The 230686-nt window shown below is 52.9% G+C and carries 172 protein-coding genes and 2 tRNA genes (2 of these 174 running past the window's edge); 66 read left to right on the top strand and 108 right to left on the bottom strand.

Annotated elements, in window-relative coordinates; translation table 11 throughout:
• The 5 genes in view from CCY01nite_RS14675 to CCY01nite_RS14655 are tightly spaced (at most 11 nt apart) and all read right to left on the bottom strand, a layout consistent with a single transcriptional unit that may run on beyond the window.
• Positions 1–959, bottom strand: the 5' portion of a protein-coding gene (locus tag CCY01nite_RS14675) for a glycoside hydrolase family 88/105 protein (protein ID WP_146863028.1). The gene continues 211 nt to the left of window position 1, outside the view; 959 of the gene's 1170 nt are visible here — the first part of the coding sequence; its start codon is at positions 957–959; the stop codon falls past the left edge of the window.
• On the bottom strand, positions 959–2419 hold the full coding sequence (locus tag CCY01nite_RS14670; RefSeq protein ID WP_146863025.1) for a glycoside hydrolase family 28 protein: 1461 nt from the start codon (positions 2417–2419) through the stop codon (positions 959–961). The genes CCY01nite_RS14675 and CCY01nite_RS14670 overlap by 1 nt, the downstream gene beginning before the upstream one ends.
• Entirely contained in the window at positions 2416–3729 is a 1314-nt protein-coding gene (locus tag CCY01nite_RS14665; protein WP_146863022.1) for a pectate lyase family protein, read from the bottom strand. The genes CCY01nite_RS14670 and CCY01nite_RS14665 overlap by 4 nt, the downstream gene beginning before the upstream one ends.
• Complete coding sequence (locus tag CCY01nite_RS14660; protein WP_146863019.1) at positions 3719–5470, bottom strand: RagB/SusD family nutrient uptake outer membrane protein; 1752 nt, start codon at positions 5468–5470, stop codon at positions 3719–3721. Before CCY01nite_RS14660 ends, CCY01nite_RS14665 begins: the two co-directional genes overlap by 11 nt.
• Positions 5471–5481: 11 nt before the next feature.
• Positions 5482–8727 (bottom strand): SusC/RagA family TonB-linked outer membrane protein, encoded by a 3246-nt coding sequence (locus CCY01nite_RS14655; RefSeq protein WP_146863016.1) that lies wholly within the window; start codon positions 8725–8727, stop codon positions 5482–5484.
• Positions 8728–8912: 185 nt separating this feature from the next.
• On the opposite strand from CCY01nite_RS14655, the gene CCY01nite_RS14650 reads away from it, so the two are divergent.
• A complete protein-coding gene (locus CCY01nite_RS14650; RefSeq protein ID WP_146863013.1) occupies positions 8913–9950 on the top strand; it encodes a LacI family DNA-binding transcriptional regulator in 1038 nt (345 codons plus the stop codon).
• Here the strand turns inward: CCY01nite_RS14650 and CCY01nite_RS14645 are convergent.
• From CCY01nite_RS14645 to CCY01nite_RS14635, 3 genes are all read right to left on the bottom strand, one after another.
• Entirely contained in the window at positions 9937–12345 is a 2409-nt protein-coding gene (locus CCY01nite_RS14645) for an ABC transporter permease (protein WP_146863010.1), read from the bottom strand. The genes CCY01nite_RS14650 and CCY01nite_RS14645 overlap by 14 nt on opposite strands.
• Positions 12346–12479: 134 nt before the next feature.
• Positions 12480–13370, bottom strand: coding sequence for an aldo/keto reductase (locus CCY01nite_RS14640; protein ID WP_146863007.1), 891 nt, complete (start codon positions 13368–13370; stop codon positions 12480–12482).
• A gap of 39 nt (positions 13371–13409) precedes the next feature.
• Positions 13410–15761: a T9SS type B sorting domain-containing protein gene (locus CCY01nite_RS14635; protein ID WP_146863004.1), complete on the bottom strand. Its 2352-nt coding sequence runs from the start codon at positions 15759–15761 to the stop codon at positions 13410–13412.
• A 115-nt stretch (positions 15762–15876) separates the two neighbouring features.
• Between CCY01nite_RS14635 and CCY01nite_RS14630 the strand changes: the two genes are divergently transcribed.
• Positions 15877–16068 carry a hypothetical protein gene (locus CCY01nite_RS14630; protein WP_146863001.1) on the top strand — a complete coding sequence of 64 codons (192 nt, stop codon included), beginning with the start codon at positions 15877–15879 and terminating at the stop codon, positions 16066–16068.
• Between the two features lie 6 nt (positions 16069–16074).
• On the opposite strand, the gene CCY01nite_RS14625 is transcribed toward CCY01nite_RS14630, so the two are convergent.
• On the bottom strand, positions 16075–16461 hold the full coding sequence (locus tag CCY01nite_RS14625; protein WP_146862998.1) for a VOC family protein: 387 nt from the start codon (positions 16459–16461) through the stop codon (positions 16075–16077).
• 104 nt (positions 16462–16565) lie between these two features.
• On the opposite strand from CCY01nite_RS14625, the gene CCY01nite_RS14620 reads away from it, so the two are divergent.
• Positions 16566–17531 (top strand): GlxA family transcriptional regulator, encoded by a 966-nt coding sequence (locus CCY01nite_RS14620; protein ID WP_146862995.1) that lies wholly within the window; start codon positions 16566–16568, stop codon positions 17529–17531.
• 39 nt (positions 17532–17570) lie between these two features.
• On the opposite strand, the gene CCY01nite_RS14615 is transcribed toward CCY01nite_RS14620, so the two are convergent.
• On the bottom strand, positions 17571–18461 hold the full coding sequence (locus tag CCY01nite_RS14615; protein ID WP_146862992.1) for a 3-hydroxyacyl-CoA dehydrogenase family protein: 891 nt from the start codon (positions 18459–18461) through the stop codon (positions 17571–17573).
• Positions 18462–18492: 31 nt separating this feature from the next.
• Complete coding sequence (locus tag CCY01nite_RS14610) at positions 18493–19131, bottom strand: carboxypeptidase-like regulatory domain-containing protein (RefSeq protein ID WP_146862989.1); 639 nt, start codon at positions 19129–19131, stop codon at positions 18493–18495.
• 111 nt (positions 19132–19242) lie between these two features.
• Here CCY01nite_RS14610 and CCY01nite_RS14605 point away from each other — a divergent pair, with 111 nt between their 5' ends.
• Positions 19243–20340: an Mrp/NBP35 family ATP-binding protein gene (locus CCY01nite_RS14605; RefSeq protein WP_146862986.1), complete on the top strand. Its 1098-nt coding sequence runs from the start codon at positions 19243–19245 to the stop codon at positions 20338–20340.
• Here CCY01nite_RS14605 and CCY01nite_RS14600 read toward each other — a convergent pair.
• Positions 20337–20741 carry an RDD family protein gene (locus CCY01nite_RS14600; protein WP_146862983.1) on the bottom strand — a complete coding sequence of 135 codons (405 nt, stop codon included), beginning with the start codon at positions 20739–20741 and terminating at the stop codon, positions 20337–20339. The genes CCY01nite_RS14605 and CCY01nite_RS14600 overlap by 4 nt on opposite strands.
• Positions 20742–20777: 36 nt before the next feature.
• Between CCY01nite_RS14600 and CCY01nite_RS14595 the strand changes: the two genes are divergently transcribed.
• Positions 20778–21389: an FMN-binding negative transcriptional regulator gene (locus CCY01nite_RS14595; RefSeq protein ID WP_146862980.1), complete on the top strand. Its 612-nt coding sequence runs from the start codon at positions 20778–20780 to the stop codon at positions 21387–21389.
• A gap of 9 nt (positions 21390–21398) precedes the next feature.
• On the opposite strand, the gene CCY01nite_RS14590 is transcribed toward CCY01nite_RS14595, so the two are convergent.
• The 9 genes from CCY01nite_RS14590 to CCY01nite_RS14550 form a co-directional block, all read right to left on the bottom strand.
• Positions 21399–22805, bottom strand: a complete 1407-nt coding sequence (locus CCY01nite_RS14590) for a sialate O-acetylesterase (protein WP_146862977.1) — start codon at positions 22803–22805, stop codon at positions 21399–21401.
• A gap of 3 nt (positions 22806–22808) precedes the next feature.
• Positions 22809–23666 (bottom strand): N-acetylglucosamine kinase, encoded by an 858-nt coding sequence (locus CCY01nite_RS14585; protein WP_146862974.1) that lies wholly within the window; start codon positions 23664–23666, stop codon positions 22809–22811.
• A gap of 8 nt (positions 23667–23674) precedes the next feature.
• The gene (locus tag CCY01nite_RS14580) at positions 23675–25609 is read right to left on the bottom strand and encodes a hypothetical protein (protein ID WP_146862971.1); all 1935 of its coding nucleotides are present in this window, start codon (positions 25607–25609) and stop codon (positions 23675–23677) included.
• A gap of 3 nt (positions 25610–25612) precedes the next feature.
• Positions 25613–26428: an N-acetylmuramic acid 6-phosphate etherase gene (locus CCY01nite_RS14575; RefSeq protein WP_146862968.1), complete on the bottom strand. Its 816-nt coding sequence runs from the start codon at positions 26426–26428 to the stop codon at positions 25613–25615.
• 52 nt (positions 26429–26480) lie between these two features.
• Positions 26481–28052 (bottom strand): endonuclease/exonuclease/phosphatase family protein, encoded by a 1572-nt coding sequence (locus tag CCY01nite_RS14570; RefSeq protein WP_146862966.1) that lies wholly within the window; start codon positions 28050–28052, stop codon positions 26481–26483.
• 46 nt (positions 28053–28098) lie between these two features.
• Entirely contained in the window at positions 28099–29313 is a 1215-nt protein-coding gene (locus tag CCY01nite_RS14565; protein WP_146862963.1) for a YdcF family protein, read from the bottom strand.
• A gap of 8 nt (positions 29314–29321) precedes the next feature.
• The gene (locus CCY01nite_RS14560; RefSeq protein WP_146862960.1) at positions 29322–31061 is read right to left on the bottom strand and encodes a RagB/SusD family nutrient uptake outer membrane protein; all 1740 of its coding nucleotides are present in this window, start codon (positions 31059–31061) and stop codon (positions 29322–29324) included.
• Positions 31062–31071: 10 nt separating this feature from the next.
• On the bottom strand, positions 31072–34281 hold the full coding sequence (locus CCY01nite_RS14555) for a SusC/RagA family TonB-linked outer membrane protein (protein WP_186831063.1): 3210 nt from the start codon (positions 34279–34281) through the stop codon (positions 31072–31074).
• A gap of 76 nt (positions 34282–34357) precedes the next feature.
• Positions 34358–35209: an endonuclease/exonuclease/phosphatase family protein gene (locus tag CCY01nite_RS14550; RefSeq protein WP_146862957.1), complete on the bottom strand. Its 852-nt coding sequence runs from the start codon at positions 35207–35209 to the stop codon at positions 34358–34360.
• 376 nt (positions 35210–35585) lie between these two features.
• Here CCY01nite_RS14550 and CCY01nite_RS14545 point away from each other — a divergent pair, with 376 nt between their 5' ends.
• Positions 35586–36335, top strand: coding sequence for a DeoR/GlpR family DNA-binding transcription regulator (locus CCY01nite_RS14545; RefSeq protein WP_146862954.1), 750 nt, complete (start codon positions 35586–35588; stop codon positions 36333–36335).
• Between the two features lie 35 nt (positions 36336–36370).
• Here CCY01nite_RS14545 and CCY01nite_RS14540 read toward each other — a convergent pair whose 3' ends face one another.
• Both CCY01nite_RS14540 and CCY01nite_RS14535 read right to left on the bottom strand, forming a co-directional pair.
• Positions 36371–37738, bottom strand: coding sequence for a Gfo/Idh/MocA family protein (locus CCY01nite_RS14540; protein ID WP_146862951.1), 1368 nt, complete (start codon positions 37736–37738; stop codon positions 36371–36373).
• A 22-nt stretch (positions 37739–37760) separates the two neighbouring features.
• Complete coding sequence (locus CCY01nite_RS14535; RefSeq protein WP_146862948.1) at positions 37761–38630, bottom strand: sugar phosphate isomerase/epimerase family protein; 870 nt, start codon at positions 38628–38630, stop codon at positions 37761–37763.
• A gap of 116 nt (positions 38631–38746) precedes the next feature.
• Between CCY01nite_RS14535 and pyrF the strand changes: the two genes are divergently transcribed.
• On the top strand, positions 38747–39547 hold the full coding sequence (gene pyrF, locus CCY01nite_RS14530) for an orotidine-5'-phosphate decarboxylase (RefSeq protein WP_146862945.1): 801 nt from the start codon (positions 38747–38749) through the stop codon (positions 39545–39547).
• A gap of 46 nt (positions 39548–39593) precedes the next feature.
• Here pyrF and CCY01nite_RS14525 read toward each other — a convergent pair whose 3' ends face one another.
• A complete protein-coding gene (locus tag CCY01nite_RS14525; RefSeq protein WP_146862942.1) occupies positions 39594–40022 on the bottom strand; it encodes a YciI family protein in 429 nt (142 codons plus the stop codon).
• Between the two features lie 93 nt (positions 40023–40115).
• On the opposite strand from CCY01nite_RS14525, the gene CCY01nite_RS14520 reads away from it, so the two are divergent.
• Both CCY01nite_RS14520 and CCY01nite_RS14515 read left to right on the top strand, forming a co-directional pair.
• Positions 40116–41294 carry an acyl-CoA dehydrogenase family protein gene (locus tag CCY01nite_RS14520; protein ID WP_146862939.1) on the top strand — a complete coding sequence of 393 codons (1179 nt, stop codon included), beginning with the start codon at positions 40116–40118 and terminating at the stop codon, positions 41292–41294.
• A gap of 71 nt (positions 41295–41365) precedes the next feature.
• Positions 41366–42364: an FAD:protein FMN transferase gene (locus tag CCY01nite_RS14515; RefSeq protein ID WP_146862936.1), complete on the top strand. Its 999-nt coding sequence runs from the start codon at positions 41366–41368 to the stop codon at positions 42362–42364.
• Between the two features lie 109 nt (positions 42365–42473).
• Here CCY01nite_RS14515 and CCY01nite_RS14510 read toward each other — a convergent pair whose 3' ends face one another.
• From CCY01nite_RS14510 to CCY01nite_RS14495, 4 genes are all read right to left on the bottom strand, one after another.
• Complete coding sequence (locus CCY01nite_RS14510; protein WP_186831062.1) at positions 42474–43094, bottom strand: outer membrane beta-barrel protein; 621 nt, start codon at positions 43092–43094, stop codon at positions 42474–42476.
• Between the two features lie 26 nt (positions 43095–43120).
• A complete protein-coding gene (locus CCY01nite_RS14505) occupies positions 43121–43759 on the bottom strand; it encodes a DUF4136 domain-containing protein (protein ID WP_186831061.1) in 639 nt (212 codons plus the stop codon).
• A 263-nt stretch (positions 43760–44022) separates the two neighbouring features.
• Positions 44023–44643, bottom strand: a complete 621-nt coding sequence (locus tag CCY01nite_RS14500; RefSeq protein WP_146862927.1) for an HAD family hydrolase — start codon at positions 44641–44643, stop codon at positions 44023–44025.
• Positions 44644–44701: 58 nt separating this feature from the next.
• The gene (locus tag CCY01nite_RS14495) at positions 44702–46030 is read right to left on the bottom strand and encodes a DUF2130 domain-containing protein (protein ID WP_146862924.1); all 1329 of its coding nucleotides are present in this window, start codon (positions 46028–46030) and stop codon (positions 44702–44704) included.
• A 1242-nt stretch (positions 46031–47272) separates the two neighbouring features.
• Between CCY01nite_RS14495 and CCY01nite_RS14490 the strand changes: the two genes are divergently transcribed.
• From CCY01nite_RS14490 to CCY01nite_RS14475, 4 genes are read left to right on the top strand one after another with little or no spacing between them, the layout of a single operon-like run.
• Complete coding sequence (locus CCY01nite_RS14490) at positions 47273–49216, top strand: glycoside hydrolase family 2 protein (RefSeq protein ID WP_186831060.1); 1944 nt, start codon at positions 47273–47275, stop codon at positions 49214–49216.
• 12 nt (positions 49217–49228) lie between these two features.
• Positions 49229–50428: a glycoside hydrolase family 88 protein gene (locus tag CCY01nite_RS14485; protein WP_146862918.1), complete on the top strand. Its 1200-nt coding sequence runs from the start codon at positions 49229–49231 to the stop codon at positions 50426–50428.
• Positions 50429–50436: 8 nt separating this feature from the next.
• Positions 50437–52401: a polysaccharide lyase family 8 super-sandwich domain-containing protein gene (locus tag CCY01nite_RS14480; RefSeq protein WP_146862915.1), complete on the top strand. Its 1965-nt coding sequence runs from the start codon at positions 50437–50439 to the stop codon at positions 52399–52401.
• The gene (locus CCY01nite_RS14475; protein ID WP_146862912.1) at positions 52398–55133 is read left to right on the top strand and encodes a DUF8487 domain-containing protein; all 2736 of its coding nucleotides are present in this window, start codon (positions 52398–52400) and stop codon (positions 55131–55133) included. The genes CCY01nite_RS14480 and CCY01nite_RS14475 overlap by 4 nt, the downstream gene beginning before the upstream one ends.
• Before the next feature lie 46 nt (positions 55134–55179).
• Here the strand turns inward: CCY01nite_RS14475 and CCY01nite_RS14470 are convergent, their stop codons facing one another.
• The 13 genes from CCY01nite_RS14470 to CCY01nite_RS14410 form a co-directional block, all read right to left on the bottom strand.
• Complete coding sequence (locus tag CCY01nite_RS14470; RefSeq protein WP_146862909.1) at positions 55180–55863, bottom strand: hypothetical protein; 684 nt, start codon at positions 55861–55863, stop codon at positions 55180–55182.
• Between the two features lie 217 nt (positions 55864–56080).
• Positions 56081–58141 carry a glycosyl hydrolase 115 family protein gene (locus CCY01nite_RS14465; RefSeq protein WP_186831059.1) on the bottom strand — a complete coding sequence of 687 codons (2061 nt, stop codon included), beginning with the start codon at positions 58139–58141 and terminating at the stop codon, positions 56081–56083.
• Position 58142: 1 nt separating this feature from the next.
• Positions 58143–59819, bottom strand: coding sequence for a RagB/SusD family nutrient uptake outer membrane protein (locus CCY01nite_RS14460; protein ID WP_146862903.1), 1677 nt, complete (start codon positions 59817–59819; stop codon positions 58143–58145).
• Between the two features lie 14 nt (positions 59820–59833).
• Positions 59834–63136 (bottom strand): SusC/RagA family TonB-linked outer membrane protein, encoded by a 3303-nt coding sequence (locus CCY01nite_RS14455; protein WP_222614387.1) that lies wholly within the window; start codon positions 63134–63136, stop codon positions 59834–59836.
• A gap of 47 nt (positions 63137–63183) precedes the next feature.
• Complete coding sequence (locus CCY01nite_RS14450; protein ID WP_146862900.1) at positions 63184–64218, bottom strand: FecR family protein; 1035 nt, start codon at positions 64216–64218, stop codon at positions 63184–63186.
• Between the two features lie 81 nt (positions 64219–64299).
• Positions 64300–64863 carry an RNA polymerase sigma factor gene (locus CCY01nite_RS14445; protein ID WP_186831058.1) on the bottom strand — a complete coding sequence of 188 codons (564 nt, stop codon included), beginning with the start codon at positions 64861–64863 and terminating at the stop codon, positions 64300–64302.
• Positions 64864–64929: 66 nt separating this feature from the next.
• Positions 64930–67320, bottom strand: coding sequence for a heavy metal translocating P-type ATPase (locus CCY01nite_RS14440; RefSeq protein ID WP_246129941.1), 2391 nt, complete (start codon positions 67318–67320; stop codon positions 64930–64932).
• A gap of 26 nt (positions 67321–67346) precedes the next feature.
• Positions 67347–68591: an efflux RND transporter periplasmic adaptor subunit gene (locus CCY01nite_RS14435; protein ID WP_146862894.1), complete on the bottom strand. Its 1245-nt coding sequence runs from the start codon at positions 68589–68591 to the stop codon at positions 67347–67349.
• A gap of 5 nt (positions 68592–68596) precedes the next feature.
• Positions 68597–72910, bottom strand: coding sequence for a CusA/CzcA family heavy metal efflux RND transporter (locus CCY01nite_RS14430; protein ID WP_146862891.1), 4314 nt, complete (start codon positions 72908–72910; stop codon positions 68597–68599).
• Between the two features lie 136 nt (positions 72911–73046).
• Positions 73047–73355, bottom strand: coding sequence for a DUF6660 family protein (locus CCY01nite_RS14425; RefSeq protein WP_146862889.1), 309 nt, complete (start codon positions 73353–73355; stop codon positions 73047–73049).
• Between the two features lie 101 nt (positions 73356–73456).
• Positions 73457–74035 (bottom strand): dihydrofolate reductase family protein, encoded by a 579-nt coding sequence (locus CCY01nite_RS14420; protein ID WP_146862886.1) that lies wholly within the window; start codon positions 74033–74035, stop codon positions 73457–73459.
• A gap of 85 nt (positions 74036–74120) precedes the next feature.
• Positions 74121–75137, bottom strand: a complete 1017-nt coding sequence (locus CCY01nite_RS14415) for a GntR family transcriptional regulator (RefSeq protein ID WP_146862883.1) — start codon at positions 75135–75137, stop codon at positions 74121–74123.
• Between the two features lie 61 nt (positions 75138–75198).
• The gene (locus CCY01nite_RS14410) at positions 75199–76080 is read right to left on the bottom strand and encodes a helix-turn-helix transcriptional regulator (protein WP_146862880.1); all 882 of its coding nucleotides are present in this window, start codon (positions 76078–76080) and stop codon (positions 75199–75201) included.
• Between the two features lie 151 nt (positions 76081–76231).
• Between CCY01nite_RS14410 and CCY01nite_RS14405 the strand changes: the two genes are divergently transcribed.
• The 10 genes from CCY01nite_RS14405 (at position 76232) to CCY01nite_RS14360 (ending at position 93115) form a co-directional block, all read left to right on the top strand.
• Entirely contained in the window at positions 76232–77005 is a 774-nt protein-coding gene (locus CCY01nite_RS14405) for a phytanoyl-CoA dioxygenase family protein (RefSeq protein ID WP_146862877.1), read from the top strand.
• 164 nt (positions 77006–77169) lie between these two features.
• Complete coding sequence (locus CCY01nite_RS14400; protein WP_146862874.1) at positions 77170–78462, top strand: MFS transporter; 1293 nt, start codon at positions 77170–77172, stop codon at positions 78460–78462.
• A gap of 35 nt (positions 78463–78497) precedes the next feature.
• Complete coding sequence (gene murQ, locus CCY01nite_RS14395; RefSeq protein WP_146862871.1) at positions 78498–79313, top strand: N-acetylmuramic acid 6-phosphate etherase; 816 nt, start codon at positions 78498–78500, stop codon at positions 79311–79313.
• Positions 79314–79316: 3 nt separating this feature from the next.
• Positions 79317–80591, top strand: a complete 1275-nt coding sequence (gene gluP, locus CCY01nite_RS14390) for a glucose/galactose MFS transporter (RefSeq protein WP_146862868.1) — start codon at positions 79317–79319, stop codon at positions 80589–80591.
• Positions 80588–83086 carry a beta-N-acetylhexosaminidase gene (locus CCY01nite_RS14385; protein WP_146862866.1) on the top strand — a complete coding sequence of 833 codons (2499 nt, stop codon included), beginning with the start codon at positions 80588–80590 and terminating at the stop codon, positions 83084–83086. The genes gluP and CCY01nite_RS14385 overlap by 4 nt, the downstream gene beginning before the upstream one ends.
• Before the next feature lie 41 nt (positions 83087–83127).
• Complete coding sequence (locus tag CCY01nite_RS14380; RefSeq protein WP_186831057.1) at positions 83128–85959, top strand: TonB-dependent receptor; 2832 nt, start codon at positions 83128–83130, stop codon at positions 85957–85959.
• A gap of 9 nt (positions 85960–85968) precedes the next feature.
• Positions 85969–86733, top strand: a complete 765-nt coding sequence (locus tag CCY01nite_RS14375; protein WP_146862861.1) for a 6-phosphogluconolactonase — start codon at positions 85969–85971, stop codon at positions 86731–86733.
• Positions 86734–86790: 57 nt separating this feature from the next.
• A complete protein-coding gene (locus CCY01nite_RS14370) occupies positions 86791–88452 on the top strand; it encodes a glycoside hydrolase family 88/105 protein (protein ID WP_186831056.1) in 1662 nt (553 codons plus the stop codon).
• A gap of 56 nt (positions 88453–88508) precedes the next feature.
• Positions 88509–91202 carry a hypothetical protein gene (locus CCY01nite_RS14365; RefSeq protein ID WP_146862855.1) on the top strand — a complete coding sequence of 898 codons (2694 nt, stop codon included), beginning with the start codon at positions 88509–88511 and terminating at the stop codon, positions 91200–91202.
• A 128-nt stretch (positions 91203–91330) separates the two neighbouring features.
• A complete protein-coding gene (locus CCY01nite_RS14360) occupies positions 91331–93115 on the top strand; it encodes an ulvan lysase-like protein (protein WP_146862852.1) in 1785 nt (594 codons plus the stop codon).
• Positions 93116–93162: 47 nt separating this feature from the next.
• On the opposite strand, the gene CCY01nite_RS14355 is transcribed toward CCY01nite_RS14360, so the two are convergent.
• The 7 genes from CCY01nite_RS14355 to CCY01nite_RS14325 all read right to left on the bottom strand — a co-directional run bounded on the left by CCY01nite_RS14355 (position 93163) and on the right by CCY01nite_RS14325 (position 102901).
• Positions 93163–94437 (bottom strand): polysaccharide pyruvyl transferase family protein, encoded by a 1275-nt coding sequence (locus CCY01nite_RS14355; RefSeq protein WP_146862849.1) that lies wholly within the window; start codon positions 94435–94437, stop codon positions 93163–93165.
• A 23-nt stretch (positions 94438–94460) separates the two neighbouring features.
• Positions 94461–95912, bottom strand: a complete 1452-nt coding sequence (locus CCY01nite_RS14350) for a RagB/SusD family nutrient uptake outer membrane protein (RefSeq protein ID WP_222614386.1) — start codon at positions 95910–95912, stop codon at positions 94461–94463.
• Between the two features lie 10 nt (positions 95913–95922).
• Complete coding sequence (locus CCY01nite_RS14345; protein ID WP_146862846.1) at positions 95923–99240, bottom strand: TonB-dependent receptor; 3318 nt, start codon at positions 99238–99240, stop codon at positions 95923–95925.
• Positions 99241–99477: 237 nt separating this feature from the next.
• A complete protein-coding gene (locus CCY01nite_RS14340) occupies positions 99478–100602 on the bottom strand; it encodes a FecR family protein (protein WP_146862843.1) in 1125 nt (374 codons plus the stop codon).
• Positions 100603–100661: 59 nt separating this feature from the next.
• Complete coding sequence (locus tag CCY01nite_RS14335; protein WP_186831055.1) at positions 100662–101252, bottom strand: RNA polymerase sigma factor; 591 nt, start codon at positions 101250–101252, stop codon at positions 100662–100664.
• A 368-nt stretch (positions 101253–101620) separates the two neighbouring features.
• Positions 101621–101707 (bottom strand) — tRNA-Leu (locus CCY01nite_RS14330).
• A 51-nt stretch (positions 101708–101758) separates the two neighbouring features.
• Positions 101759–102901, bottom strand: a complete 1143-nt coding sequence (locus CCY01nite_RS14325) for a sensor histidine kinase (RefSeq protein ID WP_146862837.1) — start codon at positions 102899–102901, stop codon at positions 101759–101761.
• Positions 102902–103029: 128 nt separating this feature from the next.
• Between CCY01nite_RS14325 and CCY01nite_RS14320 the strand changes: the two genes are divergently transcribed.
• From CCY01nite_RS14320 to CCY01nite_RS14310, 3 genes are all read left to right on the top strand, one after another.
• Complete coding sequence (locus tag CCY01nite_RS14320) at positions 103030–104085, top strand: glycosyltransferase family 2 protein (protein WP_146862834.1); 1056 nt, start codon at positions 103030–103032, stop codon at positions 104083–104085.
• Positions 104086–104748: 663 nt separating this feature from the next.
• Positions 104749–104946 carry a hypothetical protein gene (locus CCY01nite_RS14315; protein ID WP_146862832.1) on the top strand — a complete coding sequence of 66 codons (198 nt, stop codon included), beginning with the start codon at positions 104749–104751 and terminating at the stop codon, positions 104944–104946.
• 126 nt (positions 104947–105072) lie between these two features.
• Positions 105073–105864 (top strand): hypothetical protein, encoded by a 792-nt coding sequence (locus tag CCY01nite_RS14310; RefSeq protein WP_186831054.1) that lies wholly within the window; start codon positions 105073–105075, stop codon positions 105862–105864.
• A gap of 361 nt (positions 105865–106225) precedes the next feature.
• On the opposite strand, the gene CCY01nite_RS14305 is transcribed toward CCY01nite_RS14310, so the two are convergent.
• Positions 106226–106298 (bottom strand) — tRNA-Gly (locus tag CCY01nite_RS14305).
• Between the two features lie 108 nt (positions 106299–106406).
• Between CCY01nite_RS14305 and CCY01nite_RS14300 the strand changes: the two genes are divergently transcribed.
• Complete coding sequence (locus CCY01nite_RS14300; protein WP_146862829.1) at positions 106407–107612, top strand: DUF6786 family protein; 1206 nt, start codon at positions 106407–106409, stop codon at positions 107610–107612.
• Here CCY01nite_RS14300 and CCY01nite_RS14295 read toward each other — a convergent pair.
• Positions 107607–108203, bottom strand: a complete 597-nt coding sequence (locus CCY01nite_RS14295; RefSeq protein WP_146862826.1) for an IMPACT family protein — start codon at positions 108201–108203, stop codon at positions 107607–107609. The two genes, CCY01nite_RS14300 and CCY01nite_RS14295, sit on opposite strands and share 6 nt — an antisense overlap.
• Before the next feature lie 2 nt (positions 108204–108205).
• Positions 108206–109282: a bifunctional diaminohydroxyphosphoribosylaminopyrimidine deaminase/5-amino-6-(5-phosphoribosylamino)uracil reductase RibD gene (gene ribD, locus CCY01nite_RS14290; RefSeq protein ID WP_246129940.1), complete on the bottom strand. Its 1077-nt coding sequence runs from the start codon at positions 109280–109282 to the stop codon at positions 108206–108208.
• A gap of 44 nt (positions 109283–109326) precedes the next feature.
• Between ribD and prmC the strand changes: the two genes are divergently transcribed.
• Complete coding sequence (gene prmC / locus CCY01nite_RS14285; RefSeq protein ID WP_146862823.1) at positions 109327–110214, top strand: peptide chain release factor N(5)-glutamine methyltransferase; 888 nt, start codon at positions 109327–109329, stop codon at positions 110212–110214.
• Positions 110215–110225: 11 nt separating this feature from the next.
• Here prmC and CCY01nite_RS14280 read toward each other — a convergent pair whose 3' ends face one another.
• The 4 genes from CCY01nite_RS14280 to CCY01nite_RS14265 all read right to left on the bottom strand — a co-directional run bounded on the left by CCY01nite_RS14280 (position 110226) and on the right by CCY01nite_RS14265 (position 113208).
• A complete protein-coding gene (locus CCY01nite_RS14280; RefSeq protein ID WP_146862821.1) occupies positions 110226–110642 on the bottom strand; it encodes an ExbD/TolR family protein in 417 nt (138 codons plus the stop codon).
• 28 nt (positions 110643–110670) lie between these two features.
• Positions 110671–111387 (bottom strand): MotA/TolQ/ExbB proton channel family protein, encoded by a 717-nt coding sequence (locus CCY01nite_RS14275; protein ID WP_146862818.1) that lies wholly within the window; start codon positions 111385–111387, stop codon positions 110671–110673.
• Between the two features lie 76 nt (positions 111388–111463).
• Positions 111464–112714 (bottom strand): peptidase T, encoded by a 1251-nt coding sequence (gene pepT, locus CCY01nite_RS14270; protein ID WP_246129939.1) that lies wholly within the window; start codon positions 112712–112714, stop codon positions 111464–111466.
• A 65-nt stretch (positions 112715–112779) separates the two neighbouring features.
• Complete coding sequence (locus CCY01nite_RS14265; protein ID WP_146862812.1) at positions 112780–113208, bottom strand: FKBP-type peptidyl-prolyl cis-trans isomerase; 429 nt, start codon at positions 113206–113208, stop codon at positions 112780–112782.
• A 102-nt stretch (positions 113209–113310) separates the two neighbouring features.
• Between CCY01nite_RS14265 and CCY01nite_RS14260 the strand changes: the two genes are divergently transcribed.
• Positions 113311–114462, top strand: coding sequence for an exo-beta-N-acetylmuramidase NamZ family protein (locus CCY01nite_RS14260; RefSeq protein ID WP_146862809.1), 1152 nt, complete (start codon positions 113311–113313; stop codon positions 114460–114462).
• A 22-nt stretch (positions 114463–114484) separates the two neighbouring features.
• Positions 114485–115399 (top strand): methionyl-tRNA formyltransferase, encoded by a 915-nt coding sequence (fmt, locus tag CCY01nite_RS14255; protein WP_146862806.1) that lies wholly within the window; start codon positions 114485–114487, stop codon positions 115397–115399.
• 118 nt (positions 115400–115517) lie between these two features.
• On the opposite strand, the gene CCY01nite_RS14250 is transcribed toward fmt, so the two are convergent.
• The 6 genes from CCY01nite_RS14250 to hemH form a co-directional block, all read right to left on the bottom strand.
• On the bottom strand, positions 115518–116567 hold the full coding sequence (locus CCY01nite_RS14250; protein WP_186831053.1) for a LysM peptidoglycan-binding domain-containing protein: 1050 nt from the start codon (positions 116565–116567) through the stop codon (positions 115518–115520).
• Between the two features lie 166 nt (positions 116568–116733).
• A complete protein-coding gene (locus CCY01nite_RS14245) occupies positions 116734–118152 on the bottom strand; it encodes a methyltransferase RsmF C-terminal domain-like protein (protein ID WP_146862800.1) in 1419 nt (472 codons plus the stop codon).
• 29 nt (positions 118153–118181) lie between these two features.
• Positions 118182–119747, bottom strand: coding sequence for an NAD(P)(+) transhydrogenase (Re/Si-specific) subunit beta (locus CCY01nite_RS14240; protein WP_146862797.1), 1566 nt, complete (start codon positions 119745–119747; stop codon positions 118182–118184).
• 6 nt (positions 119748–119753) lie between these two features.
• Complete coding sequence (locus tag CCY01nite_RS14235; protein WP_146862794.1) at positions 119754–120062, bottom strand: NAD(P) transhydrogenase subunit alpha part 2; 309 nt, start codon at positions 120060–120062, stop codon at positions 119754–119756.
• Positions 120063–120091: 29 nt separating this feature from the next.
• Entirely contained in the window at positions 120092–121225 is a 1134-nt protein-coding gene (locus CCY01nite_RS14230) for a Re/Si-specific NAD(P)(+) transhydrogenase subunit alpha (protein ID WP_146862791.1), read from the bottom strand.
• A gap of 44 nt (positions 121226–121269) precedes the next feature.
• Positions 121270–122313, bottom strand: a complete 1044-nt coding sequence (gene hemH, locus CCY01nite_RS14225; protein ID WP_146862788.1) for a ferrochelatase — start codon at positions 122311–122313, stop codon at positions 121270–121272.
• 287 nt (positions 122314–122600) lie between these two features.
• Here hemH and hemA point away from each other — a divergent pair, with 287 nt between their 5' ends.
• The 7 genes from hemA to hemL are packed head-to-tail and all read left to right on the top strand — an operon-like array spanning position 122601 to position 129706.
• A complete protein-coding gene (gene hemA, locus CCY01nite_RS14220; RefSeq protein ID WP_246129938.1) occupies positions 122601–123854 on the top strand; it encodes a glutamyl-tRNA reductase in 1254 nt (417 codons plus the stop codon).
• Between the two features lie 3 nt (positions 123855–123857).
• Positions 123858–124781 (top strand): hydroxymethylbilane synthase, encoded by a 924-nt coding sequence (gene hemC / locus CCY01nite_RS14215; RefSeq protein WP_146862783.1) that lies wholly within the window; start codon positions 123858–123860, stop codon positions 124779–124781.
• The gene (locus CCY01nite_RS14210; RefSeq protein ID WP_186831052.1) at positions 124768–125481 is read left to right on the top strand and encodes a uroporphyrinogen-III synthase; all 714 of its coding nucleotides are present in this window, start codon (positions 124768–124770) and stop codon (positions 125479–125481) included. Before hemC ends, CCY01nite_RS14210 begins: the two co-directional genes overlap by 14 nt.
• Positions 125478–126509, top strand: a complete 1032-nt coding sequence (gene hemE, locus CCY01nite_RS14205; protein ID WP_146862777.1) for a uroporphyrinogen decarboxylase — start codon at positions 125478–125480, stop codon at positions 126507–126509. The genes CCY01nite_RS14210 and hemE overlap by 4 nt, the downstream gene beginning before the upstream one ends.
• Positions 126506–127423: an oxygen-dependent coproporphyrinogen oxidase gene (gene hemF, locus CCY01nite_RS14200; RefSeq protein WP_146862774.1), complete on the top strand. Its 918-nt coding sequence runs from the start codon at positions 126506–126508 to the stop codon at positions 127421–127423. The genes hemE and hemF overlap by 4 nt, the downstream gene beginning before the upstream one ends.
• A gap of 13 nt (positions 127424–127436) precedes the next feature.
• Positions 127437–128408 carry a porphobilinogen synthase gene (gene hemB, locus CCY01nite_RS14195; RefSeq protein ID WP_262713321.1) on the top strand — a complete coding sequence of 324 codons (972 nt, stop codon included), beginning with the start codon at positions 127437–127439 and terminating at the stop codon, positions 128406–128408.
• Positions 128409–128419: 11 nt separating this feature from the next.
• A complete protein-coding gene (gene hemL / locus CCY01nite_RS14190; RefSeq protein ID WP_146862768.1) occupies positions 128420–129706 on the top strand; it encodes a glutamate-1-semialdehyde 2,1-aminomutase in 1287 nt (428 codons plus the stop codon).
• 122 nt (positions 129707–129828) lie between these two features.
• Here hemL and CCY01nite_RS14185 read toward each other — a convergent pair whose 3' ends face one another.
• The 3 genes from CCY01nite_RS14185 to CCY01nite_RS14175 form a co-directional block, all read right to left on the bottom strand.
• Positions 129829–132675, bottom strand: coding sequence for a S9 family peptidase (locus CCY01nite_RS14185; RefSeq protein WP_146862766.1), 2847 nt, complete (start codon positions 132673–132675; stop codon positions 129829–129831).
• 88 nt (positions 132676–132763) lie between these two features.
• Entirely contained in the window at positions 132764–133549 is a 786-nt protein-coding gene (locus CCY01nite_RS14180) for a carboxylesterase family protein (protein ID WP_146862762.1), read from the bottom strand.
• 88 nt (positions 133550–133637) lie between these two features.
• Positions 133638–134438, bottom strand: a complete 801-nt coding sequence (locus tag CCY01nite_RS14175; protein ID WP_146862759.1) for a hypothetical protein — start codon at positions 134436–134438, stop codon at positions 133638–133640.
• 176 nt (positions 134439–134614) lie between these two features.
• Between CCY01nite_RS14175 and CCY01nite_RS14170 the strand changes: the two genes are divergently transcribed.
• The 11 genes from CCY01nite_RS14170 (at position 134615) to CCY01nite_RS14120 (ending at position 150539) form a co-directional block, all read left to right on the top strand.
• On the top strand, positions 134615–135211 hold the full coding sequence (locus CCY01nite_RS14170; protein WP_146862756.1) for a DUF4142 domain-containing protein: 597 nt from the start codon (positions 134615–134617) through the stop codon (positions 135209–135211).
• Positions 135212–135403: 192 nt separating this feature from the next.
• Positions 135404–135982, top strand: coding sequence for an RNA polymerase sigma-70 factor (locus tag CCY01nite_RS14165; RefSeq protein WP_146862753.1), 579 nt, complete (start codon positions 135404–135406; stop codon positions 135980–135982).
• A gap of 147 nt (positions 135983–136129) precedes the next feature.
• A complete protein-coding gene (locus CCY01nite_RS14160; RefSeq protein ID WP_186831051.1) occupies positions 136130–137308 on the top strand; it encodes a FecR family protein in 1179 nt (392 codons plus the stop codon).
• A gap of 197 nt (positions 137309–137505) precedes the next feature.
• Entirely contained in the window at positions 137506–140742 is a 3237-nt protein-coding gene (locus CCY01nite_RS14155; protein WP_186831050.1) for a SusC/RagA family TonB-linked outer membrane protein, read from the top strand.
• 24 nt (positions 140743–140766) lie between these two features.
• Positions 140767–142188, top strand: a complete 1422-nt coding sequence (locus tag CCY01nite_RS14150; RefSeq protein WP_146862744.1) for a RagB/SusD family nutrient uptake outer membrane protein — start codon at positions 140767–140769, stop codon at positions 142186–142188.
• Positions 142189–142226: 38 nt separating this feature from the next.
• Positions 142227–142970: a DUF4843 domain-containing protein gene (locus tag CCY01nite_RS14145; RefSeq protein ID WP_146862741.1), complete on the top strand. Its 744-nt coding sequence runs from the start codon at positions 142227–142229 to the stop codon at positions 142968–142970.
• 38 nt (positions 142971–143008) lie between these two features.
• A complete protein-coding gene (locus CCY01nite_RS14140; RefSeq protein ID WP_186831049.1) occupies positions 143009–144502 on the top strand; it encodes a PKD-like family lipoprotein in 1494 nt (497 codons plus the stop codon).
• Between the two features lie 16 nt (positions 144503–144518).
• Positions 144519–145646 carry a TlpA disulfide reductase family protein gene (locus tag CCY01nite_RS14135; RefSeq protein WP_146862735.1) on the top strand — a complete coding sequence of 376 codons (1128 nt, stop codon included), beginning with the start codon at positions 144519–144521 and terminating at the stop codon, positions 145644–145646.
• 36 nt (positions 145647–145682) lie between these two features.
• Positions 145683–147830: a S46 family peptidase gene (locus tag CCY01nite_RS14130; RefSeq protein ID WP_146862732.1), complete on the top strand. Its 2148-nt coding sequence runs from the start codon at positions 145683–145685 to the stop codon at positions 147828–147830.
• A gap of 31 nt (positions 147831–147861) precedes the next feature.
• Positions 147862–149193: a TlpA family protein disulfide reductase gene (locus CCY01nite_RS14125; RefSeq protein WP_146862729.1), complete on the top strand. Its 1332-nt coding sequence runs from the start codon at positions 147862–147864 to the stop codon at positions 149191–149193.
• Positions 149190–150539, top strand: a complete 1350-nt coding sequence (locus CCY01nite_RS14120; RefSeq protein WP_146862726.1) for a TlpA disulfide reductase family protein — start codon at positions 149190–149192, stop codon at positions 150537–150539. Before CCY01nite_RS14125 ends, CCY01nite_RS14120 begins: the two co-directional genes overlap by 4 nt.
• 152 nt (positions 150540–150691) lie before the next feature.
• On the opposite strand, the gene CCY01nite_RS14115 is transcribed toward CCY01nite_RS14120, so the two are convergent.
• From CCY01nite_RS14115 to CCY01nite_RS14095, 5 genes are all read right to left on the bottom strand, one after another.
• Positions 150692–152272, bottom strand: coding sequence for a hypothetical protein (locus tag CCY01nite_RS14115; protein ID WP_146862723.1), 1581 nt, complete (start codon positions 152270–152272; stop codon positions 150692–150694).
• Positions 152273–152624: 352 nt separating this feature from the next.
• Positions 152625–153542, bottom strand: a complete 918-nt coding sequence (locus CCY01nite_RS14110; protein ID WP_146862720.1) for a pentapeptide repeat-containing protein — start codon at positions 153540–153542, stop codon at positions 152625–152627.
• A 159-nt stretch (positions 153543–153701) separates the two neighbouring features.
• A complete protein-coding gene (locus CCY01nite_RS14105) occupies positions 153702–154349 on the bottom strand; it encodes a hypothetical protein (protein WP_186831048.1) in 648 nt (215 codons plus the stop codon).
• A 186-nt stretch (positions 154350–154535) separates the two neighbouring features.
• Positions 154536–155327, bottom strand: coding sequence for an O-methyltransferase (locus CCY01nite_RS14100; RefSeq protein WP_246129937.1), 792 nt, complete (start codon positions 155325–155327; stop codon positions 154536–154538).
• 2 nt (positions 155328–155329) lie between these two features.
• Entirely contained in the window at positions 155330–156067 is a 738-nt protein-coding gene (locus CCY01nite_RS14095) for a glycosyltransferase family 2 protein (RefSeq protein WP_146862710.1), read from the bottom strand.
• 172 nt (positions 156068–156239) lie between these two features.
• On the opposite strand from CCY01nite_RS14095, the gene CCY01nite_RS14090 reads away from it, so the two are divergent.
• Together CCY01nite_RS14090 and CCY01nite_RS14085 are read left to right on the top strand one after the other, a co-directional pair.
• Positions 156240–157484 (top strand): hypothetical protein, encoded by a 1245-nt coding sequence (locus CCY01nite_RS14090; protein ID WP_146862707.1) that lies wholly within the window; start codon positions 156240–156242, stop codon positions 157482–157484.
• Positions 157485–157573: 89 nt separating this feature from the next.
• Positions 157574–158527, top strand: a complete 954-nt coding sequence (locus CCY01nite_RS14085; RefSeq protein ID WP_146862704.1) for a hydrogen peroxide-inducible genes activator — start codon at positions 157574–157576, stop codon at positions 158525–158527.
• Between the two features lie 81 nt (positions 158528–158608).
• Here CCY01nite_RS14085 and CCY01nite_RS14080 read toward each other — a convergent pair whose 3' ends face one another.
• Positions 158609–160744, bottom strand: coding sequence for a carboxy terminal-processing peptidase (locus tag CCY01nite_RS14080; RefSeq protein ID WP_246129936.1), 2136 nt, complete (start codon positions 160742–160744; stop codon positions 158609–158611).
• 198 nt (positions 160745–160942) lie between these two features.
• Entirely contained in the window at positions 160943–162121 is a 1179-nt protein-coding gene (locus CCY01nite_RS14075; protein WP_146862701.1) for a PQQ-dependent sugar dehydrogenase, read from the bottom strand.
• A gap of 116 nt (positions 162122–162237) precedes the next feature.
• Here CCY01nite_RS14075 and CCY01nite_RS14070 point away from each other — a divergent pair, with 116 nt between their 5' ends.
• Positions 162238–163494 carry an MFS transporter gene (locus CCY01nite_RS14070; protein WP_246129935.1) on the top strand — a complete coding sequence of 419 codons (1257 nt, stop codon included), beginning with the start codon at positions 162238–162240 and terminating at the stop codon, positions 163492–163494.
• Between the two features lie 36 nt (positions 163495–163530).
• On the opposite strand, the gene CCY01nite_RS14065 is transcribed toward CCY01nite_RS14070, so the two are convergent.
• Entirely contained in the window at positions 163531–164022 is a 492-nt protein-coding gene (locus CCY01nite_RS14065; RefSeq protein ID WP_146862695.1) for a YkgJ family cysteine cluster protein, read from the bottom strand.
• A 160-nt stretch (positions 164023–164182) separates the two neighbouring features.
• Here CCY01nite_RS14065 and gcvP point away from each other — a divergent pair, with 160 nt between their 5' ends.
• From gcvP to CCY01nite_RS14050, 3 genes are all read left to right on the top strand, one after another.
• Entirely contained in the window at positions 164183–167065 is a 2883-nt protein-coding gene (gene gcvP, locus CCY01nite_RS14060) for an aminomethyl-transferring glycine dehydrogenase (protein WP_146862693.1), read from the top strand.
• 227 nt (positions 167066–167292) lie between these two features.
• A complete protein-coding gene (locus tag CCY01nite_RS14055; protein WP_246129934.1) occupies positions 167293–169716 on the top strand; it encodes a TonB-dependent receptor in 2424 nt (807 codons plus the stop codon).
• Between the two features lie 441 nt (positions 169717–170157).
• Positions 170158–172983: an outer membrane beta-barrel protein gene (locus tag CCY01nite_RS14050; protein WP_146862691.1), complete on the top strand. Its 2826-nt coding sequence runs from the start codon at positions 170158–170160 to the stop codon at positions 172981–172983.
• On the opposite strand, the gene CCY01nite_RS14045 is transcribed toward CCY01nite_RS14050, so the two are convergent.
• Positions 172980–173489 carry a DinB family protein gene (locus CCY01nite_RS14045; protein WP_146862688.1) on the bottom strand — a complete coding sequence of 170 codons (510 nt, stop codon included), beginning with the start codon at positions 173487–173489 and terminating at the stop codon, positions 172980–172982. The genes CCY01nite_RS14050 and CCY01nite_RS14045 overlap by 4 nt on opposite strands.
• 66 nt (positions 173490–173555) lie before the next feature.
• Between CCY01nite_RS14045 and CCY01nite_RS14040 the strand changes: the two genes are divergently transcribed.
• From CCY01nite_RS14040 to bamJ, 3 genes are read left to right on the top strand one after another with little or no spacing between them, the layout of a single operon-like run.
• Positions 173556–175448: a CocE/NonD family hydrolase gene (locus tag CCY01nite_RS14040; protein WP_146862685.1), complete on the top strand. Its 1893-nt coding sequence runs from the start codon at positions 173556–173558 to the stop codon at positions 175446–175448.
• A 24-nt stretch (positions 175449–175472) separates the two neighbouring features.
• Entirely contained in the window at positions 175473–176177 is a 705-nt protein-coding gene (locus CCY01nite_RS14035; protein WP_146862682.1) for a DUF4488 domain-containing protein, read from the top strand.
• A 40-nt stretch (positions 176178–176217) separates the two neighbouring features.
• Positions 176218–176940 (top strand): BamJ family beta-barrel-assembly machinery protein, encoded by a 723-nt coding sequence (gene bamJ / locus CCY01nite_RS14030; RefSeq protein WP_146862679.1) that lies wholly within the window; start codon positions 176218–176220, stop codon positions 176938–176940.
• A 74-nt stretch (positions 176941–177014) separates the two neighbouring features.
• Here bamJ and CCY01nite_RS14025 read toward each other — a convergent pair whose 3' ends face one another.
• The 10 genes from CCY01nite_RS14025 to CCY01nite_RS13980 all read right to left on the bottom strand — a co-directional run bounded on the left by CCY01nite_RS14025 (position 177015) and on the right by CCY01nite_RS13980 (position 190622).
• Positions 177015–179018: a RagB/SusD family nutrient uptake outer membrane protein gene (locus tag CCY01nite_RS14025; RefSeq protein ID WP_146862676.1), complete on the bottom strand. Its 2004-nt coding sequence runs from the start codon at positions 179016–179018 to the stop codon at positions 177015–177017.
• 18 nt (positions 179019–179036) lie between these two features.
• Positions 179037–182285, bottom strand: coding sequence for a SusC/RagA family TonB-linked outer membrane protein (locus CCY01nite_RS14020; protein WP_146862673.1), 3249 nt, complete (start codon positions 182283–182285; stop codon positions 179037–179039).
• Positions 182286–182463: 178 nt separating this feature from the next.
• Complete coding sequence (locus CCY01nite_RS14015) at positions 182464–183462, bottom strand: chorismate synthase (protein WP_146862670.1); 999 nt, start codon at positions 183460–183462, stop codon at positions 182464–182466.
• 30 nt (positions 183463–183492) lie between these two features.
• Entirely contained in the window at positions 183493–184764 is a 1272-nt protein-coding gene (gene aroA, locus CCY01nite_RS14010; RefSeq protein ID WP_146862667.1) for a 3-phosphoshikimate 1-carboxyvinyltransferase, read from the bottom strand.
• 54 nt (positions 184765–184818) lie between these two features.
• On the bottom strand, positions 184819–185844 hold the full coding sequence (gene aroB, locus CCY01nite_RS14005) for a 3-dehydroquinate synthase (RefSeq protein ID WP_146862664.1): 1026 nt from the start codon (positions 185842–185844) through the stop codon (positions 184819–184821).
• A 23-nt stretch (positions 185845–185867) separates the two neighbouring features.
• Entirely contained in the window at positions 185868–186953 is a 1086-nt protein-coding gene (locus CCY01nite_RS14000) for a chorismate mutase (protein ID WP_146862661.1), read from the bottom strand.
• 34 nt (positions 186954–186987) lie between these two features.
• A complete protein-coding gene (locus CCY01nite_RS13995; RefSeq protein WP_146862658.1) occupies positions 186988–187830 on the bottom strand; it encodes a prephenate dehydrogenase in 843 nt (280 codons plus the stop codon).
• Positions 187827–189005 (bottom strand): pyridoxal phosphate-dependent aminotransferase, encoded by a 1179-nt coding sequence (locus CCY01nite_RS13990; protein ID WP_246129933.1) that lies wholly within the window; start codon positions 189003–189005, stop codon positions 187827–187829. The genes CCY01nite_RS13995 and CCY01nite_RS13990 overlap by 4 nt, the downstream gene beginning before the upstream one ends.
• Positions 189002–189829, bottom strand: a complete 828-nt coding sequence (locus CCY01nite_RS13985; protein ID WP_146862655.1) for a prephenate dehydratase — start codon at positions 189827–189829, stop codon at positions 189002–189004. The genes CCY01nite_RS13990 and CCY01nite_RS13985 overlap by 4 nt, the downstream gene beginning before the upstream one ends.
• 580 nt (positions 189830–190409) lie before the next feature.
• On the bottom strand, positions 190410–190622 hold the full coding sequence (locus CCY01nite_RS13980; protein WP_146862652.1) for a hypothetical protein: 213 nt from the start codon (positions 190620–190622) through the stop codon (positions 190410–190412).
• Positions 190623–190758: 136 nt separating this feature from the next.
• Between CCY01nite_RS13980 and CCY01nite_RS13975 the strand changes: the two genes are divergently transcribed.
• Positions 190759–191322, top strand: a complete 564-nt coding sequence (locus tag CCY01nite_RS13975) for an RNA polymerase sigma factor (protein ID WP_146862649.1) — start codon at positions 190759–190761, stop codon at positions 191320–191322.
• A gap of 22 nt (positions 191323–191344) precedes the next feature.
• Positions 191345–192436 (top strand): trypsin-like peptidase domain-containing protein, encoded by a 1092-nt coding sequence (locus tag CCY01nite_RS13970; RefSeq protein ID WP_146862646.1) that lies wholly within the window; start codon positions 191345–191347, stop codon positions 192434–192436.
• Between the two features lie 106 nt (positions 192437–192542).
• Here the strand turns inward: CCY01nite_RS13970 and CCY01nite_RS13965 are convergent, their stop codons facing one another.
• From CCY01nite_RS13965 to CCY01nite_RS13890, 16 genes are all read right to left on the bottom strand, one after another.
• Entirely contained in the window at positions 192543–193310 is a 768-nt protein-coding gene (locus CCY01nite_RS13965; RefSeq protein ID WP_146862643.1) for a carboxypeptidase-like regulatory domain-containing protein, read from the bottom strand.
• A gap of 142 nt (positions 193311–193452) precedes the next feature.
• The gene (locus CCY01nite_RS13960) at positions 193453–193638 is read right to left on the bottom strand and encodes a CsbD family protein (protein ID WP_146862640.1); all 186 of its coding nucleotides are present in this window, start codon (positions 193636–193638) and stop codon (positions 193453–193455) included.
• Positions 193639–193786: 148 nt separating this feature from the next.
• Entirely contained in the window at positions 193787–194716 is a 930-nt protein-coding gene (locus tag CCY01nite_RS13955) for an aldose 1-epimerase (RefSeq protein ID WP_186831047.1), read from the bottom strand.
• A 2-nt stretch (positions 194717–194718) separates the two neighbouring features.
• Positions 194719–196047, bottom strand: coding sequence for a xylose isomerase (xylA, locus tag CCY01nite_RS13950; protein WP_146862634.1), 1329 nt, complete (start codon positions 196045–196047; stop codon positions 194719–194721).
• Positions 196048–196060: 13 nt separating this feature from the next.
• Entirely contained in the window at positions 196061–197542 is a 1482-nt protein-coding gene (locus CCY01nite_RS13945; protein ID WP_146862631.1) for a xylulokinase, read from the bottom strand.
• Between the two features lie 87 nt (positions 197543–197629).
• A complete protein-coding gene (locus tag CCY01nite_RS13940) occupies positions 197630–199264 on the bottom strand; it encodes a sodium/sugar symporter (protein ID WP_146862628.1) in 1635 nt (544 codons plus the stop codon).
• Positions 199265–199359: 95 nt separating this feature from the next.
• On the bottom strand, positions 199360–200829 hold the full coding sequence (locus tag CCY01nite_RS13935; protein ID WP_146862625.1) for an alpha-L-fucosidase: 1470 nt from the start codon (positions 200827–200829) through the stop codon (positions 199360–199362).
• A gap of 97 nt (positions 200830–200926) precedes the next feature.
• Positions 200927–202096, bottom strand: a complete 1170-nt coding sequence (locus CCY01nite_RS13930) for an NAD(P)/FAD-dependent oxidoreductase (protein ID WP_146862622.1) — start codon at positions 202094–202096, stop codon at positions 200927–200929.
• Between the two features lie 106 nt (positions 202097–202202).
• On the bottom strand, positions 202203–203459 hold the full coding sequence (gene ilvA, locus CCY01nite_RS13925) for a threonine ammonia-lyase (RefSeq protein ID WP_146862620.1): 1257 nt from the start codon (positions 203457–203459) through the stop codon (positions 202203–202205).
• Between the two features lie 124 nt (positions 203460–203583).
• Positions 203584–204627, bottom strand: coding sequence for a ketol-acid reductoisomerase (gene ilvC / locus CCY01nite_RS13920; RefSeq protein ID WP_146862617.1), 1044 nt, complete (start codon positions 204625–204627; stop codon positions 203584–203586).
• A gap of 61 nt (positions 204628–204688) precedes the next feature.
• On the bottom strand, positions 204689–205231 hold the full coding sequence (gene ilvN, locus CCY01nite_RS13915; protein ID WP_146862614.1) for an acetolactate synthase small subunit: 543 nt from the start codon (positions 205229–205231) through the stop codon (positions 204689–204691).
• 24 nt (positions 205232–205255) lie between these two features.
• Positions 205256–207010 (bottom strand): biosynthetic-type acetolactate synthase large subunit, encoded by a 1755-nt coding sequence (ilvB, locus tag CCY01nite_RS13910; RefSeq protein ID WP_307726081.1) that lies wholly within the window; start codon positions 207008–207010, stop codon positions 205256–205258.
• Positions 206976–208655, bottom strand: coding sequence for a dihydroxy-acid dehydratase (gene ilvD, locus CCY01nite_RS13905; protein WP_146862611.1), 1680 nt, complete (start codon positions 208653–208655; stop codon positions 206976–206978). Before ilvD ends, ilvB begins: the two co-directional genes overlap by 35 nt.
• 235 nt (positions 208656–208890) lie before the next feature.
• On the bottom strand, positions 208891–209793 hold the full coding sequence (locus CCY01nite_RS13900; protein WP_146862608.1) for a branched-chain amino acid transaminase: 903 nt from the start codon (positions 209791–209793) through the stop codon (positions 208891–208893).
• A gap of 429 nt (positions 209794–210222) precedes the next feature.
• A complete protein-coding gene (locus CCY01nite_RS13895) occupies positions 210223–211290 on the bottom strand; it encodes a phosphotransferase enzyme family protein (protein ID WP_146862605.1) in 1068 nt (355 codons plus the stop codon).
• Positions 211290–212189: a nucleotidyltransferase family protein gene (locus tag CCY01nite_RS13890; protein WP_146862602.1), complete on the bottom strand. Its 900-nt coding sequence runs from the start codon at positions 212187–212189 to the stop codon at positions 211290–211292. The genes CCY01nite_RS13895 and CCY01nite_RS13890 overlap by 1 nt, the downstream gene beginning before the upstream one ends.
• A gap of 218 nt (positions 212190–212407) precedes the next feature.
• On the opposite strand from CCY01nite_RS13890, the gene CCY01nite_RS13885 reads away from it, so the two are divergent.
• The 4 genes from CCY01nite_RS13885 to CCY01nite_RS13870 are packed head-to-tail and all read left to right on the top strand — an operon-like array spanning position 212408 to position 217622.
• On the top strand, positions 212408–213745 hold the full coding sequence (locus CCY01nite_RS13885; RefSeq protein ID WP_246129932.1) for an alpha-L-fucosidase: 1338 nt from the start codon (positions 212408–212410) through the stop codon (positions 213743–213745).
• Between the two features lie 22 nt (positions 213746–213767).
• On the top strand, positions 213768–216026 hold the full coding sequence (locus tag CCY01nite_RS13880) for a family 20 glycosylhydrolase (protein ID WP_146862597.1): 2259 nt from the start codon (positions 213768–213770) through the stop codon (positions 216024–216026).
• Complete coding sequence (locus tag CCY01nite_RS13875; protein WP_146862594.1) at positions 216010–216870, top strand: 1-aminocyclopropane-1-carboxylate deaminase/D-cysteine desulfhydrase; 861 nt, start codon at positions 216010–216012, stop codon at positions 216868–216870. Before CCY01nite_RS13880 ends, CCY01nite_RS13875 begins: the two co-directional genes overlap by 17 nt.
• Positions 216871–216923: 53 nt before the next feature.
• Positions 216924–217622 (top strand): hypothetical protein, encoded by a 699-nt coding sequence (locus CCY01nite_RS13870; protein ID WP_146862591.1) that lies wholly within the window; start codon positions 216924–216926, stop codon positions 217620–217622.
• Here CCY01nite_RS13870 and lipB read toward each other — a convergent pair.
• Complete coding sequence (gene lipB, locus CCY01nite_RS13865) at positions 217546–218322, bottom strand: lipoyl(octanoyl) transferase LipB (protein ID WP_146862588.1); 777 nt, start codon at positions 218320–218322, stop codon at positions 217546–217548. The two genes, CCY01nite_RS13870 and lipB, sit on opposite strands and share 77 nt — an antisense overlap.
• A gap of 47 nt (positions 218323–218369) precedes the next feature.
• Here lipB and CCY01nite_RS13860 point away from each other — a divergent pair, with 47 nt between their 5' ends.
• Both CCY01nite_RS13860 and CCY01nite_RS13855 read left to right on the top strand, forming a co-directional pair.
• Positions 218370–219434, top strand: coding sequence for an RluA family pseudouridine synthase (locus tag CCY01nite_RS13860; protein ID WP_146862585.1), 1065 nt, complete (start codon positions 218370–218372; stop codon positions 219432–219434).
• A 268-nt stretch (positions 219435–219702) separates the two neighbouring features.
• Positions 219703–221397, top strand: a complete 1695-nt coding sequence (locus CCY01nite_RS13855; RefSeq protein WP_146862582.1) for a T9SS type B sorting domain-containing protein — start codon at positions 219703–219705, stop codon at positions 221395–221397.
• A gap of 42 nt (positions 221398–221439) precedes the next feature.
• Here CCY01nite_RS13855 and CCY01nite_RS13850 read toward each other — a convergent pair whose 3' ends face one another.
• From CCY01nite_RS13850 to CCY01nite_RS13820, 7 genes are all read right to left on the bottom strand, one after another.
• Positions 221440–222357 (bottom strand): hypothetical protein, encoded by a 918-nt coding sequence (locus tag CCY01nite_RS13850; protein WP_146862579.1) that lies wholly within the window; start codon positions 222355–222357, stop codon positions 221440–221442.
• 143 nt (positions 222358–222500) lie between these two features.
• The gene (locus tag CCY01nite_RS13845; RefSeq protein WP_146862576.1) at positions 222501–223352 is read right to left on the bottom strand and encodes an anti-sigma factor; all 852 of its coding nucleotides are present in this window, start codon (positions 223350–223352) and stop codon (positions 222501–222503) included.
• Positions 223353–223357: 5 nt separating this feature from the next.
• A complete protein-coding gene (locus tag CCY01nite_RS13840; protein WP_146862573.1) occupies positions 223358–223909 on the bottom strand; it encodes an RNA polymerase sigma factor in 552 nt (183 codons plus the stop codon).
• Positions 223910–224019: 110 nt separating this feature from the next.
• A complete protein-coding gene (gene def, locus CCY01nite_RS13835) occupies positions 224020–224598 on the bottom strand; it encodes a peptide deformylase (RefSeq protein WP_146862570.1) in 579 nt (192 codons plus the stop codon).
• 55 nt (positions 224599–224653) lie between these two features.
• Positions 224654–225070, bottom strand: coding sequence for a Holliday junction resolvase RuvX (ruvX, locus tag CCY01nite_RS13830; RefSeq protein ID WP_146862567.1), 417 nt, complete (start codon positions 225068–225070; stop codon positions 224654–224656).
• Between the two features lie 9 nt (positions 225071–225079).
• On the bottom strand, positions 225080–225946 hold the full coding sequence (locus CCY01nite_RS13825; RefSeq protein WP_146862563.1) for a UbiA-like polyprenyltransferase: 867 nt from the start codon (positions 225944–225946) through the stop codon (positions 225080–225082).
• Between the two features lie 4 nt (positions 225947–225950).
• Positions 225951–226484 carry an RNA methyltransferase gene (locus CCY01nite_RS13820; RefSeq protein WP_246129931.1) on the bottom strand — a complete coding sequence of 178 codons (534 nt, stop codon included), beginning with the start codon at positions 226482–226484 and terminating at the stop codon, positions 225951–225953.
• Between the two features lie 69 nt (positions 226485–226553).
• Between CCY01nite_RS13820 and mutS the strand changes: the two genes are divergently transcribed.
• On the top strand, positions 226554–229151 hold the full coding sequence (mutS, locus tag CCY01nite_RS13815) for a DNA mismatch repair protein MutS (RefSeq protein ID WP_146862560.1): 2598 nt from the start codon (positions 226554–226556) through the stop codon (positions 229149–229151).
• Positions 229152–229328: 177 nt separating this feature from the next.
• On the opposite strand, the gene CCY01nite_RS13810 is transcribed toward mutS, so the two are convergent.
• Positions 229329–230686 carry the 3' portion of a SusD/RagB family nutrient-binding outer membrane lipoprotein gene (locus CCY01nite_RS13810; protein WP_146862557.1) on the bottom strand. 340 nt of this gene lie beyond the right edge of the window, so 1358 of the gene's 1698 nt are visible here — the last part of the coding sequence; its start codon lies off the right edge, out of view; its stop codon occupies positions 229329–229331.

The following is a 230686-nucleotide window of genomic DNA, read 5'->3' as shown; positions in this document are numbered from 1 at the left end:
ACTTTCCGGTATTTTGCCGGCAGCAGCCCGAGCCGCACACCCTTCGCCAATGCATACACGAACATGCAGGAGGCGGAAGCTTCCAGGTAATTCTTTTCTTTATGGGGCAGGTCGATGATATCCCACCAGAGGCCGGATTTGCTATCCTGATACTTCGCCACCGCTGCGGCGAGCCGTTCAAGAATGGCTGTGAGCTGTGCTTTGCCGGGATGCGTATCCGGAAAATGTTCCAGCGCATCTACCAGCGCCATCGCGTACCAGCCCATGGCGCGGCCCCAAACGTGCGGGGAGCGGCCGGTTTGCGGGTCCGCCCATTTCTGTTCGCGGGATTCATCGTAACCATGATACAGCAAGCCGGTTTTCGTATCGCGGGAAACGGCCTCCATCAATGTGAACTGCCGGGTGATATCATTGAAGATGCTGTCTTCCCCGAAAGCCACCGCATATTCCGCGTAGAACGGCTGCGCCATGTACAAGCCGTCCAGCCACATTTGCCAGGGATAGATCTTCTTATGCCAGAAGCCGCCGGCCTTTGTGCGGGGGTGCAGCTGCAGCTGATGACGCAGCGTTTCCGCTGCCTTGCGGTATTTTTCTTCGCCCGTCACTTTGTAGAGCAGCAGCAGGTTGCGGCCCGGCATCACGTTATCGATGTTGAAATCCTGCTGCTTGTAGGTGCGGATGGTGCCGTCCGGCTGCACAAAATGGTCCATGGATTGGCGGATGTACGCCAGGTAAGCATCGTCATGGGTGCGCCGCCACAGCGCTTCTATGCCGCGCAGCACCACGCCCTGGTCATAAGTCCACCGCACCGGCCTGCCGGGGTGCATGGACAGGGAATCCTTCCATATATGCATAACCGTAGCCGCCATTTCCTTCGCGTATGATCTTTCCTGCGCCTGCGCCCATCCGCTGCAAAGCAGCAGGCAGCAAAGCAGCGTGTATCTTTTAATGCCCAACATCAGTTATTGTAGGTTTTATTCAGTAATTCCCCGGCGGGTGTATCTCCGGTAATGACCCGTATATTCTTCAACGTTACCTGCTCCGCTTCGGTCACCTCCACGCCTTTTTTGGCTTTCAGCACCATGTCCTGCATCGTTATGTTGCGGATGTTCATCTCCGGCAATCCCCGGATGAAAATGGCGGTACCCGCGCCTTCGCATACCACGTTGCGGATGGAAAAATTCCGGAACTGCGGGGTGGCTTCGGTCACAGGGAACTGCTCTACCTTCGGCGCATCGCGCTGCTCGCCGGACAAGGGCACGGGGTCTTTCGCCATATAGTACATGTCAAAGAGAATGGCTTCCGCCACAATATCTTTCATGTTGATGCGGTTGATGTGGATGTTCTCCACAATGCCGCCTCGGCCACGGGTAGTTTTGAAACGCAGGCCGATGTCCGTACCCATGAACGTACAATCCTCCACGTAAATGTTACGCGCTCCGCCGCTCATTTCACTGCCGATCACAAACCCGCCGTGCGCGTGATATACGAGGTTATGCCGCACCCATACGTTTTCGGTAGGCACACCTCTTTTGCGGCCGGCCTCATCCCTGCCGGATTTGATGCAGATCGCATCATCGCCCACATCAAAGGTGCTGCCTTCTATCAGCACATTTTTGCAGGATTCCACATCAATGCCGTCGCCGTTCTGGGCGTACCAGGGATTTTTCACGAAGATGTCGCGCACGGTAAGCTGATCGCAGAGCAGCGTGTGGAGGCACCAGGCCGGGGAGTTCTGGAAAACAACGCCTTCCAGCAATATCTTTTTACATTCCGTCAGCACCAGAAGGTTCGGGCGCAGGAAGTCCTTGATGGACTGAAAATGCTCCGGTGAATGTTCGGGACTGATAACACCGGGGTTCTTCATTTTGGAACCTTTTTTCATGCCTTCGGAAGGATACCAGGTGTTCTTGTCATCGCTGAGCACGCCGCCGGAAGCTACCAGCTTTTTCCATTGCGAATCTGTGAGCTTCGCTCTTTTAACGACCCGCCATACATCCCCGTTCCCATCGATGATCCCTTTGCCGGTAATGGCGATATTTTCCGCTTTCGTGGCGGATATGGGCGACTGGTTGCGCATTTGTTCAAGCCCCTCCCAATTGCCTTCTACCAAAGGATACTGGTGCTTGTCCGCCGTAAACTGCAGCAAGGCGCTCTTCAGCAGGTGCAGGTTCACATTGCTTTTCAGTGTAAGCGGCCCCGTTAGCCACAACCCCGCGGGCACCAGCACCACGCCGCCGCCCTTCCGGTGGCATTCGTCGATGGCGGACTGGATGGAGCGGGTGTTCAGCGTCATGCCGTCCGCCTTCGCGCCGTAGCGGGCAATGGAAAATGTGTCTTTTTTAAAGACCGGCTGCTCCACATCCTGCGCCATCGCAGGCAAACAAAAAAAGCCCGCCAGTGCATAAATCATCTTCATAACAGACTGTTCAGATAAATTTCAATATTGGTGTATCGTTTGTCCAGTGTAAAAGCAACGGCGTCCGCCGCATTATTTTTATCCAGCCCCTTCTCCATCTCCCAGGCATCAGGCATCCCGTCTTCGTCGCTGTCCGCCGCCGCCGGCAGGGAGCGCAGCGATGGCCATCCTCCTACATCCTTTTGCGAATCGATGATCCCGTCTTTCCCTACTGTAGCCACCCCGGAACGCACAGCGGCAATGATCCGCTCATCCACCGCATCGCGGTGCAGGCTGGCGCCGGCTTTTTCCAGCACTTCGTTGTAAGCGTCCGTTGCGCGTTGCGGGGGAATCTCCGTTACCCTGGCCGGTTGCTCGCGCCTTGCCGCAGTTTTATCCGCGCAATGCACACCGGCCCAGTTGTCTTTTGTTACTTCCGTATATCCGTCTACGTAATTTCCGCTGACGTAGAACTTACCATAAGGCGTGTCCGCGGGGTTCAGGATGCGCATGCGCACACTGGTCTTTGTAGCGGGACCGGCCATGTAATAGTTGTCCGCTATATTGTAGTTCCCGCCCTCACCGCCATAGGCGCTGTTAAACACCCAGTTGAAGAGCACGTTGTTGCGGAAATCCACCAGCTCCTTTTCCGGTTCATGCGTATAGCGGGCTCCGCAAAAACGGGGATTGCGGCTGGAATTACTGGCCAGCAGGTTGTGATGAAAGCTGGCGCCCTGGCCGCCCCAGATGCCTCCGTAGCCATGTTCCCCTTTCGGATGTACGGAACTGCGCATGCTTTCTGCAATGATGCAGTACTGCATGGTGAAGTTCACATTGTCGTAAAACGATGCATTTTCGTCTACCGCCCAGCTCATGGAACAGTGATCGATGATGATCTGCCGGTGCCGGATGCCGGTCAGCGCATCATCCGCCTGCCGGTGCTCGTCGCCCAGGCGGAAACGCATGTAGCGGATGATCACATTGTCCGCATTCACATTCACATTGTAATTCCTTATGCAGATGCCGTCTCCGGGCGCGGACTGCCCAGCGATGGTGCAATTACCGTAGTTGATCTTCAACGGCGATTGCAGCGCGATGGTGCCGGATACGGCGAATACGATGGTGCGCGGGAATTTCTGTTTAACCGCCCAACGCAGGCTGCCGGGGCCGTCGTCATCCAGGTTCCGGACGATCAGCACTTTGCCGCCTCTGCCGCCGGTGGTATATTTCCCAAAGCCCTCCGCCCCGGGAAAAGCCGGCAGCAGCTGCGCCGGAGCACAACTGCCGCATAGCTGAATGGTCAATATTGCAAAAAGTGTTCTAATGGCCATAATCCTGTTTCAGCTTCGTGTTGGCATCCAGGATGGATTGGGCGATCGGTAACAGTTCGCTCTTTCCTTCCTCGAATGCGATCGCATAATACCGGAGTATCGTGCTGGTGATGCCGCTGCCGAGCCAGGCCACATTGGTGTAACCGGATGGCGCGGGCGATACCGTGGGTTTATAAAAAGATCCGGCCCAGATCAGGTCCCTGGAGCCTGCTTTGTAATACATCGTCGTGGGCAGATTATTGTAAGGCGCGGTGCGTGCGGCCATGGCGGCGAGCGCTGTTTTTGTTTCCGCGATCTTATCGCCCAGCAGGTTCCAGCGCAGCAGATCGTATTTGCGGATGCCTTCTCCGCCAAATTCCAGCATTCTTTCTTTTACAATGGCGTTAAAGAACGCCTCGTAAGTAGCGGGCGTAGTGCCGATCAGCGATGCGTCGCCACCGAAAGCGCGCAGCCTTACTTCTTCAAAGGCGGAGATGGCGGCGGCAGTGGGACCGTTATTCAGTTCATTGTCCGCTTCCGCGAACATGAGCAGCACATCCGAAAAGCGGATCAGCGGCCAGTTCAGGCCGAAGTACTGCGCGGCGGAAGTAAGGGACACGGGGTTGGTGATCCAGTCCCGGCGGAACTTGCCGTCCACCATCGTTTGCAAGGTGCGGCCTACTTTGTTTTCCGCGGCGTCAATGTTATACGGCGCGCAGGTAACGTCCCTGCGGGTATCTGTGGAATCGAAGGTGTAAAAATAAGTGGGCAGGATGGTGAGGGCGCCGTTCCCGCGGTTATTGTAGCGGGGGCCATTGTAGTAGCCGAGCTTGCTGTCGCCCGTGGCGCTGTTACCGCCGGCCATCGCTACTTCAAAGATGATCTCGCCGGTGGGGTCCAGCTGGTGGGCGCAGACGTTGTCTTTCCACAGCGCTTCAAAGCTGCTGTTCAGGCTGTGATCGCCGCGGTGCTGCATGATCTCGTTACATTCTGCTTTTGCTATTTCGTAGAACTTTTTGTAGTCTGCCGGGCGTTCCATTTGCCTGGATTTGCGGAGGGAGTAGCCGCCGCGGAAAAGGGCGATCCGGGCGCGGAGGGCCCTCACAGCGCCCTGTGTGATGCGCTCGTCGCGGGCGCCGGCTTCTGTGCGCCAGGGCACCAGCGTGGCCGCCGTCGCGAGGTCCGCCAGGATGCGGTCGTAGATCGTATCACGGTCCGTTTTGGCTTTAAAGAGATCTGTTTCCAGCATCGATGGCTGGAAGTGCGCGGCCACATCTCCCCAGTTGCGGATCAGCTCGTAATAGAACTGGGCGCGCAGGGTCAGCGCTTCTCCGTGCAGCCGTTTCAGTTGTTTCTTTTCTTCTTCGGTGCCGCTGGTGTACATCTCCATTTGCGGGATGTAATAGATGCAGAGGTTTGCTCTTTCTATGCCCTGGTACAGCTGGTTGAAAGGCTGCGCCAACTGTGTGTTGTTGGGACTGACATTGTAATGCGCAATATCGCGCCGCTCATTGTCCGGGTACGGCGTGCCGCCCTGCCCCATCATTTCATCACTGTCATATGCATAATACATGCTGATGCGGATGCCGTAACCCTGGTCTCCGGTGAGGGAGCCATAGGCCCCCAACACCGTCATCCGGGCATTGTTCACATTAGAAAAAGCGATGTCCGGGTTGAAAGAGGACACCGGCTCCACCTCCAGGTATTGTTTACAGGAGGTGAAGAGAAATATAACTGGAATAATAAATCTGCCGAGTTTCATGATGTTATCTTTTATAATGAAAGATTTACCCCGAGGAGGAATGACCGGCTGCGGGGATAGGCGGAATAATCCACCCCGGGCGTTACCGGGTTCGCACGACGGGTGCTCACCTCGGGATCATACCCGGAATACTTCGTAAAGATGGCGAGGTTGTTCACGGTGCCGTAAAACCTCGCGGATTGCAGGCCGATCTTCTTCAGCAGGGAAGACGGCAGCGTGTAACCCAGTGTCACGTTATTGATCCGCAGGAACGAACCATCTTCCACCGCCCATGAGTGGGGTATGAATGAGGCCGCGCCGATACCGGGTTTCCAGAGCTTCGCATTTTTGTTCAGCTCCGCCAGCTCCACCGGGTCGGTCACCACCTGGCCCTGCGCGTTCACTGTTTTCCAGCGGTCGTTCATGATGGCGAGCAGGTTGGAGTTATTGGTATAACCGGATGTGAATTCCAGCCGGTTGGCGTTGAGCACGTCATTGCCCACCTGGAAGTTGAGGAAAACACTGAGATCGAATTGTTTGTAAGTGAATTGCTGATTGAGGCCACCGAAGAATTTCGGCGCCGCGCGGCCAATGATGGTCCTGTCTTTCTCCGTGATCACGCTGTCACCATCGAGGTCGCGGAACTTGAGGGTGCCGGGTTGCGGCGGAGTGGACGTGATGGCGTTGTTGTCAGGCACGCCTTCTTTCAGCGTGTAGGTCTGTGTGCCGGCATCGTAATCGAAATCCCCGATACTGTAAAAGCCGTCCGTTTCCAGTCCCCATATGGAACCAACGGGATCGCCTACACGTACGATGTAATCGAAGGCGCCCTGCACGGAGTGGAACCATCCGGAGTTTTGCAGGTAACCGTTGATCTGGTTGGCCGCCAGCCGGTCTACCGTATTTTTGTTGAAAGAAATGTTGAAGGTAACGTTGTAACCGACAGTTTTGGTTTGCACCGGCGTGGCGTTCACCTGGAACTCTACGCCTTTGTTGGTGGTGGCGCCAACGTTCTGTATCTGCTGGGAATAGCCTGCGGTAGTGGAGATCGGTGCGGCCACGAGCAGGTTGTCCGTTGTATTTTTATACAGGTCGGCGGTGAATACCAGTCTGCCGTTCCAGAGCGCAACGTCCGCACCGAAGTTGCGGGACACGGTGGTTTCCCACACCAGGTTCGGGTTCGCCAGCGCAACGGGCGCGTAGGCCGCCACCACCTGTTCGTTCAGACCGTATTGCGGCAGCGGCACGTTCTGCTGGATGGCGCTGTACTGCATCTGGTACAGGAAATCCGCGATGCGGTTATTACCTGCTTCGCCGTAGCTGGCGCGCAGCTTCAGGTCGCTGACGGGGCCGAGCTTTCCTTTCAGGAAGCTTTCTTCGGAGAGCCGCCAGGCCACTGATCCCGAGGGAAAGTAAGCCCACTTGTTAGACGGTCCGAATTTGGAAGAACCATCCCCGCGCATGGACAAAGTGAGCAGATACTTCTTGTCATAGGCATAATTCAGCCGGCCAAAGAAAGATACCAGCCTGTTCTCCACTTCCGTGGTGACCGGCTTCGGCTGCTGCACGCCGGGGGGCGGAGTGCCGAGGTTCATATTGTTCAATGCCCACTCGGGTTTGATGCCGGCGGGGAAGTAGCGCGTTTCCATAAAGCTGGTGGATACTTTGCTGGTATACAGCTCGTGGCCTACCAGGAAAGTGATCTCGTTCTTTTTATGAAAATCACCATTCAGCTGCGCATTCGTAAAGGTGAATACGTTGGAATTATTGATGGTGGTGCGTTTCGTATTGCCAATGTTCGCCAGCGGCGTAACGCCATACTGCCGGGCGTTGTTGGTCAGCGTATCGTCGAACGCCCGTCTTTCTTCCGTGAACAGGTCGTAACCCAAAGTAATCCTGAAGCTGAGGAACTTCGTGAGGTTCAGGTTCACATAGCCGCTGAGGTTCAGGATATTGGTGATGGCCTTGCGGTATTCGGCCTCGTTCAGCAGGATGGGATTGCCCAGGCTGAGGCTGTTGCCGCTGGTTTCGTTCCAGTATTCCTGGTCAAACTCGTCCAGCCCCAGCCCTTCCATCAGGAAGGGACGGTATTTCAGGCTGTGACGCAGGCGGTTCGTGGAAGAAGAGCCTTCGTTGGTAGTGCCGGCGCCGTTCACCACGGTATGATTGTAACGGGTGTTAAAGCCTACTCTCACAGCATTGTTAACGGTATGATCGAATTTGAAAGATGCGAGCTTGCGGTCGAAATCGGAACCGCGCATAATGCCTTCTTCGGTGTTGGAGGTGAGGCTGAGGTTGTACTGCGTGTTGGTGTTCCCGCCGTTCACGCTGACGTTGTGCGTTTGCATGAGCGCGTTGCGGCCGAACATTTCATCCTGCCAGTCCGTAAAAGGCATGTTCTTGTAGTTAGCCAGCGTATCGAACGTAGTGCCGTAAGTATTGGCAAAGGAAGTGCTGTCTGCAATGCTGCCTCTCGTGCGCTCGTACCAGTACATCACGAAGTCGTGCGGCTTCATGACTTCCAGCCTGTTGGCCAGTTTGCGGATGCCGGCGAAACCGTTGTAGCTCAACCGCGTTTTCGCATTGCGGCCGCCTTTGGTAGTAATGATCACTACGCCGTTCGCGCCGCGCGCACCGTAGATGGCGGTGGTGGAAGCATCTTTAAGCACATCGATGGATTCAATGTCTTGCGGCGAAATAGCGTTGAGGCCGTTCTCCACCTGCACGCCGTCGATCACGTACAGCGGGGAATTGTCTTGCGTAATGGAGCCGCCGCCACGCACGCGGATGGTGACTTCCGCATTGGGGGCGCCTTCGCTGCCGGTCACCTGCACGCCGGCAAGACGGCCGGAGAGCGCTTCCGCAGCTGAGTTGATCGGAATGTCTTTGATCTGTTTCGCATTGATGGAAGACACAGAGCCGGTCAGATCACGACGGCGGGCGGTGGCATAACCCACCACTACTACGTCGTTCAATGAAGAAGCTTCTTCTGTCATGGTTACATCTATCGAATTTCTGCCGTTCACTTCAATTTCCTGCGTCTTAAAGCCCATGAACCGGAACACGAGAACGGCGTCTCTGCCGGTGGGTACGTCTATGCTGTATTTCCCGTCTGCATCCGTGGCTACACCGGTCTTCGTGCCCTTTAGCTGGACAGTGACGCCGGACAATGCACCGGTGCCGGAAGCGGTCACCCGGCCGGAAACTTTCCGGCTTTGTGCGAGCGCAGGCATGCAGAGTGTGAGTAATACCAGCAATGTGGATAATATCAGTTTCATATGTGGAAGGTTGATAAAACGTGGTTAGACAAGTCTACATATTAATTCGCCATCAACTCAACAACATGCTGACTTTATTTGTGCAATCGTTCCCGATAACGTTTGCACAGCAGCGGCGGGGGACAAAAAACAGGTGGAGTTGGATTAATTTCTTATTTTACGTACGGACCACGTTCAACCAAAATATGAAATTCGACGACGCTATCACGATAAAAGATATTGCCAAAGCCCTGAACCTCTCCACATCCACTGTATCAAGGGCTTTAAGGGGACGTTATGAGATTTCTGCGGAAACAAAAAAGCTGGTCATGGAATACGCAGAACGCATGAATTACCGCCCCAACCCCATTGCGCTCAGCCTGAAAGAACAACGCAGCAAAGCGATCGGCGTAGTGGTATCGGAGATCGCCAACAACTTCTTTTCACAGGCGATCAACGGCATAGAATCCATCGCATATAATAATGGATATCATGTTATCATCACCCAGACGCATGAATCGAAAGAAAGGGAAATGGTGAACATACAGCATCTTGTATCGCGTTCGGTAGACGGGCTGTTGCTCTCGCTTTCCTGTGAAACAACGGACCTTTCCTACCTGAAGCAATTGCATGAGAAAGGGTTTCCTATTGTGCAGTTCGACCGGGTAACGAACGAAATTGACACGCACCGCGTAACGGCGGATAATTATATGGGCGCCTTCCAGGCTACGGAACACCTGATCGCGCAGGGCTTCAGGAAGATCGGGCATATCACCAGCACCAGCAATCTTTCCATCACCCGCGAAAGGCTGCAAGGCTACAGGGATGCACTGGAAAAACACAACATGAGCTATGATGCCGGCCTTGTGAAACATTGCACGCATGGCGGCATGATCTACGATGAAGTGGAAGAAGCGGTGGAAAGTCTTTTTCAGTCGAGATCAAAAGTAGACGCGATCTTCACGGCGGGCGACCGGCTGACGACGGTTACGCTCAGCGCATTGAAGAACGTGGCGAAGAAATATAAGCAGGTGGGATTCATCGGTTTTACCAATACCAACCTGGCAGAGCTTTTCACGCCGCCGGTGAGCGTGATCCGCCAGCCTGCTTTCGAGATCGGGCAAAGCGCTACGGAGCTGCTGATCCGGATGATCGAAAGCAAACGCCCGGTTACGGAGTTTGAGAACAGGGTGCTGCCCAGCAGCCTTATTATCCGCGAATCGTCGGCGCTTATTCCATCCTGAGACTTTTAACGGGATTGGTGAGACCCGCTTTCACCGCCTGGAAGCTCACCGTGAGCAGGGCGATCATCACGGCTATCACGCCGGCCATGATAAACACCCACCAGCTGATATCAATGTGGTAGGCAAAATCTTCCAGCCAGCGGTTCACCCCGAACCAGGCCAGCGGCCATGCGATCAGGTTGGCGATCACTACGAGCCTTACAAAGTCTTTGGACAGCATGGTAACGATGTTCTCCACGGTAGCGCCCAATGCCTTGCGGATGCCGATCTCCTTCACTCTCCTTTCCGCCGCGAATGTCGCCAGCCCGAACAGGCCAAGGCAGGAAATGATAATGGCCAGCGTGGCCAGGATGCCTACGATGCGGCTCACCTGCCGGTCTGCATTGTATATGCTGGCGAAATGCTGGTCGAGGAATGTATATTCGAACGGATGGCCCGTCACATGCCTGTTCCAGACAGATTCAATATAAGCGACCGCTTCCTTTGCTTTCTCCGCGCTGATCTTGACGGACATCTCACCATATCCCCAGTCCCGCTGCGAGAACATCATCAGCGTTTCAATCTTGTGATGCAGCGTATTGAAGTTGAAATCCTTTGTGATGCCGATGATACGCCCTACAGAATCCATCCCCCCGTAACCAAAATGCTTGCCCACCAGCGACGCCAAAGGCTCGTCCGAGCGTTCTTCGCGCAGCAGCTCTTTTGCCAGCGATTCATTGATGATGTATTCCCGCGCGTTGTTGGCCTTATCCCGCGAAAAGTCGCTGCCCGCGATCAGCTTGATCCTGTAGGTGCGCAGATAATCACAATCCACCACTACGCCGGAGGTCACCAGATCTCTTACAGGACCTTTGCCGTGAAATCTTACGCCGCCCTGGTGGATGTTATTCCCGAGGCGCTGCTGCGAGGCGGTCACGGCGGTGATGAGCGTATTGCCTGTCAGTTCCTGCTTCAGCGTTTCATAATGCCGGTTCGTTTCGCTGTCCAGCGGGATCAGCATGATCTGATCGCCATTAAATCCCCGGTCTTTCGTTTGCATATACCGCAATTGCTTCAACACAAAAATGGTGGCGATGATCAGGAACACCGCGCCGGTGAATTGCCCTACTACCAGCACGTTCCGCAGCGTGCCCTTGTTACGCCCCGTTTGCGGCGATCCTTTCAGCACCCTCACGGCTTTGAACGAAGAGAGGTATGCCGACGGATACAATCCCGCCAGTACGCCCACCAGCAAGGTACCGCCAATGATCAGCAGGAGCTTCGGAAGATCGCTGAACAACGGCAGCTCCAGCGGGCGTTCGCTGAAAGCGGCCACCCAGGGCAATGTAACTTTCACCAGCAGGATGGCAAAGACAAGCGCGATCAGCGACAGGATCACGGATTCACCGATAAACTGCCTGGCCAGCTGGTAACGGTGCGCGCCGATGGATTTGCGGATACCTACTTCCCGCGCTCTTTCGGATGAACGGGCGGTGGACAGGTTCATGAAATTGATGCAGGCGATGAGGAGGATGATGCCTGCGATCATGGAAAAGATGTAGGTATAACGCCGGTCGAATTTGCGGAAATTGGCATAGTCGTGTGTGATCTCCGTAGAGCCCGCGTGCACGTCGGGGAGCGCCTGCAGGAACAATTCATAGTCTTTCCAGCGGTCATCTTCGGCCATGTATTTTTTAAGGAATGCGGGGAATTTCTTCTCCAGCGCCGCCACGTTGGCGCCGGGCGCCAGTTCGAGATAGGTGATCAGCCAGTTGCCGCCCCAGTTCTGGTCCCACTGCGGATTATATACGGTATTGGCGGAAAACAGCGCATCGAATTGCAGATGGGAATTTTGCGGCACTTCCATCAGCCCCGTAACGGTAAACGGCAGCGTATCGCCCACGAAGTGGCGGACGGTTTTACCGATGGGATCTTCCGTGCCGAAGAGCTTTGCCGCGGCGCTGGTGCTGAGCACCACGCTGTTGCGCTCCTGCAGCGCCGTACGCCGGTCGCCTTTCAGCAGCGGGAAATCAAAGAGCTGCAAAAAAGTGGAATCCACCCATAGCATTTTCGGCAGATAAAATCTTTTTTCTCCGTAGTTCAGGTCGAAATGCCCGTTCGGCATAATGCGCGTGTAATTCCTCACTTCGGGGTATTCCCGCTGCAAGGCGGTGGCCATCGGGTACATGGACAAAGCTACTTTCTGCGAGGCGTTCATGCCTTCCCACGACTGCACTTCGCAGAGGCGGTAGATGTTCTTTTTATGCTGGCCGTCAAAACCTTTTTCATAAAGTACGAACAGCATGATGGTAATGCATGCCGCCATGCCGATCGCGAGCCCCGCGATGTTGATGATGGAAAATGTCTTGTTCTTGAGCAGGTTGCGCCAGGCAATTTTGAGGTAGTTACGGAACATACGTAAGCGATTGTGCATGTCCGCGCACAAATTGGATACCGTTGTTAAATATGTTGATTATCAATATTGTTCTTTGTACGGAGTGTCCGGTTTTGATACAACGTCCGCCCGCAGGCGGACAAGAAAAGAATGTTTTACCGGTGCTGCGCATAGTCTTTCACCGGCACTGCGCGGGTAAGCGCTTCGTACTCCATTGCATCCAGCCGTTCCACTTCCGCGGCGGCTTCTTCCAGCTGCTGCGGGGTGCGGATGCCTACTACGGCGGAGGTAACGGCGGGATGTTTCAGCACGTACTGTATGGCGGTCTGCGAGGGCAGGCGCTGCGGCCCGGATGCAGCGGCGATGGCTTCGCGCGCCTGCTGTACCTGTTCCGCGGAATATTCGAGGTAGGGCTCTGCGGGTTTGTCGATCAGCAGACCTTTGGCCACGCTGCCCCTGGTGAGCACGCCGATGTTCTTCTGTTCCAGCAGCGGAAGGCAGGACACCTCCGGGCGGCGGTCCAGCAGGCTGTATTGCATCATGACGCTGACGATGTTGGAGCGGCGGGCGTATTCGCGGATGACGTTGGGGCGGATGGAGGAGATGCCGTAATAGCGGACCTTCCCGGCTTTTACGAGCGTTTCAAAAGCATCGATGGTCTCGTCGATCGGATCATCTATGGTGCCGCCGTGCAGCTGGAACAGGTCGATATGGTCCGTCTGCAGCCGCTTAAGGCTTGCTTCCGCGCATGACAGGATGTATTCCTTACGGGGATTCCAGTCCCATCCGCTGCCGTCTTCGCGCCACTGGTTGCCTGCTTTGGTGGCGATCACCACCTGGTCGCGGATATCGCGGAGCGCCTTGCCCAGTATGATCTCGTTCTGTCCTTTATCGTAGAGGTCCGCCGTGTCAAAATAATTGATGCCGAGGTCCACCGCACGGCGGATCAGGGGAATGGCTTTGCTTTCATCCTGCCCGACTGACATACAGCCAAACGATACTTCACTGATCTTCAGGTACGAATTGCCTAACGCTTTGTAGTTCATGATGCTTTTTTTTGACTTGATCTCATCAAAATCCTTGCCTTACCGCAGCAAAACTACGGTGCCTTTCCGGAATACTTTTTTTCCGCTGTCTTTTTCCGTGTATTCCAGCATCCAGGTATAGGCGCCCGCATCGGCGGGAACGTTGTTCACGCGGCCGTTCCAGCGCTTGCGCCAGTCCCGCGATTCAAACATCAGCCAGCCGTAACGGCTGTACACCCGGAAACGGAGGTCCTGCGCCCGGTATGCGTTGAGCGGATAAAAGAAATCGTTCTGCCCGTCGTTGTTGGGCGTAAAGGCCGTCGGCACGTCAATGTAGCAGGAAGATACCGCTTTGATGTACTGGTCCATCGTGTCCCTGCAATTCATATCATTCCGCACGATGAGGCGGATGCGGTAGTCCTGTTCCTTCTGCTGCGGGAAGTACCGCAGTGAAAGCGGCTGCGGGCCGAAGCTGCTGCTGCCGTTGCCGTAATCCCATTCCCAGGCGACGATGTTGCCGGTACTGATATTAACCGGCGTGATGCCCTCCATCGGGCAATACGGGCCCGGATCTACGGTGAAGGCGGCTTCCAGCTCGCTGGTGATAACAATGGCGGTGTCCAGCCCTGCGCTGCATACGCCATTGGAAACTTTGAGGCGGAGGGGTTTGGTGCCGAAGTCGCTGAAGACCTTCACGGGGCGCTGCGTGTGCAGGGTTTCGCCGTCCAGCTCCCAGGCCCAGCTGTTCACATGGTTGCGGCCGTCGTGAGAGAAACTGGCGGTAGTGAGCTTGCAGTTGAATTGCAGGCTCATGCTGAAGGAAGCATTCACGGTATCGGACGTACGAAAATCTGCGGTTTGCCCGGCGGTCATCAACTGCCAGCATTCGCCCTGCAGGGAATTGCCGTCGCTGCCGGTGGTGGTGGTCACGCGGTAATTGCCGGCAGTCTGTATTTTTTCTGAAAGCTGCAGTACGATGGAATCCGCCATGCCGTTCGTGTTGCAGATGCCCGCGGCGGCGGTGATGCGTATGTTATGCGGGCCGTTCAGCATGAAATCGCTGCCGTCCGGCGCAATGGAACTGCAGCGCACGGGGAAGTTCAGCCCGATCTTCACGGAGGAGGGCGCGCAGCCGGGTGGCGCGCAGTCGCCGAGCAATATGGCCGGCTGCGCCGGGATGCTGAACGGGAGGTTGCCGGGTATCAGGGGCACGTGGCAGGCGCTGGTGACGGTATTGCCGTCCGTTCCGCCGGTGAGCGTGAGGGTATAATCACCGTCACGTAAAATGCGGCGGTCCAGTTTTAGTGTAACCATCTGCGTTAGCCCCGCCGCGTCGCAGATATTTTCTGTCGAGATGACCTGGATGGCGGAGGGGCCGGTGATGGTGAAATCGCTGCCATCGGCAGCGATGGAGCTGCAGCGGACGGGATCGGGAAATTCCAGCTCGATCCGGTCCGGCGCGCAGGGCAGGGCTTTCAGGGCGGGCAGGCGCGGCGGTGGTGTTACCGGTACGGAAAAACTGATGGTGGCGCCGGGCAGTAATTGCTTGCCGCAGGCATTCAGCACCGTATGCCCGTCGCTGCCGTTCTGCGCAGTCACCGTGTAGGTGCCGGGCGGTAAGGGTTTGTCAAGGTAGAGGATCACGGAATCGAGATCAAAACCTTTATTACAGCTGGCGCCCATTGCCTTTACAATGGAAGCACCGGTGGAAAGCCGGAAATCGGAACCGTTGGCGGCAAGGCTTTTGCACAATACTTTACGGGACAGCCTGATGCCGATGGAATATCCTGCACAATCATATTTTATATCCTTCAGCTCCGGCAGCACGGGATCATTGATATCCGCGGTGCCGCCGCCGAACTTCAGCTTGTAGCCGCTTTGTGAATTGGAAAAGTGACTGATCAGCAGCAGGTATTCGTGGCCTTTGGTGATCACGGGCATGGCGCTGAACAAAGGCTGGCCGCGGCCGCCGCAGACATCCGTTGACGCGCCTTCATCAGATGCGCCGGTAATACCGTATTCGCCGGACCAGTTCATTGCCACGTACAAACTCCTGTTCGTATATACTTCGTCCGGATCGCGGCCGGTGATGTCCCACAGCTGCCAGTCGTAATCCTCCTCCAGGTCAAGCGGCGTGATCACAAAGCCCAGCGTGCCCGTGGTATAACACGTGAATTTGTACCAGAAGGGATTTTTATCCTGGTGGTTAAAATCACCGGGTGTGCTGCAGGATGGGCCGGGCACTGAACGCGATCCGCAAATGGGTACAGATTGCTGCTCGAATACTTCCGTTCCGCATACCGGAAATGCGGTGGAAGGGTTCTGACCGATGGTGGTGCAATCACCCTGCGCTACAGCCTGACGGGTTACAAAAAAGAGGAGTAAAAGGCATAGGATTTTGTGTCTCAACATATTAATGCAATACAGGCAAGGATTTGAGGGCTAAAAATAACAAAATGCCGGGCGATTCAATTAAATATTTTTCTTATATTTATAAAGGACGTAAAGATGAAAAATAAGGATCAACATGAAGGATGAAAGTAACAACCCGCAGCACATCATCAACAAATTAAAACTGGACCCGCCCGCGCAGCCTGTACGGGAAAAAGATTGCCCCGCATGCGGGGCGCACCGTGCAAAACAACCGGGGCTTACGCATTGCGCTTTCTGCGGGCATGAATTCAACAGCGATCCCGGTAAAAAAAGGAAAGAGGAATAATGCAGGCTATGCCTTGTTTTCCCACAGCATTACATAAGCGCCCGCGGGGTCCTGTATCAATACAAACTCTCCCATCGCACCGCATGAACGTTTTTCACCGATAACCTGGCCACCCAGCTTCTCGCAGCTGGCGAGGCTTTCATCGAGGTCTTCCACCTGGATGTACAGCAGCCATACAGGGGGCAGCGTTTTGTTAACTCCTTTTGCGTGACATACGCCGGCCATTATTTCGCCCGTTTCCGGATCTTTCATGAAATAATCTTCATAATCGCCCATCTTCTGAACGCCGATCTCCCACCCTACCACTTCGTGGTAAAACTGGCTGATCTTTTCCGCATCGGGCACCGTCAGATCAAATCCAATGAGGGTGCCCACTTTCTTTTTTATTTCCATGCTATAAAATTACCGGGAAGCGGTTTTTCCGCGGATGGCAAAACCGTCAACTTCAGGGGCATTTAGGCCAAAAGCGTTATCTTGCAAAGCATATTCTCCCGTTTATGAAGCAATTATCTGTACTTGTCACCCAAAAATACAGGCCGCTCAGTATTGCCGCTATTCTGGATGTTTTTCAGACTGTCAACAACTATTACCAGGAATCTACGGGAAAACCTTTTTTCCAGGTGACGCTGGTAACGGCTGACGGCCCTTCCGGAACATCTCCGTTCCAGGAGGAATTTGTGACGGTGCCCATGCAGCAGGCTCCCCGCGCTGATCTCATTCTCATCCCGGCTTTCCGCAACGGCAGCCTTCCCGCCGCGCTCCAGGAAAATGCCCCTTTTCTGCCCTGGCTGCAACAACAGCACCGCGCCGGCGCTGAAGTGGCGGCCTTCTGTTCGGGTGTATTGCTGCTGGCTTCCACCGGCCTGCTCAACGGCAAAAAAGCCACTACCCACCTGGCCGTGGCGAACGAGCTGGTGGCGGCATTTCCGCAGGTAGACGTGCATCCGCAGGCGGTGGTGACGGACGATGCGGGCATCTACACCAGCGGCGGCGCTACATCTACCTTCCATCTCCTGTTACATATCCTCGAAAAATATTGCCACCGGGAAGTGGCGATTAAAATCGCGAAGGTGTTTGCCATTGATATGGACCGGGACCAGCAGTCCTATTTTGCCGACTGGCAACCGAAAAGGGCTTGCCAGGACGAGCTGGTATCTGAAGCGCAGCAGCGCATGGAAACCAGGTTCCGGGACGGCGTTACGGTGGAAGAGGTGATCCGCGACCTGCCGGTGAGCAGGCGTAATTTTATCCGCCGGTTCAAAATGGCCACAGGCATTACGCCGATCGAATATTTACAGCGCATCCGCATTGAAGCCGCGAAAAAACTGCTGGAACAACGGCAGGAAAATATTACCGGTGTAATGATGCATGCGGGGTATGAAGATGCTAAGGCGTTCCGGCAGGTATTCCGGAAGATCGTGGGGCTTTCTCCCAAAGAGTACCGGGAAAAATACGCGGGGTAAACGGCCGCCGCCTGATCCGCGACGGCCAACGTAAAATATCTATCTGCTGAACCGCGCGCTCACTACGAGATCCTTGCTGCCCGCGGTATATTTGTAAAATCCTTCCCCGCTTTTCACACCAAGAAATCCTGCCGTTACCATGTTCACCAGCAATGGGCAGGGCGCGTATTTCTGGTTACCAAATCCGTCGTAGAGCACGTTCAGGATGGAAAGGCATACATCCAGCCCAATGAAGTCCGCCAGTTGCAACGGCCCCATCGGATGCGCCATTCCCAGCTTCATTACCGTGTCAATTTCGTTCACCCCGGCTACGCCTTCATACAGCGAACTGATGGCTTCGTTGATCATCGGCATGAGGATGCGGTTGGCGATAAAACCGGGATAGTCGTTCACCACGCAGGGCACTTTGCCCAGTTGTTCAGACAGTGCGGTGATCTTTTCCGTAACGGCCTTTTCGGTGGCATATCCGTTGATGATCTCCACCAGTTTCATGACCGGCACCGGGTTCATGAAGTGCATGCCGATCACTTTACCGGGCTTGCCGGTAGCAGCGGCGATCTTTGTAATGGAAATGGAAGAGGTGTTGGTGGCGAGGATCACGTCCGGACCGGTATGTTCATCCAGCTCGCGGAATATTTTGAGCTTCAGCTCCGTTTGTTCTGTAGCGGCTTCCACCACCAGCTCCGTATTCTTCACGCCTGCGGCGAGGCTGGTAAAGGTTTGCAGATTGGTGAGCGTTTGCTGTTTGATTTCTTCGGTAATGGAGGCTTTGGCCAGTTGCCGGTCCAGGTTTTTACCTATGGTCACCAGCGCTTTGTCCAGCGCGGGCTGTGAAACATCAATGAGGTGTACTGCGAAACCGTTTTGTGCGAACACGTGCGCGATGCCGTTGCCCATTGTGCCGGCGCCGATCACAGCTACTTTCTGCATAAGAGATCTATTTTGGTGAATGGGCGTAAAGTTAATCCTTCCGCTTGAAATCGCCGCGTTTCCAGGATTCTATGAACTGTGCCCAGGCGATGGGGTTGAAAATGTTCTGTGGCGGCGTCTGCCCTGCATAGTAAAGCGATTGCTGCTGTTTCTGCATATAGACGTTATAAGCGCCGGCGGCATCCACGGGAATGGAGCGCGAAAGCGCGCGGAGTCTGGCCTGGTCGTTGTTTTTACGGGCTATCTCATACATGTCGTTCGGAATGTCCATACTGACGAACATTTTTTCGAACTCTCGCCGGGAAGGATACGGTTTGATGATCGTTTCGGAGAGATAAATGGTGTCTTCAGACATGAGTTGTATCACGGAAAACCGGTTGCCCACCAGGTCCGTAGGGATCTTGTAGTTTTTTTTCTGGAAACCGACCGCGCTAAAGGTCAATGTATCGCCCTTGAATGCAACAATGGAAAAAACGCCCTGGCTGTTGGAGATGGTGCCGCGGCCCTGGCCTTTTACGAGAATGCTCACGGCGGGGATCGCGCGCAGGCTGTCAGATGTCATGGTGATACCCGAGATCTGTATGATGCTGTCTTTAAATGCCTGGAACTGAGCTTTCACAAGAAAGGGCAATGCGAGCAGCGCAAAAAGTATGATCAGTTTCTTCTGCATGTGTAGGTACTAAGATACATGTTACCTCCCGGAAACACCAATATAAAACAAACAAATTAAACCTCATTTTAGGTTAACTTTGCAGATCGGAAACAATTTTAACAGTAATTTATGATCACAAAAGAAAAGGTCCTGGAGGCCCTGTCGAATGTGGAAGAACCTGATCTGGGTAAGGATCTGGTGACATTGAACATGGTGAAAGACATCGAGATCAACGGCAATAAAGTGACGTTCACCGTGGTGCTGACCACACCGGCTTGTCCCCTCAAGGAAATGATAAAGAACGCCTGCGTGAATGCGATCATTCACCTGGTGAGCAAGGATGCGGAAGTGGAAGTTAAAATGACCGCTAACGTAAGCTCCAACCGCAAGGACGGGAAGTCCCTTTTACCGAATGTCAAAAATATTATCATGGTCGCTTCCGGCAAGGGAGGCGTTGGTAAATCTACCGTAGCGGCCAACCTGGCGCTGGCACTGGCGCAGGACGGCGCGAAGGTGGGGCTGATGGACGCGGACATCTACGGACCTTCCGTTCCCATTATGTTCGGCGTACGCGGCGAACGGCCGATGATGGTGAACGTGGAAGGGAAAGGCATGATCGTGCCGATGGAGAAATTCGGTATTAAATTCATGTCTATCGGCTTGCTGGTGGATGAAAAGCAGGCGATCGTATGGCGCGGCCCCATGGCCAGCAGCGCGCTCAAGCAGTTTGTGAGCGATGTGCACTGGGAAGAGCTGGATTACCTGATCATTGACATGCCGCCGGGCACGGGAGATATTCACCTCACGCTGGTGCAGACCGTACCGGTAACCGGCGCCGTGATCGTTACCACGCCGCAGGACGTTGCGCTGGCCGATGCGAAAAAAGGCATCAGCATGTTCAACAGCCCGCAAATCCGCGTACCGGTCATCGGCCTGGTGGAAAATATGGCTTATTTCACGCCCGCGGAGTTGCCGGAGAACAAATATTACATCTTTGGCAAGGAAGGCGGCAAAAGGCTGGCAGAAGAGCTGGAAATACCGTTCCTGGGGCAGATACCGCTGGTACAAAGCATCCGCGAAGGCGGCGATGAAGGCGTTCCGGCCGTGATGGGCAACGACGCCGTTACCCGCCAGGCGTTCAGCGATTTTGCGGCAGCTACCGCCCGCAGCATCTCCATGCGCAACGCAAATATGGAACCGACGAAGATCGTGGAGATCGTGGTTTAAAGCTTTTCTATCATTACGCTCCCGGCGCCGAGGTCGTGAATCGCCCTGCGCTGGGAGTTAAAATGTATCGTTACGAACGACAGCCAGCCCAGGTTGACCTTCAGCAAATATCGCACAAAGGCTTTCCAGAACGGGATCCTGCGGTGTACGTCCATATGGCTGCGCACCCTGATCCCCGTCAGCAGATTGCCGGCCGTACAGCCGAATGCCGTGCAAACAGGCTCATACAGCGCCCAGATCACAATGAACAGGATGATATTGATCTCGTCCGGCGTTTCCTCGCCGAGCCTTTCCAGCAGCAGGGAAGCCAGGAACATCATGGAAACGATCACCAGCAGGTCGATGAACGCGGATTGCACTCTTTTGAGGAGAACGGGGTAAGAAACGGTGGTTTCTTGCATGGTACAGGAATTTGTCCCAATATATAAAAATTGTTTATGTATTCACCCAAGTACAACCAGGAAACGGACTGGAATACCGTGGCGGCATTTATCCGGCAGAACGGCTTCGGGCTGCTGATCAGTACAGACAACGGCCTGCCGGTGGGCACGCACCTTCCCATCGAGCTGGAAGAAAAAGAGCCCGGAACATTCGTGCTGCGCGGCCATATCGCGCGGGCGAACCCGCAATCGGCCACGTTCGTTGCGGACCAGCCGTTCCTTGTGGTATTCACCGATCCCCATGCCTATATTTCCTCTTCCTGGTATGAAAAAGGAAAGATCCCCACGTGGAATTACATCGCCGTGCATGTGTACGGGCAATTGCGCGTGCTCGACGAAAACGAGCTGGTGGACTCGCTTGCGGGACTGATGGAACGTTATGAAACAGTGGTGAAGATGAGCGACATCGCGGAAAAGGAACTGCAAAACAATCTGAAAGCGATCATCGGTTTCGAGATCAGTATGGATAAAGTGGATACCCGTTTCAAGCTCAGCCAGAACCGTAATGATCACGACTATTTCAGTGTAGTGGACCATTTGAAGGAAAACGGGGACGATCATTCCCGGAGGATCGCGGAAGAAATGGAAAAGAGAAGGGAAAGAAAATAGGTACCGGGATCACCAGTCGTCCGTCCGGAACGGCGCCGCGGGGAATCCGGCTGTGTTATAGAGATCGCCTTTCACCCAGTCTTTGAATGCATAGCGCACGGCCACCGGCGCTGTCACCTGCTCCGCTTCCAAACGTACGCCGCCGGCGTTGATGACGGCTTTCGCGGGATAAAATATCCTGTCTTCCCCCGCTATCTCAAAACAGCTCAAAGGCTGGTCATACGCTGTAAGACCATGTTTCGCATGATCAAAAAAGAGCTGCACGGTATTGTCTTTTATCTCCATCTTCCTGAATGCAGGTCCGCGGTGCGGCAATCCCTTCCATCCGTACGTGCCCGCCAATGCCAGGCATAACAGGCGTTTGCTGATGACCTGCTTATCCGGCGGATGTACGGTGAACCTGCTGCCGGCATCTATGCTTACGGCCATTCCACTATTGACGATATCCTGCTCCGCCTGCTGCTGCGCTTCCCTTAAATAGGGCACTTTGTCGCCCGCGCGTACATACGGAAAAGGAGCGATCTGCACATAATAAAAAGGCCAGTCGCCCATCTCCCAGCGCCTGCGCCAATCCTTTACCATCGCCGCCAGCAGTTCGCGGTATTTGGCCGGCTGTCCCGCATTTTGCTCGCCCTGGTACCAGAGCGTGCCGCGGATGGCGAAACCGGCAATGGGATGGATCATGGCATGGAAGGCCACGGCGGGATGATTGTGCGCCGCCTGCTGAAGGTTCAGCGCGTCCAACGGCTGCATGGGCGGAAATGCCTGCAACGCTTCACGGCTCATCCAGGATTCTATCATCGTAGCGCCATATGCGGCCTGTATAACGCCTACGGGTACACCGAGTTTCTCCTGCAACTGCCGGGCAAAGAGGTAAGCTACCGCACTGAAACTGCCCACCGCTGCGGGTGTGGACGGCGCCCAGACTGCATCGCAATCAGTCAGCGGTGTATCCGAAATATTTTTTTTGATGTGAAAAAGCCTGATTGAAGGTTGATGGCTGTTGAGCAATATTTCATCCGCCAGCAACACCGGTTGATTCCTCCCTCCCATCACCGGCATTTCCATGTTGGACTGACCGGCGCACAACCACACTTCACCAATGAGCACATCAGAGATCACCCGTTTATCTTCCCCGTCATCCAGCGCGATGGTATGTGGCCCTCCGGCGGCCGGCGTGTTGATCACGCCTTTCCAGTGGCCGTTCCTGTCAGCTTTTAGCGTGTACACGGACTTATCCCAGGAAACGGTGATGCGCACGGTTGCCGACGGGCGGGCGGTTCCCCACCACCGTGTTGGCGACTGCTGCTGCAATACCATGTGATCACCGAAGATCGCGGGTAAAGTGATACGCGCGAATGCGGAAGATGCACACAGTAATAAGCAGGTAATCAGTAGTGCGATGGAACGGTACATAGATCATTTGCTTTCAACGGTCATGGCCTGCTGGTAATATTCCGCCAATCCCTGTATCGGGTTCTGTATAATTCTGCCGGTAGCCATTCCATAGTGCGCGGCGGTTTCCTTCAGCATGTCCGCAAAATGAAAGGCGATCGAGCCTACGCAGTTAAGCGTATAACTGGCGTAGCCCGGGTAATGGCAAACCAGCGCGTTAAAGAAATCATGAAAAGCATCTTCCGCCAGCCCGCGTACAAAATCATCATCCAGATGCTGCTTTACAAACTTTGCAAACCCGGCGCAGAAGCGGTTTGCCAGCGGATCTTTGTATACGCGCTCCATGATCTTTTCTTTCGTGAGCCCGTAAGTTGACAGGAATTGCTGCCGCATGGGCAAGGGCAGGTATTCCCGGCAATAGGCGATCAGGAGTTTCTTCCCGATGTAGCTGCCGCTGCCTTCATCTCCCAGCATGTACCCCAGCGGATCAATGGAATGGGTAACTGTGGCGCCGTCGTAAATACAGGTATTGGTGCCGGTGCCGAGGATGGCCGCGAAGCCGGGCTGGTTGCCCAATAAGGCTTTGGCGGCGGCTTCCAGGTCGCTGCCCACTGAGATCGCCGCACGTTCGAACAACGCGCCGAGCGCCTGGCTGATCACCATTTCGGTGGACGGCTCGCAGCCCGCTCCGTAGAAATGCACTTCCGTTACTTCCGCGCGCGGCACATCCGCGGGCAGCGCGCTGTGCAGCGACTGACGGATGTACTGGCTGTCTACATAATATGGGTTATATCCTTCCGTACCAAAATATAACACTTCCCGCTCCCGGCCTATCAGGCACCAGTTTGCCTTCGTAGACCCGCTATCTGCAATTAATATCATGCGTATCGTTATCTGTTTTGCTGTTTGATGAAACTGATGATCCTGTCGTAAACGTCCAGGGGCGGAATGCCGGGTTGTCCGTACCACAGGAACGAGCCATACCCTTCATACACGCCTGCGCGGATATGCCATCCTACCGGCAGGTAGCTGGGCACATCGTTGCAATACCCCGCCACGGAAACTTTCTGTTCCGGCCATATTCCGCGGATGCCTTTGCCGTATTCCGTTACCGCTTCCCGCGAAATGCCCACCAGCTTCCAGTTCCCGATGTTGATCGTCTGTATGTACTCCGGCAATACCTGCGCCACGGCGTTGTTCTTATACCGCTCCAGCATCAGGTTGGCCCAGCGTACATTCTTTTCTGCTTCCACATCACCGGTTTTTCCTTCATTCGCCTTGCGGAACCGCTGTATGCTATCGATGCTCCAGGGTTTCACGGGTATGTTCAATGTGTCGAAGAAAAAGCTGATCCCGCCGTCTATCTTTTGCAGACCGGCGGCCAGCGCCTCCTGCACATCCACGGCCAGCTCCGAGCCCGTTTGCCGGTGATCGCTGCTGCGCGGGTTAATATCTCCCCCGCAACCCTGTATGAAAATGGCTTCCTCCGCGCCTGTCGCCTGCTCGATCGCTTTGCGGGCTACAGACGGATAATTTGCGCTGAGGGTAAAGGATTCTTCTCCCGCATTTTTGAATACAGGATGGCAGCCGGTCAGGAACAGCACGGTTTTGAGCTTGTCCTGCGCGTCTGTGATCTTCAACACGTCCACCACATTATCATACGGATTATCCGGATGAACGCCGGGGCGGCGGTTATGCCCGATCTGCGTAGTGCCCCTGGCAAAATAGAGATTGGAAGGCGACAGCTTGTCCACCGCCGTTTCTATGGCCTTGATAATGCCTTTTTTCACCACGTTGTTCAGATAATTACTGTCGGGGAAATGATAGAAATCGCCCCATGTGATCCATGTTTGCGTGACCGGCGCAAAATGGGTATGTGATGCATTGAGCAGAATGGCGGAGGGCGGTATGTTCCGGCTTTTAAAGATGGCTTCCTTCACGGCCATTCCCAGTGATGCGTTGAAGCCGCATACGTCAATACCCACTACTACTGCCGTCTGGCCGTTCTTGCGGATAGCCAGCGCGCGGGCGGTGAGGTCGTTCATTGTTTTATGCCGGCCCTTGTACAGCCTGTTTTCGCTGTCCACCGCATACAATGCATGATGCCATACGGCCAGCTGCCGCACGGAGATGGTATACGTGATGTCATTCTTCCGGCCGATCTGCCGCCAGGTTAAGCCCGGCTTGCCGGGCTCCGCCGTCCACATACTATCCCCGCTGTTCACACCGTAAACCTCCCTCCCGTTGCTGGTCATGCAAACGAACGAAGGCGCGGCGGCGTGCTGCTTCCATGTGATCTTTTTTTTGCCAACGGTCCCTTCCAGCAGCGCATCGCCCATGGACGCATACAGCTTGCCGTGCAGGAATGTGAGCGCCGTTACCGGGCCGGGACTGCCTTTCTTTTTCCAGGTGATGCCTTTCGCTCGCAGGGTGCCTTCGAGTATTTCGTGGCTGCTGTTCACGGCATAGAACTTGCCGTTCATGGCGGTGAGCGCTTTGATCCCTGTGGCTTTTCCGGCCACTTCCCATTGCACGGTATCCGCCGAGGGCGTGCCCACCATCCAGTCGCCACGGCGGGTGGCGGCAAACAGTTTGCCGTTGGATGCCGTGAGGGCGGTAACATCCGGAAGGGATTGCACCGGCTGCCAGGTAAGACTGAACCGTCCATCCCGCGGCACGCCGTAACCGGCCAGTGCGGCAGAGTACACGGCATTCGTATCCGGATCGATGTGTACGGTGGCGGTCCCTGTCAGATACCCGTCCTGCGAAAAAACCTGCGACATGCTGAAAAACAGTGCCAGCCCGGTAAACAAACGCCTTTTCATCTGTTATATTTTTTCTGAAAGATGATCCAATGCTTTTTTCACGCTGCCGTGTTTCATAAGCAGCTGCTTCGCTTCCTCATAATTTTGTATGGCGGCTTTGGCCATCAGCATTTTCACGGCCCGGTCGATGATCTTGTTGTTGATGAGCGCTACGTTCACCATGCGGTTGTCTTCCACTCTTCCGATCTGTATCATGGTGGTGGTGCTGATGATATCGAAGATCATTTTCTGCGCGGTGCCGCATTTCATGCGGGTGCTGCCGGAAATGAACTCCGGCCCGGTGATCACTTCCACGGGGAAGTCCGCCTGCGCCGCGATGGGCGAACCCGGATTGCTGACGATGCAGCCGGTGAGAATGCCGCGTTGCCGGCATTCCTGCAAGCCAGACAGCACATAGGGCGTGGTGCCGCTCGCCGAGATGCCGATCACAATATCATTTTTGCTGACCTGCAATTCCTGCAGCTGCCGCCATCCTGCCTCCGTATCATCTTCCATTTCTTCCAGCGCTTCCACGAGCCGCTCTGTGCCTCCTGCCAGCACCGCGTTCATCATTCCTTTCGGAACGCCGTACGTGGTGGGCATTTCAATAACATCGAGCACAGACAGGCGGCCGCCGCTGCCTGCGCCAAGGTAGAACATTCTTCCTCCATCCTTCAATTTTTTCACGACGGCGCCGATCAGCAGATTGAGGGATGGCAGCGCCTTTTCCACCGCCAGGGCAACCAGCTTGTCTTCCTGGTTGATGCGGGCGGTGATCTCTTCAATGGTCATTTTCTCAAGATGCCTGTAAGGAGAAGGCTCTTCCGTTACTTTTAACATGTTCATAGTTTTACATTTATTTAAGCTCAATATCTCATTTATCGCATTTATCTCATTGCATTTCGATGTCGCAAACAATGGGCCTGTGCGTGGAGGCTTCTGATGTTATTACGCTGCTGTTACTCGCTGTTACGGGGCTTTTCACAAAGATATAATCTACTCTTCTGTCCGGTGCGTCCGCCGGGAAAGTGTAAGCGGTCTGCCCGGCGAAAACGTCTGTGAAGTTGGCGGTTACGGTGTTGATCGGCGGGCTGCCGGGGATATCGCTGAACGTTCCGGCAAAAACTTTCCAAGTATGGTTCGGCGGGTTGATGAAGGACATGGCTTCCTGCGCCTGCGACAGCCGCTCCGCGGCGGTAGAGCCGAGGTTCGTGATGTACACGTAGAGCGGGTTGGCGTTCACGCTGATCCTTACTTTGAGCAGGCCCATGTAATGCGTGGTGTAATCGGTGTAGATCCACCTGCCCTGCGTAGAGGCGTTGCCGATAGGGTACTTGCTCAATACGCCGTGCCCGAACTGCCGTTCCTTGTTGCCGGAAGCGGGGATGGCCGACTTCCAGGTGGTTTTCTGGAACTCGTAATACATGCCCAGCTCGTTAGCCAGCCATACCAGCTGATCTTCGTAGTTACTGCGGGGATCGTAGTTCCGGTCTACTTCATTCAGCACCACCACATGCGCTTTTGAATTGCGGATCACGTTCGCGATCCTTTGCAGGTCCACCACGCCGTCCGTTCCCTCGCCGTGTTTGATATTATATTGCATCAGCTTCAGTCGTGATGCGCCTACCGAAGCAAAGCTCACGATGGGGAAGTGATCGGATACCTGGGTGTTGATCACCTGGCTGTTCGAAAACGTGATATTGGAAGTGCCGAGGATGTAATCCAGGCGGAGAGTAGGATTGTTGGATTTGAAAGTGTAGGCCGTGGCCGCGCCCTCAAATGCATCCACCATCGTTTCCTTGATAGACTGTACATTCGCGCTGGTGGGGATGGCGTTCAGATCGCCGAGCAATATTTTTGTGCCGTACGTTTCATCCATCCACTGCCGCAATTGAATGCGCTGCGCGGCCTGAACGGATGCGTCCGCGCTCAGGTGCGTCAGATAGAACAGCATGGGATGCCCGTCTATCGTGATGCTGGTTTCGAGCAGGCCCTGGTAGTGCGTGTCGTGCTCGTCGTATATCCGGCTGTTGAGCACTGTTATGGGGTACTTGCTGAGGATGGCATGTCCGAATTCCCGGGGTTTGTTGCCGGAAGCGGGGATGGCCGACTTCCAGGTTGTTTTCTGAAAGACGGCATACATCCCCAGCTCATTGGCTAACCAGGCTACCTGGTCGTCATAGTTGGTCGTAGCATCATAATTTTTATGGATCTCGTTCAGCCCTACTACTTCAGCACCGGAGTTGCGGATAGTGTCTGCAATGCGCTGGAGGTTGTAAACGCCGTCTATTCCAATTCCCGCATGAATATTAAAGCTCATCACCTTTACGTCCGCCAGCGCGTTCAGCGGCGTGTTGCTTTGCAGGTCGGGGCGCGGTGCTGTGGGGTTTTCCGCTTCCCTCATTTTGCGGCAGGAAAACATCAGGCTGATCATGCTGAGCGATAACAATAAAACTTTTTTCATTACAGAAGATTTTTAAGTTGATAAAAACCAATCCTCCTCAATAGTATCAGGGGTCCAGCGGGTCCTGGACGTTGATGTAAAAACAATGTTTAACGGGATAGAACAGGGCTTCCTGTTCGTTGAGCACTTTCACATCGCGGTAGGGCACTATGCCCAGTTCGCGCATGCAGCGTTTGTCCAGGTTCCTGATCATCGCTATCTGCGCGGCATCCGTCACCACCAGCGCCGGTTTGTTGACGGGCATGTTAAAGCGGTAGAGGAGCCTTCCGGCGTTGCGCATGTTGGTAGTGGTATGCCGTGCATGGGGCTCTATGATAATGGCGTCCGCGGGTATTTTCAGTTCTTCCACCAGGTACCTTTTCATTTCCACCGCTTCGCTGTACGGCGTGCGGTGCGGGTATACATGCCCGCCAGATACGATGATGAAAGGCGCCATTTTTTTGTGGAACCTTTCAGCTGCCAGCTTGCACCGGGCCACGGCGCGGTAGTCGATGCGCACGCCGGGTGAATCCGGCCCGAAGCCGGGCACCAGTAAAGCGGTATAGGGATAATCATTCCAGTGGGTGCCTGCGATCCGGTTGTATGCGCCGGCATTCTGCCCGGCGGTGAGCGGCTCGTACCGCGCGGCTTCATCTCTTCCGTTGATGGCCAGCACGTCCATGGCGAAGGCGAGCGGTAACGTGTAACAGTGCAGTGAAGCGGGCTTTTTACGCAGCTGCCGGTCCAGCATCTTTTTCAGCTTTGATCTGAAAGCGGGATCGCTGGTGTTGAAAGAGATGGAATCGATGATGGGATAGCGGCAGCGCTTGCCCGCCACATAAGTATCGAAAATATAATTCATGCCGGCGGCCGTCTGCTCCCAGGCGAAACGCAGCAAAGCCGTATCGCCCGGGGCAGCTTCCTTGTTGTAATAACCGGCCGCTCTTACGGCCTGCACTACATCCGACATTCCATTGCCCGGTGCATAATGCGCCAGCAGCCGGTCGCCAATGCGCGCGATCTCATCGGGACGAAGCCGCAACGCCTCCGCGTAACAGGCGGCCTCTCCGCATTCGCGGCGTGACTGCTGCACCCGTTCGCGGTAAACGCGGGTCAGCCGTTGGAGCGCGGTATCTCCTGCCAGCAGTCCGGGCTGTGCGTCCAGCTGTACCGGCAGGTAGAAGAGTTTGCTGCGCAGCGTGGGGGTGTTACCGCCGCGCCCCGTGAAGGCACACAATAAAAAGATGCATACCGAAGCGAGGAAAATTTGTCGGATGTTCATGCTTGTGGTTATTGTTTCGGCCAGTTGTCGTTTTGTTCCAGTTTCGGGTTCAGCAGCAGCTCGCTGAGCGGCAGCGGGTACAGGTAGTCCTTATCTTCATCAAATGTTTTCTCCACGTTGGCATGTACGATGATCTTGCCTTTGTCGCCTTCGCTCAGCGCTTTGTCGGGCTGCAGCACGAAGTATTGCAGGCCGGGCGTGGAAGGGGAAGGTTTCGTATCCACCACCGCTATATCATCTTTTCCATCACCATCCAGGTCGTACGTACCTTTCGCGGGATAGTAAGCGCCGTAGAACACTTCTGCCAGCAGATGCCCTTCTTTCCACCGCATCAGGTCGTTGAACCGGAATCCTTCCATCGCCAGCTCTATGCGGCGTTCCCGGCGTACTTCCAGCACTACGGGATCTGTGGTGTGCTGGTATTGCGCGGTGAGGAAAGGATCGGCCGTCAGGCCGCTGACGGTGAGGCCCGGCATGTTCACCCTAGCCCGCAGGAGGTTGATGGAGCGGTCTGCTTCCGTCTGCGTGAGCTGTTGCAGTTCGGCCATGGCTTCGGCGTAGTTCAGCAATACTTCCGCGTAACGTATAATGGGAAGCGGCGTGTATGCTGCGGCGTCCTGGTCGGGCGTGGACACGAATTTTATATTCTGGTAACCGGTGAACGAGTTGGCATAGTCGGGCACCAGCGGCGTGGTAGCGCCGATGCGGGTGTAGCCCGGGGTGCGGATGGTCTGCGCCAGGCGCGGGTCCCTGTTCGCCACTTCTTCCCAAAAAGGCATGGTCGCAGAACCGGGCGTGGCGGAGAAACGGCTGCCGTCGCTCATCAGGTAAGATTCGATGAGTGATTTGGTAAGACCGGGATTGCCGCGCGTGGGCGAAGTGAAGATCTGGTTGGCGGCATGTGATTTATTCACGGCCAGGCCATACAGGCGGCTCAGGATAAATTCGTTGGTGTTGGGTGTTTGCGCGGCGAAAAGGTTCAGGTAAACATTCGCTGGATCGCCGGTAGCCACTTTATACGGACCGTCCGTCATCACTTCGTTCGCCGCATCCGCGGCTTCCTGCAGCAATGCGTCCGCGGAACCCTGCAGCTCAAACTCCGGGTGGTATTTGCGGAATGTTCCTTCAAAAAGGCAAACGCGGGACTTGAAAGCCAGCGCTGTCCATTTGCTGATGCGGGCCGGCGTTTTGGCGGAACGGAGGTTGGCCGCGGCAAAGTCCAGATCAGCGATGATGGAATCCACGATCAGGGTGCGGGGGTCTCGCGCTTTGTACAGCTCGGGACTGCCGGCGTTCAGCGATTTGCTGTACCAGGGCAGGTCCCCGAAGCGCGCCAGCTTCTCGAAATAGAACCAGGCGCGGAAAAAACGGGCCACACCGCCGTAGTGGTTCCTCGCTTCAGCGGGGATGGACGGCTTGTCGTACTGCTCCAGGAAATAATTGACGTTGTACAGCGCCGTCCACGTCCAGCCCGCGGAAGCGGCATCCGTGAACACCCTTCTTCTGCCGGTCACCACTTCATCGATAGCAGAAACATTCACATTATCACTGGAAAAATCCGCCGTAAAAATCCCGTCTCCCGGCAGACTTGCATAGAAGCTGTTGGTATATAATTCAAGGTCTTTTTCTGTATTGAAGAACAGTTGCGGGCTGATCTCGCTTTGCGGATAACGCTCCAGGAAATCCTTTTTGCAGGCCAGAAAACTGCATCCTGCTAATAGCAACAATAATATGGATCTGATTTGCATAACTACAGTTTTAAAAGTTCAGCTCAACACCAAAAGTGAATGTGCGCATGATCGGATATACGAAGCCGGCGCCGTTTGCGCGGGAAGCATCTACTTCATCGCTCAGCCCTTCCGGATCGAATGCTTTGGACAGTTTGGTCCATTCAAACAGGTTTTGCCCGGAGAAGAAAACCCTCGCCATCGCAATCTTCGCCCTGGTGGTAACCGCCTGCGGGATGGTATACCCAACGCTCAGGTTCTTCAGGCGCAGATATGCGGCATTTTGCAGGTAGCGCGTTTGCACGGCACCCAGCTCCCTGTCCGTTGAAAGCGCTTCGTATGCACGCAGGCGCGGGAAGTATGCATCCGGGTTTTCAGGCGTCCAGTAGTTGTTCTCGATGTGAGAATACACCGGCTGGTTCCAGCGGTTGTAGAAACCCCAGAACACCGCGGCTTCCGTGCCCGGCCAGAAATCTCTTTTACCGATGCCCTGCAGGAACACGTCCACAGAAAAATTATACCAGTTGAAACCCGCGCTCACACCGTATGCATAACGGGGCGTGGTATTCCCGATCTTGCGGAGGTCACCGGGATCGTCTACCGTATTCTTGCCGAAGTTGATCACGTTATCGCCGTTCGTGTCTTCAAACTTGATGTCACCCGCTTTGGGCAGGCCGGGGTACAGGTGTAACCTGGACTGGTCCGCATGTTTGGCGGATTCATCATCCGTTTTGAAAAATCCGAGCGTGGTGTAGCCCCATATCTCTCCTACTTCCATTCCTTCGTAGAAATCCGTCAGCAACCGGGAAGGGTTGTTGAAACGGGTGATGAAGGAACGGCTGTCTGACAGCACCACGGAAGCATGATAGCTGAAGGGCTTGCCGGCCAGCTGCAACTGGTCGTTCCATTTCAGCGACAGCTCCCAGCCTTTGGTGGACAGGTCCGCCGCGTTTTCGCGGGGCTCTGCCGTACCCAGCACCGCGGGCAATGTACGTCCCTTGGTGAGCATGTTCTTCGTCTGGCGGTCGTACCAGTCGAAACCGATGTTCAACCTGTTCTTCAGCAAAGCCATGTCAAAGCCCGCATTGAACGTGCTGGCGGTTTCCCAGGTGAGGTTGAAAGGCACGAGGTTCGGCGCGCGCACCGCCAGCGGCAGCTGTCCGTTCAGTTCCAGCAGGTCTGTTGCCGTGTACGGCGACATGGTGCTGATGTATGCGTAGTTGCCCACCAGCTGGTTACCCAGGGAGCCGTAGGAAGCTCTCAGCTTGAAGCTGCCGACCGTATTTTTTAACGGCTCGAAGAAAGGCTCGTTGGATACGACCCATCCTGCGGAAACGGAAGGGAAAAATCCAAAGCGGTCCTGCTTCGCGAAACGGGAAGTACCATCGTAGCGGCCGTTAAATTCCAGCAGGTATTTGTTGTCGTAATCATAGTTCAGGCGGCCGAAAATGCCTTGCAGCGCCCATTCCGACTTATCCGCATCCAGTGTGGTGATGCCGTTGGTGAGATTGATGGAGCCGAGGCTGGAAGTAATATTTTCATCTCTCCGCGCAATGAAGGAGCTGAGCTGGTTCAGCTCGCGGTTAAACCCTACGAGGCCCTTGAAGTGATGCTTGCCGAGCCGTTCTTCGTATTCCGCATACAGGTTGATGATGTGATGCGCGCGGTCTGCCGCGCCGGAGGAATAGTAATCCGGATTGGTGAAGTTCACGATGCTGTTCGGCCTGTTCTCGTACTTCAGGCGGAAATATTGAATATCGTCGCGGGTCTGCGTCAGGAAATAAGTGTAATCTCCGTTGAGGCGTAACCGGTTGTTAAGAAAGTTCGTGCGGAAGCCAACGGTGTTTTTGAACACCTGGTCTTTGTTCTTCGTGCGGCCTGCATCGTTCAGCTGGCCGAATACGGACATGCCCGCGATGGTATAATTACCGTTAGCGGTCTTGATGGCCTCGTACGGGTTTGCGTAGAGTGAAAGATAGCGGTACACGTTATATCCGCCGTCGCTCACGAATTTGTTGGGCGCGTCGTACAACCCCTGGTTGAATTCGATGTTATCGAACACCTGCAGCCATTCCCACACGCGGGTATCCACTTTCAGGCGGGAACTGATGCGCTCGTATTTATCTGTCGCCTGTTCAAAAATACCCTGCTGCTTTTCGTAGCCGAGGGACAGGTAATAGGACGTATTGTTTTTTGAGTTGGAGATGCTGATGTAATTTTTGGAGAAGGGCGCCTGGTCGCGGTAAAATTCATCGTACCAGTCTGTAGCGGCTCCCCTGATAAAGTTGCCGCTGGCGTCCACGCCAAGTTCGGGAAGCGAGGGGTCTGCTTTCCGCTGTTCCAGGTAGTCGATGATCGCCACCATGCCCGGAGCGTCCGTACCGGCGTAACCGCGGTAAGCCTCGTTCTGGATAGTGGCAGCTTTCAGCGGGTCTGTGACCACGCTGGGAATACCAATGGGCTTGCCGAACCCGAAGTTATTGGTATAACGCACCAGCGGCCTTCCTTCCTTGCCTCTTTTGGTGGTCACCAGTATGACGCCGAAAGCCGCGCGGGCGCCATAAATGGCGGCGGACGCCGCATCTTTCAGTACGGTCACGCTTTCCACATCTTCCGGGTTGATGAGGTTGATCTCTCCTGGTGTACCATCAATGAGGATCAGTGGCGCGCCGCCGTTGATGGACGTAAAGCCGCGGATATTGAAGGTGCCGCCCCTGTTCAGCTGCCCGTCCCCGAAGGAAATGTTCAGGTTGGGAATAGCGCCCTGCAAGCCCTGCGCAATGTTTACGATGGGGCGGTTCTTGAATACTTCTTCGCCGACCTGCGCTACCGAGCCGGTCACTTTTGTTTTCGACTGGGTGCCGTAGCCCACCACCACCACGTCTTTCAGTGTTTGTGCGTCCGGCGCCAACCGTATGTTCAGTTCTTTGCGGCCGCCGATCTCCAGCTCCTGTGTGGTGTAACCCACAAAGCTGATGACAAGCGTGCCGCCGTTATCCGGAACAGCGAGCGTGAACTTGCCGTTGGCGTCTGTAGCCGTGCCGGTTTGTGTGCCCTTTAAGCGGATCTGCGCGCCTGGCAGCGGCGTTCCGTTTTCGCCATCGGTGACCTGGCCCCGGAGCACTCCGTTCTGAGCCTGCTGTACAACCGTTGCCGCCACCGGGCTTCCGGCGGAGGACTGGAATGTGAGACATACCAGCAAGCTAACTGCGCCTGCGATAAAGCGCGGTCTTGCAGCCATTGTAGTCATAGTTATAAGAGATCTTCTTTGCATATTCCCGAAGGTTTAATTTTCTGAACAATAAAAGGATGCCTGCTTATTTTAGAATGATGTCTGTTACAATTGGAAAATGATCGGAAGCCAGGGAATTGATCACTTTGCTGTTGGAAAAGCTCAGGTCCCCGCTGCCTAAAATGTAATCGATGCGGATGGTAGGATTGTTCGATTTAAAAGTGAAAGCGTTCTGCTTACCGGCAAATGCATCTTTCATGCCTTCGCTGATGTGCGTAATCGCCGGGTTCTCCGGCACTGCGTTCATATCTCCGCAAAGTATTTTGGTACCGGTGCGCTCCGCCATCCATTGCCGCAGCTGTGTGGCTTGTGACGACAGGCTGGCGGGGTCCGTGTCCAGGTGCGTGATGTAAAACAGGAACGGCTTTTCATTCACCGTTACTTTGGCTTCGAGCAAACCGTGATAGTGCGTGCTGTAGGCGTCGTAGATCCGTGCATTCAATTGCTCCAGCGGATATTTGCTCAGGATGGCATGGCCGAACTCGCGGGGCTTGTTACCGGAAGCAGGTATGGCCGCTTTCCAGGTAGTTTTCTGAAACAGGTATTGCATCTTCAGTTCATCCGCCAGGTATTGCAGCTGGTCTTCATACTGACTGCGGGGATCATAGTGGCGGTCCACTTCGTTCAACACCACTACGTCCGCCTTGCTGCCTTTGATCACTTCCGCGATCCTCGGCAGGCTGAGGATGCCGTCGGTGCCGGTGGCCCAGTGAATATTGTAAGACATGATCCGGAGCGTTGGCTGTTCCGCGGGCGGCGGTTCCTCCTGTTCACCGGAGGTGCCCTTTGTGCAGGCGCTTGTAGTTCCTAACAGCAGAAAGGCGCACATAGAGAATGTTGAGATCCTGCGTACAAGGCTGGTGTTGAGAAAACCCATTGTGATGTGTTTATTGCTGGTTGAAAAGGTTGATCTGACAGTTGCGTATTTTGCTAAATCTTGCTGTTATGTGAACAAATATAAAAGCATAAAAACGCAAAAAGCAAATTTCAATGCGCTTTTTTTCAAAAAAAATCCGCAAATAAACACATTAAATAAAATAACATTTATGATTCAAAAGGCTTATTTCGATACGATATTCTCGTAGTTATTGATATTTATTTCATAAAACTGGCATTATTTCATCATTATTGGAAAATGGTAACAAAAGCTTAATTTCGCACCGGGGTAATTATGCGGGTTTATACAGCTTTCAATACAAAAACGCATAAAACCGCAAAACTGCATCCCCCGAAATGATTTAAAGCAACCTGATATGATTAAAGAAGAACGCCACAAGCTGATCATGCGGGAAATCAACCTGCATAACAAAGTATTATCCAACGACCTCAGCGCATTGATGGGCGTTTCCGAGGATACCGTGCGCCGCGATCTGAAAGAACTGGTGGAGGAAGGGCAGGTTATCAAAGTACATGGCGGCGCCATCAGCAAATCCCTCGCTACGCCGTTCATGAAAGACAGCACGGTGTACGCGCAGGAATCCAAGCAGCTGATCGCCGGAAAAACATTATCGCTGATCAAAAAAGATATGGTCGTGTTAACGGAAGGCGGCACCACCATGCTGGAATTTGCAAGAGCCATTCCCGATCATGTGACCGTTACTTTCTTTACCATCAGCCCGCAGGTAGCCATCATGCTATCAGAAAAAAGCAACCTGGAGGTGATCACCATCGGCGGCAAGCTCTGCAAGAATGCCAACCTCCACACGGGCTCCAGCGTGATCAACCAGCTGTCCGAGATCCGCGCCGATCTCTGCCTGCTCGGCGCCAACGGCTTTTCTGTGGAAGACGGGCTGACGGACGTGGACTGGGAAATTGTACAGGTAAAGAAAGCCATTGTGCGTTCGGCGAGGAAAACGGCGGTGCTGTGCATCAGCGAAAAGCTCAACAGCAGCCGGCGGCTTAAAATATGCGACCTGAACCAGGTGGATTACCTGGTGACTGAACTTTCGCCGGAGCATCCGCTCATGTCGTCCTACAAAAACGAAAGCCTGACCGTACTGTAACGGCCAGGCTGCTTCGTTTATAATAGTCAGTCTTTCTACAGTGTAAACACCTTGCCCCCTACCATCACGTCCTGCTTCTCTTCATCAAAGGTGGCTTTCATACCAGAGCGGTATGCGGCGGTGCCCATGATCAGCGCAATGGAGTGCGAGTAAGCCGCTTCTATCGGCGCGTTCGTTTTCACATCCTGTTTGCGCACACATTCCATCCAGTTACGTACATGCGCGTCCGTTGTTTCGTCGCCGCCGGTATTGGCGCTGGTTTCTACTTTCGCGGCTTCGGCGGAAAGGTCCATGCTCGGGAGCAGGTTGGCCTTCATGCCCATGGCCTTTGCTTCATTTTCGCGCAGGCCGCCGGTGGGAGAAATTTTGTTGGTGCTCATGTCTATCATGCCGCCGTTGGAGAAGTACAGTTCTTTGGTGCCGCCCGCGGAGTTATGGAAGCGGGAGCTGTACACTACCTGGAAGCCGGTGGACGGGTCGTTGGACGGACCGTAATCGAATACTGCGGTCAGCGTGTCCGCATTGGTGCGGCCGTCTTTCCACTGGTAGATGCCGCCGTTGGCGACGGCGCTGCGCGGATGCTTCAGGCCGGAGAACCAGTGCACGGTATCGATCTGGTGCGTCATCCACTGGCCGAAGATGCCGGAGGAATAAGGCCAGAAGAGGCGGTATTCAAGATATTTGCGCGGGTCCCAGTTATCTTTCGGACGGCTGCAGAGGAAGCGGTTCCAGTCCACATCAGACTCCCGGATGTCCTTCACCAGTTCCGGCCTGCGCCAGCGTCCCGGCTGGTTTACATTCCAGGTCATCTCCACCATCGTAATGGGACCGAACTTGCCGGCCTGTACGAATTTGGCGGCCTCATGATAGGTAGCGCCGCTGCGGCGTTGCGTACCCACCTGGAACACCTTGCCGGATTCCTTCACCGCTTTGAGCGCGTTGCGCGCGTCTTCCATCGTTTCCGCGAAAGGCTTTTCGCAATACACATCCTTTTTGTTCTTCACCGCTTCAATGGTATGGAAAGCATGCTGGAAGTCGGCCGTAGCGATCATCACCGCGTCCAGGTCTTTGATACGGTACAGTTCATCGTTATTGACGCAGGCCTTCACGGAATGCCCCATTTTTTTCGAGAGGGTTTTCTGCCCTTCTTCGCGGCGGCGGTTCCAGATATCAGATACCGCCACGATATCGAAGTTCAGCTTATCCTTGTGGTTGAGAAAGCAGGGCATCAATGCCTGTCTGAAGCGATCGGAAAAACCCACTACACCAACATTCACACGATCGTTCGCCCCAATGATGCGGCCATAGCTGCTTGCAGGCATTCCCATTGCACTGAGCGCAATGCCCGCGCCTCCCATCATGGATAATTTCAGGAATTCGCGGCGGTTCTTTTTGTCTGTCATTTTTAGTATGTTTTTATTTTAGTTATTTGATGTTGTAAGCGGTGACCAGCTGCCGCTGCAGGTAATCATGCGCGGACCTGCACTCGTCTTTCAGGCTTGTCCACCTACATTCGATGGTGATGCGCCCTTTGTAGCCCACTTTCTTCAGGGCTTTCAGGTAGGGTACGAAGTCATCTTGCGTTTTTCCCGGCGCGGTGCGCCCCTGCTTTTCGGCGATGTGGCAATGCACGAGGTATGGCGCTGCTTCAATGATGGCGTCCGGACTTTCATTCTCCATTTTCATATGATAGATGTCCGCCGTGATCCGGAAATTGGGATGATCTACCGCTTTCACGATCTCTGTTACGATGGACAGGCGGTTGATGAAATTGTCTTCCGTGCTGTTCAGGTTTTCGATGGCGATGATGCGGTCGTACCGTTTCGCCACTTCCGCCATTTTCCGCGAGATGGCGATCAGCTCTTTCTTCGCCTGCGCGGGATCTTGTCCATCCAGCAGCCTGCGGGACCCCGAGCTGCCGAATACGATGATCTTCACGCCTGCTTCCTGCGCGCGCTGCATGAGGGAGTCCACAAACCCGAGGATCACTTTTTCGTTGGCCTCCGGTCCCGTCAGCCGGATGCTGCCCGGCAAAAAGAGATTACAGGAAGGAACATCCAGTTTCATTCCCTGTATTTTTTTCAGTTGCTTCCGGTACGTGGTTTCTTCCACGGAAGGCGCCAGCAGCTTGCGGGCCGATTCTTCGATGTAGTCGAAGCCCGCCGCAGCCAGTAAACTATCGTTGTCAAACGAAGTGGCTACTCCTAACGCCGGCAACCCGCCCTCCTGTGCATTCGATTGCAAAAAGAGGGCTTGTGTACCTAGGAATAGCAGGATAAAGATGTAATTTTTCATTGGGACACTGTTTTTCTATAATCGTGGTGAGGGAAAAATTAAGAACTTAATTCCGAAAATCAAAATCAGGTTTTGATAAAAATGCCGGAAATTCGCCGTGAATTGACAATCAAACTATGAACAGACAGGAATTGGTGCATCTTATCCGGGAGCGGAAATCTTATCTATGTATAGGGCTCGACACGGATATTCACAAAATCCCCAAACATCTTCTATCCCATCCCGACCCGATCTTTGCTTTCAACAAAGCGATCATTGACGCCACGAAGGACCTTTGCGTGGCCTACAAGATCAACACGGCTTTTTATGAATGCCAGGGCATACGGGGTTGGGAGAGCCTTCAGCGTACGGTGGAGTATATTCCGAAAGACATCTTCACGATCGCGGACGCCAAGCGCGGCGACATCGGCAATACATCCACTTATTATGCCAAAACGTTCTTCGAAACCTACGGATTTGATTCCGTGACCGTGGCGCCTTACATGGGGCGTGACAGCGTGGAGCCTTTCCTGGGCTTTTCTGAAAAATGGGCGATCGTGCTGGGATTGACTTCCAATGCGGGCGCGCAGGACTTCCAGCTGCAAAAGACGGGCGATGAATACCTGTATGAAAAAGTATTGAAGACCACCGCGGCCTGGGGCACGCCGGAGAACATGATGTTCGTGGTGGGCGCCACACAGGCGGATTCCGTAGCGGCCATCCGTCAGCTGGTGCCGGACCATTTCTTCCTGGTGCCCGGCGTGGGCGCACAGGGCGGCAGCCTGCAGGCGATCACGGAAAAAGGGATGAACAAGGATGTGGGATTGCTGGTGAATGCCAGCCGCGCCGTGATATATGCGGGGAATGATGAGAATTTTGCGGAGGATGCGCGTAATGCTGCCCTGCAATATCAGCAGGAAATGGCGGGATATCTGTAGAAAGAATTTTGTAAGATAGCAAGAGGAAGCTGCAAGGCTTCCTTTTTTATTGGAACAAACAGTTCTTCGTCGTCCACCACGGCTCGATCTCAAAATCCAGCCGGCCGGTCATCACCGCCGTATCGTTCTTCACCAGCTCGGCCACTTCCGCACTGTCCTTACAATCCATAATAAAAATACCCTGCAGCTCCCCGTCCCCGCCAAACGGGCCGGCCAGCACCATTTTACCCTGCGATGCGAGGCGTTGTACATTGCGGATGTGCTTTTTCCGGATCATCGCTTCCGCCACCGTATCCTCTCCCCGGTAGGGGCCTTTTTTCAGGAAAACCATCCAGTATTGTTTGATTTCGGTGGCAGGGATGGAATCCGCTGCGGCGGCCGGAGCGGCAGCATTCGGAAAATTTTTTGGAGAGAAGGTGGCGATCACAAATGTCAGGAACACCGCCAGTAGTAGTACAGGCAACAGTTTAGCCATAAACGCAGATTTGCAGGCACAAGGTAGCAACTTTACGCTAATTCCGTAAATTAGGTTCTGATATTGTGGTACTTAGCAACAAAAATCTTTTCCATGCAGCAGGACCTGTTTCAATCGCCCGATTATTTTTTGATAGATGAACTGTTGACGGCAGAGCACAAGATGGTCCGTGAAGCAGTGCGGCAATGGGTGAAAAGCGAGATCTCCCCGATCATTGACGACCACTGCCAGCGGGCGGTCTTCCCCTCCCACATCCTCAAAGGCCTCGGCGCGCTGGGCTGCTTCGGGCCTACCATTCCCGCGGAAGCGGGCGGCGGCGGGCTGGATTATCTTGCTTACGGCCTGATGATGCAGGAGCTGGAGCGCGGGGACAGTGGCATACGCTCCACCGCGTCCGTACAGGGGTCGCTGGTGATGCATCCGATCTATACTTTTGGCAGCGACGAACAAAAACGCCGCTTCCTGCCCAGGATGGCAACAGGTGAAATAATGGGTTGTTTTGGGCTCACGGAGCCGGACTTCGGTTCCAATCCTGCGGGGTTGCTGACTTACTTTGAAGAAGATGGCGATGATATTTTACTGAACGGCGCCAAGATGTGGATATCCAACGCGCCTTTCGCGGATATTGCGCTGGTGTGGGCCAAAGATCCGGAAGGGAAGATCCGCGGGGTGATCGTGGAGCGCGGCATGGAGGGTTTCTCCACCCCGGAAACCAAAGGCAAGTGGAGCCTGCGCGCCAGCGCAACGGGCGAGCTGGTGCTGGACAATGTACGCATTCCCAAAACCAATATACTGCCCGGCGCACGTGGACTGAAAGCGCCGCTCTCCTGCCTGTCATCCGCCCGGTACGGCATCGCCTGGGGCGCCATCGGCGCGGCGATGGACTGTTACGATACGGCACTACGGTATGCGAAAGAGCGCGTGCAATTCGACCGGCCCATTGCGGGATTCCAGCTGATACAGAAAAAGCTCGCGGAGATGATCACGGAGATCACCAAGGCCCAGCTGATGAACTGGCGGCTCGGCGTGCTGCGCAACGAAGGCAAGGCCACCGCGGAACAGATATCCATGGCTAAACGCAACGCCTGTGAAACGGCCCTGCACATCGCGCGGGAAGCACGGCAGATACTCGGCGCCATGGGAATTTCCGGCGAATACCCCATCATGCGGCACATGATGAACCTCGAAAGCGTGATCACCTACGAAGGTACACATGAAGTGCACCTGCTCATTACGGGGATGGATATTACCGGGCTAAATGCATTTTCCTGATGTTTCCGCTTACGCAGGAAGCACATCCCGCAAGGCGTGCATTTTCCTGATCGTTTTATTATTTTGCGGATATGAAAGGGCTTTTATCCTGCATGATCCTGTGCATTTCTGTCACCGCCTCCGCGCAACAGCTTGTCACCCTCCAGGGCAAAGCGCAGGGCACCTACTACATCATCAAGTACATTTCCACCGGCCAACCGGTTTCCCTGCAGGCGGACGTAGAGGATATCTTCCGGGATATCGACCGCTCCATGTCCCTCTACATACCCAATTCCCTCATCAACCGTTTCAACAAAGGCCCGAAAGTGGTGATGGACGATCATATGCGCACGGTAGTAAAAAAAGCGCAGGAAGTGAGCAAGCTCACCAACGGCCTGTTCGATATTACCGTAAAGCCGTTGGTGGACCTTTGGGGATTCGGCGTCATACGGCACAACAACGGCCGCCCTTCCCCGGAAGCGATCAGGCGCACGATGCGCGTGGTGGGTTATCAGCACCTCACGCTGCGCGCAAAATATCTTATCAAGAAAAAAGAAGGAGTGGAAATAGATTGTAACGGTATTGCACAAGGCTTCACGTCCGACGTGCTCGGCCGTTTCCTGCAATCACGCGGCATCCGGAATTTCCTGGTAGACGTTGGCGGGGAGCTGGTCGCTTCCGGCCTGAACGTGCAGGGCCAGCCCTGGAGCGTGGGTATTGAACGCCCGCCGGCAGCAGACAGCACCGGCGAACCGGTACAGGCCATCCTCCGTTTGAAGGACCGCGCCATTGCTACCAGCGGCAACTACCGCCGTTTCTTCGATGAAGGCGGCACAAGGTTCGCGCATACCATCGACCCGCGCACTGGCGAAGCCCTTCACAACAACATCATTGCCGTTACCGTCACCGCGCCGGACGCTATTACCGCTGATGCATACGACAATGCGCTGATCCTGCTGGGGGTGGAAAAAGGTTTACAGTTTGTGGAAGAACATGCAAAACTGGGCCTGGAGGTTTACTACATTTACAAGGAAACGAACGGCCGCATCAGTGAAAAATATTCTCCCGGTTTCTTCCCGCAAAACAAATGAGGCCGGCATTTTCAGCCGGCCCCGCCATTCGCACTTGTTCCGTTTTTAATGGTTTACCTGGTATGGAAATTCAGCTCCATACCCGCCTGTAAGTGTTACGTTCAATGGTTTACTGGATATGGAACTTCAATCCTATATTCGCCTGTAAGGTGTTAAAATTGCTGATCTCCTGGAATTTGTAGGCAGCGTAGTTGTACTGCACATTGGCATTGAACATCACCGGTGAATACTTCCCGAAGGGCACATTCACGCCCAGTTCGGGGCTTACCTGGAATGCCCACTTGTTACGCTTTTCCACAAATTCGCCCCAGTATTTCTCATAGCTCATGCTCGCCACGCCAATGCCCAGCCCCGCATAAGGGATCACCCTTGCTTCAGGCGCGGCGAAGTTGTACTGCGCGGCCGCGAGGATGGGGATCGTTTGCAGGGTGCGCGTCTGCACCGCGGAGATATCTTCTCCCTTACCGGGATAAACAGCGCGTGGCACTCTTTCATAAAAATCGGCAAAGCCTGCTTTCACACCCAGGCTGAGCCGGTCGTTCAGCGAATACTGGAAACCGGCGTTCCATCCGCGGAAGCTGGTTCCCTCGGCATAGTCGCTCAATGAGCCGAAAGGCTGCGTGATCGAATAATTCAGCTGGAAGGATACGGGCGGGCGGCTTTGCGCAAAAGCGGTATGTACGCCGAGCGTGCCGGCCAGTATCAATATCATTACTTTAATACTTTTCATCTTCATTCATTTTTAACTTTGACCAATCAGTTGGCGGATGTTTTCAGATAAGCGCTCTGATCGAAAACGGCTTTGACCATCGTATCGATATTGTCGCTGTTCCATACGCCGGTACCGCGCAGCATGGCGTTCCACACCGCTGTGAGCTGGTTATCGTCTTTCGCCGTTTTCAGGTCCAGCATATCTATCGCAACCGACTTTTCATTATACTGGAATACGGAATAATACGGCGGGAAGTAATAATTCCAACCGGGGTATCCCCAGTATCCGGGGTCCCAGTAACCGGGCCATCCGGACCAATAACCGGGTGCATACCCGATGGAAGTGCTGGTGGTATTGATACGGGAAACATTCACCGCGAGGTCCGGGTCAGCATTTCTGTCCACTTCCGCATATCCATTTGCGGTAAGGTTGGCTTTGATGCTGGCCAGCAGTTTTGCATCATATTGCGTCAATTCCTTTGTGGCGTCGCGGTTGCTGATCACCGCTACGGAATCCACGATGCTGAATGTTTTATAAGAAGAAAAATCAACCTGCTCATCATAGTTGGTGACATAGATGCGGGATTCTTCCGCTGTCATGTCGTTGAGCGGGTCCTTCCTGCAGCTGCTGATCAACAGGGCGCCAACGGCAATCATACTTAACAACAATCCTGTCCTTTTCATATGCATTTGAATTTTATATACGGGGTAATAACGTGGCCGGCAATGCGGTCTTCCTTACTTCCTCCAAATTTCGCACCACACCGTCATTATATCGGCCGTTCTAATATTCAACGGAATAGACACGGGAATGTTACTGCCGGTTTACAGCAAAAACGTTAAAATCAGCATAAAGAAATGTTAAAAGCAAAACCGCCGTAGTGGCGGTTTTGCATGGGGATTTTTAAGTATATATTCTCGAATCTGAATATGAAAAATGAATCGTATCAATTCAATATTCCGCGTTGCAGCAGTTCTTCTTCCAGCTGCGCGGATGTTTGAAAATGGATGGTTTCGATGCCCATTTCTTCCGCGGCTTTCACATTCCGGATATTGTCATCGATGAAAATGGTACTGTCCTTATCGATCGCATAACGGTCGAGCAGCAGCTGGTAGAAATCAGGATAAGGTTTGCGGAGCTTTTCCTTTCCGGATACCACGATCCCGTCGAACCACTGCAGCCAGTCATATTCCATCAGTGCGATCGGGAATGTTTCGTTGGACCAGTTGGTGAGGGCATACAGCTTGTATTTTCCGGATGCCTTCAATTGTTCCAGCAGGGTTACGGTTGCCGCGATAGGCCCGCCCAGCATCTCTTTCCAGCGGCCATAAAATGCCCTGATCTGCGCTTCAAAGGCGGGATGCTGCTGCACCAGCAGCTCCGTTCCTTCCGCCAGGCTGCGGCCTGCGTCCTGCTCTTCATTCCAGTCTGATGTGCAGACGTGTTCCAGGAAATGTTCTGTTTCTTCCGGCGTAGCGAATACTTTATTGTAGAGATAACGCGGATTCCAGTCAACAAGCACAGCTCCGAGATCAAAAATGATAGATTGATAGGTGCGGTCTTTCATATCTATAAATATATACTGGCAGATTTAACCTTGCAAGGATTTATATAGAAAAATTTTGTTAAATGTCATCTGGATCGGGTTTCCCGTTGGGTGGCGGGGACAGCAATGCTTCCGCGGCATCATCCAGTAATTGAAGATCTACCGAATCATTACCGGCGATGCCTTCGATGGAGCCCTTGATGTGGGCGGCGTTGAGCAATACTTTTTCAAGCTGTTTCTCCCGGGCTTTCCACAACTTTTCCATTGCTTCGCGTTCGCGCTGGATGGATGTTTTCATGGCGCGGAAGCCTTCACGGATGGCGCTCCACTGTTCTGCAAATTCGCTGCTGGTGAGGTAATGATAGAGGAGGTGCATTTTATCTCCTTTATTCTCCTGGCTTTTGGCGGAATTGAAGACTTTCAGCACGGCGTCCCGCAGCACATAGGCGAGGCTCTTTACTTCTGAAAAAGTGCAGACCCAAACACCGTCGCGTTCCCCGAACCGCTCCATGTCCCGCGGCATGGCCTGCGTAACGAGGATGGCCACCTCCGCGCCCTGGCTGCGCATGTCCGCCTTCAGCTTTTCGATCCAGTCCTTCGAAAAATCTTTTGTGCGTTTGCTTTCATAAATGATCTTGCCGCATTCCTGCCCGAACTGGTTGCGCACGGTTTGAATGCAGTCCGCTCCCCGTATGCCTTTGCCCACTTCGGAGATGGCATCGAAGGGGAATGTGCTGCGCAGCATTTCTTCGAGGGCCAGTTCCTGTACTTCGCCCTGCAGCTGCATGGAACCCTGTTCCGCTTTGCGGCGCATCTCTTCCGCGAGCTTGCGCTGGTCTTCCAGCTGCTTTTCCAGTTCTTTCTGGCGCAGCTGGTATTCGGTTTCCCGCACGGAGGTGCGTTCCGCCTCTTCCCGGCGGATCTGTTCCATCAGCTGGTTACGTTCCTGGAGCATCCGTTTCTGCAGGTCTATTTCCAGTTCCTGCTCGCGGTTGGCCAGCTCCTGCGCCTTGCGGAGGAAGTCCAGCTCCTGCTGCCGCGCGGCCCGGAGCTTCTCTTCATTTTCCCGCTGCGCGTCCTGCAGCAGGCGGATGCGGTTCTCGAAATCCGCCGTTACGTCCTTGCGGATATTGTCGGTCAGGCTTTCCTGCAGCCTGGCTTTCTCCTGCTGCAGGCGGCGGTCCAGCTCTTCGTCCTGCCGCTGGCGTTCCTGCAACACCTGTTGTTTTTCAGCGGCCACCTGCTGCCGCAGCTGGGCCATTTCATTCTTTTCCGCCTGCAGGGTTTCCATTCTCTTTCTCCATTCGGCTTCCATTTTGCCGCGCATTTCCTTTTCTATATCGGCCGCGAACGCTTCTTCCATAACGAATGGATGCTTGCAATTCGGACAAGTGATCGAAGTTGCCATAATGAATGATTTAGCCAGCTAATTTCTACGTGCTGTACGCAATGTATATACGCTGGGAAATGTAAAGGTATGAGATTTTTCAGGGTAGATGAAACATTCTGTTAGTAAAGCTTTGCGGGGATTCCGGAATATTTTGATAATGAGGGCCCTTGCCGGTGACGGGTTTGAAAATATAAAAATCCGTTTTTATGTAGATGGATGAAAAAATGTTTGTAAAACGAAGAAATTCTATCGTCGGACCGATATAATCTCGCTGTTTTTTTCAGGTGATCCGATGGGCCGGTGATAATTTTGTAACAAGCAAAATGATAATATTTAAATCAATACGGCCAATTTTTTTGTGGGCATTTTGGTTAAACTGAGGAATTCAGCACAATGCGACTGTATCCTGCAGGGTAATCGCTTTAGAAAAAGGACCAGCTATTCCTGGCAGGACCTTCACTTTTGATAACTAACGAAATTTTGGGTAACAAACTTTCATTTCATTCCCAACGGACTTGCTATTCCTGGCGGGTTCCTGTTTGTTGACCTGGAGGGAGTGGGTGGCGAAGTGTTGGGGATGTTGGTTAAAGCGAGCGAGTAGCGGAGTATTCGGGAAGTTGGTTAAAGCGAGCGAGTGGCGGAGTATTCGGGAAGTTGGTTAAAGCGAGCGAGTGGCGGAGTGTCAGGAAATATTGGCCAGAAGCGAGCGAGTAGCCAGGCATTGCAGTTTGTTGACCCGGAGCGAAACATTTGTTTGGTTCCGAAGTGCCGGGTGTTTGCCCTGACGGAAACATATGTTCGTTATCCCAGAGAGGGGAATGTTTGTTGCCCCGATAATTTTCTTTAATCAAGTGTAGTACTTAAACCCTTAGAGATCACAACAACAAACCTGCCATTCCTGGCAGGTTTAAAACAAGTACGTTATCCTGGACATTATATAATAGCATTCTTTTTTCGACCGGACCTGCCATTCCTGGCAGGTCTACTCTCACGACCGCATTGTCAGCGATCATAATATTATCCATCAGTTCCACAAGAATTTCCATTTTAACCCTATCCCCCCTGCATTAATATTGCACATTCAAGCATTCTTCAACAAAAAATTCCCACGTATGAAGGATATCCACGTTCCAGATACGGGAAAACTTTTTCCTGTTACATACTGCCACGCGGAAACTATCTGCCCTTCTTTTACTATATGCTGACGAAATAATGAACTGATACCATATGAACATAAAAGCAATCACAATACTTCTACTGTTGATAAGCACACAGGTTGCCGGGCAAACAAACCCCCGGCACCAGATTTCCCTCAACGGCCAATGGCGCTTCTCCCCGGACCCACAAAGCTCCGGGGCGCCATCCGGCTGGCAGTCCGGCCTCAACGCCAAAGCCGTGGAAGTAACCGTGCCGCACACCTGGAACGTCATGAAAGGATATGAGGATTATGCTGGCCTCGCCTGGTACGAAAAGAAATTCCATGCCGAAGCGGACTGGAAAGACAAGCACGTCAGGATCAGGTTCGCCGCCGTATATCACGACGCCGTGATATACCTCAACGGCCAGAAAGCCGGAGAACACCACCACTCGGGGTACACCACTTTCTACACCGATATATCCGACAAGATCCGCTACGGCCAGGAAAACACGCTGGTCGTTTCCGTCAACAACGCCTATTCCGAACAGAACCTGCCCTGGAAAAGGGTTTTCGACTGGCCCAACGACGGCGGCATCATACGCGATGTGGACCTGATCGTTTCCGGCAAACCCTCCCTCCGCTACATTCACGTCACGCCGGAGATCAACTTCACCGACACCTCCGCCCGCACAAAGATCGCCATCCGCCTCTGGGAAGAAAAAGTAACGAAAACGGATTTCCACATCACTATCCGCGAAAAGAAATCCGGCAAGGCCGTCTTCTCCGAAAAGCGCAGCCTGCGCAAACAGGGGGATGTTTTTAATACTTCCATCGACCTGAAAAAAATACATCTCTGGCATTTTTCCGATCCCTTCCTCTACCAGGTAGAAGTGAAAACCTCCGGCGACCAGCAAACAACGCAAACCGGCTTCCGGAAAATTGTGCTGGACGGAAAGAAACTACTCGTCAACAACGAGCCGGTGCGCCTGCCCGGCATTGAATACATGCCTTCCAGCCACCCGGACTATGGCAGCGCGGAACCCGCATGGGTAATGGATTCCGTGGTGAACATGATGAAAGACCTCAACGTGGTGATCACCCGCTTTCACTGGCAGATCGATGAGCACCTGCTCGATATGATGGACGAAAAAGGCATCCTCGTACAGGAAGAGATCCCCTGGTGGCAACAACCCGGAAAGCTCACGCCGGAACTGAAAGCAACCGCAAAACAGCAGCTGACGGAAATGATCGAACGGGATTACAACCATCCCTGCATCTTCGCCTGGGGCATCAGCAACGAAGTTTTCAGCACAGACAGCGAACAGTACCATGAACTGAAAGCACACGTGCGCTCGCTGGACGATACCCGCATGGCCAACGTAGTGTCCAACGAAACATTCAAACGAAAAGAGAAAGACGAATCTCTGATCGGCGACCTCCCTACCTGGAACGAATACATCGGCACCTGGTTCGGCAACGATATGCACGAGCTGCCGGAATACTTTAAAACAATTGAAAGCTTCCTTGGCGACCGCCCCCTCCTCATCACCGAAAACGGCCTCTGCGAGCCGCGTTTCCCCGGCGGGGACCTCAGCCGCGTGCGAGACATGATCTACCACTACGGCGAATGGGCGAAACGCGATTACATCGTCGGCTGTATTTATTTCAGCCTGAACGATTACCGCACACAGCGCGGCGAAGACGGCGCGGCCAACCTGAAAGCGCGCATTCACGGCATCACGGACCTGTACTTTAACAAAAAGCCCTCCTATTACGTGTACAAACAACTGGCCTCACCAGTGGAGATCACGCTGGTAGAGAAAATTTCAGATACGCGGATAAAGGTCACGCTGACAAACAAAAACAGCCTGCCGTCCTACACATTGAGAAATTACCAGATCAGCTGGAAAACAACGAATGGCGCAGCGGCCACGAAAACATTTCCGGTGATGCAACCCGGAGAAAAAATAACGATAGAACTGGATGATATGCAAAAGCGCTTTGCGTTCGAGATCATGTCGCCCGGCGGCTATCATGTAACCGGTTATCCTGTCGGCATAAAATAAAAATAGCGATATATGAAAGGTATTGTTTCCCTGTTTCTTTTTTTGGCAGGATGGTTGAATACGGACCAGCATTTACAGCAATCTGTGCAGCAATATAAATATCTGATGCAGCATGTTCCGCCGGATCAGCTGCCGAGGACGTATGAAAAAGGACAGCTGCTTTCCACGAGCCCCTACGGCTGGATCAGCGGTTTCTATCCCGGTACGCTGCTGTACCTGTACGAATTTTCCGGCGACACCGCGCTCTGGAATGAAGCGGCGAAGAAACTCGCGATCATGGAGAAACTACAGACCGTTACAGCGAACCACGACCTGGGCTTCATGATGTATTGCAGCTTCGGGAATGCTTACCGGCTGAAGCCCGACGAACATACAAAAGACATCCTGGTACAGTCGGCAAAGTCCCTCGCCACCAGGTTCTACCCCAAAACCGCATGCATCAAGTCATGGGACCGCGTGAAATCGCTGGACGGCAAAAGGATGCTCGAATTCCCGGTGATCATCGACAATATGATGAACCTCGAACTGCTTTTCTTCGCTTCGCGCGTCACCGGCGACCCTTCCTTCAAAAACATCGCCGTCACACACGCCAATACAACGATAAAAAACCACCTGCGGCCGGATTATAGCTGCTATCACGTGGTGAACTATGATCCAGAAACCGGCAAGCCCCTCAGCAAGGAAACCCAGCAAGGCTTCTCCGACAATTCTGCCTGGTCGCGCGGGCAAGCCTGGGGCATCTACGGTTTCACGATGGTTTACCGCGAAACAAAAGATAAAAAATACCTGCGGGTAGCGCAGAAGATGGCCGACTTCTTCATCCATCATCCGAACCTGCCGGCGGACAAAATACCTTATTGGGATTTCAACGTGGGTCAGCCCGGGTATACGCCTTTGTGGAACTTCGATCCGGCGCGCTACAACCCTGTGCCGCGCGACGCATCCGCCGCGGCCATCACTGCTTCGGCGCTCATCGAGCTGTCCGGGTACGTAGGTGGTAAAAAAGGCAAAGAATATCTCAATACCGCCGAAGCCATGCTGCAATCCTTATCCTCCCCGCGATACAGCGCAAAGGTAGGTGAAAACGGCGGCTTCCTGTTGATGCACAGCTCCGGCGGCGTGCCAGGGAACGTGGAAGTGGACGTACCGCTCAGCTACGCGGATTATTATTACACCGAAGCACTGATGCGGTATCGCGCGCTTAAAAAATAAACGGACGGATGAGGATCGCAACGCTTTTATGTTTACAGTTCTTCCTGCTGCTCTCCGCGCACGGCCAGGCGGACACCCTGCTGAACCGCTACAAGGCCTACCTGCTCCGCACGGAACCGCTGCTTGAAACGAGTTGGGCCGCCACGCTCAATGCCAACGGGCAGTGGCCGGACATCAACTACGAAAATAAAGACCTGGCCGGATGGAAAATCTCCAGCCACCTCGTCAGAATCCGGCAAATGGCGCTGGACTGGGCCCATCCCGCATCACCCTCCTATCACGATCAAAAGTTGTGGCGGCAGATCAACAGCGCGCTGGACCACTGGCTGCAACACCGCTACCAAAGTGCAAACTGGTGGCACAACGAAATAGGTGTGCCCAGGCAGATGCGCGATATCATCCTGCTGCTCCGCGATCAGCTTTCCCCCGACCGCCTGCGGCTGTCCCTCGAAATACTGGATCAATTCCTCATCCGCGAAGATTTCGTTGGAGGCAACCTGATCTGGTGCGCGGACCTGGGCATGCACTACGGTGCATTGACCGGCGATGAAGCACTGATCAAACGCTGCCGCGACTGGATGGTGAAAGAGATCGCCATCACCACCGGGGAAGGCGTGCAGCCGGATTACAGCTTTCACCAGCATGGCAAGCGTTTACAGATGTATCAATATGGTAAAGCCTTCGTCACGGAAAGCATGCGGATCGCGTGGCAATGCCGGGGAACGGCGTGGGCATTCCCCGATCCGCAACTGGATGTACTGGCCGATTTCGTGCTGAAAGGCTGGCAGTGGATGGCAAGAGGAATATATACCGTGCCCGGAACGATGGACCGCTCCGCTTCGCGGAAAGGCGAGCTGAAAAGCGCGGACCTGCGCACGCTCATTCCCTTCATGATGGAATTGCGGCCGGATAAAGCAGCCGCCTTCCGGGAGATGGAAAAAGTGGAGAACGGAAAAGCGCAGCTGACCGGCTTCCGTTATTATCCGTATTCCGATTTCGCCGCTTTCCACCGCCCCGGATTCAGCTTTTTCCTGAAAACAATTTCCGCACGAACGTATACAACGGAATCCATCAACAAGGAAAACCTCAAAGGCAAGCTGTTGCACAGCGGCGACGCATACCTGATCAGGAACGGTAACGAATACACGGACTTGTTGCCGTTGTGGGACTGGACGGCCCTGCCCGGCGTAACGATGTTCAAAGGCGCGCACCAGATTGAGCGGAAACCGTTTGTGGGAAGTGCGGGGGATGAACGGTCCGGCTTGTCGGCGATGGATTATGTGCTGAAAGACTCAACCGCAACACAAACACTTTCCTCCCGCAAGTTCTGGGCTTGTCATCATGATGTGGTGATCGCCCTGATCGCGGACCTGCAAGGGAAAGACGCATGGACGGCGCTTGACCAGTGCCGCTGGCAGGGCGATGTAACGGTCAACCGCCCCGGCAATGTGCTGAAAGCCGGCAGGCATGCTTTCCTGCACCTGAAATGGATACATCACGCGGGATTTGCCTACATCCCGCTGCAACCGGTTTCTTTCAACATCCGCCTGGAAAAGGTGACCGGCAACTGGACGACCATCAACGCCTCCGAAACTCCGCAGCAATTAACAGAAAAGATATTTACACCCGTCATGATCCACGACCGGCCCGCCACCGGATATGCGTTGGCATTATGCGAAACACCGGCACAGGCTGCGGCGCTTGCCGATCATCCGGCCTGGAAGGTATTGCGGAATGACCGGGATTGCCAGGCCGTACGGTTTGATGACGGTGCGCTGATGATCGCTTTTTATGCAGCCGGCGCCGTAAAAGGATATGTAGAAGCGGACCAGCCCTGCCTTGTGATGCTGAAAGATGGCATGCTGTATGCGAGCGACCCTACACATAAGGGCATTACCGTGAATATAAAGACCGGTCATGAAACATTCCGTCTGACCTTACCGGCGGACGGAACAACCATCGTTAGAAAATGAAAACAAGATTGATCATCGGTTGTCTGTTCGTTTGCCTGCAGGCGGCCGCGCAAAGAGAACAACTATCATTGGCCGGCGCCTGGAGCCTCCGGCTGGATAGCGCGGGGAAAGGACTTTTACATAACTGGCAGGACAGCAGCTTTTCGGAAACCGTGCAACTACCCGGCTCGCTGGAAGAAAATAAAAAAGGCGTATTTGTACAGCAACCTTCTACATCCGGCCTGAACCAGACATTCAAATACATTGGCGCCGCATGGTATCAGCAGGAAGTAAACATCCCCGCATCCTGGGCGGGCAAGCGTACCAAGCTGTTCCTCGAACGGACGAAAGTAACGCAGGTATGGATCGACGATCAGCACATCGGGCGAAGCACATTGCTTTCCGCCCCGCAAACCTATGACCTCGGTGAAAAGCTGACACCCGGCAAACACAGAATCACGGTGATGGTGGACAACTCCCCGAAGCTGGTGTCCGTCGGTGGCTCCCATGCATTGAGCGAGCATACGCAAACCAACTGGAACGGCATCATCGGGAAAATGTACCTCGAAGCGGCGAATCCCCTGCAAATAGCCGGGATACGCATCACACCGGATGTTACAAACAAAACTGCCCATGTGCAGCTTCATTTAAAAAACCATCATCCATCCACCCAAAAAATAACGGTCGCCTTACAGGTTCCTGCGCTGCAACGGTCAGTCCGGTTGAACGTTCAGCTCAAAAGCCGTGATACGGTGTTGCAGCTTGTTTGTCCACTTGGCAACAAAGCGCAGTTGTGGAGCGAATACACGCCGGTAGTTTACGAACTGAAAATTGATCTGCTGAACAAAAAACGTATCATCGACAGCCGGTCCGCCTCCTGCGGCCTGCGGGAGTTTAAACCCTCCGGCACCCGATTCACCATCAACAATACTATCACCTTCCTCCGCGGAAAAAATGACGGATGCATTTTTCCGTTGACAGGATACCCGTCCACAGACACCGCCGCATGGCGCCGACTGTACCGGATCGCCAAAACATACGGCATCAATCATTACCGTTTTCATTCGTACACGCCACCGGAGGCCGCTTTTGAAGCCGCCGACCACGAAGGCATCTATATCCAATGCGAGCTGCCGAACTGGGCCAGCTTCACCAGCAAAGACACTTTCCACACCGGTTTCCAGTTCCGCGAAGGCAAAGCGATCCTGGACGCCTACGGCAACCATCCTTCTTTTGTGATGTTCACGCTCGGCAACGAGCTGGAAGGCGAAAGACCAATCCACGAGAAAATGGTACGCGACCTACGCGCGCATGACGGGCGGCCGTTGTACGCAATCGGCACCAACGCCTTCTTCGCAGATCCGAAGCCCGGCGCCACCGACGATTTCTGGGTGACCATGCGCACAGGGAAAGAAACACCCGGCAGGGAGTATGATGTAAGAGGCTCTTTTGCTACCACGGAAGACAGCAGCAACGGCATTCTCAACACCATGCCCCCCTCCACCCGCCGCAATTTTTCATCCGCCCTGAAAGGCGTGCAACTGCCCGTCATCGGCCACGAAACCGGGCAATACCAGGTATATCCCGATTACAGCGAAATTCCCCAATATACCGGCGTACTACGCCCGCTGAACTTTGAAATATTCAGAAAGCGCTTGCAGGATGCCGGTATGGGAGATCAGGCGATGGATTTCATGAAAGCCTCCGGGAAACTGACGGCGCTGCTGTACCGCGAAGAAATAGAAATGGTGTTCAGAACACCCGGAATGGCGGGGTTCCAGCTGCTGGACCTGCAGGATTTCCCGGGACAGGGCACCGCGCTGGTGGGCTTGCTCAACGTTTTTATGGAAAGCAAGGGATTGATCGCTCCCGAGGCATTCCGCCGTTTCAACAACGATGTGGTCCTGCAACTGCTGATGGACAAATACACATGGACGAACAACGAAACCTTCACGGCGGACGTGCAGCTCATAAACTACAGTCCACAGCAACTTACAGACAAACACATCAGCTGGCATATCATCAACGCCTCAACGAAGCAGGAATTATCTGCCGGAAAAGGCAATGTCCTGTTCCCGCTGCAAGGCATCCCCCGGTCCACAAAACTGCTGGTGCAACTGAAAATGCCCGGCACCGGCTACTCCGCGGAATATCCGCTATGGGTCTATCCCGCGAATGCAGATACTGTTTCCTCATCCGTAAAGATCGCTACCGCACTCGATGATAATACTATTGAAACATTGAACAAAGGCGGTAAAGTGCTGCTGTTCCCCGATCACGATGCTGTGAAAAGCAAATCAGTATCGCCGCAGTTCATCTCCGAATTCTGGAACTGGCTCGTTTTCAAAAATGGCGCGGAAAGAAGCAAAAGGCCGGTGTCCGCCGGCACGCTCGGCATTCTCACCAATCCCAAACATCCGCTGTTTTCCAGCTTTCCTACAGACTTCCATACCAACTGGCAATGGTGGTCTATCACCAAAAATACCCGCCCCCTGATCCTCGATAAAACGGATAAGGACTACCGCCCTATCGTGCAGGTGGTCGATAACATCGACAGAAACCATAAGCTCGGAATGATATTCGAGTTCAAAGTGGGCAGGGGCAGCCTGCTCGTTTGTATGGCCAACCTCCGCGCCATCTCCGGCCAGCCGGAAGCGCGCCAGCTTTATGCGAGTATTTTGCGGTATATGGAATCGGAAAAATTTCATCCGGAAAAAATGATCAGCTCTGAAGAGTTAAAAACGTTGTTGTAATGACAGTACGATTATCACACAAGTTGTAACGAATATTTGCATACATTTACATCGTCTTAAATTTATTACTTCGCTTTGCAAGTATTATCATAAGAGCAATAGATCCAATTTGAAAAATGGCATTCAGCATATAGTTGTAGGCCCAGTTTTTTAAGATCTTCGGTATCAGGTCCATCAGCGCGTACATCGAGAAGGTAATAAAGGCAAAGGCTAAAGTGATTAAGATAGCGGTAGCGGCTCTTTGTGGAATTGTGTCCCTCCTGTTTGAAAGAAGGATCATCGGAATTAAAATTATTCCTACAATTGCAAAAAGCCCGCTTGAAGCAATAAAAAATAAAAATTCATTTCTCATGGAAACATTTGCCGCAATATTTGTAGTATTAGTTATAATAGGTGGTGTAGCCGTACTGTTTGCCGATTTTGGCCCTCCTCCTAACAACCTCCCCAAAAAGCTGAACAAATTGAAATAGGAAGGCTCTTTGAATGCAATTCTATTTCTCATGGAAAAGGCTTCTGCCCGTCCGGCAGAATCAGTTTTTTCGTTTGTAATGATCTTCGTTAATCTATCCAGTAACTCTACTTTTCTGTTCATCCGGTAGTAATAAGAAAAACCGAGAATATCATTCGTTGTATAAACGGCCAATAAGATAACCAGTATCACCGCCATCCTTTGCGGCAACGTACGTCTATGATCTGTAAACCATGACGCAAGTGTATCGATATAACTCATTAATGTCGGGTTATAATTGAGATATTCAAACAATAAGGTCATCCGGAAGCGATTGCAACCAGAACAATAATTTATATATCGGGAAGGGGCAACGAAAAACGATATTAGCAAATTCAGATAACATCGCCAAAACTCATTTGCGATGTTATTATTTCCAAATAAAAAAAGAAGCCACCCTTTTGCAAAGTGACTTCTTCCTTATGTTTGTTTATTTCCTTTATGGGGTTTTTCCTGCTCTGATACTTCCCAACGCCTTATACAAACCCTTAAACCCAAACACCCTGTCCCCATCATACCAATCCAAAAACCGCCCGTGCGCCGTTACATGCAGCGCCTTTTCAGCATGCTGCAACGCCGCCACAGATTGCTCCACCAGCGCGGCGTCATGACTTTTGTATGCCTTGCATAACAGCAAAAGGCTTTCATTGAGATAGTACATGTACTGCGCAGGCTGCCGCAGATTATCGCTGAAGAACATTCTTTTATCCGCGTCCATCCGTCTATATAAAACATCCGCAGCATTTGCCACCGCGCGGAATGCCGCTGCCGATTTTGTAGTGCCCGTGATGACGGCGTCTACCTGGGTGGCGGCGTTATTGTCTTCGGGAATGATCCGGTAAGTCCGGCCTTTTACCTGTTCAGCAGGAATGTCTGTTAGCGGGTTGGGATCGAAATCATTGTTAAATGCTTTGGCCAGCTCAAAGATCGCACGGCGGTAACGCAGGTCCTGGAACACGAACTGGCGGTCAAAGCCTTCCAGTTCCGGGCGGCGTTGGTTCCAGTATGCGTGATAGTAAGCTTTGTACAAACGGGCTGCTTTAGGAGCGTGACGTTTACCGAAATACTGGCGGCAAAAATCTTCCAGGAAAGCATCGGAGCGGTAGGATGAAAAATCCCACATCATGGCGGCGTTGGCGGAAAGCTCCATAACGAACTCGCGCAGGTTACCGGCATTCACGACTGAAAACGCAAGCGGACGGTTGGTTTTGCCGGCCACATACCGATAGTTCTTCTCCATTTTCCAGGGTCCCTCGCCTGCCGCCAGGTGACTGCCGGTGGAGGTGAACTGGTAGTTAAAATAATAACCGAGATGGAAATTCCGGCTTTTGTCCAGCTGCCGGATATCTTCATTTGGATAATGATCTCTTCTTGCCGCAACGTACGTCCAGATAAACGAAGTATCCGCCGGTGGATGAATGTATCCTTCCGCCAGCAGGTCGGACAGCTCATCGTAGAAGATGGTGCGGAACTGTGTGGCAGGATCGCCGGTCACTTCCAGCACGATCTCCCGCTGCCGGGCCATCATGCGGCTGATGACCGCTCCCCGCTCTTTCATGGACGACGGCGCGTCATTGAACGTGAACCAGAACGGATGATCCCCGTTTCCGCGGAACCCGATCACCCACAGCATGGGTATCTTGTTCCGGACGATGCATTCTACATTATAGCGCCAGAATTCTTCCAGGTATTTTTCGTTGGCGAGTGACAGCTCCGGTGGAACGGTATCCCGCGTTTTGCGCCAGTAGTCATTCCAGCCTGAAAATGTTGCGTTCAGCGGACTGTGGTGATGGGTGGTGTTCAGCAGGCCATAATCGCTGATCAGGCGGGTGGTCGGGGAAATGCTGTAGGGCTTGCCGTAATCGCGTTCGCCGTCGAACCACTCGATGGTATTCAGCTTCAGGCGCAGCGCTGTTTCCAGCCACAGTTCGGAATTGTCGCGGGACGCTTTGCGCCAGGGCGCGAACAAGTCGGTATCATTGGGAAACCAGGCGCGGTATTTCACGGAAGGCGAAGGGCAATTGACGGAGAACGAAGCAGGTACGCGGATATCATTGCGTGCTGCGGGTTGCCATCCGGAAAAATACCACAGCGGCGGCACGCCCAGCACCCTTTCCGAAAAGGTATAAATGGCATAAATGGTTCCCCTCATATCCGCGCCTTGCAGGATCACCTGCGGGTGTTGCGCCACCGTTGCGGTGTACAGCCGGTGCGCTTCCCATCCTGCAAGCGGCGCCAGCAGGCTATCTGTCAGGGAATTGAGCACAACGATGCCGGCCCTGTCCATTTCGGTCAGGGGCCGGATCGTATGCTGCCCTCCCAATATTTTCTCCATATCGCGCTGTAAAGCCAGCACGGCTTTATACAGCGGCTCTCCGGGTTTTGCCGACGTATAGATCGGCGTATTTCCATGCAGCGTTATAGCGGCGGCTTTCATGCAGGAAGCATTACACCACAGCAGGCCGAGAAAAAGGAAAAACGTCCATGCTCTTCTCAACATATCAATCATATCCCAGGTTCTGTTCAAGATGACCATTTGCATTTCTTTCGATCTCGGCGGCCGGAATGGGCCACAGGTTATAAGTGGGCAGGGCGTCACTGTAATAAGGATTGCAACGTTTCACTCTTTCATACCACTTACCCAACCGCATCAGCGTCAATCTTCTTTTTTCTTCCACACCGAGTTCGCGCATCCGCTCGTCCAGTATATAATCGATCGTCACATCTCCCGGATCTGCCAGCGAAGCATTCGCCCTTTCCCTGACCGCATTGATATCTTTAGCGGCGTTCCCCGGGTCGTTCAGGCCCAGGTAGGCTTCCGCGCGAATCAGGTACGTTTCCGCGAGGCGGAACATGTATTGGTCCGCATAAGTGCCGCCCGCGGTGGATTTCAGCAGGAGTCTGGACGCATCGGAAAACAGGTTGTCAGGATGATCTCCGGGCGTTGTTATTTTCGACTGGAAAGCATACAGGTACCTGTTGGGCACGGTTACGCCCGGCGGCGGATTTTTGGTGGAGATCGTCTGGCCGTATAGTGGCGACGCGGGATTGGTGGCAACAAAATCGCGCACGAAGTTGTGATTGGCGTTGCGGATATCATTGTTGAAATCGCTTTGCCAGATGCTGTCGCTGAAATAGGTGCTGGAAATGGCCCAGCCAATGCCCCTGCCGCCGGAGAGGTCGCTCACCGGGTACAGAATGGGAGAAACAGAACCACCGCCGGTTACCCGGAGGTTCAGGAACTGCGGGGCGAAGTTACGTTCCAGCTGGTAGGAGCCGGAAGTGCCGGTGGACAAAGAGCCGCCGCCCAACACATCCGTTTCGAACTGTATCACCCAGATGCCTTCCATGTTGCCGGACTTCCGGTTCTGGTTGCCCTGCTGGAACAGGTCGAAATACACATCACCGGGATTGGTGTTGGCTTTAGCGCCGAAGCGGTCCCGCATCAGGTGCACGGCGGAGTTGCCGATCACCGCGGTGGCGGCGTCTACCGCATCTTTATATTGTTTTGCCGCAACGTATACTTCAGACAACAGGTGAAGGGCGGCCAGGTTGCTGATCTCGCCGTCCTGTACCACGGTAATGGCCGGCAGGTGTTCCGCCGAAAATTTCAGGTCGCCGATCACCTGCGCCAGCACTTCTTCCCGGGAAGCGCGGGTGTAGTCGGTTCTGGGCACGGTCACTTCTTCCAGCGTCAGGGGTACGCCGCCATACAGGTATACCAGCGTGCGGTAGGCAAGCCCGCGGAAGAATTTCGCTCTTGCTTCCGTGAGCGTTTTTTCATCGTCCGTCATGGAAGAGCCGGGTATGCGGCTGATCACCGTATTGGCTTCCGACACGATCTTGTACAGCGCCGTCCAGTGATTCAGCGGAATATCCAGGTTGCCGGTGGGCGCATAAGCGGCGGCCATATTGGTATGCCGTTCTACGGAAGGCTGCCCGTCGTACACCAGGTCCGTACCATACATGTAGTCAAAGGGGCGGCGTTCACCGCTGTTGTAAAACTCGCGTCTTACAAGGTCGTACAGGTTGTATATCGATGCGTTAAAGTCACTGTAAGTAACAAATGCATTCTCCGAGCTTAGAAAGTCAAGCGGCTTTTCATTGAGGAAGTCTTTTCCACATGAGCACAGGCAGCAAAGCGCCAGCGATAATGCAAGATTGGATATCTTTCGCATAATGAGATCAGGTTTTAGAAAGTAAGATTTACACCGGCCGCGAAGCCTTTCATAACAGGCCGTCCACTATTGGTCAGCCCCTGGTTGGTTTCGGGGTCCCAGCCTTCCCATTTCGTCCAGGTAGCCAGGTTCTTCCCGCTCACATACACATTCAGATTCTGAATGTTCAGGCTCTTCACCCAGTTGCCGCCAAAGCGGTACGAAAGGGATACATCCTGCAACCGCACGAAGCTCCGCTGCTGGAACACGTTGGGAGAAATAGCGCCGGCCACGAGGGACTGCGGGTATTTTCCGTCCGGGTTCACGGGCGACCAGTAGTCGATGCCATCGAGGTAATTATAGCGGATGGCATTATCGTCCCGCACCCGCACCGGTGAGTTGGCGCCGATATAGCCGTTCTTTCCGCCCTGGATGGAGTTGAGGAATACGCTGAGGGTAAAGCCCTTGTATTCAAATGTGTTCAGGAGGCTGACGCGGTATGCCGGGTCGCGCTTCCCGATGATGGTCCTGTCTGCCACCGTGATACCACCGCTTCCGTCTACATCCACAATGCGGTAAGTGCCGGGAGAGTAGCCCGCGGGAATATCTTCACCGATCTGGTAGATGCCGTTGGTGAGGTAGTCGAATTCGGTGCTGAGGGAATGACCGATGAAAAGACCGCTGGAAATGAGATCATCTTCCTTTCCGTCCTTGTTCGCATCCATGCCTGTCAGCGTCAGGATCTTGTTATTATTGTGGGAGAAGCTCAGCGTAGTATTCCATTTGAACTGCCGCGTATCCACGTTGCGGGAATTCAGCACGAGTTCTATGCCTTTGTTCTGCAACTCGCCTACATTGCTGTTGATGCTGGTAAAACCGGTAATGCCGGGAATGGTGACGCTGAACAGCAGGTCTTTCGTATGGTTGCTGTAATAGTCCAGCGAACCGGTCAAACGGCCTGAGAGCAAAGTAAAATCCGCCCCTACGTTCAAGCCTGCTGTTTTTTCCCAGCTCAGGTCCGCATTGGCGAGAGATTGTACCTGCTGGCCAAACAACGTGCTGCCGCCCTCACCAAATACATACGATGCGCGGCTGTTGATGCGGGAGAGTGAATTGTAGCGGGAGGTCTGGTTGCCGCTGATACCATAGCCGGCCCTTATCTTCAGAAAATCAACCCATGACGGTTTGAAAAAGGATTCGTTCGACAACACCCATCCCAGGGCCACGGACGGAAAATAACCGTACTTGTGATTGGCGGCGAAGCCGGAGAAGCCGTCACGGCGAAGCGTGGCGGTAAACAGGTATTTTCCTGCGTAGCCGTAATTGATGCGCGCCATCTGGTATTCCAGCGCTTCTCTCCATGCATTGGAGGTGGCATACTGGTTAGTGCCTTGTTCCAGGCTGTTGTAGCCCAGCGTCAACCGGGAAAAACCATTCGCTTCCGACAATGTATAATCGTTCTTGCGTTCGATTGCACCGTATACGAAAGTAGCAGTGACATCGTGTTCAGCGAAGCGGCGCTTATAGGTGAGGATGTTGTCGAACGTATAATCGTAGTAGCTTTCCACATCTTTGGAAGCACTTCCGGCCAGGCCGGCGCCGTAGATGCTGGCTTTATTATGCTGGTTGATCCGGTAGTTGTTACCAAAATTGATGCGGTAGGTTAATCCTTTGATGAAGGGGATCTCCATATCGGAGTAGAGATTTACGAAGAAGTAATTATGCCGTTCGTAATCGTCCACATCATAAGTCATGAACGGGTTGCTGTAATTGGTATTGAAGGGGAACGGTTTCAGCTTTCCCTGTTCATCGTAAGGCTCGATCAGCGGCGATTGCTGGATGATGGAAGACATGCCGGGCTCCGCGCCGTCTTTGTTCACAAATGAGCCGAAGGACTGAATGCCGATCTTCCACCATTTAGTGGCGTGCATGTCGAGGTTGATGCGGAGGCTTTTGCGTTTGAACTTGTCGTTGATAATGAAACCGGACTGGTTCGTGTAGCCGCCGGAGAACAGGTAGCTCACCCGCTCGCTTCCGCCGGAAATGCTCAGCTGGTTATCATTGATAAAACCGGGATTGGTAGCTTCGTCCCACCAGTCAAATTCCCTCGTCACAATATTCCCGTCCGCATCCTTCATCGTTTCATCCATTTTGCCCGCCATATCAAAATCCGGGTTAGGCGTTGTATAATCCGGCGCGAGGTATGCTTCATTGTAATGGAGCTGCCGCACATGATCAAGATAGCCATCGTACTTCAGCGGGCGCAGCTTTACGGTAGGCGTTTGGGTGGAATAGGATGAGGAGAACGAGAACCTCGGCTTTTGTCCGCTCTTGCCTTTCCGGGTGGTGATCAACAGTACGCCGTTGGCGGCCTGCGCGCCGTACACCGCCGTGGAGCTGGCATCTTTCAATACATCAATGGAAGCGATATCATCCGGGTTGATGGATTCGAGGGAGCCGTTGTACTGAATCCCGTCCAGCACGATCAATACGTTGCTGTTGCCGGAAATGGTGTTGGCGCCGCGGATGTTGATGGAGGGCGTTGAGCCGGCGCTGGTCACCTGGCCGATGTTCAGTCCGGGTACGGTGCCTTGCAGCGATTGCACGATATTGGTATTCGGCGCATTGCGGAAATCTTCCAGGTTGGCGCTGGTCACGGCGCCGGTGACATCGCTTTTCCGCTGCGAGCCATATCCCACTACCACCACCTGCTCCAGCGCATTGGATTTTTCCTGCAGCTTTACATTGATCACGCTGCGGCCGTCTGCGGGGATCTCCTGGTCCGCATACCCTATAAAGGTAACGACCAGTACCGCACCTGCCGCCGGCGCGTTGATGGTGAACTGGCCTTCCGGTCCGGTTTGCGTGCCGGTGCTGGTGCCTTTCACCGCTATCGTAGCGCCGGGAAGCGGCGCATCATTTTCGTCGGTCACTTTGCCGGTGATCACTGTGCGATCCGCCTTCGGAAGCGTAGGCGGCACTGTTGTATCTTCCGTTTTCTTCTGCGGAACAAGTTCACCGATGCGGTCTTTCGGAACGATGGTGTAGTAATTCGCTTTCACATACAGGAACACCAGGTCATGCGGATAGAGAATGCCTTTCAGCACCTCTTCCACCTGCTTCCCCCGGATATTGTCAACATCATAGGAAGTGGTCTTGCCCTCCATGATCGACGGGTCGTATACGAGCTGTGTTCCAAAAACATTTGTCACCTGTTTCAATGCGGTTGCCACCGGCTGTTTTTTCGCCGGCACCTGCGCGGATGCGCTGAACTGCAAAGCAGAGAAGCCTCCAAGCAATAGGGAGATGAGGAAAACCTGTATCAGTTTCCTGTTCATACGCCATGATTTTAGTTAAGAAAAATAAACGTGGTCCTTTAAATAAATCAACGTGGTTTGATAGTTATTGTATCGTTTTCTTTAATGATCGTTACGTCTAAAACGGTTGATATGACGAACAGCGCGTCATCGATGGAATCCAGCAATATAGGCCCTTCCACTTTCCGGCCGGCCAGGTCCGGATCATCCAGCACAATTCGTTTTCCATATACGTCTTCGAGATAATGCGCGATTTCCTGCAGCGTCGGATTTGTCAGCACTAGCCGTTTCCGGGTCCAGGCCGAATAGTTCTCCGTGTTTGTACTGATTTTGGTGATATCCCTGTACGATGTATCTATCACTACGAGATCTCCCGGTTCCATCCGGATGTCTGACCTTGCCTTGTTATTAAAACGGACGAGCACCGCGCCGGATAAAAGGGCCACTTCGATCTTTTCCCGGCGTTGCCGGATGTTGAACCGGGTGCCGAGCACTTCCACGGTGGTATGCCCCACATGCACGAGGAACCGTTCATGCGGCGCTACGTCATCCCCTTCATCCAGGTGCTGCACGGAAAACAACGCTTCCCCTTCCAGCCACACTTCCCTTGGCGCGTCCCGCTCCCACTTTTGCTGGTACCGGATAGTGGATAGGGCATTCAATACCACCATCGACCGGTCAGGCAGCAAAACGCTGTCCAGCTGGCCGGAAGCCGTGGTCACCAGTACCGGCACCGTGCGGTTACTGATCCACAGCCACACGAATATGCCGGCGCCTATCAATATGATCCACATGGCCGCCATGCGCCATACCCGGTTCATCCGCCGGAGGATGCCGCGCCGCCCGGGTGTATCAATCATCTGCCAGGTCTTCTCCAGGGAGGCTTGCGCTCTTCCCGCTGCGGGCCTGTCTACCCGGAAAGTCAGGCTCTCCAGTACTTTCCGCGCTTCTTCCACTACTGTTCTTTTACCCGGATTCGCCTGCAACCAGGTTTGCCAGGCAGCTGCATCCGGGGTATCCGGACGAAGTACCCAATCCTGAAAAGATTCGTCGCAGATAAAGTCGCGCACCGAATAATCACTGTATTTTTCCTGGTTCTGCATGGCCGTGTATTATAATGAGTAAAGGTTGCCGGTTTTTACCCCAGGCAACGGAAACTTTTTTTTTCGGATAGGGAAAAGGGGTCAATGGGCATGCCGTAAAAGCGCCAGCAGTACTGTAAGCGGCAGGGACATGTTTCCCTTCAGCTCCAGCAAGGCCCTGGCTACAATTTTATAGGTCGCTTTGGTGGTGATGCCCAGGGCCTCCGCCACATCTTCGTAGGAAAGGCCCTCATAAAAACGGAGAAAAATAGCTTCCCGCTGGCGCGCCGTCAGGGAGTCCAGCGCCTTTTGCAGGCGCGCACGCAGTTCGTGATGGATTTCCTGGTCGATGAGGATGGCGTCGCGGGCGAATTCAGGCTCGGGTTCTATCATCTCAGCCGGGAGCTGTTTGGAGAGCGCCTTGAGTTTCCGGAACAGATTATTGCGGAATGAAGAGAAGAAATATGCTTCGGGGTTGGCGATGCCGGTAAGTTGCCGGCGGTCTACCCAGATCGATAACAGCACTTCCTGGATAGCATCCTCCACCACTGTTTCGTCCGGCGTAAACTTCAATCCATAGTTATAGAACCGTGTGTACAGCAGCAGGTAGACTTTCGAGTAAGCGTCTCTTTGACCTTCAGCGATATTTTTCCAGGGAGTGTTCAAAAGAATGTTATAAAAGTAACACACCGGGGGCTTTTTTCCAATTGCACCGACCTGATACAAAATATCTCAAAACTTCATCCGCTGTATCCGGATCGCATTCACAATAGCCAGCAATGCCACTCCTACGTCCGCAAACACCGCTTCCCACATAGTAGCCAGTCCCCCCGCGCCCAGCACCAGCACGATCGCTTTCACACCAAAAGCGAGGCCGATGTTCTGCCATACAATGCGCCGGGTGGCCTTGCCGATTTTGATTGCGGTGGCGATGCGCGAGGGCTGATCGGTCTGGATCACTACATCGGCTGTTTCAATGGCGGCGTCGCTGCCGAGGCCGCCCATGGCGATGCCCACGTCGCTGAGAGCCAGTACGGGCGCATCGTTGATGCCGTCCCCTACAAAAGCGATGACGGCGTCCGGCGTTTTTTTGATCTGTTCCACTTTCTCCACCTTGTTTTCCGGAAGAAGGTCGCCGTAGGCATGGTCGATCTTCAATATACCAGCCACGCTGTTGACCACGGATTGTTTGTCGCCGCTCAGCATCGTGGTCTGGATATTCATAGCATGGAGGGCGTCTACGGCGTCTTTCGCGTCTTCCTTGATCTCGTCCGCAATCGTCACATACCCGGCGAATTTTCCATCAACCCCCACTACTACGATCGTATCCGTAATGCTTTCCACTTCTGCCGGTACAGGGATGCGCTCTCTTTTCAGCAGCTTTGCATTGCCGGCGAGCACCGTTTTGCCGGAGATATTCCCTTTCAGGCCGTGGCCGCTGATTTCCTGCAATCCGTCTACTGTAACTCCATCCGCAGACTGTTTCGCGAACTCCACTACCGCCGTAGCAATGGGATGCGTGGATTTACTTTCCAGCGCGGCGGCCAGCGGGAGCCAGTCTTCCTGCCGCAGATCGAAACTCCTTACTTCCTGCACGCGGAACACGCCTTTGGTGAGCGTGCCGGTTTTGTCCATCACCACCTGGTTCACTCTTGTGATCAGATCGAGGTAATTGGATCCTTTGAACAGGATACCCTTCCGGGACGCCGCGCCAATGCCGCCGAAATAACCGAGCGGTATGGAGATGACCAGTGCGCAGGGGCAGGATATTACGAGGAAGATCAATGACCGGTACAACCAGTCGTTAAAAACATATGGATCAACGAAGAAGTAGGGCAAGAGCGCGATACCGATGGCGAGGAATACCACCACCGGCGTATAGATCCTTGCGAACCGGCGGATGAACTGTTCCGTTTTGGCTTTGCGCGTTGTGGCTTCCTGCACCATTGTGAGGATGCGGGCCAGGGAGCTGTCGTTAAACAGTTTGGTCACTTGCAGTTCCACCACTTTTTCCTGGTTGATCATGCCGGCCAGCACCGTGTCGCCTTTTTCAAATGCGGAAGGTTTGCTTTCGCCGGTCAGCGCCGCGGTGTTGAACGAGCTGCCGTTATTGATCACTACGCCGTCCAGCGGCACCTTCTCTCCTACTTTGACCTCTATCGTATCACCCACTTTCACGTCGGTGGGTTTCATTTCCCTGTAGGCCCCGTTCACGAGCACCATCGCCGTATCCGGGCGGATATCCAGCAATGCCTTGATGCTGCGCCGGGCGCGGGAAACGGCGGCATCCTGGAACAGTTCGCCGACGGTGTAGAACAGCATCACGGCCACGCCCTCCGGATATTCACCGATGTAGAAAGCGCCGAGCGTGGCAATGGTCATCAACACAAATTCCGTGAACAGGTCGCCCTTCAGCAGCAGGCGGACGCCCTTGCTTGCCACCGGCCAGCCCACGGGCAGGTAGGCGATGCCGTACCATATTATCCTGCCCCATCCTTTAAAGAACGAAGGCTGGATGAAATTGTCCGCCAGGATGCCGGCCATGAGCATCACAAAACTGATGATCGCGGGCAACCAGGCTTTCCAGGCCGGCGTTTCTTCACCATGGGAATGATCATGACCATCATCTTCTTCGTGGCTGTGATCATGCCCCTCATGGCCGTGATCTGTCTGCCGGGCGGAGACCGGTTTCAATCCTTCCTTCCTGACCGCTTGCAGCAAAGCTTCTTTATTGATGATGGTTTTGTCGAATTCCAGCCGGATGTTGCCGGTCGCTGAAACCGAAGCGGCTATTACGCCCCGCACTTTTTTCAGTTGTGCTTCCACGACGGATGCTTCCATCATTTCACGGATGGAACCGACCTCCACGATCAGGTGCCCGTATTTCCCGGTTATGGCCGCACCCGCTTCCCGCGCGAGACCCTCTATCTGGCCGAGGCTGATCTCGTCCGGCTGATAATGGAAACACAGCCGGGCGGCGTTTTTATTATCAGCGGGGATGATATGCGCTTTTTCTATCCCTTTATGACGCTGCATAACATCGATGATCCGCTGCACGCAGGCATCCCGTTCATCAGGAATTTCAGGCAGCAATACGTCCAGATCGATTTTGATCTTTTCCATAAAAGCTGTTTTCTTTTAACTAACAACTAATGCTCATGCGCCTCGCCGGCGTTCGTCATTTTAGCCAGCACAAAGAAGGCGCCTTTTACCACTATCTCCGCATCTGCGGGTATTTCCTTCAGCAATGTGATCTCCGTGTAGCCGATATCCGTTGTGCCTTTCACTACAGGTATTTTTTCAAAGGTCACGCCATGATTTTTTTCCTGGTCGTGCGAATGACCTTCTGCTTCTTCATGATGGTGTTCATCTTCCGCATGCCCGTCCTTAACAAGGAAAATGTAATCCTGGCCCTGGTGGCTCACGATCGCATCCACCGGTACAGCGGGCACACTGGCCGATTCCAGGCTGATGATGGCGGTAATGCCCATCCCGTCTATCAGCCCATTCTTGTCTCCTTTTACCCGTGCATGGACCGATACGGCTTTGGACTCACCCTCGAAGGTAGAGCCCAGTGAAAAGATATCGGCGTCATATTCCTTACCGGGGTTGTTGGTCAGCGTAAAGTGAATGGTTTGCCCGTTTTTCAGTTTGGACAGGTCTTTTTCATACACAAAAAGGTCTACGTGCAGCTGACTGTTGTCCACAATGCCGGCGATGGGCGTGGTTACATCCACATAGCTACCCATTTCTACCGGCACACTGCTCACCACGCCGTTGATCGGACTGCGGACCGCCAGTTCGGACACGAGCTTGCCATTGGATAGCTGTGCGGGCGTGATCCCCATCAGCCGTATCTGCTGTTCCAGCGTGGCGCGGGAAGTCTGCAAGGTCCGCAGCTCAGCTTCCGCCGCCTGTAAATTCTTCAGCGCGCCGGCATTGCCCGCGTTCAGTTCCCGCTGCCTCGCCACTTCCTGCTCCGCCAGCCTGATCTTCGACATCACCGCCAGGTAATCGCTTTGCGGCTGCACGAAAGACGGGTTGCCGATAGTAGCAAGCACCTGTCCCTTGCGAACGGTGTTACCGGGCTGAACGAGCAGCGAACGCACCACTCCGCTATAAACAGAATTAACGCTGGCTTTGTTTTGATTCGGCACCCGCAGCACGCCCGCCGCCTTGAGCGATGCCGTCAGCTGTTTCTTTTCGATCACGCCCATCTGGATGCCGATGCTTTTTATCTGCTCCAGTGTAAGGCTGGCTGTGTTGGTGTTTTCGTGTTCGTCGTGATGACCTTCTTCTTCGTGCTGGCCAGCGCTTTCCTTTTTGGGACCGGAGCAGGCGGTCAGCCAGAAAGCTGTTGCGAGCAGCGTGATATGGAGAATTATTTTGCCCATAGTTATTAGTTAAAGTAGTTGTACTGAATGACGGATTGATTGTAAGTGTTGAGCGCGTCCAGGTAGTTCTGACGGATGCCGATGGCCTGCGTCAGGAACTGCGACAGTTCAGCGAAGCTGATCTCCCCCGCGCGCCAGGCCAGCGACGCCGCTTTGATGATCTCTTCCGCCTGTTGCAGGCCGGACGATTCATAGAAATGCAGCATCCGGTTGTTCTTCTCTACTTCTTTTGCGATTTGCTGCTGCTGCATCAGGAATACCTGCCGGTCATATTCAAATTGCTGCTGCTGCACGTTGGCTTCTGCTTTGGCCGCTTTCACCTTGTTGAGGTAGGCGCCCATGCCGAAGAGCGGAATGGAAGCCGTCACGGAAAAGCCGCTGAAGGGATCGTTCACGCCGTACAGCCGCTGGCTGAAGAATCTTCCTGAAAATTCAGGGCGGTTTTCGTTTTTGGCTACCGAAACGCCTGCCGTTGCAATGTTGACGTTCTGTTGCCGGAGCGCCAGCGAGGGGTGCAGCGTGTCGCCGGAATTGCCGTCATATTGAAGCGGTAGTTTTTCCAGCGGCTCGTTCAGCGGCAGGATGGCTTCTCCGGTATTGAGCAGTTGCATCAGCGTTTGCTGCCGGATGCCGATATCATCTTCCAGTTGCCGGAGCTGCGCCTGTATCTCTTTCATCTTTGCCTGTGCTGAAATACTGTCCAGTCCTGGCGTGTCGCCCGTTCTGACTTTCAGTACGGCGGCGGCGGACAGGGAAGAATAGATACTGTCCAGCCGGAGGAACAGCTGCCGGTTGTCCTGCAGATACCACAATTCATAGTAAGCGGCTTTTACATCGCGTTGAAGGGTAAGGTCCAGCACAGCGCCGGTGGCCTGAACATACCGGGCCTGTTCGGTATAAAGCTGTCTTTGTGCTTTATACAATCCCGGCCAGGCGATGGATTGCGATAAACCGATCTTCAGAATGCCCGTATGATCGCTGGGCCGGAGGTCTTCATTCTCCGCGAAAACACCCGTTTTCGGGAGTATGCCAGCGGATCTGACCTGGGCTTTGCTTTTATTGAGCTGGGCGGCGTTCACCTGGTATTGCAGGTTCTGTTGTTGCATGGACAGCACCTCGTTGATGCCGAGCCTTTTGCCCCGCTGTTCCTGCGCGGAGGCCGTGCCGGCCAGCAGCATGCCGCCGGTCAGCATGATAGCCGCGGCCGGCAATTTTACGTTGCGCCCGCGCGTGAAGAAGATATACAGCAGCGGAAGCACCACCAGCGTGAGGAAGGTAGCGGTGATCAGCCCGCCGATCACCACCGTGGCGAGCGGCTTTTGCACTTCCGCGCCCGCGCCTCGTGACAGGGCCATCGGCAGGAAGCCGAAGGATGCCACGGTGGCCGTCATGAGTACAGGACGCAGCCTGATTCTGGTGCCTTCGGTCACGCGCTTCACCACATCGCTGATCCCTTCTTTTTCCAGCTGGTTAAAGGTGCTGATGAGCACGATGCCGTTCAGTACGGCCACGCCGAAAAGCGCAATGAAACCAACGCCCGCGGAAATACTGAAAGGCATGCCCCGCAGCATCAGCGCAAATACGCCGCCGATAGCGCCCATGGGAATAGCGGTGAAGATCAACAGCGATTCGCGGATGGAGCGGAAAGTGAAATACAGCAGCAGGAAAATAAGGGCCAGCGCGATCGGTACGGCGATCTGCAGGCGCGCGGAGGCTTCCTGCAGGTTTTCGAACGTTCCGCCGTAGGTATAGAAGTACCCGGAGGGTAGCAGGTTGGCCGCGTCCAGCTTTTCCCGGATCTCGTTCACCACGCTCTGCACGTCACGGTCACGAACGTTGAAGCCGACTACCACCCTGCGGCGGCCGTCTTCCCGGCTGATCTGCGCCGGGCCATCGCGAAACGAAACGTCCGCGAGCTGCGACAACGGCACCTGCGTACCATTGTTCAGGGAAATGAAAAGATCGCTGACGTTGCCGATGGAAGAACGGCTGGCACTGTCCAGCCGCACAACGAGGTCGAACTTCCGCTCGTTCTCGAACACCACGCCCGCGGCCTCCCCGGCGAAGGCGGTGCGCACCGTTCTGTTGATGTCCTGTATGTTCATGCCGTAAGCGGCGATCCTTGCGCGGTCGTACTGAATGGTGATCTGCGGAAGGCCGGTGGTGCGCTCGACCTGGGGTTCTGTGGCGCCTTTCACCGATTGCACGATGCCGGCTACCCGCGGCGCCAGGGAAGCGAGCGTATCTATATTCTCACCGAATATTTTTACCGCCACATCCTGCCGCACACCGGTCATCAGTTCATTAAAGCGCATCTGGATAGGCTGGTTGGCTTCAAAGAAAACGCCGGGAATTACTTCCAGCTTTTCGAGGATGGCTTCCGCCAGTTCGTTGTAATCTTTGGCAGTGGTCCATTCGGATTTGGGTTTCAGCACGATGATGAGGTCGGTTGCTTCGGGGGGCATGGGGTCCGTTGGCACCTCCGCGCTGCCCGTTTTCCCCACTACCATTTTCACTTCGGGAAATTCACGGATGATCCGGCTCGCCTGCATGGAAGTTTCGATGCTTTGGGAAAGCGAGGTCCCCTGCGGCAAAATGCAATGGAAAGCAAAATCGCCTTCCTCCAGCTGTGGGATGAATTCGCCGCCCATTCTGCCGAACAGGAAAACCGTCAACACAAAAACCGCCACCGTAACCGCCACCACCGCAACTTTGAAACGGATGGCCCAGGCCAGCACCGGCGCATACATCCGCTGAAAAAAGTCCATCATCCTGTCCGAAAAATTCCTTTTACGGGATAACGTTTTGGGAAGTATGAGCGCGCTCATCATCGGAATATAGGTGAGCGACAGGATCAGCGCGCCGAGGATGGCGAAGGCCACCGTCTGCGCCATGGGCTTGAACATTTTTCCTTCAATGCCTACCAGCGTGAGGATGGGGATGTAAACGATCATGATGATGATCTCCCCGAAAGCGGCGCTGTTCCTGATCTTTGCGGCGGAAACGTACACTTCTTCGTCCATTTCCGCCTGGGTAAGCGCCATCGCCGATTTACGCAATCCAAGATGGTGAAGGGTCGCTTCCACGATGATCACGGCGCCGTCCACGATCAGCCCGAAGTCGATAGCACCGAGGCTCATCAGGTTGGCGCTCACGCCGAAGGCATTCATCATACCCAATGCAAACAGCATCGATAGCGGGATCGCCGAAGCCACGATCAGGCCGGCGCGCAGATTGCCGAGAAAGAGCACCAGCACGAAGATCACGATCAGCGCGCCTTCGATCAGGTTGGTCTTTACCGTGCTGATGGCGCGGTCCACCAGGTCCGTCCGGTCGAGGAACGCTTCGATCACCACATCTTCCGGCAGGGATTGCTGGATAGTTGCCAGCTTTTCTTTCACCCGGTTCACGACGGCGGCGCTGTTGGCCCCCTTCAGCATCATCACAATACCGCCTACCACTTCTTTCTCGCCGTTGTAAGTGACGGAACCGTACCGGATGGCGCTTCCCAGCTTCACTTCCGCCACATCGCGGATCAGCACGGGAATGCCGTTCACCGTTTTCACAACGATCTTGCGGATATCTTCCATATTGCTCACCAGGCCGATGCCGCGGATAAAATAAGCGTTCGGTTTTTTATCGATGTAGGCGCCGCCGGTATTTTCGTTGTTTTTGGCGAGCGCTTCGAAAATCTCCGGCATGGTGATGTTCATGCCTTTGAGCTTGTCCGGGTCCACGGCGACCTCATATTGCTTCAGGAGCCCGCCGAAGCTGTTGACTTCCGCCACGCCCCTGGTGCCGTACAGTTGCCGGGCCACGATCCAGTCCTGCATGGTACGCAGGTCCATCGCGGTATACTTGTTCTCCGCGCCTTTTTTCGGATGGAGGATGTACTGGTAAACTTCCCCAAGGCCGGTGCTCACCGGCGCCAGCTCAGGGGAACCGATGCCGGGAGGGATCTTTTCTTCCGCTTCTTTCAATCTTTCGTTGATAAGCTGACGCGCGAAATAAATATCTACATCGTCTTCAAAAACGACCGTCAATACGGATAAGCCGAACCGGGAAATGGAACGCATTTCCACCAGGTCCGGCAGGTTGGCGAGGCTTTGCTCGATCGGATAGGTAACAAGCTGTTCCGTTTCCTGCGCGGCCAGTGTAGGCGTTTGCGTGATGATCTGTACCTGGTTGTTGGTGATATCAGGCACAGCATCTACCGGCAGCCGGCTGGCGCTCCAGATGCCCCAGGCAACGAGCGCGAGCGTCATCAGGCCGATGATCAGCTTGTTCTTTATGCTGAAATGAATAATTCTGTTAAGCATGACTAAAAAAATGGATGGTTTACGCAAGGGCACGAGCCATTGCCTGCATTACGCTGCTATCAGTGTAAACACGGGAAACCTGGAATGCCGCAGGCATAGCAGTCAAAAAAAGTATCGGAAGTAATAGTGGAGCAGATTACAATTGGGGAGGCTGCCATACGGAAAAGGGAACATCCGTAGTGGAAGGGAACGGAAGACTGTTATACTCCGCCGTGAAAATCAAAACCGGTGTGGGAACAAGGAAAACGGGGGAAACCACCACCGGAACGGAGCAGCAGGCGCAGGCACAGAACGGGGAGCACAGATCTGTATGGTCCTGGTGGTTGCTGTCGTCATGCTGCGCCTGTTCATATGCTTTCCCAGTATGGCCCGCCATCCCGTCCATGCAGGAGAATGCATTGAGCGAGAGGGACATGATGGCCATTATGAAAGCAATGAATTTCATCGAAACAAAAGTAGCGAAAATCAGAATCTGTCAACTTTTTTTAATATCAACGGCGTTGCATTTTTGTTTCAATGTTCCTGATAATGCTTCTACGCTACGCCCTATATGCGATAAGTGCGTGCTACGATCCCTCCCGGGAAAGCCTTTACATCCGCCAGCTTCAGATCCATTGGCTGCGTGGCGCCGTTGAAGATCGTCAGCCCCTTGCCCAAAACCACAGGATGTGTTACCAAAATGTATTCGTCTATAAGTCCGGTCGCTATCAGGTTGCTCATGAATCCGGCGCCGCCTATCGCACAGATCGGTTTCCCCGGCTGGGATTTGAGTTTCTTTATCTCTTCGGCAAGATCACCGTCGAAAACCTGTGCTCCTACCCAGGAAGCTGCGGCGGGCGAATCCGTACCGGGTAGATCAACGCCTTTAAATCCCTTTTGTGTAAAAACGCCCTTGGGTATTTCATTCATCGGCGCGGCAAAAGGCCCGGTGGCAGTCGGCCAGTAAGGGGCCATACCCTCAAACGACTTGCGGCCCATGATGATCAGGCCCGCTTCCCAGCTTCGCTCAACGACCCAGGCCCTTGAGGTTTCATCGGAAGATCTGAAGATCCAGTCGTTCTCCCCATTGGGGCCGCTGACAAAACCGTCGATGGAGAGGGACATCTTCATTATTAATTTGCGCATAATTACAGATTTGTTCCTCAAAGGTACTGGTGTTTTCTCGGAGGCGTGGTGGGTTAAAACGACAATCTAAGGGGGGATATTTTCATTAAAAAGATTCCCTGTCTATCATCAGGAAAGGATTTTCAATACGCCCGGGCTTGTTTTTACTGATCATATCAGCCATTGATTTTCCCATTTGTTCAAAGTCTGTGGTGATAGTCGTGATCCCATCAGCAATGATACTTTTAAGCGGCGTTTCGTTGTACGACAGAATGCCAATGTCTTTTCCAAGCTTCCATTTTTTTCCCCTCGCGGCCCGCATCAGCCTGACCAGATCAATGTCGTCCATAATGATGCAGCAATCAAACTGCCGGGGTTCATAGTCACTGGTATTCCTGATCACCTGCGCGGGAAAATCGTTTTTTTTAAAGAACGATGTAAAACCACTTACGACTCCTTCCGTTTTAATGTTATCGGGAAATAATAGCAGGACTCTTTTATATTTTTTAAGCCGCGCAAAATTTGCTTTCAGGATTCCTGAAATGTCTTTTTCATAATTCTGGCAGACACAGGGGTAATCGTTGCCAAATTCATTTAAACCGGAATCAAGAATATAGAGTTTTTTAGGGCCCAGTTGCTTTAATATGCCGCCGGTCTTTTTGTTGATCTCGGGCATGATCACAAAAGTGTTGTAATAAGCCGTGTGGTTTTTGATCAACGTTTCAAAGACGCTGATGTTATGATGATGGAAGTAAAGGTCTACTTTTGCCTGACCCTTGAGCTGTGCAATGAAAGCATTGTACAAAACTTCCCGATAGGGATTAAAAGTACTGAGCAGCAGGAAAATGTTTCTCTTTGTCTGGACGTTGGTGCTGGTTACAAAGTAACCCTTGCCGGGCATGGAATCAATAATACCGGCAGTTTTTAATTCATTATACGCCTTGAAGATGGAGCCCCTTGCCAGTGAATGTGCTGCGGCAATAGAATTTACCGATGGCAATATGTCCCCGGTCTTTAAGCTGCCCCTGGATATGGCCTCATGAACAGAAGCAATAATCTGCTTGTACAATGGCAGCGGTAGCGCATTGTCAATTTTTATGATCGCATCTTCCTTGTTACCCATCTTCCTGTTCTTTCATTTTTCGGTGGCAAAAATAGGCTATAATCAGATGAAATTACAGCATCTAGGTTTTTAGGCCGCGTTGTTTAAATTCAGCCGGGCTTACGCCTGTATATTTTTTAAATACGGTGGCAAAATACTGTGAAGAAGAAAAATTGAGTTTAAAGGCAACGGCCGTTACCGATTCTCCATCGGGTAGCAGCAGCAATTTTTTTGCCTCTTCAACCCGGGCGCGCAAAATATAGTCTACCGGTGGCATCCCGAATTCTTTCTTGAACCAGCTTTTGAAGTGGGAACCAGACATGCAAAGTTCTTTGGCAAGCAGTTCAACACGCAGGTCCCGGTAGATGTTGCTATGAATGTAGTTCTTGATTTCAGCTATTCTGTCCGACTGTTTCCTGCTTACATTTTTCTGCGAATATTCAATGACGGTTAACAAAAAGGTGCTGATCAGGTTCAGTGTCTGTAGTTTATGTACCGGCTGCTGTACCGGTTCATCATGAATGGCAAAAAGCTGATCGAGCATTTTCTTCATGGCTTCGGTTCCCTTAAAATGCCTTTCTTTTATGGCCATCAGCTCCATTATGAACACCGCCGATTCTTCCTCGTCAAAATGGAGAAAACGCTCTTTTTCCGGCACCTGTACGATTAACCAGTACAAAGTGCCTTTCTCTTCAGGATGCTGGGCCGTTCCATGCGGTTCATCGGGGAAGGTAATGAAAACATCTCCGCCCCTGATGTGGTATTCCTTCCCGTTTACCTCGTAAACCTGCATGCCTTTGTCACAATAACAAATCTCCATCATTCCGTCATGTGAATGTGTTTCCAGCTCGTCATGCACGTGTTTATAGGAATATCTGCCCAGCTTGACCTTTCCCTCCAGCCTGAACTTGCTGAAATTTATAATGCTCCTTTCTGCGGTGGAGCAGTTATCAAAATCCGACATGTATAAAATTGTATGTTCCTACTAAATTGATAGTTATACAGCAGTCTGAAAGGTAAATTTGATAAAATAACTCACCAGTCAATTATATGCCTATGACACCCGTACCGGTTCCTTGCTTGTGCGGGCGTCTTACCTATAAATATACATACTTATGGAAAAGACTTGTTTATCTGCGCAACAGATCGCCTTTTTTAATGATAACGGATACCTTACCGTTGAAAATATTATTACCCCTGATGAGATTGAACAGTATAAAGCTATCTACAACGATTTTCTGTCGGAGAAAATAAAAACAGGCGGCAACCGGTCAGACCTGGGGGATGGCCTGGGCAAAAGTCAGGCAAAAGAGAACATTACCCAGATCATGTGGCCAAGCGATTTTGTAAAGGAACTGCTTACGATGCCTTATCACCGGCGGGCCCTGGCCATCAGCCGTGAGCTGATCGGCGCTGACGCAGAAATGGACTTCGATATGCTGATCAATAAGGCGCCATACTCCAATACCATTACACCCTGGCACCAGGACGAGGCTTACTGGCTGAACCTGCCGGATAAGCGGGCCGCGAGCTGCTGGCTGGCCCTGGATGAGGCTACGGTTGACAATGGCTGCATGTGGTTCGTACCAGGCTCCAATCTGAAAGAGGTAAGGCCGCATCGCTTTGCCGGCAAGGAAGGCGGCGCGCTTACCTGCGACGCCTCCGAAGAAGAAGGAACGTATGTGGAGCTTAAACGGGGGTCCTGTACCTTTCACCAGGGCCGTACCCTGCATTACAGCAGGGGAAATTCTACCGGTACGGACCGAAGGGCTTTTATCCTCAACTTCAGGCCGGCAGAAATGATCAGGTATGAACGGGAACGGGGCTTTGATCATGGAAGGAACAATGCCGGCGACAGAAGGTTGACAAATGAGGATTTTAAAAGGTAATTCCTGAAATGTTAAAGTTCAGATCAGACTTGGAACAGAATTTTATGTTGTTTATATTTATGTACTAGTATATACCAGTATATACCTATATAACTGGGCACCGGGCGTGCTGCGCCTGGCTTTCATGTTGTTTGACGCCCTTAAAGATACCAGCTCAACTAATCATGATCAACGAAACCAAAGTCGGAAATTACAGGTGGTTCATTTGTTTTATGCTTTTTGCCGCAACAACCATCAATTACCTGGACAGGCAGATTCTCGGTCTGTTGAAACCAGGGCTTGAAAGAACATTCAACTGGACGGAAACCGATTATGGTCACATTGTGATGGCCTTTACCGCTTGCTACGCCCTGGGCCAGCTGCTGTATGGAAAGGTAATCGACAAAATAGGCACAAAACTGGGCTACACCATTTCAGTTACGGTGTGGAGCCTTGCTGCCATGCTGCACGCCGCAGTAAGAACAACCTTTGGTTTCGGAGCCATGCGCGCATTGCTGGGAATTGGCGAATCAGGCAATTATCCTGCCGGGGTTAAAACGGTAGCCGAATGGTTCCCTAAAAAAGAGCGGGCGCTGGCAGTAGGGATCTTTGATTCAGGCTCCAATATCGGCGCTTGCGTGGCCCCGGTCCTGGTGCCCTGGATCCTTGCGTTATACGGCTGGCAAATGGCCTTTATTGTAACCGGGGTATTGGGATTTGTATGGCTTGCCGCCTGGATCATTTTTTATGAAGTTCCCACTAGGCAAAAGAAATTAAATCCGGCGGAACTGGCCTATATCAATAGCGATGAGGATGCCGCTGCGGAAGATAACGACACCAGTACCGTCACCTGGAAAAAGTTGCTGGGGCTTAAACAAACATGGGCATTTATCGCAGGTAAATTTTTTACAGATCCGATCTGGTATTTTTTCCTGTTCTGGCTCCCCTCCTATTTCGCAACCTATTTTCACCTTGATCTTAAAAAGCCGAGCCTGCCACTTGTAATCGTTTACACCGGTACCATGATCGGCAGCATTGGCGGCGGATACCTTTCTTCCTGGCTCATTAAAAAAGGCTGGCCGGTATATAAGGCCCGTAAAGCGGCCCTGATGGTGGCCGCCATCTGTGTGATCCCCGTAATAGCCACCCGTTACACCAGCAATATGTGGTTTGTGATCGCTCTGATCAGCCTTTCCGTAGCCGCAAACCAGGCATGGAGCGCAAACATTTTTACTATTGTATCAGATATGTTCCCTAAAAAAGCAGTGAGCTCGGTAGTGGGCCTGGGGGGTATGGCCGGTGCTGCAGGCGGGGTGCTTTTCCCGATGTTCATCGGTTTTATACTTGACTTTTATAAAGGTATGGGAAACATCGTCGCCGGTTACAACATCATTTTCCTGATCTGCGGCTGCTCATTCCTGGTCGCATGGCTGGTCATACACCTGCTTACGCCTAAAATGGAAAAGGTGAAGCTTTAAGAAAAGAAGAAAATCAACATAGCTTTTATATACAGATGAATTTTATCAAAACAACCGAGATGCCTTCTCTTTACCGGCATCTTGAAAAGATGCCGACAGAAGAACTATTGTATCACATCAACGATGAAGATGCAACGGTGGCCGGTGCGGTGCGGAGGCTGGTGCCTGTTATAGCCCGTTTGGTGGATGCTGCTGCCCGGCGGATGGAGCAGGGCGGACGCCTGTTTTATATCGGCGCCGGTACCAGTGGCCGGCTGGGTGTGCTGGATGCCAGTGAATGCCCGCCAACCTACGGTGTACCGGATGACGTGGTGATCGGCATTATGGCCGGTGGCGACGAGGCGCTGCGTTTTGGTATTGAAGATGCGGAAGACAGTCCCGAACAGGGCTGGCTGGATCTTGAAAAATATAACATCAACAGCAGGGATATCCTGATCGGCATCGCAGCAAGCGGCACTACCCCCTACGTACTGGGAGCATTGGAAAAAGCCCGGCAGCAAGGCATTCTTACCGCTTGCATTGTATGCAATGCGGGTTCGCCGATTGCCGGATATGCCGATTTCCCGCTGGAAGCAGTGGTAGGGCCAGAGTTTGTAACCGGCAGTACCCGCATGAAAAGCGGCACGGCACAAAAGCTGATCCTGAATATGATCTCAACCAGTGTAATGATCCGGCTCGGGAGAATACTCGACAATCGCATGGTGAACATGCAGATCAGTAATGAAAAGCTGGTAAACAGAGGCGTAAAAATGCTGATGGAAAAAACCGGGATCACAGATTATGAACAAGCCAGAGCAACGCTGTTGAAATATGGAAATGTGAAGAACGCCATCGAAAAGCTAAAAATGTAATTTATGGATGCTGCGGTAAATATAGCCCAACCAGCCACCGGTGGCACTTACATCAAACAGGTGATCACCATCGGTTTTTTCTTCTTCATCTTCGGTTTTGTGACCTGGGTGAACGGAACACTGATCCCTTACCTGCGCATTGCCTGCGAACTGGAAGAGTGGCAGGCTTACCTGGTTACCTTCGCCTTTTACATCTCTTATACTTTTATGGCCCTCCCGTCCAGCCGCATTTTACAGTTGACCGGCATCATCAAGGGCATGCAGGTGGGCCTGCTCATTATGGCTGCAGGCTGCCTGCTGTTTGTTCCGGCAGCCATGATGCGCTATTATCCATTGTTCCTGCTGGGCCTGTTTGTAGTGGGAGCCGGAACAACGCTGCTGCAAACCGCCGTCAATCCATACATCACCAAACTGGGCGATCCGGCCAGGGCTGCACAGCGGATGAGCATTATGGGCATCTGTAATAAATTTGCCGGCATACTCGCTCCGATGATCCTCGGCGCTATCATCCTTAAAAATTCCGATGGCCTGCTGGCCGAGCTGGAAAGCCTGGCGCCCGCCGCAAAAACCGTACGTCTCGACGAGCTGGCCAGGGATGTTATCATGCCTTACATCGTGCTGACCATTGTGCTCTGCATCATCGCATTCAGCATAAAATATGCACATCTGCCCGAAATTACACCCTCTGAGAAAGAACCGGCTATAAGCCCGGCCAACACCGGTCAAGGCCATAACGCTGCATTTATACTGGGATTCATGGCCATATTTGTAAGCGTTGCAGCAGAAGTAATTGCCGGTGATACCATCGGCAACTACGGTATCTATCACGGCGTAAGGCTCGATGTGGCTAAAAGCCTGACTTCCTGGACACTCGCATCCATGCTTACGGGTTATGTTCTGGGGGCCTTGTTCATTCCTAAACTGATCAGCCAGGAAAAGGCGTTTTTATATTCTTCCCTGCTGGGCACGCTGCTGACCCTGCTCGCGGTATTTGTTCCGGGGCAAACATCCATCGTATTTATTGCACTGCTCGGATTTGCCAATGCCATGCTATGGCCGGCCATCTGGCCGCTCGCCTTACGTGGATTAACCGGTGCATTGTTAAACCGCGGGTCCGCCATACTGATCATGGGTATTGCCGGTGGCGCTCTTCTGCCGCTGGTTTACAGCTGGCTTTCACATATTTCCAATGACCAGCTGGCTTACCTCCTGCTCGTTCCCTGCTATCTTTTTAATGTGTACTACCAGATCTCCAGGACTAAAAAACAAATAAAATGATAAGGGGAATTAACATATTGATTTTGCTCTTATCGCTGAACATTGAATTATTTGCGGCAGATGTTCCGGTGGTGCCTTATCCGCAGCAGGTACAGCAGGGTACAGCTACCATAAAGCTGGGTAAGTCCATATCGCTGAAAGCTGACGGTATAGATGGGGCCATGCTGAAACGCCTGGCAGATGTTACCAAATTCAGCACCAATGAGCGGGCCGCCTTTCCAGTGAACCTGAGCATAAGCGGCAGGAATAAAATGGCCGACGCACTGATAGATGCTTACACCACACCATTAAAAACCGACTGGAAAACCCGGATCGGTAAAGAAGGCTATGTACTGGTCCTGCATAAAAAAGATCAGCTATTGGTGGCTAATACTGAAGCAGGGCTGTTTTACGGATTGCAGACGTTGAAACAGCTGGCGGATGCGGGCTGGAATAAAGAGCTGGTGATCACCGACTGGCCGTCCCTCCCGCACCGGGTGATATTTGATGACATCAGCCGCGGGCCGATCTCCAAAGTTGCCTATATCCGGCAGCAGATCGAAAGAATGGCCTCCCTGAAGGTGAACGGGCTGTCCTTTTACATCGAGCACGTGATCCAGACCAGGTCGTACCCTGATTTTGCTCCCGCAGATGGAAAATTGACGATTGCCGATGTCAGGGAACTGGATGCCTATGCTGCCAGACATCACATGCAATTGGTGGGCAGCTTCCAGTCCTTCGGGCATTTCAACAACATCCTGTCCTTGCCGCAATACCAGTCGATGGGCGAAACTTCTACCATGATCTCGCCGCTCGATCCCAAAGCAAAGCGCTTCCTGGAAAGCGTGATCACCGAGATGTGCGGCGCCTTCAGTTCTCCTTACTTCAATGTAAACTGCGACGAGACCTTCGACCTCGGCAAAGGGAAATCCAAAAATTATGTGGATAGCGTAGGGGTAGCCAGATTCTATGCAGATCATTTGAAATTCCTCTATGATATAGTCAAAAAGAATGGCAAGAAACTCATGATGTGGGGCGACATAGCCCTGCAACATGAAGAGATCCTGGATATGCTGCCCAAAGATATTGTTTACATGACCTGGGAGTACGGCAATCCGCCATCTTACAGCAAATGGATAGATCCTTTTGTAAAACGCGGCCTGCAATTTATGGTATGCCCCGGTATTCTGAATACTAACAGGCTCTTTCCTGACCTGGCCATTGCCAAAGCCAATATCAACGGATTTATCAACGAAGGCTACAAAAAAGGCACTATCGGGGCCTATACTACCATTTGGGACGAGGGCGGCGATCAGCTGTTTTCGGAAGACTGGTACGGGGTTTATATGGCGGCGGAAAAAAGCTGGAACGTAACAACTGATCTCAACGACGCATTTGATAAACGTTATGAAAAAGCAGCTTACGGTACTGCCAATGGCGCCTATGTAAAGGCGATCGGCAAACTGCTTGCACTGAGGGACCTGCCGCTTACCTACAACATGACCCACCAGATCTGGTGGCAACATATTCTACCGCAAAACGGGGAAACCCTTATCCTGAATAATAAGGATGTGCCGGAAGGCTTGCAGCTCGTGAACGAAGCCGCACAGCTATTAAAACTGGCTAACCCCGTAAAACACCTTTCCGATCTGGCCACCCTGAAATATATTACAGACCGGTACAAATTGATCTTCGATACCCGCATTGAGGTTGCCGGGCTGGCAAACTGGTATGCACTGCAGGAAGGCAAACCCGTTTCCTCCCTGGGCCCGCAGATCAGCTCCCTGCAAAAGTTAAAAAGCCGCTATGTGGCGATGGAAAAGGACTTCCGGGACAAGTGGAACAGTGAAAACCAGCCTTATACGCTGGATTATGCGCTGACACCTTACCAAACACGCATCAACGCATTAAACGATCTTGAAAAAAAACTGAAGACACTCAATACCAGCTTACCTGCGGCTGCAACGATCGGGTTAAACGTGATAGAAAGCGACCGCTATTATTTCAATTTCTGGCTGCTTGCCGGGCCTTTTAAAAGCGACACTTTCCCTGCCTTTCTCTATTCTGAAGATCAGCAGGCCAATCATCCTCCCAAGCCAGGAGACTTTGCACAGCACAACGGTCAGCAATTCCGCTGGATGAAGTATAATACGGATAACGGCGGCATCATCAACAAATTCAAAGATCCCGGCAGTGATACTTATGTGTATGCTTTCTGCACCATTACTACCCAAACCGCCACACAGATGCCAGCCTGGCTGGGAAATGATACGGCCGCGGAACTGTTTTGCAACGGCACGAAAATCACCGGAGGTGCTTTTACCTCCACAGGGTATGCCGCGCTGCCCAAAGAAAGGTCTTACCACCTTCCCTTAAACGCGGGCACCAATTACATTTTGCTGAAGGTAAAAAACAATGCGCCTTTCACCTTCCGCCTCGGCACCACGGAATCTGTCACCAACCACAAACATAAGTATACCATCAATGCGGACCAGGACAGTCATGAAGCAGATTAAGATCCATATATCAACCAATGCCAAACCAAAAAAAACAGGTTATGAAAAGAATTATTTCAACGTATCTCATGTGGATTTCAGCGGTTATTATTTCAGCCGCGGCGATCAGCTTGCCCGCGCATGCACAAACAGTGGGCAATATCAGGGGTAAAGTGATTGATGAGCGAGGCGGTGCATTGCCGGGCGCATCTGTGAAAATTAAAGGTACCAATAAAGGCGTTTCTACAAGTACAACAGGCGATTTTCAACTGAACGACCTCAAGCCCGGCAGCTACGTGATCAGTGTATTTTATATGGGCTTTGACCCTGTTGAAACCAATATAGAGCTTCAGGCCGGGCAAACACTCGTGCGGAACATCAAGCTGACGGGCAGCACCATAGGTCTGAAAGGCGTCACTGTATCTGCTGTAATTGAAGGCCAGCAAAAGGCTTTGAACCAGCAAAGAAATGCGGATAACATCAAACAGGTGATCTCCGCCGACCTGATGAGCCGTTTCCCGGACCTCAACGTGGCCGAATCGCTGCAACGGCTTCCGGGTGTAACTATCGGCCGTGAACAGGGCGAAGGCTCTACCGTACAGTTGCGCGGTACGCCCGGCGGTTATACCAATATCAATATCAACGGTGAGCAGATCATGGGCACACAGGAAGAGGGGCAGCGGAATGCGCAGCTGGACCTGATACCGGCCAACGTGCTCTCTTCCATGGAAGTGATCAAAACGTTGACGCCGGACCTGGATGGCGATGCTATCGCAGGGGCGATCAATCTGAAAACACCAACAGCGATAAGCATGAAACCTCAGTTGTCAGTAGACCTTGGCGGCGGCTACAACCAGCTGCGCAACAAGGCAAATGGCACCGGCAACATCAGCGTCGGCCGCCGTTTTGCCGCCACCGAAGCACTTCCCAACGGGAAACTGGGCATTACGGTAACGGGGAGTTACTACAAAACCAATAACGGTTACGATGAGATCAATGCCCAGCAGTGGCAGTTAAAGGATTTTGAAGATGGAAAAGGGACCATTTATTTTCCCACAGATATCCGCCTGGTTTACCTGGAAAATGAACGTACCCGTATGGGAGCAACCACTACCATCGATTACAGCTTTAATCCTACCACTTCTATTGTCGCTAACGTAACTTTCAATAGCCTGGACAATGATGCCACCCGCTACCGTAAACGTACGCGCATGCAAACGTCCAGGACGGAATTTGCAGATGGCGTGTATACCACCCCGAGAGGAAGAGGCTATAATGAGGTGCTGGACCGGCAAATGGATAATAACAACCTCAATATGAGCCTGGAAGGTGAAACCATGCTGGGCAAGGTAAAGCTGGACGGCGGTATTTTCTTTACCACCTCCAGGTTCGACCAGGAGGCTTATGCCTACAATTACGTTACCGGCAACGTGCCGATGACCATCTCGGAGATATCAGGTGATTATATACAGGCAACCGGCGAAACAGATCCCAAGAATAACGCTTCCTTGTATACCTACAATACGATCGAAGCCAACAACTTCACCACGGAGGGCCGCAACTTTGTAGCGCGTTTAAACATGACCCTGCCTTACAAAATAGGCAGCAACTATGCCAGCTTTAAAATGGGCGTCAAAACGAAACGCATGCACAACAAACGCTTCAGGCCGGTGAGCAGCACTTTTGTAGCCAACTATGCAGGCGCGGCTGAAGATGGCAGCCTGAACAATTTCAGGGGCGATGAAGAAGTGTCCGCTGACTTCCTGGATAACAACCTGAGTTTTGGCCTGGGCGTAAACAAAGCCGCCACCATGAACTTTTATGCCAATAATCCCGGAATGTTCAATACCAGTACCAACCTTACGCAGGTATCCATCGATTCCTACTTTTACGATGCCATTGAAAATGTAACGGCCGGTTATGTAATGAACCGTATACAATTCAATAAATTCATGTTGCTGGGCGGTTTGCGTGTGGAAAGAACAGGCGTTGACTACGACGCGAAGCTCGTGAACCAGGATGCGGATGGTAACCTCACCTCGTCAGTACCTGTAAATTCCAAATACAGCTATACCAAATTCCTGCCGAACCTGCAAGGCAAGTATGATATCGCCAAAAATACGGTCATGCGCGGTGCGGTATCATTCGGCTATTCCAGGCCAAACTTCAACGACCTGGTACCAAGCCGTGTCATCAGCATCCTGAACGCCACATTAACAGATGGCAATCCTGACCTGGAGCCCGCGTTTGCCACCAACTATGATATTTCAATCGAGCAGTACCTGAGTAACCTCGGCATTCTTTCTGTTGGCGCGTTTTATAAAAACGTGGAAAAATTTCAGTACAACAGCGTCATCACGCTTACCGGCAATGAATTCCCTGGTGCCGACGCTTACCCGGATTACCTGTATTATAAGACCTACAATGGAGATGTTGCGAAGGTACTTGGTGTTGAGCTGAACGCACAGACTAACCTGACATTCCTGCCGGGCGTTTTAAAAGGCATTTCTGTGTATGCCAATTATACTTACACACATTCCAGGGCTGATGCGCAAAACAGGAAAAACCTCCGTTTGCCGGGCCAGGCCGATCACACTGCCAACGGGTCGCTGTCTTATACTTTAAAAGGGTTCACCTTACAGGGTAACCTGAATTATAACGGCGCATACACTGCAACATTAGGTACGGACGATGCCAGCGATGTGGTCAGGGCCGCGCGTTACCAGCTGGATGTAAATGCCTCTTACCGCATCAACAAAAGAATGACCATTTACGCGGAGGGCGTGAATTTAACCAACCAGCCACAAGTGGAATACTTTGGCGAGCGCTCCCGCATTTATAGCAAAACATTCTATGACTTTTCGGTACGAGCCGGATTTAAATACCGCTATTAAACTGACATGATGATAAGGGAATTTTTGAAAGACAACATGCAGGTCAGAATTTATTCAACAAGGGAGGGAATGGGGAACAGTGCTGCTGCTTTGGCAGCACAATGCCTCAGGGAATTACTGCAGCGCAAGGATGAGGTTAACCTCATCTTTGCTGCTGCGGCTTCCCAGGTGGAGTTCCTGGATGCTATAGCATTGGAAAAAAACATCCCCTGGGAACGGGTAAACGCCTTTCATATGGACGAATACATAGGTCTGCCGGTAACCCATCCGCAACGTTTCGGGAATTTCCTGGATAAGCGGATCTTTTCAAAACTGCCGCTGAAAAAGGTCTATTACCTGAATGAAACCGGCGATGATACGGAAGCTGAAAGCGCGCGTTATGCGGCCCTGCTGCAAAAGATGCCGCCGGATGTGACCTTTATGGGAATAGGCGAAAATACACACCTGGCATTTAACGACCCGCATGTAGCCGATTTTAATGATGCGGCACTGGTCAGGATCATCGATCTGGATGAACCCTGCAAGCAGCAGCAGGTACACGATGGCTGTTTTCCTTCGGTGGCCGATGTTCCTTCCTGGGCTTATACTTTAACCATCCCCGCTTTGCTGCGATCTACCTACATTTTTTGCATGGTTCCGGGCAAGAACAAGGCGCAAGCGATAAAGCATACGCTCACAGAGGCGGTCACCGCAAAATATCCTTCCACCGCTTTAAGAAATCACCGCAATGCCGTCCTGTTTTTAGACAAAGACAGTGCAGCACTCATTCTTTAAAAGATCGTCATGAAGGCCGTCAGCAAGTTATTTCTAAGTATAGCAGTATTAAGCGGTATGTCACTAAGGGCATTGCCGCAGGAAAGTGATGCCTTGTCTGTCGTCAGAAAGGTGGCAGATAAGGTAATTGCCGATACCCGCTTCGGTTTTACGCTGGTGCCGCAGAAAGAGGTGCTGGGCATGCAGGTTATCGATTTCAGAAGTCTCCACCCTTTGCCTGCGCAATATGTCTATGCCCAAAGCCGGCTTACGGCTATCAGTGATACCACGCTAAGTTTTGGCCTGGGTTACGCCGGCGGCGTCAGTATCTGGGTCAACAGGAAACTGGCGTACCGTGAGGAAAATCCGGCCATGCAGATACCCAAAGAAATTTCCTATAACCATTTTACCTTTAACAGGCGTTTTTCCGCCAGCCTGAAAAAGGGGGATAACGAGATAGTTATTTCTTATAAACCTATAGCAACTGCCATTCCGGTTGTGTTCCTGATGCCGGCTACCGCAGCGGGCGGTCTGGATACTGCCGCAAAATTCAATTCCGGAATGAACACGGCATGGATGCTGTTGGGACCGGTTGATAACAGCACAGGACTGAAACCAGAAAGCCCTATGCCAGATTATGTGATGACGGGTACAAAGGCGCTGAACTGGGTTAAAAGCCCGCAGCGTTTTATTCCCGAACTGGAAACACCACCCCATGCGGCTTACCAGCGTGATCCTTATACCGACTGGCATTATTCACATGGTGCAATGGTATGGAGCATCATGGCGCTGGACAATGATGGAAAATATAATGCCTTTGCAAGGCAGTACATAGATTTCACTTTAAAACAGGTGCCTTATTTCCGGTATCAGTACAACTCCCTGTTTGCCTGGAGGGGCAGCTACCACAGGATCTTCAGGCGCACGATGCTGGACGATACCGGTGCTCCGATACTACCTTTTGCTGAATTGTATGTGACAGAAAAGAATGAAGCGTTAAAAGCACTCGTGACCTCCATAGCAGATTATGTTACCAGGGAGCAGGTCAGATTGAAAGATGGCACTTTTTGCAGGCCGGAACCTGTTGAGTTTACGGTATGGGCCGATGACCTTTTTATGAGCGTGCCCTTCCTGCTGCAAATGGCAAAAATTACCGGTGATCACCGATACTACGATGATGCCGCCAAACAGGCGCTGAATTTCAGGAAATACCTGCTGAACCCGCAGACCGGCCTGTATAAACATGCCTGGTTTGATCATAAACAGCAGCAATCGGCCGCCTACTGGGGCCGGGCTAACGGATGGGTTGCCTGGGCAACCGCAGAACTGCTGGCCAAACTGCCCAAAACACATCCAGCCTACAAACAGGTGCTCAGCAATTTCAGGCAGCATATGAAGGCCCTGCTGCGCTATCAAAACAGGAACGGCTTCTGGCACCAGGTGCTGGACAGGCGCGATTCATACGAAGAAACTTCCTGCACGGCCTTATTTACCCTCGCCCTGGCAAGAGGGGTACGGGAAGGCTGGTTAAGCGCCGCATATCAAAAACATGCCTTCGCGGGCTGGGCCGCTATTCAGACAAAGATCGATGAAGATGGCGTGGTACATGGCATTTGCCAGGGTACGGAAATTGGCTATGACCAGGAATTTTATATGAAACGGAAAACAATCGACAACGATCCCCGCGGTATGGGAGCAGTGATCACGGCGGGCCTGGAAATTTCAAAACTTCGCAGATGAGCAGAATGTTTTTTATATGGGTCGCTATTGGCCTGGTTTCCTGTCGAACCGGAACCATGAACAACAGTTACCTGTACGATATGGGCAGCGAAACTTCCGCGCTGGAAAAAGGATACATACAGGTTAACCCGGCTACAGCTTACGATACACAGAAAGGGTACGGGTGGTTAAATAGACCCGTGGCCGCTTTTGATACACTTGCCGGAAAATGGAACAATGACCTGAACAGGGATGGAGTACTGGGCAGGGACAGCCTTGTTTTCAGAACTGATATTCCCGATGGTGCCTATCTTTTAACGCTCACGCTGGGCAACAATACCGCACAGCCCTTCAACCAGGCTGTGTATTTCAATGGAGTACCGGTTGCTGATTCGGTGATCACGCCATGGTACCGCCTCCCCATAAAAAGTGTAAACAGGATCGTTCATGTCAGCAACAGAACGGCCATTGTAAAGATCAGCTCAACATCGCTGGTGGCTGTGCAAAACATTGAATTTCGTCCGGTGGCGCCACAAAAAGCCAATACGGCCACGGGGTTTGAGCAGGATACGCAGGCGGTAAAAAAGTTGGGTGGGGATTTGGCCGACAGGTATTTAACAGCAGCCCGGTATTATGATCTTGGCGCCTGGTCGGCTTCGGTCAAAAAATCCGGCAATTTTTTCTTCCGGATGTACCTGGCTGCAGATATGCTGGAACAGATCGCCGCATCGGAAAACGATCCTTTGTATGACAGGGCCATCTATCTGCTCGCAAAGATCCATTACTGGCTGAACCTGGAAATTATTGATCCGTATCATGAAGCAGCTGCCAGGAAATATTTTACCATCCTTAAAAACAAATACCCGGATGCAGCACTGATAAAAATGTACCTGGGCGAAAAGATCCCCTTTGCCATTCAAAACAAAGTGGATACGGCAGGTGCGCCACAATGGGCCGTGAAACAGCATGAGGCCATGCAAAGAATGCTGAAGGTGATCCATTGGTGGGTAAACGAAAAGCAAATAGCCAATGGCGAACTCGGTGGCAAATATGGTGACGATGTGGAAATATTGCGCTGGTGGCTGCCAGCCATTTTAGGGGTCGATGATTCCACCGCAAAAAAAGGCTACATCAGGCTGGCAGACGGGGTTTGGAACAGCGGCATCCTGGAACGTGGATTTGCCAAAGCAGTAGATGATGTGGAACATTCGGCCGAGCTGTTCAGGGATACGCATCCCGCCATGTTCATGATCCGCTATGGCGATCCCGAATACATAGAGCGCTGCCTGATCAGTATGCAGAATTTTGAAAAGGTGTGGACAGGCATAACCCCCAGGGGGCACCGCCATTTCAGGTCCTGCTACCTTTCGGCCAGCGAAGTGCTGGACCAGGAGCCAATGAATGTAGATGTACCCCTCAATGCAAGGGCCGTGCTACCGGGTTTATGGGCGGCGTGGTACAGTGGAAACCCGACGTTGATCCGTTTGTTCAGCGAATGGGCGAATGCCTGGGTAACAGATGCTGCCCGCGCCGACGGTGGTAAACCTGCGGGGCTGATGCCTGCAGCCGTTGCCTTTTCTAATGACGAAATAGGCGCATATACCGGTAAATGGTATGATCCGGGACTGGCCTACGATTACTACAAATGGGAAAGCCTTGGTCACATCAATGAAATGTATGGACAACTGATCGGCATGTATGGGCTTACAGGGAATACATCTTTTTTAAAACCCGTGGATTTTTGCTACGACCTGATGCGGCAGGCGGCCCGGGAAAAGCTGCCTGAAAATGCAGCACAAGGCACGGCGGACTGGGCCAAAAAAGTGTTGCTGGAAGGCGGGGTGGACAAAGGGGCGGCAGATAACCCCATGGCCGGTGTTTTCGCGATGGCGGGACAGATTGGAGGCAGCGATAAGTATAACGACTTTATCGCCGCTCACGGCAATCCTTACAACAAATACCTGGTTGATAAGGACATGAGCACCATCTACAAAGGATTGGAAACAGTGCTCAATTCGCTGCGGTATAACCTGCCGCTTCTAACCAGTGAAGTGAAATTTACCGACCGTGTGTATGTACCGGGCAGCGATCTGCTGTTTGGCATGTACACCGGGCATTTCGGGGCAGGATACGAATACCCGTCAACCATCGTGACCTGGAAAAATACCGGGCCCGACATGGGTGTGTTCGTACGCCAGGGCAACAAAAGATCAGCGACAATTTCCCTTTACAATTTCGGAGAAAGCCGTACCGTAACCATGCAGACCTGGTTGCTGGAACCCGGTGTTTACAGGCTATGCACCGGTTCAGACAACAATGATGACGGGCAAATAGATACAGATAGAACGGAGCGTACGGTTGTGCTGAAAGAAAGAGCAAACCAGGTCCAATTGCAGGTGCCCGCCGGGAAACTACAGGCGGTAACCATCGAACAGCTAAAAGCTCATCCAAAAACAGGTCCGCTTGCCGATGTGGCACTTTCAGACCGGGATATTTCAATAGACAAGGAACAACTGCATGTGAAGGTCCATAATGTAGGCAATGTGGCAGCCAGGAATGTCACCGTTGAACTGTGGTCCGGAAATAAAAAGATCAGCTCCGCCAAAATAACGGAAATAGCGGCGCCAAACGACCTTACGCCGCGCTGGGAAACAACCCGTTTTAAACTTGAGTCCGGCATGGCAACAGCACCGGTTTCAGTCAGGGTGTGGATGGATCAGCCCGAGATCACTACATTGAACAATACGGCATCTTATCGTTCAACGAAGTAAAAGCATACGATATGACAGACTATGGGTTAAAGCTGCTTTTCATTTTACCGTTTGTTGTTTTTGTTTCATCAACAGGCCGGGCGCAAAATGCCAGCCTTAAAGCAGCATACGCTGCAACATTAGTTCAGTTGGCCGATGTGTTGCTGGACCATCAGTTAAAAGATAAGAAGAACCCGGATTTCGGCGCCCTGCAATGTGACTACGATAAAGTACTGCACACGAGGGCTTCAGAAGCAGTATATCCTTTCGCCATAGCTTACAAAATTACAGGCAGCCGAAAATACCTTGACGCGGCCATCCGCACCGGTAACTGGCTCATCAAACAGCAGGAGCCAAATGGCAGCTGGAAGGAAACCCCGGAAGAATGGACGGGTACCACCACCGACCAGGCGCTCATGTTAATCCTGGCATGGGACCATCTGGCCGGCCGGCTGGGCAAAACTGAAAAAGCCAGTTGGCGCAATGCCATCATTAAAGCAGCTGATTACCTTCACAAAACGATGACGCCCGAATTTGCAAGCATCAATTACGTGGCCACCACATGCGCTACCCTGGCCAGTGCGGCCCGTCTTTTAAAGGACGAAAAGTATTCACGCCGTGCGAAGGAACTCGCGCATCGCACCATCTCGAAAATGGACGAGGATGGCTTTTTAAATGGTGAAGGAGGGCGTACGCATGCCAATAAACTGGGAACAGACCTGGGCTACAGCATGGAAATGTCATTGTGGGGACTGGGGCTCTATGCAAAATTAACGGGCGATACATTGGTGAACAACGCAGTTAAACATGCATTGAAAAGCCATCTTTATTTTATTTATCCCGATGGTTCGATGGACAATTCATGGGGTATCCGCTCCAACAAATGGACAACCTACGGCGGCGCAACCTCTGATGGTTGCCAGGTTTTGTTTTCGTTATATGCCGATGAAGATCCCAGGTATGCGTCAGCCTCATTGAAGAACCTGCAATACCTGCGGAAAAACATCCTGGCCAGCGGTCTCATTGCCTATGGCCCGCAGCACGAAGAGGTGATGGACTTTCCCCCCTGCATCTATCCCACTTTTACCAAGGCTAAAAACCTGGCAATGGCTTATGAACTGGAAAAAAAGCAAAACAGAACGCTGGCTAAACTGCCCAGCGAAGCAACAGGATGGGTAAACCATTTTAAAACGGTCAATGTAGCTTTGCTGCGGACTGCCAACTTTATGGCAACCGTTACTTCTTATGGGTATAAAGACTACAAGGCCGGCGCTAAAAGCAAATACATGTACCGTCCCGCCGGTGGAGCAATTTCCAGCCTGTGGGTAAAGGGCCATGGCTATTTAACAGCATCCAGTGTAACCGAATATTCCAGACCTGAACCGATGAGCTTTCCGGAAGTACCTGGTGTGAAATCCCTGACGCCACGGATAGCATTTACCGATAGCCTGGGCTACTTCACCAATCTTTTTGAATTTGACAGCAGAATGGAGGTAAAACAAGGGAGGACCAACCGTTTTGAAGTGAGTGTATCGGGCGAATTGAAGGATAGGAACTGGCTTGCCGCAGGTGTGGGTTATCGTATGAATTACCAGTTTTCTGACAGCGCAGTGGTAAAAACAATCCGCCTGATCTATCATGACGCGCGTCCCGTAATAAAGATCATCGAACCGATCATCCATTACAAGGGGATGGTGTTTACAAAAACGGACGCTCAAACAATTTTAATTAAAGCAGGTGACAAGCTGTTCAGGTTTAAGCTGCTTTCCGGCGATGCCGTGTTGAATATTGGTAAGGATGCAGAACATTACTGGGCGCCATATCCGGCATTAAAGGCTTTCCCTTTGGAGCTGGAACTGAAACCTGCAGAGGATAGTTTTACGCAGGAGATCAGTTATGAATTATCTGTTGTGCGTATGTTTTCAGAAGATTGAACAAAGGCCGCCCGCAACAATTAGCGGGCAGCCCATCCCTTCTTCACTTATGCATTCAGCTTGCTTTTCAACACGCCCATTGTTTCCCGTTGTTTATCTTCTACAAACTGCTGTCCCTTCTTTGCCAGCTGTTTTGCCGCGGCGGGGTCTTTGGCCATGGCCAGTGCGGCGGGCAATATTTTGGGGATGTCTGCCTCATTGTCCATATCAAACAGCCACTCGCCCAGGCCAATGTCCCGCCACATTATGCCTTTGCTGGTTTGTTCATGAAAGCGGCCTACCATGGCCGGAATGCCGTTGCCGATGCACATAATGGGAGAGTGCATTTCCAGCCCGAACATGCCGGCGGAGCGGCGGTAGGTGCTGACCGCTTCGTCTGTCAGCCAGTAACGGTCGCGCCAAACCACTTTTGCTTTTACAGCTTCCGGCAGTCTATCGTACAAAATTTCTTTGCCCAGTTTTACCTGTGTTTCATCTTCCGGGCAGATGAGTATTTTCATGGGTGTTTGCCGTACCACTTCCACAATGGCTTCACGGATGGGGGCGTTGTCATGCTCTCTCATCTCCTGGTTGCGTGCGTTCTTTTTTTCGTCTAGCGGACGCTTTTTGGAAGGTATTTCCCAATACGGGGTGAAACGCTGCCGAGGTATCACGCAAAGGAACTTGCCTGCTTCCAGCCCGTGTTCTTTCATGAAAGCCTCTGCCGCTGCATCGTTCTGCAGGTCTACTGCAAAGGCGCCGTCTGGCGCAAAGCCCATAATGGGACATTTCACACCATGGTCTTTCGCAAACTGCAGCGAAATGGAATCCCGGAAATAGGCAAACTGCGCCTTGGTGAGCAGCTCCACTTCTGTGGGGAAAGCCGCTTTGGCGGTGGCAGACGGCTCTCCATAGTAGCCGGGGAAGGTAATGCCATAAATGCCGTAAGGCTTGCCGGTGGCGGCCCAGCGCGCTACGTCTTTGCGAGCTGTCAGGGAAGGGCCGGAGCCATGCATCAGAAAATCAGACTGGGCAATAGCCGCGTCTATTGCTTCTTTGCCCTCCACTATTTTTACTTTCGGGAAACGCCGCTGCAGCATTTCTTTCACGCCGTTATCTACACTGGAAGGCCAGAGTATAACGTCCGCATCGGGAATATGTTTTTCCAGCAGCGCGAGCACGCCGGGGGTATGGCCAATATCCCCGATGTTGACGGTTTGCCATGAAGAGCGGAGCAAGATGGTTTTCTTTTTGCTGTTGCAGGAGCTGGCCAGTGAGGGCAGGCCCGCCAGCAATGCCAGCATGGCCGGCGTTTGGGTCAGAAAGTGTCTGCGTGTATACATGATGTTGTTATTGTTTTAATGAATCAATAGCCTGGGTTTTGTTCCAGCGTGGGGCTGGCGTCCATAACAGACAGCGGGATGGGGAACAGTACATGGAAGGGTTGTATCTGCGCATTCCGGTTGTAGCCGTTCTCCGCCTTCACGGCGTCTACCAGCCTGCCGGTGCGCACCAGGTCGAAGCGGCGGTTGTTCTCAAAAGCCAGCTCCAGCCTTCTTTCCAGCCAAACGGCCTCTTTGAAAGCCTGGTAGCTCAGTCCGCTCAGGTCTGCCAGCCCGGCGCGCGCGCGCACATCGTTCAACGCCGTATAGGCTTCAACGGTAGGGGCGCCGGCAGCTTCATTGGCGGCTTCTGCGTATATGAGCAACACGTCCGCATACCGCAATACCGGCCTGCTGGTGCCTTCGCCACCGTTGGTTTTGGCGCTTCTGTCCCACAGCTTCTGAAAAGATACGGCTTTGCTGGGATCGGGGTCTGTGATGGAAAGATTGGTAGTAACGCCGTTGTAGGTATAGGAGGTCATGAAGGTAACAGGCTTCCGCTTGTCGTTAGCCGCATAAGCGTTGAAGAGGCTTTCCGTGGGCCTTGCAATGGCAGAGCCGCCGCCGGGGAAAATAGGCGCCGCGCGCGGGCCATAGCCACGCCCTGTGCCGTGACCGTAAACGTCTGTGAGGTATTGCACTTCCAGCATGTTTTCCTTGCCGCCGCGGGCGGTGAGTGCAAAAGCGTCCGCAAAATTGTCGTAGAGTCCATACACCTTCTGGTCTATCACTTCTTTGGCTTTGGCGGCAGCCCTGGCCCAGAAGGGAGAGCTTTTGTCCGTACCCGCGCGGGTGAGGTATACCTTTGCCAGCAATCCTTTGGCGGCTCCTGCAGTCACCCTGCCGGCGTCCGCAGCGGGATAGCTGGGTGGCAGTACGTTTTCCGCTTCCGTGAGGTCTTTCTCTATCTGCGCATATACTTCGTCAACGCTTTTACGCGGTATGTCCAGTCCTTCCAGTGTAGCCGTTTCCGTAATGGTTATGGGCACGCCGCCATAGAGGCGTACCAGGTTGAAGTAGTGCAGGGCGCGCAGCACCTTGGCTTCCGCTATGTACCTGTTTTTCAGGTCTTCGTTCATGGGAATGCCGGGCAGCCTGTCTATCACCGTATTAGACCGGTTGATGCCTGCATAGGCGCCGCTGTAAACGTTGATGAAAGAATTGGAAGGCGTGAGGTTGTACCGCCAGAGCAGCACCCTGTCTGCGGCGCCGGAAAGGAAAGGCACAGCGTCGTCCGTAGTCACCAGGTCCGGGAAAGGGTCCAGCACGCCCATGTTCTTGTAACACACGCCCAGGGCGGACTTCGCGTCTTCCGCTGTTTTATAGTAGGTGGCGTTGGTGAGGTTGGTAACAGATGCAATGTCCAGCTGCTTTTCGCAGGCGGTGCCCGTCAATAGTGTACCCACCATCAGCATATATATTGTTTGTTTGATCATCTTCATAAGATTAAAATTTCAGGTTAATGCCTGCCAGCACGGTTTTGGCTGCCGGATAGGTACCATAGTCAAGCCCCTGGCTGAGAGAGGAGCTGCCGTAGCGGTTTACCTCCGGGTCGTAGCCATTGTACCGGGTAATGGTGAACAGGTTCTGCGCGGCAATGTACACCTTCAGGGAGTTGACATGCAGACGGCTGAGCCAGCGCTGCGGCAGGTTGTAGCCCAATGAAATATTCTTGAAGCGGAGGTAAGAGCCGTCTTCCACCTGGAAGCTGCTGAGCACACGGGAGCCGCCTGCCGCGTTGGCGCGGGGCATGCTATTGCTGGGGTGCTGCGGCGTCCAGCGGTCCAGTACGCGGGCGCTCTGGTTGTTGCCAGCGGTGAGGTTCAGCAGGTCAAAGTTGCCGTAGTTCAGTATCTCGTTCCCATAGTTGCCCTGTATGAACACGTTCAGCTCTATACCTTTGTAAGTGAAAGTATTATTAAGGCCGCCGAAAAGATCAGGGTTGGAATTACCGATGATGTCCCTGTCGTTATCATTGATCACACCGTCGTTATTGCGGTCTTTGTAACGGATGTCTCCGGGTTTGGCGGTTTTCTGGGCGGAGGCGTCTATTTCTTCCTTGCTCTGGAAGATGCCATCCATCACCAGCCCGTAAAAATTGCCAAGGGAGCTGCCTACCTGCAGCAGGATGGGATTGATGGTGGTGTTGAAAAGGCGGGCATCCGCGCCGGCGGTGAAACTTTCCCGGCCATCCAGCCGCAGTACCTTGTTACGGTTGAAGGTGATGTTGAAATCGGTGGTCCACCGGAAATCACGCCGGTCTATGTTCACGCTGGCCAGCGCCAGTTCCACGCCCCGGTTACGCACACTGCCAATGTTCTTGAGCGTGGTGGTGAAGCCGGAAGAGGTGGGCACGCTCACGGAAAACAGCAGGTCAGCGGTTTTTTTATTGTAATAGTCGGCCGTGAGCTGAAGGCGGTTGTTGAAGAAAGCCAGGTCTATACCGGCATCGAACTGCGCGTTCTTCTCCCAGCGCAGGTCAGGGTTGGCAATGCCGGAGGTATGGGCGGAAGACTGCAGGGTACCGCCCAGTACGTATTGGGAAATGGCAATATTGGCCAGGTATTGATAATCCCCTATTTCCTGGTTGCCGGAAAGACCATAGCTCACGCGCACTTTGGCATCGGAGAAAATGGACTGCTGCTGCATGAAGCGCTCGTTCATCAGCTTCCAGGCCAGCGCGCCGGAGGGGAAGATGCCGAATTTGCGCCGCGGGCCGAAGCGGCTGGAACCATCACGCCGGGCGGTAAGGGTGAGCAGGAAACGGTCGTCAAACCCGTAATTGACGCGCGCAATGTAAGAGATCAGTTTCCAGTTGCTGGCGTCCGAACTGGGGGATACCAGCGTAGAGCCCGCCTCCAGGTTGTTGTACCGGGCAAAGTCGTCAGAAAAAGTATTGGCCCTTGCCGTAGCGTTTTCTGTGCTCAGGCCCTGGATGGTATAGCCCAGCAGTGCGTTGAGAGAATGACGGTGGCCCAGTTGGCGGGTGTAATGCAGCGTGTTCTCATTGAGCCAGTTGATGCTTTGCGAGTTAGCCACAGCGGCGGAACCGCCAAGGGAAGCGCCGGCCAGGGCTTTGCGCGTGGTGTAGTTGTTGGTTTTGGAGGCTTGCAGGTCTGCGCCAAGGCTGGCGCGGAAATGCAGCCCGTCAATGATCTCGTAGTCCAGGTAAGTGTTGGCCAGCAGGCGCAGCACGGAATTTTTGTTGATGATCTCGTTGGCAACAGCCAGCGGATTATCTACGCCGTACCCGTTCAGCGAGCCCTGGTTTTTATAATAGCTGCCGTCTTCATTGAACACAGGGAAGGTAGGGGAATAGCTCAGGGCTGAGCTGGTAACGCCGCCGCCTTCTGTACCGTCTACATCCGTTTTGGCGCTGTTGCTCTGCGTGTAGGCGCCCTGCATGGAAAGGCCCGTCTTTACGCGGGAACTGATGTCGTTAGTGAGGTTGGCGCGCAGGGTATACCGTTTGAAGCCGGAGTTTTTGATGATGCCCTGCTGGTCATAATACCCTGCTGAAATGGAGTAGCGGGATTTTTCAGTGCCGCCGCTCACGCCCAGCTGGTGGTTCTGGATGGGCGCATTGCGCAATATAACATCCTGCCAGTCTGTGCCTTCTCCGAAAGTTTCCGGCAGCGCCCTTTCCGGAGTGCTGCCGTTAAAATAAGGCGCCGCGCCGTTGTTGATCAGCGCTTCGTTCACGAACAATGCGAACTGCTGCGCGTTCAGCAGCGGAATAGTTCTGCGTGCGGATTGCGAGCCATAGTAGCCGTTGTAGCTCACCACGGCCTTGCCCGGCCTGCCTTGTTTGGTGGTGACCATCACTACGCCGTTAGAGCCCCTGGAGCCATAGATGGCAGTAGCGGAAGCATCTTTCAGTATTTCGATAGATGCTACGTCGTCTGCGTTAATGGAATTAAGCCCACCGGATACGGGGAAGCCGTCTATCACGTATAAGGGGTCGTTGCCGGCATTCACGGAGCCGGAACCGCGTATGCGGATAGTGGCCGCACCGCCCGGCCGCGCGGAGTTGGTGGTAACCTGTACGCCCGCGGCGCGGCCCTGCATGGCCCTGTCTAATGAGGGAATGGGGGTTGATTTGATGGCCTCTTCTCCCACTTTGGCCACTGCGCCGGTGAGGTCGCTTTTCTTCACCGTGCCGTACCCTACCACCACCGTTTCATTAAGGCTGCTGGCAGATTCTTTGAGCATAATGCTCACCGCGCCGCTGCGGGCCGTCAGCTCCTGCGGCTCAAAACCCAGTGAGCTGACCTGCAGCACTGCGCCAGGCCGCACGCCTTTCAGGGAAAAGTGGCCGTTGCCGTCTGTGTTGGTGCCATGCATAGTGCCTTTCACCAGCACGGTAGCGCCCGGCACCGGCCCGCCTTTGGAATCTGTAACCCTGCCGGTGGCCGTGATCAGCGAGTCTGCCGCGGGCCCCGGCGGCGCTTCGGGCGGGTTGCCGGCAGGCCGGCGTTTAATGATGATGCTGTTGCCTTCAAGAGTGTAGCTGAGCGGCTGGTCTTTTATACAAAGATCCAGCACCTGCTTCAGTGAGGCGTTCTTAACAGACAGCGTAACCGGCGCTGTATTGCGCAGCACTCTTTCGCCATAGATCACAGACACGCCGGTGTGCGCGGTGATTTTCTTGAACAGTTTTTGCAGCGGTACGTTTTTGACCGACAGCGTTACCTGCTGTGAAAGACCGGTTGCACTCACGTGCATGCATGTTACAAAGAGGATAAATGCAGTGATCTTGATCATTTTACACAACGTAGTTAAAAGCCTGTGCCGGCGCAGGGCTTTTTCATTCGCATTAAAATACATACTTTAGCAGTGTTTGGTAGTCTAACAATAGTCCTTCTCAGATTATCGGGAATACCAGATGCAACCGGGAGTGTAGCAACCACTTCCGGTTTTTTTGTGTATTCCCGTAAAAGCTTTATTTGCTGTTTTTATCTGGTTGAAATAATTACGTGGCGTTTTTGTGTTGTTGTATGATTATGGCAGTACCGTTATTTTTCTCCCTTCCAGTTGCAGGTGGTTAAACCCGCTGCCCTCCAGCATATGCAGTACGGCTTCCAGGTTCATAGTACGACTGATGGCCCCGCCATACAGCTCCGCGTTGGGTTTTACATGGTACACTACTTCTACGTTGTACCAGCGCGATACCTCTCTTAATATCATTTCAAGGTCCATGTTGTCAAACAGGAAAAGGCCATTCTTCCAGGCAATGGCTTTGGCCGTATCTGCCTGCTGCACGGCAATGTGCGTGCCGCCGCCTTCCAGCACCGCCTGTTGCCCCGGCCGCAGCGTTTGTGCAACCGCTGCATTCTTTACCCTTACAGCCCCGCTCAGCAGCGTGGTGTTAACGGCCTTTTCATCTTCATAAGCCATCACGTCAAAACGGGTGCCCAGCACTTGTACCTCCATATCATTCACCTTTACCACAAAGGGTTGGGAAGATGCCTGCGCTATTTCAAAGTAGCCCTGGCCTTTCAGCTCCACCACTCTTTGCTGCCCGGTGAAGGCGGTGGGGTAGCGGAGAGAGGAGGCGGAATTGAGCCATACCTTGCTGCCGTCTGGCAGGGTGATGCCAAAACGGCCGCCTTTGGGCGTTACCAGGGTATTGATCTGGGAAGCCCGGTTGCCCGCGGTATAATGCAGCTGGCCATTGCTTTGACGGATGTTCCGGCGTATCTGCTGGTTGCCCGCACTGTCTAGCGGTACGGTGGTGCCGTCTGCCAATACTAGCGTGGCCTGGTTGTAACCGGGCTGTACCTTGCTGTTTACACCGGCGGTCTGCACCGGAACCGCGGGCCGCTCCTGCCGCAGCATGTACAGCAACCCGGCGCCCGCTATGGCCAGCGTAATGGCAGCTGCCAGCCAGTAAACAGGGCGGCGGTTGCGTTCCGCGCGGCGTGCTCTCCCGAGAATAGCGCCGGCCAGCTCCGCTTCTTTTTCAGGGGGCAATGGTGGATGATCGGCCGTTTCCAGCAGATGCTGCACTGCATCGGGGAGGCGCAGGTCCCCGTCTTTCACCAGTTGCAGGAACTCTTCCACCTCCGGCGGCGTAAGCGTACCGTTAATGTAGCCCTGCAGCAATATGTCGAATCTTGTAGGCATGTGTTATGTATAAAGACACATCCCGGTAGGAATATTACTAGTCTCCCGTAAAAAAATTCTCAGAGGCCCGCCTGTAACAGGCAGATAAGCAGTAAAGTGCCCGTGGTGGCGCGTTCCAGAAAGTGACGGATGTTCACCAACGCCTGGGCCAGGTGGTTACGTACGGTATGCTGGCTGATGTTGAGCCGGGCGGCTATCTCTTCCTGCTTCAGTCCTTTTTCCTTGCTCAGCTGGTAGACGAGGCGCTGCCGGTCAGGCAGGTGGGCAATGGCCTGGTGGAGAAAACCGCGGGATTCCTTTCTCAGCAAGGCCTGCTCAGGATTGTCCGCAGACTCGCTGAAATATTCCAGTAAAGCATCGGTAAACTGCAGGTTGTGGGATTTTTTGCGCAGTTCGTTCAGGATGTGATGCCGCGCGCTGGTATAGAGGTAGGCTTTCAGGTTTTCCACGCCGGTAAGGCTGGCGCGGCTGAGCCAGATCTTGAGGAACACTTCCTGCACCATGTCTTCTGCCAGCCCGGCAGATTTGGTCATGATAAAAGCAACGTTGTAAATGTGATGACTGTACAGGTGAAAGAACTCGCGGAACGCAGATTCATCGCCTTCGGAGAGGCGTACGGACAATGATTCCGGGTGATGAGTGCGGTCCATTTTCATAACGTTGCGTGGAGGTACTAAAATATATAAAACTTTTCAGCATTCGGAATAGTCCGAAGAAAAAGTACCGCTATGAGATCATACAAAACAAACCGGGGCATATAGATGTACGCAGCCTGAGTGTTGACATCAATGGCTTCAGGACTTTCGCTGATAAAGATGAAATTGATGGAATTGAGGACACTGACGGGCGAAAGAAAAATAAGTCCTTAGTTCGATTTATCCGGAAAAGTTGACTTTTGACGGACGAAGTTTTCGAACTAAAAGAGTGAATGAGGACGTTCGGCTGATATTCATGCCGGATAAGGGTTTTCGCCAAAAAGAAAACGAGACAAACGAGGATCTTCCTCATTTGTCTCGTGTGGTGCGGAGGAGGAGATTCGAACTCCCAAGCCCTTTCAGGCACTACCACCTCAAAGTAGCGCGTCTACCAATTTCGCCACCTCCGCGGTTATTAGGGTGTGCAAAAATAAATCCTTTTTGAGAATAAGCAAATATTTTTATTTCCGCAGCCATATCCGGAACGTTGTACCCTTGTTCACCTCCGACCATTTCACGGACAAACGGCCCTTATGATAGTCCTGGATGATCCTTTTGGCAAGGGAAAGCCCCAGCCCCCACCCTCTTTTTTTGGTGCTGAAGCCGGGGTGGAAAATTTTGTCGTGGTAAGCTTTGGGGATGCCTTTTCCGGTATCGGTTACATCAATGGTAATGTGCGCGAGATGGTTTTCGATCAGCACAATGATCTCTCCCTTGCCTTCCATCGCGTCCAGCGCGTTTTTCAGCAGGTTTTCCACTACCCAGTCGAACAGCGGGGGCGAGATCATCGCTACTACCTCCCGCTCTTCGGATTGCAGCCTGAACTGCACTTTCTGCGGGGCGCGCTTCCGGATGTAGGCGACCATATTGGCTACCTGCTCCACGATGTTCCGCTCTTCCAGGTTCGGCACGCTGCCGATCTTCGAAAAACGGTCGGTGATCAGCTTCAGGCGGTCCACATCCTTCGCCATCTCCGTTACCATCGGCACGATCTCCTCCTTTTCCTTCAATATTTCCAGCCAGGCTTCCATAGACGACAGCGGCGTACCCAGCTGGTGGGCGGTTTCCTTCGCCATGCCTACCCACACCAGGTTCTGCGTGGCCCTGTTGGTAGACGACAGGGCAAACAGCACAATACCAATGAACAGCGCCACCACCAGCAACTGTATATAGGGATAATACCGCACCTGCTTCAGGATCAGCGAATCTCCGTAGTAGATATAGTTATTGGTCTTTGCGTCGATGGCCATGATAAAGGGGGGATGCTGCTTCCGGAAATCGTTCAGCTCGTTTTGCAGGTAGCTGCCATTGGCGGTCACTGCCGCGGAATCCAGGTTACGGTGATCGATGATATTGCCATGATCGTCCGTCAGGATGATGGGAATAGTCGTGTTGGTGCGGATGATCTCTACCGCCAGGTTGAGATTGGCGTCCGGCGAGGCTTTCAGCAGCTCCTGGTTGGCTTCCACCCAGGTGGCTACCTTTTTGGTTTCTTCCTGCTGGATCTTTTCAGACAAATTATTCACAAACCAGATGGTGGTCACGATAATGACCACCGCCACGGCTACCAATGTAAATTTCCAGCCTATAAATTGTTTAAACATCTGCCTGATAATAAAGCCACAATCAACCTGACTGTTAACTATCAACTAAATTAGTAATATTCGGAGGCTTTGTTGCATATTTGCAACGCTAAAAAAATTTATTCGTCACGGACTAAAACGGAACTCTTTTGTCGAAATTGCCTTCAGTAGCGGTCGTAATACTCAACTGGAACGGACGGGCTTTCCTGGAAAGCTTTCTTCCCTCCGTTTGCGCGTCCGCGTATGATGGCAACCTGGAGATCTATGTGGCGGACAATGCGTCTACAGACGACAGCGTGGCCTTTGTGGAAGGTCATTTCCCGGCAGTAAAGATCATCCGCAACGCCAGCAACAGCGGTTTTGCGGGTGGTTACAACGAAGCGCTGCAACAGGTGAAGGCGGACATATTCGTGCTGCTGAACCAGGATGTGGAAGTGGAACCGGACTGGATCAACCCGGTGATCAACGCCATGATGGAAGACCCTACCATTGCGGCCTGCCAGCCAAAGCTGCGGGCTTATCATGAGCGGGACAGCTTTGAATATGCCGGTGCGGCCGGTGGATGGATGGACATCCTGGGATATACGTTCTGCCGTGGGCGGATATTATACACAACGGAAAAGGACAAGGGGCAGTATGACACGCCGCAGGACATCTTCTGGGCCAGCGGAGCCGCGCTGTTCATCCGTTCCGACTGCTTTTTTGAAGTGGGCGGCTTCGATCCTTATTTCTTTGCGCATATGGAGGAGGTAGACCTTTGCTGGCGCCTGCAGCGGGCGGGGTACCGCATTACCTTCTGCCCCCGGTCCACCGTATATCACGTGGGCGGCGGCAGCCTGCCGCAGGGCAATCCCCGCAAGCTGTACCTCAATTTCCGCAATAATCTCATCATGCTTTGCAAAAACCTGCATTTCGATGAGCAGTGGATCATCCTCTCCCAACGGCATTTCCTGGACTTCCTGGCGGCCCTTAAAAGCCTCGTGGCCGGAAAACCACGTGATATGGCCGCGATCTTCCGCGCATACCGCGATTATTACCGCTGGCGCCGCACCGAAGAAAAAAAGGCGCACGACATCTTCCCCCGGAAAAAACTATATGACCTCAAAGGCGTTTTCCGCGGTATCATGATCTGGCGGTATTACTTCCTCAACAAGCGTACTTTCAACGTGCTGACGCATTTCAGGAAGCGGATCAATAATATTTAAACACTATATGAAATACTATTGATAACCATCGATTTGCTACAACAAATTTGTAATAGGGACGCTTTTTGAATGTAAAAGTTCGCTACCTTTATACTCAATTTAATGCTTGAGTAATGGCAAATAACAATATCATTACGATTATTATCGCGCTCATATTCTTTTCAACACTCTCTGTTCCTCTTTTCAAAATTCTGAAAAGCAGGCTTGTTCATTTTAGCAAGATCAAAATCAAAAGTAAAAGTGGCGAAACTGCAGAGCTGGACCTCGGCAAAAAGAATGATGTAAATACTGTAATAAGCTTTACAGATATATTTTTAGGCCTTAAATAGTTATTGTTTGGCAACCGCAAAACCCCAGCTATCATCAACTAAAGCACTTAAAAATAATGTAGATAACATAGCAGGAGCCGGAGGAGGTATGCTATTGGTAAGCCTGGCGCAGAATCTGCCCGAAAGTAACCCATATAAATCCTGGTTAATAATTTTGGCGCCTCCCGTTACTTTATTCAATGCTGCGGGATAAAAGAGAACAGGTAAGATTATCCACTGTAGAAGAGCTGATCAAGCATTTTGAAACGATTACAGCATCCTGACCGAAATCAGCATCGGAATATTTGGACTTTGCGGATTTACTTTGTAAGTTTGCGTTGCGAAAAAAATACATATGGAGCATACAGTTGAAAATAAGAATGATTTTACCCGTGACTGGGTGTCTTCCTCCCGTTTCCTGTTTTACGTGAAAATTGCCTGTATTCTGGCATTTGTATTGGGCGGTTGTTATAAACTCTATCAACACCGTTACAAAGGCAAGCCGAAAGTAGCCGTACCAGAAAGCAGCCTCTACGAACCGAAGTATAAATAATTCTATATACAAGATAGAAAGCCGCGCTCCGTGAGTGCGGCTTTTTTTATGCTCCTTCACTAATTCCCCTGCCCAACCTTCTCCCGAAATAAGTGTTATATTCATGTATCAACAAAATCGCACCCAATGGCAAAACAAACTTCTTTGTTCACCTTCACAGGGAAAGCCGGCAATATGATCGGCTATTACCGGGACGGTAAACACTACTTCCGCAGCATGCCGGAAACCGTCCGGCAAACGACTGCCACCCGCAGCGCAGCACAGCGCTTCGGCGCGGCCAGCAGCAAAGCCCGCCTCATCCGCAGCGCATTTGCCAATGACCTCGATGTTCATTGCGACGGCGGGCATATCAACCGCCTGAACAAAACGATCATCAAAGGCGGCATCCGTAACACCGAAGCCATTGCAGGCTTCCGCTTTAACCAGCATACGGGAACAGACCGTTTCTTTACCGTAGCGCCAACGCTCTCGGAAGACGGCATACTGCATATCCCACCGCAGGCGCTGCCGCAGTGCAGGGGTATCTCCACGCTGGAAGTAAAAGTGATCGCCGCCCGCATCCACTTCGGGGAGCGCCGGGTAACGGGCACTGAAACCGCCATGATCGTGCTGGATACCCGCGAAGCATTCGCAGGCGCGGCGCTGAATGTAGATGTCCCCGGCAAGGGAACCCTGATCGTGGCCTTGCAGGTAAGAGGCATGTGTGGCAACCGGGCGTCCTTTAACAGAAAGTACCTCGCCGCAGATATCATTGCCGTGCAGGAGCCGCAGACAAAGCAGGTCTTCCACCAACCGGAACACCAGCAACAGGTGATGCTGCAGCAGCGGCTGCAATCGCTGGCTGCCCCCACGCATCAACAAACCGGCCAAGGTTCGGCATACGCCGCCGCATCCCCGCCTGTCATCCAACGGGAATAAGCCATTCCCCGCCAGCGGATGCATTTTGTTGAGTAAACTATCCATTGAACTACCCTCCCATACTACATTTCCAGTCAATTTTCCTCAAGCGCCTGTTCTTGTGAAAGGCTTGCCATTGCCCGGATATCCCGCTTACCAGATTTTTCAACCCCACACCAAATGCAGACCATCTCCGCATCAAGTCCACCTTGCCCGGTGCGATCCTTCAGTGATCACATAGCGATCCGATACTGATCATAATATGAACAGCTGCGCGAAATAAGGGAATCAATAAGAAGCTAGCGGATATTTCAGGCCGGAAGGAAACTGCATGGCACAAAAAAAAGCCTGATTGATATCAATCAGGCTTTTTTGCTTTCTGAGCGGAAGACCGGGCTCGAACCGGCCACCCCGACCTTGGCAAGGTCGTGCTCTACCAAATGAGCTACTTCCGCATTTGCCGTTTTGGGATTGCAAAAATAGGAAAGAGTTTGAATTCAGCAAATAAAAATTTTTCATACTGCTGTAAAACTTTATCATTGTAAATCATTACCATATCATTCATGAAACACTATGTTCTCTATGGGGCCCTGTTATTGACTGCCTGTGGTACGGGTAAACAGCAGCGGGAACGGAAAAAGGATGCAGCCGTTATCTCCGCCATCCCCCGTGAAACCCATTTCGGCGCGGACGTGGCCTTTCTTCAAAAGTATGTGAAAACGATCGTTCTGCAGGACAGCACCAGCAAAGCCGCCATCGCCATTGTGCCGGCGTGGCAGGGCAGGGTGATGACGAGCACCGCCGCGGGTGATACCGGGCGCAGCCTCGGCTGGCTGAACCATGAACTGATAGAAAACGGGCAGCATATGAACGCTTACGGCGGAGAAGACCGCTTCTCGCTCGGCCCCGAGGGCAGCCGCAACAGCTTCTACTTCGCGCCGGGCGATACTTTCGATGTCCCCCACTGGCAGACGCCCCCGCCGATCGACACCGGTTCTTTCAACGTCACCGCACAATCCCGCCACGCCGTTACGGTTGAAAAGGACATGCAGCTCATCAACTACAAAGGCCACACCTTCCACATCAAAGCCACCCGCACCATTACGCTCATCGCGCGGAGAGACATCCGCAATTATATCGGCACAGACCTCCACAAAAGCGTGCACGCCGTAGCTTTCCATTCCGCCAGCAGCATCACCAATGCTGGCACACAGCGATGGGACACGGCGTACGGCATGCCTTCCATCCGGATACTGGGCATGTTTACCGCCTCAGAGCGGAATACCGTTGTAGTGCCTATCCGCAACAAAGGAAAAGTGAACACGGACTATTTCGGGGAAATTCCCGCGGAGCGGCTGAAAGTAAATGAAAAGATCGCCTATTTCAGGGCCGACGCCAGATACCGCAGCAAGATCGGGTTGCAGCCGAACAGTTGTTACAACTACCTCGGCAGCTACGACGCAGCCCAACGGCTGCTGACCATTGTACAGTTCACCCTGCCCACCGGCAGGAACCTTTACGCGAACTCCTCCTGGAATCCCGCAGCGGCGCCCTTCGGCGGCGACGTGATCACTGCCGCTAACAGCGATGCGCAAACCGGGTCGTTCTTTGAACTGGAAAGCTCCTCTCCCGCCGCGGGGCTCAGGCCCGGCGGGCATATAGAACACTATCACCGCACCATTCACCTGCAGGGAGATGAAAAGCGCCTCGACCCTATTGTGCGGAAACTGTTCGGTGTTACATTAAACGAGATCAAAAAGGCTTTATAGCGCCTTCACTTCAAGATTGTAGATATCTTTCAGCCGGAGCAAACACAAGTCCAGGCTGGCTTTGGGGATGCCGATCTGCATGCTGCAGAACAATTGCACGTCCTGCGACAAAACGGTGCAGTTATGTTGTTTTACAACGATCATCACATCATTCAGTATGGTATAATCAAACGTAAGCTGGTAACGGGCTTCCACGTTCTTCTGCACCGCGGGCACCAGCTGCAGCACCAGCGCGCAGGACATTTTGTAGGCATTGATCAGCCCCGGAACGCCGAGCAGCGTGCCACCGAAATACCGCACTACGATCACCAGCACGTCCGTCAGCTGCTTGCTGTCGATCTGCCCGAGAATAGGCTTGCCCGCCGAACCGGAAGGCTCACCGTCATCCACGGCCCGGAACTGCAGGCCATCCGTGCCAAGCCGGTAGGCGTAACAGTGATGCGTGGCCTTGGGGTGTTCCTTTTTGATTTCCTGCAGGCACTCCTTTACTTGTTCAACAGACTTGACGGGGTATGCATATGCGAGGAATTTACTGCCTCTGTCCTTGAATTCCGCCGCTGCTTTCTTTTCGATCGTATAATAAACTTCCATTGTTAAATTGATGAGGAGGACGGAACATAACAGGCGATCCTGTCGCCATGCAATTCCATCTCGTCCCGCAGTACGGCGTTTGTCATGAGCGGCGCGGCCACCCCGCCGCCAATTACCCGGCTGCCGGTGATCACGCGCGCTTCGTCCCAATAGCCGCTGTTAAAAAATTGTTGCAGGAGATGCGCGCCTCCTTCCACGATTACACTTTGTATATTTTCGGCATGCAGCTGCGGCAGTATCTGCGGAATGATCTCCCCGTTGAAGTCCGGGCGGATGGTCTTTACCGCGTCTGTCACCTTTTCCGTAATGAAAATAGTGGGCGCCGATCCATCCCGCAGCCGGTGGGTTTCGGGCACCTGCAAATGCCGGTCGATCACGAGGCGTACGGGGCTTTTGCCGGGCCACAGCCTTGTTGTCAGCGCCGGATCATCCCGCAATGCGGTGCGGGTGCCTACCATGATCCCCATTTCGCGGCTGCGCCACTGGTGCACCAGCCTGTCCGTATAAACATTGGAAATACGCACCGGCTGGCCCTCGGCACCGGCAATATAGCCGTCCCGCGATTGGGCCCATTTCAGGATGATGTACGGCCGTTGCTGTTCATGGAAGGTGAAGAACCGTTTGTTGAGGTCCCTGCACGCCGCTTCCAGCACGCCTGTTATCACTTCTATGCCCGCTTCCCGCATCAGGCGGATGCCCCGCCCGGCTACTTCCGAAAAAGAGTCCACGCAGCCCACCACCACCCGCGGGATGCGGCGGGAGATGATAAGGTCCGCGCAGGGCGGTGTTTTGCCGTGATGTGAGCAGGGCTCCAGGCTCACGTACATCGTGGATTTCGCGATCAGCTCCTGCTGGTCCGCCGGAACGCTGTTCACGCAGTTCACTTCTGCATGCGCCTGTCCGAATACCTGGTGATACCCTTCCCCGATGATCCTGCCGTCATGCACCAGCACAGCGCCCACCATCGGGTTGGGTGCTACCTGCCCCATGCCCGTCGCCGCCAGCTGCAGGCAACGCTGCATAAAAATTTCGTGGGAAATGCTGTCCATGAATGCGTCCGAAATAATATATTTTCGCAAAAATATCGTTTCAGCGGCGATTTTTTGCCGTTCATTCAAATATCATGACCATTCAATCCGCATTTGCCGGCATTATGGAAGCCATCAGGCCCCTTTATGATGCCCGCGAAGCCTCCAATATAGCGCATCTTGTGATGGAGCATGTGACCGGCCTGGGGAAGCTGGACCGTATCATCCATAAGGACGGAGATCTGCCTCCCGCGCAGGAAGCGCTGTATCAACAGGCGCTGCAGTCGCTCCTCGAACTCCGGCCCGTACAGCATATCACCGGCAAAAGCTGGTTTTATGGCATGGAGCTGACCGTTAGCGAGCAGGTATTGATCCCCCGCCCGGAAACCGAGGAGCTGGTAGAATGGATATTGCTCGATCATCCCACCCAACCCGCCTGGCGGCTGCTGGACATCGGCACCGGCAGCGGCTGCATCCCCATCGCGTTGAAAAAACAATGGCCCGCGGCGGACATCTGGGCAATGGACGTAAGCACCTCCGCGCTGGCCGTCGCCACACGCAACGCGGGCATCCAGCATACGCCCGTTCGCTTTGTGCACCAGGACGTGCTCTCGCCCGATGCCTCCAAAGTATTGCCTTCGCTCAACATCATCGTCAGTAACCCGCCCTATATCCGCGAAAGCGAACGCACCGGCATGCAGCAGCAGGTGCAGGCGTTTGAACCGGGCATCGCGCTGTTTGTGCCGGATAACGACCCGCTGCTGTTCTACCGCCGCATCGCCGCGCTGGCGAAGGAAAAGCTGGAACCCGGCGGCAAGCTGTATTTCGAGATCAATGAAGCGCTCGGGCAGGAAGTGGTGGCTTTGCTGGTGAAAGAAGGATTCGAAGATGTGCGGCTGAAGCAGGACATGTTCGGGAAAGACCGGATGGTGCGGTGCACAAAAAAAGAGGCTGCGCCCGCGGACACAACCTCTCCTTCATAAAATCATTTACATTATTTTTTCCCCTGCGTACTCTGCGGATTGGCGGTACCTAAAACCGTTTTGGCTCCCAGTTCCCGCGCGATCTGCATCACGCTCACCACCGCACTGATGGGAACGGATTCTTCCGCATTGATCACAATGGTATTGTCTACTTCATTCGGGTTGATCTTCGGCACCAATGCGTTCTTCAGCTCTTCGAAACTTACTTTGTTCGTTCCTACATAAAACTGCTGGCCCGCATCGATGCTCACCACCACCGTTTGTTTTGCTTTGGTATTGCTTTTGGCCTTCGGCAACATCAGCTTGATGACGTTGGGGTTGGCCAGGGACGACACGATCAGGAAGAACAGCAGCAGGATGAACAGGATGTCGTTCAACGCGCCGTTGTGCATCTCCGCATGTGTTTGTCTACGCCTCCGCAAATTCATATTGAATATCGATTACGATTAATAAATCCTATTTCGTTGGCTCCTGCAGAATGTCTATGAACTCTGCGGAGGAATATTCCATTTTGTTGATCACCTTGTCGATCTGCGCATTCAGATAGCTGTAACCGATGTAGGCGATCAGGCCAATGATAAGACCGGCCGCGGAAGTGACCATCTTCACGTAGATACCGCCGGCAATGGTGGCCAGCGTGATGTCTGAAGTCTGCGAAATGTTGAAGAAGGTCTGGATCATACCTGCGATGGTGCCGAGGAAGCCGAACATCGGGGCGATACCGGCGATGATGGAGAGGATGATCAGGTTCTTTTCCATCTTGTATATCTCGAGCTTGCCTACGTTCTCCATTGATTTCTCAATGTTGTCGATCGGCTTGCCGATGCGCTGTATGCCTTTGTCGATCACCCGCGCAATGGGGCTGTTCGTGTTCCTGGACAGCGAGCGCGCGGCATTGACGTTACCGGAAGTGATGTGATCGCGTATCATCGGCATGAAATTATCTTCCAGCCTGCCTGCTTTCCTGATCGTAAGGAACCTTTCCATGAATACGTATACCGCGATCACGGAAAGAATGCCGAGGGGGATCATCAGCGGGCCGCCCTTCACGATCATGTCCCATAATTTGATCTCCTCGCCCGTGGTAGCGGCAGCATTTATGCCGGCGGCCACCGTGTCGGCCTTCGGCAGCAAAAGTGAATCCTGCAAAAACGTAATAAGTCCTGGCAACATGTATTTAATTTTAAAAAAATCGAATTATACAAGGGGTTAAAGTAATAATAAAAACGGACATCCCGCAAAATTATTATCAGCTTCGTTCCTCCCATACCTGAACGAGATGGACGATCGTATCCACGGCTTTCTGCATGTCCTGCACGCTCACATATTCATGTTTGCTGTGCAGCGCCATTTCCCCGGTGAAGATGTTGGGGCAGGGCAATCCCATGAACGACAGCCGCGCGCCGTCCGTTCCGCCGCGGATGCTCATGCGCAAGGGATCGATGCCGGCGCGCCGGATCGCTTCCTCCGCATTCGTCACTACCTGCGGATATTTGTCCAGCACCTCTTTCATGTTACGGTACTGCTCCTTTACCTCAAACGTGGCGCCCGCGCCAGGATAGCGTTCCAGCACGGTTTCCATGAGCTTGCGCAAATAGAATTCGTGGCCTTCCAGCTCCGCGGTGGTGAAGTCGCGGATGATAAAATCGATCTCCGCTTTTTCCACCATGCCTTCTATGCGCACGGGATGTATAAAGCCCTGGCGGTCTTCTGTGGTTTCGGGGGACAGGATGCCTTTGGGCAGTTCGTCCACAATGGCGGCGGCCACTTTAATGGCGCTGACCATTTTGTCTTTCGCCGTACCGGGATGCACGCTGATGCCCGTGATGGAGATCTTCACGCCGTCCGCCGAAAAGGTTTCGTCTTCCAGGGAACCCAGCTCGCCGCCGTCCAGCGTATAACCGAACTGCGCGCCCAGCTGCTCCATGTTCACATGCTCCACGCCGCGGCCTACTTCTTCATCCGGCGTGAACAGGATGCGTATTTTGCCGTGTCTGATCTCCGGATGCTGCAAAAGATATTGCGCCGCATCCATGATCTCGGCTACGCCGGCCTTGTTATCCGCGCCCAGCAGGGTTTTGCCGCTGGCGGTGATAATATCGTCGCCCGTCTTTCCGGCGAGATAAGGATGGTCTTTTGCGCGGATGACCTGCGTGGTATCATCCGGCAATACAATATCGCTGCCGTCGTATGATTTATGTATGATGGGCTTGACATTAGCGCCGCTGCAATCGGGGGCCGTATCCATATGCGCGCAAAGGCAGATCACGGGCACGTCTTTGGAAGTAGTGGCCGGAATGGTGGCGTACACATAGCCATATTCGTCAGTCATGGCGTCTGTAATGCCGATCTCCTGCAGCTCCCTGACGAGCAGGGCAGACAGGTTCTTCTGCTTTGCAGTGGAAGGAAAGGTACGGCTGAGCGGATCTGATTGTGTATCTATCTGCACGTAACGCAGGAAGCGTTCGGTGACAGTATATGCATATTTATCCATGGGCATAAAACATAAAAAGTAAAAAACAGGTATTCCCGTCTTTTACTTTTTTGTATTTCTTTGATGATTGATTAAACGATCTCTACGAGTTCGACATCGAAGATCAGCGGCTCTCCCGCCAGCGGATGGTTCGCATCCAGCTTGATGAATTCGCCGCCAACAGCAGCTACTTTCACCGGGAACACCTGGCCCTGCGGATTGCTCATCTGCAGCTCCATGCCTACTTCAGGATTGAGGTCTGCCGGGATGTTCGCTTTCGGGAAATCCATGATCAGTTCCTCGCTTTTGGGGCCATATGCTTCCTCTACCGGGATGTTCAGGGTACGTTTCTCCCCGATGGTCATATCCAGTACACCGTTATCAAAGCCTTTGATGACCATGCCGGCGCCTACCTTGAACTGCAGGGGATCTCTGCCTTCTGAAGAGTCGAAGGTAGTTCCGTTGGTTAAACGGCCATGATAGTGCACCCGCACTGTATCTCCCGTCTTGACTTGTTGCATAAAATAAATTTAAAATGAGACAATTGTCCCGTGAAGGTACAGATTTTGTTTTTGATTTACGGGCATGTTACGTTATTTTGTTCCTGTCATCAACTGATCAAAATGAAACGTCTGCTCTTTATCCTGTTGGTTTGCAACTGCTTTTCCGCCATCGCGCAAGTACCCGTTCTCACCGGCGCCGAACGTACGGACGCCTATCTTCCATTGCTGCAAGGGAAACGTGTGGGCATGCTCGTCAACCAGACTTCCATCATCGGCAACAGCCATCTCGTAGATTCATTGCTGCAACGGAATGTCAGGATCGTGAAGATCTTCAGTCCCGAGCACGGTTTCCGCGGAGAAGCCGATGCCGGCGAAAAAATCGGCAACACCAAAGACCGGAAAACCGGGCTGCCCATCGTATCGCTCTACGGCAAGCACCGCAAACCGGATGCCACAGACCTCGCGGACGTTGACATACTTGTATTTGACCTGCAGGATGTGGGGACCCGCTTCTACACTTATATTTCTTCCCTTGAAGAGCTGATGGAAGCAGCGGCGGAACATCATAAACCTCTGCTGGTGCTGGACCGCCCCAATCCCAACGGTCATTATATCGACGGCCCGGTGCTGGACACGGCCTTCCGCTCTTTCGTGGGCATGCAGCCCATTCCCACCGTGCATGGCATGACGGTAGGCGAATACGCCAAAATGCTGAACGGCGAAGGCTGGCTGCGCTACAAAGCGCAATGCGAATTAACCGTGATCCCCTGCGCCAACTACACCCACCGCACGCTGTACCAGCTGCCGGTAAAGCCCTCGCCCAACCTGCCGAATATGGCATCCATCTACCTTTATCCTTCCACCTGTCTTTTTGAAGGCACGGTTTTCAGCCTGGGACGCGGAACGGAAAAGCCTTTCCAGGTATACGGCCATCCGAAGCTGCCGAAAAACCTGTTTTCCTTCACGCCCCGCAGCATGCCGGGCGCCAAATCGCCTGTGCTGATGGACCAGACCTGCTACGGGTATGATCTGTCGCATGAAGCGCATGCGGATAACAAGATCCGGCTGGACTGGATCATCAATGCTTATCAATTGTATCCCGACAAAGAAAAATTCTTTAACGCTTTCTTTAACAAACTCGCCGGGAACAAAGAGCTGATGCAGCAGATCAAAGCGGGCAAATCACCGGATGAGATCCGCCGCACCTGGGAACCGGGACTGGCGGCATTTCAGCAGGTCCGCAGGAAATACCTTTTGTACGAGGATTTCTAAAAAGCTACTTTCGCATCTTGTTATGAGGATCATTTTCATGGGCACACCTGATTTCGCCGTTCCTTCGCTTGGTGTGCTGATACAGGAAGGATATGATGTGGTGGCCGTGGTAACGGCGCCGGACAAACCCGCGGGAAGGGGGCAGAAATTACAAGAAAGCGCGGTGAAGCAATATGCCGTGGCAAACAACATTCCGGTGCTGCAACCCCTGAAGCTGAAAGACACGGCGTTCCAGGAAACGCTCCGCTCCTACCAGGCGGACTTGCAGGTGGTTGTGGCTTTCCGCATGCTGCCGGAAACGGTGTGGAACATGCCGCCGCTTGGCACCATCAACGTGCATGCTTCGCTGCTCCCGCAATACCGCGGCGCGGCGCCGATCAACTGGGCGATCATCAACGGAGAAAAGAAAACCGGCGTCACTACCTTCAAGCTGCAGCATGAGATCGATACAGGGAATATCATGTATGCGGCTGAATGGCAGATAAAGGAAGATGAAACGGCCGGAGAATTATATGAAGCGTTGAAAGTCCTCGGGGCCGGGCTCCTGCGGCAAACCGTAAAAGCCATTGCGGAAGGGCGCGCGCCGGAAGTGCCGCAAGCCAACATCCCTGTCACCGAACTGAAACATGCCCCCAAAATATTCAAGGAAGATTGCCTGATCAACTGGAACGCGCCGGTTGAAAACATCTATAACCTCATCCGCGGCCTCAGCCCTGTTCCCGCGGCTTTCACCTATCTGAATGACAAAACGCTGCGCATATTCAAAGCGAAAAAAGAACCGGCCTCCCATGCGCGGGAGATCGGCAGCGTAGATACCGATCAAAAGACCTACCTGAAATTCGCCGCGCAGGACGGATATATCAGCGTAACGGAGCTGCAGCTGGAAGGGAAAAAGAAAATGGGGGTGGAAGAATTTTTAAGAGGATACCGGTTTTGACCGTTCGGTTTTCATCGGTTTTCACTGGCGTGGCACAGGATGTATAAGCTTCCATAAATAAAAAACCGCCCCATAATTGACTTATGAAGGCGGCTTCTTTCATATCCTGAAAAACATCTTATTTCTCGTCGTAGCGCAACTCACAATAAAACCTCGCTTCATTGATGCCCAGCGCTTCCTGCGCGGCGTCGCTCAGTTTGATGATGAGATTGGCATTGGCCTTTAACTGCGGGATGGCGTCCAGCACTTTCGCATAGATGGATTTGCCGGTCAGCGGGTTCGTTACCTTCACGATCGTGCCGCGGGGGGCGCTGTTGTGCAGTGCGTAGTATTTGCCGGAGCCAACGATGGCATTGCTGCGGAACCAGGTGCCGGGGCCTTTTTCAGTAGTGATGTCCCGGCCGTTGTTGGTTTGTTGCAGATAGGTCTGCTCAAATCCGCCGTCAGGGATCACGGGCGTGCGGCCCAGGCTGCTGCTTTGTTTTTCAGATTCCACCACTGTTGCAGGTGTTTCCTGCTTCACCACAGCGGGCGTGGTGGCTACGGGTTCCTGTACGGGAGCGGGCGTGGTGGCTACCGGCGCGGTATTTTCCGGTGCGGGCGCGGGTGTGGCGGCAACCGCGGGAGTTGTAGCGGCAGGCGTGGGTGTGGCAGCAGCCGGCGTTGTTACCGGTGCGGGCGGCGGCGTGCTGGCCGTGGTCACGGGTTCAGCAGGCGGCGTGCTGGTGGGCGCGGGCGGTGTCTGCACAATAGAATTACTCGTGCCTTTCACATATCCAACGATCAGCATCGCATCTTTCTGCACACCGTCGCCGGTGAATTTATTCCATTCCCGCACATTGTCCAGCGGCACTTTTCCGTAACGCAATGAAATGCGGTATAATGTTTCCTTATCACCCACATGATGATATACCGGGCGCACACCACTGCTGGCAGCCGCATCCTTCGATTGTACAAAATTGCCTTTATTCAGCGGGATCGTGATCTGCTTGCCGAGGCTCAGCCCGTTTTCCATTTGCATGTTATTCCTGGCCGCAATATCCTTCGGACTTAACCCATATGCGCGGCCAAGGCTGTACCAGGTCTCCCCTTTCTTTACCGTATGCACCAAATACAGATCAGGCGCGGCGCCCTGTGCAAGCAGCGCATCCTGAGCGGCTACCCTCATTGTACAGGCCATCAAAACACCCAATAAAACTGACTTTAACATAATTTCTAATACTTTAAAGAAACGAATATATGTGTTAAAAACGAATTTTCATTTATTACGAAACGACAAAAAAACAATTTTGTTGCCAGCCCTGCAACCGTTACCGGTTCTATTTCTGCACATGTTAATAATCCGGCGTTCCGGCTTTCAGGATACGCATTTCCTTCGGGTAATAATTGTTGACGCGGTTGGGCAGCACCTTGGCCCAGCCCAGGTTCATGCCGCCGAAACGCATGAGCGTCCACCCTTTTGAAGGTGCGTCCAGCTGCAGGTCTTCCTTGCGGAGATAGCGCAGGGCCTCTTCCTGCGTGAGTTCAACGGCGGGCAGGCCGGGAGCGATGATCGTGCTAAGCGCCAGCTGATGGTCCGGCACCAGCTCTTTCGGCGTCAGCTGCCCGGCTTTCACACCGGCTTTGCGGATATACAGGTGCTTTTGCAGCAAGGGCAGGTCGGCCGCCAGCTGCGATGGCAGTATGATGGCTTCGCCGTTGTGCAGGATGAAGACGGGCGCTATGCCTTCTTTCAGCGACGCTATATCTTCTTTCAGCCAGGGGCGGATGCGGGCCGCATCTTTCTCCGGCAGCAGCGGCAATTGCGCTTTGTTCTTCTTCGGAGAGTTTTTCAGAAAATCTTTCGGAGAAATGTCCGCTCCCGCTTTGCGAAAACAGGCGATAAAAAATCCTTCCCCTTTTATCTTGTCCGGATAAAACCGGTATCCACAGCCATTTCCGCCCGGCACCACGTTCCATGCGGGATCAACGTTCAGCGGCATATGTTCCATGTCCATCTCCCCGGTCAGCCAGTCCGCGATCTGCTCATCCTCTTCCATCGCATAGGAACAGGTGGAGTAGATCAATATGCCGCCGGGTTTGAGCGCTGGCAGCGCATCCGCCAGAATCCTCTGCTGGCGCTGGCTACAGAGGATCACATTGTCGTACGACCACTCATGCACCGCCTCCGGGTCGCGCCGGAACAAACCGGAACCGGAGCAGGGCGCATCCACCGTTACCAGGTCGAAAAAGTCCGGCAGGCGCGCGAAATCGCGGGGATCGTTGTTGGTGACCACCACATTGTCCGCTCCCCACCTTGTGATATTATCCGCCAGCACAGCGGCTCTCGGCTTGATCACCTCGTTGGCTACCAACAAACTTCCGGGATGCAGGATGCTTTGCAGCAAGGTGCTCTTGCCACCCGGCGCCGCGCAAAGGTCCAGCGCCTTCAAGGGCTGGCCGGTGTTCACCGTTTGCCGTACCGCCTCTTCCAGGAACATGGACGAGGCTTCCTGCACGTAGTAAGCGCCGGCATGGAAATATGGATCGAATGTAAAGGATGGACGGGATGAAAGATAGTACCCGTAACGGCTCCAGGGCACCGGCGTAACGGTGAGCTGCGGAAACAGCACCGGTGGAGTGGCCGCCTTCACAGGTTGCAGCCGTATGGAAGTGATCCGCTCCGGCGAATCATGCACTTGCAGGAAAGCCGGCAGATCGAGGCCGGGCAAGTCACGGAGCGTATCGGTAAAAGCCTTTGGTAGTGCTGGCAATAGTAATTTTTTGCGGCAAAGGTACGGTTTTATACCGTCTTCACTTCCGCTACCAGCTGTTGCAGCACTGCTTTTGCATCACCGAACAGCATGGATGTTTTAGGCTGAAAGAACAATTCGTTTTCAATACCCGCGTATCCGGGCTTCATGCTTCGTTTATTCACGATCACCATTTTGGCCAGCTCCACTTCAAGGATGGGCATGCCGTAAATGGGACTGGCGGGATCATTCTTCGCGGCGGGATTCACCACATCGTTCGCGCCGAGAATGAGCACTGCGTCGGTTGTCGGGAATTCACTGTTGGCCTGCTCCATCTCCTGCAGCTTTTCATACGGCACGTCCGCTTCCGCCAGCAGCACGTTCATGTGCCCGGGCATTCGTCCCGCTACCGGGTGGATCGCATACGTAACTTCCACGCCTTTTTCTTCGAGCAGCTTTTCCAGCTCGTGGCAAACGTGCTGCGCCTGCGCCACTGCAAGACCGTAGCCCGGAACGATCACCACCTTGTTGGCGTAACGCAGTACCGTGGCGGCGTCGGACACACTGATCTCCTTGTAGTTGCCTTGCACTTCCTTCGCCGCGCCGCCTGTTTTGGCGCCGCCGAATGAACCGATGAGCACGTTCTTGAGGGAGCGGTTCATGGCCTTGCACATCAGGATGGTGAGGATGGTGCCCGCGGAACCTACGAGAATACCACCGGTGAGCATCACCGGGTTGTCGTACAGGAAACCGCCGCAGGCCGCGGCCACGCCGGTAAAGGAATTGAGCAGGGAGATCACCACGGGCATGTCCGCCCCGCCGATGGGCATCACGAACAACACGCCGTAGAGAACTGAAAGCGCAAGCACAATATAAAAACAGGTGACGATAGCGCCATCCAGCTGAAAGCTGCCGGACGCCTCCGCATGATAACCTTCGTTGATATTGAACAGCATGTAAGCGGAAAGAACCACCACCACCGCGAGCACCAGCAGGTTAACGATGTGCTGGCCATTGAACGCGAAATCCTTGATGCGGCCATTCAGCTTGCCCCAGGCAATGATGCTGCCGGCAAAAGATACGGTGCCGATGATCAGCCCCAACAAAATAATGAGCAGTGTTCCGCCGCCGTGCACCTGCATATCCAGCGCCGGGGCAAGACCTTCGATGGCGGAGCGCAGCAGGTCCGCCGCCCAGCCTTCGCCTTTGAGGCCGGAAAGATCGATCGGCGGCGTATGCGCCATATGATTGAATTCCACGATAGAGATCAGCATGGCGCAGGCGCCGCCCATGCCGTTGAACAGGCTCACCATTTCCGGCATGGCCGTCATCTTCACCTTGCGCGCGGCGATCACGCCCACCACGGCGCCAATGGCAAGACCGCTGAAGATCCATCCGTAGTTGCCGAGTTTTGTACCGCCTTCTTCATACAGGAAGATGGTGCCGATGATGGCGATGAACATGCCCGCCGCCGCTACCAGGTTGCCTTTTCGGGCGCTGGCGGGGTGGCTCAGCATTTTCAGGCCGATGATGAAGGTAACAGAGCCGATCAGGTAGGCGACGGATAACAGGCCGGGGCCGGTGACCGCATTGTTTTGCAAAAGAATTCCAGCCATATCGATTTATTTCTTCTTTTTAAACATTTCCAGCATGCGGTCCGTCACCACAAAACCACCTACCACATTGAGCGTTCCCAGTATCACCGCGAGGAAGCCCAGTATCAGCGCGAGGTAATTATCGCTTTCCGCTTTGCCCATTACAATGATGGCGCCGATGATCACTACGCCGTGGATGGCGTTGGCGCCGCTCATCAGCGGGGTGTGCAGCACGGAGGGTACGCGGGAGATCACTTCTATGCCGAGGAATACAGACAGTATCACGATGTATACCATCTCTATGTGCAATTGTAAAAATTCCAGTATTGCGGTCATATGCAGGTTGTTGTTATTTCGATGGAATGCTATACGGCGGCGGGCTGCAGCTGTTTCACGCGGTCGTTCACAATGGCTCCGCCATGCACGATGCAGGCGCCTTTCACGATGTCGTCCTCAAAATTGAGTTGCAGCTGCCCTTCTTTGCTGATGATGAGCTTCAGGAAGTTGAGCACGTTGCGGGCGTAAAGCTTGCTGGCGTCCGCGGGGGCTTTGCCGGCGAGGTCTGAATCCCCGATGATGGTCACACCGTCATGCTCCACGGTTTCCGCGTTCTTCGTCAATGCCGTGTTACCGCCGGTGGCGGCCGCCAGGTCTATGATCACGGAGCCTTTTTTCATCTTCGCGATCGCTTCCTGCGATATCAGTACCGGCGCGGGTTTGCCGGGAATTTGCGCGGTGGTGATGATGATGTCTGCTTTGGCGGCGCTTTCCGCGATCTTCGCTTCCTGCTTCCGTTGGTATTCGGCGGACTGTTCCACGGCGTAACCGCCTGCCGCGGAGGCGTCCGCGGCGCCATCCACTTCCACGAAGCGCGCGCCGAGGCTCATCACTTCCTCCTTCACGGCCGGTCTTGTATCGAACACTTCCACTACTGCGCCGAGGCGCCGTGCCGTGGCAATGGCCTGCAATCCGGCTACGCCCGCACCGAGAATGAGCACTTTCGCGGGCGGAATGCTGCCGGCAGCGGTCATGAACATGGGAAAATAACGGCTATAGGTATACGCCGCAAGCAAAACAGCCTTGTAGCCGGCGATGTTTGCCTGCGAGCTGAGCACGTCCATGCTTTGCGCGCGGGTAGTGCGGGGAACGGTATCCAGACTGAAAACGGTGAATTGCCTGTCCGCCCACTGTCGCATCAGGCCGGGGTGATAAAGGGGCTGATATACGCCGGTCCATATTTTTCCGGCGCCGGCCTGGGCCCAGTCTTCCTGGTCGGGAGGGCGGATGGACAGCAGCAGGTCCGCCTGCCGCAGCATGTCCGCACGGGGTTTCAAAACAGCGCCTGCTTCCAGGTAGGCTTCATCGGTATAGTATGCGCCGGCGCCCGCACCGGCCTCCACCCAAACTTCCACTTGCTGCTGCACCAATTGTTTTACGACTTCCGGGACGAGCGATACCCTGTTTTCCCCTGCTTTTTCTTTGAGAACGGCCAAGATCATCAGTGATGGGTTTATGATGATGAAATTTACCGAAAAATTTTAACTTATGACACCGCTTCTCCTATTTCCTCTTTCACCAACGCGCCGATCGTTTTCACCCACAGCGGATGCGTGTTCAGGCAGGGGATCATCGTAAAGCTGTCGCCGCCATTACTGATAAAGGAATGTTTGCCTTCCACGCCGATCTCTTCCAGCGTTTCCAGGCAGTCGGACACAAAAGCCGGGCAGGCCACCAGCAGCTTTTTCACGCCTTCTTTGGGCAGCTGCTCGAACTTGTCCGCCGTATAAGGCTTTATCCATTCTTCCCGGCCGAGCCTGGACTGAAAGGAAACGCCCCATTTCTGTTTGGGTATGCCGAGCTTTTCCGCTACCAGTTCCGAAGTGATGATCACCTGGTGGCGGTAGCATCGGGTATGCGCTTTGGAGGCCACGTGGCAGCAATCATTGATTTTCAGGCAATGACTGCCGGTTACATCCCCTTTTCGTATATGCCTTACCGGAACACCGTGATAGCTGAACAGCAGGTAATCGAACTCCTGCTCTATGTATGGCCGCATGCTTTCAGCCAGTGCGTTGATATATTCTGGGCGGTCGTAATATGGTTTCACGATCTTCAATTCGAAAGGATAGCGTTTTTTCCGGTGGATGTCTTTCGCGTATTCCACCGCCGTTTCGTAGCTGCTCATGGCGTAATGCGGGTACAGCGGCACGAGGATCACTTCTTTGAGGCCGGGATGTTCTTTCAGGAGCTTGTCGTACGTCGCCTGCGGAGACGGTGTGCCGTACCGCATGGTGATCTCCACGGGGATCTCCAGGTCGTGCCACACGGCCTTTTGCAATTGGCGGGTGAGCACAATGAGCGGGGAGCCTTCGTCCCACCAGATGCTCTTGTACGCCTCCGCGCTTTTTTCCGCGCGGCGCGGAACGATGATCCCGCCAACAAGCAGCTTGCGCATCAGCCAGGGGTAATCGATCACCCGTTTGTCCATCAGGAACTCCAGCAGGTATTTCTTCACGTCCGGCACCGCCGTTGAATCAGGCGATCCCAGGTTCATCAGGATGATGGCTGTATCAGATTTTGCGACCATAGACCTTAAAAATTGTTGCAAAAGTAAGGGCTTTTCTACCTTTATAGGGCAACTTCTGTCATTAAATTGTTAGAATACCCGTGGCATGATCATGCTCACCAGGCAGTGTCACCGCATTGTTTAAAACCGCTGAAACATACGCCGGAACAGGCTATGCAAAACATGATCGAAATCATTTTTTTCTGTGTACTTTCACCATAGTTAGAAATGACACACTAGTGACAGCGACAGGCGCGGTTTTGAAGCGTATGCCAGTATTTTTGCACCCGGAAGCTTTTAAGAAAATCATGCAGGTCAATCAGCCTAAAGACATACAACATTTCCACATCGTCGGCATCAATTACAAGAAAACAGACGCTGCGATCCGGGGATTATTCGCGATCAATCAGGAACAATACGATCAATTGCTATGTGAAGCAACAGCGGCCGGTGTAAACGACCTCTTTGTTCTTTCCACCTGCAACCGTACCGAGATCTACGGATTTGCAGCCAGCACGGATATCCTCGCGGGCTTGCTGTGCAAGGTCACGCACGGCAACATGCAGGTTTTCAAAGAGATCGCTTACCACAAATCCGGCGAAGGCGCCGTGCGCCACCTCTATCACGTTGGCACCGGGCTGGATTCCCAGATCCTCGGCGACTACGAGATCATCGGGCAGATTAAAACAGCGGCCAAATTCGCCAAATCCCGCGGCTGCATCGGCACTTTCCTCGAAAGACTGGTGAACAGCGTGCTGCAGGTTTCCAAGCTGATCAAGAATGAAACCGGCCTCAGCTCCGGCACCGTGTCTGTTTCATTCGCGGCGGTACGCCTGCTGGAAAAGAAAGTCAAGAACATCCTCGATAAAAAGATCGTGCTGCTCGGCGTAGGCAAGATCGGCCGTAACACCAGCAAGAACATGGTGGAATACCTGGGTGTGAAGAATATCACGCTCATCAACCGTACCACCGCCGTAGCGGAAGAATTTGCCGGGCACCACGGGCTGCAGTATGCCGCTTTTGATGAAATGGACGAAGCCCTGCAGGAAGCGGACATCATCCTGGTGGCTACCAACGCCCCCCAGCCCACCATCACCCGCGCCAACCTGGACGGCTCCCGCCCCAGGCTCATCATCGACCTGTCCATTCCCTTCAACGTGGCGCCGGACGTAAGCGAGCTGCCCGGCGTGGAAGTGGTGAATGTGGACGAACTGAGCAAGGTGCAGGACGAAACCCTGCAAATGCGCCTCAACGAAGTGCCCAAAGCCATGGGCATCATCGAAGAGCACATGGAAGAATTCCTCTACTGGTTCAAGATGCGCAAACATGCCGTTGTACTGAAAGCCGTCAAGGAAAAACTAACGGAAATCCATACACGCGAAATACAATCACAGAAGAACGGCGCCTTATACAAGCTGGAAGACATCGAAGAAGTTTCCTCCCGCATCATCCAGAAAATGATCAATCTCATGGCCGGCAAAGTGCGCCGGGAAACCGACAAGAGCGATCAGTACATTGCCATGATCAATGATATTTTTGAGACCGGCGTTAATCAGGAATAGATAATGGATAAAGTGATCAGAATAGGCACCCGGGAAAGCCAGCTCGCACTGTGGCAGGCTACCCTGGTCAGGAATTTATTATCAGAACGGGGATATGCCGCCGAGCTGGTACCCATCAAAAGTGAAGGCGATATAGACCTGGTCACGCCCCTTTACGAGATCGGCGTGCAGGGCATCTTCACCAAAAGCCTGGACGTTGCGATGCTCAACGGCCGTATAGACATCGCCGTTCACTCCTTCAAAGACGTTCCCACCCAATTGCCCAAAGGCATCATCAACGCCGCCATCATAGAACGCGGCCCGGTGAAAGACCTGCTGGTGTATAAGCACGATACCGCTTTCCTGGATGATCCCGCTTACGTGGCGAACATCGCTACGAGCAGCATCCGCCGGAAAGCCCAATGGCTGCGCCGTTACCCGCAGCATCAGCTGCACAACCTCCGCGGCAATGTGAACACGCGGCTGCAAAAGCTCGCCGCCGAAAACTGGGATGCGGCCATCTTTGCCGCGGCGGGACTGGAAAGGATCGGCATACGGCCTGCCAATTCGGTGATACTGGACTGGATGCTGCCCGCCCCCGCGCAAGGCGCCATCGTTGCGGCCTGCCGCGGGAACGACGACTTCTGCCGGGAAGCCCTCAGCACCCTGAACCATAGGGAAACAGCCATCTGCACCGGCGTGGAACGCGAATTCCTCCGCACATTGCTCGGCGGCTGCACCACACCGATCAGCGCATATGCTTACATACAAAACGGACAGCTTCATTTTGAAGGTAATCTTTGCAGCCTGGATGGCGTAACTTCGATGACCGTTACCCGTTCCGTTCCCGTTGCGGCCGTTGAAGGGCTCGGCAGGGAAGCTGCTGTGGAAATACTGGAACAGGGCGGCGATGCCGTTATTGAAGCGATCAGGAATGTCCAGCGATAAACACCGCATATTAAGCACAAAGCCGCTTTCAGCGGAGCTGGTACAACAAGCCGCCGCACAGGGGATCGTTGTATCGGAAAAGGCTTTCATTGAAGTGCGGCCGGCGCTGACAGCGGCATCCGGAAAGCGGAGCCGCGAAATATTGCAGAACGGTGGCGTGATCGTTTTCACCAGCCCGAATGCGGTGAGGATCGTAGCGGAGATCACGGAGAACATGGATGCCGTCGTTTACTGCATCCAGGGCGCCACCCGCGAAGCCGTTGAACAACATTTCCCCAACGCCCGCATCGCGGGAACAGCAGCGGATTCCAAAGCGCTGGCAACGCTGGTCCTGCAGAACAGCACGATCACCTTCGTTGTTTTTTTCTGCGGAAACATCCGCCGGAACGAGCTGCCGGACATGCTGCGCAGCCGCAACGTGGATGTAGAAGAGATCCTGGTGTACGAAACGCTGGAAACACCGGCGCAGCTGACGGAGACATATGACGGCCTCCTGTTTTTCAGTCCGAGCAGCGTCAGCAGCTTTTTTTCCGGCAATACGCTGCCCGCGCAAACCGTCTGTTTCGCCATCGGCCATACGACCGCCGCGGCGCTGCGGAAAGTGACGGAAAACAAAGTGGTGGTGAGCACGGAACCCTCGGTGGACGCGCTGCTACAAACAGTTATTTTATATTTTGACAATATCAATTCCCAAGAATGAGCGGACTACAGAACGATCTGTTGCTAAAAGCCTTGCAGGGAACACCTGTTCCCCGCCCCCCGGTATGGATGATGCGCCAGGCCGGACGATTCCTGCCGGACTACATCAAGCTGCGCGATAAATATTCTTTCTTCGAAAGATGCCAGACGCCCGAGCTGGCTACCGAGATCACCGTAATGCCGGTGGACCAGGTAGGCGTGGATGCCGCGATCATCTTTTCAGACATCCTCGTAGTGCCGCAGGCCATGGGCATGGAAGTGCAGCTGGTGGAAAAAGTGGGCCCCCTCCTGCCCCAACCCGTGAAATCCGCGGGGGACCTGGACCGCATCGTGATTCCCGACGTGAACGACCGCCTGCACTACGTGATGGAAGCCCTCACGCTCACGAAAAAAACGCTCGCCGGCCGCGTGCCGCTCATCGGCTTCGCCGGCGCGCCCTGGACGCTGCTGTGCTACATGGTGCAGGGCAAAGGCTCCAAGACTTTCGATGAGGCCAAGGCTTTCTGCTATACACAGCCGGAAGTGGCGCACGAACTGCTCAACCGCGTAACGGAAACCACCATCGCCTACCTGAAAGCACAGGTGCTGGCGGGCGCGGACGTAGTGCAGATATTTGATTCGTGGGGCGGACTGCTGAGCCCGGAAGACTTTGAAGAATTTTCCTTACAATATATCCGCCGCATCGTGGCCGCATTGCAGGGCGTTTGTCCCGTGATCGTATTCGCCAAAGGCGCCTGGTTCGCGCTGGAAGAAATGGCGGCTACAGGTGCGCAGGGATTGGGGCTGGACTGGTGTATCAAACCCGCACTGGCCCGCCAGTTCGCCGGGCCTGCCGTCACTTTGCAGGGCAACTATGATCCGGCGCAGCTGATGCGCCCCATCCCGGAGATCACAAAATCCGTGCATGCGATGATCCGCGCTTTCGGTCCGCAGCGTTATATTGCGAACCTGGGCCACGGCATCCTGCCGAACATCCCCGTAGACCACGCAAAAGCATTCGTGGAAGCGGTGAAAAGCTTTGAAGCATGAGCATAAAAGATCAATTCATACCTTTCATCCACAACCTGCAGAACGAGATCTGCCAGGCAGTGGAGGAAATGGACGGCAAAGCGAAGTTCCGGGAAGACAAATGGGAACGGCAGGGCGGCGGTGGCGGCATTACCCGCGTGATCGCCGGCGGCAACGTTTTCCAGAAAGGCGGCGTGAACACCTCCGTGGTGCATGGCCAGCTGCCCGCCGTGATGGCGCAGCAGTTTTCCGTGCCGGGCGATAGCAGCTTCCTCGCCGCGGGCATCTCGCTGGTGATACATCCCGTCAACCCGTTTGTGCCTACCGTTCATGCGAACTTCCGTTATTTTGAATTGTACAGGGAAGATGGAAGTATTGCCGACAGCTGGTTTGGCGGCGGAGCGGACCTTACGCCTTATTATATTTTCGAGGAAGACGGCGCGCATTTTCACCAGAGCTTTAAGGATGCCTGCGACCCCTTCGGCAAAGCGCTATATCCGTTATACAAAAAGCACTGCGATGAATATTTCGTAAATAAACACCGCAACAACGAAGCCCGCGGCATCGGCGGCATCTTTTACGATTACCTGCGCCCGCAGCCGGAACGCCCCGCCGAACAGCTGCTGCAGTTCCAGTTCGCCAACGGCAATGCCTTTATCGGTTCCTACCTGCCCATCGTGGCAAAGCGGAAAGATATACCGTATACAGATGAACACGTGCGCTGGCAGGAATACCGCCGCGGCCGTTATGTGGAGTTCAACCTGATACACGACCGGGGCACTTTATTCGGACTGAAAACGAACGGGCGTATTGAATCCATTCTCATGAGCCTCCCCGAAAGGGCGCGCTGGGAATATGATTACCACCCCGCGCCGGGAAGTCCCGAAGCCACGCTGCTGGAATACCTGAAGCCGCGGGACTGGGTAAAAACTTAAAAAAGCTATAGCGATGATAAGAAGAAACAGAATATTACGCAACTCCCCCGCCATCCGCGCGATGGTAGCGGAAACGATCCTTACGCCGGCCGATTTTATCGCCCCGCTGTTCGTGACCGAAGGAAAGGGCGTGAAAGAGGAGATCGGCTCCATGCCCGGATACTTCCGGCATTCGCTGGACCTCACCGTGAAGGAAGCGCAGGACCTCTGGGCCATGGGCATCAAAAGCGTGCTGGTCTTCATCAAATGCCCGGACGAGCTGAAAGATAATAAAGGCACCGAAGCCCTCAACCCGGACGGCCTCATGCAGCGCGCCGTGAAAGCCATCAAGGACGCCATTCCCGATATGGTGGTGATGACCGACGTGGCGCTCGACCCCTACTCTTCCTACGGCCATGACGGCATCGTAGAGGGACAGGAGATCGTGAACGACGCCACGGTGAACGTGCTCGCCGAAATGAGCGTGAGCCATGCCCGCGCGGGCGCGGATCTTGTGGCGCCCAGCGATATGATGGACGGCCGCATTCTCGCCATCCGCGAAGCGCTGGAATACAACGGCTTTTCAAAGACGGGCATCATGGCCTACAGCGCCAAATACGCCAGCTGCTTCTACGGTCCCTTCCGGGATGCGCTGGATTCCGCGCCGGGCTTCGGAGATAAAAAAACGTACCAGATGGACTTCGCCAATGCGCGCGAAGCGCTGAAAGAAACGCTGATGGACGTGGAAGAAGGCGCCGACATCGTGATGGTAAAACCCGCCATGGCTTACCTCGATATCATCCGTCTGATTAAAGACAGTGTGACCGTTCCCGTTAGCGCCTACCATGTCAGCGGAGAATACGCCATGATCAAGGCGGCCGCCAAAATGGGATGGCTCAACGAGGAAAAGGCCGTCATCGAAAGCCTCACCAGCATCAAACGCGCGGGGGCAGACCTCATTGCCACCTATTTCGCGAAAGACGCGGTGCAATTGTTGAACAAATAAAAACCCTCTGCATGTACACAAAAAGCAACGCATTATTCGAACAGGCCGGGAAAGTGATCCCCGGCGGGGTGAACTCGCCCGTCCGCGCATTCAAGAGCGTGGGTGGAACGCCTGTATTCATGCAGCACGCCAAAGGCGCTTATCTCTATGATGTGGACGGCAACCGTTACATCGACTATATCAACTCCTGGGGCCCGATGATCCTCGGCCATGCTTATGAGCCTGTTGTAAAAGCCATCCAGGAATATGCCACCTACTCCACCTCCTTCGGCGCGCCCACGGAACTGGAAGTAAAGGTAGCCGAGCTGATCGTGGACATGGTGCCGAACATAGACATGGTGCGGATGGTGAACTCCGGCACTGAGGCGTGTATGTCCGCCCTGCGCCTCGCGCGTGGGTATACCGGCCGGAACAAGGTGATCAAATTCGAAGGCAACTATCACGGCCATGCCGATTCTTTCCTGGTGAGCGCCGGCAGCGGCGTTGCCACGCTCGGCATACAGTCCGTTCCCGGCGTTACCACCGCCGTGGCGGAAGATACATTAAGCGTTCCCTACAATAACCTGCCTGCCGTTGAGCAGCTGGTAGCGGAAAATCCCGATCAGATCGCCGCCATCATCATCGAACCGGTGGCCGGCAACATGGGCTGCATTCTGCCGCAGCCGGGCTTCCTGGAAGGGCTGCGCGCACTTTGCGACGCCAACGGCATCCTCCTGATCATGGATGAAGTGATGACGGGCTTCCGCCTTGCCAAAGGCGGCGCACAGGAGCTGCTGGGCATTAAAGGCGACATCATCACCTTCGGCAAAATCATCGGCGGCGGCATGCCCGTAGGCGCTTTCGCCGGCAGAAGGGAGATCATGGAGCACGTTGCACCGGCGGGAAAAGTATACCAGGCGGGTACCTTGAGCGGCAACCCCATCGCGATGATCGCGGGGTATACGCTGCTGAAGACCTTACAGGAACATCCTTCGATCTATACACAGCTGGAAGAAAAGACCACGCAGCTCGCCACCGGGCTCCGCGAGGCTTTCGGCGCCGCCGGCGTTGTATACCAGATCAACCAGATCGGCTCCATGCTGTCCGTGCACTTTGCCGAATACCCGATCGTGGACTTCACCTCCGCTTCCGGCGCCAACAACGAGCTGTTCAGGCGCTTCTTCCACGCTATGCTGGAAAGAGGCGTTTACCTGCCGCCGTCCGCGTTTGAAACATGGTTCATCTGCCATGCGCTTACGCAGGAGGACATTGAGTTTACCGTGAATGCCGCCAAAGCGTCCATGCTGGCGATCAAATAAAGTAAATGAACTTGTGTATAAGCTGTCCCGCGGGGCAGCTTTTTTTATGCGCATTCCATAAAAAATCAACGCCCCGTTCTCACGAGGCGCTGACTATTTCTAACACTAAACAAACATTCGTTTTACTTCGATTTTGATTTCTCCTGCTCCTTCATTTTATCGAGATAGGATACTCCTTCCGTGATCCACTTCGGCGCGGTCTTTCCGAGCAGGTAATGATCAAACCATTCCCTTTGCCTTTTCTGGTAGTCGATCTGGTTTTCTTTTTTGGCGAGGCCGTGATTTTCATCCGCGTACACCAGCATCACATGCGGTTTTTCCATGCGGCGCATGGTGCCGTACATTTCAATGCCCTGGTGCCAGTCCACCGCCCCGTCCTTGTCGCCAAAAGCCACCAGCAGCGGCGCTTTGATATTGGCGGCCTGGTAGATCGGGGAGTTGCGCATGTGCTCCTGCATCCTTTCATACCAGGGGCCATCGAAGCGGCCCTGGCTGGTTTCGAAGATCTTCTGGTCCGGCACGCCGGAATTCCAGTAAATGGCGAGTGACATGCTGATGAGGTTCGTGAGCGGCGCACCGGCGCAGGCAGCTTTAAACAGATCGGTCTGCGTAATGATGAAAGAGGTCTGGTACGCACCCCAGCTGTGGCCCATCAACCCGATCTTGTCCTTATCTATCATGCCTGTTTTCAGCACTTCTTCCACGGCGGGCACCACGCAATCCACCGCGCTCATGCCGGGATCATTGATGTCATATACGATATCCGGGCGGAAGATGAAATATCCGCCGGTAGTGAAGTTGGTGGTATTGTACGCTCTCCGCTCCGATGGCTCCACGTACGCATGCACCGTGTTGGACAGCGTTTCGTAGATGTACACGATCATCGGGTATTTTTTGCCCGGCTGATAGTCCGCCGGGTAGAACAGCGCACCCTGCATTTTCTTGCCTTTCCTGTTGGTGAAAGACACCAGCTCGCTCTTGCCCCATTTGTAATCTTTCTGCTGTGCGTTGGTGGAAGCAATTTTCTGATCGCCCTCAAATCCTTTGGTAACGAACAGTTCAGGCGAGCGGTCATAATCCATCCGGGAGAAAAGATAAACGTCCGCATCCTCCGCTTTATCGGGGCGGGACAACATCATATCTTCATACAACACGCGGTTCAGCTTTCCTTTTTCCATCTTTGCGAAGCCGGTGAACTTGCTTTTATCTCCGTACAGGTAAAAGAAGATGGGCTTGCTGTCGTCCAGGAAAGGCTCTTTATCGTCCAGGCGCATCACGCGATGCTGGATTTCATCCGCCGTGCCGTTTGTCAGCTTGCGGAATCCTTTACCATCGGGCTTCACCGCGTACACATCATATTCATCGTACAGCAAAACTTCCTTATCGCCTTTCAACCATCCACCCATACCAAATGGCGGTTTTACAGCCGGATGATCGTCGCGGAAGTTCTCGAAAATGGTGGGGATGTTTTGCGTGAGGTTCGCCGTATGGCCGGTAGCCACGTTATAGGAGAACCATTGCTTATCCTTGTAATACAACGCGAATTTACCATCCGGTGAAAGCGCCGGAAGATGCCCGTTCTGCATGATGATCTTTTCTCCGATCAGCTTCCGCTCGCCGGTGCGGGCATTCACAAGATATACGTCTGTAAAGTCTTCCTTGAAAGCAGGCTTGTATTTTTTATCAGTGTAGTTCAGCGCGTAGGGATGGCTGCCGTAGAAGTTCGCCAGCGGCACGGTGTCGTTCGCCAGCTGGTGGAAGCTGTTGGCCGCGATATTCCACGCGGAGAGGTAGCTCTGATCTTTGTCTTTCGCATACGTGATCTTCTGGCGGGGCTGGATCTCGGCGTCTTTCCAGTGCCAGACATCTACTGCGGCGGGTTTCTCTTTGGAAGGTCTGGCGGCCGGTTTGCGTTCTTTTGCCGCAATGGCCGTATCGGCGCTCTTTTTGATCGCCGTATCGATGCTCCTTTCGACTGCCAGGTCGATGCCAGCCGAATCTTTTTGCTGTCCTTCTTTCTTGGAGGCAGTGTCTTTCTTTTCAGACTTTTTCGGCTTCGCCGTCCATTCATTGATATTGAAATAGGCAATCGCCAGGTTTTCGCTCAAACGAAGCGTGGACGACGGATTGATGCGCTGCCCTTTGGGAAAGGACGCCTGCGCGGTGGGATCGAATACGGCGAGCGACGGCTTTTTGTACAAAGGCGCGTAGACATATACTTTGGCATTCTCCTCTTCGTAATCCTCGTCCTTGATGATCTTGTAAAACGCCAGGCCATCGCCTTCCTTCGACCAGGTGAGCTTCGAGAATTTAAGCGTATCGCTGGCAATGACCTTGAGCGTGTAGTTGTTCAGGTTGAACAGTTCTACGGAATTGCCCGCCTGGTTGGCGGATTCCACGATATAGGCGAGGTAATCGCTTTTTTCGTTGAAAGCGTAATCCGTGACGTTGCCGATGGTGCGGGTAGTGCTGTCCGACAGGTTCTTCAGCAGCAGCACCGCGCCTTTGTCTTTATTGTCTTTCGGCGGCCGCAGGCTCACAGCGAGAAATTTTCCGTTTTCAGAGAACCGGAAAGCGCTCACATCGTCGATCACGGTCTTCTTGCCGGTTTGCAGGTTCAGCAGGCCCATTTTAAAGCGGACAGGCTGCCTTTGCTCGCGCAGCTTTTCGGCTTCTTTGTAGGCGACGCCGATACTCCAGGCCAGCCATTTATTATCTTTTGAAAACGAGGGCCGGGTACCGAACTCCAATGCGTAACGCTGGCTGGTAAGGCGGTTTACGATGTACAGGGAATCGTTGTCCTCCTGTACTTTCACTTCATAGGCCGCCCAACTCCCGTCCGGGGATAAAGCGGTGCCGGAGATGGATTGCCATTTTCCATAGTCGTCCGGGGAAAGATCTTTTTTTTGCTGTGCGGCAGCATTGAGGAAAAGGCCCATTGCCAGCAGCAGGGAATAGAAACGTTGCATGCGGTTGATTTAGATGATACTGTTGTAAACGCCTAAAAATAACGATTTAGGGAAACAGCCGTTCCCCCTTATGTGATGAATGGTGGTTTTAATGTTTTAATTCATGGGAAAAAAGCCACGGTAATAATTGCGGTTCGGCAAAGGCATTTTCCCAGCTGTTATGGCCTACGCCGGGGTATTCGGTATATTTCACGTCTGCTTTTTGCTCCTGCAGGCGGGCATAGAAATTCCGGGATGAAAAGGGCGGCACCACTTTGTCTTCCGCGCCATGGAAGATCCACAGGGCGGTGTGCTTTGCGTACCGGCTGCTGAGAGCTTCGTTGCCGGCGCCGCAGATGGGGAAAGCCGCCGCAAAGCGGTCCGGGAAGCGGGCCAGGATGTCGAACGTGCCCATTCCTCCCATGGACAGGCCGCCTACATAAACCTTTCTTGTATCTACCGATCCGGAGGCGGTGAGGCTGTCCAGCAGCTGGTGAACGAGCGCGGCGGGTTTGGTGGGCGGTGCGTCCGCGGGGAATTCGAAGCCGGCGAACTTGCCGGTGCTGTCGCGTTTCGGGCGGATGGGTGCCCACCAGGCGTCCTGTGCGCATTGCGGGAAGATCACGATGGCCGGGTATTTCTGACGGATGGTGTCGTTCAGGAACAGTTTGCCGCCGTGTTTGAGCTGGGCGAGGTTATCGTTCCCTCTTTCCCCTGCGCCGTGCAGCACGAGGATGAGCGGGTATTTTTTGGCCGCGTCGTAGTTGAGGGGCAGCAGGATGCGGTAGGGCAATACGCCTCCGTCGCGGCTGAACCAGCGGGCTTCATAGTCTTGCTGCTGCGCGGAAGCCAGGAAAGGGAGTGCCAGCAAAAAGTATAAAAGGATCTGTCTCATTGGAGTTCAATTGCGGTTGATACAGTAATTTACTAATTCGGCAGCAATTTATCAGCTCATTCCGCTCATCAGAATACTATATGATGAATTAATGCGCCTGCAATTTATCAGCATGCCGCCAATAAGCGCCTTTTCCCGGATCGAATGATTGTACGCTGGTACTTTCTCTTGTATCGATATGGATATTCGGGAAAAACTCCCGGTAACGCACGGCAAAGTAGACGGCGCCCTGTGTTGGGGCGGACACATCCTGGTAATTCAGCCGCACCTCCCGCGGCCTGCCCGTTTTGAAGCCTTTAAAGCTGCCCTGGAAATACTCTTCTTTTTCGAGGATGTGGGTGCCGGAGGGATCGAAATGGTAATAAAATTCACCGCCATACAGGGCGATGCCGAGGGGCTGCAGCGCCGGCAGCAGCCAGATGGAAACGGTTTTGTCGGCATGATACCGGATGAACTTGTTAAAGCGGGTATCCGATTTTCCGAGTATCAGTCCCGCCTCACGGTATGCATTATTAATGGCGCGGGAAACGCTGTGCAGCATGGCCGTGTCCGGCGGATCACAGACCACGTCTATCGTATCGTTCTCAAACAGTTTATAATGGAGCACCAGGTCATAGGCACTGTCGTTAAACTTGCCGTACACCGCATTCCAGAGGCTGTCCGTCCCTTTGAAGCAGAACCATTCGCGCCCCATGCGGGCCAGCTGGTCATACGTAGCCATGGTAACCAGCTCGGACATACGCCATGCGATGCTGTCGTATTCCACCATCCATTCAGCAATGGCTACCTTTTGCGTGAAAGCCTGATGGTTGAAGCGCAGGCGGTTCTTCGGTTGCGCCCATGCCGACTGGACCAGCAGCAAGGCTATCAACAATATCCTGGTTTTCATAGGTAAGGGTCTTTAACAATTATAAATATAATATTTTTTCACCATTCGTGGAATGATGATCGGGCAAAACGTGCATGCATTTCCACAAAAGCAGTTATAACACGGTTGTTTTCAGTGTGTTTCCGGCGCTGGCATAATCTTTTCGTTATATAAAGCTGAAACTAAATCCGACGAATATGAAAACACCAGCAATCTTATTAACGTTCGCCCTTGCAGGCATGATGGCAGCCTGTAATACCGGTACGCGTAACAATAACCAGGATTCCATTCCTGCCGAAGATACCGGTTTGACCCAGGATATGGCGCAGGATATGAACAGGGATGTGTTGAGCGATGATTCCCTCCGGGACGATTCCAAAAACATTACAAAAGCCGCGGAAGACGGCCTCTATGAAGTGAAGCTCGTTTCTTCCGGCAAGGCCAAAGCCAGCTCAGCCAGCGTGAAGAAACTGGCGGAGCATATGCAGAAAGCGCATGAGAAGCTGAATCAGCAACTGGCGGAACTGGCCACGAAGAAGAACGTGACCATTCCCACAGCACTGGAAGCATCCAAGGAAAAGGACATTGCCAATATCCTTGAAAAAACCGGTACAGACTTCGATAAAGCCTTTGTGGATGAGCTGATAGACAAGCACGAAAAGGCGATCGACCTGTTTGAGAAAACGTCACAGAATGCGCAGGACCCCGAGGTGAGGGACTGGTTTACGAAGACGTTGCCTGAACTGCGCAGTCACCTTGAAATGGCAAAAACGGAACAAGCGAAATTGAAATAGCAATAGCATAAGTCTCGATTAGGTTGCTCCGGCTCTTTTGGGCCGGAGTTTTTGCTTTTGAGAGGTCGCCAACGCCACCCTTGCCGCGGCTTGCCCCCCTCTGCCAGCCGCGCGTGGAATTGAACTTCAGGGGGAAAATCTGGGAAAAATGGTACTTTTGAGGTCAATAGATGTAATCTTACTCATCCCTGTATGGAGCAAACCGGCCAAACAATCCTGTCTATTGTCAAGTTTGAAGAGCTGTTCCGGAAACACTACAAGTTGCTGTGTTTGATCGGTAAACAGCTGGTTGGTGATTTGGACGTTGCGAAAGACCTGGTACAGGAATTCTATATTGATTTCTGGAGACGCCGCGAGGAGCTGCAGCTAACAGGCTCTTTCCAGTCATATGCAACACGCGCTGTTAAGAATTTATGCATCTCTTACCTGCGCGAGCGAGACGCAACCGAGGCGAAAAAAGATCAGTTGAAAGTTGCCGGGAGTTATGATCCGCTGCTGGAAGCCGAGTTGCAATCTGACCGGGAGAACCTGGATGAAAAACTAAAGGCTTCTATAGAAAAACTTCCGGCAGCGTGCAGAGATATATTGATGCTCCATAAATTTGAAGGCCTGACCTATGCCCAGATTGCCGAGCGGAACCAGATCTCGGTGAATACGGTGAAGACCCAGATAAAAAGAGCCTACGCTTTTTTACGGGATGAGCTGCGAAATCAACCGCTCCTCTTTATTTATTTTATCGTATTGTATTCGAAAGGTATCCCCATCGCGTAGTGATAAGCCCCGGTTTTCCCCCTTCCCGCTTATATAATTCCCTGTTTTAATGTGTCCCCGGCAATCATTGCCTCTGATAACGGGGAGCAAAATTTTTTGCATTGTTTGTCACCCGCCGGTTTATTTTTTACGACATATATTTAGATGATGAGCAAACCAGACAATATCGACCAGCCAAAGTGGGAACAAGTTCTTCGTTCGCTTGCACAGGGAAATGAAGTAAGTGAAGACCGCTTCAAAGAATTGACTGCCGAGGAAAGAGCCTATATCTCGGAAATCAACAACCAACAAAAGTTAAAAGAGGCCGTGGCTGATCTGGAAGCAATCGATCTGAGCGCTGATTGGCATGCCATGGGAGGCCGGTTGGAAGAAGAATCGGGCAGCAAACGGCTCGTTCCGCTGTTATCGAAATGGGTGCGCTATGCAGCTGCCGTGCTGTTGCCGCTTGCGGTTGCGCTGGGTATCTATACCTACCTGCCGGATCACAAAAAACAAGCGCCAACGGTTGAAAGCCAACCCAATATGCCATCCAAAGACGTGACTTTAATACTGGGAGACGGTAGCAAAGTTGCGCTGAAGCAGCGTCAATCCATTAAAAACCCGGATGGAACGCAAATCCACACAGACGCTGAAAATGCCCTGGTTTATCAGGCAAATGAGCATAACGCCGGCACCGCGGTGTTTAATACATTAATTATTCCCAGGGGCAAAACTTACAAATTGATACTGGACGATTTAACGGAAATATGGCTGAATGCAGATTCCCGTATCAGGTATCGGGCGAATTTTGCCGGCACCGCTACACGCGATGTCTATCTGGAAAAAGGGGAAGCATATTTTCAGGTGGCCCCAAACACAGGGAAACCGTTTATCGTACACAGTGGACAGATGAACGTGCAGGTGTTGGGTACTGCATTTAACATGCATACCTATTCGGGCAGCATTCTGACCACCCTCGTGGAGGGGAAGGTCAAGATAGCATCGTCCTCATCCGGGAAACAGCTCATATTGAGCCCCGGTCAGCAGTCCGGTTTTGATAAAAATACCGGCAGCCTTACAAAACAGGACGTGGATGTTTTTCCATCTGTAGCCTGGAAAGACGGGATGATCGTATTCGCGAATCAGACGATGGGCGATCTGATGGAGCAACTGGCCAGGATATACGATTACGAGATTGAATTTAAAGATCAGGGATTGAAACAATTACACTATACGGGCCGGGCCGATCGAGCCGAATCATTGCAAAATATTCTGGGGATTATCGAGGAAACATCAGCGCTGAAATTTACCATCAAAGACAGGACCGTTATTGTAGATAAGCCATAAATTATAAGAATAAAGCCAGGTTTAATAAATCAATTGCCCGACCGGGCAACAGGGACTTACTGTGTTCAAACTAAACTCAACCAAGATTAATGAAAAAAGAATGCCAGGAACTTGTTGGTGGAAAAAAAATCCCTAAAATGTTCTTCAGGAGAACAGCCTTTTTGACCTTCCTGTTTTTTGCCCTTTCAATCAATGTCATGGCGCAATTCCGGCAGAAAGTGAGCCTGAACCTCAGGAACGTTCAGCTTTCAACAGCGCTTGATGCCCTTCAGAAACAGGTGAAGGTTTACATCGTTTACAATCACGAAGAAGTAAATGCCAAACCTAAAGTTACGTTGAAGGTAAAAGATCTCGAGATCAACGACGTACTGGAGCGGTTGCTGGCAGGTTCGGGACTCAGGTTCAGTATGCGGTCGAACAGTATCGTCATCGGCCCGCAGATCGAAAAACCCCAAACTGCCACACCCTACCAAAACGTCATTACCGGGGAAGTGGTTGGCGAAAACGGGAAACCATTACCCGGCGCTACCATAGCGGAACTAGGCGCCGACCGTGGAACGATAACCGATGAAAACGGGCGCTTCCGGTTCGAATTGGCGGAAGACGCCGTATTCGTTGTTTCTTACCTGGGAATGGCCGATCAGCGGATCTATGTAGCGGGGAAAACAAGTTTCAAAATCGTCATGAAGCCGAAAGACGCCACCATCGACCAGGTGGTGGTGACAGGTATTCCTTATAACCGGCGGGCGGAGAGTTTTACCGGGGCTGCTACAAAATTCACCAGGGAAGAGCTGCTAAGGGCCGGCAACGTGAATATCTTTCAGAGCCTGAAAAACCTCGAACCCTCCCTGAACATCCAGGATAACCTTGCATTTGGCTCGGATCCGAATAAAATGCCGGAAATGCAGCTCAGGGGCGTATCCTCCTTTCCGGACCTCAAGGGACAGTATGCAACCAGCCCGAACCAGCCGTTATTTATCGTTGACGGTTTTGAAGTAACCATCGAAAAAGTGTCGGATCTCAATATGAACAGAATTGAATCCCTCACTATTCTGAAAGATGCATCTGCTAAAGCGCTATACGGTTCCAGGGCCGCCAACGGCGTTATCGTTATTGAAACGGTAAAAGTAAAACCGGGTGAACTGCGAATCAACTATACCGCCACCGTGGGGCTGGAAGTCCCGGACCTCGGAAGCTATAACCTGGCAAATGCCTCGGAAAAAATCGACCTGGAACGGCAGCTTGGCGCATACGACAGGCCACAACCGATCGTAGGACTTGAGTACGATAGCCTTTATTATGCGAATCTGAAGGAAGTACAAAACGGGGTAAATACGGATTGGCTGGCACAACCCGTCAGGATAGGGATATCCAATAAGCATACGTTGGGCTTTGAGGTGGGTGATGACAAACTGAGAGCCGGACTGACCTTCTATTCGAACAATATCCAGGGCGTGATGAAAGGCAGCGAACGCAAAAGCATGGGCGCCGCTATATCACTTACTTACCGGTATAAAAATATCCTCTTCAGAAACCTGCTTCAATATACCGGGGTAAAAGCGGCCAATTCCCCATATGGCGAATTTTCGGAGTACGCAAAGTTGAATCCTTACTGGCGGCCTTTCAATCCCGACGGCACCGTGCGCAAGTTCCTGGGCATCGGTCCTGTCCTTTCTGAATATGTGTATAACCCTATGTATAACGCTACGCTTAATACCGCATCTACTTCAGCATATACGGATTTTACGAACAATACTTACCTGGAATGGACATTGAATAATAGTTTGAAAGTGATTGGCCGGGTTGGATTTGCCAATACCGTCAATGGATCGGAAATATTCATGCCGGGCAGCCATACCCTGTTTAACAATTTCACGGGCGATAACCTGTTTTTGAAGGGGACCTATGATAAAGGTCATGGCAAATCTTCGATGTTAAGCGGCGATATCAACGTGAACTATTCGAAAATATGGGGAAAGCACATCCTGTATACTAACATTGGCGCGAATATTCGTGAAGATAATGCCGAAAATTACCTGTATAGCGCAATAGGTTTTCCGAACGACAAAATGGATAACATCATTTTTGCCAAGCAATACGCGCTCAACGGTAAACCTTCCGGCACGGAGGCCATCGACCGTGAACTGGGCGGACTGGCGGCGGTAAACTATGCTTTTGACAACAGGTACCTTGTTGACTTATCGATACGTACCACCGCTTCGTCGCAGTTTGGCGCGGAAAACCGCTGGGGCACTTTTTGGTCTGCCGGTGCGGGCTGGAATTTGCATAATGAAAAGTTCCTGCTGGGGAATAATACCCTTACCCACTTGAAGCTGCGTGGTTCCATGGGCTATACCGGATCGCAGCATTTCAACTCCTACCAGGCAATGTTGCTGTACAGCTACTTTGTTGACAATTCCTACCAGGGCATGCTCGGCACGTATCTGAACGGGCTGGCCAACAAGCACCTGAAGTGGCAGCAGAAACTCGATTATAACGTTGGGCTGGACGCAGAGCTGATGTCGCGTTTGAATGTGCGTGTCGATGTTTACAACGCGATCACGACCAACCTGCTGACAGATATTACCACTCCCCCGTCACTGGGTTTCGCATCCTATAAAGCCAACCTGGGGCAGATCCGCAATTCCGGAGTGGAATTTAAACTGAACTACCGGCTGCTGGCCAATGCATCCATCAGGAGATCGCTTAACCTGTTCGTGTCGGGTATCTCGAACAAGAACAAAATCGTAAAGATCTCCAACTCGTTGCAGAGCATTACAAAAGAACAGGATGAACTTTCCGCTAACAGCAATAAACCGTTTGTCAGATTCCAGGAAGGCCAGTCGCTCGATGCCATATGGGCCGTGCCTTCCAGGGGTATCGATCCTGCCACGGGCAAGGAAATATTCGTGAAAGCCGATGGAACACTCACGGATGTATGGGATGCCAATGACAAAGCCGTTGTAGGCGTAAACCAGCCTACCCTGTTTGGAAACCTCGGGGCGAATTATGAGTACAAGGGCTTCAGCATCGGCGTCATTGCGCAGTACCGGACGGGCGGACAGATCTACAACCAGACGCTGGTTGACAAGGTAGAGAACGCGCAATTGAATTATAATGTTGACAAGCGTGCCTATTACGACAGCTGGAAAGCGCCCGGCGACAATGTGTTGTTCAAAAGCATTGGAACGTCCAACGCGCTCACCCTGGCTACTTCCCGGTTTGTGCAGGATTTAAGTGAATTGAACATATCCTCGGTAAACATCGGTTACGATTTTTACCGGTTCAGTTTCGTTGAGGCATTAAAGCTGCAGCGCCTGCAGGTCATGATCAACATGAATGATGTGTACCGGTTCTCTAACGTGCGGCTGGAAAGGGGAACAGCTTATCCTTTTGCCCGTTATGGTTCATTTACCGTTATGGCTAACTTTTAACCGCACATTTTAAATCAATAAGAAATGAGAAATAGATGGATTATAGGCTTAACCGCCATCATGGCGATGCTGTTTGCCGGTTCATGTAAAAAATGGCTGGATGTGCAGCCCCGTACCAAGATCAAATCTGATGTACTGTTGCAAACCGAGCAGGGATATAAGGATGCATTGATTGGTTGTTATACGTTGATGAAGTCACAGTCATTATACGGCCGCGAATTGACTTTCGGCTTTATGGAGGCCGTGGCCCAGCAGTACGATACGTATAACAATTCCACTTACGGCAATGTGTCCCAGTTCAAATATACCACTGATGCGGCGGTGCGCGCCCAGATAGACGGTATCTGGAATGGCATGTATAATCTGCTGGCAAATGTGAATAATATCCTTGATAATATCGATAACAATAAAGGCATATTTACGGGAAATAATTACCGGATCATTAAAGGGGAAGCGCTGGCGCTGCGGGCCTTTGCCCATTTTGACCTGTTGCGTTGTTTTGCATCCGCGGATCTGACCAAAACAGCCATTCCTTATGTCAATCGCCTTTCCAATGATGTGGTGGCAAGATCTACCGGCGAGCAGGTAATGGCCCTTGTCCTGAAAGACCTGGAAGATGCGGCTGCCAACCTGGAGGCGGACCCGATAAGAACAGGCGCCAAGAAGTCGACGGCCGACGAGTTTTTAAACAACCGCCATCAGCGCCTGAACTACTTTGCGGTAAAAGCCATTGCAGCAAGAGCATGTCTTTGGAAGAATGATAAGGTCAACGCGCTGGCGTACGCAACAGAGGTAATGCAGGCGGGAGAACAATATTTCCCGTGGATACAGACCGCTCATATTTCCAGCTCTTCAGACAGGGACAAAGACTTTACTTTTTCCACCGAAAATCTTTTCGCGCTGAACGTTTTTGACCTGAAACCGATAACCAACAGGTGGTTTTTTGCGGCTACTCCCACGGACCTGCTGTTTAGAGGGTCTTACTATTATGAGGAAATGTTTGAAAAAAGCACGATCGGCGCAAACGACTACCGGTTGATCTTCACTTCAAGGTTGTCCGGCTGGGATTATATCCTATACAAATTCTTTCAACCTGATAACTATAATGTAGCGTACGCTTCCATGATCCCGCTTGTGAGACGTTCGGAAATGAACTATATCGCTGCGGAATGCTATGTTGGAACAGACAACAACAAGGCCGTAGCGTTGCTTAATGAGGTAAGATCTCACAGGGGAATAACCACGCCGCTTTCCGGCTCGCTGACAGATGGGCAGGTCAGGGAAGAGATATTGAAAGAATACAGGAAGGAATTCCAGGGCGAGGGACAAATGTTCGGATACTGCAAGAGAACGAAGATGGAGTATTTCCCGACGCATTATATCAGCCTGACGGATGAACAGCTCGTATTCCCGATGCCTGAAACCGAGATTGAATTCGGTAAATAGAAATAAATAGAGATTGCTAAACTTTAATACGATTAAAAATGAAGGCAATAATCGAAATATACGGAGCGCTTCTTTTCTTCATGATCGCATTTGGCGCATGTGCGAAAAAAGACATTCCCGCTTACGAGAATGACGCACGGTTGTTTTTCCAGATCCCGGGGACTGGCAGTACCGCGCTGCGCGATTCTATCATCTATTCGTTTCCCGCCCATCCGAATGTCGGGGACCACGATACGCTCTGGTTCAATGCCAACATCATGGGCAATGCGGCTCCCGTGGACAGGGAAATAGGAATCGGGATAAATGCCGCCGGAACAACGGCGGTGGAGGGCACGCATTATAAATTCGAAAGCAGGATACTGCCGGCAAATGCTTTTTCCGTACGTATTCCCATCCTGATTTACAGGGAGGGTTTAAAGGACAGATCGGTAAGGCTGGAAATAGAGGTGGCCGAGAACCAGCATTTCAAAGCAGGCTATGAACGGTATCGGAAAGCCGTATTTATCTGGGGCGATAAATTTATGAAACCGGATATCTGGGACAAGTCCAATTACCGGAATGCCTTTGGCGAATTTACGGAAACCCGGTATGCTTTCATCCTGAAGGCCTGCAATATAACCGAACTTCCTGACCCGATGGACCTCGTGCTGCTGGGTTATTATAATGCGGTAGTGCGGGAGGCGTTGCTGGAATATAACTCCACTCCCGGAAATGAAGCCCTTAAAGATGAGCTCGGAAGTGTCGGGTTCCCGGTATTTACAGGTATAGGCAGTAATGGTTGATTAAATAGATAATAGTAATGAAAAGATATAACTACTGTATGGCAGTTCTGGCTGTAGCTGGATTGTGTTTGTCCGGCTGCGTCAAGGATGAAGGCAATTACGATTATAAAGACTTAAGCACCCGCTTTGTGGATACAGCGGCAATGCCGAATACTTTCTATGTCAAGCAGAATGAAAGCGTGGAGGTGGATGCCATAAGCGCTCCGGGCGCTCCCGTGAACCTGGAATATGAGTGGCGGTTGGTGCAGCAGAGCTATACGCCGGACCCGGCAACAGGGGCTTTCTTTAACAAGTTGCTGGGCCATGCAAAGAAGCTGTCTTATAAGGTGGTGGACGCTCCCGGGAGTTATGTGCTGGCATTGTATGTGAAGGATATGGCAAACGGCGGCATTACGCAAATGGTTAAAATGCCGTTTACGATCGGCTCTTATGCATCACCGGGATGGATGGTCATGCACGGGAATAATACCGAAAGCGATATCAGCATTGTCGTGAATAATAAATTACTGGGCAGTGTATTGCCCGATAACACGGATTACGTGCAAGCCAACGTGTTTTCAGAAACCAACGGTGAAAAAATACCGGGCCAGGGCGCGAATGTCGTAGCACTGAGCCACAACTGGATTGGTGTATTCACGGCAACCGGCCAGGGAGGATACCGGGTGAGCGGGAATGACCTGCGGATCAAATATAGTTACGCCGACATGTTCATCAACCCGCTTTCGGCGGCCGATATCGGGTTTCAGACATTTGAAAAATGGGGTTACAATGAACTGCTCGTTAATAAGGGTGATGTTTATTTTATTCCGCAACCTTCACCGGATGTCTATAGCAAGTTTGGCATTAAATGTTTTGGCGAAGATTACAAAGCCGCGCCTTTTATGGCTACGATTTTCAATTGGGCCTACTACGGGGTGTTTTATGACAAGAAGAATCAGCGCTTCCTGTATATCAACTACGAACGAAATGTAAAGCAATTTAACGCGCCGGGCGCGACGGCTAAATTTGACATGAGAAATGTGGGGAAAGAGATGGTTTACGCGGAACACGGGTTTGAGGGGAGATGGTTTTGCGTCATGCAGGATGAAGCCAACCCTGATTCCCGCGAGTTGTTTGTATGCAGGTTCGATGAGTATGACGATGGAAACAGGGGCGTAGACCGTATCGATATCAGCGCGGCTACCGGGCTCAATGCAGCGAAATTCTTCGCTTTCGGAGATAAGGCCAATGTCATGTACTACGCTACCGATAATAAAATTTATCAGAACAACTATGCGGGCGACCGCTCCTCCACGCTAAGGTACGACCTGGCGGCATCGTATCCCGGCCATGTGATTACAGGCATGAAGTTATTGGAGGTGAATAACCATAATTATGATGGAAAAATCCTTTATGTGGCGCTTTACAATCCCGCTACAGGCGCGGGAACATTGCTGCAGATCGATGTGAACGAGGTGAGCGGTGTTTTCGGAGCAATAAAGGAGTATACCGGTTTTGGCAGAATAGCAGGAATGAATTATAAATCCAACTAAAAAAATAAGCTCAAGCATGAAGAATATCCGAGTAAAGTGTATGGTGGCCATTGCAGGCCTTTCCCTGGCGGTTGTGCCGGGAATGGCGGCCGAGCAGCCCTATTGCGTGGTTAAAGGTAAAATTGATGGTATTAGCAAGGAATCCAGGATCATTGTGCAGCGCAACGGAGGAGACCATGGGGCGGACGTGCGCATCAAACAGGCGGTCATTAAGGCCGATGGCGCATTCCAGTTCACGCTTCCGGAAGCGGTGTGCAACCAATTGTATGATTTTCGGATTGAGGGGATGAGAGGGTCCTTTATTTTCGTGGCGGAGAAAGGACAGGTGAAAGTTGCCGGCGACATCAAAAAAATGTACATGGCTGAAGTAAGCGGAACGCCGGAGAACGACCGTTGGAACGACTATCAGCATTTTACCCGCAGACAGACTATCGTCAGCAATGACATGAACATGAGCGGAGACAAGTACAGTCAGGAAGAAAAGGCCGCTATATTCAACCGGCTTCAATCGGAAAGTAAAGCGTACGCGGATTCTTTGGCCAATAATTACCCGGGGTCCATCGTTGCATTGTACGTGGCCAAAATGCCGCTGATGATGATGAAACACAGCCGGATCGATAGCGTGCTGAACGTGTTTGCTCCCCATTTTTCCAGGCACCCCTACTATCTGCAAATGAAAAAACGCGCGGATATACTGCGGAAAGTGGCCCCGGGCGCAATCGCTCCCGACTTTAACGTGCTGCAGCCAGATGGAAAATCTAAAATCGCATTGTCTTCCTTCCGCGGAAAATATGTGATGCTGGATTTCTGGGCTTCCTGGTGCGTTCCCTGTCGCGCCGAAAATCCGCACACAAAACAATTATATGAAAAGTACCGCTCGCGCGGCCTTGAAGTGATCTCTTTTTCACTGGACCATGAAATTGCGCTCTGGAGGGAAGCGATCGCCAAGGATGGCATGACGTGGAAAAATGCGTCGGACCTGGTGGGAGGCCTGAAATCACCGGTGGCTAAATTATACGGGATCGACGGGATTCCCGCCATCTGGATCATTGATCCCAAAGGGAAAATTATCGCGGAAGGCGTAAGAGGGGAAGCACTCGAAGCGCTGCTGACCTCCATATTCAGCCAGGAATCCAAATTGTAACCCACCTCCACACCAAAACAGAGATTAAAATTGAACATGTACAGGAAAACCATTGTGCGCTGGTCACTGCTTGGCGTACTGATATTGTCTTTTGCCGGCCGGTTGCGGGCGGACGAAGGCATGTGGCTGCTGGCGCTGTTGAAACAGTACAATGCAGAAGAGTTGAAAGCAATGGGGCTGAAAATCCCGGTCGAAAAGCTGACCGGTGAAAGTGAAGGCGCGCTGAGCGAAGCGGTAGTCGCTTTTGGGTCCGGATGTACCGGCTCGTTCATTTCAGGATCGGGATTGGTACTGACGAATTATCACTGCTCTTATGGCGCCATTCAGCAGTATTTATCCCTGTCTAACGATATCACAGGTAATGGGTATTGGGCCGCCAGACCAAGTGATGAGCTTGCCGTGAGCGGTCTGGCGATTACCATCAATAAAAAGATCGTGGACGTAACGGCCGAAGTGAAGGCGCAGTTGCGGGACGCAGTTGACGCTAATAGTGTAAAAAAGGCCGTGGCTGCGGTCGCCGGTAAATATGAGCGGCAGCATCCCGGTTATCATATCCTCATCAAACCTTACAGGAACAACACGTTGTTTGTGCTTTTCCTGCAGCTGCAATACAGGGACGTCCGGTTAGTAGGCGTCCCTCCCAGGAACGTAGCGAAATTTGGCGGAGAAACCGATAACTGGATGTGGCCCCGGCAAAGTGCGGATTTCGCATATTTCAGGGTCTATGCAGACAAAAATGGGAGGCCTGCTCCCTATTCCAGAAGCAATGTTCCCTTGCAGGTAAAAAACTACCTGCACATTTCAACCGGCGGATATGAAAAGGGCGATTTTGCCATGTCGATGGGATACCCGGCGCAGTCGGAGCGCTATGCTACTTCTTACCAGATCCGGCAAAAGACGCAGGTGCTGAACCCGCCGATGATTGCCGTACGCGCGGCTACGCAGGCGATTTTAGAAAAGGGAATGGAGAAGAGCCAGGCCTTGAAGCTGCTGTACGCCGAAAAGTATGCAACCTCTGCCAACTATTACAAGAATGCTGTGGGGATGAATTTCTGGGTAGACAAGTTGCATATCCTCGATAAAAAAGAGGCTTTCCAGGATGACTGGTGGCGCTGGGCAATGGAGGACGAGACAAGAAAAGCCATGTATGCAAATACTTTGCAGGAGCTGAAAGCACTAACGGAGGCCAATGACCGGTTAAAAAGGGCGCATGCGTATTATACGGAATGTTTCTCAACATCCAGTGATATTGCCCAATTCCTTACGGCGTTTGGCGCGGGGTTTTATAACTATAATGCCAACCGGAAAAAATACCCTGAGAGCAACAGGAACCTGGTGGTTAACACACAACTGTATTACAGGAAAATGGATATGGCTGTTGAACGGCAGATTACAAAGGCCATGTTGAAAATAATCAGGGACAGCCTGCCGGCGGACCTGCAGCCGGAAATATTTGCAGTAAAACATCTGCAGTCCAACGAGCAGATCGATCACTATGTGGAAGAGGTGTTCAAAACGTCGTTTTTTGCGGATTCAGTGAAAATCCGGGATTGGTTTAAAAGTACGTCGGGCTCCGTAACCAACGATCCCCTGGTGGAGCTGATGGAATCCATTGAGAAAAAGCAAAGGGAAACGTACCGGTTGGCAGAGTCCAACGCGCGCAGAATTTCCGCGCTCACGACAGCTTACTATAACAGCGTTTGCGAGTTTAAGGCCGGCAGGTACTATCCGGATGCCGACAGGACGATCCGCCTTTCCTATGGAACCGTGTCGGACCTGGTGATCGGCGGGAAAGCCGTGCCCTGTCAAACCACACTGGACCACCTGGTGGCGAAAGCGGATACGGTGAATAGGGATTACCTGTTAAACGGGGATTTAGCCCGGTACTGGAAGCAAAAGGATTATGGGAAATACGGTGTGAACGGAACAATGCCGGTTTGTTTTATCACCAATGGTGATGTTACGGGCGGCAATTCGGGGAGCCCGATGCTGAATGCGCAAGGCGAGATCATTGGATTAGTATTCGACTGCAACTGGGAATCCATGACCCGGGAGTTTAATTACGAGAAAGACCTTCACCGGGTGATATGTGTCGATGTTCGCTATTTGCTATTCGTAACATCAAAGTTTTCAGGAACACCCAGGGTCATCGCTGAAATTGAACAGGCTAATCAGGCTGCGTGAACCGCCATCTCATGAAAAATCAGGAAAATACATGAAACAAATATGCAAACCATTGCTCGTCATTGTTTACACGCTGTTGTTTGTCAGCCAGGCCTTTGCCGGAGGTGGCATCCCCACAACCGTTAAGGGAAACATACGAGGATTCGATGTTGAACAGATTCAATTAAACAGGCGCGAATCCATCCACGGGTTCCAGGTAATAGATTCTCTGGGAACCGATGGACAGTTTCAGCTTGACATGAACCTGGCTACCGCCGGATTTTATGTGTTGACCAGTGAGGAAGACAGGCTGTTTATGTTGGAAATATACCTCCGGCCAGGGGATCAGCTTGTCCTGGAAATGAATAAAGAGCAGGTTGCTTTTACCGGCAAGGGAAGCGTGCTCAACCAGTTTTTGCACGACATCAGCGGGAAATCGTATACGGAACAGGTGGCTGCCATCGAAGGAATGGCCAATCCCGAATTGGTCCGCCACAAGGCGCTGTTGAAGGGGAATGCGCAAGGAGCTTATCTGAATAAGGTTTTTGGTCCGCTGGTGGAGGCCAAAATACATGGGGCGGATCCCGGGATACAGGAAGCGGCTTTTACCGGTTTGAATATCCGTTTAGTCCCTGAGATCATGGTGTATCCCAACTGGCTGCAAACCATCACGGAATTAATGTATGCCAAAATGAAAGCAGGCGAGCTGAAGGTCCGCAGAGCGGAAACCTGGGTCGCAGATTTTGGCAGCGCAATTGAAAACCAGCAATTGAAGGAAGCATTTATGACCGCCGCCCTTAGCTATTCCGTATCGAACGGGGACCTCGTATCTATTCAGGCGGAAATCAGGGAAGCATTGCCATTCATTAAGGATAAAAGCAACCTTGCGAAGATCAATGCGCTGAAGCCCAAAATAGTTCGCTGGAAGGCCTTTTTCAGGAACGCATTGCCGGGAACGGATATGAGCCAATATACCTTTCAGAATGTGAAAGGAGAAACGGTATCGATCAAGGATTATCGCGGCAAGCTGATCTATGTCGACATCTGGAATACCGGTTGCAAACCATGCATTGCGGAAATGCCCTACCTGAAGGAATTGGAACATGAATTGAAAGGACGGGATATTGTGTTCCTTTCCGTGTCCTGCGATAATAGCACGGAACTATGGAAGAAATTCATGCAGAAACGTAACATGAATGGCGAACAACTCATTATGATCGGGAAAAAGGACACTTTCTTCGACAGAATTGGAATGGGAGGGGTTCCACGCTTCGTGATCCTGGACAAAGCAGGCAAGATCATAGATTATAATTCCTGCAAGCGCCCTTCTAACCCGATATTGAAAATTTACCTGGAGGAATTATTAACTAAATCGGCATCATGATAAGATACTTTTCATTCCTTGCTATTATTATTTGTTCCGTTCTAACGGTCAGTGCCCAGGTAACGATGATTAATGGTATTTCAAAAAGAACCAGGCGGGAACCTGTAAAATTATTCAGCGTAACGCAAGGTCAGATGACGGAGGTGGCGGTGGTGACGCCGGCTGCCAACGGAGCTTTCAGCTTTACATTCAAGCCGCTTTACAAGGGGTATTACCTGGTGGGTGTTGGAAGTGTTAATAATGGAACGCAGGATAAGTTTAAAGTGTATGTCAAAGGTGATGATCAGATCAACCTGGAGTTGACAAACGCAGGGTACATGCTTGTGGGGAGGAACAACAAGGAAAACCAGGTATTGGAGCAATGGTATAAAACAGCCTGGAAGCTCGAGCGTAAAACCGTTTACTTCGATCGCGGTCCGAGGTCTTTCGCCGGATTTTTTCCCATCCTCGAGGAAACGGTGGAAAAGGCCCGAAACTGGAGCAACCTCCATCAGACAGGTAATGTGGAATTCGACGCGTTAATGAAGCATACGGTAGATTATGACCTCGGGTATTATGCGCTGACCTTATTGCTGTATCCGACGGCGTCCAAGCCTCGCGAAGAGGACTATTCCCCCTATGTCACGAACTTTGATGCGGATCAATTCCTTCAAGACGAAGTCCTGCTTCGGTTTCCTTATGGTTTAAAAATGCTCGGCCACCTGGTGGCGTTTAAGAATAAAGGTCTGGATAATGATTTTGGGAGCCGTGTAATGTCTATTCCAAACGATCGTTTGAAAGGGGACTACGCCCTGGCTTATGCTGCCACGGCAAAATCGTATGCCCGGTTTGCGGAAATTGCTGCCCAATACGGCAAATATTTTGTCCGGGAGGATCAGCAGTCGACTTTGGCGGCGATCGAATCAAAGATCAATATTTACAAGACAGGTGCTGCAGCGATCAATTTTACCTATCCGGACGTAAAAGGCAAACAGGTTTCATTGGCGGATTTCAAAGGCAAGGTAGTGCTGGTGGATATTTGGGCGACATGGTGTGGGCCTTGTGTGAAGGAAATTCCTTCGTTGAAGCAGTTGGAACAGGAGTTTCACGGTCAGGATGTGGTATTTGTAAGTATTTCCGTTGACGACCCAAAGGATAAAAAAGTTTGGGAGAAGTTTATCGTGGACAAGCAATTGGGCGGTGTACAGCTTTTCGCGGGCGCAAAAGCGCAAATTAAACGGGACTATAAAATAAGTGGTATTCCGCGATTCATGCTTTTTGACAAGCAGGGGAAGATTATAGATGTAGATTCCCCTCGCCCAAGTGATCCGGAATTAAAAGAAATCCTGGTGAAATATTTGCAATAGCGGCGCTTCCTCGATAAAAACTTAGAAACAAAAGAATCAATATCTTCCAAGTTTACCTGCAAGATGTCGTGACACTCTTCGTTAAGCTATTCTTATCTGACTCGTTGTCACCTGCGATCAGTACGAGGTAAGCTACTATGTCCCTATGCAACCTATGACGGCTGAAGCCACACAACTTTTACCCTTTTCCGGCGCCCCCTGATCTCCAATTTAAGCGCCGCGTATCTGTTTAGCGAGGTTAGATAATCAGCACCTAATATCACCCCCAGATCATGATCATTTTTCTTTCCAGCTTCCCCAAACACCATTTTACGGGAAGGTACCACTTCGCTTCCTTCAAGCGGATAACCGAACAAGTCGCAGGATGTAACTGTCCTGATCGTTGTCACTTTTCCTTTTTTCAAATGTTTTCCGTTCTCATCAATATCATTCAGCAGGAGGTAATTTCTATCCGGTGCGCTGATGTAACCGAATGATTTATATTGATCCGCCCAAAACAGTTCCTGGCCTGCCGTTCCCCGTGACGCAACATAAAATGATGGCAGCCAGGAACCGGGGATATACTGGCGTTTCGGTATAAGATAGCTGCTCAGTTGTTTCCCCCGTTGATCAAAATGAATGACCCCGACATTGCCCAGCATGGAATGCAAGCGAACAGAACCTGAGGAGGAACGTGTTTCAATGTACTCGATTTGCTCCAACATGACGGAGCATGATCCGTCCGCGTTGATGCATATATTTTGCGGAATGCCTTCAAAGTCATTTTTCTTCCCGAAGATCTCCTTACTCTTCTGGTCAATCGTTGCTGCCTGTATTTTTACAACATCGTCCATTTTATAAGAATTGAGATCAACGGCAGTGAGACTTGTGTAATACTTATTAGTTCTTTTCTCTGTAGTTTTCTGGTAAACCAACGCCATCATTTTCTTCGTGACCTGGTTATATTTAAGTATGCCGCTGACAGGGTCACGGTTAACAGGTATGTTCAATTCCTCGATGCTAAAAATATATCGCCCTTTTTCCAGGCTTGCAAAAACATATTTCCCTTCGTCGTTAACACTGGCGAGAACAATCACCTTATCGCTGCCCAACACGGCCATATCAAAAAAAGTCAGGTGTTTGTATTTGTCGTTCAGTATTGAAAAATACGCCCTGCTAAGCTCGCTATGATCTGCTCCATAATGTATGACCTCCATTCTTTTCGACGCAGATTCAGACGCCCGGTAAATAAATACAGCATAGTTATCGCTATGCGGGTCCTTTGCCACTTTAAAATCCGGCACCCCCCAATTGCTTGTTAACGTAACGCGCTTTCTCATGAAGCCCAGTTTCTCCAGCTCCGCGAGCTTTTCCTCCTTTTTGAGCTTTCCGGTTGCCCCGTCAATGATCAAGCGGTATAAAACGGGGGATTTCCCTTCCAGCTCACTTACAAGCAAAGTGGCATCTCCATTGATTTCAAAGATACCATCGACCCGCGCTTTCTTCAGTTTACCGAAAGACGGCTGAATATTTCTGACAGGCTTCCCTTTGTATTTTTCATCGAAGAGCCGCACGCTGATCCCGCTTTTGATCGTTACGTGAAAAAACATGGTACAGCCATTCTTCAATTGCAGCACCCGGGTAAAACCTTCATCCGGCTCTTCAAATTCAGTACTTTCCGCAATTGGTTTGAATTGAGCAAAGAGCGGGGACTGCATGCATATCAGCAGGCAAAGGAAGATTAATACTTTCATAGGTTTAAGGTAGGTGTGTTTAAATGTGATAATTGTGTTGATTAAATAATTAGTTGTTATGAATAAGGTGCGTTATTATTAATATCAATTGCCTATACCACTCCCAAATTGATATGAGATATAAAAATGGATAGTCTTTGGTCAATTGGGGCACACTCAAAAATCCTCCAACCTCGAGTCATATATCTTCATCCCATAGCCTTGCTGATTCCACTCACACTTCATCTCGCTATCATTATTCTTCTCATTAAACCCATAACGGCAACAATCTGCACCAATCTTCTACTTCGTGCAGCTTAACTTAAACTGTTTAAACTTTACTTGGTTTACCACCTGAATTTACAGCATCATGCTATTGAAAATTATTGAGTCCATTTATAATTTCTGAAGCAACATTCTTTCCATAATCTCTTTCCAAGTCGTCTATATTGATAATATACCAATCTTGATCTTTAGCGTGAACCAAATGCGTGTTCACAAAAAATAAGACTTCCTTTTTCTCTCCTTCTTTCAACATACTCATTCTCAAATTCAAGAATTCAAGTCTCATTTTCCAATTGTTATATTTATAGTATTGGCCGTCGCTATCGATTCTGACCGTAGATAAATCGCAATTATTACTAAACGTTACGTCTTTAAGTTCAGCTTTCTCAAATGAAACATTCTTCATTTCATTTACCTTTGGTAATCCATAATATTCGTAATCAGATTTTAGGGAAAACCCACCTCTAAACCAAACATCATCAAGTAGACCTTCAAAAATACAATCTTCAAAAGAAGATGCGTTGAAATCTATGTTCTTAATCCTACAATCTTTAAAAAAAGAAGCCACATATTCAGTCCTGATAAATATGGCCTTCGAATAGTTACACATTTCAAAAAAGCAGTTACTGAATGAGGAACCATTGTAACCGATTCCCGCTTTATTAAACTTACAATCAATAAAGACGCATTCTTTAAACATATTCCCATGATCTGAAAAATCAGAAAAATCAACTTTATAGAAGCGGCAAGTATCAAATTTTGAGTTTTCAACCCATGTAGATTTAAAAGATGAGAAAGAAAAATCAACATTCTCAAACAAGCACTTGTTAATTCTCTTCCCTTTTGCATTAATCCCTCTAAAGTCTGCTTTACCTTCAATTAAACCAAAAGAGGAAATCTTTCGCTGTAACTCACCACCACTCTGGAATAATTGCATAACTTCTTCAATAACGATTCTCATGTTATGCTCAATCTCCCACCTCTTGGTTATATCTTTTTTTAACATAGCAATTTAGTTTGCCTTCAATAAGCTTCCACCGATGCTTTCCAGGCGGAGGCGCCGGAATTCTGTGCGGCCGTTGCCTTTGTTGTAGAAAAAACCGTTGATGCCGCGGGTGCGGTTTTCTATAATTAGTTCAGCGGTGTCGCAAACGTTGCATATGATTTAATTTTTCAGTGCCTTTTCTATAAAATCTGCTGCCATCAACATCCTGTGAAGCCCTTTTGTATTATGAGCGTTAATTATTGCGGGCACTCCAACAATAAGATCATTCCCCGCAAATACAAGAACCACATCATCCATCCTTCCAACAGCATCCAGAAAAGGTTCTCTAAACCTGCTCTCTACATGCTTCCTTTGATTGGAGCTCAAATAATACTTTGATGTAAAAATCGCAGACGTTTTTAGCTTCATACGTACAGAAAAAAATCTGTCTACAAGTTTGTCCACAGATGTCAAAGGCCGGACTAATGTTTTACCAAACGAAACTTTACACCGTGCATATCCCCAAATTTGATATTCCACTCCCATATCCCGCTGACCATATTTTGGCGAGAACTTGTAACCTGCATCAATTTCAACATGGATCAAATAGAAATCCCTGTCCACCAGCTCAAACCGGAAAATGTTCACAAACCTCACATTACACCGCCCGTCAAAAACAGATTGTTCATTAAAAACTCCTGCCAGATGATTACTGACAACATCGTCGTCTACAATCTCGATATGTTTGTGATCCAGGGCATTATATGACTCCATTAACCTTTCAGCATCATCTTCATTCACCAGGTCAAGGTTTATAGTCATTTTCATACGTTGTTATACGATGCAGCTTGCGAGTATACAAGCAAATCAGCAAGGATAATAAATGAAAACAGAAGGATTCCAGGTTCTCAAACACTCACAGGTACGGTATATTCGGTTATCCTACTAAAAATATCATCAGGGGACAAACTGATGATTTCATCCACGCAAATATATACGTTTAATTTAATTTATCTAAAACCTCAACACAAACTCCTGCTTCACCCTAAACTCCTCCCGCAAAAAAACCAAGCCGATAAAAAACAGATCAACCGACAAAGTAGTAGCAGGATTCCCCTTAATCTCCTCCCAGGCCCGCTCCATCCCCTCCGTCCAGTGCACATCATCAAAGATCAGCAAAGTGGAAGGGCTCACCTTCCGCAAACATTCGAGATAATACCGCACCGTAGGTTCCTCCCGGTGATTGCCATCTATATAAACAATATCCGGCGTAGGAATAGCGGACAAGACTTTCGACAATTCCGTATCAAAATTCCCGACATACTGATGCACATTCCGCAAGCCCAGCGAAGCAAAATTCTCAGAAGCGCGGGCGGCGATGTTGGGGCAACCTTCAATCGTATGTACGGTAGCCCCCGCGGAGGCCATGTAGGCGGTGGACAAACCCATCGACGTACCAAGTTCCAGCACTGTGCCGGCCTGGAAATATTGCACCAGGCGGTAGAACAGCTGGCCGAACTTCTGGGGTTTGGCGGCGTGCCGTGTGATGTCCCGCACGCGGCGGGTATTGGTAGCGCCCGTCAGCGAGCCGGCGCCGAGGTCGGTGACTTCGATCACCTCGCTGCTTTGCAGCAGCTTCTTCCGGAGCGCTTCAACGGGGGCGTAGGCGGGTTTGAAGGCTTTATCGTTCAGCACCTCGTCCAGCAGCGAGTACACAAAAGGGGAATGCACGTCATGGCGGTTGCCGGCCGTGAAGTAGTAACGGAGAAATTTCTTTGCCAATGCTGCCTGGTGCTGTAAACTCACGATCAGTAAATTTTTGCCTTGATCAGCCCCCATTTATGCAGGCGGTGCTGCAGGGACACCCTCAGCACACCAAGCCCGTAAATGCTGCTGCGTTTGAAGTTGATGCTGGAGGCTTCTTCGAAATATTTAGTGGGACAGGTCACTTCCGCAATATCATACCCCTTCATGAATACCTGCGACACCATTTCATTGTCAAAAATAAAATCGTCGCTGTTAGCCATATAGTTGATATCCCGCAGGATCTCCGCCGAAAACGCCCGGTAACCGGTATGGTATTCACTCAGCTTCTGGCCGATGAGGATATTCTGCGTCAGGGTCAGAAACCTGTTAAAAACATATTTATACTTGGGCATCCCTCCTTTCAGCGCCCCCTTCCCCAGGATGCGGGAACCGAACACGGCCGGATACACGTCGTTCGCAATGATGCTGCTCATCGCCAGGATGAGCTTCGGCGTGTATTGGTAGTCGGGATGCACCATGATCACAATGTCCGCTCCCAGCTCCAGCGCCTTGTTATAGCAGGATTTCTGGTTGCCGCCGTACCCTTTGTTGGCATCATGCCGGATAATGTGGCGGATGCCGAGCTTGCGGCCAACTTCCACCGTTTCGTCTTTACTGGCGTCATCTACCAGCACCACCTCGTCCACAATGTCCATAGGTATCTCCAGGAAGGTCTTTTCAAGTGTTAATGCAGCGTTGTAGGCGGGCAGTACCACGACTACCTTTTTGTTATTCAGCATGAATGCAGGGTTGCTTTAGGCTGCAAAGGTATAAAAAGTCCTAATACGTAAGTAGCCTTTTACAATTCTTACTTTTATGCAGTAGAATTAATCATTATCTTTGCAGCTTAGGAATTTTTGGCATTATATTTTCTTTTAGATTTTCTTAACATAAAAAAAAGGATATTTAAGCATGCTGAAGCTAACCAGATGGATGATGCCATTGCTGCTGACCGGATTTGTGACGTTGAATATCTATGGCCAGGACACCATACCTGTACTAAAGCCCCAGCAGGAGATCAAATCTCCGCAGGTCCGCACCGCAGACACCACGATCAAAAAGATCATGGAAGAGCTGGAAAAGGTCCAGGAGAACGACCGGCAAAATTCCCAGATCATCGGCGAGTTGACACGTGGCAGAGAGATAGACAACAGTACCAAATATGAGCTGATCAAGAATAACCTGATCTACGCTTCCGATACCTACTATCTGCTCAATAAGAAGATCATCGACCTTAAATCCAGGACTACGACCAGTAACCTGGACGTATTCATCACTTCCCTCAACAACCCGGAAAGCAAGGAACTTGGTTTCTCCCTGAGCGACCGGGTGGTGGAACTCGTGGAAAAGATCATCCTGAAAGGGAAAGGTGACAAGAACGAACGGAATACCAAGCTGGTGGAATCCACCAAATCCATCATCAACAGCCCGATCTTCAAAAGCTTTACCTCCCTCACGCCGCCGCTGGCCATCGCCAGCTCGGTGATGAATTTCCTGCACAGCGTGGCCCAAAGCAATAAAGCCATCAACCACAAGCTGTTACAGGAGTTTGAAAAGGAGCTGAACAAATATGTGATCTATTATACCGCCCTGAACGATGCGAACCAGAAGTTCGAGTTCGGGCTGAATTTCAATAAAGACCAGCTTTCCCTGCTGCAGGACAATATGTACGATCACCTGGCCTTCACCGCCAACGTGCTCAAAATGCCCCTGCCGGCAAGAGGAAATAAAACGATCGCGGAATCGCTGAACGAATATTTCATCGATTTCAGAAAAGAAAAGGTGGTGGACTTCTTCGCCAAGATGGAAGCCAAGTACACCAAGGGCAAGAAGATCGACTACGAAAAGCTCCTGCAGGAGAACGCCAACCTGAAAGAAGCCAATAACCAGCTGGAAGACCTCGTGCTGCAGACCAAGCGTTTCGAGAACCTTTACAACGAATACTTCAGCCTGCTGGACGCTTACTATAACAAAGTGAACCATTCCCTTCGCCTGGCGCAGGACAATGGCCTCGCCGAAAAAGGCATCGTGGAAAGCAAGCAGGCCGAATTCCGGAACCTCAAAAACGAGGCGGTACAGGAGATACAGGCTTCCCTCAACATGCGGGAGCTGGTGCTGAACGTAGAAAAGATCAAATACCGTTACAGGATATTTTAAGTATGGCCCAGCCCATATAAAAAGCGCATTATGAATGCTTCCGCATTTGTAATGCGCTTTCTTCATTTAATCGCTAATTTTGCCCCACTATGACAACGGTTCAACTGGAATATGTGGTGGCGGTGGACACCCACCGCAGCTTTGTAACGGCCGCCGATAAATGTTTTGTAACACAACCAACGCTCAGCATGCAGATCCAGAAGCTGGAAGACGAGCTGGGCGTCAAGATATTTGACCGGAGCAAATTGCCCGTGGTGCCCACGGAGATCGGCACCGCCGTGATCGCGCAGGCGCGCGTGATCCTGAAAGAGAACGCCCGCATCCGCGAGATCATCGCCGACCAGAAAAAAGAAGTGCAGGGTACGCTGAAAGTGGGCATCATCCCCACCCTCGCCCCCTACCTCCTGCCTAGGGTGCTCACCGCCTTCATGAAAAAATACCCCAAAGTGAAGCTGGAAGTCTGGGAATACTCCACCGAACAGATCATTCAGTTACTCAAGCAGGAGCAGCTGGACTGCGGACTGCTGGCCACGCCGCTGCACAACCAGCACCTCGAAGAACACCCCCTCTTTTACGAAACCTTCGTGGTGTTTACGGCCAAAAGCAACAAGCTGTCGGATAAAAAGGTCATTCACCCGGAAGACCTGGATACGAAAGATATCTGGCTGCTGAACGAGGGGCATTGCATGCGGAACCAGGTGCTGAATATCTGCCGGGACAAGTTCAGCATGGGCGAGTTCAGGAACCTGGAATACAATACAGGCAGTGTGGAAACGCTCAAACGCATGGTGGAGCTGAATGAGGGGTATACCATCCTGCCCGAGCTGTCCCTGCAGGACCTGTCTGCCCGCCAGATGAATATGGTGCGGTTTTTCAAGACGCCCGAGCCGGTCCGCGAGATCAGCCTGGTGACCCACCGCTATTTCATCAAGCAGGCCGTTATAGAAGCTTTCAAAAAAGAAATACTGGCCAGCGTTCCGGAAAAGATGCGGTTGAAAAAGACGAAGAAAGTGATCGACATCACGGTGGAAAATAAAAAATAAGACGGGCGCGTCCCCGCACAAAAAAGAGGGTGTATCATCGCAATGCTGATACACCCTCTTTTATAAAATCTCCTTTATAGATCACCGGGGCTCCTTCGTTTTGGCCTCGGTGTAATTGTTCTTCAGCTTCGGATAGCTCTGCATGATCAGGTCTTCCATCACGTTCACCGCCTCGCTCAGGTAAGCGTCGCGGGTACGGAACTTCAGCCAGTCGCGGTTACGCGCCATTTTTACTGTGTCGTCCTGTATTTTCGCCAGGTCCACTTTCAGGCTGGCGATATTCAGCGGCTGCACTTTGTCGTTCACCGCATCATATTTCTTCAGCGCCGCGGCGTTTTTCTTTTCGTCCGCCTTGTAAGCGTTGAGGTTCAGCGGATAACTTTTCTGCTCTTCCAGCTTCTTCAGCATGGCGATGTTCTCGTTGATGATCTGGAACGCTTCGTTATTGGCGACCCTCTGCGCGCTTTTGGCTTTGAGGGTGGCTACGTTCACCGGCTCGTTCCAGGTGGTGTAATCGGCTTTGGGTATCTCGTCCCATTGCAGGGCATCTTCATCTTTTTTCTCACCCACTTCGTAGTAGGGCGACGGCAGGATCACGTCGGGGATCACACCTTTCAGCTGGGTGGAGCCGCCGTTGGCGCGGTAGAATTTCTGCACGGTCAGCTTGATGGCGCCCAGTGAGCCGCCGAGGTCCGTACGCACGAAATTGTCCATGTCCAGCAGCCGCTGCACGGTGCCTTTACCGAAGGTTGAATTGCTGCCGATGATCACGGCGCGTTTGTAATCCTGCATGGCCGCGGCCATGATCTCGGAGGCGGAAGCGCTGAATTCATTCACCATGATCGCCAGCGGCCCTTCGTATTGCACGGTTTTGTCGCGGTCTTTCTGCTGCTGCGTTTCACCGCCGCGGGAACGTACCTGCACCATGGTGCCTTCGGGTACGAACAGGCCGGCCATCTTGATCACGTCCGGCAGGGAGCCGCCGCCATTGAAGCGGAGGTCCAGGATGATGCCGTCCACCTTCTCGGCTTTCAGCTTTTTGATCTCTTCCGCTACGTCATCATAAGAAAATGCGCCCTGGCGGTCGTTAAAGTCTGCGTAGAATTCGGGTAGATAGATATATCCGATCTTATGCTGACCAGTGATGATGGCGGATTTGGCAAAGGTATCGTCCAGTTTGATCTCGTCGCGGACCAGGCTGATGGTCTTGGTAGTACCGTCTACGCTCTTCACCGTGAGGCGTACTTCCGTGCCCTTGTTACCACGGATCAGCGTGACTGCTTCATCTACGGCATAACCGCCGATATCCACCGGTTCCTGCTTGCCCTGACCCACTTTCAGGATCACGTCGTCCGCTTTCAGCTGCCCCTGTTTCCAGCTTGGCGAGCCGGTGACGATGCTCACCACCTTGATGCGGCCTTCTTCCTCACGCAGCTGCGCGCCGATGCCGTAGAACTTGCCGGACATCTGCTCGTTGAAGGAGCGTTTTTCCAGCGGCGGCATGTAATCGGTGTGCGGGTCCATCGTGGTGGTGATGGCGTTTACGTATAGCGAAAAACGTTCGTCGTCTTTCATGCGGTTCTTCAGCCGGTCGAAATAACGGTCGTACACCTTCTTCACTTTTTCGCGGGCTTCCGCTTCCAGCTGGGCGTCTGTTTTCTTTGTTTTTTCCTTTTCCCGCTGGTCGATCAGCTCGGAATATTTTTCGAGGGTGCGGTACTTCAGGGATTTGCGCCATGCTTCGGTGCGGGCTGCGTCGTCTGCCGGCCAGTCCGTTGCGTCGGGGTCCATGTCGATCTTTTCATCTTTGGTAAAGTCGAACGGTTTGGCGAGGATCGCCGGATAGATGGCGGCCGCCTCCGTTACCCTTTTCTTGACGAGGGCGTTGGTCTGGTTGAACACTTCCAGCGGCGCGCCGTTCAGCTCGTCATCCACATGTGTTTCCAATGGTTTCAGCGCGTCGATATCGCTCTTCAGGAAGAATTTCTTTTCTCCGTCCAGGCTGCGGAGATATTTTTTAAACACCTGCTTCGAGAAGGCATCATCAATTGTTTTAGGTTGATAATGGCCTTCCTTGAGTATTTGTCCGACCAGTGTGATGATCGCCTCATACCTGCCCGGGGGATCTTCTTTTCCTCCTATCCTGGCAAAAGCAAATATTCCAGCCGATATGCAGATCAGCAATACCGGTATTAACACTTTCAGTTTCATCTTCATAGCCAATTCAATTACGAATGATCAATGGCGGAATCCCGCTTTATCAAATATAACCCTATTCCCTCATCTGATGAGGCGTATACGGTGTTTTAACAAAATATTACTACGGCAAAAATGACAAATATCATGCTTGAAATAGCGGCTGTTTGCCATTTGGGCGATCCAAACCGCCACTCATAATCCGTAAGCGCCGGTCCATCATTTTACGAGCTTGTACACGCCGCTTTTTACGCCGTTGGCGTGCGGAATGGTTACCAGCATGTATAATTCGCCGGCTTCATCCTGGCCCCAGCTCAACAGCTGTACGTTGCCGTCCGGTTTATTTGCGAACACGAGGTCGCTGCGCTCCCATTTGTTGCCTTTTTGCGCCAGTGTCCACGTTTTTCCGTTATAATCCCCGAAAACGTAGCGGCCCTGCAATGCCGGCACGGCTTTGCCGCGGTACACGTAACCGCCGGTGATGCTGATGCCGTCGTCATGATCATATTCATGCACCGGGGCAATGAGCTTGCTTTTATCCGCGCCCGCGGGCACGTTGAACTCGTGGTATCCTTCCATGATGCGCCAGCCGTAGTTGCCGCCTTTGGTGATGATGTCCACTTCCTCGTACTTGTTCTGCCCCACATCGCCGGTCCACAGCTTTTTGGTGCTTTTGTCGAACGAAATGCGCCAGGGATTGCGGAGGCCGTAAGCCCATATTTCTTTTTTCGCGCCGCTGGTTTTCACGAAAGGATTATCCGCGGGGACCTTGTAAGGATTGCCGTTCACATCGATGCGGAGGATCTTCCCCAGGAGGCTGCCGAGGTCCTGCCCGTTACCAGTGCTGCCATGCCGGTCGCCACCACCGCCGCCATCGCCGCTGGCGATGTAGAGGTAGCCGTCCGGCCCGAAGATGATATCACCGCCGTTGTGATTGGATTCGGGTTGATCGAATTCAATAACAAGACGGCGGGTAGATGGATCAGCGGTATTATCGCCTGGCTTCGCCACCCGGAACTCGCTGATGACGCTTTTGTGGTTCCTGCCCCTGCCGCGGTCGGCAGCCGGCGCGCTGTAATAGAGGTAGAACTTGCCATTGCGGGCAAACTGCGGATGGAAAGCCATGCCCAGTAGTCCGCGTTCATCGTACGCGGGATTGATCTTTACCATTTCGCTGCTGACATCGATAAATGGTTCGGGCAGGAGCTTGCCGTTGCGGATCACCCAGACCTTTCCTTCTTTCTGCAGCACGAACTGCCGGTTGGAACCGTCGCCGGGAACGGCCATGCAAACGGGCGAGGGCACCTGGTCGGTCACCAGCTGCAATTGCGCCTTTTGCGCGAAGGTGGCGCTGAAAGGCAGCAGCATGCCCAATAAAAATAAATTGAATGGCTTCATACCGGTTCGGAATTTTTAGAGATGTTAAAAATAATCATCTGTATCAAACGATGGCAAAAAAATTGATTAGCGGAATGAGAAGCCTTATTTTTGTGACGCCTTTAAAACCTTACAGATTGGACGAAGCTATCAAACCGAAGAATGACCCGTATGCATCGTTGCGATACAAAGAATTCAAGTTCTTCCTGGTCATCCGTTTTGCTCTCATCTTTGCGCTTTCCATGCAGTTCTCCATTATCGAATGGAAAGTTTACTCCCTTACAAAAAATCCGCTGAACATTGGCCTGATGGGGCTTGCAGAGTTCATTCCCGCGTTTTCGCTCGCGCTTTTTGCCGGTAACATTGTGGATAAGCGGGAAAAGCAGGGCATGGTGATGAAATGCCTGATGGGATACCTGGTGATCGGGGCGGGGCTTTTTATGCTGACCTGGGACGATCTCGTGGCGGGCATTCCCCAAAGCGCGATCCTGATGATGATCTACGTGCTGCTGTTCTGTGGCGGAGTGCTGAGGGCCTTTGTGAGCCCGTCCAATTTCTCGCTGCTGGGGGTGCTGGTGCCCCGCGAGCTGTACATCAACGCTACCACCTGGAGCACGTCCTCCTGGCAAACCGGCGCTATTGCGGGACCAGTGTTGGGCGGGCTGTGCATCGCCTGGCTGGGGGTGCACTGGGCCATGCTGGTAGTGCTGGGATTCATGCTGCTGGCGCTGGCCGCCGTGATGCAGATCGGTAAAAAACCGGTCCACTTCAAGGACATCGGTGAAACGGTGAAGGAAAGGCTGAAAAAAGGACTGCAATTCGTCTGGAATACCAAAGTGTTGCTGAACGCCATGGCGCTGGACATGTTCGGCGTGCTTTTCGGCGGGTCGGTGGCCATGATCACCATTTATGCGCAGGACATCCTGCACGTGGGCGCCGAAGGCTTCGGCATGCTGCGGGCCGCGCCCGCCGTGGGCTCCTGCATCATACTGCTGGTGCTGGCCCACCGGCCGATCGTAACAAAACCGGGACTGAAGCTGCTGGCGGCTGTTTTCGGCTTCGGCATCTGTATTATCATATTCGGACTATCCAAAACTTTCGCGCTCTCACTGCTGGCGTTGTTCGCCAGCGGCATGCTGGACGGCGTGAGTATGATCATCCGGCAAACCATCCTGCAGCTCAAAACGCCGGATGATATGCGCGGGCGGGTGTCTTCCGTCAGCTCGGTTTTCGTCAGCTCGTCCAATGAGCTGGGCTCGTTTGAAAGCGGGCTGGCGGCGAGGATCATGGGGCCGGTGGCTTCGGTGGTGTTTGGTGGATGCATGACGCTTGGGGTGGTGATCACGACCTATATTATTTCACCGGCCATGCGGAAGCTGGACTGGCGGCGTTGACGTGGCCGGCTTTTACCAGGGGAAAGCAGCAGCGTTTTAAATACCCGCCCCCTTTAACCGCTCCAACACATAAAACACTGCGGGACAAATGGTAGAATTCAGATAAGTAGTATTGGGGCGCTTGAAAAATTCATGGCTGTCCGTATACGGGTAATTCCTGCAATCCCCCGGCCGCACGTCATAAATGCTGCAATAATTATCCGCTCCGAGAAAGGGGCATGGGCTGCGTTTCACCACGTAATCACCATCTTCATCCAGCCGCAGGTAGGTTTCGATCAATGCGGATTCCTTTATTCCCAGGAACTTCGATACTTTTTTGATGTCCGGCGTTTTGAAACGGGGGCTGATAGACTTGCAGCAGCCCGCGCATTGCAGGCAATCAATTTTCTCAAAAGCCTCCTCATGCAGGTCCGGGAGCAGCTTTTCCGCGCCTTTGCCTTTCTTGGTCTGCATTTTCTGCAGGAACTGCTTGTTGGCCTTCTGTGCTTCCTTCGCTTTTACCTGCCAGCCGGCGAGTATATCAGACATCCCTCGTGAATTTTCCGCAAAGCTATGATGATTTTATGACAATCAACCCTCGTAAAGCGCCCCATTTATCAGCCTACTTTCCGCCTTCCACGGGTGGTTTGGCGATTGCTTAAAAACATCATAGCTTTGCGCATTCTTTTCTTAAATACCTGCTTACATCATGAATCTTTTGAATACGTTCAAGAATGAATTCGTTGGTCGCCATATCGGCCCCAATGAAGCAGAGACCCGTGAAATGCTCGGCAAGATCGGCATCGGATCACTGGATGAGTTGATCAACAAAACCGTGCCTGCGGCGATCCGCATGCAAAGCGACCTGGACATCCCGGAAGCGGTCAGCGAATTTGCTTACCTCAGCGAGCTGAAAGACATTTCCCTCAAGAACAAAGTATTCAAGAGTTACATCGGACAGGGCTATTATGATACCATCACGCCCAGCGTGATCCTGCGGAACATTTTCGAAAACCCGGGATGGTATACCCAATACACGCCCTACCAGGCGGAGATCTCCCAGGGCCGCCTGGAAAGCCTGCTTAATTTCCAGACTATGGTGAGCGACCTTACCGCCCTGCCGATCGCCAACGCCTCCCTGCTGGACGAGGCCACCGCGGCGGCAGAAGCCATGACCATGTTTTTCAACGCCCTCAACAGGGACCATGATCATATTACCCGCGGCAAGTTCTTTGTGGACGAACGCATTTTCCCGCAAACGAAAGACGTGGTGATCACCCGCGCCACGCCGCTGCATATTGATGTCGTATTCGGTGATTATAACACGGTGGACATTACGGCCGATTTCTTCGGCGCGCTGGTGCAATACCCGGATGCGGACGGCAACGTAGCGGATTACCGCGCGTTCATTGAGAAAGTACACGCTGCCGGCGCTTACGTAGCCATGGCAACGGACCTGCTGGCGCTCACATTGCTCACCCCTCCGGGAGAGCTGGGCGCGGACGCCGCCGTGGGCAGCGCACAGCGTTTCGGCGTGCCTTTGGGCTTCGGCGGACCGCATGCGGCTTTCTTCGCCACGAAAGATGATTTCAAACGCGCCATTCCCGGCCGTATCATCGGCGTGAGCATCGACGCACAGAACCAGCGCGCGCTGCGTATGGCCCTGCAAACCCGCGAGCAGCACATCAAACGCGAAAAAGCAACTTCCAATATCTGTACGGCACAGGCATTGCTGGCCAATATGGCCGCGATGTACGCGGTGTATCACGGCCCGCAGGGACTGAAGAATATCGCCCTGAAAACAACGCTGCTCACCGCCGCGCTGTCCGCCAAACTGAAAGCAGCCGGACTGCAACTGCGCAACAGCAGCCACTTCGATACCATTACCATTGAATCCGCGGACGCCGCTGCCATCCTCGCCAAAGCGCAGGAAGCCGGCATCAACTTCCGCCAGATCAACGCACAGTCATTCGGCATTTCCCTGGATGAAACCACTTCCGTGGAAGATGTGAACGCCATCCTCGCCATCTTCGGTGCGGGAACCGTAACAGATGCTGAAGTGGAAAAGGCCACAAACGGCATCCCTGCTGCGTTACAACGTACATCCGGCTACCTGCTGCATCCCGTGTTCAACACGCACCACAGCGAAACGGAAATGATGCGTTATATCAAAACGCTCGAAAATAAAGACCTTTCCCTCAACACTTCCATGATCTCCCTCGGCTCCTGCACCATGAAACTGAATGCGGCATCCGAAATGATCCCGTTGAGCTGGAACCACTGGAGCAAGATGCATCCCTTCGCCCCGCTGGCACAAACCGACGGCTACCAGCAGATCGTCCGCGAGCTGGGTGTATATCTTTGCAAAATCACTGCTTTCGATGCCTGCAGCCTGCAGCCGAACTCCGGCGCGCAAGGCGAATACGCCGGCCTGCTGACCATCAAAGGATATCATGAAAGCCGCGGCGAAGCGCACCGCAACATCATCCTCATCCCCATTTCCGCGCACGGCACCAACCCCGCCAGCGCCGTCATGACAGGCTACAAGGTGGTGATCGTAAAAGCGCTGGAGAATGGTTATATCGATGTAACAGACCTGAAAGCAAAAGCGGAACAGCATAAAGACAACCTGGCCGGCGTGATGATCACCTATCCTTCCACCTACGGTGTGTACGAGGAAAGCGTGAAAGACATCTGTAATATCATCCACGAAAACGGCGGACAGGTGTATATGGACGGCGCCAATATGAACGCACAGGTAGGTTTGACCGCTCCCGGCCTGATCGGGGCGGACGTTTGCCACCTGAACCTGCACAAGACCTTCGCCATTCCGCACGGCGGCGGCGGTCCCGGCATGGGCCCCATCTGCGCGGCGAAGCACCTCGCGCCGTTCCTGCCTTCACACGTAAGCCTGCAGGCATCCAACAACGGAACGCATCACGCAAACGCCGTATCGGCCGCGCCTTACGGCAGCGCCAGCATCCTGCTGATCTCTTACGCTTACATCCGCCTGCTCGGCCAGCAAGGCGTCCGCAAGGCAACGGAATACGCCATCCTGAATGCCAACTACATGAAGGCCAGGCTGGAAAATGCATACGACATCCTCTACACCGGCGTCAGCGGCACCTGCGCCCACGAATTCATTGTGGACCTGCGGCCGTTCAAAACCAGCGCCGGCGTTGAAGCGGAAGATGTGGCCAAACGCCTGATGGACTACGGCTTCCACGCCCCCACCATGAGCTTCCCCGTGCCCGGCACCATTATGATAGAACCGACAGAAAGTGAAGATAAAGCGGAACTGGACCGCTTCTGCGATGCGCTGCTCGCCATCCGCGAAGAGATCCGCACGATAGAAGAAGGCAAGGCCGACAAAGCGAACAACGTGCTGAAACAGGCGCCGCACACCCAGGCAGTGGTGACCGCGGACGAATGGAACAGGCCGTATACCCGCCAGCAGGCCGCGTTCCCGCTGGAATACGTGAAGCTGAACAAGTTCTGGCCGTCCGTTAGCCGCGTGAATAATACGTTCGGGGACAGGAACCTGATCTGCACCTGCGAGCCCACAAGCGCCTACGCGGAAGCGGAAGCATAACAAATACCACCTGATTATTAAGAGGCTGTACCTTAACCGGTACAGCCTCTTGCTTTTTTAGCCCGTCAATCGAAAAATTCCTGGTTGCGATCAAAAAAATTCCCGATTGCGTAAACTTTTTTCCCTTTTTGATTGTAATGCCCCCTCCCACACCCCGACCTTTGCGGCACGATTTTCAACTGACCACCGGCCGTGGTTTTTGCCAACCGGCCGTATAACAATAAACAATGATGAAAAGATTAACGTACCTACTGCTATTGCTGACCGGATTTATGACCACCAGCCAGGCACAAAATCCCTCCGGAACCATCAAAGGCACCATCACCACCAACGATGGCCAACCCGCACCTTACGTGACCATCCAGATCAAGGACAAGAACCGCGGCGTAGTGACCGATGAAAAAGGCGGATACACTTTCCGCAAGGTGCAACCGGGAGAGTACGTGCTCCTGGTATCGCTGGTGGGTTTCACCTCTACCGAGCGCAATGTGACCGTAGAAGCGGGGAAAACAGCGGATGTGGACATTCAGCTGCAGCTGTCAGACACCCAGCTGCAGGAAGTGATCGTAAAGGGCAACCTGAACAAGTTCGGCAAAAAGGAAAGCGAGCACATCGCGCGCCTGCCGATCTCCAACCTCGAAAACCCGCAGGTATACAATACCGTGAGCAAGGAACTGATGAAAGAGCAGGTGATCACCACTTTCGACGACGCCATCAAGAACGCCCCGGGCGTGAGCAGGCTCTGGTCTTCCACCGGCCGGCCCGGTGACGGCGCAGGATTCTTCTCCATGCGCGGTTTCAGCGTACAGCCTACAATGATCAACGGCATCGCCGGCGTTACCAACGGTAACATCGACCCTGCCAATATCGAGCGCATAGAAGCGATCAAAGGCCCCTCCGGCACATTGTTCGGCAGCAGCCTGATCTCCTTCGGCGGCCTGATCAACATCGTTACCAAAAAACCTTATGAAACATTCGGCGGAGAGATCACCTACACCGGCGGCGGCTTCGGCCTGAACCGTGTTACAGCGGACATCAACACGCCGCTGAATGAGGACAAAACAGCCCTGCTCCGCGTGAATGGCGCTTATCACTATGAGAAGAGCTTCCAGGATTTCGGGTTCAGAAGGTCCGTTTACCTGGCGCCCAGCTTCTCCTACAAAGCCAGCGACCGCCTTTCGTTTAACGTGAATGCGGAGTTTTTCGATGGTGAAGGCACCAACACGCTCATGGTATTCCTCAACCGCTCCCGTCCGCTTTTCGCGCGTACGCCGGAAGAGCTGGGCATCGACTTTAACCGCTCCTTCACCAGCAACGATATCACCAACAGAACGCCTACGGTGAACCTCTTTGGCCAGATGAGCTACAAGCTGTCTGACAAATGGACTTCACAAACGAATATCTCCCGCAGCAACCGCAAAAGCGATGGCTATTATTCCTACGTGATGTTCCTCGACGCCAACGGCAGGCCCAACGACACCACGCTCAGCCGTTATGTTTACAAGCAGAACTCCACCGCCATCACCACAGACATCCAGCAGAATTTTATCGGCGATTTCCATATCGGCCGCCTGCGTAACAGGATGGTGATCGGTCTGGATTACCTTAGCATGGAAACAGTGAACAACCACTCTCCTTACATGGTATTCGACCTGGTAAATGCAGTAGACCCCAAAGACCCGAACTATTCACAACTTAACAAGGAGGCGGTTGATGCAAGGCTGGCACAGCTTACCACCGGGCATACCCGCAACCGCACCCTGATCAATACTTACAGCGCCTATATTTCCGATGTGCTGAATATCACCGATGTTTTCAGCGCCATGCTGAGCCTGCGGGTTGATCACTTCGAAAACAAAGGCACGAAAAATTATGTCAGCGGCACCACTTCCGGGGACTTCTCGCAAACTGCCGTATCACCCAAATTCGGTCTGGTATACCAGGTAGTAAAAGACAAGGTCAGCCTGTTCACCAACTACATGAACGGCTTCCGTAACGTTGCACCCATGGCTGCCCCGCCTCCCGGCATGGACCCTACGCTGAAACCGCAGCAGGCCAACCAGATCGAAGGAGGTATCAAACTGGATGTGTTGAGCCACCGCCTGAACTTTACATTAAGCTACTACGACCTGGCCGTAAGCAACATGACCCGTTCCGCTTCCATGGAAGTAGATGGCGTTAACTATAACTATACTATCCAGGACGGCACCCAGGCCAGCCGCGGCATTGAAGCAGACCTTACCGCCAACCCGGTGAACGGCCTGAACGTAGTAGCCGGCTATAGCTACAACTCCAGCAAGCTCAAAGCATCCAAGGAAGACAATGGCCTGCGGCCCACCACTGCCGGTCCCGAGCACCTGGCCAACCTCTGGGTGAGCTATACTGCCACCGGCGGTAAACTACAGGGGCTGGGCGCAGGTTTCGGCGGTAACTACGCCAGCGAGAACCTGATCACCAACTCCGCGGCTGTCGGCATCTTTACGCTGCCCTCCTACACGATATTGAATGCTTCCGTATTCTACACGTTAAACGCCTGCCGCCTCGCGGTGAAGGTGGACAACATTGCCAATAAGGAATATTTCGGTGGATGGACGACCGTAGAAAAACAAATGCCCAGAAGGCTCTCCGTGAGCGCAGGGTTTAAATTCTGATCTTCTTAAGAAACATACAAAGAAGGCGTCTCCAAAAAGGGACGCCTTTTTTGTATTAGCACTTCTTCAATCTGATAATCAATCCATTACAGTCCGTCAGTAACCCTTATGTAAAATAAATGTCCCAGCAAACCCTCTCCCATAGCGACCTACGGAGGATAACACATATGTAAGCCATATGTAAGTCATATGTGACTCATAAATAAGCCATCCCAATAAGATATGAATTATGTATGGCTTATCTACGTTTTACATATAATCTGGTAAAGGCTTTTCCCATCCGGATCGCTATAACAAAGACCTTCCATTCCTACAATGTCTATCGTGAATACCCGGATTGACGGCAGAAAAAAGGCGTCCCACTCCGAAATTATCGCTAGACAACTAGCAAATTCGTTTTTCTACGAAATATTCGTAATTTAGCCGAAATCATACCGCTCCATGTTACGAATTGTACCGCTCATGCTTGTTTTGATCGCTTCCCTGCACGCCCGCGCCCAGCAAAAGATGGAATTAAAAGGCACCGTGGCCGATTCAGCCAGCCATGAACTGCTGGAAATGGCTACCGTTACCGTGCAGGACAGCAAAGACAGCAGCCTCATCACCTATACCCTCACCGACAAACGCGGTGCTTTCCGCCTCCAGGGCATCCCGGCGGACAAGCCCGTCCGCTTCCTCGTTTCCTATACCGGCTATCATACCCACATCAAAACGCTGCCCCCCGGCAGGCCCGCAGACCTGGGCCGCATCATACTGGCGCCGGCGCCGCATGAGCTGAATACCGTAGTAGTAGAAGGCAACCGCCCCCCGGTATCCATCCGGCAGGACACGATCGAGTTCAACGCCTCCTCGTTCAAAACAAGGCCCAACGCCGTAGTGGAAGACCTGCTGAAAAAGCTCCCCGGCGTGGACATCGACGAGGAAGGCAACATCACCGTAAACGGCAAAAAGGTCAGCCGCATCCTGGTAGACGGACGGGAATTCTTTGCCAACGATCCCAAGCTGGCTACCAAAAACCTCCCCTCCGCCATTATTGAAAAAGTGCAGGTAGTAGATACCAAAACCAAACAGGAAGCCCGGATGAACGTGCAGAAAGACGGGGAAGACAAAACGATCAACCTTACATTGAAGGCCGATAAAAAGAAGGGGCTCTTTGGACGGCTTTCCGCCGGAGGCGGTACGGACGAACGCTTTGAGCTGGGCGGCATGGCGAATGCCTTCAACGGCGCGCGGCAGATCAGCATACTCGGGTCTTCCAACAACCTGAACAAAGTGGGCTTTACCCAATCCGAGATATTCAGCACGATCAATACAAAAAATGGCATCGTCATCAACTCCAATTCTAACGGCTCATTCGCCATCAACGGCATCGGTTTCGGCGGCACGGGCGACGGCATCCGCACGACCTCCATGATCGGTTATAATTATAACGACAAATGGAACAAGACCGATGTGAACAACAGCTACTTCTTCAACAACTCCGATGCCCGCTTCCGCACGCTGAACACCCGCGAATACCTCAACGGCGACGGCCACCTGTTCACCAGCAGCGACCGCAACGGATACAGCAGGAACGCCAATCACCGGGTAAACTTCAACTTCGATATAGAACTGGATTCCACGCTCCGGCTGACGCTTGCACCCGCTTACGACTATACGAAAGCCAGCAGCAACGCCAGCGGCAACGAAATCACAACAGCAGAAGACGGCTCCCTGGTGAACACCAACGAATCCTCCAACCGCGCATTAAGCACCAATCACAACTTCTCCAACACCCTCGGCCTCACAAAACAGCTGCGGAAAAAAGGACGCAGCATCGGCCTGCAATTCACCAACAACTACACCACCTATAACGAAGATGCTTATAACCGCAGCGATGTGGAATATTATGAAAATGAAGCCGTGACGGACGACCGGCATGTGGACCAGCTGACCATAGCGGACAACAAAAACGAACGCTACCGCATCAGCATCAGCTATACCGAACCCCTGTCCGCCACATGGAAGATGACCGCCGGGTATGGCTTTGACTACAACGCCAACTCATCCAACCGGCAGACCTATAACTATGATCCCGACAGCAAAACCTATACTGACCTGGATGATGCCTATACCAACAGGTTCCGCACCATCAACACCAGCCAGACGCCCAACCTCGTGCTTTCGCACAACAGCGAAAAATGGCGTGTAAGCGTTGGCGGTAGCCTGTACCTGAACCTGCTGGACAACTATTCGTATACCACCAACACCTCGTTAAAACAATACCAGACCAATTTTGCACCGAACTCCCGCGTCAGCTACAAGCTGAAGAACGGCGGCTATATCAATCTCGGCTACAACGGCAACATGCAGCAACCCACGCTCGAACAATTGCAGCCGGTGCCGGATAACACCAATCCGCTGAACGTGCGCATCGGCAATCCCGATCTGAAGCCATCGTTCTCGCAGCAGATCCGGTTTGGTTACGACCGCTTTACGCCCAACGGCATCGGCGTATTTTCGGGCGTTACGTTCAGCCCTATCCTGAACCGCTTTTCCACAGCGAGCTTCATCAATTCGAAAGGAGAAAGGACTACACAGACGATTAACGTGGATGGCGCTTACAACATGAACGCGAATTTTTCCCTGAGCAAATCCAAAAAAACAAAGGACATGCAGTACCGCATCAGCGGCGGCGCTTTTATCAACGGCAGCAGGAATATCAGCTACAGCAACACCGGCAACGCTGCCGGCGACACCACGCTTTACCGTAACATTGCGCTGAACTGGAGCTACTCGCCTTATGTGATGTTCAACTACGCCTGGAAGGAACTGCTGGATATCAGCACCAGCTACCGCCCAACGTATACGGATGCCCGTTATAAACCGGCCAACAGCACGCAGGGCAGCTTCTTTGTGCAGCGCGCAACGCTGGGCACCACGCTTTACTGGCCGGGGAACTTCTCGTGGGACAATGATGTGAACTATTCCTACAACAGCCGCATCACACCCGGCTTCCAGCAACACGTAGTGTTATGGAACATGGGCCTGGCATACGATTTCTTCAAAGACAAAAGCCTGCAGCTGAAGCTTTCCGCGTTCGACCTGCTGCGGCAGAACACCAGCGTCCGCCGCATGGTGAACGAGCTGTATATAGAAGATGTGCAGACGGATATTGTGGAGCAATACTTCATGCTCACCGCTACCTGGAACTTCTCGAAATTCGGGGCGAAGCCCAAAGGCGGCAACCGCCGCATGGACGGCGGACGGAACATGTTCATGTTTTAGAGGTAACGTTCCGCGATCACCCGCTGGTGATGCATGGCGTGGCCGATAATGATATACCCCAGGCTGAGCACGGTAATGGGAGCATTGCTGGCCACGCCTTTTCTTTGCAGCTCCTCCTCATTCAGCGAACGGAACAGGTGCTCCGAGGCCAGGCGCACCAGCTGGAACTCTTCGATCATGTCCACCCAGTCCCGGTGCGCTACATTCGCCTCAGCGGCGTATGCATTCTCCTCAAAACCGGGCAGCGGCGTGATATCTTTCCGGGCAAAACGCAGCGCGCGGTATGCGAAGATGCGCTCCGCATCCGTCATGTGCTGCAATACCTGCCTGACCGTCCATTTACCGGTAGCATAGGCATAGTCCAGCTTCTCTTCCGGGATTTCGTCCAAAAATTCCAGCGTAGCCGTGGTTTGGCTGGTAAAGGCTTGCAGGATATCGTCTTCCGGCACGAGCGATACATATGTATGATAAAATTCCGCGTAATCCTGTGCTGAAGGTCTTGCCATATATGTAGAATTTTAATGAAGATACCCAAGATCGCTTATATTTAAGTAGCATATAAAACAACCGTAATGAAAAAAGGACTGCTACTCCTGCTAACCCACACCATCTGTTTGGCGATCCATGCGCAGGTGAACAGCGATTCACTCTGGGTACAGGAAAATTACGAAAGAAAGGAAGTACTGATCCCGATGAGGGACGGCAAAAAACTTTTCACGGCCATTTATCTTCCAAAAGACAATACGGAAAAACATCCCATCCTGATGACCCGTACGCCGTATTCCTCCGCTCCTTACGGCGAAGGCAGGCTGCCGGCGTTCCACACCCGCTACCTGATGCATTACCTGCGGGAAGGCTATGTCATCGTGCAGCAGGACGTGCGGGGCCGGTGGATGAGCGAAGGTACTTTTGTGGACGTGCGCCCTTTCAATCCTCATAAAAAAACAAAACAGGACATCGACGAAGCCAGCGATACCTATGATACGGTGGACTGGCTGATCAAAAACATCAGCGGCAACAATGGCCGTGTAGGCGTGATAGGTACCTCCTATCCCGGGTTTTACTCTACCATGGCCGCGCTAAGCGGGCATCCGGCGATAAAGGCCGTTAGTCCGCAAGCCCCGGTAACGGACTGGTTCATTGGTGACGACTTCCATCATAACGGCGCATTTTTTCTGAACGATGCATTCGCCTTTTACTCGTCTTTCGGCAAGCCGCGGCCGCAGCCTACCACTGTCCGCCCCACCGGCTACCCTTACCCGGTGCGTGACAATTATAAATTTTATCTCGATGCCGGTTCGCTGACCAATATTGCGAAGATGATGGGCGACAGCATCCTTTTCTGGAAAGACCTGTATGCGCACCCCGTGTACGATGCCTGGTGGAAAGCGAGAAATGTGCGGCCGCATCTGAAGAATATAAAACCGGCGATGCTGATCGTGGGCGGTACTTTTGATGCGGAGGACTGCTTCGGCGCCTGGGCCACCTACAAGGCCATTGAAACGCAAAGCCGGGGTACGGACAACCGCATCGTGATGGGCCCCTGGTATCACGGCCAGTGGGCGGATAACGACGGTACCTACATGGGCAACATCCGGTTCGGCAGCAATACTTCCACCTGGTACCAGCAGCACATCGAGCTGCCGTTTTTCGACTATCACCTGAAAGGGAAAGGCCCCGCGCCGGACATCAAGGAAGCTACCGTGTTCTTCACCGGCGAAAACCAGTGGCGGCAATTGCCCGCCTGGCCGCCCGCCAACATGCAGCCCACGCCCATTTACCTGCAACCCGGCGGCGCGCTCGGCTTTCAAAAGCCTGCCGCTGCCAGTGCCGCCAGCGAATACACCAGCGATCCCGCCAAACCGGTGCCTTATACGGAAGATGTGCATTTCACGCGCACGATCAGTTATATGAACGACGACCAGCGTTTTGCGGCGCGGAGACCGGACGTGCTGGTGTTTCAGACGGATACGCTGACGGAAGACCTGACCCTGGGTGGCCCGGTTGTTGCGGACTTGCAGGTAAGCATCAGCACAACGGACGCCGATTTTGTAGTGAAAGTGATAGACGTGTTCCCGGATGATTTCACCTATGGCGGCGAGCCCGCTCCCACCGCACATTCCCGGTACACGTCATCCACCTACCCGATGGGCGGCTACCAGATGCTGGTGCGTGGAGAAGTGATCCGCGGCAAGTTCCGCAACAGCATGGAGGAACCGCAGCCTTTTGTACCGGGACAGCCGGCGCGCGTAAAATTCACCCTGCCGGACGTAGCGCATACCTTCAAAAAAGGGCACCGCTTGATGATACAGGTGCAAAGCAGCTGGTTTCCGCTGGTAGACCGTAATCCGCAACAATTTCTGGATATTTATAGAGCGAAAGACGAAGATTTCATCAAATCAGACATCAAAATATTCCACGACGCCGCGCATCCGTCACAGATCGTGCTGCCGGTGATCAGGTAATTAACACGTTAAAAATTACGCACTATGAAACAATTGTTTGCTGCAGCGGCATTGCTGCTTTCCACACATCTTTCCACGGCGCAGGACGAGCTGACCGGCGCCTGGAAGCTCCAGGGCACGGCGGAGCCCCAGACCGTGCGCGTTATCCAGGACGGATACTTCATGCAGACCATCTTTGACCAGGCCGGTAAGCAATTCGTGAGCACCCTCGGCGGAACGATCGATGCTGACCAGCAGGCGCTGAAAGAAACGATCGAGTTCAACTCGGCGGACAAGGACAATATCGGCACCGCCCGGAACTGCACCTATATGCTGAAAGACAACAAGCAGCTTTCCATCACCTGCGACGGTAAAACGGAGCAATGGGAACGCATCGACGACGGCAAGGCGGACCTCGCAGGCACCTGGCGTATCACCGCGCGGGAAAACAACGGGAAAATGGACCCTATGCGCCCCGGCCCCCGCAAAACGCTCAAAATACTCTCCGGCACAAGGTTTCAATGGGCCGCCATCAACCCCGAGACCAAAGAATTCTTCGGCACCGGCGGCGGCACCTACACCTTCGAAAACGGAAAATACACGGAAACGATCGGCTTCTTCTCCCGCGACAACTCCCGCGTGGGCATGAGCCTGTCATTCGACGGCAAAGTGAACGGCAAAACATGGCACCACAGCGGCAAAAGCTCCAAAGGCGACCCCATCAGCGAAATATGGAGCCGGATTGAATAATGTATTATATTGCAGCTCAAAATATAGATAAACTGCTAATATGATACGAAAATGCCTATTTATCAGCTTGTTGAGCGTGCTGATAGTGCAAACCGCCTTTAGTCAAAGGAAAAAGAAAAGAAAAGCCGCCGAAGCACCCGTGCCGGTAGCCATCACCCTGTCTAACCAGCTCGATTCCGTCAGCTACGCGATCGGGAACGATCTCGGCGAAATGCTGAAAGGACAGGGACTGGATTCACTGAACCTGAAACTCTTATTCACCGCCATCGAAGATCATTACGCGGGAAAAACGCCGCTGATCTCCGCAGAAAAAGGATCTATGAGCGTAAGCCAATATTTACAGAAACTGAAAGCTGAAAAAGCTGAAAAGAACAAGGCTGCCGGAATTGCATTCCTGGAGCAGAACAAAACAAAACCCGGCGTGATAACGCTGCCCAGCGGCCTGCAATACCTGGTGCTCAAAGAAGGCACCGGACCGAAACCCACTGCGCAGGACAAAGTGAAAGTGCATTATCACGGCTCACTGGTAGACGGCACCACGTTCGACAGTTCCATTGAACGCGGGGAACCGCTGACCATCGGTGTTTCCGGCGTGATCAAAGGCTGGACGGAAGCCCTGCTGCTGATGCCCACCGGTTCCAAATGGAAGCTCTTCATTCCGGCGGAACTGGGCTACGGCGAACGCCAGGCCGGCGCGAAGATCGCACCGAACAGCACGCTGGTGTTTGATGTGGAACTGCTGGAAATTGTAAAAGCACAATAAAAGATTATCAGCAAAAGCACAGCAGCGCATCCGAAATCCGGATGCGCTGTTGTATATATACATACCCGCAAGGCTCAATCATACCCCGGATTCTGATACGCTCTCTTCTGCTCCGCATTCATCGGTTGCCCGTCCACCGTCGTCAGATCGATCTGCAACTGCGGGACCGGCCGCAGCTTGTGATGCGGCGCAATACCGGTGGCATCCTTGTTGAACAGCTTCGCGCGGTCATACAGCGTTTCTGTTCTTACCAGGTCTTCCCAACGGTACAGTTCCCCGCACAGCTCCCTCGTTCTTTCATTGAGCATGAAATGAATAAAGCGGTCTTCCGTAGTGGTAACGGCAGGCGGATACTGTTCGCTCGCCGCATTGGTGGTGAATAATGCAGTGGTGGCGATCATGTTCGCATAGGTGCTGTTCATATCGTCGTACGCACCGCCGTCGAACATCCAGTAATGCGGATCTTTCGGCTCGCCGTCGTGGTACGCGGCCCGCTCCCTTACTTTGTTGACATATTCCAGCGCTTTTACATAATTGCCTTTCCTTCCATACGCTTCAGCCGCGATCAGGTAAGTTTCTCCCAGGCGCGCGAGGATGCCGTTGCGCACGCCTCTTTCTTCATTGAAATTGCTGGTCACCCGCACCGGGTCCTGGTGCTTTTGCAGGGAAAGATATTTGTTGTTGTTAAAGCCTTCCAGCAAGGCATTATCCGCATCGCGGTAATACCGGGCAAACACCATGTAGCGGTACTGCGCGCGCTGCACCGTCGTCAGCGCCGTGGCCGGCGTATTCATCACGAACAGCGCCGCCGTATCTCCCAGCGCCACTTTCGGCTTCCCCACCAGCGAAGGGTCAGGAGCGTCCGAAGCGGTGAAAAGCGCGCGGTTCGCGGGAATGGTGTTGCTGTAATAAGCCATTCTGAAGCTTTTATAAAAGCGGGAATCGTTCCTGTAGTCAAACAGGTCCAGCGTGTATGCAGAGGGCGACATGCGGCGGTAAGGGCGGCCGTTCCAGTTGTCCGCCGACCGCACAAGGCCGGGAATGCCCGCATCGTATTGCATGAGGAAATATTCATGCACCCGGTTGCCTGTGCCCGCGAGGTTCTGGTTATCGCTGAACTGTGCGGCAAAGATCACTTCCTTGCTGTTATTGGCCGCCTGGATGTTGCCGATCTCTCCGGAAGGAATGCTGCTGGCGCCGTTGAAATTATAAGGCGGCTGCCCGTCCGAGCCAATGGGCGTAACGGTGGGCCGGGGATATCCTTTCACATAAGCGCCGTTCCAGAGATTCCTGTAATCGGATTCCAGCACAAAAACGCCGCCGTTGATCACCTGCTCCGCGAAGTACGCCGCACTGTCCATATCCGTCGCTTTCTGCCCGCGTACGTCCGTCACGGCGCTGCCTCTTGTGAGGTAAGCCTTTGCGAGAAAATGATCCGCCGCGCCCTTGGTGGCCCTTCCTTCCGCCGCTTCATTCGGCGCCAGCAGGCGTGAGGCGTTCCGCAGGTCGGAGATAACGACCTCGTAAATGGCCGGCACGGAAGCCCTGGCAAAGTCCGTACGAACGCCGCTGCTGGATTCCAGCACCAGCGGCACGCCGCCGAACTGCTGCACCAGCTGGAAGTAATAAAGGCCGCGGAGGAAATAAAGCTCGCCAAGCCGCTGGTCTTTCTGCGCCTGTGTGCCCAGCAGCGAGGAAGCAGGATTGCTGTATGCCGAGATCCTTTCCAGGCCAAGGTTACAGCGGTTGATGCCGCTGTAATTGTTGGTCCACATCCCGTTCAGAAAACCGGTAGAAGAATTCAGGCCGGCATCGTATGTATTGAGATAACTGTGATTGAACTGATCACCGAGAATGAATTCATCCACCCCGAAATTCCACAACGTATATGCCTGCTCGTTCTCGAACTTCCATTTCACGGGCGTGTAGGCGGAGCGCACGAGGTCTTCCAGCCCCTGGTCCGTATTGTAATGGTCATACGTCAGTGTGCTGACAAGGTCTTCTTCTATGAATTTCTTGCAGGATGTACTGTAGATCACCATCAAGCTTGCAGTTAACAGTAAAATATACTTTTGCATGATAAATGGTTTAAATGGTTATAACCCCAGGCGCACGCCAAAAACAAAGCTTCTGAAGCTGTATGAATTCGGGCCCGGCGCGGTGGTATTGGTAGGGTAAGAAGACACGTAGTTGCTGCCCGTTTCCGGATCGAAACTTTTGAATTTGCTGAACAGGAACGGGTTTAACGCATTCGCATATACGGAAAAGCTGCCAACGCCCAGCTTGCTCAGCATGGCCGCCGGAAAGCGGTAGGAAAGCGAAATGCTCCTGATCCTCGCGAAAGTGCCGTCGTGGAAGCCTGCCGCCTGCCAGTACTGGTAAATGTCTACCGTACGGTTGGGATGCGGTTGCTCGTTGGAGGGATTTTCCGGCGTCCAGTAGTTCGCGTAGCTGGACTGATAGCGGCCGTTCAGGCTCGGGCGTACATCGCGGATGAGAGAGCCTTTGCGGATGTAGAGATATACGCTCAGATCGAATCCCTTGTAAGACCAGGTGCTGTTGATGCTGCCGGTCCAGTCCGCATTCGGATAGCCCAGTATCATTTTGTCCGCGTCATTGATCAGCGTATCGCCGTTCGCGTCCGTTACCCGCACTCTTCCGGGCCGGAAGTTGATGCTGCTTTTATTGGCCGGGATCTGCCAGTAGTGGTCCAGTATCCCGCCTTTTGCGGTATCGCCGTATTGATAGATGCCCTGGAATTGCCAGTCGTAGTACGTTTGAATGGGATGCCCCACGAACCACTGGTTCCCGAGGTTATCATTGCCGGTGCCGTCCAGCGTAACGATTTGTTCGCGGTTGCGGGAGAAGATAAAGTCCGTCGTCCACCGGAAGCCATCGGGATTGTCGATGTTCACAGTTGACAGGCTGACTTCTATCCCGCGGTTGCGGACGCGGCCCAGGTTGACCAGCACCGCCGTGTAGCCGGATGCGGAGGGGATGGATTGATTTTGCAGCTGGTTGGTGGTATTGGCTTCGTACACGTCCACCGTTCCCCGTATCCTGTTCTTCAGCACACTGAAATCGAGCGCTATGTTGCTGGTGGAGGTTCGCTCCCAGGTGAGGTCCGGCAGCGGCAGCGTGGCGGGCGCATAGCCCTGCGCGGCGGCGGTGCCGAAGTTGTAGATGCTGCGGCTTAACGTGCCGCGCGTGAGATAGGCATCGATGGAAGAGCTGCCAACCGCGCCGTAGCCTACACGCAGCTTCAGGTCGTTGATGAAAGAAACGTTCTGCATGAAACCTTCCTGGTTCACGCGCCAGGCCACCGCGGCGGAGGGAAACCATTCGCCCTTGCTGCCCGCGGAAAGCACTGAAGAGTTGTCGTTACGCTGACTGAGCGTGAGGATATATTTGTCCTTGTACGCATAGTTGATCCTTCCCATGAATGACAGCAATTGCGTCTGCGAAAAGGAGCCGTCGCCGGTAACGGTAGCCAGTGCATTGTTTTGCAGGGAATACCATTTCTGGCTTTCATAGATCAGGTTCTCCGCGCGCATGGTGTTCTGCTCGAAGCGCGTTTTCTGCATTTCGTGCAGCAGCGTTACGGAAATGGAATGGTCCGTACCGAAGGTCTTGTTATAATTCAGCATATTGTCCAGCACCCAGTTGAATCCCAGGCGGGTGGCGTAGCTGGCGTTGGCGGGGTTGCCCTGCCGCACGGAAGATACCGATCCGTTGAAGGTGCCCTGCCGCACGTTGGTCATATCCGCGCCGAACGCCGCGCGGTACTTCAATCCCTTGAGCAGCTCCACTTCGCCGAATACGTTCGCCAGCAAACGGTTGGTGCGGTATTCATTGAAAACCGTATTGGGATCGTTGAGGGGATTGACGATGTTGGCATCTTCACCGGGATAAAAGATGAGGTTGCCGTTTTCATCATACGGCAAGGCCAGCGGTATCTGGTAGATGGAGCTGGTGTACATGCTCGGGCCAACGTTCTGTATGGCGGAGGAATAGGTGATGCCGCCGCCAACATTGATCCGGTCGTTCAGCCTGAAGTCCGTATTCTGATTGAACGTGTACCGCGTGTAGTCCTGACCGTATTCAATGCCTTTCTGGTTAAAATACGCGCCGGAAAAAGAGGCCCTGAACTTCTCGGTGCCGCCGGATACCTGTATCTGGTGATTGTGGGTGATCCCGGTGCGCAGCGCTTCGTTCTGCCAGTCGAACGTTCTTACTTTGGATGGATCGTAGATCGCGAGGCTGTCCAGCACGGACAATCCCAGGTTAGCCATAAGCGCTTTCTCATCCGCTGTGGAAGCGCGTTTCCGCGCGTTAAAAATGCCGTTGGCGACATCGAGCTGTATCCAGTCGTATCCCATTGCTACGGAGTTCCATACGTTCTGGTCCGCCTGGAACAAGGCATAGTCGGATGCCGGATCGGGATAATAAAAAGTAGCGCCGCCGTTGGCCAGTGCCGGATCATAGGAGCCGTTGGCGAAATAAGCCTGCCGCCTCATGTCCGCAAACTGCGGGCCGTCCAGCGAGCGGATAGGCTTCAGTATTTTGTCCACCGAAACGCTGCCGCTGTACTGCACGGAAAGCTTGCCGGCCTTTCCTTTTTTGGTCGTGATCTGTATCACGCCATTGGCGCCGCGGGAACCGTAGATGGCGGTGGCGGACGCATCTTTCAGCACGTCGATGGACTCGATGTCCAGCGGGTTGATGTCATCGATGCTGTAGGTGATCGGGATGCCGTCCACCACGTACAGCGGTTCATTCCTGCCATTGTCCAGCGACGCGGAGAAGTTGTTGTTGGCGCTCGGTGTCAGTGAGCGGTTGCCCCGCACGCGGATGCGGGCGCCGGAGCCGGGCCGGAAGGAAGTGTTGGTGGCTTCAACGCCCGGTATCCTTCCCTGCAGCGCCTGTGACACGTTGGTGGTGGGCACCTGCTCGATCTGTTTGGCATTGATGGATGCGATGGAGCCGGTGACATCGCCTCTGCGGCGTGTTCCGTAACCTACCACCACCACGCCTTCCAGCGATTTCTGATCACGCTGGAGCGTAACATTGATAGTGGTGCGGTTCCTTACTTCCACTTCCTGTGGAACATACCCGATGTAGGTAAATAGCAGTGTGACGTTGCTTCTGTCTACTGAAATGGAGAACGAGCCATCCGTACCGGTCACGGCATTGAACCTTGTACCCTTTGCCTGGATAGAAACACCGGGCAGGGCTACATTGGTTTCATCCGTTACTTTCCCTTTAACGGTAAGGTTTTGGGCTTGTGTGCAGATGGGGAATAGACAGGGCAAAACGAAACATGCCATGAGGATCATGTTTTTCATAACCGTGGTCTTTAATTGTTCACTGTTTAAAAAAAGGTTATGAAAGATATCGAAGTTATCATGGCCGATCGTCCTGTGCCATCCTGCTCCCGCAAACAAAAACACCCTAAACACTTCATAACCATATTGTTATTAAGTGTCAGGGTGAGAATTATTTTTCTTCCGCGTTCTTTTCAGCCTAGTATTTCCGGTATCCCAGCGTAGAATCCGCCAGCAGCTTGAAGTCCGCCAGCACCATCGCTGTTACGGCTTCCAGCACCACGGGCACGCGCAGGGCGATACAAAGGTCATGGCGACCTTTAACGGAAAAGCTTTCCACCGCTCCGCTGGCGATGTTGAGGGTTTGCTGTTCTTTCGGCGTGCTGGAGGTAGGTTTCACCGCTACGCGGAACACGAGCTGGTTGCCGTTGGTAATGCCGCCTACCACGCCGCCGGCATTGTTGGTGGCGGTTTTTCCATTCGTGTCGATGATCGGGTCGTTATGTTCGAGCCCTTTCATTTTTGCGGCGGCAAAGCCCGCGCCGAACTCAACACCCTTGATGGCGGGAATAGCGAACACGGCATGCGCGATGTTGGATTCCACCGAATCGAAGAAAGGTTCTCCCCATCCGATGGGAAGCCCGTCTACCGTACATTCCACGATGCCGCCCACAGAATCCTTTGCAGCAATGGCGGCTTCCAGTCCCTTTTCCGCATCGGGCAGACCGCCCACTTCTTTCAATACGGCTTTTACCTGTATGTCATCGCCCAGTATCTTCTTGGCGATCACACCGGCCGCTACGAGGTTGAGCGTGAGACGGCCGCTGAAGTGCCCGCCGCCGCGGTAATCTTCAAAGCCGCCATACTTTTTGGAGGCCACGAAGTCCGCATGGCCCGGGCGGGGAAATTCCCGCAGCTTGGCGTAATCCGCGCTGCGGGTGTTGTTATTTTCGAACAGGATGGTCACCGGCGCGCCGGTGGTGTGGTCGTTGAACACACCTGATTTCAGGAACGGGAGGTCATCTTCCTTGCGGGGCGTGGTGCCTTTTGCGCCGGCCTTGCGGCGTTCCAGGTCAGGCAGGAAATCTTCCTGCTTCAACGGTATGCCGTATGGCACCCCATCGATATTCACCCCCACGCTTTCGCCGTGAGATTCTCCAAAAACGTTTACCCTGAATATTCTGCCAAAACTGTTCATGTTACTTTTCTTTCTTGGTTTGATAAAACATTACGCCGTTACTTCTTCCTTTTCCACGATGCCGCCTAGTTTAGCCAGATGATCGTAAAACTCCGGGTATGATTTGTTGATCGCTTCCGCATTGCTGATGGTCACGGGGCCGTCCGCCGTCAGTGCCGCTACGGCGCAGGCCATGGCGATGCGGTGGTCGTTATGCGAATGTACGGCGGCGCCTTTAATGCCTGTTCCGCCGTGCACGAGCATCACATCTCCTTCGAGGTCTATGCGGATGCCCATTTTGCCGAATTCCTGCTGCAGGGTGATGCCGCGGTCGCTTTCCTTGTGTGCGAGGCGGCTGACGCCCTTGATCTTTGTAATGCCCTGGCAGTTGGCGGCAAGAGCCACCAGCGGCGGGAACAGATCGGGACAATCGGTCGCGTCCATTTCAAAGGCTTTCAGTTCCCGCTTTCCCACGATCACGGTGAACACGCCGGGGAGCATTTCAGCGCCCGCTTTTTCGAGGGCTTCCATGATCGCTTTGTCCGATTGCGCGGACAGGGTATTCAGGTGATGTACTTCCGCTTTACCGGCTACGGCGGCGGCCACGAGCAGGAATGCCGCACCGCTCCAGTCGCCTTCCACGGTATATTCCACGGCTTTGTATTCCTGCTTTTTATCGAAATAAAAATATTCGAAATTTTCGTTGCGCACCTTCACACCGAAGTGTTCCATGATCTGCAGCGTCAGCGCGATGTAGGGCTTGCTCTTCAGGTCTTTCACCGTGATCTTCGCTTTGCCGGCCACCGATCCGAAGGCCATCAGCAGGCCGGTGAGGAACTGCGATGACAGCGAGCCGTCGATCGTGATGTCTTTTGCCTGCAGCGGCCCCTGAATCTCCAGCGGCAGCTTGCCTTCCCGGCTTTTGATCTTCACGTCCAGCTGCGGCAGCACTTCTTCAAAGAAATGCATCGGGCGCGTCACCAGGCTGCCGTGACCGTTGATGGTGATGGCCCGGTCTGCCAGTGCTACGATGGGCGTGAACATGCGGATGCCCAGGCCGGATTCTCCGCAGTTGATCTCATCGTAAAAAGGCTCAACGCCCCTGCTCGTGATCTCGATGTTTTCATTCACCCGCTTCACCATCGCGCCGAGGTTTTCGGCTACTTCCAGCGCGGCCAGGCAATCATTGCTCAGGCCGGGGTTGTGGATGGTGGTCTTTCCTTTTGCCAGCAGGGCCGCCGCTACCGCGCGCTGCATCGCGCTTTTGGATGGATTGGCCGTAACGGAGCCGGTGATGGCAGCCGGTGATACAATAACTTTCATCTGTTCATAATTGATTGCTGTGGTCAGATGGAACTGCGTTTCATATAAATTGATTCACAATTCCTGTAAAATTTGTTTCAGGTCCTCAATCAGGATCGGATGCGTGGTAGCCTTGCCGATCGCGTCGAGCAGCACAAAATGAATATGGTCCTTTTCCCGCTTTTTATCCAGCTTGAAAATGTTAAACACTGCATTCTTATCCGAGGTCATGGTCACCGGTAAACGGTAATCATTGATCAGCCGGATCAGGCGGTTGGTTTGTTCCGATGGCAGATGGTTTATTTTTTCGGAGATCTTAGCAGCAGCCACCATCCCGATCGCCACCGCCTGCCCGTGTGCAATGCCTTCCAGTTTTTCTACCGCATGGCCGAGGGTATGGCCAAAATTCAGCCAGCGCCGCACGCCGCTTTCAAATTCATCTTCCAGTACAAACTTCGTCTTGATGTCTACCGATCTTTCCACCAGGTACTGCAATACGCTCACATCCTGTGCCAGCGCCTTGTCTTTATTGGCTTCGAGATAGTCGAACAATGCCGCATCATAAATGCAGGCGTATTTGATGATCTCCGCAAACCCGTTGCACCACTCGGTTTCCGGCATGGTGGCGGGCAGGTTGTAATCAAAGAGAATGAAGTTGGGCTGATGGATGGTGCCGAGCAGGTTCTTGTGCATGCCGTAGCTCACGCCGTTCTTGCCGCCGATGGAAGCGTCCACCTGGGCCAGCAGCGTGGTCGGAACGAATGCGAAGGGAATGCCGCGCATGTAGATGCAGGCGGCAAAACCCGTGATGTCTGTGAGCATGCCGCCGCCGATGCCTATCAGCGTTGTTTTGCGGTCCGCTTCCAGCTCCACCAGGCCCGTCATGATCTGCCCGACCACGTCCATGTTCTTGTTCTCTTCTCCGTCCGGCACTACCAGCTTTTTCCAGCCGGGGAACAGGTCCGCGTAATGTTTGTCCACATTCTCATCCAGTATCAGGATGCAGCGGTCTTTTTCCACGTAATTGCGGAGGTTCTCCAGGCTTTCGCCGAGGTAGTATGTTGTTGATTGATGCTTAAACTGATGGGTCTGCGTTATCATATATTACTGAAAGATCCTGAAAATTAGTCGTTCATCACTTTGTTCTGGCGGTTGATGGATTCCAGGTGCACCGCGTCGAAGTACTTGGTGATGAAATCTTTTGTGAGGCCCAGTTTCTCGCCGGCTTTCACGCCGCGGTCCAGTATCTCGTTCCAGCGGTTGGTCTGCAGGATGGTGATGTTGTTCTCTTTTTTATACTGACCGATCTTTTCCGCGATCTTCATGCGGTTGCCGAGCAGCTGCAGGATCTCGTCGTCGATGCCGTTGATCTGGTTGCGGAGCTTTTCGAGGGCGGTGTTGAAGTCGCGCTGATCGGTACGTTCGTGCCTCCAGGTGATGCTGTCCAGCATTTCACCGAATTTCTCGGGCGTGATCTGCTGTTTGGCATCGCTCCATGCATTGTCCGGGTCCACATGCGTTTCCAGCATCAGGCCATCGTAGTCAAGGTCGATCGCTTCCTGCGCAACGGCCTGCAGGATGTCGCGGCGGCCGCTGATATGGCTCGGGTCGCAGATCATCGGTAATTCAGGGTGACGGCGTTTCAGCTCTATCGCGAGGTGCCACATGGGGGCGTTGCGGTATTCGGTGTTGCCGTAGCTGGAAAAGCCGCGGTGAATGAGGCCGATGTTGTCGATGCCGGCTTTCTGCACCCTTTCCACAGCGCCGATCCACAGTTCCAGGTCGGGATTGATCGGGTTTTTGATCAGCACGGGTACTTTCACGCCTTTCAGTGCGTCTGCCACGTCCTGTACGGAGAAGGGGTTTACGGTGGTGCGGGCGCCGATCCAGAGGATGTCTACCCCGAAATGCAGGGCGGATTCCACCTGTTTGGCGGTCGCTACTTCCACGGCAACGGGCATGCCGGTCAGTTCTTTGGCTTTTTGCAGCCAGGGCAGGCCCTTGGCGCCGATGCCTTCAAATGAACCGGGGCGGGTACGGGGTTTCCAGATACCGGCGCGGAGCACGTCCACTTTCCCGGTTTTGGAAAGCGCCAGCGCGGTGGCGAGTACCTGTTCTTCCGTTTCCGCGCTGCAGGGCCCGGAGATGATCAGCGGCTTCTTGTCGGAAGCCGGGTCAGCGAATTTTGTTTTTGCTAAGATCTGTTCCATTGTTATTGTGAGTGTTAAGTTAAAGAATTGATGGCTATTTCAGGATTTTCCTGATCTTGTTGCTTTTCTGGATGAGCTTGTAGAAGGTGTCATAATCTTCCTGCGCGAGCAGTTCCCGCATTTGCTGCAGCTGGTGGATGTGCTCGTCCAGCACGTCCAGCACGTTGCTGCGGTTGTGCTTGAAGATGGGCACCCACATGTCCGGCGAGCTTTTCGCGAGCCTTACGGTAGATTCAAAACCACCACTGGCGAGCTCGAAGATGCGTCCCTGCTCCTTTTCCTTTTCCAGCACGGTGAGCGCCAGGGCGAAGGAGGTGATATGCGAGATGTGCGAAACATAGGCGGTGTGCAGGTCATGCTCTTCGGCGTTCATGTACACGAGGCGCATGTTCAGCTTGTCCACCATCGATTCTATCAGTTCCAGCGCGTCTTCATCGCTGTTCTTCACATCGCAGAGCACCATGGTCTTTTGCACGAAGAGGTTGCGTACGGCGGCTTCCGGCCCGGAATACTCTGTGCCGGCCATCGGGTGGGCGGCCACAAACCGGCCTCTCTTTGGATGACCGGCAACGAGCTGCAATAATTTTTCCTTGGTGGAGCCAACGTCCATGATCACATGGTGCGGCTGTATTTTGTCCAGGATGGAAGGCAGGGCTTTCAGCATCGCATCCACGGGGATGGCGAGGATGATAAGCTGGCTGCGCTGCAATGCATCTTCCAGTGTGGAGCCTTCGTCAATGATCTTCAGTTCCTGCGCTTTCGCCAGGTTCTCCTGGCTATGGTCCACGCCGATGATCCAGTTCGCCACGCCTTTTTCCTTGAGGCTGATGGCGAGCGACCCTCCTATAAGCCCTACTCCTACTACTGTTGCTATCATATTTTCGCTGTTTGGGAGTGATGCAATCGCTGGATGGCTTCGCCGAATACGTTTTCGTCCCGGCAAAGGCTTACTCTGATATATCCGTTGCCGTTAGTACCGAAGATGCCGCCGGGGGTGATGAACACGCGGGCGTTCTGCAGCACTTCGTCGCTGAGCGCGAAGCCGTCCTTATAGCCGGCGGGGATCTTTGCCCAAACGAACATGCCTACCTGTGAGGGATCGTAAGTGCAGCCGAGCTGGTCCAGCAGCGCGAACACCTTTTTGCGGCGCGCGCTGTAGATGCCGTTCAGCTCCGCGTACCATTCCGGGCCCAGTTCCAGGGCGGCCACGGCCGCCATCTGCACGGGCTGGAACATGCCGGAGTCCATATTGCTTTTAAAGCGCAGCACTTCGTTCAGAAAGGCCGCCTTGCCAACGAGCATGCCTACACGCCATCCGGCCATGTTGCCGCTTTTGCTGAGGGAGTTCAGTTCCAGGGCTACGTCCATCGCGCCGGGTGTGGCCATGAGGCTGGCGGGATGATCGTTCAGGATGAAGCTGTAGGGATTATCGTGGCAAAGAATGATGTTATGTTTTCTGGCAAAGGCTACCAGCGCCGCGAACGTTTCTTTCTTTGCGGGTGTGCCGGTGGGCATGTGGGGGTAGTTCACCCACATGAGCTTTACCTTGCTCAGGTCCTGTTGTTCCAGTGCCGCCAGGTCCGGCTGCCAGCCGTTCTCTTCAGAGAGCGTGTAGGTCACCGGGGTAGCGCCGCTGAGCTGTACGGCGGAGCGGTAAGTGGGGTACCCGGGGTCGGGGATCAGGGCTTCATCGCCTTCCTGCAGGTAGGTCATGCAAATGTGCATGATGCCTTCCTTGGAACCGATCAGCGGCAGCACTTCCGTATCGGGGTTGAGCGGTACGTTATAGAACCGGCCGTACCAATTGGCGATGGCCTGCCGCAGGGCGGGAATGCCTTTGTAGCCCTGGTAGGCGTGGGTGTTGCTTTTGGCGGCATGTTCGTTCAAAGCCGCTACCACAGAGGGGTGCGGGGGAAGGTCCGGACTTCCGATGCCGAGGTTGATCACGTTGGCGCCCGCTTTGTTGAGCTCGTCTATCTCGCGGAGCTTCCGTGAAAAGTAGTATTCCTCGGTGTGTTGCAGTCTTTTGGCTACCTGTGGTTCCATGGTCATGAATGCGTTTTGCCTTTTTTATAAATACCCAGTACGGTCAGATGTTCGGTGAGCGGCGTGATCTTCGAAAGCCCTTTCTGGAAATGCCCGAGGGAATCAAATTCCATGTCCGCATGAAAATAATAATGCCATTCCTTCGCGGGGATGGGGAAGCTCTGGATCTTGCTGAGGTTGATGCCCTCGGAGGCCATTTTTGTCAGCACTTTGGCCAGGCTGCCGCTTTCGTTGGAGGTCTGGAAATAGACGGATGATTTATTGGCGTCTTCCGGCGGTTCCACGCCATTTTTGGCGATGGCGAGAAAGCGCGTATAGTTGTTTTTGGCGGTATGGATGTTGGGCGCGATGATATCCAGCTCAAAGATCTCCGCGGCCAGCTTGCCGGCGATGGCGGCGGTGGATTTCAGCTTTTTCTGATGCACATGCTTCGCGCTGAGCGCGGTATCTTCCGTTTCCACGAGCTTGATATTCGGATATTGCTCCAGGAAGTCCATACACTGCAGCAGTGCCATGGGATGGGAATGCACTTCCCGGATATCCTCGATGGTCTGACCGGGCAGCACCATCAGGTGCTGGTTGATCTGCAGGTACACTTCACCGGTAATGTGAAGGCCCGAGTTTTTGAGCAGGCTGTAGTTGGGCAGGATGCTGCCGGCGATGGAATTTTCGATGGCCATGAGCCCGGCATCCACCCCTTCATCCTGCTTCACCTTCCGCACCAGCTCCGAAAAGGAGGCACAGGCTTCAATAGAGATCTGTTTGCCGAAATAATTGCGGGCGGCTACCTGGTGAAAACTTCCTTCGAATCCTTGAATTGCGATGTGCATATGATCGTGTTCGTAATTGAAAATGAAAAAGGGCCCCGTGAGCCGGGACCCTTCAATGTTGTTTAAGATAAACGTTTGTTACAAAGAGGTCCCTGTTTCTTTCCGGTAAAAGAAAAAGTAAAAGAAATACAGGCTAAAGCTCTTTTGTGACATATGATGTGTTTATCAGACTTCATGAAAAATAAGAAAGGCCCCCTTTCCAGGAGGCCCTTTTGTTAGTTATATTTTTTAGCGTACTAGCAAACGAACCTCCTATTCCTGGTACCAGAAAAAGTAAAAACCATAAAAGTATCCAAAGGTCCGTTGTTGCATCGCGTATTAGCTTGTTTGACAACACAAAAATAAAGCACGATACTAATTATTCAAACAGGGAGTGAAAAATATTAATTTCATCTAACAGTCATACTATTTTGATAGATTTTATCTAAAAACAGTAGGCCGTAAATATGATCCTCATATCAAAACGGCTGATTCAATGCTATAGCAAGTAATTTTCATACGTATTGGACGGGCAAAAAAAAGCCACTGCCTATGGAGACAGTGGCCCGGATATACATCCTTTTATTATTTGCTTGCCTAATTATTGAGCAGGCTCTACAGCGGGAGCTGCAGCAGAATCAGCAGGAGCTGCTACAGAGTCCATCGGAGCTGTAGATACAGTGTCAGTTTCAGGAACTGCGCTGTTGATAGAAGAGTCTACAGAAGCAGAATCGCTTTCAGAAGCAGTACCACCTGAATTACAAGCTGCTACGAACAGGCCCAGGGCCAGTGCTAAGAAACCAAATTTTTTCATCGTAAATGCGTTTTAAGGTTTTTTGAAATGAGATTTGCTACTTTATTCCGTAAACAGATAAAAGGTAACCCACTGTTCCCGAAAATTTTTTTTTCGGTACTTTGGGTTACTAATCAGGCATTAATCGTATTAATAAGTGAATAATCTTTTGCACATAGAACGGGACCAGGAGTTACTGCAAGGCTTTGCCAGGAATGACGACAAATCACTGGAAACCATTTATTTAGAGAATTTTCCAATGATCGCCAGGATGGTTTTGCAGAACAACGGTTCGGAGGATGACGCCAAAGACGTTTTCCAGGAGGCGATGATCGTATTATATGAGAAGGTGCAGGAGGGGGATTTCGTACTGTCTTCCCGGCTTAAAACTTTTCTTTACGCGGTTTGCCGCCGGTTATGGCTGAAAAAGCTGCAGGGGTCGTCTTTAGAAGGGCCGATCTATGAAGAAACGGAGGATACGGTTTCTGTGGAAGACACGCTGGAAGCGCACGAAGAGAAAGATCTCCAGTTCCGGAAAATGGAAGCGTCCATGGGCAGGATCGGGGAACCTTGCAAAACAATACTCGAAGATTACTATATACACCGGAAAAGCATGCAGGAAATAGCGGAACGGTTCGGTTATACCAATGCGGAAAACGCCAAGAACCAGAAGTACAAATGCCTGATGCGGTTGAAAAAATTATTCTTTGCACAAAAATAAATAGCCGAAGGAGGCGCAAGTGATGAACGATTTTTTATTAATACAGGAAATAGAACGCTACCTGGAAGGTGAGATGAGCGTGTCTGAACGGGACGCTTTTGAAGCCCTCCGGCAAAGTGATCCCGCTATCGACCGCCAGGTGCAGGAGCAGCAGTTGCTGCAGCAGCAACTGCGGGCAACCGGGCAACGCCGTCAGCTGGTGGACCGCATGAACGCGATCCACGCAACGATGGAAAGTACAAGCGCCGTTCCTGAAAAAACGGCCGCTCCCGTTGTTAAAATGCGCAGCAGCAGGCGCACCTGGATCAACCTGACCGCTGCGGCGTGTATCGCCTTGGTGACTTCCCTGTCTACCATCGCCATCATGCAGAAAGCCTCCAAGAAGGCAACCACCGCACAGTATGAGGACGTGCGCCGGGTGCTCAATAACATCCAGCGCTCGCAGAACGCCCTGATGAACAATATCAATTCCGGCAAGAACAAGAAAGCGCCCCTCAACCCCGGCACTTACGGCGGCACCTGCTTTGCCATCTCCCGGAACGGGTACATGATCACCAACTATCACGTGATCGCAGGAGCGGATTCGATTTACATCCAGAATAACAAAGGCGAAGCTTTCAAAGCCGTGAGCATCTTCGAAGACGTGTCCAGCGACCTGGCGGTGCTTCGTATTGCGGACTCCACTTTCCGTTCACCGGCCCTGCCCTACTCGTTGAAGCTGAATCCTGTGCGCCCGGGCGAGGAAGTGTTCAGCATGGGCTTCCCGCGTGACGAGATCGTATATGGCAAAGGGTACATCAGCGCGCAGACCGGCTTCAACGGCGATACGCTGGCCTACCAGGTATCCATTCCCGTTAATCCCGGCAACAGCGGCGCTCCGCTGCTGGATTCACGCGGCGAAGTGATCGGTATCATCACCGGCAAACAGTCCACATCAGACGGTATTGCCTTCGCAGTGAAGTCCGGGCACCTCAAACGCCTGCTGGACGAGCTGCCGAAGGAGAAGTTCTCGCGAAAGGACCTGAAGCAAAGGAATCAGCTGATGGGCATTAACCGTGTGGAGCAACTGAAGAAACTGGAAGAGTTCGTTTACATGGTGAAAGTATATAACTGAGTACGTAGAAAATGAAAAATAAGCGTAAAAGGCCGGAGTGATCCGGCCTTTTCGCTTTTATAAGTTCGTTGCTGAAATCTTGCTGTTTCAGGGTACGCGCCAGGCTTCAATCCTCCGGCTTCAACGTCACGTTCGGATCTTTCCGCCACTGCAGCGCTCTTTCGGATATCCAGAAAATGAGTGTTTCGTTGTTCATCTCGCGCAGCATGTCGTACGGCGGCTGGTATTTATACATGAATTTGATCAGGGAGTCGCCGGAGAGGCCGGTCACACGCTGCACGAACGGTTTTGAATACCGGTAATCCACATACCGCTGCATTTCGTTTTTCGCGTACAGCTCCTTGAATTTGCGGAGGTCTTTCTGTTTGCGGGAGTAGCGGGTAAACGGGCTGAAGGTGAGGCCAAAACCGCCCTGCGATCTTTTCTCCGTGTCTACCAGCGTTCTGCTGCGCGTTTCCAGGAAGGGGCGGTATTCTTCATACCGCGCGATAGAATCCAGCTGGTAAGGGTTCCATTTACCGGACACTTCCACCCGCGGCAGAAAACGTTCCTGCAGCGCCAGCCTTACGTTCTTCACTTCTTCTCCCGCTGTGTTATTCACTACGAAAGCCTGCCCTACGTAACCGATAAAAGAAATGAGGATGGTGTCGCCCTGGCTGGCGGGAATGCGGTAATAGCCGCCGTTGTCTGTAAATACGCGCACATTGGTCTTTTTGTTCCGTACAGTAGCGGGATACAATACCAGTTGCCGCGCTGTGTCGGTCACCTGGCCGCGTACGGTCACGGGAAGCGTCTGGGCCTGTGTTTCAGGAAGAAAGCCTCCCGCCAGCAGGCAAAGGAGGATAATGGACGGGAACGGTCTGCAGGATTTCATACTATTATTATCAACAATTATGCACCAAAATAGTTAAGCCTCACTGCTTTATTACACCGCCTGCTGTTAAATGTTTCCCAAAAAAGCCGTTAACCGGGGAGCAGCTTGCCTTTGCTTCCGGTTAACGGCGTTGCCTATTTTTTTACAAGGAACGGATAAGGGAGATCACCTCATCCCTTGATTTGCCGAGTTTGATCTGAATTTGTCCGATCAGCCGGTCATCCTTGCCTGTTTCGTAAAACAGGTCCGTATCCGACAGATCAGCGAACATGTTTTTCAACTTTTCTCTGATCTCACTCCACCGGCCCTTGATCATCAGGATGTCCATAATCAAAAGGTTTTAAGATTAATAATGAGGGGTCCGGTATATGAAATTCAAAGTTTGTGCCAAACAACCACAAAGTGGGGCAAAATCGCCACTATGGCTTTTATGGCTGATAAAACGGTTGATTCACAGGATGTTCGCCGGGCAGCATTTATGCCTGATCCTGTTTTACCCTGATCGTAGTGGTAAAACGGGCGCTTTGACCTGCTTCCAGCTGCACCAGCCCGATGCCGTTATTGAATGCATCCGGCGCGCCGGAAAGGTTTTCTATGGCTACGCTCCCGCGGTGCGGCGGGGTATAGACCTGCAGCACCGGGTAATGCGGATCGGGATAGAATTCGATGCTGATCCCTTTTTCCGGGTCGCGGAGCGTGCATAACGGGGACGGCTGGGTGAAATCCAGCAGGAAAGAATTGTCCAGCTCCACTCCCGCCATGCTTTTCGGCTGGGCAAAAGTGGTGTAGGGCAGCAATTTACCCGTGGGGAGGAGGCGTTCGTCGAACTCCACGATCTCTTTGGAAGAAAATTGCAGTTCCAGCCGGTCTACCGGTGTGCCGGTGCTGAAATACGGGTGCCAGCCGTCCATTACCGGGATCGTATGTTCGTCCTGGTTGATCACGGTGGTGATCACTTCCAGCATGTTACCGGGCAGCAGGCGGTATTGCACGTTGCAGGTATATGCAAAAGGATAACCGGGATCGGCGCCTTTGTACTGGTGCGCCAGCGTGATACTGGCGGCCTCTTCGTCCGCCGATTCGTCCGTTACTTCAAACGCTACATCGTACAGCAGGCCGTGGATGGAGGATTTGGCGATGGTATGCTTCTTTTGTTCCCATGTGTAGGCGGAATCGTTGATCCGGCATGCAAAGGGGCTCAGCTTCACGCTTTTGAAGCTGTCGTTCACTTCAGCGCGGAAAGCATTGATGTCCGGGTAGTTGTCGATCACGTTCAGCCCTCCTACCTCAAAAACGTGCAGGGAGGCGCCCAGGCCGGGGATGACCGCTACGCGGGTGCCGGTGCTGTCTTTTAGTTCGATGGTGTCAAATCCGTTTTGCTGTTGACGCGCTATGCTGAATGCCATTGCTAGATATACTGATTGATGATGTTTTCGAGCCATTCCTGTTTGCCGCTGGTCTGCTTCGGTTCGCCGTTGGCGAGCGCGAAGGCACGCAGGTCTTCCAGTTGCAGCTTACCTTCCTCAAAAGCCTTGCCCTGCCCGCTGTCGAAAGAAGCGTAGCGGTCTGTGCGGAACTTTTTATAGGGGGATTCGCGGAGCACCCTGTCCGCAATGATCGCCGCGCGGGCAAAGGTGTCCATGCCGCCGATATGCGCGTGGAAGATATCTTCCAGGTCGGTGGAGTTCCGGCGCGTTTTTGCGTCGAAGTTCACACCGCCGCCGGCAAATCCGCCGGCTTCCAGGATCACGAGCATGGTTTCTATGAGGTCGTTGAGGTTCATCGGGAACTGGTCGGTATCCCAGCCGTTCTGGTAATCGCCGCGGTTGGCGTCTATGCTGCCGAGCATGCCGGCATCCGCCGCTACCTGCAGCTCATGCTGGAAAGTGTGGCCGGCCAGCGTAGCGTGGTTCACTTCGATGTTCAGCTTAAAATCCTTGTCCAGCCCGTAATGCCGCAGAAAGCCGATCACCGTGGCGCTATCGTAATCGTATTGATGCTTGGTGGGTTCGCAAGGCTTCGGTTCAATGAAGAACACGCCCTTGAATCCCTGCTTGCGCGCGTAGTCGCGGGCCATGGTGAGGAAACGGGCGAGGTGCTCCACTTCCCTTTTCATGTTGGTGTTGAGCAAGGTCATATATCCTTCGCGGCCGCCCCAGAACACATAATTTTCACCGCCCAGCGCGATGGTAGCGTCCAGCGCGTTCTTCACCTGCGTGCCGGCGTGGGCCACCACGGAGAAGTCCGGGTTGGTGGAAGCGCCGTTCATATAACGCGGGTTGCTGAACACGTTGGCGGTTCCCCAGAGCAGCTTCACGCCACTCTCCTGCTGCTTCCCTTTGGCATATTCCACGATCTGCTGCAGATGGCTTTCGTATTGGGAAAGGCTGCTGCCTTCATCGATCAGGTCGATGTCGTGGAAGCAATAGTAGGGAACGCCCAGCTTGGTGATGAATTCAAATGCGGCGTCCATTTTGTCTTTGGCCTGCTGCACGGGATCGTTAGCGGTGAGCCAGGGGAATTGCTTCGTACCGGGACCAAAGGGGTCGCCGCCTGTTCCGCAGAAGGTGTGCCAGTAGCTTACAGCGAATTTGAATAATTCTTTCAGCGGCTTGCCGTTGATCACTTTGTTCTCGTCGTACCATTTGTACGCCAGGGGGTTGTCCGACTGCGGTCCTTCAAACCGGATCTGTCCTACGGAAGGAAAATACGTTTTGTTTCCTGTGATGATATTCATTGTTACTGTTTTATTATTCCTGTAAAATTTTTTCCAGCCTGTCTTTCCATTTCGTGTATACTTCGCCGTATGCCTGTTGATCTTTTCCCGGTTCGATGGTGGCGAGGCATTCCATGCCGATGAAGGCGTCCTGCAATTGCGGGAACAGGCCCGACCCCACGCCGGCGGCGCGTGCGGCGCCGAGGGCGCCGTCTGTGTTATACAGCTCGATGGTCACGCCGCAGGTGTTGGCGAATGCTTCGCGGAACAGCGGGCTGAGGAACATATTGGCGCGGCCGGCGCGTACGCGGCTGATCTGCAGGCCCATGTCGCGCATAATATCCACGCCATACGTCAATGCATACACGATACCTTCCTGTCCGGCGCGCAGCAAATGTGCGGTATGATGTACGCCAAACTCCAACCCTTCTACCCTTGCGCCGGGTTGCCCGTTGGCGAGAATGCGTTCCGCGCCGTTCCCGAAGGGGAATATCTGCAGGCCGTCCGCGCCCACGGGCGCTTTGGCGGCAAGGTCGTTCATTTTGGGATAGTCTATGCCGCCGGTGATGGAGCGCAGCCAGCTGTTGAGGATGCCGGTGCCGTTGAGGCACATGAGCACGCCGTTGCGGATGGCTTCCTTCGTATTGTTCACGTGTATAAATGTGTTCACGCGGCTTTCGGCATCGTAGGCCACTTTATCATGCACGGCATATACCACACCCGATGTACCCGCTGTAGTAGCGGCTTCGCCGGGTTGCAGCACGTTGAGCGAAAATGCGTTGTTGGGCTGATCGCCCGCGCGGTAAGTAACGGGGATGCCTGCACGTAACCCCAGCAGCGAGGCGGCCTGTTCCGTTACTTTCCCCTGGTCCCCGAAAGTGGGAACGATGGTGGAAAGCAGGGAGCGGTCGATCCCGTAATGCTTTAGCAGGGGTTCTGAAATTTCCTGCTCCGCAAAATCCCAGAAAATGCCTTCCGACAAGCCGGACAAAGTGGTCGTGGCTTCTCCGGTCAGCCGCAGCGCAATGAAATCGCCGGGCAGCATGATCTTGTGTATGCGGGCATACAGTTCCGGTTCGTGCTGCTGTACCCAGCGCAGCTTTGAGGCGGTGAAGTTGCCGGGGGAATTGAGGAGATGCGGCAGGGTATAATTGTCGCCCAGCGCGTGGGCGGCTTCATCGCCGGTTTTAACGGCGCGGCTGTCGCACCAGATGATGGAGGGGCGGAGTACCTGCTGATCTTTATCGACGCACACGAGGCCATGCATCTGGTAAGCGATGCCAATGGCATTGACCTTTGCGGGATCGAAGGGGTGTTGCTTTTGCAGGGCATGCGTGGCTTTCACCACTTCCCGCCACCACATTTCAGGGTCTTGTTCCGCCCATCCGGAGCGGGGAACATTGATGACCAGCTCTTCTGCCGATCCGGTGGCAGCGGCGAGACATTTGCCGGTGGCGGCGTCCAGCAGCGCTGCTTTGATGGAGGAAGAACCGATGTCGTAGCCTATCAGGTACATAGCGTAAAAAAGGGTTTTGAGGGCTGACTAAAAGGACGCCTTCCGGAAAGATCCTTTGCGGACCTTTTAGTCAGCCCTGGTAATCTTCTACCAGAAGATCGTATACAACGCCGCCAGGATGCCGCAGATTATGATAGCACCCACCGCAAAGCCGGTGTTGAGTTTGAACATGGAAGCATCCACTTCCAGTCCTTTCTCGTTGTTCTTGCTTTTCGGGTCCAGCAGGCTGATAACGATCATCAGTGCAACTATGATCACGAATACCCATCCCATCCTGTTAATGAACGGCAGGGAGGGCATTGCGAATTTGAATAATACGGACAAGGGGATCGCGAGGATCGCGCCGATCAGGGCCGCGTTGGCCGTGGTGCGCTTCCAGAAGAATCCCATGATGAAGATAGCGAATACGCCCGGAGAGATAAAGCCGGTATATTCCTGGATGAACTGGAAGCCCTGGTCCAGGCTCTTCAGCGCCGGCGCCACACAGGCGGCGATCACGCAGGCCACGATGATCACAATGCGGCCCACTTTCACCTGGTCCTGTTCGGTAGCGTCCTTCTTGATGAAATGTTTATAGATGTCGAGCGTAAAGATCGTAGCGATACTGTTGGCCTTTCCTGCCAGCGATGCCACGATCGCGGCGGTGAGCGCGGCGAAGGACAAGCCTTTCAGGCCCTCCGGCAGCAGGTTCAGGAGGATGGGATACGCATGGTCGGGTTTTACGACGCCGTTTGCGTCGAGCATTTCCTGCTGGAACATGCCGTTCTTGTACAGCACGTATGCCGCAATGCCCGGCAGTACTACGATCACCGGCATCAGCAGCTTGAGGAACCCGGCGAACAGCAGGCCGTTGCGGGCGGTCTTCAAATCCGCGCCCAGCGCGCGCTGCGTGATGTACTGGTTGCATCCCCAGTAGTTCAGGTTCACGATCCACATACCGCCTATCAGCACGGCAATGCCCGGCAGCTCCGCGTAGTTGGGATTGCTCTTGTCGAAGATCATGTGAAAATGCTCCGGCGCTTTCTGCCGCAGCAGGCCAAGTCCGTCCATCATCCCGGTTACGGAATAGGAAGTGCCGGCGTCACCGAGGTTCTGCGAAACGAGGTTCAACGCCAGGTAGGTGGTAGCAAGACCGCCCAGTACGAGGAAGAACACCTGTATCACGTCCGTAAAACCGATCACCTTCATCCCGCCCAACGTAATCAGGATCGCGAAAACAGCCAGGCCGATCATACAGGTCACAAAATCGTAACCCGAAATGGTCTGCACCGCCAGCGCGCCAAGATAGAGGATGGACGTAAGGTTCACGAAAACGTACAGCAGCAGCCAGAAGATGGCCATCACCGTACTCACACGATTGTCGTACCGCTGCAAAAGGAATTGCGGCATCGTGTAGATCTTGTTCTTCAGATAGATCGGCAGGAAGAAGATAGCCACCACCAGCAAGGTTGCCGCGGCCATCCATTCATAGGTGGAAATAGCCAGCCCCATTTTAAAACCGGAGCCGGACATGCCGATGAACTGTTCTGCAGAAATGTTGGATGCGATGAGTGAGGCGCCAATGGCCCACCAGGTAAGAGATCCTTCAGCCAGGAAGAAATCTTTGGTATCCGTCAGTGCCTTTTTCTTCCGGTTATAGATATAATATCCATATCCGGCTACAATGATGAAATAGATAAAGAACACAACGTAGTCCCAGGCGAATAAGCTTGAATTTTGCATGTTAGATCAGTGAAAACGTGTAAACGTGGTAAAAAAATAGTTCGTCAAGATAATAAACTATTCTATAAACGTAAAAAATACGTTTAAAATGTTTTTTACTCGGTAATATACGTCACTTTAAATGCAAATGCATGCTCGCAGGGAACTTCCCGGATGGATAACTTCGGCACGGTCACCTCTATCCCGTCCTTCACCTTTTTATACGTCAGGGGCTGCCTGAGGCCCAGCATGGAAACGGTGGTACGGGAAGAGGGCTGCAGCCCTTTGATGAGAAATTTGCCTTCGGGCAGCTGCGGCGCGATGGCATATACGGTGCTGCCGTTACGGGTAAAGAAAAGCTCTTTTACAGCGAATCCCGGATCGGGGTTCACGGTCTGCTTCAGCAGGGCTTCCCCGCTGACCATACCGGAAGCGGGCTTCCAGTCCTGCCGGCCTTCGGACCACTGCACGTGCGTTTTCCAGGCGCGGGTGTTATAGATCGCTTCGCCGTTCACGTCCAGCCATTTGCCAATCTCCAGCAAACGTTCCTGCATGATGGGCGGGATCTTGCCATGCGCATCGGGACCAATATCCAGCAACAGGTTGCCCCCGCTGCTAACGATGTCTACCAGCAGGTAAATGAGGGATTGGGTGCTGTTATAATCTTCTACATCTTCATTCCGGTTATACCCGAAAGAGAAGCCCATGCCCCGGCACTCTTCCCAGGGACGGTCATATTTCTTGCCTACTTCATATTCCGTGGTGTAATACCCGCCGTGCTTCTGGCGGATGCCCTTGCCCCAGCGGTCGTTCACCGCTACCTTATCTTTCACGGGCGATTCATTATACAGCCAGGCGAGGAACTCGCGTGATTTCCAGAGCGTATCGCTGTGGTCCCATTCTCCGTCCGTCCATACAATGTCCGGCTCGTACCGGTTCACCAGCTCTTTCATCTGCGGCAGCATGTGCTCGTTCACGTATTTGTCGTACTGCTTGCTCACGTACAGCGGATTGTACCATTCATACAGCGAATAGTAAAAGCCCATTTTCAGGTCGGTCTTTTTCACGGCGGTGGTCAGATCGCCCAGCACATCGCGCTTGGCGGCGGACTCCATGGCGTTCCAGGGGCGGCCGAAGGCTTTGGAGGCTTCTTTGCTAGGCCACAGCGCGAAGCCGTCGTGATGCTTGGACGTGAGCACGATATATTTGGCGCCTGATCTTTCAAAGAGCTTCGCCCATGCATCGGGATCGTAATCTTCGACCTTAAAATGATCGGCGAACTGGTAGTAGGAAAAGTCTTTTCCCCACACCTTGTTGTGATGATCGAACACGGCGGTGGGGGAAGGATTGTTATTGCCAAAGATCTTTTTGTTCTGCAGCCAGTGCTGGTACCATTCGGAGTAGGTGCCTTTGGGCGACCAGGCGGGCACGGAATACACGCCCCAGTGGATGAAGATGCCGAACTTGGCATTTTCAAACCATGCGGGAACGGGCCGGCTGTCGATGGACTCCCAGGTGGGTTTGTAGTTTTGCGCCTGCAGGGTGAACGGTAGCAGTAGCCATAACAGATGTCTCAGGTGTTTCATATGTTTAACGTGGTTTATCAGGGAAGTTACAATATAAAGATTGTGCTGCTGGCTTACAAGCGAACGGTAATTCTGTATCAGTTTTTGACAGGATAGTTTAGGAGGCGTTCTGCAGCATCATGGCGGCGAGCTGCCGGCCGATCTCGGAGCCGATGGCCACGCCCATTCCGCCCATCCGTACGGCGAAGAAGATATGGTCTGAATGCGGCTGCACAAGGGGTTGCTTTGTGGGGCCGAAGGCCATGATGCCTGCCCAGCGGTCTTCGATAGTGAAGGGGTGGTGCGGGAGGATGAGGGTGCGGAGCTTTTCTTCGAGGTTTTGCTGGATGCTTTCCTGCAGCGCGATGCTGGTGGTGGTTTCGCCGGCCACGTCCATATTGCGGCCGCCGCCGAAGAGCACGCGGCCGTTCAGCTCGCGGAAATAGTAATATCCTTTATCGAAATGAAATACGCCTTTGAAGGGGAGCCCTTTTACGGCGGAGGTGATCAGCACCTGGCCGCGGCCGGGGGTGACGTTCACTTCAGGCAGCAGGGTTTGTGCGAAGGCGTTGGTGCAGACGGCAGCCTGGGAGGCGGTGAAGGTGATGCCGGCTTCATTTGCGGCGGCATGAGGTTCCAGGCGCGCGCCGGCAGATGCCACATACACCTCCGCTCCTTTCCCCGTTTCATCTATCCACGCCACATTACAACCGGTTTTTATCTCTATTCCCCTTTCAATCGCCACATCGATCAGCGTTCGCATCATCATCCCGGTATGCAGTTCTCCTTCGTAATTATTTTTAACAAGCGACTTCACGTAAGTTCCGTTAAAACCGAAACTTGCCAGCCGCTCGTCCGCCATGGAAAATGCGGGGCCGGGCAGGATGCCGGACAGCAGGGCGTTCACCTCGTCCAGCCGCTGCAATGCCGGCATTTCTATTTCGCTGATCAGTTCGTAGCTGCCGTTCTCGCGGTACTGCATGCGGTCGTCGCCGATGCGGCTGCGCAGGAGCTGCAAGCCTTTACGCCGCAGCTGCACAAGCGCTACTACTTCTTCGGGCGTCATATGCTCCAGATCGTCCAGTATCTCCGTCAGGCTGCCGATGCATGCAAATCCGGCATTTTTTGTACTGGCGCCGGTGGGCAACAGTCCCCGTTCCAGCACGAGTATCCGTTTGCGGGGCGCTTTTTCCTTCAGGCTGATGGCGGTGGACAGGCCCACGATGCCACTGCCGAGGATGATGCAGTCGTAATGCAGGAGGCTTTGCTTTTCCCAGTAGCTTAACATGCACCGAAATTAGGGAATTTTTCCCGTGGCATATCCGGCAGGCCGGCCAGATAAAAAGGCCGTTTCCACAAGGGAAACAGCCTTCAATTCTATAACTGACGGTTCGCTATACCAGGTAACCGAATAGATCATCGTGCTTGTTCAATTCCGTATAATGCACATTGTACCGGCGCATGTTTTCCAGCAGCACATCATAGTCCTCGCGGTTCTTCAGCTCTATTCCCACCAGCGCGGGGCCGGTTTCCTTGTTGTGTTTCTGGATGAACTCAAAGCGGGTAATGTCATCACTCGGGCCGAGCACGTGGTTCACAAATTCTTTCAGCGCGCCGGGGCGTTGCGCAAACCGCACGATGAAATAATGTTTCAGTCCTTCATACAGCAGGGAGCGTTCCTTGATCTCCTGCATCCGGTCGATATCATTATTGCTGCCGCTCACTACACACACCACTTTCTTTCCTTTGATCTCTTCGGCAAAATCGTCCAGCGCGGCAATGGAGAGTGCGCCGGCGGGTTCCACCACAATGGCATCTTCGTTGTATAACCGGAGGATGGTGGAGCAAACGCGGCCTTCGGGTACGAGGCTCATTTTGTCCAGCACATCTTTGCATATTTCATACGTTAATGCACCTACGCGCTTTACGGCGGCGCCGTCTATGAAGCGGTCGATCTCGGGGAGCGTAACGGGGGCGCCGTTTTCCAGGGCTTTCAGCATGGAGGGGGCGCCTTCGGGTTCAATGCCGATCATCTTCGTATGCGGACTGTAAGTGCGGAAATACGTGCCTACACCGGAGGCCAGGCCACCGCCGCCTACGGGTACGAACAGGTAATCCACTTCGGGCTGCTCTTCCAGTATTTCCAGGGCTACGGTTCCCTGTCCCTCAATGATCTTCAGATCATCAAAAGGCGGAATGAAGGTCATATTATGAGCGGCGGTAAAAGCCTGCGCTTCTATGGAGCAATCATCGAACGTATCGCCCACGAGGCGTATCTCAATGTTGTCACCACCGAACATTTTCACCTGGTTCACTTTCTGCTTGGGTGTGATAATGGGCATGAACACCACACCTTTCACGTTCAGGAGCCGGCAGGAATAGGCGAATCCCTGGGCGTGGTTGCCGGCACTGGCACAGGTAACGCCGTTGGCTAAACTTTTTTTGTCCAGGCTGCTCATCAGGTTGTAAGCGCCGCGGAGCTTGTAGGAACGCACCACCTGCATGTCCTCGCGTTTCAGGTATACGTCGCAATGATAGCGGCGGGACAGGTTGGCGTTGTACGTGAGCGGGGTACGGATTACTACGGAGCGCAGCCTTTCTGCGGCTGCTTTTATGTTGGCTGGTTGGATGTTGTTGATAACTTCAGACATGATCGGTTAGTTAAAAAATAAAAAAAGAAAAAACGAAAATCAGCGGCTGATCCTAATTCGACAAATGCCTCCAAAACCAACGCCAATCTTCATTTTTTCTTTCTTTTATTTTTTACTGAATTGCTTATTTGCCGGGGCGCAGCTTACGCACTGCGGCGCCTGCCTGCCACATTTCGCTGTTACGCAGCTCTTCCAGCTCCTTGTTCAGCTTGTCGCGGTAATCCGCCTGGCTGTTGGAGGAGATAGAGCGCTCTGCTTCCTTACCTGCCGCTACGCTGGCGTACAGCTCGTCGAATACAGGCTGGGTAGCTTCCTTGAATTTCTTCCACCAGTCCAGCGCACCGCGTTGAGCAGTGGTAGAGCAGTTGGCGTACATCCAGTCCATTCCGTTCTCTGCTACCAGCGGCATCAGGGATTGGGTCAGCTCTTCAACGGTTTCGTTGAATGCTTCGGACGGAGAGTGACCGTTGTTACGCAGAGTCTGGTACTGTGCCGCAAAGATACCCTGGATAGCGCCCATCAGGGAGCCGCGTTCGCCGGTGAGGTCGGAGAATACTTCTTTCTTGAAATCAGTTTCGAACAGGTAGCCGGAGCCAACGCCGATGCCGAGTGCGATCACGCGGTCACGTGCTTTGCCGGTAGCGTCCTGGAAGATGGCGAAGCTGGAGTTCAGCCCCTGGCCTGCCAGGAACAGCCTGCGGAGGGAAGTGCCGGAGCCTTTGGGAGCTACCAGGATCACGTCTACGTCTGCCGGAGGAATGATATTGGTCTGTTCTTTATAAGTGATACCAAAGCCGTGAGAGAAATACAGCGCTTTACCTTTGGTGAGGAAAGGCTTCAGGGTAGGCCACAGGGTGATCTGACCCGCGTCGGAGAGCAGGTACTGGATGATCGTTCCTTTTTGTGCAGCTTCCTCTATCTCGAACAGGGTTTCGCCCGGCACCCAGCCGTCTGCTACCGCCTTGTCCCAGGTCTTGGAATTTTTACGCTGGCCGATGATCACGTTGAATCCGTTGTCTTTCAGATTCAGCGCCTGACCGGGACCTTGAACGCCGTAACCAATGATAGCAATTGTTTCGTTCTTGAGAACTTCTCTTGCTTTTTCCATGGGGAATTCTTCTCTGGTTACTACTTCTTCCAGTACCCCGCCAAAATTGATGGTTGCCATGTTTTGATCGTGTTTTTTTTAAAGAGTTGTTAAAAGTCTAAGGTTAAAAGTTTGCGCCGTATCAGTCTTTCAGATTATCCGCTTCAATCAGCGAAAGGTCTTTGAGATGTTCGTGGAAACGGCGGCTCCATTTCACGATCGCAACGCGGCCGCTTTTGGAATATTCTATGAGGCCATATGGCTCCAGTTTTTCGAGCATGGCGATCAGCTCCTGCTGATGGCCTGTTTTTTCCAGCACGAAATAATCGGCGGTGATGGTGAGAATGCGCGCATTGTTGTCGCGGATGATCTTTTCGATGTCGCCGTTGTGCAGGCTTTTCGTGGAGATCTTGTACAATGCCAGCTCCTGGTACACCACTTCATCTTCATCATGCACAAATGCACGGTGAATTTCGATGAGCTTTTCTATCTGTCCCACCACTTTTTCCAGCCTTTCCCTTTCGGACAGTACGGTGATGATGAACTTGTACACCCCGGCTATCTCGGTTTCGGCCGTGGTAAGGCTGGTGATGTTGATGCCCCTGCGGGTGAAGATCACGGAGATACGGTTCGTGATGCCGATCCGGTCTTCCGTGTACACCGTTACGGTATATTCTTTTTGCATGTTGATTCGATTAAGGATAATGAACTACTCGAGGCGGATCGATGAGATCGGCGCACCGGCGGGTACCATCGGGAATACGTTGTCTTCCTGCTCTACCACTACCTCCAGCAGGTAAGCGCCTTTGGTATCCAGCATTTCTTTCACGGCGGCTTCTATCTCGGAGCGCTCGCTGACCTTGCGGCCCGGTACGTAGAAACCTTTGGCGATCTGCACGAAGTCAGGGTTGATCATTTCGGTGGATGAGTAGCGCTTGTCGAAGAACAGTTGCTGCCACTGGCGCACCATGCCCAGGAAGTTGTTGTTCAGGATCACGATCTTCACCCCGATCTCGGATTGATAGATGGTGCCCAGCTCCTGCAGCGTCATCTGGAAGCAGCCATCACCGATAACGGCCACCACTTCCCTTTCGGGAGCGCCTACTTTAGCGCCCATAGCTGCCGGCAGGGAGAAGCCCATTGTACCCATGCCGCCGCTGGTGATATTGGTGTTCGGGTCTTTAAAGCGGTAGTAGCGGGATGCTACCATCTGGTGCTGTCCAACGTCCGTTACAAGGATGGCCCTGCCTTCGGTCTGTTCGGAGATGATGCGCACCACTTCCGCCATCTTCAGCATGCCTTCTTTCGGGTACAGCTCGTTGTGCTGGACTTTTTCATATTCCTGTTTGTCCGCTTCCTTGAAGGATTGCAGCCATTCTTCATGCTTCGCGGGTTTTACCAGCGGCAGCATGGCTTCCAAGGCTGCTTTCGCATCCGCGTGCACCGCTACGTCCGCGGGAATGATCTTGTTGATCTCCGCTTTATCTATTTCGATGTGGACCACTTTCGCCTGGCGCGCATATGTGTTCACGTCGCCGGTGATACGGTCGTCGAAGCGCATGCCGATGGCGATCAGCACATCGCATTCATTCGTATTGATGTTCGGGCCATAGTTCCCGTGCATGCCCAGGTAGCCTACATAGCAGGGATGATCTACCGGTACGGCGGACAGGCCGAGCAGCGTGGAAGCGATGGGTATCTGCGCTTTCTCCGCCATTTCTATCAGCAGTTTCTCCGCGCCGGCGATCAGTACGCCGTGGCCGCAAAGGATGTAAGGCTTTTTGGCGTTGTTGATCAACTCTACCGCGGCGGCGATCGCATCCTGCTTCAATTGCGGAACGGGCTGGTAGCTGCGGATATGTTCACAGGCTTTATACTGGAAATCGAGCTTGCCGAATTGTGCGTTCTTGGTGATATCCACCAGCACCGGTCCCGGGCGGCCGTTGCGGGCGATGTAGAATGCCTTGGCGATGGCGCCGGGAATATCTTCCGGCCTTGTCACCTGGATGTTCCACTTGGTGATGGGCATGGTAATGCCGATCACGTCCGTTTCCTGGAATGCATCCGTTCCGAGCAGCGCGGCGGCTACCTGGCCGGTGATGCAGACCATCGGGGTAGAATCCATGTGAGCGTCCGCGAGCCCTGTCACCAGGTTGGTAGCGCCGGGGCCGGAGGTGGCGAAGGCCACGCCCACTTTCCCGCTGGCGCGCGCATAACCCTGCGCGGCATGCGTTGCGCCCTGCTCGTGACGGACCAATATATGATGGACTTTATCCTGGAAATCGTACAGGGCATCATAAATAGGCATAATGGCGCCGCCGGGATAACCGAATATGGTATCCACGCCTTCTGCAATCAGTGACCGGATCACAGCTTCAGCGCCGGTGATGATCTCGGCGGGTGCAGCGGTGGGCCGCTTGTCAGACTCTTCAGTCTTCATCGGTAACACATCCTTCTGTTGCATTTTTTACTTGTTTTGCGTATTTGAATAATATTCCGTTCGTGGCTTTCAGGGCCGGCTGTTTCCAGGCGGCTTTGCGGGCTGCGATCTCTTCGTCTGATACATGCACTTTGATCACATTGTTGACCGCGTCGATCTCGATGGTGTCATCGTCCCTGACGACGGCGATGGTGCCGCCTTCAAAGGCTTCCGGCACAATGTGCCCGACGACGAAGCCGTGCGTGCCGCCGGAAAAGCGGCCGTCGGTGATCAGCGCCACATTCTTGCCAAGGCCCGCACCCATGATAGCGGAAGTAGGCTTCAGCATTTCCGGCATACCGGGGCCGCCTTTCGGCCCCACGTAGCGGATCACCACTACGTCGCCGGCTTTTACGCGGCCGGACTGAATGCCTTTGATCAGTTCAAATTCCCCGTCGAATACACGGGCGGGGCCGGTGAACTTCTCTCCTTCCTTGCCGGTGATCTTTGCCACAGATCCTTTTTCAGCCAGGTTGCCGTAAAGTATCTGGATGTGACCGGTTGCTTTGAGCGGCTGCTCCAGCGGAAATATGATGTCTTGTTTCGTAAAATCGATGTCGGGCACGGATGCCAGGTTCTCCGCGAGGGTTTTGCCGGTCACGGTGAGGCAGTCACCATGCAGCATTCCTTTTTGCAGGAGGTATTTCATGACCAAAGGTACTCCGCCGATGTTGTGGAGGTCTTCCATCATGTATTTGCCGCTTGGCTTCAGGTCCGCCAGCAGCGGGGTTTTATCGCTCAACCGCTGAAAATCCTCATTAGTGATGTTCACACCCACGGATTTGGCGATGGCGATGAAGTGCAGCACTGCGTTGGTGCTGCCGCCGAGCGCCATCACCACGGTAATGGCATTTTCAAATGCCTTGAAGGTCATGATGTCTTTCGGCTTGATATCTTTTTCGAGGAGCAAACGGATGTATTTGCCGGCTTCGAGGCATTCTTTCTGTTTGTCTTCGCTGGTAGCGGGGTTGGAAGAGCTATATGGAAGGCTCATGCCGAGCGCTTCAATGGCGGAGCTCATGGTGTTGGCCGTGTACATCCCGCCGCAGGCGCCTGCTCCGGGGCAGGAATGCTGTACAATGCCTTTGAAATCGCCTTCATCGAGATTGCCGGCGAGCTTCTGGCCGAGCGCTTCAAATGCGGAGATGATGTTCAGGTCCTGTCCTTTATATTTTCCCGGTGCGATCGATCCGCCGTATACCATGATGGCGGGGCGGTTCAGGCGGCCCATCGCGATCAGGGAGCCGGGCATGTTCTTGTCGCAGCCCGGCACGGTAACGAGCGCATCATAATATTGCGCGCCGCAAACCGCTTCAATGGAGTCGGCAATAATATCACGGCTGACGAGGGAATAGCGCATGCCGTCGGTACCGTTGCTGATACCGTCGCTCACGCCGATCGTGTTGAAAATAAGGCCCACCAGGCCGTTATCCCATACGCCTTTCTTCACGGTCTTTGCGAGATCGTTCAGGTGCATGTTGCAGGTATTACCGTCGTAGCCCATGCTCACAACGCCTACCTGTGCTTTTTTCAGGTCTTCCTCCGTCAGTCCTATTCCGTACAGCATGGCCTGGGCGGCGGGCTGTGTAGGGTCTTGCGTGATCGTTTTGCTGTATTTATTCAACTCCATAGTTCGGCCGGTTATTACCGGGAATTTTTTAATTATTGTACAAGTTATCTCGGGAGTGCCTCAATGTCCAAACCTATAATTTGCCCGTTCCCGGTCTTCAAAAGGTGTGCTGAATGACCCAAACCCGCTGTGTCAGGGGCTTACGTGGAAATGTGTTTACGCCATTCAACGGGTAAAAAAAGGGGGTGATGGTACCCGGCGGGCAGGCCGCCACATCTCATCACCCCATTCAATATCAGGCCGGAATGGCCTCACGTTTGAATTCTTTCTCCAGTACTTTCGCTTTATACGCCTGCTGGATCACTTTGCCCAGGGACTCACCGAAAGGCTTGCCGAAGGTCTGGTTGTCCAGGGAATCCCATCCAACGATCTCCGCGGCGGTACCGCAGTAGAATACAGCGTCCGCTTTCTTCAGCTCGTCGGTAGTGAACAGCTTCTCTTCCAGGGGAATATTCAGCTCCTGGCAGATCTCGATCACGGTAGCGCGGGTGATGCCCGGCAGAATGTTGCCCGGCGGCGGTGTGAAGATCTTGCCGTCTTTTTCAAAGAAGATGTTGGCGCCGGGGCCTTCTCCCACGTTGCCGTTGATGTCCAGCAGCAGCGCTTCGTCGAAACCTTTCTCCTTGGCTTCCTGTGAAGCCAGGATGGAATTCACGTACAGGCCGGCGGATTTGGATTCGATCTTGAACGCCTTGGGGTTCGGACGCTGATAGGAAGAGGTCATCACGCGCAGCAGCTTTTCGCCGAGGTACGCGCCCCATTCCCATGCGCAGATCATCACATGCGTTTCAGAAGCGGCTTTCAATGTCATGTTCGGCGGGCAGAACGCGAGGGGACGGATGTACGCTTCCTCCAGGTTGTTCATCTCCAGCACTTTATAGCAAGCTTTTACCAGCTCTTCGTTGTTGAAGTTGTAGGGGATGTGGATCAGCTCGCAGGAGCGCTTGAAGCGGTCGAAGTGCTCCTTCGCCTTGAATACCTTCACTTCCCCACTGGCGGTCTTGTAGGCGCGGATGCCTTCAAATACCGCGTATCCATAATGCAGCGACTGACCGTACAGGTCAATTTTGGCTTCCGAAGCTTTTACATAAGCTCCATCAAAGTAAATAATCGTGTTTTCGTTGTAATAGCTATACATATAATTGGAATTTGCACATAAAAAAAGCCTTCCTGATGGAGGAAGGCGTTCTATTTCTTGTTGTTATTATACACGCTTTTATCCTCCAATCGGCTGGCGGCTGATAATGACAACGACGATCACGACTAATGTGATAGCCCAGTTGAGCTGCGGCACAATGTGACTGATCTTGTTATTATCCTTGTTTAACCACATGGAGATTCGTATTCAATTGTAGTTGATCGGTACAAATGTATTTCTGTATTGAATAAAAAACAACAGGGAAAGTAATTTTTTGAGAAAAATCAAATAGAAAGGCATTTTTTGAAAATATCGAAATAAACAAATACCGGATTGAAAAAATTCTAACAATTCAGGGATATCTATGGTTCCTGTTCAGCGGCGTCTGACAGAAAAAAGGGCTGCACGATCTCCGTACAGCCCTTTTTGTTAGTTTTTCAGGCAATCATCGATGACCTGTTGTAGTTGTGGTTCCTTTTCCATCAGGCGTTCCAGCAGCGTGAGCTGGTTCTTTGCACGGTTATAGTTGTGCTCGGGATACTTGATGGGATAATATACGTCCCCGTTCAGATAGTCTGTCAGGAAGCGGATGCCTTGCATGTAGATCATGAACTGACCGGCGTAGAACAGGTGTTTCCGTTCGGTGTCCGTCAGCGTGCTGCCTACTTCGGAGAGGTAGCCTTTCATGAGGGCTTCGTAATAATCCTCCCTTACTGCTATCCGGCTGAAATCCCTTTCCTCTTCAGATACGGGGCTCACATAGGTGCGCACCATATCTCCCAGGTCGGAGATGATCTTGCCGGGCATCAGCGTATCCAGGTCGCATACGCAAATGCCTTCGTAAGTATCCTTGTTCAGCAGCACATTGTTGATCTTCGTATCATGATGCATGAGCCGGTCTGTGAAGTCAGGGGCCGTCTTCAGCTTTTCGAAGGTCACCGCAATGCCGGAGTGGTTCAGGAACTGTTCCACCAGGGATTCCGCGAACTGCTTGCGTTCCTCCTTTGCCGTGCGGATCGCTTCCTGGAAGGCGGCGTAACGCAGGGTGAGGTTGTGGAAATTGGGGATGGTGGCTTTGAATTCATGCAGGTCGATGCCATGCAGGAAGCGCGCCATCCTTCCGAACTGCTTCGCGGCTTCATACGCCTGCTTCGGCGTATCGGCCTGGTCTACGGAAGTGGACGATGGAATGAACGGGACCATCCGCCAGTATTCGTCCTTATAATGGAACAGGTCTTCCCCGTTTACCGTGGTCACGGGCGTGATGAAAAGGTAGTCCGGGTGATGTTCGGCAAGGTAGCTCGCCGCCAGCCGCAGATTGCGGGCGATCACTTCCGGCTCTTTAAAGACATAGGTATTGATCCTTTGCAGGATGTACTTTTTGCCGTCCACGCCATTCAACAGGAAGGTGTTGTTGATATGCCCGCTTCCGAATTTTTTAATATCGGACTCCGCTGTGGCGACCCCGAAAGCATCCAGGATTTCCTTGTTCACCATTACTTCCAGAGATTATCAGGATATTCTCCTTTATTCACCAATGCGGATAAGCTGGCCTGTACGCCCGGCGCATCTTCTTTATACGTTACGCCGAACCATTGTGCGCTGGTGGGCAGCACTTTGATCTCGCCCATGCCTTTGCTGATGAACTGGTCGGCCACGAGGGGAATGAAAAATTCTGATTTCGGATTGGAAGCGTTCTGCGCGAGGAACTGATCGAACAGTTTTTCGCTGATGCCGAACACGGAAGGCGCGAAGCCGAAGAAGTTCATGGATACCGGCGTTTCGGGAGCAAGTTCCAGCTTGGTATCGCCTTCATCCGCTACGATCTTGCCGTTCTCCAGGGAGATCTTTGTTCTTTCGTTGATGCCGGTCAGGTTGCTGTTGCTGTCTACCGCGCATACGCCGCGGGAAACGGAGCCGTGCTCGCTCACTGTTTTGCCCAGCTCATACCCTACGAGGCTGTATGTTTTGTCGTTACACTCATTTTGCAGAAATGCCGCCATTTTTTCGAAAGCGTCGCGGCCATAGAAATCGTCCGCGTTGATCACCGCAAAAGGCTCGTTGATCGCGTCTTTGGCGCACATTACGGCATGCGCGGTGCCCCAGGGCTTGGTGCGGTCCGCCGGCACTTCATGCCCGTTCACGAATGCATTGATGTCCTGGAATACATAAGCCGTTTCCACTCTTCCTTTCAGCTTGGGCTCAAATATCTCCTTGAACTCTTCCGCGAAGTTCTCGCGGATAATAAATACGATCTTGCCAAAACCCGCGCGGATAGCATCATAAATTGAATAGTCAATAATAGTTTCTCCGCTGGGGCCAAACTTTTGGATCTGTTTCAGACTTCCGTACCGGCTGGCCATTCCCGCCGCCAGGATCAATAATGTCGGTTGCATTTGTTGATATTAGTTTATAAATTTCACACGAATTAATATCGGGGGCTAAATTTAATCATTAAATTTTTCCCCGGACTTTTATTTTTTGCTTATCCTTGCGCATTCTTCCCATATGTCCGCATCGACCGGGGGTAAAAGTGAACAATTTTAACTGTTCAGACTATACTTTTTTAAGTAGTTTATTGTATACTCTTTATTGATATAAAAATTTGTTTAAAATGATGAAAAGGTGGATAGTGGCAGGAGCCATGGTACTGCATTGCATGCAGTCCGCGCAGGCTCAGCAGAAAACAGACCCGGAGCAGATCCGGTCTAAAATGCAATGGTTTGCAGACGCCAAGCTCGGCATCTTCATCCATTGGGGCATTTATGCCGTGAAAGGAGTGGACGAAAGCTGGAGCTTCTACAACAAAAAAATATCTTATCCCGATTATATGGACCAGCTGAAAGGCTTTACCGCGGAACGATATGATCCGCAGGCCTGGGCTGATCTCATCAAAGCCTCCGGCGCGCGGTACGCGGTGGTCACCACCAAGCATCACGACGGCGTTGCGCTCTGGAACACGAAATTCAACAAACTCAGCACGGTGAAAAGCACACCGGCCAAAAGAGACGTGCTCGCTCCCCTGTTCACCGCTTTGCGGAAGAACGGCATCAAGGCGGGCGCTTACTTTTCGCTGCTGGACTGGAGCTCGCCGGATTACCCGGGATTCCTGAAAGACAGCTCGCGCTACAAGATCGCGGAGCAGCCGCAGCGATGGGAGAAATTTAAAAAATTCTACCAGGGCCAGATGGCGGAAGTGATGACGAAATTCAATCCCGATCTATGGTGGTTCGATGGCGACTGGGAACACAGCGCGGAAGAATGGGAAGCGGAAAAAGTGCGCAAAATGCTCACCGGCCACAACCCCAATACCATCATCAACGGCCGCCTCACGGGTTATGGCGATTATGATACACCGGAACAGAATTTCCCTGTGGTGCGTCCGCAGTTCCACTGGTGGGAGCTCTGCATGACCATCAATAACAACTGGGGTTACCAGCCCGCAGATACCAACTGGAAAACACCCTATGAAGTGATCACCATCTTTGCGGACGCCATCAGCAACGGCGGCAACATGCTGCTGGACATCGGCCCGAAAGCGGACGGCACCATTCCGCCGCAGCAGGTGCATGTGCTGCAGGGGCTAGGCAAATGGAACCGCAAACATGCCAACGCGATCTTCAACACGGTGGCGGGCATCCCGCAGGGGCATTTTTACGGGCCTACCACAATGTCTAAAGACTCCACCACCCTCTATCTTTTTCTTCCAGGCAACGTAAGCGGACAGATCATGGTAAAAGGGCTGGATAACAAAATAAAGGATATCACCGTTGTAGGCAACGGAACGAAGCTCACGCACAAGATCGTAGGCAAGATATCCTGGAGCCCTGTGCCGGGGCTTGTTTACATCCCGGTGCCGGCCAATGTGCAGGATGAATATATGACCGTGCTGGAACTGAAGCTGGATAAGCCCGTGAAGCTGTACCGCGGAAAAGGCGGACTAAACGGATAATTATTCTATATATCGATATTTTATGAAAAAAACGCTCCTATGTGCGGTTGCCGCGCTCACCTTTTTAACAGGCGCTGCGCAGCAATCGCAGCCGGTGATCGCTGTTATACCGGAACCTTCTTCTGTGCAGACTTTAGCCGGACAAGTACTGATCACTCCTCAGACAAAATTCTTTTCCAACAGCGACGATGCCGCTGAAGCAGCGAAGCTGTTCAACGTTTTCCTGCGGGCTAACTACGGCTTCTCTTTGCAGGAGGGCACCATGCGCAACAGCGCGCTGATATTTTCAGAAGACAAGGTATTGCCCAAAGAAGGATATCAGCTGACAGTGGCAAGAAACAAGATTGTGCTGCAGGGGCGCGCTGCCGGCCTGTTCTACGGCGTACAAACCCTTGAGCAGCTGCTGCATGGCGTTGTAAAGAACAAGATCTCCGTGCCCGGTGTGCTCATCAAGGACGAACCGCGCTTTGCCTATCGCGGGCTGATGCTGGACGTAGGCCGCTATCTTTACCCGGTGGATTACATCAAAAAATTCATCGACGTGATGGCCCATTACAAGCTCAACCGCTTTCACTGGCATCTGACGGAAGACCAGGGCTGGCGCATCGAGATCAAAAAATATCCGAAGCTGCAATCCATCGCTTCCCGGCGCGCTTCCACACCGGTGGGCCACGGGCGTGACAACAAGCAGGACGGTACGCCCTACGGCGGGTTCTACACCCAGGAAGAAGTGAAAGACGTGGTAGCCTATGCCAAAGCGCGGCATATCACCGTGATACCGGAGATTGAAATGCCGGGCCATGCGCAGGCGGCGCTGGCGGCATATCCTTACCTCGGGTGTACCGGCGGTCCGTATGAAGTATCCACCAAATGGGGCGTACATAAAGAAGTGTATTGCGCGGGGAACGATTCTGTATTTTCTTTTCTGGAGGATGTGCTGGAAGAAGTGCTCCCGCTTTTCCCCGGCGAGTACATTCATATCGGGGGAGATGAATGCCCGAAAGACCGCTGGAAAGCCTGCCCGAAGTGCCAGGCGCGTATCAAGGCCCTCGGCCTGAAAGATGAACACGAGCTGCAGAGCTATTTCATTCAGCGGATGGAAAAATTCCTCGCCACCAAAGGCCGCCGCATCATCGGCTGGGATGAGATACTGGAAGGCGGCCTTGCTCCCAACGCCACCGTGATGAGCTGGCGCGGCGAGAACGGCGGCATCGCGGCGGCAAAGCAAAAGCACGATGTGATCATGACGCCCAACACGTACCTCTACCTCGACTACCACCAGGCCGATCCCGCCGGGGAACCGGTGGGCATTGGCGGATACCTCCCGCTGGAAAAGGTGTACAGCTACGAGCCTTACCCCGCTTCCCTCACGCCGGAGGAACAAAAATATATCAAGGGCGTGCAGGGGAACGTGTGGTCCGAATACCTGCCCAACCCGGAGAAAGTGGACTATTTCACCTGGCCGCGCGCACTCGCGCTGTCCGAGATCACCTGGAGCCCGGCGCGTAAAAAGAACTATGCAAAATTCACTTCCAAACTGCCTACCGCGCTCGCCGCGCTGGATGAACGCGATGTGGCTTTCCGCATCCCGGCCCCTATTGGCCTGGAAGACATGGTGATCACCGGCGCCAACACCACCGTAGCACTGAAAGCGCCGGTAAAAGGCGCTACCATCCGCTATACCACGAACGGCAGCGAGCCCACGGCCAGCAGCCCGAAATATACAAGACCGTTCATCGTAACACCGCCCGCCAACGGCACCGTTGTGGTGAAATGCCTCGTGATCACCGCATCGGGAAGGCAAAGCCGGGTGCATACCGCTACGTATACCCGTAAGAGTTATAAGACCGCGGCGAATGTACATCCTTCCACACCGGGCCTCCGCTTCGAAGCATTCTACCGCAGCTTCAGCAGCGCGAAGAACATCAGCGGCAAAGCGGATACTACGGGCGTGATGCCGTCTTTCTCCATTCGTCCGTTCATCGCGAAACCTGCTTTCGGCGTGCGTTTCGACGGCTATATCAAAATAGACCAGGATGGCCTGTACGAGTTCACTACCAATTCAGATGACGGCTCCATGCTGATGATCGGTGACGAAGTAGTGGTGGACAACGACGGGGAGCATGCGCCCACCGCCAAAAGCGCGCTGATACCCCTGCGAAAAGGATTCCACCGCATCCGCGTATCTTACTTTGATGTGGGCGGCGATCAAACCCTGCAAGTCACCGCCGGGCTGAAAGGCAAACAAAGCATTAACTTGCGGAATGCGCTTTTCTACTGAGGAAATATTGCAACCTTTTCATACAACATGGCTGCCTGCGGACATACAGGCGGCCACGTTGCGTCTGGACCGTATTCATCCCGTCGTTTCCGGCAACAAGTGGTTCAAGCTGAAATACAACCTGGAAGCCGCGGCAGGCAGACCGGTGGTCACTTTCGGCGGCGCTTACTCCAATCATATCATAGCCACAGCGGCGGCCTGCGAAATGCGGGGCATCCCCTGCACGGGCATCATCCGGGGCGAAAAACCCGCGGTGCTCAGCCACACGCTGCAACGCGCGGCCAGCCTCGGCATGGAACTGGTGTTCGTGAGCCGGGAAGCCTACCGGCTGAAGGATGCAAGCGCTTTCCCGGATGCTTATATGATACCGGAAGGCGGGCATAATGCCCTTGGGGCAAAAGGTTGCGGGGAAATATTGTCGCTCGCCGATACAATGGGCTTTTCACATATCATTTGCGCGGTGGGCACGGGAACCATGCTTGCGGGGCTGGTAAATGCAACGGAACGTCCGGTCACCGGCATCTCCGTCCTCAAAAACGCCACCTCCCTGTACGAAGAAACACAAGCGCTACTCACTTCCCCCGAAACAAGCAACTGGACCATCCTCCATCAATTCCACGAAGGCGGTTACGGCAAGACCAGCCCCCGGCTGTTCGCCGCCATGAACGATTTCTACCGGCAAACCGGCATCCCCACAGACCAGGTGTATACCGGGAAAATGGTATCCGCCGTGCAACAACTGCTGGAACAATCCTACTTCCCGCCCAACAGCCGTTTGCTGCTCATCCATTCCGGCGGATTGCAGGGCAATGATTCTTTGCCCCCCGGCGTTCTATGCTTTTAAAGCGCGGCAACGTATATTTGTACTTTCGCCAACTAAGAGAACGGATTTACTGTATGAAGCAGATTGTCAGAAACCTTATTATCATCGTTATATTATCCATCGCATCCGGCGCCGCAAAGGCACAGGAATATACGCCGCCGGTATTGCCGGACTTTTCAGCATTGATCCAGACGGGAAAGATCCAGCTGGAATGGATATCCGGTTTCCCGAACGCCGTGCAGATCGGTATTCAGCGCTCGCTGGACAGCGTGCTGAACTTCACCACCATCGGATACGCTTCCAATCCCGGCAGCAGCCGTAATGCCTACCTGGACAATAAACCGTTGCCTGGAAGGAACTATTACCGCCTGTTCATCCTCATGAACAACAACCGTTACCTGTACAGCAAAACGGTGCTGGCGGTGGCGGATTCAACGATCAACGCCGGTGCTAAACTGAGCGCCAGCGACATCGCCAACCTGAATCCCTCCAAAGAAGAAGTGATACCCTGGAAGCCGTCCAACTACATCTACACGACGGCAGACGGCAATGTGAACATCCGTTTACCGGAAGCGCCGAAGAAAAAATACAATGTGAAATTCTTTGAACCGAGCGGCACTTTTCTGTTTGAGGTGGAGCAGGTTGTAGAACCTTTCCTGATACTGGAAAAGGCGATTTTCATGCATGCCGGCTGGTTCAATTTTGAGATCTATGAGAACGGGAAGCTGCTGGAGAAGTGGAATCTGTATATTCCGTTGAATTACCGGTCGTAATCATCTCCGCATCGAACACCTCGCCAAAATACCGGCTGATCTTCCCTTTCACTTCCTCTAAAGGAACTGCCCTCCCCAATTCCTGCTGCAGGGAAGTCACCGCTTTGTCCGCAATACCGCAGGCCACGATATGATCGAAATAATTCATATCCGTATTGATGTTGATGGCGAAACCATGCATGGTCACCCAGCGGCTGCACCGCACGCCCATCGCGCAGATCTTCCTGGCGCGGCCCGGCACGTCCGGCTCCAGCCACACGCCCGTTTCACCTTTGGAGCGCGCGCCCTGCAGGCCGTAATCCGCCAGCACACGGATGATCACTTCCTCCAGGAAACGCAGGTATTTCCCGATGTCCGTAAAGAACTGCTCCAGGTCTATGATCGGGTAACCCACGATCTGTCCCGGCCCATGAAAGGTAATATCCCCGCCCCTGTTGGTCTGCGCGAACTGGATGCCTTTTTCTTCCAGCTGCACACGGTTGATCAGCAGGTGTTCCTGCTGGCCGCTTTTGCCTAATGTATATACGGGCGGATGCTCGCAAAAAAGCAGGTGATGGGCAGGGCGAATCGCCCCTTCCGCCGCGCCGTTACGCAGGGCGGCCTTCCTTTGCAGACTCTCCTGTAATAACCGTTCCTGGTAGTCCCAGGCAGCCTGGTACGGCGCCAGTCCTATATCATTGACCCTGATCTGCTGTTTCATTCGTCTGCAAAGATAACTATAAGCTATCTTTGCAAAAATTTTTACCGATGAGCGACGACCAATTGCAGGAACTGGAAGATGAGCTGGACAACGGCGAAGGCAGCGAGGAACTGTACGAAAGGGTGAACCTGGTGGTGGACAAGGGCCAGGAGCCCCTGCGCATCGACAAGTTCATCCAGCACCGTATTGAAGGCGCTACCCGCAGCAAGGTGCAGCACGCCATCGAAGCCGGCATGGTGCTGGTGAACGACAAGCCCGTGAAGTCCAACTACAAGGTGCGCCCGCTGGACCGCCTCATCGTGTATTCCACCAAAAGCCCGGACAGCACGGAGATCATACCGGAAAATATTCCGCTGAACATCGTGTATGAAGATGAGGACATCATGATCATCAACAAGCCACCGGGCATGGTGGTGCATCCCGGTTGCGGAAACCCCAACGGCACCCTCGTGAACGCACTGGCATGGCATCTCGGCGATGACAAGGAAAAAGCCACCGAGCCCGCCATTCCCCGCTTCGGGCTGGTGCACCGCATCGATAAAAATACCAGCGGCCTGCTGGTAGTGGCTAAATCCGAAAAAGCGATGACCGACCTGGCGAAGCAGTTCTTCGATCATACCGTGCAACGCCGGTACATGGCCCTGGTATGGGGAGATTTCGAGGAAGAGGAAGGCACGGTGATCGCCCATGTGGGCCGCCACCAGCGGTTCCGCAAGATCATGGACGCTTACCCGGACGGAGAGCATGGCAAGGAAGCGATCACGCATTACGAGGTGCTGGAACGCTTCAACTACGTGACCCTCATCGCCTGCAAGCTGGAAACCGGCCGTACGCACCAGATCAGGGTGCACATGCAGCACATCGGGCATTCCCTTTTCAACGACGATACTTACGGCGGCGACCGCATTGTGAAAGGCACCATCTTCGCGAAATATAAACAGTTTGTAGACAACTGCTTCGAGATCATGCCGCGTCATGCGCTGCACGCGCAGACGTTGGGGTTCATTCATCCGCGCACGCGCCAGCCGATGATGTTTGAAAGTGAATTGCCCGCCGATTTTACCGCCGTGCTGGAAAAGTGGAGGAGGTACAAACGCCGGGAGGATGATTGAAAATTCATTGCGCAGCGGATACCGGCGATCTGTGGTGAGGCTGCGTACGCTGCCGGCGATCTGTGGCGAGACTGCGCACGTTGCGGGCGCCACCACAGTCCGCACCTCTCTTTGCTGTGCTAACAGCATTTTTTTTAACCGCCGGATACTATTGTTGATCCCCCTCCGTTTTTAATCAGGTTGATCAGTTCCCCGTGCTTTAAATCCCCATTAATTATTTTATTAAAAACATTCTACATATCAATATTTCTATTAATTTAGTGCCACCATGGTTCCGAAGAAAAGCCTGACCTCGCTTCCAGCACTTATCCTGGTTCTCCTGCTGATGACATCCTATAGCTCAAAAGCAGCCGGACTACGCCCTTTACTGACCAATTTTACTTACAATACCACCTGCTCCAATGATTCCGTAAAATTTATCATCACAGACGATATCACCACCATCGATTCGGTAAAATGGTATTTCATTGATCCTCCGGCGGTGGAGGCAGATTCTTCCGACCGCATTGAAGGCGCTGCCTATTATTACGGAACGGCCGGCACTTATACCATTACGCTGAAAGTGTACCGCGGCGGCGTGGAAGATATTACCACCACTACCATCGATATCGTAGACCCGGTGGTGTATGACATGGGGCCCCGGGATTTGACGCTTTGCGAGAACGCCACCACCGTGCTCACCGTGCCCGAGATCCCCGGCGCCACCTACACCTGGTACTACCTCGAAGATACCGTGCCGGGCACACACGAGTTCACCGTTACAGAAATGGGCACGTATAAAGTAGCGGTCAATGGCTGCCGCATCAACGATTCGGTGAACGTATTCTACTCCCCGATCCCTGACATCGATCTCGGCCCTGACCGCACCATGTGCACCGGTGAACTGCTGACGCTGGACGCCACGGCCCAGAACGCCACCTATATCTGGAACACCGGCGAAACCAGTCCCACTATCGTAGCCACTGATCCGGGCGGCACCTATACCGTAGAAGCCACCGTAGCGGGTTGCGGCACGTACACGGACCAGGTGACGATCAATTTCACCGGCACGCCTTACCCGTTCAGTCTTGGCCCCGATACATTGCTTTGTCCCGGTGAAACCGTGCTGCTGGACGCATTCCGCCCCGAAGCCACCGCCTACCAGTGGACGCACGGGCCTACCGTGCCGCGCGTGACCGTGAACAGGAACGGGGATTTCGCGGTGTTTGTGACCATCAACGGCATTTGCGACGTGCTGGATACCATCGGCGTGCAATACAGCCGCCTGCGGGATTTCAGCCTCGGCAACGATACCACGCTCTGCTATCCGAACTTCCTTGTGCTGTCCGCCGACCACGGCACCGGCAATTACCTCTGGCAGGACGGCTCCGACCAGGCGACGTATCATGTGGACAGCACGGGGTATTACAGCGTGCGGGTACAGATCGGGCGCTGCGTGGAATTTGATACGATCCGTGTGGACTTCCAGGATACGCTGCGGGTAACGCTTGGCGAGGATTCTACTTTATGTTTTGCTGAAACGCTGGTATTGACGCCGCGCGGAGCGGGAACGAATTTCAAGTGGCAGGACAGCACCTCCGTCCCCACATTCACCGTTACCCAACCCGGCGTATACGCCATCGTGGCCAATAATGTCTGCGGCCGCGCAACGGACAGCGTGAACATCTATTACCAGGATTGCAACTGCTCCATGTACTTCCCCACGGCCTTCACGCCTAATGGCGACGGGCTGAACGATATTTTCAGGCCCCGTTACCGGTGCATGCTGGGCAAATACAAGCTGAGCATTTATAACCGCTGGGGCGAGTTCATCTTCTTTACCACCGATCCCGGTGTGGCATGGAATGGCAAGGTGAAAGGCACGCCGGCGGACATGGGTACTTACGTGTGGATCGTGGAGTATGAGGATGTGCTGAACCTGAAGTATTACAAGAAACAGGGCACGGTTACCCTGATAAGATAAATTACCTGCTTTTACCGCACAATGCAGATAAGGCGGACAATGCTACCGCTCAAAAGCAGTAAACTTCGCCGTAAAATCAGCGGTTTCCCGTTTTTTGAAAGGAACATTCCAGGTGCCGGAATACGTGATCAGCGCGGGGAGCAGCAGGTCGCCGGCTTTCGTCATCTGCACGTTCATCCGCACTTTAAAATCGAAGACCATCGTTTTGTAAGACAGTGAATATTTCCGCCCCACGATCTCCATCGTTTCTTTATTGAAATAAGTGATCAGCTCGTCTATGACCACTTCCGCGCGGTCTATGCTGCCGAGGTCCTTACGGATCGTGGCGCTGAACACATAGCAGTCGGCGCCGCCGGCATAGGTTTCGGAGGTGATGGAGAAATCATAATAACGCATGAGATCGCGGTCGAATATCGCTACCTTGCTTCCCACCACCGGCACGCCGGATATGGGTTTGCCGGGATTGAAGATCAGTTGTTTGAGTTGTGACTTATGGCGTTCGAGGCTGCCTTTGGCATGCCCGCTGCCATCTCCGCAGACGGTGCCTTTGGTGAAGAAAAGATTGGCGTACAGCTCCGCCGTATAGTAGTTATAGTTACCTTTTTTCGTGTAGAAGTTTCCGGTTGTTTTTTCGTCGAGCACCTCCATGCTGCGGCAATTGCCGTTCATGACCTGGCGGGTGTGGCTTTTGAGCGAAGCGATGGTCTTTCCGCCTTTTTTATCGGTGATGCGGATGTCGTTATCCGCGGTGAAGCCCACGAGGCGGAGGTTTTTGAATGCGCGGTAAAAGGTAGTGTCGTCTTCCACCCTTTTGATGAAGCCGTTCACGTCAAAGCCTATACGCTTTGCTTTCACGACCACTTCATCCAGGTTGATAGTCATGCCTTTATACAATGCCGTATCCTGCGCCGGGGCGGACAGAGCGGGTGACAGTAATAACAGGAGCAGGAATTTCCGCATCTGGCAAATTTAAATAAAACAGTGTTAAGGAAAAGCAAAGTTCAGGCCATTTGCCGATGTGCGGACAGCCGTACAAGTGTGCGACGCAACGGACGTTCCATCAGGGCGCTGACGCCGGCAACAACATTAAATTAAAACGGAGATCAGCCGGAAACTTTTCCGATCACGTGCATGGCGGTGAGCGTTGGCGTGGGGTTGCCGCCTTTCTTTTCCAGCGTTACAGCAAAATACTGCGCGGTAGCGATGCCTTTCATTTTCTGGAAGCCCTTCGCTTTGTCGCCTGTGTCGAACACGCCGGCGTCTATGGGTCTGTTATTCACGATGGCCCACAGCTGGTATTGCTGATCCGCGGCGGGTTCCGGGAGGCTATTAACGGAGAGGTACACTTCCTGTGAGGAGGCATTCCAGAAAACGATCGCTTTTGATCCGGGATGGTCTCTGCGGGTGGTGCTCATCATGACCTTTTTCACACTGGGGCTGCTGAGCATGCTCACCATTTCTTCCGACTGTGCGATCCTGGTCTGGAAAACTTCGTTCTGTTTGGTCAGCGATTGCTGGTCCGTCACCAGTGCTTCGTACTTGCCTTTCCATTCGTTCAGGCTGTTGCGGTAGGTTACATTGAATACGATGCTCACGATCAGCCCGATGGCAACCGCCGCTGCAATGTAGCACCATGCCACGCTTACTCTCACCGGCTCGCGCGGCTCTTCTTCATAAGCGGCATATTCTTCCGCGGCAGCGCCGCCGGCATGGGCCGTTTCGGGCGTTGCTTCGTTGTTCAATGCCTGGTAGATACGGTCTTTCAGATCCACCGGAGGCGGCACGGACTGCATGGTAACGTAGCGCTCCATATCCTGCTGGGCCGCATCTGCCGCGGCTTTCACTTCGGGATATTGCTCCACGGCAGCCTGCAGCTCACGGACCTCAGGGTCCGTAGCCAGCCCGGCCACGACGCTTTCAATAATACCCGATGATATGTAACGTTGTACGTCCACTTTGCTTATACCTGTTTTAGTATATTCCTCAATTGAATGATGGCATTACGCATCCTGGTTTTCACTGTGCCCAAAGGTATATCCAGCACCCTGGCGATCTCTTCCTGGGTGCAACCTTTGTAATATGCAAGATCGATAATGATTCGCTGTTCTTTGTTGAGCTTTTCCAGCACCTTCGTGAGGCCCAGATGATCAAAGGAGGGATGAACCGTTAACTGACTTGTCTGTTGATATACGTCGTTACCGAGCTCCTGGATTTTCTGATCAAGCTTGTGAGATTTGGACCGGAGGGAATCGATAGCGGTGTTGCGCGCTATATTGAGCATCCATGTGAAAAGGCGCCCCTTCTCTACATCGTACCGCTCTATACTGCGCCATATCTTCACGAAAACTTCCTGTAGAATGTCGCCTGCCGCCGTTTCGTCGCCAAGGACCTTCAGCACCACCCCATAGAGGGCCGGGGCATAATTGTCATACAGGTACCCAAAAATCTGCTGGTCTCTGGCCCGGAGGCCCTGTACCAGTTCAATTTCAGTATATGTATTTGCAGTTCCCAAATGTAGTAATCCAAAAATGTGGCACTAAAGTAATGAAAATACTTACAATATGAAATTCTTAGGCATATTAATTTTTAATAATTGTTAATAAAAGCCTAAGAAAAACGTCTTTAGCGGGGGAAGTTCATTTTGTAATCGACTTTGATCTTTCCTTTGGAAATATCATCGAGCTTACCCTTTAACATCCGTTTTTTCAGGGGTTTCAGATAGTCGATGAACAGCTTTCCTTCGATGTGGTCATATTCGTGGAAGATCACGCGGGCCGTAATGCCGTGAAAGGTGCGCTCATGCTCCTTGAAATGCTCGTCCATATACCGGATCTTCACTTTTTCGGGGCGGTATACGTCTTCGCGGATCTTGGGAATGCTAAGGCAGCCTTCCTGGTAAGCCCACTCCTCTCCTTCCGTGTCAATGATCTGCGCATTGATGAATACGGATTTGATGCCTTTGTCGCCGGGCCAGGCGTCTTTTTCATCTTCTTCCAGGTTGTTGACGATCTGCTCGCTGTCTACCACGAAGAGCCGGATAGGTTTGTTGATCTGGGGAGCTGCCAGGCCCACGCCGCTGGAGGCATACATGGTTTCCCACATATTGGCGATCAGCTGCTGCAGGTTCGGATAATCGGGGCTGATGTCCTTGCTTTTTTCTCTGAGCACCTGGTGGCCGTAGGCTACGATTGATAATATCATCTGTTAAATTGATCGGAATGGAAAAATGCAAAAGTAGGGATTTCCGGCGAGGCGGTCAACCGGCGTTGTGCTGCAGGTATTCCTGCAGGATGATGGTAGCACTGATCTCGTCCACCAGCCCTTTGTTCCGGCGGTCTTTCTTCTTCAGCCCGCTGTCGATCATGCTTTGAAAGGCCATCTTTGAAGTGAAGCGTTCGTCTACTTTCTTCAGCGGCATGTCCGGGAAATGTTTTTTGAGGATGCGGATGCATTCTTCCACGAGCGCCGTAGCGTCGGTGGCGCTGCCGTCCAGGTTGCGCGGCAGACCGATGAGGATCAGCTCTACCTGCTCGGTAGCGAAATATTTTTTGAGATAAGGGATGATCTCATGGGAAGGAATGGTGCAAAGGCCGCTGGCGATGATCTTCAGCGGATCTGTTACGGCCAGCCCCGTGCGCTTTTTTCCATAGTCGATGGCGAGTATCCTGGGCATTCGTGTGATTTAAAAGATGAGCATATCCGCAATGGTGAAAAGTGCGTACACCACGCTGGCAATGCCGTTGGTGGTCATGAACGCGAGGTTCACGCGGGAAAGGTCGTTCGGCTTCACCAGGCGGTGCTGCATGAACAGCATGAGCATGAACACGCCCGCGCCGATCCAGTAGAGCCAGTGGAAAGCGCCGAGGATGCCGATCACGATCACCAGTGCCGCGGCCACCACATGCAGCCCTTCCGAGAACCGCAGCCCCCCTGCTTTTCCCAGCCAGGTGGGAATGGAGTGCAGCTGCTGCGATTTATCGAACTCCTCATCCTGCAAAGCATAAATGATATCAAAGCCGGATACCCAGCACAGCACGAGCACGCTCAGCAACACCGGCAGCACCGCGAAATACCCGGTAACGGCCAGGAATGCGCCGATCGGCGCGAGGGAAAGGCCCACGCCCAGCACCAGGTGGCACAGCGCGGTGAAACGTTTGGTATAGCTGTATCCGAGGATCACCAGCAGGGCAACGGGCGATAAAAAGAAACAGATCGGGTTGATGAACCAGGTGGTGGCCATGAACAGCAAAGCATTGCCGATCACAAAGTACAGCGCGCTGGAAGCGGAGATCACGCCGGCAGGGATCTCTCTTTTGGCGGTGCGCGGATTGCGCTTGTCGAATTCCACATCCAGCCAGCGGTTGAAGGCCATGGCCGCGCTGCGCGCGAACACCATGCAAAGCACTACCAGCAGCAGCTTCGTCCAGTTAAACGAATGCCCCGCCCATGAAACGGCCAGGAAAAAGCCGATCATCGCAAAGGGCATGGCAAAAATGGTGTGGCTGAACTTCACGAGCGACAGGTAATTCCGGATGGTTGCAGATGCCATATGATCAGTTTTCGGTTTTCAGTTTACAAAAGAGGTCCCACACCACAATGCCGGTGCTCACGGAAATATTCAGCGAGTGCTTCATGCCGGATTGCGGTATTTCGATGCATCCGTCCACCTGCTTCATCACTTCGGCGTCCACGCCGCTTACTTCATTGCCGAACACGAGCGCCAGCGGCGCGCCGGATGGACGAAACGCATCCAGCATCACGCTTTGTGCGGCCTGCTCTATCGCCATGACGGTATATCCTTCATTTTTCAGCGCGGCCACGGCTTCCGTGGTGGTGGGGAAATATTGCCATTCCACCGTTTCGGTGGCGCCGAGGGCGGTCTTCTGAATGTCCCGGTGCGGGGGCACCGGCGTATACCCGCAGAGCACAATGCCCTGCAGCAGGAAAGCATCCGCCGTTCTAAACACGGAACCCACGTTATGCATGCTCCGCACGTTATCCAGCACCAGCACCAGCGGCGTTTTGTCCGCCGCCTTGAATTCCGCCACCGTTTTGCGGCCCAGTTCCTGCATGTTTAACTTGCGCATGCCTGCAAAGATAGTTGAAGGTTGGCAAATTTATTACCGATGGAGCGGCGGGCTTCTTATATTTGCCGCATGGCTAAAAGTAAATCAGCGGAAACGCCCCTGATGACGCAACACAATGCAATCAAGGCCAGATACCCTGATGCGGTGCTGCTCTTCCGGGTCGGCGATTTTTATGAAACATTCAATGAAGATGCGGTTATCGCATCCAAAGTGCTTGGTATTGTACTGACGAAAAGGGCCAATGGCAGCGCTTCCTATGTTGATCTTGCCGGCTTCCCCCATCACTCGCTGGACACCTACCTACACAAACTGGTGAAAGCCGGCCATCGCGTAGCCATCTGCGATCAGCTGGAAGACCCCAAGACCGTAAAAGGCATCGTAAAACGCGGCGTCACCGAAATGGTCACGCCCGGCGTAGCGGTGAACGACAAGCTGCTGGACAACAGCCACAACAACTTCCTCGCCGCCGTACACTTCGGGCAAACCAGCAACGGCGTGGCTTTCCTGGACATCTCCACCGGCGAGTTCTACGTGGCGCAGGGCAGCATCGAGTACATCGACAAGCTGCTGCAAAGCTTCCGCCCCGCTGAAGTGATCTTCGCGCGGCAACAGCAGAAAAATTTCCGGCAAACCTTCGGCTCCCGCTTTTATACCTACACGCTCGAAGAATGGATCTTCACGAACACCTACGCCCGCGAGATCCTTCACAAACATTTTGAAACACATTCCCTGAAAGGCTTCGGCGTGGAAGACATGGCGGACGGCATCATCGCCGCGGGCGCCACCATGCATTACCTGAAAGACACCGAACATCCGAACCTGCAGCATATCACCAGCCTCCAGCGGATAGACCAGGAAGATTTCCTGTGGATGGACCGCTTTACCATCCGCAACCTGGAACTGCTGCAAAGCACCGTGGAGCAAGGCAGATCACTGATCGGCACGCTGGACAACACGCTCTCTCCCATGGGCGCGCGGCTGCTCAAACGCTGGATCGTTTTTCCCCTGCGCGACATCACGCGGATCAACGAAAGGCTGGATGCCGTGGAAACACTCATCCGCGAAGCCGACCACACCCGCACCTTGCAGCAGCACCTGAAAGTGGTGGGCGACCTCGAAAGGCTGGTTTCCAAGATCCCCCTCAAAAAGATCAATCCCCGTGAAGTGATGCAGCTGGCAAAAGCCCTGCAGCAGGTCACCACCATACAGCAAACGCTGTCCGCCATCGATAACGCCCACCTCCGGCAACTGCAGGAACAGATGGACCCCTGCGACACCATTCTCGAAAAGATCCTCGCGGAAGTGTCCGACAACCCGCCGGTGCTGGCCAACAAAGGCGGCGTTATACGGGAAGGGGTACACGAAGAGCTGGACAAGCTGCGCGCCATCGCCACCTCCGGCAAGGAATACCTGCTCCGCATACAGCAGCAGGAATCCGAAGCCACCGGCATCCCCTCCCTCAAAGTAGCCTTCAATAACGTATTCGGCTACTACCTGGAAGTGACCAACGCGCACAAGAACAAAGTACCCGCCAACTGGATACGCAAGCAAACGCTCGCCAACGCGGAACGTTACATCACACCGGAACTCAAAGAATACGAAGAGAAGATCACCGGTGCGGAAGACAAGATACTGCTGCTGGAAATGCAGCTGTACGACGCGCTGCTCCTCGCCCTGCAGGAATACATCCAGCCCATACAGCGCGATGCACAGGCGCTGGCGAAGCTGGACTGCCTGCTGTCCTTCGCGCATAACGCCGTGCAGTTCAAATACCGCCGCCCCGTTGTGAACGATTCCTATCATATCGATATTAAAGACGGCCGCCATCCGGTGATAGAACAGGGCCTGCCGCCCGGTGAAAGCTATGTCACGAACGACATCCTGCTGCACCAGGACGAGCAGCAGGTGATCATCCTCACCGGTCCCAACATGAGCGGTAAATCCGCGCTGCTGCGGCAAACGGCGCTCATCACACTGATGGCGCACATCGGCAGTTTCGTGCCCGCCACGGCAGCGGAGATCGGGCTGACGGACAAAATATTCACGCGCGTGGGAGCGTCCGACAACCTGAGCGGCGGCGAGAGCACCTTCATGGTGGAAATGAACGAAACGGCCAGCATCATCAACAACATCACGCCGCGCAGCCTCATCATCCTCGACGAGATCGGCCGCGGCACCAGCACATACGACGGTATTTCCATTGCCTGGAGCATCGTGGAGTACCTGCACGACATGACGCCGCACCGCCCCAAGACGCTGTTCGCCACACACTACCATGAGCTGAACGAGCTGGAAAACACGCATTCCCGCGTGAAGAACTTCCACATCACCAATAAAGAGGTGGGCAACAAGATCATCTTCCTGCGCAAGCTCGCGCCGGGCGGCAGCCGCCACAGCTTCGGCATTCACGTGGCGAAGATCGCGGGCATGCCGCCGCAGCTGATAGACCGCGCGAATGAAATACTCGCACAACTGGAAAGCCAGCATATTGAAGCGCCGATGGAACACATCGCGTCCAAACCGCAGAAGGTGCAGTTGAGCATTTTTGATGCGCACAGCGATACTTTCCAGGAGATACGCGAAAAACTGGATACGGTGGATATTAACCGGCTCACGCCGGTGGAGGCGTTGCTGAAGTTAAGCGAGATCAAGGCGCTGCTGCAGTAAACTGCAACAGCTGGCGGCGGAAAGCGAATGATCGCAGCGGCCACCCGATGCCTGGAACAATGGCGGCAGATGTTCGTTTGCCGCTAAAACCGCTAAGCCGCCGCAATACAAAAAAGTCAAAACGCAAAAAACTCCGGGTCGCCCCGGAGTTTTCCTTTTCATAAGCATGCTTCAGCATTATTTCTTATCCCACCAAACTCTTCCGGTCAACTGGTTAGGCGAACCGTATTCCCCTCCTGCCTGCATTTCAGATATGGCATTTGTATAATTAGACATATTGCTCGTATGTGGTACCGGCAGCTCCCAGCGGCGGGGGATCTCGGGCACAGCGCCATCTATCCGCACCGCTTCCAGGGGAAGAATGCCGCCCGCTTTCGGGTATCCTGTCCGTTTCCAGGAGCCCCAGGCTTCCCAGGGGGACTTGAAGTGGTTCAGGAAATTCTGTACGCCGATCTTTTCCAGCTGCTCCTCCTGCGTTCCGGTAAAAGCGATCTCCGGCTGCGCCAGGTAGGCGGTCACCGCTTCCGGCGCCACCGCCGCATAATCCACGATGTTGGCCGCCGCACCCATGGCATCATACGCCGCGATGGACGCTTTTATACCATTTTCGTACCAAACTTGCGCGTTCTCCGCAACAATACCCCGCACCGCCAGTTCAGACAGCATGAAACACATTTCCGCGTAAGTCAGCATCGGCTGGGTGTACCGGCCAGCAGCGCCACCATCCGCGTTCAGGTCGAACAGGCGGTTCTGGAATTGGGACAGGGTGTCCACATTCACGGAAACGGACTGCCCGTTCTCGGTTATCCCGTAAGTCTTGGTACCGAACAGCGCGCGTGTTGCGGGCTCGTTCACCGCATCCGGACTGGAGGGCACGCCCACATACTGATCAGGATTGTAAACGGCGGTGGGCGGAAAAGCGCCGCCATTTTTCAGCCGGTTGAAATTCGCCTGCGTCATCTCGTTTTTCTTGAAGAACAGCGCCAGGCGGGGGTCTGCGTTATCCTGCAGGAAGTCGATCAGGTTCTTTCCCGCGCGGCTCGCGCTGCCCTGCGCGTTCCAGTTACCACCATTGGCAAACTTGTCGCCGCCCCCGGAAACGAATTTCCATTCGTCCGCATTGGAGGTGAACAGGCCGGCGGGACTGGCCAGTACTTCCGCCGCTACTTCAGCTACTTTCTCCGGGTTACGTTTGATCAGGCGCATGGCGATCTTCAGGCGCAGCACGTTGGCGGCTTTCACCCATTTTGCCGCATCGCCGTCGTAGAAGATGTCGTAGCCCTTGTAGGTCACCTGGCCTTCGGCAGGCTGCAGCAGGTCTGCCACGGCCGCTTTCAGCTCGGCGTCGAACTGGGCGAACAATTTTTCCTGGTTGTCGTATACCGGCGTGAAGTTCGCGTTCTCGCGGGCGCTCAGCGCTTCGGAGTAAGGGATGGAACCGTTCACGTCCGTTACGCGGAAAGCCGCGAACACCTTGTGCACTTTGGCGATCGCCACCAGGTTGCGGTACACGCCCCGGTTTTCTTCCGGCATTT

This window comes from Chitinophaga cymbidii (genome assembly GCF_007992715.1).
In the GTDB taxonomy this organism is placed as follows: domain Bacteria; phylum Bacteroidota; class Bacteroidia; order Chitinophagales; family Chitinophagaceae; genus Chitinophaga; species Chitinophaga cymbidii.
Note: the sequence above shows the minus strand (reverse complement) of the source record. Positions and strands in the feature narration are given on the sequence as shown.

Excerpts from the sequence above, each read along its gene's own strand:
- CCY01nite_RS14170 (WP_146862756.1), top strand. The coding sequence starts at position 134,615 with ATGAAAACACCAGCAATCTTATTAACGTTCGCCCTTGCAGGCATGATG.
- CCY01nite_RS14465 (WP_186831059.1), bottom strand. The coding sequence starts at position 58,141 with ATGTTGAGAAGAGCATGGACGTTTTTCCTTTTTCTCGGCCTGCTGTGG.
- CCY01nite_RS14075 (WP_146862701.1), bottom strand. The coding sequence starts at position 162,121 with ATGAAGCCATTCAATTTATTTTTATTGGGCATGCTGCTGCCTTTCAGC.
- CCY01nite_RS13980 (WP_146862652.1), bottom strand. The coding sequence starts at position 190,622 with ATGAAAAAATTTGGTTTCTTAGCACTGGCCCTGGGCCTGTTCGTAGCA.
- CCY01nite_RS14370 (WP_186831056.1), top strand. The coding sequence starts at position 86,791 with ATGTCACTAAGGGCATTGCCGCAGGAAAGTGATGCCTTGTCTGTCGTC.
- ilvD (WP_146862611.1), bottom strand. The coding sequence starts at position 208,655 with ATGGAGTTGAATAAATACAGCAAAACGATCACGCAAGACCCTACACAG.
- CCY01nite_RS14110 (WP_146862720.1), bottom strand. The coding sequence starts at position 153,542 with ATGTTAAAAAAAGATATAACCAAGAGGTGGGAGATTGAGCATAACATG.
- CCY01nite_RS14340 (WP_146862843.1), bottom strand. The coding sequence starts at position 100,602 with ATGCCTACAAGATTCGACATATTGCTGCAGGGCTACATTAACGGTACG.
- aroA (WP_146862667.1), bottom strand. The coding sequence starts at position 184,764 with ATGAAAGTTATTGTATCACCGGCTGCCATCACCGGCTCCGTTACGGCC.
- CCY01nite_RS14335 (WP_186831055.1), bottom strand. The coding sequence starts at position 101,252 with ATGGACCGCACTCATCACCCGGAATCATTGTCCGTACGCCTCTCCGAA.
- CCY01nite_RS14015 (WP_146862670.1), bottom strand. The coding sequence starts at position 183,462 with ATGAACAGTTTTGGCAGAATATTCAGGGTAAACGTTTTTGGAGAATCT.
- ilvA (WP_146862620.1), bottom strand. The coding sequence starts at position 203,459 with ATGTCTGAAGTTATCAACAACATCCAACCAGCCAACATAAAAGCAGCC.
- CCY01nite_RS14040 (WP_146862685.1), top strand. The coding sequence starts at position 173,556 with ATGAAAAAAGGACTGCTACTCCTGCTAACCCACACCATCTGTTTGGCG.
- CCY01nite_RS14175 (WP_146862759.1), bottom strand. The coding sequence starts at position 134,438 with ATGAAAACCAGGATATTGTTGATAGCCTTGCTGCTGGTCCAGTCGGCA.
- CCY01nite_RS14450 (WP_146862900.1), bottom strand. The coding sequence starts at position 64,218 with ATGCAGAACCAGGAAAAATACAGTGATTATTCGGTGCGCGACTTTATC.
- hemB (WP_262713321.1), top strand. The coding sequence starts at position 127,437 with ATGATAAGAAGAAACAGAATATTACGCAACTCCCCCGCCATCCGCGCG.
- CCY01nite_RS14555 (WP_186831063.1), bottom strand. The coding sequence starts at position 34,281 with ATGGCTGCAAGACCGCGCTTTATCGCAGGCGCAGTTAGCTTGCTGGTA.
- CCY01nite_RS14275 (WP_146862818.1), bottom strand. The coding sequence starts at position 111,387 with ATGTTGCCAGGACTTATTACGTTTTTGCAGGATTCACTTTTGCTGCCG.
- murQ (WP_146862871.1), top strand. The coding sequence starts at position 78,498 with ATGAATTTTATCAAAACAACCGAGATGCCTTCTCTTTACCGGCATCTT.
- CCY01nite_RS14500 (WP_146862927.1), bottom strand. The coding sequence starts at position 44,643 with ATGAAAGACCGCACCTATCAATCTATCATTTTTGATCTCGGAGCTGTG.
- CCY01nite_RS14050 (WP_146862691.1), top strand. The coding sequence starts at position 170,158 with ATGTTACGAATTGTACCGCTCATGCTTGTTTTGATCGCTTCCCTGCAC.
- CCY01nite_RS14420 (WP_146862886.1), bottom strand. The coding sequence starts at position 74,035 with ATGCGCAAATTAATAATGAAGATGTCCCTCTCCATCGACGGTTTTGTC.
- CCY01nite_RS14085 (WP_146862704.1), top strand. The coding sequence starts at position 157,574 with ATGACAACGGTTCAACTGGAATATGTGGTGGCGGTGGACACCCACCGC.
- CCY01nite_RS14545 (WP_146862954.1), top strand. The coding sequence starts at position 35,586 with ATGATTAAAGAAGAACGCCACAAGCTGATCATGCGGGAAATCAACCTG.
- ruvX (WP_146862567.1), bottom strand. The coding sequence starts at position 225,070 with ATGCCCAGGATACTCGCCATCGACTATGGAAAAAAGCGCACGGGGCTG.
- CCY01nite_RS14230 (WP_146862791.1), bottom strand. The coding sequence starts at position 121,225 with ATGATCTTGGCCGTTCTCAAAGAAAAAGCAGGGGAAAACAGGGTATCG.
- gcvP (WP_146862693.1), top strand. The coding sequence starts at position 164,183 with ATGAATCTTTTGAATACGTTCAAGAATGAATTCGTTGGTCGCCATATC.
- CCY01nite_RS14365 (WP_146862855.1), top strand. The coding sequence starts at position 88,509 with ATGAACAACAGTTACCTGTACGATATGGGCAGCGAAACTTCCGCGCTG.
- CCY01nite_RS13875 (WP_146862594.1), top strand. The coding sequence starts at position 216,010 with ATGCGCTTTTCTACTGAGGAAATATTGCAACCTTTTCATACAACATGG.
- CCY01nite_RS13955 (WP_186831047.1), bottom strand. The coding sequence starts at position 194,716 with ATGGCATTCAGCATAGCGCGTCAACAGCAAAACGGATTTGACACCATC.
- aroB (WP_146862664.1), bottom strand. The coding sequence starts at position 185,844 with ATGATAACGCAGACCCATCAGTTTAAGCATCAATCAACAACATACTAC.
- CCY01nite_RS13870 (WP_146862591.1), top strand. The coding sequence starts at position 216,924 with ATGAAGCAGATTGTCAGAAACCTTATTATCATCGTTATATTATCCATC.
- CCY01nite_RS14600 (WP_146862983.1), bottom strand. The coding sequence starts at position 20,741 with ATGCAAGAAACCACCGTTTCTTACCCCGTTCTCCTCAAAAGAGTGCAA.
- CCY01nite_RS13945 (WP_146862631.1), bottom strand. The coding sequence starts at position 197,542 with ATGTACCTGATAGGCTACGACATCGGTTCTTCCTCCATCAAAGCAGCG.
- CCY01nite_RS13990 (WP_246129933.1), bottom strand. The coding sequence starts at position 189,005 with ATGACCATGGAACCACAGGTAGCCAAAAGACTGCAACACACCGAGGAA.
- CCY01nite_RS14435 (WP_146862894.1), bottom strand. The coding sequence starts at position 68,591 with ATGGGCAAAATAATTCTCCATATCACGCTGCTCGCAACAGCTTTCTGG.
- CCY01nite_RS14620 (WP_146862995.1), top strand. The coding sequence starts at position 16,566 with ATGAAGCAATTATCTGTACTTGTCACCCAAAAATACAGGCCGCTCAGT.
- CCY01nite_RS14315 (WP_146862832.1), top strand. The coding sequence starts at position 104,749 with ATGGAGCATACAGTTGAAAATAAGAATGATTTTACCCGTGACTGGGTG.
- mutS (WP_146862560.1), top strand. The coding sequence starts at position 226,554 with ATGGCTAAAAGTAAATCAGCGGAAACGCCCCTGATGACGCAACACAAT.
- CCY01nite_RS14480 (WP_146862915.1), top strand. The coding sequence starts at position 50,437 with ATGAGGATCGCAACGCTTTTATGTTTACAGTTCTTCCTGCTGCTCTCC.
- CCY01nite_RS14310 (WP_186831054.1), top strand. The coding sequence starts at position 105,073 with ATGGCAAAACAAACTTCTTTGTTCACCTTCACAGGGAAAGCCGGCAAT.
- CCY01nite_RS14495 (WP_146862924.1), bottom strand. The coding sequence starts at position 46,030 with ATGGCAACTTCGATCACTTGTCCGAATTGCAAGCATCCATTCGTTATG.
- CCY01nite_RS14605 (WP_146862986.1), top strand. The coding sequence starts at position 19,243 with ATGATCACAAAAGAAAAGGTCCTGGAGGCCCTGTCGAATGTGGAAGAA.
- CCY01nite_RS13825 (WP_146862563.1), bottom strand. The coding sequence starts at position 225,946 with ATGGCATCTGCAACCATCCGGAATTACCTGTCGCTCGTGAAGTTCAGC.
- CCY01nite_RS14025 (WP_146862676.1), bottom strand. The coding sequence starts at position 179,018 with ATGCAAAAGTATATTTTACTGTTAACTGCAAGCTTGATGGTGATCTAC.
- CCY01nite_RS14300 (WP_146862829.1), top strand. The coding sequence starts at position 106,407 with ATGAAACACTATGTTCTCTATGGGGCCCTGTTATTGACTGCCTGTGGT.
- CCY01nite_RS14575 (WP_146862968.1), bottom strand. The coding sequence starts at position 26,428 with ATGTTAAAAGTAACGGAAGAGCCTTCTCCTTACAGGCATCTTGAGAAA.
- CCY01nite_RS13880 (WP_146862597.1), top strand. The coding sequence starts at position 213,768 with ATGAAAAAAACGCTCCTATGTGCGGTTGCCGCGCTCACCTTTTTAACA.
- CCY01nite_RS14595 (WP_146862980.1), top strand. The coding sequence starts at position 20,778 with ATGTATTCACCCAAGTACAACCAGGAAACGGACTGGAATACCGTGGCG.
- CCY01nite_RS14045 (WP_146862688.1), bottom strand. The coding sequence starts at position 173,489 with ATGGCAAGACCTTCAGCACAGGATTACGCGGAATTTTATCATACATAT.
- CCY01nite_RS14405 (WP_146862877.1), top strand. The coding sequence starts at position 76,232 with ATGGAAAAGACTTGTTTATCTGCGCAACAGATCGCCTTTTTTAATGAT.
- CCY01nite_RS14265 (WP_146862812.1), bottom strand. The coding sequence starts at position 113,208 with ATGCAACAAGTCAAGACGGGAGATACAGTGCGGGTGCACTATCATGGC.
- CCY01nite_RS14430 (WP_146862891.1), bottom strand. The coding sequence starts at position 72,910 with ATGCTTAACAGAATTATTCATTTCAGCATAAAGAACAAGCTGATCATC.
- CCY01nite_RS14355 (WP_146862849.1), bottom strand. The coding sequence starts at position 94,437 with ATGTATACACGCAGACACTTTCTGACCCAAACGCCGGCCATGCTGGCA.
- prmC (WP_146862823.1), top strand. The coding sequence starts at position 109,327 with ATGACCATTCAATCCGCATTTGCCGGCATTATGGAAGCCATCAGGCCC.
- CCY01nite_RS13895 (WP_146862605.1), bottom strand. The coding sequence starts at position 211,290 with ATGGTGAACAAGGAAATCCTGGATGCTTTCGGGGTCGCCACAGCGGAG.
- CCY01nite_RS14665 (WP_146863022.1), bottom strand. The coding sequence starts at position 3,729 with ATGGCCATTAGAACACTTTTTGCAATATTGACCATTCAGCTATGCGGC.
- CCY01nite_RS14520 (WP_146862939.1), top strand. The coding sequence starts at position 40,116 with ATGCAGCAGGACCTGTTTCAATCGCCCGATTATTTTTTGATAGATGAA.
- CCY01nite_RS14295 (WP_146862826.1), bottom strand. The coding sequence starts at position 108,203 with ATGGAAGTTTATTATACGATCGAAAAGAAAGCAGCGGCGGAATTCAAG.
- CCY01nite_RS14385 (WP_146862866.1), top strand. The coding sequence starts at position 80,588 with ATGATAAGGGGAATTAACATATTGATTTTGCTCTTATCGCTGAACATT.
- CCY01nite_RS14090 (WP_146862707.1), top strand. The coding sequence starts at position 156,240 with ATGCTGAAGCTAACCAGATGGATGATGCCATTGCTGCTGACCGGATTT.
- CCY01nite_RS14210 (WP_186831052.1), top strand. The coding sequence starts at position 124,768 with ATGTCCAGCGATAAACACCGCATATTAAGCACAAAGCCGCTTTCAGCG.
- CCY01nite_RS14525 (WP_146862942.1), bottom strand. The coding sequence starts at position 40,022 with ATGGCTAAACTGTTGCCTGTACTACTACTGGCGGTGTTCCTGACATTT.
- hemA (WP_246129938.1), top strand. The coding sequence starts at position 122,601 with ATGCAGGTCAATCAGCCTAAAGACATACAACATTTCCACATCGTCGGC.
- CCY01nite_RS13885 (WP_246129932.1), top strand. The coding sequence starts at position 212,408 with ATGATGAAAAGGTGGATAGTGGCAGGAGCCATGGTACTGCATTGCATG.
- CCY01nite_RS13965 (WP_146862643.1), bottom strand. The coding sequence starts at position 193,310 with ATGAAATCCTGCAGACCGTTCCCGTCCATTATCCTCCTTTGCCTGCTG.
- CCY01nite_RS14635 (WP_146863004.1), bottom strand. The coding sequence starts at position 15,761 with ATGTTGAGACACAAAATCCTATGCCTTTTACTCCTCTTTTTTGTAACC.
- CCY01nite_RS13855 (WP_146862582.1), top strand. The coding sequence starts at position 219,703 with ATGGTTCCGAAGAAAAGCCTGACCTCGCTTCCAGCACTTATCCTGGTT.
- hemE (WP_146862777.1), top strand. The coding sequence starts at position 125,478 with ATGAGCGGACTACAGAACGATCTGTTGCTAAAAGCCTTGCAGGGAACA.
- CCY01nite_RS14115 (WP_146862723.1), bottom strand. The coding sequence starts at position 152,272 with ATGAAAGTATTAATCTTCCTTTGCCTGCTGATATGCATGCAGTCCCCG.
- hemC (WP_146862783.1), top strand. The coding sequence starts at position 123,858 with ATGGATAAAGTGATCAGAATAGGCACCCGGGAAAGCCAGCTCGCACTG.
- CCY01nite_RS13930 (WP_146862622.1), bottom strand. The coding sequence starts at position 202,096 with ATGTTAAGCTACTGGGAAAAGCAAAGCCTCCTGCATTACGACTGCATC.
- CCY01nite_RS14240 (WP_146862797.1), bottom strand. The coding sequence starts at position 119,747 with ATGGCTGGAATTCTTTTGCAAAACAATGCGGTCACCGGCCCCGGCCTG.
- CCY01nite_RS14470 (WP_146862909.1), bottom strand. The coding sequence starts at position 55,863 with ATGAGTTATATCGATACACTTGCGTCATGGTTTACAGATCATAGACGT.
- CCY01nite_RS14350 (WP_222614386.1), bottom strand. The coding sequence starts at position 95,912 with ATGATCAAACAAACAATATATATGCTGATGGTGGGTACACTATTGACG.
- CCY01nite_RS14035 (WP_146862682.1), top strand. The coding sequence starts at position 175,473 with ATGAAACAATTGTTTGCTGCAGCGGCATTGCTGCTTTCCACACATCTT.
- def (WP_146862570.1), bottom strand. The coding sequence starts at position 224,598 with ATGATATTATCAATCGTAGCCTACGGCCACCAGGTGCTCAGAGAAAAA.
- CCY01nite_RS14380 (WP_186831057.1), top strand. The coding sequence starts at position 83,128 with ATGAAAAGAATTATTTCAACGTATCTCATGTGGATTTCAGCGGTTATT.
- xylA (WP_146862634.1), bottom strand. The coding sequence starts at position 196,047 with ATGAATATCATCACAGGAAACAAAACGTATTTTCCTTCCGTAGGACAG.
- ilvB (WP_307726081.1), bottom strand. The coding sequence starts at position 207,010 with ATGCAACAGAAGGATGTGTTACCGATGAAGACTGAAGAGTCTGACAAG.
- CCY01nite_RS14560 (WP_146862960.1), bottom strand. The coding sequence starts at position 31,061 with ATGCAAATCAGATCCATATTATTGTTGCTATTAGCAGGATGCAGTTTT.
- CCY01nite_RS13890 (WP_146862602.1), bottom strand. The coding sequence starts at position 212,189 with ATGCAACCGACATTATTGATCCTGGCGGCGGGAATGGCCAGCCGGTAC.
- CCY01nite_RS14590 (WP_146862977.1), bottom strand. The coding sequence starts at position 22,805 with ATGTACCGTTCCATCGCACTACTGATTACCTGCTTATTACTGTGTGCA.
- CCY01nite_RS14180 (WP_146862762.1), bottom strand. The coding sequence starts at position 133,549 with ATGAGACAGATCCTTTTATACTTTTTGCTGGCACTCCCTTTCCTGGCT.
- CCY01nite_RS14250 (WP_186831053.1), bottom strand. The coding sequence starts at position 116,567 with ATGAGGGTAGCCGCTCAGGATGCGCTGCTTGCACAGGGCGCCGCGCCT.
- CCY01nite_RS14185 (WP_146862766.1), bottom strand. The coding sequence starts at position 132,675 with ATGCAACGTTTCTATTCCCTGCTGCTGGCAATGGGCCTTTTCCTCAAT.
- CCY01nite_RS14550 (WP_146862957.1), bottom strand. The coding sequence starts at position 35,209 with ATGGGTTTTCTCAACACCAGCCTTGTACGCAGGATCTCAACATTCTCT.
- CCY01nite_RS14150 (WP_146862744.1), top strand. The coding sequence starts at position 140,767 with ATGAGAAATAGATGGATTATAGGCTTAACCGCCATCATGGCGATGCTG.
- CCY01nite_RS14065 (WP_146862695.1), bottom strand. The coding sequence starts at position 164,022 with ATGTCTGATATACTCGCCGGCTGGCAGGTAAAAGCGAAGGAAGCACAG.
- CCY01nite_RS14515 (WP_146862936.1), top strand. The coding sequence starts at position 41,366 with ATGAAAGGGCTTTTATCCTGCATGATCCTGTGCATTTCTGTCACCGCC.
- CCY01nite_RS14505 (WP_186831061.1), bottom strand. The coding sequence starts at position 43,759 with ATGAAAAGGACAGGATTGTTGTTAAGTATGATTGCCGTTGGCGCCCTG.
- CCY01nite_RS14585 (WP_146862974.1), bottom strand. The coding sequence starts at position 23,666 with ATGATATTAATTGCAGATAGCGGGTCTACGAAGGCAAACTGGTGCCTG.
- CCY01nite_RS13995 (WP_146862658.1), bottom strand. The coding sequence starts at position 187,830 with ATGATAGCAACAGTAGTAGGAGTAGGGCTTATAGGAGGGTCGCTCGCC.
- CCY01nite_RS13860 (WP_146862585.1), top strand. The coding sequence starts at position 218,370 with ATGAGCGACGACCAATTGCAGGAACTGGAAGATGAGCTGGACAACGGC.
- CCY01nite_RS14105 (WP_186831048.1), bottom strand. The coding sequence starts at position 154,349 with ATGAAAATGACTATAAACCTTGACCTGGTGAATGAAGATGATGCTGAA.
- CCY01nite_RS14160 (WP_186831051.1), top strand. The coding sequence starts at position 136,130 with ATGAGCAAACCAGACAATATCGACCAGCCAAAGTGGGAACAAGTTCTT.
- CCY01nite_RS14460 (WP_146862903.1), bottom strand. The coding sequence starts at position 59,819 with ATGCGAAAGATATCCAATCTTGCATTATCGCTGGCGCTTTGCTGCCTG.
- CCY01nite_RS14140 (WP_186831049.1), top strand. The coding sequence starts at position 143,009 with ATGGCAGTTCTGGCTGTAGCTGGATTGTGTTTGTCCGGCTGCGTCAAG.
- CCY01nite_RS14135 (WP_146862735.1), top strand. The coding sequence starts at position 144,519 with ATGAAGAATATCCGAGTAAAGTGTATGGTGGCCATTGCAGGCCTTTCC.
- CCY01nite_RS14260 (WP_146862809.1), top strand. The coding sequence starts at position 113,311 with ATGAAACGTCTGCTCTTTATCCTGTTGGTTTGCAACTGCTTTTCCGCC.
- gluP (WP_146862868.1), top strand. The coding sequence starts at position 79,317 with ATGGATGCTGCGGTAAATATAGCCCAACCAGCCACCGGTGGCACTTAC.
- CCY01nite_RS14095 (WP_146862710.1), bottom strand. The coding sequence starts at position 156,067 with ATGCTGAATAACAAAAAGGTAGTCGTGGTACTGCCCGCCTACAACGCT.
- CCY01nite_RS14235 (WP_146862794.1), bottom strand. The coding sequence starts at position 120,062 with ATGACCGCAATACTGGAATTTTTACAATTGCACATAGAGATGGTATAC.
- CCY01nite_RS14410 (WP_146862880.1), bottom strand. The coding sequence starts at position 76,080 with ATGTCGGATTTTGATAACTGCTCCACCGCAGAAAGGAGCATTATAAAT.
- CCY01nite_RS14400 (WP_146862874.1), top strand. The coding sequence starts at position 77,170 with ATGATCAACGAAACCAAAGTCGGAAATTACAGGTGGTTCATTTGTTTT.
- CCY01nite_RS14540 (WP_146862951.1), bottom strand. The coding sequence starts at position 37,738 with ATGACAGACAAAAAGAACCGCCGCGAATTCCTGAAATTATCCATGATG.
- CCY01nite_RS13935 (WP_146862625.1), bottom strand. The coding sequence starts at position 200,829 with ATGAAACACCTGAGACATCTGTTATGGCTACTGCTACCGTTCACCCTG.
- CCY01nite_RS13960 (WP_146862640.1), bottom strand. The coding sequence starts at position 193,638 with ATGGACATCCTGATGATCAAGGGCCGGTGGAGTGAGATCAGAGAAAAG.
- ilvN (WP_146862614.1), bottom strand. The coding sequence starts at position 205,231 with ATGCAAAAAGAATATACCGTAACGGTGTACACGGAAGACCGGATCGGC.
- hemL (WP_146862768.1), top strand. The coding sequence starts at position 128,420 with ATGTACACAAAAAGCAACGCATTATTCGAACAGGCCGGGAAAGTGATC.
- CCY01nite_RS14440 (WP_246129941.1), bottom strand. The coding sequence starts at position 67,320 with ATGGAAAAGATCAAAATCGATCTGGACGTATTGCTGCCTGAAATTCCT.
- CCY01nite_RS14375 (WP_146862861.1), top strand. The coding sequence starts at position 85,969 with ATGATAAGGGAATTTTTGAAAGACAACATGCAGGTCAGAATTTATTCA.
- hemH (WP_146862788.1), bottom strand. The coding sequence starts at position 122,313 with ATGGTCGCAAAATCTGATACAGCCATCATCCTGATGAACCTGGGATCG.
- CCY01nite_RS14565 (WP_146862963.1), bottom strand. The coding sequence starts at position 29,313 with ATGAACATCCGACAAATTTTCCTCGCTTCGGTATGCATCTTTTTATTG.
- CCY01nite_RS14130 (WP_146862732.1), top strand. The coding sequence starts at position 145,683 with ATGTACAGGAAAACCATTGTGCGCTGGTCACTGCTTGGCGTACTGATA.
- CCY01nite_RS14610 (WP_146862989.1), bottom strand. The coding sequence starts at position 19,131 with ATGCAGAAGAAACTGATCATACTTTTTGCGCTGCTCGCATTGCCCTTT.
- CCY01nite_RS14000 (WP_146862661.1), bottom strand. The coding sequence starts at position 186,953 with ATGGAACAGATCTTAGCAAAAACAAAATTCGCTGACCCGGCTTCCGAC.
- CCY01nite_RS14055 (WP_246129934.1), top strand. The coding sequence starts at position 167,293 with ATGATGAAAAGATTAACGTACCTACTGCTATTGCTGACCGGATTTATG.
- CCY01nite_RS14660 (WP_146863019.1), bottom strand. The coding sequence starts at position 5,470 with ATGAAACTCGGCAGATTTATTATTCCAGTTATATTTCTCTTCACCTCC.
- CCY01nite_RS14325 (WP_146862837.1), bottom strand. The coding sequence starts at position 102,901 with ATGTTTAAACAATTTATAGGCTGGAAATTTACATTGGTAGCCGTGGCG.
- CCY01nite_RS14145 (WP_146862741.1), top strand. The coding sequence starts at position 142,227 with ATGAAGGCAATAATCGAAATATACGGAGCGCTTCTTTTCTTCATGATC.
- CCY01nite_RS14615 (WP_146862992.1), bottom strand. The coding sequence starts at position 18,461 with ATGCAGAAAGTAGCTGTGATCGGCGCCGGCACAATGGGCAACGGCATC.
- pepT (WP_246129939.1), bottom strand. The coding sequence starts at position 112,714 with ATGCCCATGGATAAATATGCATATACTGTCACCGAACGCTTCCTGCGT.
- CCY01nite_RS13820 (WP_246129931.1), bottom strand. The coding sequence starts at position 226,484 with ATGCGCAAGTTAAACATGCAGGAACTGGGCCGCAAAACGGTGGCGGAA.
- CCY01nite_RS13900 (WP_146862608.1), bottom strand. The coding sequence starts at position 209,793 with ATGTATAGCTATTACAACGAAAACACGATTATTTACTTTGATGGAGCT.
- CCY01nite_RS13985 (WP_146862655.1), bottom strand. The coding sequence starts at position 189,829 with ATGCACATCGCAATTCAAGGATTCGAAGGAAGTTTTCACCAGGTAGCC.
- CCY01nite_RS14120 (WP_146862726.1), top strand. The coding sequence starts at position 149,190 with ATGATAAGATACTTTTCATTCCTTGCTATTATTATTTGTTCCGTTCTA.
- CCY01nite_RS14080 (WP_246129936.1), bottom strand. The coding sequence starts at position 160,744 with ATGAAGATGAAACTGAAAGTGTTAATACCGGTATTGCTGATCTGCATA.
- CCY01nite_RS13850 (WP_146862579.1), bottom strand. The coding sequence starts at position 222,357 with ATGCGGAAATTCCTGCTCCTGTTATTACTGTCACCCGCTCTGTCCGCC.
- CCY01nite_RS14020 (WP_146862673.1), bottom strand. The coding sequence starts at position 182,285 with ATGAAAAACATGATCCTCATGGCATGTTTCGTTTTGCCCTGTCTATTC.
- CCY01nite_RS14640 (WP_146863007.1), bottom strand. The coding sequence starts at position 13,370 with ATGAACTACAAAGCGTTAGGCAATTCGTACCTGAAGATCAGTGAAGTA.
- CCY01nite_RS14535 (WP_146862948.1), bottom strand. The coding sequence starts at position 38,630 with ATGAAAAATTACATCTTTATCCTGCTATTCCTAGGTACACAAGCCCTC.
- CCY01nite_RS14425 (WP_146862889.1), bottom strand. The coding sequence starts at position 73,355 with ATGAAATTCATTGCTTTCATAATGGCCATCATGTCCCTCTCGCTCAAT.
- CCY01nite_RS14650 (WP_146863013.1), top strand. The coding sequence starts at position 8,913 with ATGAAATTCGACGACGCTATCACGATAAAAGATATTGCCAAAGCCCTG.
- bamJ (WP_146862679.1), top strand. The coding sequence starts at position 176,218 with ATGATACGAAAATGCCTATTTATCAGCTTGTTGAGCGTGCTGATAGTG.
- CCY01nite_RS14630 (WP_146863001.1), top strand. The coding sequence starts at position 15,877 with ATGAAGGATGAAAGTAACAACCCGCAGCACATCATCAACAAATTAAAA.
- CCY01nite_RS14165 (WP_146862753.1), top strand. The coding sequence starts at position 135,404 with ATGGAGCAAACCGGCCAAACAATCCTGTCTATTGTCAAGTTTGAAGAG.
- hemF (WP_146862774.1), top strand. The coding sequence starts at position 126,506 with ATGAGCATAAAAGATCAATTCATACCTTTCATCCACAACCTGCAGAAC.
- CCY01nite_RS14645 (WP_146863010.1), bottom strand. The coding sequence starts at position 12,345 with ATGTTCCGTAACTACCTCAAAATTGCCTGGCGCAACCTGCTCAAGAAC.
- CCY01nite_RS14280 (WP_146862821.1), bottom strand. The coding sequence starts at position 110,642 with ATGAATTTGCGGAGGCGTAGACAAACACATGCGGAGATGCACAACGGC.
- CCY01nite_RS14345 (WP_146862846.1), bottom strand. The coding sequence starts at position 99,240 with ATGATCAAGATCACTGCATTTATCCTCTTTGTAACATGCATGCACGTG.
- CCY01nite_RS14510 (WP_186831062.1), bottom strand. The coding sequence starts at position 43,094 with ATGAAAAGTATTAAAGTAATGATATTGATACTGGCCGGCACGCTCGGC.
- pyrF (WP_146862945.1), top strand. The coding sequence starts at position 38,747 with ATGAACAGACAGGAATTGGTGCATCTTATCCGGGAGCGGAAATCTTAT.
- CCY01nite_RS14625 (WP_146862998.1), bottom strand. The coding sequence starts at position 16,461 with ATGGAAATAAAAAAGAAAGTGGGCACCCTCATTGGATTTGATCTGACG.
- lipB (WP_146862588.1), bottom strand. The coding sequence starts at position 218,322 with ATGAAACAGCAGATCAGGGTCAATGATATAGGACTGGCGCCGTACCAG.
- CCY01nite_RS14670 (WP_146863025.1), bottom strand. The coding sequence starts at position 2,419 with ATGAAGATGATTTATGCACTGGCGGGCTTTTTTTGTTTGCCTGCGATG.
- ilvC (WP_146862617.1), bottom strand. The coding sequence starts at position 204,627 with ATGGCAACCATCAATTTTGGCGGGGTACTGGAAGAAGTAGTAACCAGA.
- CCY01nite_RS14455 (WP_222614387.1), bottom strand. The coding sequence starts at position 63,136 with ATGAACAGGAAACTGATACAGGTTTTCCTCATCTCCCTATTGCTTGGA.
- CCY01nite_RS14155 (WP_186831050.1), top strand. The coding sequence starts at position 137,506 with ATGGCGCAATTCCGGCAGAAAGTGAGCCTGAACCTCAGGAACGTTCAG.
- CCY01nite_RS14570 (WP_146862966.1), bottom strand. The coding sequence starts at position 28,052 with ATGAAAAAAGTTTTATTGTTATCGCTCAGCATGATCAGCCTGATGTTT.
- CCY01nite_RS14125 (WP_146862729.1), top strand. The coding sequence starts at position 147,862 with ATGAAACAAATATGCAAACCATTGCTCGTCATTGTTTACACGCTGTTG.
- CCY01nite_RS14485 (WP_146862918.1), top strand. The coding sequence starts at position 49,229 with ATGAAAGGTATTGTTTCCCTGTTTCTTTTTTTGGCAGGATGGTTGAAT.
- fmt (WP_146862806.1), top strand. The coding sequence starts at position 114,485 with ATGAGGATCATTTTCATGGGCACACCTGATTTCGCCGTTCCTTCGCTT.
- CCY01nite_RS14475 (WP_146862912.1), top strand. The coding sequence starts at position 52,398 with ATGAAAACAAGATTGATCATCGGTTGTCTGTTCGTTTGCCTGCAGGCG.
- CCY01nite_RS14655 (WP_146863016.1), bottom strand. The coding sequence starts at position 8,727 with ATGAAACTGATATTATCCACATTGCTGGTATTACTCACACTCTGCATG.
- CCY01nite_RS13940 (WP_146862628.1), bottom strand. The coding sequence starts at position 199,264 with ATGCAAAATTCAAGCTTATTCGCCTGGGACTACGTTGTGTTCTTTATC.
- CCY01nite_RS14415 (WP_146862883.1), bottom strand. The coding sequence starts at position 75,137 with ATGGGTAACAAGGAAGATGCGATCATAAAAATTGACAATGCGCTACCG.
- CCY01nite_RS13970 (WP_146862646.1), top strand. The coding sequence starts at position 191,345 with ATGAACGATTTTTTATTAATACAGGAAATAGAACGCTACCTGGAAGGT.
- CCY01nite_RS14580 (WP_146862971.1), bottom strand. The coding sequence starts at position 25,609 with ATGAAAAGGCGTTTGTTTACCGGGCTGGCACTGTTTTTCAGCATGTCG.